The organism is Telluria mixta (assembly GCF_029223865.1).
Classification (GTDB): domain Bacteria; phylum Pseudomonadota; class Gammaproteobacteria; order Burkholderiales; family Burkholderiaceae_D; genus Telluria; species Telluria mixta.
Genome location: NZ_CP119520.1, coordinates 3,371,180 through 3,598,797, shown reverse-complemented (window position 1 = coordinate 3,598,797; position 227,618 = coordinate 3,371,180). Strand labels below are relative to the sequence as shown.

The following is a 227,618-nucleotide window of genomic DNA, read 5'->3' as shown; positions in this document are numbered from 1 at the left end:
AACATCATCGGCCTGCACTCGATGCAATAAGTCAGGCCTGGGGCGCCATCCAGGCCAGTTCCCAGATATGGCCATCGAGGTCTTCGAACCCGTGGCCATACATGAAGCCGTGATCCTGCGGCGGCCGCGGCGCGCGGCCGCCGGCAGCAACGGCTTTCGCCACCAGCGCATCCACCTCCTCGCGGCTCTCGCAGCTCAGGCAGACGAGGACCTCCGTCGCTTCCTTCGCCTGCACGATGGGCTTGTCGACGAACGTCTTGAAGAACGGTTCCGTCAGCAGCATCGCGTAGATACTGCCGTCCGCGATCACCATGCACGCGCCGCTCTCGTTGGTGAACTGGGGATTGAACGTATAGCCCAGCGCCTCGAAGAACGCCTTGGATTTGTCCAGGTCCTTGACGGCCAGGTTGACGAAGATCTGCTTGTTCATGATGCCTCCTAGTGTTGGGTGAAAGTGGATGCCACATGCCTACGACGAACGGGGCATCACGAAATCGACACCGTCTTCAAAAGTTTTTTTAACACCGGGGTCAGAGCCCGGATTTTGGAAATTTCCCAAAATCGGGCTCTGACCCCGGTTTGAGATTTGTCAGCCGGCCAGGAAGCCGCTCAGCTTTGCAAGGTCGATATTGCCGCCGCTGACGAGAATCCCCACCTTCTTGCCGCGCAATTCTTCCTGCATGCGCCGCGCCGCCGCGAAGCCGAGACAGCCGGTCGGCTCCACGACGATCTTCATGCGCTCGGCAAAGAAGCGCATGCATTGCACCAGTTCGTCGTCGGTGGCCGTCAGGATGTCGTCGACGTCGCGCCGGATGATCGGGAACGTCAGGTTGCCCAGGTGCTGGGTCTGGGCGCCGTCGGCGATGGTCTGCGGGGTGTCGATGTGCACAATGGCGCCCGAACGGAACGATTGCTGGCCGTCGTTGCCGGCCTCCGGTTCCACGCCGTACAGGCGGCAGGACGGAGACAACGCGCGCGTGGCCAGCGCGGAGCCGGACAGCAGCCCGCCGCCGCCCAGGCACACGAAGAACGCGTCCAGCGGGCCCACTTCCTCGAACAATTCCTTCGCGGCCGTGCCCTGCCCCGCGATCACGTCCGGGTGGTCGTACGGCGGGATCAGGGTGAGGCCGTGCTTCTGCGCGAGGTCGCGGCCGATCTGTTCGCGGTCTTCCGTGTAGCGGTCGTACATGACGACGTTGCCGCCGTAGCCCCGCGTGGCGGCGACCTTGGCGGCGGGGGCGTCCTGCGGCATCACGATCGTGGCGGGGATGCCGAGCAGTTTTGCCGACAGCGCGATGGCCTGCGCGTGGTTCCCCGACGAGAACGCGACGACCCCGGCGCGGCGCTGCTCGGGCGAGAACTTCATCAGCGCGTTGTACGCGCCGCGGAACTTGAAGGCGCCCATGCGCTGCATGTTCTCGCACTTGAAAAAGACCTGGGCGCCGAAGGCGTCGTCGACGGTACGCGACGTGAGCACCGGGGTGCGGTTGGCGACGCCGGCGATCCGGGATGCCGCCTGGACGACGTCATCGTAAGTGGGGAGCGGAATGGAGCTCATCCTGTTTTCCTTTTGGGCTGTTGGATGGCAGGCATTCTACTCAGCCCGGAACGGACGCGTCGAGGATCGCGTATAACTCCTGCAAATCGAGCGGCTTGACGAGGTGGTGGTCGAAGCCGGCGGCCAGCGAGCGGCGGCGGTCGCTGTCCTGGCCATAGCCCGTCGTGGCGACGAGCAGCGCGCCGGCGGTGGCCGGGTCGGCGCGCAGGCGCTGCGCCAGCATGTTGCCGTCCATGTCCGGCAGGCCGATGTCGATGAGGCAGGCCTGCGGCCGCTCCGCGCGCGCGCGTTCGAGCGCGCGCTGCGGCTCGTGCTCGACCGAGACGCGGTGCCCCGCCGCCTCCAGCAGCATGGCCAGCATGTCGGCGGCATCCGCGTTGTCGTCCACGACGAGGATGCGCAGCACGCGTAGCGTCTCCGCGGCCAGCACCGCCTGCGCATCCGCAGACGCGGCCATCCCGCCCGCGAGGCGCGGCAGGGACACATGGAAGGTGCTGCCCCGCCCCAAGCCCGGGCTGGCGCAGCCCGCCGTGCCGCCGTGCAGTTCGACGAGGCTCTTCACGAGGGCGAGGCCCAGTCCGAGGCCGCCCGTCGACCGGTCCGACGTGCGCTCGGCCTGCGCGAACAGGTCGAACGCGCGCGCCACGACGTCCGGCGTCATGCCGACGCCGTCGTCGGTCACGCTGAACGTCACGCGCGTCTCGTCCGCCGCGACGGTCACGCGGATCGAGCCGCCCTCGCGCGTGTATTTGGCGGCGTTGTTGAGGATGTTGCTGACAACCTGCACGAGACGCTTGCCGTCGCCCAGCACGAGGGTTGCTTCCGATGCGAGGTCCAGCTTCAGCGTGTGGCCACGCGCCGCGACGAGCGGGGCCACCTGCTCCACCGCGTCGCGCACGACATCCTTCACGTCCAGCGCCGTGCGCTCCAGCGTGATCAGGCCGCGCGTGACGCGCGACACGTCGAGCAGGTCGTCGATCAATTCCGTCATATGCCCCACCTGGCGGCCGATGATCTGGCTCGTCGTGCGCACCCGGTCCGCATCGAGGCGTCCCGTCTGCAGCAGCGTGGCCGCCGTGCCGATCGGCGCCAGCGGATTCCTCAGCTCGTGCGCCAGCATGGCGAGGAATTCGTCCTTGCGGCGGTCGGATTCCTTCAGCTTTTCTTCGGCCAGCTTGCGCTCGGTGATGTCGCTGGCGACGCCGAACCATTCCTCGATCGCGCCATCCTCACCCACGATCGGCACGGCTCGCGACAAGGTCCAGCCGATGCTGCCGTCCACGCGCAGCACGCGCTGTTCGAGTTCGAAGACGGACCGGGTCGCGATCGCCTTGTCGATCGCGGCGAGCATCCGCGGCTGTTCCTCCGGGGGCACATAGTCCTGCACCCAGGACTGCACCGGCTCCGAGGTGTCCTTGATGAAGCCGCGCCCGTCCACCGGCCGCATCTCGCACCAGTCGGCGCTCATGCTGTAGATGACGTCGGACGTGGCGGCCGTCAGCGCCTGGTAGCGCGACGTGGCCCGGTCCAGCTGGCGCCGCTGCGCCGCGCGCGCCTGCTCCGCCTCGACCTTGTCGGTGATCTCGATGACGGTGGCCAGTACTCCCGCGACAAGGCCGTCGGCACCGCGCACGGGGCCGTAGTACAGGTCGAACCAGGATGCGCGCGGCCCGCCGTCGCGCTCGAGCAGGAAGCTGACGTTATCGTGGGTTTCATGGTTGCCGGCGAGGCAGTTGGCCAGCATGCGGCCGTTGAAATCCCAGGCTTCGGGCCAGGCATCGCGCAGCGGGCCGCCGAGGACGGCCGGATGCCGCTGGCCGCACACGACCGCGTAGCCGTCGTTGTACAGCAGGATGCCGTCCGGCCCCCACAGCAGCGCGGTCGGCACCGGGCTCTCGAGCAGGGTGTCGACGAGGCCGCGCAGCCGTTCCGGCCAGCCGGACACCGCGCCGAGGGGCGTGGCGCCCCAGTCGCGCGTGCGGATCAGGGCCGCGATGTCGCCGCCGGCGTAAGGCCATTCCATGTCGTCCATGCGTCCCCGCCTTCCGGAACAATCAAATTCATCAATTCTAACACCCGGCATGAATTCCCGATATGGATGAGCTTGTTGCGGTTATGAGACGTCCATTGGTTGCCTTCATGGAAATTCATTAATATGCAATTTTTCCCTGGAGCCTATCCCTTGAAACTCACAACGATTCGCCAGTCCGTCCTGCTGGGCCTGTATGGCAGCGCGGCTCTGGCTCTTGCGCCGGCCGCCTTCGCACAAAATGCCACCGCCCCCGCCGCTTCCGACGCCACTATCCAGAGCGTCAACATCGTCGGCTCGCGCCGCGTCGGCAACACGTCGTCCACCGATACCCCGGTTCCCGTCGACTACATCCCGCTGACGAAGGCCGCCGAGCAGAGCGGCCAGTTCGACCTCGCGCAGACCCTGGCCAACATCTCGCCCTCGTTCAACTCGACGCGCCAGACCGGTGCCGACGGCGCCGACCTGGTCGACTCCGCCGCCCTGCGCGGCCTGGGTTCCGACCAGACCCTCGTGCTCGTGAACGGCAAGCGCCGCCACACGACGGCCCTCGTGAACCTGTTCGGCGCGCGCAACCGCGGCAACACGGGCACGGACATGAATGCGATCCCCGTCCTCGCCATCAAGAGCGTGCAGGTGCTGCGCGACGGCGCCGCCGCCCAATACGGCTCGGACGCCATCGCCGGCGTCATCAACGTGGAAATGCGCAAGGACCTGGGCTGCGAAGCGGTCGCCGGTTTCGGTGAATATTCCAAGCACGACGGCAAGAACTGGCTCGCGTCGGCCTACTGCGGCGTGGCCGTGGCGGATGGCGTGCTGGGCATCACGGGCGAATACTACGACCGCGGCCGCTCCAACCGTTCCGACCCGGGCAGCCTGCGCATCATCGGCGACACCAAGTCGAAGAACGAGACCGTCTACGTGAACGGCGAATTCCCGGTCGGCCCGGGCAAGCTGTACGTGACGGCCGGCGCCCAGACGCGCGACGCATCGTCCGCGGCATGGGCGCGCGGCGGCATCGGTTCCGACGACATCCCGTCGCGCAACTCGGCCGCCATGTACCCGGGCGGCTTCGTCCCGTTCATCAACGGCGACATCGACGACCGCTACGGCATCATCGGCTACCGCACCCGCATCGGCGAATGGGCCAGCGATTTCTCGCAGACCTATGGCTACAACCGCATGCGCTACGACATCGCGCACACGCTCAACGCGTCGATCGCGAACCTGGACCTGATCAACGGCGGCAAGGGCATCAGCCCGTCGCAGTTCGACGCCGGCGGCTTCTCGTTCCGCCAGCTGACGACCAACGCCGACTTCAGCCGCTTCTATGACGACATCCTCGGCGGCCTGAACGCCGCGTTCGGCTTCGAGTACCGCAAGGAGAACTACCAGATCTTCGCGGGCGAGCCGGGCTCGTACAACGACGTCGACGGCCTGGGCTTCGGCGGCAATGCCGGCAGCCAGGGCTTCCCGGGCTTCCAGCCGGGCGACGCCACCTCGCGCGACCGTCACAGCAGCGCCGCCTACCTCGACTTCGAGGCCGACATCGCCCCGCGCACCAAGCTGCAGGCCGCGGTGCGCCACGAGCGCTACTCCGACTTCGGCTCGACGACGACCGGCAAGGTGGCCGGCGCCTTCAAGGCCACGGACGACCTGCTGCTGCGCGCATCGGCCAGCACGGGCTTCCGCGCACCGTCGCTGCAACAGGTCTACTTCTCGTCGACCTTCACCGACTTCGTCAGCGGCGTGCCGATGGACGTCGTGCTTGCGCCGAACGGCGGCAAGGTCGCCAACGCGGCCGGCATCCCGAAGCTGCATGAAGAAAAATCGAAGAGCTACACGCTGGGCGCGACGTGGACGCCGACGAAAGCCATCTCCGTCACGGCCGACCTGTACCACATCCAGATCGACAACCGCATCGTGCTGTCGGGCCGCTTCGACGCCGACAACTACCCGGCCCTGGGCGCCATCCTGCAAAACCTGGGCGTGGGCCAGGCGCAGTTCTTCGTGAACTCCGTCGACACCCGCACGCGCGGCCTGGACCTGACCGCGTCGCACCGCACCAACCTGGGCGCCGGCAAGCTGGCCACGTATCTCGCCATGAACTTCAGCAAGACCGAAGTGACGGGCGTGCATGCCCCGGCCGCGCTGGCGGGCTACGAAGACGTGCTGCTGTCCGAACGCGAGCGCCTGTTCATCGAACAGGGCGGCCCGCGCCGCAAGGCCACGCTGGACTTCGACTACACGTTGGGCCAGCTGGAATCGGACTTCCGCATCATCCACTACGGTCCGCAGACGCTGGGCACGTTCTCCGGTTCGCCGGTGCCGAACCAGTACTACAAGGCCAAGACGTCGGCCGATCTCGCGTTCACGTGGTCGTTCACCGAGAAGACCAAGCTGACCGTCGGCGGCACGAACATCTTCAACGTGCATCCGACCCAGCAGAATCCGGATGAGACGGATAACGGCTTCAAGTACGAAAGCGTGCAGTTCGGCCTGAACGGCGCCGCCTACTTCGCGCGTCTGTCGCACAAGTTCTGATGCATCGGCAGCGCCAAAGCGCTTAGGCGCACTCAAAACCGTCATCCCCGCGCAGGCGGGGATCCAAGCTCTGCATGCGTTACGACAGCGCGTGCAAATTGGGTCCCCGCCTCCGCGGGGACGACGTTCAGGATCACGTTTCCGTAGCGAACTGGACGCATCTCCCAAGCATCTTCGCTTAACGCACACGAAACGAAAAATCGAGTCCGTACAACCTGTGTTATGTTTTATCGCTGATGCATACCAGGCTGTCGACGGATCGATATGAGCTTCCCTAACGAAACCTCAGTGCCCGACAAGGTTGCGGTCGGCCCGATAGAACCGCCCCTGCTGTCGCTCGTCGTGCCGTTCTACAACGAGCAGGAGATGATCCCGCACTTCTTCAGCGGCGTGATCCCGGAACTCGAACGCATTCCGAACATCCGCTTCGAGATCCTGTGCGTGAACGACGGCAGCCGCGACCGCACGCTCGACTCCCTCATCGCCTACGCCCACGCGGATGCGCGCGTGCGTGTCGTCGATCTCACGCGCAATTTCGGCAAAGAGGCGGCGCTGACGGCCGCCATCTTCGAAGCGCGCGGCGACCTCATCGTGCCGTTCGATGCGGATCTCCAAGACCCGCCCGACGTCATCGGCAAGCTGGTCGAGAAATGGCGCGAAGGGTACGACGTCGTGCTGGCCAGGCGGGCCAACCGCGAATCCGATTCGCTGCTGAAAAAGTGGACCGCGCAATTCTTCTACCGTATCCACAACGACATGGCCGACCTGCCGATCCCGGAAAACGTCGGCGACTTTCGCCTGTTCACCCGTAACGTCGCCAATGCCCTGAAAACGTTGCCGGAATCCTGCCGCTTCATGAAGGGTTTGTTTGCCTGGGTGGGCTTCAAGACGGCCGTCGTCGAATACAAGCGCGCACCGCGCGCGGCGGGCAAGACCAAGTTTTCCGGCTGGAAGCTGTGGAATTTTGCGCTGGAAGGCATCACCAGTTTTTCGACGCTGCCGCTGCGCATCTGGACGTACCTCGGCGTTTCCGTGGCCATCTTTGCGCTCACGCGCGCCGTCTGGCTCATCATCCGCACGATGCTGTACGGCGTTGACGTGCCCGGCTATGCGTCGCTGGCGACCGCGATCCTGCTGCTCGGCGGCATCCAGCTGATCGGCATCGGCGTGCTCGGCGAATACGTGGGCCGCATCTATCTCGAATCGAAGGGACGGCCCGTATACCTCGTGCGCAAGCGCTACGAAAAGGCGATGGCCCATGCCTGAACGCGGCGGCGTGGGCCGCTTCCTGATGTACGCGGCGGTGGGTGCCGCCGGCACGGCCGGGCATTACGCCTTCCTGCTCACGGCCGTCTCGCTCGGCGTGCTGGCGCCCGTGCCGGCGTCCGTCATCGGCGCGCTCGTCGGCGCCGTCATCAACTTCGTGCTGAATGCCGTCGTCACGTTCCGCGGCCATGCACATTCCCATCCGCATTCCCATCTTACTTGGCGCACGGCCGCGCGCTTTTTCGCGACGGCCGGCGTGGCCGCCGCCCTCAACGGTGCCGCGATGGCCGTGCTCGTGAACGGCGTGCGCCTCGACTATCGCCTGGCCCAAGTCCTCGTGACGGGCACCCTGCTGTGCGCCACCTATGTCGTCAATTCGCTATGGACATTTCAAGCCAGCAAAGCCCGTTGAATCCCATTTCGGCGACCGTCCCGCGCGAGCACGATGCATCACAGGCCCGCTTCTGGACGCTGGCCCTGCTCGTGACTGGCCTCGCCCTGCTGCTGCGCCTGCCGACGCTGGCCGGCCGCTCGCTGTGGCTGGACGAGACGTACAGCGCGTGGTTCGCCGCCGTCCCGCTGCGCGAGCTGTGGACGAGCGTGCCGCTGTACGAGACGCATCCGCCCTTCTATTACACGCTGCTCAAGGGCTGGACCGCGCTGTTCGGCACGCACGAGGCGGAGATGCGCAGCCTGTCCGTCCTCGCCAGTGTGCTCACCGTGTTCGCGCTGCCCGCCGGCGCGCGGTTGGCGCGGCTCGGCGCGAAGGCGGAGCGCGTCGCGCTGCTGGCCGCCCTGTTCCTCGCCGTGAACGCGGCCAGCATCCAGTATGCGCAGCAGGCCAGGCCGTACGCGATCCAGGCACTGGCGGGGTCGCTGGCCGTGTTCTTTGCGGGCATGCTGGTACTGTCCTTCGTACGCCCGGACGCGCGGCGGTGGCAGTGGATCGCCGGCCTCGCCGTCAGCGCGGGCCTCACAATGTGGCTGCACAACACCGGCGTGTTCGCCGCGCTGGGCTTATGGACGGGGATGTCGGTCGCGCTGCTCATGGCGACGCCCGGCCCGCGCCGCCCGCAGATCCTCGCCGTGGCGGCGGCCGGCATCGGCGCGCTGCTCGTGTGGTCACCGTTCGTGCCGATGCTGATCAAGCAGAACGCGGCGATGGCCCATCTGTCGTACTGGATCCGTTTTACGCCCCGTAACGTCACCGCGGCGTGGACCGTCATCAGTGGCGGGCAGGTGCTGCACTATCCCGTCGCGCTGCTCGTGCTGCTGGGGTTTGCCTGGCTGTGGCAGCGGGCACGTGCTCATTTCTGGCTGCTCGCGTGCGTACTCGTGCTGCCGATCCTCGCGCTTGCGGGCTACAGCTATTTCGTGAAACCCGTCTTCCTGTCGCGATTGTTCCTGTGGCTCGGGCCGTTGGGGATGGTGTTGCTGGCGCTGGGTGTCGTGCGCCTGCCGCCGCGCTGGCGCCTGCCCTCGACCGCCGTCGTGCTGGCGTTGTCCGCGTATGCCGTGCTGGGCTTTTATCGCTCGCACACGGAAGACTGGCGCGGGATGCTGGCGCAGGTAGCGCGCGAGAGCCGGCCGGGCGACGTCGTGCTCGCGTTCCCGAACGAGGTGCAGATGCCCGTCACGTATTACATGAGGACGGGGCCGGCCGTCGCCTATCTGCCGGGCCCCTTCCCCGCGCTGCACCTGCCGCGCACGTACACGGGCAATTCCGGCGCACCGAACATCGCGCCGGAGGACGTCGCGCGGCTCCGGGCGCTGACGGCCGAGCACCCGCGCGTGTGGCTGATCGAGCGGCTGGCGAATCTGTACGATCCGGCCGGGATCGTGATGAACGAACTGGGAAGCCGCTATCGGCTGGTGAAAACCATCGAAGGGAACGGGGCGAATATCCGGCTGTACGAGGCCGTCACGCCGGGAACGTAACGGTGGCTTCCAGCCCGCCCAGGCGCTTCGACTCGCCCAGCGCCAGGGACGCCCCATGCCGCTCCGCGATCGACTTGATGATGGCGAGACCGAGCCCGCTGCCCTTCACGTCGCTGCCCGGCACGCGATAAAAGCGGTCGAACACGCGCTCGCGTTCCGCCGGCGGGATGCCCGGGCCGCTGTCTTCCACGGTCACGGTCACGCCGCGGTTTTCCGCCACCACCGACACGTCGACCGTGCCGCCCTCCGGCGTGTACTTGATCGCATTGTCGATGAGGTTGCGGAGCAGGATCATCAATGCGTCCGGCTGCCCGTCCACCTCGCCGCTGTCCGCGCGCTGCAGGCCGATATCGATCTGCTTCGCGGCCGCGACACTCGCCAGTTCCGCGACGGCCCGCTTGGCCGCGCCGGCGATGTCGACCGGCTGGCGCGGCGCGCCGCCCGCGACGCTCGCTTCCTGGCGCGCCAGCACGAGCAGTTGCTCGACGAGGCGCGTGGCACGTTCGATGCCGGCCGTCAGGCGGGCGACGGCAACGCGCTTCGCGTCCGGACTGTCCGACCGCTCCAGGCTCTGCACCTGCAGCTTCAGGGCGGCGAGCGGCGTGCGCAGCTCGTGCGCGGCGTCGGCGACGAAATGCTGCTGGGCGTCGAATGCCGTGCGCACGCGGCCGAACAGCAAATTCAATTCCTGCACGAGCGGGCGCACCTCGTCCGGCAAACCGGCTTCGGACACGGCGGACAGGTCGTCCGCCTGGCGCGACGCCACCTGCTTGCGCACGCGCGCGACGGGTTCCAGCGAGCCGCTGACGACCCACCACACGACCAGCATCAGGATCGGCATCATGACGGCGATCGGGCCCAGCGTGCGCAGCGCGAGATTGCTCGCCATGCTGCGCCGCACGGCGAGGTCCTGCGCGACCTGCACGGTCTGGTTATCGGTCTGGATCGAGAAGATGCGGTACGTGGTGCCGTTCGCGCGCACGTTGGAAAAGCCCAGCACGGCGCGCTGCGGCAGGTGCGCGTGCGACGCGCTGCGGAACACGCGCACGCCGTCCGGCGACCAGACCTGCACGACGAGGTCGTCGTTGCCGGTGATCGGGGTGTCGGCGTTGGCGTCCTCGGTGCTCGTCAGCGGCACGCGCGAACGCAGCGACAGCGCCATCTGCTGCATGTGGTAGTCGAAGATCTGGTCGGCGTCGTTGAGGGCGGTGCGATACGCGATGGAAGCCTGCGCGACGGCCGCGATGGTGATCGCCGCCAGCAGGAACCACAGCAATCGCCCGCGCAGGGAATGCGTGACCCGGACTTTCATAAGGATGCCTTCACACCTTCGGGACCATGTAGCCCACGCCGCGCACGTTCTGGATCAAGTCGCTGCCCAGCTTCTTGCGCAGGCCGTGGATATAGACCTCGACGGCATTGCTGGACACTTCGTCGCGCCAGCTGTACAGCTTTTCCTCGAGCTGGGCACGCGACAGCACGGCGCCGGGCCGCGCGACGAGCGCTTCCAGCACGGCCCATTCGCGCGCCGACAGCACGACCGGCTGGCCGTCGACCAGCACTTCGCGCGTGGCGGGATTCACGGCGATGTTCTTGTATTCGAAAATGGGCTCGGCGCGCCCGGCGGCACGCCGCAGCAGCGCGCGGATGCGCGCCAGCAGTTCGTCGAGATCGTAGGGTTTGAGGACGTAGTCGTCCGCGCCGGCGTCGAGCCCGGCGATACGCTGGGAGACGGCGTCGCGCGCCGTGGCGACCAGCACCGGGGTGCGGTCCTTGCGGGCGCGCATCGCGCGCAAGACCTCGAGCCCGTCCTTGCGGGGCAGGCCCAGGTCGAGCACGACGAGGTCGTAGTTCTGGTTCTGCATGAGGGCCGTGTCGGCCATCTCGCCATCCTTGACCCAGTCGACGGCGTAGTGCTCGGCCCTCAGCAGGTCGAGCACTACTTCGCCGATCATCGTATCGTCTTCCACCAGCAGCAGCCGCATCCAATCCCCCGATTCTCAGAAACCCTGCCGGTCAAACACGACGATGACTTCTTAGCCGATTCGGACAGGGATGAAGATCTTCTCATCCCCACGCTGGATCAGCAAGGCCACGGACTTCGACGACTTGCCGACCACCTCGCGCACCTGCGCCACCGACGACACCGGCTTGCCGTTCACGGCCAGCAGCAGGTCGCCCGGCTGCACGCCCGCGGCCTGCGCCGCGCCGCCCGCATCCTCGATCACGAGGCCGGAAGGCAGGCCTGCCTGGCGGCGCTCCACCGGGTCCAGCGGACGCAGGGCCAGGCCCAGCTTGCCGCCGCCGTCGTTGCCGGCCAGGTTGTCGCGGTCGTACGGATCCGGCTTGTCGTTCGCATTGCCCAGCGTGGCGTTCAGTTGCACGACTTTGCCGTCGCGCCAGACTTCCAGCGCCAGCTTGTCGCCCGGCTTGGCCACCGACACCATCGCCGACAGGTCGCCGCCGCTGATGATGGGCTGGCCGTTGACCTTGCGGATCACGTCGCCCGACTTCAGGCCGGCCTTGTCGGCCGCGCCGCCGCGTTCGACGTTCGACACGAGCGCGCCGTCCGGCGAATCCAGCTTGAATGCGTCGGCGAAGCTCTGGCCCACATCCTGCAGGCCGACGCCCAGCTTGGCATGGTGCACCTTGCCGGTCGCGACGATCTGGTCCTTGATGCGCACGGCGACGTCGATCGGGATCGCGAACGACAGGCCCTGGTAGCCACCCGTCTGGCTGAAGATCTGCGAGTTGATGCCGACGACCTCGCCGCGCGTGTTGAACAGCGGGCCGCCCGAGTTACCCGGGTTGACCGCGACGTCCGTCTGGATGAACTGCACGCCATTGTTGTCGATGGTGCGGCCTTTCGCGCTCACGACGCCGGCCGTCACGGTCGACTCCAGGCCGAACGGCGAACCGATCGCCAGCACCCATTCGCCGACCTGCAGGTTGCGCGTGTTCCCGAGCGGGACGACGGGCAGGTTCTTCGCGTCGATCTTCAGCACGGCGACGTCGGTCTTCGGATCGGTGCCCAGGACTTTCGCGCGGTATTCGCGGCGGTCCTGCATCTTGACCGTGACTTCGCTGGCATCGCGCACCACGTGCGCATTCGTCAGGATGACGCCGTCCGGGCTGACGATGAAGCCCGATCCGGCGCCGTAAACGAGTTCCCCGCGTCCGTTGCCGCCGCGCGGTTGCTGCGGTTGAAAGCGGCGGAAGAATTCGAAGAACGGATCGTCCTCGTCGAACTGCGGCATCTGGCGCTGCGACACCTTCGTCGTACCGACGACGCGGATGTTCACGACGGCCGGGCCGTTGTGCGAGACGATCCTGGTAAAGTCCGGCAGCGCCGTGCCGGCCGGATTGCCCGTCACTGGCGCCGGCGTGGCCGCCACGGGAGCCGGGGTGGCAGCAGCAGCGGTGGCTGCCGCAGCGGCGGCGGCCGTGGCGTTATTGTGTTCGACTGCGATCGCGCCCACCGCGCCGCCAATGACACCGGCCGCGCACAGGGCCAGCGTGAGACGTTTTGCGGTGATGGCAGTAACGGTACCTTGGTTAGGCATTGACGTGCTCCCAGATTGGAAAAAGTGGTTCTGAAAACTGCTCTTTTCGTAGGGAGTATATTGGCGCAGCAGTCTTAGACGTCCCTTAAGGTTGGGAACGGCGGCGCTTGGCCACTTTCGCGACGGAGGCGCGCAGGCTCACGCTGACGGGGAAGGTGCGCGTGACGGGGCGGTTGAAGCCGTAGCACAGGTTGAGCAGCTCGGCGATGCCGTTTTTCGTCATCTCGCGCCAGGGGATGTGCACGGACGTCAGACGCGGCGCCGAGTATGCGGCGGCGGGCGCGTCGTCGTAGCCGATCACGGACACGTCCTGCGGCACGCGGATGCCCGCTTCGTGGAAGTACGACAGCGCGCCCAGCGCCATCTCGTCGTTGGCGCAGAACAGCGCCGTGAAGGGCCGCCCGGACGCCACCAGTTCCATCGCGGCGGCGCGCCCCTCGGCCGAGGAAAAGTCGCGCTCCGAGATCCAGATATCGCCGGTGGCGATGCCCGCCCCGGCCAGTTCGTCCATGAAGCCGGCGATGCGGTCGACGTTGTCGGCGGCGGTGCCTGGCCCGGCGATGACGGCGATCTCGCGGTGCGCATGATCGAGCAGCGCCCGCGCCGCCAGCCGCCCCCGAGCTTGTGGTCGACCGTGAAGCACTGGCCGGGGATGCCGTCGAAGCTGTCGTTCAGGGCGACCACGCGCTCGCGCTTGGAGCCCAGCGCGGCGAGGTCGTCCTCGGTGAGCGGCGACGTGAAGAGGACGACGCCGTCGCACCCGCGCTCGATGAGGAAGTTGACACCGTCGATGGCCTGGCGCCGCTCGTCCTCGCGGCTGACGCCGAACGCCACCATCATGTGCATGCCGGCGCCGCGCAGTTCCGTGTCGATGATCTGCAGGATCGACGTGTAGAAGGTGCCGGACAACAGGGGGATGTACACGCCGATCATGCGCGACGTGCCGTACAGGAGGGAGCGCGCCGCGTGCGACGGCCGGTAGCCCAGTGCGGCGATGGCCTTCTGCACGCGTTCCAGCTTGGCCTGCGACACCGATCCCTTGCCGCGCACGACGCGCGATGCGGTGCCCAGGCCGACCCCAGCCATGCGGGCCACGTCCTTGATGGTTGACACTTGTCTCCCCGGTTAGTCTGGTTTTTGGGCCCAAGCATACTGCAAGCCTGGACACTTGGCTACGTGCATAAACCCGTCGTCCCCGCGAAGGCGGGGACCAAAGTTGCTTGCGTCGCCGATACGTGTGCAAATTGGGCCCCTGCCTGCGCAGGGGCGACGGTTTTGCGTGAAGCGCTTCTGCTGACTCCTCATGGCGCCGCCCGCCACGTGAACGTCGCGACGCTGGCCGCCGGCAGCGTGTAGCGGAACGCCTCCGTCCCCACGCGCACCGTGAACGCGCGCGGCTGCGCGTCGCCGTTCGCCACGAGCAGCGCGTACGAACCGTCGGGATTGACGAAGGCGACGTTGTTCTCCCCGGTCGTCGCGATGCGGTGCGCGCCCGGCGGCACGAAGCGGCTGGCGTGGGCCAGTGCGTAATACTCGACGTTGCGCGTGACGGCGCCGGTGGCCGCATCGATGGTCACGACGCCGCGGCAGTCCTTGCAGCCGCCCAGGTGCGGGCCGTCGTTGGCATCGAGCGCGAGGTTCCAGAACAGGACGCCGCGCGCCCAGTTGCGCGTCGTGTCGATGACGAGCGTCTTCGCGAAATATTGCAGGTTCTTCGACCAGTCCGGCGCCCAGCGTCCGCCGGAACACTCCGTGAACCACGTGTCCTTGGCCGGGAACAGGTCGTGCAGCCGGCCCTGCGCGCGCACGTCGCCGCCGTAGCAATGCCACGCGATGCCGCTCACGTACTTTGCCGCGCGCGGATCGGACAGCACGATTGCGGGGGACTCCGGCTCGTCCCAGTTGTGGTCCCAGTCGAAGATGGCGGTGCCGGGGTGCGAACGCGCCAGCAGCGGCCCGAGATGGTCGCGGATGAACGCGGCGCGCTTGTGGGGGTCGACGCGCATGCCGGGGTAGTTGTCCGGCTCGAAGTGCGGCTCGTTCTGCAGGGTGAGCGCGGAGATCGTCACGCCCTGCTCCCGCATCGCGTCCACATAGCGGCCCAGGTAGCGCGCAAACGCATCGAACGCCTCGGGCTTCAGCGTGCCTTTCACGAGGCTGTCGCTCGTCTTCATCCAGCCCGGCGCGCTCCACGGCGACGCCATCACTTTCAGCTGCGGATTGATGGCCAGCGCGGCCTTCACCGTCGGCAGCACGGTGCCTTTCTGCGCGTCGATCGAGAAGTGCTTCAGCTGCGGATCGGACTGCCCCGGCGGCATGTCGTCGAAGCTGTAGTGGGTGCGCGAAAAGTCGGAGGCGCCGATCGTCAGGCGCGTGAACGACAGGCCGATGCCCTCGCCTGCCCGTCCGAACAACTGGCGCAGCAGCGCGTCGCGCCGGGCCGGGTCCAGGTGCTGGATCAGGTCCGCGGAAGCATCCGTGATCGCGGCGCCGAAGCCTGCGATCTGCTGGTAGCGCGTGGACGGGTCGACGACGATCGTCGCGGCGCCAGCGGACGCCTCCAGGCGTGCGTCGGCGGCGCGTGCCAGTAGCTGCGACTGGTCGCCGGTGGTGATCCAGGCCTGGACCGTGGCGGCGTGGACCTCCGGTACCAGCGCGACGAGCGCGGCCAGTACGGACAGGATAAGACGGGGTTTCTGCATGCGGCTCTCCTCGGATTGGAAACGTTGCCAAACTTGCGGCGCCAACTATAGCAGAAAAGAAAAAAGGCGCCGAAGCGCCTTTTTTTCGAGGGGGACGACGCGATTACGCGGCGTGCTGTTGCTGGCCCGGTTGTTCCAGCACTTGCACGTTGTCGGTGTTGCCGTTGGCATCAGCGATCGCGATCTTGCGCGGCTTGAATGCTTCGGGCACTTCGCGCACCAGTTCGATGGTCAGGATGCCGTTGTCGAAGCCGGCGCTGACGACCTTCACGTGGTTGGCCAGCTGGAAGCGCTGTTCGAAATCGCGCTGGGCGATACCGCGGTGCAGGAAGGTGCGCTGCACGTCATCCTTTTGCTTGCGGCCGGTCACGAGCAGGGTGTCGCGTTCGGAGGTGATCTCGATTTCGTTGCGGGTGAAACCGGCGAGCGCCATCACGATGCGGTATTTGTCTTCCGACACCAGTTCGATGTTGTACGGCGGGTAGCTCGGCGCGCTTTCGGCGCGTTGCTCGAGCAGGTTCACCAGGCGGTCGAAGCCGATTGCGGAACGATACAGGGGGGACAGGTCAAAAGTACGCATGATTCGATATCCTCTAAAAAGTACAAGCGATAAGTTGACGGACCTCATCGTGAGCATCCGTTGGAACCAATCTAATGGCCACCCCACCCCTTTTCAAGTCGTACAAAATATCTTTTTTAAGGCCTGTTTTAAAATTTTATTTGGATCGCTGCCGCCTGGAATCTAGGCCGGTGGCGCGGTGCTACACTCGGCCGTTTACGTTTCTTCCCTTTAGGTTTCAGCCAATGACCGCTTCCAAGTTCGCTTCGTCCGTTTCAGCCGCCGCGCTCGCGCTGGCGCTCGCCTTTCCGGCACATGCCGACGTGCCTGCCCCGGTCGACCAGCCCTACCCCGGCACCATCGTGCTGAACGTCGATGCGACCGATCTGTCGCAGCAGGTCTTCCGCATGCACATGACGATTCCGGTGAAGCCCGGTCCCCTCACCCTGCTGTATCCGCAGTGGCTGCCCGCGAACCACGGCCCGAACGGCCCGATCACGCAGCTGGCGGGCCTGAAGTTCACGGCGAACGGCAAGTCCGTCGAATGGAAGCGCGACCCGGTGCACGTGTACGCGTTCCACCTGACCGTCCCCGAGGGCGCGACGAGCCTGGAGGCCGAATACCAGTACCTGTCGCCACTGGAATCGGGCCAGGGCCGCATCACGATGACGGACGACATCCTCGGCGTGCAGTGGATCTCGACGACGCTGTACCCGGCCGGCTACGTCGCGCGCGGCATCAACGTGCAGGCGAACCTCAAGCTGCCCGCGGGCTGGCAGTACGCCACCGCGCTGGAGACGGACAACCGCGCCGGCGACGACGTCCACTTCAAGGCGAGCGACCTGGAGACGCTGATGGATTCGCCGCTGTTCGCGGGCCGCTACAGCAAGCGCTTCGACCTCGACCCGGGCGGCAAGGTGCCCGTCCGCCTGAACGTGTTCGCCGACAGCCCGGAAAGCCTGGAGGCGAAGCCCGAGCAGATCGCGGCGCACCGCGCGCTCGTGCAACAAGCGTATAAACTGTATGGTTCGTATCACTACGACCACTACGATTTCCTGTTCGCGCTGTCCGACGAATTCGGCGGCATCGGCCGCGAGCACCACCAGTCCAGCGAAAACGGCGTCAAGCCGGGCTATTTCACCGACTGGGCCAAGAGCGAGGCCGGGCGCGAGCTGCTGCCGCACGAATTCACGCACTCGTGGAACGGCAAGTTCCGCCGCCCTGCCGGCCAGAACGTCCCCAACTTCAACACCCCGATGGACAACGAGCTGCTGTGGGTGTACGAAGGCCAGACCCAGTACTGGGGCAACGTGCTGGCCGCGCGTTCCGGTCTCGTCTCCGCCACCGGCGCACGCGACGCGCTGGCCGCGAGCGCCGCGCGCTACGACAGCATCGCGGGCCGCGCGTGGCGCGCCGTGCAGGACACGGTCTACGACCCGATCCTCAACGCGCGCCGCGGCCTGGGCTGGCCGAACTGGCAGCGCAGCGAGGACTACTACGTCGAGGGCATGCTGATCTGGCTGGACGTCGACACGCGCATCCGCGAACTCTCGGGCGACAAGCGCTCGCTGGACGATTTCGCGCGCGCCTTCTACAGCGTGAACAACGGCAGCCACCTGCCCGCGTTCTACACGTTCGACGACGTCGTCGCGGCACTCCAGAAAGTCCAGCCGTACGACTGGGCGCCTTTCCTGCGCGCGAAGCTGGACGGCCACGGCCCGGGCGCCCCGCTGGACGGCCTCGCCCGCGCCGGCTGGAAGCTGGTCTACACGGACACGCCGACGGACTACCTGAAGGGCGTGGACGACCGCAACAAGGTGCTGGACCTGACCTACTCGCTCGGCTTCACGGTCGCGCAGGACGGCGCCGTGCGCAACGTCGTGTGGGACGGCATCGGCTTCCGCGCAGGCCTCGCCGCCAACACGACCGTCATGGCCGTCAACGACCGCGTGTACAAGCCGGAACTGCTGAAGGCCGCGATCAAGGATGCGAAGGACGGCAAGCCCATTCGCCTGCTCGTCAGGAAGGGCAACGTGCTGCGCACGATCTCGCTCGACTACCGCGGCGGCCTGCGCTACCCGCGCCTGGAGCGTATCGAGGGTACGAAGGACCGTTTGACGACGATCTTCTCGGCGTTGAAGTAAGTCATCACAGGTAAGTCATCAAACTGTCATATTTGCCCCGTAAGCTGGACCTGCCGACAACAACAAACAGGGGGGCAACATGAAGTGGATCCAGGAACTGCGCGCCGCACGGCTGCGGCGCACCTCGCCCTGGCAGGCCGAATTGGCGGACCTGCCGGCGGGACTGGAAAGTTACTGGCGCGCGAGCGCCCCACGCGAATACGAAGGCATCCGGACGGATGCCTTTTTTTTCGCCCGCGCGGCGGAAGGCCTGCTGCGCTTCTTCGACGCGGTCCGGCACAGCGGCCGGCCGTGCGCCCTGCCGTCGGAGGCGGCTGACTCCGTGTGGCACGCGTGGCTGCGCTGGAACCCGATATCGCTGGAACGCTTTTGCGTGCGTCACTTCGGGGCGGTCGTGCCGCACGTGGAACGGGCGGCGCTCGTCGGGAACGCCCTGCTGCACACGTTCGCGGCCTGCCGCGAACGCGACGGCATCGCGCCGCGCAGCATGCGCCTGCCCGCGCTGTTCGGCCTGGACGCGCTGCTGCGCATGCCCGGCGGGCACGGTTACTGGAGCCGGGCCGGCGAGATCGTCCACGCGCGCCTGAACGAACGCGGCCGCGGCAGGTGGCGCGCGCGGCCGCATCCGGAACTGGCGCTCACGGTGCTGGTTGCGGCGGGCGTCGTCGACCGGCAGCTGCTGGCCGCCCACCTGGGTCGGCGTGAGGCCGGCGCCGACGGGAGTTCCTGCGGCGGCATGGCCTTCGCGGACGGTGGCGACGCCTGCGCCGATGGCGGCGGCAGCGACGGCGGTGGCGACGGCGGGGGCAGCGGGTGCGGCAGCAGCTGCGGTGGCGGCTGCGGCGGCGGCGGCGGCGACTAGGATGCGCGGATGATCGCCGCCAGCTCGTCGGCCACCTGCCGTCCCAGCAGATGGATGTGCCACCCGTCGACGAAGCCGTGATGCGCCTGCACGGAAAACGGCAGTTGCAGGCCGTCCGGCCCGTCGCGGAAACGGCCCCACGCGAACGACGGGATGTCCGGCGTGGCGATGGATGCCATCGGATGCTGGATCGACGTGAAATCGAGCCACGGCATGCAGGTGACGAACACCTGGTCCTTCGCATCGCGCGGCGACATCGTGCGGTATTTGACGTTCAGCTCCGTCATGTTCGAGGCCTGTTCCCGAGCAGCGAGGCCGCGCGCGACGAATTCGCGCACGTCGTCGGACCAGTCGAACTGCGCGAAATTCAGGTCGCCGTGCTGGTTCATCACGGTGAACGACGGCACGAGGCGGTCGATGCGGATGACCTCACCGTCCACGATCCGGTAACGGAAGTTCTCCACCTTCAGCACGGCGCGCAGCACGGCGCACAGCATCACGTGGAATGGTGCCAGCCCCTGCTCCTTGCACCACGGCCGGAAATCCGGCACGTCGAGCGTGAAGCACAGGTTGACCGCGGGGCTTTCCATGCGGTCGAAGAAGTCGAAGCGGTCGCGCCGCCGCTCGAAGTCATGCATGCGCGGCCCCCGCGTCGAGATAGCGCGCGCTCCAAGCCGAGATGACGCCGGCCACGTACGCGGCGTCCTCGCGCCGCGTGATCAGGTGGTCCATGCCGTCGAGCGAGATGAAACTCTTCGGATGCTGCGCCAGTTCGAAGATGCGGGTGGCATTGTCCATGCTGACGGTATCGTCCTGCGGCGCGTGCATCACGAGCAGCGCGCGGCCGAGGGTGGCGATCTTCTCGTGCAGTTGGTGCCGGCCGGCGTCCTCGACGAAGTGCTGGCGGATGTTGAAATCGCGCCCGGCCAGTTTTACCCGCGCCTCGCCCAGTTGCGCGATCGTGTCGAGGTGCTCGCCCAGCAGTTTATTGACGACGTAGTGCGGATCGCTGGGCGCCGCGATCGTCACGATGGCCTTCGCCTCCGGCACACGCTGGGCCGCCGCCAGCACGGCCGCGCCGCCCAGACTGTGGCCGATCAGGAGCTGCGGCGCCGCGAATTTGTCGCGCATATAGTCGGCGGCCGCGACGAGGTCTTCGACGTTGGACGAAAAATTGGTGTCGGCAAAATCGCCGTGGCTGGCCCCGAGGCCGGCGAAGTCGAAGCGCAGCACGGCCACGCCCAGGCTCGCGAGGCCGCGCGCGATGAAGGTGGCGGCCAGCACGTCCTTGCTGCAGGTGAAGCAGTGGGCAAAGATGCCGTAGGCGCGCGGCGTGCCGGTGGGGGCGTCCAGCTTGGCGGAGAGCTTGCCGTGGGGGCCGGGAAAGTCGATACGTTCGGTGAGCATGATGGTTCCGTGTTCGTTGCAGTGCGCATTGTGGAACAAGCCGGGAATCTTTGCTTGAAATCGCGTTCCGCAGGTGGAAATGCGTGAGCTTTCAGGTCCGCGAAGCCGTTATGCTGGAGGCTTACCTGAAGGAGAACGACATGCGCCTCATCATCGCCCTGGTCCTGCCCTGGCTGACCTTTTTCACCATCGGCCGCCCGATCGCCGGCATCATCTGCCTGATCCTGCAGATCACCCTGATCGGCTGGCTGCCGGCCACCATCTGGGCCGTGTATGCGCTCAGCCAGTTCAAGACCGACCAGAAGATCGAGCGCGCGTTGCGACAGCGGGCATGACGGGGATCGTTCGTCGCGGCCTCGTTGGTGCTGCCCTGGCGTGCCTGTTGCTGCAGACGGCGCATGCGGCCGAATCGTGCCCGGAGACCGTTGTGGCGGCCGTCGCGAAGAGCGCCGGCGTCCTGAAAAAAGGGAACGAGAGCCAGGTCGTCACGGCCGCATGCAAGCTGTGGCCGTACGACGGCAAGACGCTGCTGTCGGCCATCGTCTTCAGCACGAACGACGAGGAAGTGAAACAGCTGGTCGTCGCGATGCTGGATGCCCGGTCCGGGCGCATCGTCGGCAGCTACGCGCGCGAGGTCGGCGAAGACGCGTCCGTCCAGTTCGGAGAACACAGCCTGAGCATCGATACCGCGCCTTACCAGCTGGCAAAGGACGTCAGGGCATTCGGCGTGCGCTTCCGGAGTGCCGCGCGCGGTGCGAGTTGCGCGGACGGTGCCTGGGAAGACGAGCTCACGCTCTTCGTCCGTACCGCCGATTCGCTCCAGCCCGTGCTGCGGGGCCTGCCGATGTCGCATTGGGAAGCCGTCAAAGGCTGTCTCGGCCAGTCGGACGGACTCGTCTTCGACAAAGCCGAGCTGTCGCTGGGTCTCGCACCGACATCGTCCCATGGGTTTGCGGACCTGACCGTCACCGCGCGGATCACGCGGGAAAGCGCGGCCGACGACGCGATCGGCAAGCCGAAGATCGAGCGGACCACGCTGCGCTATGATGGCAACACCTACCAGGGCGGCAAGAACCCTCCCTGGTGGCTGTCCTTCTTTCCGTTGGGGGATTGAGTCACGAAACGCACCCTGCCCTTGCTGTTGCTGCTAACCGCCTGCGGGCAGCCGCTGGCGCCGCAGGCACCGCTGGTGCCCGGTCCAGCGGCGGGTACGGACGCGTATCGCAGCGCGGCCATGTCCGGCGCCGCCGTCTACGCAGTCGACCCGAAAGCCTCGCTGCTGGCCGTGACGGTACGCCGCGGCGGCCTGATGGCGCGGCTCGGGCATGACCACGTGGTGGCCAGCCACACCTTGACCGGCTATGCCGCGCCCGGCCTGGGCCGGGCCGACGTCTCGTTCCGCCTCGACCAGTTGACCGTCGACGAACCGCAACTGCTGCGCGACGCGGGCATCGTCACGTCGCCGTCGCCGGAAGCGGTCGAAGGCACGCGCAAGAACATGCTCGGCCCGGTGCTCGACGCCGGGCGCTATCCGGTGGTGACGCTGCATGCGGAACTGCCCGCGGATGGCCGGCTGCGTGTCGCCGTCACGCTGCATGGCGTCACGCGCCGGCTGGAACTGCCGGCCGCGGTGCAGGTCGACGCGGCGCAGGTGACCGCAAGCGGCACGGCGCGCCTGGAGCAGACCGATTTCGGCATCACGCCGTTTTCGGTGGGTGCCGGGCTGCTGGCGGTGCAGGACGAGCTGGAGGTGCGCTTTCACATCGTCGCGCGGCGCTGGAGTCCGCCCTCATGACACTGAAAGGCGCCATCGGCGTGCTGCTCTGGTCGGCCGGCCACGTCGTCAATGCGCTGGCCCTGCTGGCGGCCGGCATGTATGCCCTGTTCTGCGTCGTTTGGCTGCACGCGCCGCTGCTGGACGTCCTGCGCGTGACCGCCATGATGGCGCTGCCGGTTCTCGGGCTGGCCTGGCTGTGCCGCTGGGGCGGGCGGCGCTTGCGGAAACCGGCGCCCGCCACGCCGCCCCCGCCTGCCAAACGTTGGCTGCTGACCGTGGCGGGCATCATCGTGGCCATCGCCTGCGGCTCGATCATTCACACCGGCGTGCGGGAGTACCAGTGCAGCGTCGACCGGTCCGAACACGCAGCGACGCATGCGGCCGACGCGCTCAGGAACGGCTTCGAGCACGTTTGCGAAGGCGATCTCGCGCGTTTCGACATCGCGTTTCAATCGCTCGCGAAGGCGACCCGCAAGCTGGCGTTCGCGCCGGTCGACCTGACGCACACGCCGTTCGCGCAATTCGAGAGCCTGGGCGGCCGGGCCGAAAATGTCACCGACGTCCCCTCGCGCCTGTACCGCGGCTTCCGCATGCCGGACGGGCACCGGGTCACCCTGCTCGAACACGACATGTCCGCCGACGGCAGCCGCGCCTGGCGCCATCCGAAAGACGAGCCGGAGCGCATCAACGGTATGCGGGCCAGGCTCGTCGTCAAGGAAGCCCCGTCGGGCAAGGCGGTCTCGCTGCTGTCCTGGTTCGAAGGCCGGCGTATGTACGAGTTGTGGATCGATGCCAACGTCGTGCGCGTCCCGTTGCGCGACCGGTTGTTCGCGCTGGCGGCATCGCTGCCGCGTGCCGTGCCGGCGTGCCCGAACGAACCGCCGCCGCCGCCGATGCGCTTCGATGCGAACGGCTATCCTGTCGACGAGCCACCGCCCCAGGTACTGACGCAGGCGCAGGTGGATGCGATTGGCGACATGAGCAAACGGCCCTGCAAATGAGATCAGATCCTGACCCAGCGCCGGCCCGCGAGGGACGTGAACGCGACGAGGGTAATGGTGGCGGCCAGGTGCATCGCCAGGTCGAACAATTGCCCTGCCACCGGGTGACACAGCCCCAGCAGCATTTGCGACGTCGCCGCGATGCCCAGGCCCGCAATGGCCAGGCTACGGAGCGGATGCAGTGAGCGGGTTCGCCGGATCGAGGCAACCATGATCGCGACCATCGGCAGGCCGACGACCATGAGGAAGGCGTAACAATAGATCCCGTCTCCGGCATGCCCGACCTTGTCCATCGAATTCGTCACACCGGTCAGTCCGATCAGCAGCCAGGCAGCGGTCAGTGCGACAAGGCCGCGCCAGTGCCTGATGCGCTGCCCGGCAATGCTGAGGGCAAATGCTGTCCCGATGGCAAGCATTCCGAGGCAGAACGACGCCACGATCCATAACCCTGCCCACAACGCGCCCGGGCTGGACCAGTCCGGGCGTGCCTGCGGCAGGATCAGGGAGGCGAGAAAGCCGCAAGGAAGCGCCACGAGCATCCATCCTGCCGCCCGGCGCCAGGGTGTCGCGGTTCTCTTCACGGGATGCGCATCTCGGCACAGTCGTTCGATCAGGGCATCGTGCTCATTCATGGTCGGTTTCCTTGTTGCGGCGAAGCGTGGCAAAAGCGCGGTGCAGCAGGGACTTCACTGCCGCCAACGTCGTGCTGCTGGCCGCCGCGGCGTCGGCGAGGCTCATGTCGGATAAATGGACGAGTTCGACCATCCGTCGTTGACGCGCGGGGAGACGGCTCAGCAAATGATCCACTTGCCGATGCGCCTGCCCATCCGGGCTGGATGCGTCCGGATGCCCGAGCACGGCCTCGTCATCGCTCACCTCCCAATGTTCCCTGCGGCCGCGCGCACGCAACGCGTCGATGGCGCGCGCGGCGACGATGGCGGACAGCCACGGCAAGAAGGGACGATCGGGATCATAGGTGTGCCGGACCCGGTGGACGGTCAGCAGGACGTCCTGTATCACGTCTTCGACCAACGCGTCATCCTGGTAAATTTTTCGTCGCACGAGCGCGCGGATGACGGGTACGATCGCCTTCAACAGACGGCAGTACGCCGCCTGGTCGCCATCCTGGGCGCGTACCATGAGCTGCGGCCATGCCGCTCTCGAAGCATCGTTCTCGGTTGCGTTGTTCAAGACTTGTTTGCCGATGCCTTTTTCAAAGCGGACACCACGATATCCGGACTGAGCAGTTGCGGCAGCAGCACCGGTGCGCCGCCATCGGCCGGATACACGACGTATACGGGCAATCCTCCCCGGCCGAACTGGTTGATGGCCTGGTCGATATCCGGATTATATTTGGTGGAGTCGGCGACCATGTAGATCGTGTCCGTCCGTGCCAGTGCCTCTTTCACGACCGTGGTGGATAACGCCGCGCGATCGTTGACCTGGCATGTGATGCACCAGGAAGCGGTGAAATTGACGAAGATCGGCTTGCCGTGTCCGCGCTGCGCAGCGACGGCGTGCGGTGTCCACGCGACCGGCGTCTCCGCGGGTGCCAGCCTGCCGCCGTCATCGCTCGTCGCCGGCAGGCCAGCCAGGGACACGCCCACGCCCACGACAAGAAGCACGGCAAAGCCCAGCAGCGGCCGGTAACGCAATCCGGAAATCTGGCGCCGTTGTGCCAGGCCGTACACCCAGGCAGCCAATCCCAGCACCACGGACGCTGCGAGCAGCGCGCCCAGTGCGACGGAACCTCCCTGCCGGTCGAGGACCCACGCCAGCCATGCCGCCGCGCCCAGCATCGGGAACGCCAGCACGTGCTTGAGCGTCGCCATCCACGCACCGGGTTTCGGCAAGAGCCGCGCGCAGGCCGGCACGAGCGCCACGGTGGTGAAAGGCGCGGCAAAGCCCAGCGCCAGCGCAACGAAGATCGCCACGCCCTCGACCGGCGGACGCAGCAGCGCCGCGCCGACGGCACCCGCCATGAACGGCGCGGTGCACGGCGTCGCCACGATGATCGCCAGCGCACCGGTCAACGCGGCCCCGAGCGGTCCCGTGCGGGAGCCGGAGAGATTGCCGAGACGCTGCGCGGCCAGTCCGATCTCGAACACGCCCATCATATTGAGCGCCAGGGCGAGCATGACGAGCGCCAGCGTGGCGATCAATACCGGCGACTGCAACTGGAAGCCCCACCCGACGGCGGCGCCGCCAGCCCGTGCCGCCAACAGCGCGGCGCACAGCAGGAGCATAGTGATCACGACGCCCGCCAGGAACGCGAGTCCCTCCACCCGCGCCGCGCGCCGGTCGTGGAGATGACGGATGAGGCCGAACGCTTTCAGCGAGATGACCGGAAAGACGCAGGGCATGAAGTTGAGAATCACCCCGCCCAGGAAGGCGGCGGCCAGGGTTGCGGGCATGCTCATTTGGCCGTGTCATGCCACGCCTTGACGGCATCCATGGTTTTCTTGATGTGCTGTTCGGGGTTGGCATCCGTGTAGCTGAGCAGGATCTTGCCATCGGGTGCGATGACGAAAGAGGTGCGCTCGGACAGCAGGGCACCGCTCTTGGCCTTGAACTGGGTCTGGTATTCCCCGGCTACCCTGGCGCCGGGATCGGCCGCCACCGCGAACTTGTCGCGGCATTCGAGTTTCGAAAACTCGGCAACGCGGTCGGCATTGCCTGCGGTAACGCCGATCACTGTCGCATTCAGCTTCTTGAAATCATCCGTCGCTTCGGCGAACGCATGCGCTTCCAGCGTGCAGCCCTGCGTGAATGCGGCGGGGAAGAAATACAGCACGACAGGCCCCTGGCGCAATGCTTGCGCCAGCGAAAACGTCATCGGCTTACCGGCAAGCGCGGCCTGTAATCGGAAATCGGGGGCTTTCGCGCCTTCCGGCAAGGCCGCCAGCGCATGGGATGCCGAAAATGCCAGAATGGTTGCCGCTTGTGCCAGATACGTGCCGAACCGTGCCATTGTGAACTCCTTGAAAAGTTGGTTGGCAATCCTCTGATCGCCCTACCCCCAGTTCGCCGACGGCAGCCTGAAAGTTGCGGTCCACAATAAAAAAATTTTCTTACCCGAACAACCCATGCAAGAACCACTTCGGCCCATCCTCGCCCATGCCGATCCGCTCCCGATACACCCAGTACAGCGTGTGATCCAGCCCTTCGGCGATGAAGTAATCGCGCGTCTCCGGCCCATCCCACCAGCCGGCCTCGAGACGCTCCGGATTCGACGCCATCCGCAGCGGTGAGCCATAGAACGGCCGGTGATCGCGCATCAGCAGCGCGATCGGCCGCGCCAGCAGCCACGTGGGACGCGGCAGGCTCAGGACGTCGGGCGGCAGTTGCGCGTTGCGGGCCTTGTCGCTGACCTTCTGCTGTACCGGCACCCACACGTTGGCCTGTTCCGGGCGGTAGTCGGCCAGCGGCAGCGGTTGCAGGACGTTGTCCGCGCCCAGGCGCGCGGCCAGCAGTTCCAGCATGCGCATGCGGTCGTCCTCGCTGCCGCCCGGTTCGGGGAAGAGCGATGCGTTCGGCGGCGCCATTGGCCGCACCTGCAGCGCTTCCAGCGCGAGGCCGATCACGGGCGCCTCCAGCGTCAGCCGGCCCAGGCGTTCCTTCAGCAGGCGCACGAGGTGCTCGTCGCGCCACGTCGGCTCGGCCAGCACGATCTCGACGCCGGTCGGCGGACGCGCGACCCGGCCCCGTTCGTGCTCCAGCTGCAGCGTGATGCGCTCCACCGCCAGCTGGCGCGCACACAGCCACCCGGTCAGCTGCAGCAGCAGGCATTGGGCGCCCGCCAGCAGCAGGTCGGCGTCGTCGATGCGGTCATACAGTTCCAGGCGCGCGCGGAAGGTTTCCGGCGGAGATATCCATTCGTACAGCTCCGGCACGAGGCCATAGGCGGCGTCGAGCAGGTCGAGCAGCTCGCGGCCGCAGCGCCGCTGCAGGCCCGGGCGCGGCAGGCGGCGCAGGTCGCCCAGCGTGTGGCAGCCGATGCCGTCGAACCAGGCCGCGTACGGGCGCGCCGGCGGCATCAGGAGGACGGCCAGCCGGTCGAGCCGGCGCAGCAGCGCTTCCATGCGCACGGCGCGGCCCGCGTTCGCGCGCGCCAGCAGCCACGCGCCGCGCGCGGTGGGCGCGCACGCGAGCGAGGCCGTGAAGCCCAGCGCGCGCATGTTCGCGTGTACGCGCCGGCACAGCGCGCGGATACCGCCGAACAGGCGCAGGCTCGCGCCCACGTCCATCAGCAGGGTCGATTCCTCCCCTTCCGCGACCTGCGGCGTGTACTGCAGCAGGGCCAGCGCCACGGCCTGGCGCGCGTCCGCCTCCAGCGTCGGCGCGCGTTCGTGGATGCGGGCATCCGGCAGCAGCATCAGCACGCCGCCGCGGCGCATGCCGGTGCGCACGCCGGCATCCTGCGCGACCTGCGAGGCCACGAGCACGCGCTCCTGGTCGAGGACCACGGTGCCAACGTCAGTGCCGGTGTCAGTGGACCAGCTCGGTGTAAACACCTCCAGCGGCAACCGGGGCAGGTGCAGTGCGATCCACAGGCGCATGGCGATTGGGCAGGTAAGAGGTCAATGGAAGAAACAGGGTCGCGTCGCGCTGCGGTCCGCGGCGTTTGACGAAACCGATCTCGATGCCGCCCGCCTGCGGCCGCAGGGACAGGCGCAGCGGTGCCGGCGAGGCGTCCTGCCCGGCCGCCAGCGGCCGCATCATGAAGAACAGGGTTTCCCCCGCCTGCGCGGCCAGGTGCAGGCGACGCAGATTGTCGGCGCGGATGTTGTTCTGCCAGAACAGCAGCGCGCCGCAACTGCCGCTGCGCAGCACCTGTTCCGCCGCCCACAACGCGTCCGCCGTGCGGGTCGCGCGCACCCAGATCAGTTGCGAAGGCGGCACCCCGAGCGCCGCCATCGCCAGCGCCTGCGGCGGATGCGGAGGCTGCAGCAGCACGATGCGCCGGTGCGCCACGGCCGCCAGCGCGGGACGCAGCAGGCGCATCTCGCCGATGCCGGGCTGTTGCAGCAACAGGTCGATGAGCGTCCCTGTCGGCCAGCCGCTGCCCGGCAACTGGGCCGACAGCGTGGGATGGCCGGTATCGATGCAGCGCGTGTCGCTACGCGCCAGCTGCGAGGCAAGCCAGAGCGACGGATGCAAGGCTTCCGGCGCTGCAGATATTGAACCTGAGCAAGTCATGTTTGATGCGAAGAAATACTGTATAAACATACAGTACTATTCCCATCAGGTTTTGGCAAGGTTGATCTTCTTGAATGCCAGACTATGAACAAAAAAACCTTTCACTTATCTATCGGTCTCTACAAATTATGTAACTCTCGCTACACAATGATAATATTCCGGCATGAGCGACCGAACCCCACACTGGATCCTGCTCGTCGTCACCTTACCGACCAGCAGTGCCACCGCACGCATGCGCATCTGGCGCGCCCTGAAGGCGCTCGGGTGCGGCGCGCTGCGGGATGGCGTCTATCTCCTCCCCGACACGGAGACACTGCGCGCGCAGCTCGCCGGCCTGGGCGACGAGACCATCCGCGAAGGCGGCACGGCCTGGTTGCTGCAGGCCGGCCCCGTCGACGCCGCCGACGAACAGCGTTACCGGAGCCTGTTCGACCGCCGGCAGGAGTACGCGGATTTCGTCGGCCTGCTCGCGGACGCCGGCACATCCATCCCGACCTCGACACCGCAGGACGTCAACAAACAACTGCGCAAACTGCGGCGCGACTACGATGCGCTGCGCGCGACCGATTATTTTCCCGGCGAAGCCAGCGCCCGGTGCGAACAGGCCTGGCGTGAGTTCACTGCCCTCGCCGACAAGGTGCTGTCGCCGGATGAACCGCACGCCGTCGACGTCCCGATTCCCCGGCTCGATCCAGCCGCGTACCGTGCCCGCACGTGGGCCACGCGCAGGCACCTGTGGGTCGACCGGGTCGCCAGCGCCTGGCTGGTCCGGCGCCACATCGACCGCGATGCGCGCTTCCTGTGGCTGGAGACGCCGGGCGATTGTCCGCCGGATGCGCTCGGATTCGATTTCGACGGTGCCGCCTTCAGCCACGTCGGCGACAAGGTCACCTTCGAAGTGCTGCTGGCCAGCTTCGGCCTCGACCAGGACGCGGGACTGGTGCGCGTCGGCGCGCTGGTCCACGTGCTGGACATCGGCACCGGCTTCGTCGCCGAAGCCGCCGGTTTCGAAGCGGTGCTGGCCGGACTGCGCCGGCACGCGCGCGACGACGACGACCTGCTGGCGCACGTCACCCCCATCCTCGACGGGCTGTACGCCCATTTCTCGACCAGGCATCCGACATGACTCCTCAATACACCCTCTGGCAGATGGTCGCGTACATGCTGCGGCTCGGCACCCTCGGCTTCGGCGGCCCGGTGGCACTGGTCGGCTACATGCAGCGCGACCTGGTCGAAGAACGCGGCTGGATCTCCGCTGCCGACTACAAAGAAGGCCTCGCGCTGGCCCAGCTCGCGCCCGGCCCGCTGGCGGCCCAGCTCGGGATCTACCTCGGCTATGTTCACTACCGCATCCTCGGCGCCACCTTGGCCGGCCTCGCCTTCGTGCTGCCGTCCTTCGTGATGGTCGTCGCGCTGGGCTGGGCATACGTGCGCTTCGGCGGCATCTCCTGGATGCAGGCGGTCTTTTACGGCGTGGGCGCGGCGGTCACCGGCATCATCGCGATGAGCGCGAAGAAGCTCACCGTCAAGACGCTGGGCCGGGACAAGCTGCTGTGGGCGGTGTACCTGACGCTGGCCGCGGTCACGATCGCGACCGAGTCCGAAGTGGCCTGGCTATTGATCGCCGGCGGTGTGCTGGTCTGGCTGCTGCGGGCGCCGCCGGGATGGGCGCGCAGGGGCACGCTCGGCGCCGTTTCCATCGCCGAGCTGCCGCTGGCGGCCAGTCTGGCGGGAAGCGCGGACCCGTCCCTGCTGGCGCAGATCGGCGTCTTTTTCGCCAAGGCCGGCACGTTCGTGTTCGGCTCGGGCCTGGCGATCGTGCCCTTCCTGTACGGCGGCGTCGTGACCGAACACCACTGGCTCAACGAAAAGCAGTTCGTCGATGCGGTCGCGGTCGCGATGATCACGCCGGGGCCGGTCGTGATCACGGTCGGGTTCATCGGTTACCTGATCGCGGGGTTCGGCGGCGCGACGGTGGCGGCACTCGCGACCTTCATTCCCTGCTACCTGTTCACGATCCTCCCCGCGCCGTATTTCAAGCGCTACGGCAAGCTGCCCGGCGTGGTGGCCTTCGTCGACGGCATCACCGCCGCCGCGGTGGGCGCGATCACGGGATCGGTCGTGGTGCTGGCGAAACGCTCCATCACGGACCTCCCTTCCGTGCTGCTGGCGGCCGTCACGGTCGCGCTGCTGTGGCGTTACAAGAAGCTACAGGAACCGGTCATCATTGCCGCGGCCGCGGCAGTGGGACTCATCCTGTATCCGCTCACGCATGCGTGAAACGGCGCCGCGGCATTCAATGGATCGAGCAGCCACGCAGTGTCGGTAACGGTTGAATGGCGACAGCGACGTCGCCTTCCGGATCGTCTTCGGTTTTACACTGGATCCATGCAAGCACTTCGGCAATACTGGCCAGCCCGCTGTGCAAGGAAGCGCGGGCCGCGTAATAGTCGGCCAGGTCTTCATTGTCGGGCTCCGGCACGGCGGTCACCGGATGGCCCAGTGCGAGGATTTTGGTTTCCAGCTCGTTCAGATCGAACGTCAGCGCGGCATGAAGCACTTCCATGGCCGCCACCGCGTCATCCATATCGTAGGCGATTGCATCGTTCATTGCGGTTCTCTCCAGCCTTGAGGTTGTCTTGTGATGCGCGGGCCGGGCAACTCGGTGCGTGGAAAGCCGGATGACGAAAGGGAACGGGGCCGCCAGGAAAAGGCAGGCGCAAGGCGGGCAATCATCCGGCTTCCCGCAACCATAAGATACAGCAATTATCGAAAGTCCACCAACAAACGGATTCACGTGTCACGCGCGAACGCCACCAGCCGCTCCCGCACCCAGCGCTGCGCCGCGTCGCCGTGGTTGCGGTTATGCCAGGCCATGTGGATCGCGAAGCCGGGCACCGGAAGCGGCGGGGCCAGGACGCGCAGGCGATTGGGGCGCCCTTCCACCATCCGGGCCGGCACGAGGGCGACGAGGTCGGACCGTTCGACCAGGTCCAGCACCGAGTGGAACGTCGACGCCGATATGACGACGCGGCGCCGCAGGCCCTGCGCATCGAGCACCTCGTCGACCGGCGTCGTGAAACTGCCGCCACGCGGCGAGACCATCACGTGTTCGAGTTCGCAGAACCGCTGCGTATCCAGCGGGCGGCGCAGCGCCGGGTGGCCACGCCGCGCGATGAAGACGTAGCGCTCCTCGAACAGCGGGCGCGAACGGAGAGACTCCGCGATGCCTTCCGGCGTCAGCACCGCGAGGTCGACGTCTCCCTTTTCCATCTGCGCTTCCAGGCGCGCGGCATCGGCCGCGCGCAGGGCGATGCGCAGGCCGGGCGCTTCCTCGCGCAGCGCGAGCGTGAAGTCGAGCAGCAAGGCCGATTGCACGTAGTCCGAGCACGCCACGTGGACCGTGAACTCGTCGCGCGCGGGATCGAAGGCGCGTGCCGACGTCACCACGTCGCGCAGCTGCGCGAGGGCCGCCGCCAGCGGCGCCTGCAGGCCGAGGGCCAGCGGCGTGGGCGTCATGCCGCGGTGGCTCGGCACGAACAATGGGTCGCCCAGCATCTCGCGCAGACGCGCCAGCTGGGCACTGAGCGCGGGCTGGCTCAGGTTCAGGCGCTGCGCGGCGCGGCTCACGCTGCGCTCGGCCAGCAGCGCGTCCAGCGTCACGAGCAGGTTGAAGTCCAATCGCTTGATATCCATTTTTTGGATACTACCCCAAAAGCCGGCTGGCATTCCCGGCCATGACGATCATCGCCAGAATGGTCTCCATCGACAATCAAGGAGCACAAGATGAAGACAGTCTTACTGGTACACGCCCACCCCGACCCGCACTCCCTCACCGCGCAGATGGTCCAGGCCGCGCGCGCCGAACTGCGCGCCCAGGGCCATGAAGTGATCCAGTCCGACCTGTATGCGCTGGGCTGGAAAGCCGTCTACGACGAACACGATTTCCCCGACCGCGTCGATCCTGAGCGCCTGTCGTTCGTGGCCGAATCCGGCCACGCGTTCAGCACCGGTACGCAGCCGGATGACGTGCGCGCCGAACAGGCCAAGCTGATGGCGGCGGATGCCGTCGTTTTCCAGTTCCCGCTGTGGTGGTTCGGCATGCCGGCCATCATGAAGGGCTGGATCGAGCGCGTGTGGGCGTACGGCCTCGCCTACGGTTACCAGGGTGCCGGCAACCGCTACCGCTACGGCGAAGGCGGCCTCGCGGGCAAACGCGCGCTGCTGTCCGTGACGACGGGCGGGCCGGCCGAGGACTACGGCCCGCGCGGCATCAACGGCCAGCTCGACGAACTGCTGTTCCCGATCACGCACGGCACGCTGTTCTTCCCCGGCATGGACGTGCTGCCCACGTATGCCGTGTACGGTACCGGCCGCATCGACGCCGAGGGTGTCGAACGCGCGAAAGCCGGCCTGGCGGCGCGCATGCGCACCCTGTTCACGGACGCGCCGATTCCCTACCGGCCGCAGAACGGCGGCGACTACCCGGACCGGCACGTGCTGGCGGACGACGTCGCACCCGGCGTCACCGGATTGCGCGCGCATCTGCGTTAATACAGTCCCTGTCGTGGGACAATGTTCAAAATCACCGCGACAGGAGACCGAATGAAAAAGACGCTGGCCGGCTTGCTGCTGTCCACCCTGGCCTGGTCGGCCCAGGGCGGAGACATTGTCCTCGACGCGCCGCTGCCGCAGATCGTGCACAAGGACGGGCGCCATGCGCTGCTGGTGGACGGCAAGCCGTTCTTCATGCTGGGCGCGCAGGTGAACAATTCCAGCGCCTGGCCCGCGCAGATGCCGCTCGTCTGGCCGGCCATCGACAGGCTGGGTGCCAATACGCTGGAAGTGCCCATCGCGTGGGAACAGATCGAAACAAAGCCGGGCACCTTCGACTTCAGCTACCTCGACCTGCTGCTCGCGCAAGCGCGCACCCATGGCGTGCGCCTCGTGCTGCTGTGGTTCGGCGCGTGGAAGAACAATGGGCCGAGCTATACGCCGGCGTGGGTCAAGCTGGACAACGCCCGCTATCCGCGCGTCGTCGATGCGAAGGGCGAGCTGCGCGATTCGCTGTCGCCGATCTTCCCGACCACGCTGGACGCCGACCGCACGGCGTTCGTCGCGCTGATGCGCCACATCCGCGAGAAGGATCCGCAGCATACCGTCATCATGGTCCAGATCGAGAACGAGACGGGCACCTACGGCAGCGCGCGCGACCACTCGCCGGAAGCCAATAAACTGTTCGCCGGCCCGGTACCCGCGCCGCTGCTGAAGGCACGCGGCCGCACGGGCGGCACGTGGGCGGAGGTCTTCGGCAAGGAGGCCGACGAAGCCTTCCACGCCTGGTACATCGCGCGCTTCGCCGATGAAGTGGCCGCCGCCGGCAAGGCGGAGCTGGACCTGCCGATGTACGTCAACGTGGCGTTGCGCGACCCGCTCAAGCAGCAGGAGCCGACGTCGTACTCGGCCGGCGGTCCCACCGACAACGTGATCGACGTGTGGAAGGCCGGCGCGCCGCACATCGACGCGATCGGCCCGGACATCTATTTTCCCGAGACGCCGAAATACCACGCCGTATTGAAGCTGTACGACCGCCCGGACAATCCGCTGTTCGTCCCCGAGACGGGCCACACCTTCGCCTACGCGCGCTACCTGTTCGACGTGATGGGCCGGCGCGGCATCGGCTTTTCTCCGTTCGGCGTCGATTTCACGAAGGAGGCGAACGACCCGGACAAGATTCCCGCAAGCGCGTGGGACATGCTGGAGCCGTTCGCCAGCAACTACCGCCTCGTCGCGCCGATCATGCGCCTCTGGGCGCGGCAGGCGTTCGAGGGTAACGTCTGGGGCGCGAGCGAACCGGACGACCGCAAGCCCGTCGACCTGGACCTCGGCAACTGGAAGGCGCGCGTCCACTACGACAAGGGCACGTTCGGCGCGTCGGACTGGACGTGGATGAAGCCGCGCCCCGCGAATCCGCAGGGGCCGGAAGGCGGCGTGCTGGTCGCGGCGCTGGGCCCGGACGAATACCTGGTCACGGGCCGCATGGCACGCATCGATTTCACGGCGCCGGAGGGCAGCGGCAAGCGCGCGATACTCGCGCGCGTGGAGGAAGGCCGCTACGACGACGGGGGCAACTGGGTCCTGCACCACGTATGGAACGGCGACCAGACGGATTACGGGTTAAATTTCACCACGGTGCCGCGCGTGCTTAAAGTAAAACTCGGAAGTTATCCGGCCCGCTAGTCAAAAACCGTCGCCCCCGCCCGCGCGGGGGCGACGTGGTATTGAAAGGAACCGTTCCATGACCACGACCATGCACAAGATCGCCCTGATCCTGTTCGTGCTCGCCCTGCTGCACACGTTCGCCACGCGCCTCTTCGAGGGCCTGGCGCACCGTCATCCGCGCCACGCCGGCCTGTTCCACCTGCTGGGCGAGGTGGAGGTCGTCTTCGGCTTCTGGGCCTTCGTGCTGATGCTCGCGATGGCCTTCGTCGACGGCAGCGCCGCCGCCATCGACTACGCCGAATCGCGCCATTACACGGAGCCGCTGTTCGTGTTCGTCGTGATGGTGGTGGCCGCGTCGCGGCCCGTGCTGGAGGCGGCGCGCGCGCTCGTGCGCCTGCTCGCGCGGCTGCTGCCGCTGCGGACGGAAGTCGCGCAGACGTGGCTCGGCCTCGCGCTCGTGCCGCTGGTCGGCTCGCTGATCACGGAACCGGCCGCGATGACGATCGCCGCGCTGATGCTGGCCCCGTCCGTGTTCCGCCCCGGGATGCCGGAATGGCTGAAATACGGGGCGCTGGGCGTCCTGTTCGTCAACGTGTCGATCGGCGGCACCCTGACGTCGTACGCCGCGCCGCCCGTGCTGATGGTAGCCGGCGCGTGGGGCTGGGACAGCGTCCACATGCTGACGCATTTCGGCTGGCGCGCCGTCATCGCCGTGCTGGTCAACGCGAGCGTCGTGACGTATCTGCTGCGCCCGCACCTGCGCCCGTTCGACATCTCGATCGAGGGCGAGGCACCCGTGCGCATGCCGGTCCTCGTGACCTTGACCCATTTGGGCGTGCTGACGGCCATCGTGCTGCTGGCCCACCATCCCGTGCTGTTCACCGGCATTTTTCTGCTATTCCTCGGCATCACCCAGGCCTACCCGCGCTACCAGGACCCGCTGATCCTGAAGGAAGGCCTGCTGGTCGGCTTCTTCCTCGCCGGCCTCGTCGTGCTGGGCGGGATGCAGCAATGGTGGCTGCAGCCCATCGTCGCGAAGCTGGAGCCCACCGCCCTGTTCTTCGGCGCGCTGGGCCTCACCGCCATCACGGACAATGCCGCGCTGACCTACCTCGGCTCGCTGATCGCCGGACTGTCGGAGCGCGCGCAATACATGCTGGTGGCGGGCGCGGTGGCGGGCGGCGGCCTGACCGTCATCGCGAACGCGCCGAACCCGGCCGGCGTCGCGCTGCTGCGGCGCGGCTTCAATGACGAATCGATCGGGGCCGTGGGCCTGCTGCTGGGTGCGCTTGCGCCCACTTGTGCGGCAGCGATGTTGTTCTTGTTGTAACGTATCTCTTGGAGCGGGACCCTCCACGTCCCGCAGCGAGGGAACTATGGATCAAGAGCTACTGGTCAGCAAAACGGGGACCATCGAGCGCTGCTGCAAGCGTGCCCGCGACGAATACGAGAAGGACCCGACCACGTTCGTCGGCGACATCACGCGCCAGGATGCGGCCACCTTGAACGTGATCCGCGCCTGGGAAGCGGCCGTCGAGATGGGCGATTACGTGCTGGCCGACCGCGGCCTGGGCCCGGCGCACGACGAGCGCGAAGTCATCACCCTGCTGGCGGACAATGGCTGGATCGAGCCCACGCTGGCCGAGGACCTCAAGCGCACGGGCGAATTCTGCCGCGCCGAATGGGATTACCAGGCCGCGCCGCTGCCCGCGCTGGTGACCATCATCAAGCGGGGCCTGGACGATTTCGACGTGTATGCACGTGCGCTGCTGGCGGGCTCAGTGGACTCTCCTTCGACGGGCGATCCGGAACCAAACGCTGTCTAACTGGTATCATGCGCCCTTTCTGAACCACGCACCAGACACCACAAGAACATGAGCCAACCGACCAACCTGCCATCCTTCTGGAGCCGGCTGTCCCTTGCCTTCGGCGCCTTCTTCAAGACCCTGGGCGACGCCGAGTTCGCCGCGCGCGTGCGCGACGACCAGGTCGGCCCGATCGCCGCCCCCGCTCCCGCCCCGGCACCAGCGCCCGCACCGAAGCCCGCTCCTGCACCGGTCCCGCTGCGCATCGCGACGCCGGACGCCGCCCTGCAGCTGCTGGGTCTCCTGCAGCGCGAAGCGCGCCTGATCGACTTCGCCAACGAAAACATCACGGTCTATGCGGATGCCGACATCGGCGCCGCCGCCCGCCTCGTGCACGAAGGCTGCGCGCGCGTGCTGCGCGAGCACTTCACCATCGAACCCGTGCGCGGCGAGCTGGAAGGCACGCGCATCACGCTGCAGGAAGGCTTCGACGCCGCCAGCGTGCGCCTGACCGGCAACGTCGTCGGCAAGGCGCCGTTCACCGGCACCCTGTCGCACCGCGGCTGGCGCGCGCGCGACGTGCGCCTGCCGCAGCTGGCCGATAAACACGACGCCAGCGTCATCGCCCCGGCGGAGGTGGAACTGTGAATGACGTGACCAACAACGACGCCCGCTACGCCATCGGCATCGACCTCGGCACGACGCACAGCGCGCTGTCGTACGTCGACCTGCAGGCTAGCGACGGCGAGAAGGCCGACCAGGGCGTGCTGGGCATCCCGCAACTGAGCGCGCCGGGCACCGTCGAGGCGCTGCCGCTGCTGCCGTCGTTCCTGTACCTGCCGCACCCGGACGAACTGGCGCCGGGAGAATTGGCGCTGCCGTGGACGAATGGCCAGGCCGCGCCCGTCGTCGGCGAAATGGCCCGTTCGCGCGGCGCCGGCACGCCGATCCGCCTGGTCTCGTCGGCCAAGAGCTGGCTGAGCCATCCGAGCGTCGACCGCCGCGCCGCCATCCTGCCGACCGACGCGCCGGAAGAAGTCGAGCGCGTGTCGCCGCTGACCGCATCGACCCGCTACCTCGAACACCTGAAAGCCGCGTGGAACGCGACGCATCCGGATGCGCCGTTCGAACAGCAGGCCGTCACCGTGACGATCCCCGCGTCGTTCGACCCGGCCGCGCGCGAGCTGACGGCGGAAGCCGCGCGCAGCGCCGGCTACGGCAACCCCACCCTGCTGGAAGAACCGCAGGCCGCGCTGTACAGCTGGATCGAAGGCAGCGGCGGCGGCTGGCGCAAGCAAGTGAAAGCCGGCGACATCGTGCTGGTCGTGGACGTGGGCGGCGGCACGAGCGACTTCTCGCTGATCGCCATCCTCGAGCGCGACGGCAACCTGGAACCGCACCGCGTCGCCGTCGGCGACCATATCCTGCTGGGCGGCGACAACATGGACCTCGCGCTGGCCCACCTCGTCGCGCGCAAGCTGCAGGCGAACGGCACGCAACTGGACGCGTGGCAGATGCGCGCCCTCACCTACGCCTGCCGCGGCGCCAAGGAACACCTGCTGGCGGACGCCGACGCGACCACGTGGCCGATCGTCGTGCCGAGCCGCGGCTCGAAGCTGATCGGCGGTTCGATCCGCACGGAGCTGACGCGCGACGAAGTCACGACGTTCATCACGGACGGCTTCTTCCCGCGCGTGGAAGCGGGCGCGCGCCCGGCCGTGCGCACCCGCGCGGGCCTGACGCAAGTGGGCCTGCCGTATGCGCAGGACGCCGCCATCACGCGACACCTCGCCGCCTTCCTCGGCCGCCAGGCCGGCGCGACGGCGGAGCTGGAAGGTTTTAACGGCAAGGTCGATCCGGCTCACACCTTCCTGCATCCGAGCGCCGTGCTGTTCAACGGCGGCGTGTTCAAGTCGGACATCCTGGCCAAGCGCGTGATGGACACCATCAACGACTGGCTGTACATGGAAGGCGCGGAACCGGCCCGCATGCTGGAAGGCGCGGACCTGGATCTCGCCGTCGCGCGCGGCGCCGCCTATTACGGCTATGCGCGCCGCGGTGGCGGCGTGCGCATCCGCGGCGGCACGGCCCGGTCGTACTACGTCGGCGTCGAGTCGTCGATGCCCGCGATCCCCGGCTTCGAACCGCCGCTGGAAGCGCTGTGCGTGGCGCCGTTCGGCATGGAAGAAGGCAGCGAGCTGGAATTGCCGGGCCAGGAATTCGGCCTCGTCGTGGGCGAGCCCGTGCACTTCCGCTTCTTCGGTTCCACCGTGCGCCGCCAGGACCATATCGGCACCGTACTGGAATCGTGGAGCCCGGACGAGCTGCAGGAATTGAACGAGATCCAGGCGACCCTGCCGGCGGAAGGCCGCACGCCGGGCGACGTCGTGCAGGTGAAACTGCATGCCGTGGCGACGGAAGCGGGCACGCTGGAACTGGTGGCCGTGGCCCGTGAAGGCCAGCGCTGGAAGGTCGAGTTCGACGTCCGCAGCACCGAGCAGTGACCCGCACGACCGCAGCCCTCGTCGGCATCGACCTCGGCACCACCAACACGGTGCTGGCGTATGCCGACGTGGGGTCCGGCCACGTCGCCACGTTCGATATTCCGCAACTGGTGGCGCCCGGCGAAGTCGGCACGGCGCCGCTGCTGCCGTCGAGCCGCTACCACCCGCTCGACGGCGAACTCGCGGCGGATGCGCTGCAACTGCCGTGGCAACAGCCGGACGTGGGCGGCGTGGAAAGGGTCGCCATCGGCCGCCTCGCAAGGAGTCTTGGCGCGGCGTCGCCGGGCCGGCTCGTGGCCTCCGCGAAAAGCTGGCTGTCGCATCCGGGCGTGGATCGCACGGCGCCCATCCTGCCATGGGGTGCGCCGGACGACGTGGCGAAAGTCTCGCCGCTGGCCGCAAGCGCCAGCTATCTGGCCTACCTGCGCGCGGCGTGGAATCAACGTTTCAAAGACCGTCCGCTGGAACGGCAACAGATCGTCCTCACGATCCCCGCCTCGTTCGACGAAGGCGCGCGTGCCCTCACCCTGGAAGCGGCGAAGCTGGCGGGCCTGGCGGACGTGCGCCTGCTGGAAGAACCGCAAGCAGCCCTGTACGACTGGCTGCAACGCCATCGGACGACCCTCGCCGCCGACCTCGCGGACGCGAAGCTGGTGCTCGTGGCCGACGTGGGCGGCGGCACCACCGACTTCACGCTCGTGAAGGTCGAACTGAAAGATGGGGAGCCGTCCTTGTCGCGCATCGGCGTGGGCAACCACCTGATCCTCGGCGGCGACAACATGGACCTCGCCCTCGCCCACCTGGCCGAATCGCGCCTGGGCGAACCCCAGCGCCTGTCGGCCGGCCGCCTCGCGCAACTGACGGAACGCTGCCGCGCCGCGAAGGAACAATTGCTGGCGCCGGACGCGCCGGCTGAAACGACCGTCACCTTGTTAGGTGTCGGCTCGCGCCTCATCGGCGCCAGCCGCTCGGCGACGATCGCGAAGGCCGACGTCGAACGCATCGTGCTGGACGGCTTCTTTCCCCTTAACGAAGCCCAGGACGGCCCGCAGCGGGCACGCGCCGGCATCGTCGAATTCGGCCTGCCGTATGCGAGCGACCCGGCCATCACGCGCCATCTGGCGGGCTTCCTGCGCCAGCACGCGCAGGCGGCGCGCGAGGCGCTGGGCATCGAGGATGACGGCCGCCTGCCGGTGCCGGACACCCTGCTGCTGAACGGCGGCGTGTTCCGCGGAGAAGCGCTGGCGCAGCGACTGGCCGACGTGCTGTCCGCGTGGCGCGGGGAAGCCGTGCGCGTGCTGCACAATGCCGATCCGGACGTCGCGGTCGCGCGCGGCGCCGTCGCCTATTCGCTCGCGCGGGCCGGGCTCGCGCCTGCCATCGAGAGCGGATCGGCACGCAGCTATTACCTGATCCTCGAGGAAGGCGAACGCCTGCGTGCGGTGTGCGTGCTGCCGCGCGGCGCACGCGCCGGCGCGGAGGTCACGCTGGCGGAACGCAGCTTCGCGCTGCGCGTGGGCCGGCCCGTCCGCTTCCACCTCGTGTCCGCCATCGCCGATACAGCCGCGGCGGGCGACATCGTCGACCTCGATCCGCATGACGTCGTGCGCCTGCCCGCGATCGCCACCGTGCTGCACGCGCAGGATGCGAAGACCGCGTCCATCCCCGTGCAGCTGGCGGCCGCGTTGTCCGAGCTGGGCACGCTGGAGATGTTCTGCGTGGCCGAGGATGGCAGCGGCCAGCGCTGGCGCCTCGAATTCCAGTTGCGCGGCGAAGAAGAAGCGCCTGAATTCGTCCATCCACAGATCGACGAAGCCATCAAGCGCATCGACCGCATCTTCGGCGCGCGCAACCAGCAGGTGGAGGCGCGCGAAGTACGCCAGTTGCGTGGCGCGCTGGAACACGTGCTGGGCGGCCGCGAACGGTGGGAGACGCCGCTGCTGCGCCGCCTGTTCGACGCGCTGATGGAACGCGCGAAAGGCCGGCGCCGCTCGGCCGAGCACGAACGCGTGTGGCTGAACCTGGCCGGCTGGTGCCTGCGGCCGGGCTTCGGCGATCCTCTCGACGATTGGCGCATCCAGCAGCTGTGGGCCCTGTTTCCGGCCGGCGCGCAATACGTCAAGGACACCCAGGTGCGCGCCGAATGGTGGACCTTGTGGCGGCGCGTGGCCGGCGGACTCTCCACGGACGCGCAACTGCGCCTGCTCGACGACTTCGCGTTCAACCTGCAGGCCGACCCGTCCGACCGCGCCAAACGCCCCGCCACGCTCGTCGACGGCAGCGAGGACGACATGCTGCGCCTGGGCGCGTCGCTGGAACGCATCCCGGCCGCGTACAAGGCCGAGATCGGGGACTGGATGGTCGGCCGCATCATGGGCATTCCCGTCACGCCCAAGCCCGATGCGAAGGCGGCGGCCACCTACGCGCGCTACCTGTGGGCGCTCGCGCGCGTGGGCGCACGCACGCCCCTGCACGGCAGCGCGCACGAAGTGGCGCCGCCGGATGCGGCCGGGCGCTGGCTGACGGAACTCATGCAGCTGGACTGGAAGCGGATCGAACCGGCCGGCTTCGCCGCCGCCCACCTCGCGCGCAAGACGGGCGACCGCACGCGCGACATCGACGACGACCTGCGCGCACAAGTGCTACAGCGGCTGGCGTCCGCGGGGGCGCCGGCCAGCTGGTCCGCGCAGGTGCGCGACGTCGTCGAACTGGACCAGGAAAGCAGCACGCGCATGTTCGGGGATGCGCTGCCACCGGGGCTGAAACTGCTGCGCTGAAACCGTCGCCCGGGTAGCTTCTGCACGAACGTGGCTTTTCGGGCATCATCGCTTTTCCCACCGAGTCAGAAGGAGAAGTGCAATGTCCGACCCCACGAACCCGTTCACGTCCCCCTATGTCCCTCCGCGGGTCTGGTCCCCGGCGACGCCCTCGGGCGGTGCCTTCGCCAGCATCAACCGTCCCGTCGCGGGCAAGACCCACGAACTGGAACTGCCGGTGGGCAAGCATCCGCTGCAACTGTATTCGCTGGGCACGCCGAACGGGCAAAAGGTCACGATCATGCTCGAGGAGCTGCTGGCCGCGGGCCACACGGGCGCGGAATACGACGCCTGGCTCATCCGCATCAACGAAGGCGCCCAGTTCGGCAGCGGCTTCGTCGGGATCAACCCGAATTCAAAGATCCCGGCCCTCGTCGACCGCAGCGGCCAGGAACCCGTGCGTGTGTTCGAGTCCGGTTCGATCCTCGTCTACCTGGCGGAAAAATTCGGCAGCGCCTTCCTGCCCAAGGACATCCCGGCCCGCACCGAGACCTTCAACTGGCTGATGTGGCAGATGGGCTCCGCCCCCTTCGTCGGCGGCGGCTTCGGGCATTTCTATGCATACGCGCCGGAAAAGCTGGAATACCCGATCAACCGCTATGCGATGGAAACGAAGCGCCAGCTGGATGTGCTGGACCGCCTGCTGGCCGAGCGCCGCTTCGTCGCGGGCGACGAGTACACGATCGCCGACATGGCGATCTGGCCGTGGTACGGCGGCCTCGTGCTGGGCGAGCTGTACGATGCGGGCGAATTCCTCGCCGTGCACCAGTACCAGCAGGTGCGCCGCTGGGCCGACGAGGTCGGCGCGCGCCCGGCCGTGATCCGCGGGCGCAAGGTCAACCGCGTGCGCGGCAAGCCGGAAGAACAGGTGCTGGAGCGCCACGACGCATCCGACCTGGACTGAGCGTCATCCGCCATTCTCCTCCGCCGGCGCCGGGCCGGCGACATGTCTTTCCTGTCATCTAGCGGGCGCACGGCAATGCAAATCGGGACTAGGATCGGACCGTCGGCGCGTAGTGCGTTCGAACACGATTGAGCGGACGCAAACGCGTACCAGGCGGTCCATTTACCCTGAATGGATACCGCACCGACAGCCCTGCAATCATCGACATCAGGAGGACGAGATGAGCTACGCAGATCGCGACAAATACGGCATGTACAAGGCTACCGGCCAGCATACCGGCCCCGGCCCGGCGCTGATGGGCGCCGACACCCTCATCGGCGACAGCGTCGTCAACGCTACCGACGACGACCTGGGCGACATCAAGGAAATCATGCTCGACATGCAGACCGGCCAGGTCGCCTACGCCGTGCTGTCCTTCGGCGGCTTCCTGGGCATGGGCGACAAGCTGTTCGCCGTGCCCTGGCAAGCCCTGCACCTGGACACCGTCAACAAGCGCTTCGTGCTCGACATCGAGAAAGAGCGCCTGCAGAACGCCCCCGGCTTCGACAAGGATGCCTGGCCCGACATGGCCGACGCGCAATGGGCCCAGCACATCCACAGCTTCTACGGCACCGACCCGATGCGTTCCGGCGCGCCCAGCATGGGACCGAACGTGGCGATGCGCGGGATGGTCGGCGGCGGCGCTGGCGCCAGCACGGGCGCGGGTGCCGGCATGGGCTCGATGGGCGCCGGCCATGCGGGCTCGTCCGATATGGGCACGGGCGCGGGCAGTGCCATGCCCGGTGGCGGCGCCGCTGGTGGTGCCGGTACGAGTCTTGATCCACGGCCCGGCACCGCCGGCAGCGACACCGACCTGAGCAAGATCCGCGGCAGCAATCTCGGCTGACGCTGGACGATGTCGCCGGCCGGCCATGCCGGCCGGTGACGCGTCGTTACAACTTGTAACCTCAACAGTGCATCGTTTTCCCATGCAATCTGGCAGACTGACGGGATGCAATATTTACTAATCAGCTACTTTGTGTCGCACTGGCATGCAACACGGCTGTCATCAAGGCATGCTAATTCTTAACAAAAGCTTTACCGAACTTTACAGGACCGCCCGTTCTACCCCGGCCATTCGCCCTCTACAATTTTGATATGAAAATCTCGAGTGAACAGACGCTGAAACTGGACAGCTGGGGTGGCCGCGCACAGCCGGGCGCATTCGACACGGACTGGCTGGCGGACACGGCCTCCCGCGCCGCGCTGGTCGACCGTGCGCTGCTGGCGCGTGCCGACAGGATCCTGTTCATCGCCCACCTGGCGCTGGGCGATTTCACTTACCTGCAAAGCTGCTTCACCGCCTTCGCGCGTGCCTTCCCGCACATCAAGATCGACCTGTGGGTCGACGAGCGCCGCCGCACGCGCCGTGCCGCGGACTGGCCGCACCTGAAAAAATACGCGCTGTACGACTGGCTGGCCGAGTGCCCCTGCTTCAACAGGATCTACGACGAGACCTACAGCCCCGCGCTGTACAAGGCCTCGTTACAGGAAGCGCAGCGGCAGGATTACCCGATCGTCGTGTCGCTCGCCGTGCTGGACCGGCACAAGTACGCGGGCCTGGCCCGCAAGATCAGCCCGCACGGCTTCGTCGTGGGCCAGAAGAAACGCGTGCGGTCCTACGACCTGCCGAAGCACCTCGCCTACCGCAAGCTGGACGCCTTCATCCCCGCATACAGCGCGGCATCGCATCCCGACCAGCACATCAGCGACATCTACGCCGACTGGTTCACGCAGCTGTTCGGCATCACGATCCCGCCGTCCGCCCGCTATCCCGTGCTGTCCATCCCCGACCGCTGGATGGACTACGCGCGCGGCCAGTTTGCCGCCTGGGGATTCGGCGGTACCGGGGGCAGCACGCCCAAGGTCGTGTTCCTGAATGCGTACTCGAAATCGGTCGAACGCTCGTGGCCGCTGGAACGGGTCATCGAACTGATCCGCACGATGCAGCAGGACGCCGCATGGCGCGACGCCGGCTTCATCGTCAACGTCGTCCCGGAAGACCTGGCGCGCGCGCGTGCCCTGTTCGCCGGCCACGATCTCGCACGCACCCATTTGTTCAGTGCCGAAGAGAATTTCTTCCAACTGCCGGCCATCCTCAGCCTGTGCAAGCTGATCGTCTCCGTCGAGACGGCCGTCATGCACCTGGCGAATGCCGTGCACGTCCCCGTCATCGCCCTGATGCGTCAAAAGAACCCGGAATGGGCGCCCATCGACACGCGCAACAGCACCGTCCTCACAGTGGCGCGGCGCGACGACTGGGTCGACAAGATCGGCGTGGCAGAAGTCATGGCGGCGCTCGCCTGGCAAGCGCTGTAACGCCGGCGCTGTAACGCCGGCAAATCGGCGTCAGGAGGTAATAGGCGCGGCCAGCGCTTCCGCCGTGCCCTTGGCCGCGATGCGCTGCAGCGTCCGCTCCAGCATGGCCGTATCCGGGTAGATGCGCACGCTCGTCACCTTGCCCCACCGGACCTCGATCAGGTTGACGCCCTCGGCGGACGTCTGCACGCCATCCGTGCCGTAGTTCGTTTCGGTCCAGATGGCCTCGACCTGCGTGCGCCAGGGCCAGCCCGACACCCGGACCTCGTGCACGGTGAACCGGATGCCCTGCAGCAGGCGCAACAGGCGCTCGTACCACGCGCGGATGGCGTCCGGCGTGCGGCGCGTCCCGGACAGCGCATGCGTGCCGACAAAGTAATGCACGGCATCCGGGGCAAGCTCGTCCGTGATGGCATCGATGCTCCCCGCGCTGAGGCCGGCAAATGCGTTGGTGATCCTGCGTCGCACGATGGCGTGGTACATGACTCCTCCGTTCAGCCTGTCTGTTCGTCCCCGCCGAGCGATTCCCAAGCCGGCAGCCCGAATTCCCTGCGTTCGCGCGTATAAAACCACGCCATCATCAATCCGAACGCCGCACCCGCAGCGCCGGACCTGAGCGCCACGCCCAGGAAGTCAAGCCCCTGCTGCGACCACACGAGCACCCACATGAATACGCCCCAGGCGCAGGTGAACCACGTACCGTAGACGAGGGCGATGTGGGAGAAGCCAAGGAAATGCGGCGGACGGACGCGGATGCCGAGTTTCCACAGCAGCCGGAACAGCAGCGGTGCGGCGTGACGATGCGCCAGTCCGCGCGCGGACAGCATGGCGAGGGAACGGTCCAGTTGTGCTCGAAATTGCATAGGGATATTGAACAGGTACAACCGCCACATTAGCAAACGTGTCGCCGAAAAAATGCGTGCAATGTCACGAAGACACCATTTGCATGCGCCGCCCAATAGGCTTAATATAGTTAGGTAGCCTACCTATATTAACCATGACCCACTACGACAAACACGTCGAACGCCTGTCCGAAGACCTGCGCACGGCCCTCAAGGGCATCGTGCGCCAGATGCGGCGCGACACCGAGCGCCAGGAACAGGGGATGTCGCTGATGCAGGCGATGCTCCTGCACCTGATCCACGAGCATCCCGGCATCGGCGTGGCCGAGCTGGCGCGCATGCAGCAGGTGCGCAGCCCGACGATGAGCGGCCAGGTCAAGGCGCTGGAAGCGGCCGGCCTCGTCGAACGCGCCGCGCAGGAACACGACCGGCGCCGCAGTGGCCTGCACGTCAGCCCCGCAGGCCACACCGCCCTGCGACGGTTGCGCGATCGCCGCCACGACTGGCTGTCGCAACGCATCGCGCGCCTGACGCCCGACCAGATGGAGGCGCTCGCCGGCGCCATCGACGCCCTCAACTTCCTCGCCGACCATGAAGACTGAATCCACCACGCAGGATGCACCCGCGGACGCCCGCGAAATCCGTTCCGTCTACCTGGCCCTGATGGCCGTGCTGGGCCTCGGGGCGCTCGACCAGAGCATCGTCGCCACCGCCCTGCCCCGCATCGTCGGCGACCTGGGCGGGATGAACCATCTGTCGTGGGTCGTGACGGCGTACGTGCTCGCATCGACCGCCACGATGCCGCTGTACGGCAAGCTGGCCGACCAGTACGGCCGGCGCCCGCTGATCTTCACGGCGCTCGCGACGTTCCTGTTCGGCTCCGTACTGTGCGGCTTCGCACAGAGCATGACGCAGCTGATCGCGTTCCGCGCCATCCAGGGCATGGGTGCCGGCGGCTTCATGCCGCTGGCGCAGATCATCATCGGCGACCTCGTGCCGCCGCAGGAACGGGCGCGGCGCCAGGGCTCGATCGCCATCGTGTTCGCCGTCACGAGCGTACTCGGCCCCGTGCTGGGCGGAATGATGACGGACCTGCTGTCGTGGCACTGGATCTTCTTCATCAACCTGCCCGTCGGCGCCGTCGCGTTCCACGCCATCGCGCGCTCGCTGCGCAAGCCGGTGCGCACGCACGCGCACCGCATCGATTACGTCGGCTCCGTACTGCTCACCGTGTCGATCACGGCGCTGCTGCTGATCCTCGCGCTGGGCGGCACCGAGTGGGCCTGGGACTCGGTGCAGGTGCAGGTGTGCACCGCGCTGACCGTCGTGCTGGGCGGCTGGCTGATGGTGCACCTGCGCCGCGCGCAGGAACCCGTGCTGCCGCCGGACCTGTTCCATAGCCGCGTCTTCAACATCGCCAGCATCGTGATGGCGCTGACGTTCATGGGCCTGATGGGCGCGAGCGTGTTCTTCCCGCTGTTCTTCCAGCTCGTGATGGGCAGCAGCCCCGCGCATTCGGGCATGATGACGGTGGCGATGATGGTCGGGATGATCGCGTCGTCGACGTTGAACGGCCGCGTGCTGTCGCGCTCGGGCAAGTACAAGGCCGTGCAGGTGGCGGGATTGTCGGTGGCGGTGCTGGCGTTCGCCGTCCTCGCGTGGGGCATGGACACGGCGCGCGGCTACTGGGTCATCGAGCCCGCGATTTTCATGCTGGGCGCAGGCCTGGGCCTCGTGATGCCCAACATGACGATCGCCGTGCAGAACGCGCTGCCCGTCCCGCGCCGCGGCGTGGGCACGGCGATGCTGACGTTCTTCCGCTCGCTCGGCGGCCTGCTCGGCGTGACGGGCTCCGGCGCCATCCTCGCGCACCAGGTGCACGCGCACGGGATCGCCGACGTCGCGCGCGCTGGCGCGCACGGCGCGGCAGCCGCACTCCCCGCCGCGCAGGCGCTGACGGTAGCCGTGTACCGGCACGCCATCGCCAACATCTTCGGCGCGGGCGCGCTGATCGTGCTGGCGGGGCTCATCGCGCTGCTGTTCCTGCCGGAGCTGCCGTTGACGGGGCATGCCGCGCCGACACCGCCGGCGGAATAAGTCAGATGTCGGTGAACACCACATCGGACGCGAGGCGCGACTTCGGCAGCTTCGCGTTGAAATCGTCCGCGCTGCGGTAGCCGAGCGCCACGATCACGCTGCTCGTGAAACCGCGCGCACGCAGGCCCAGTGCCTTGTCCAGCACCTCGGCATTGAAACCTTCCATCGGCGTCGCATCGACTTCCAGGCTGGCGGCGCCCAGCAGCAGCGTGCCGAGCGCCAGATAGGTCTGCTTCTCGTACCAGTGCTGCACGTCCTTCCGGTCGTAGCGGTGCAGGTCCGTGAACGCGGCGCGGCCGCCCTGCTGCGCCTTCTTCGCGGCGTCGTTGACGAAGCGGCCGTCCCGTTCTTCCTGCGCCAGCACGGCGTCCTGGTGGGCGTCGTCGACCGCGGCGCGCGAGGCCAGCACGATCACGTGCGAAGCGTCGCGGATCTTGGCCGTGTTGAACGGGAAGCCCGCCTCGGTGGCTTGCGCGATGCGCTCCTTGCCCTCTTCCGTCGCAGCGACGACGAAATGCCACGGCTGCGAATTGACGGACGACGGCGCGAGGCGCAGCAGTGCGCGCAGGGCGTCCACGACGGCTTGCGGGATCCTGCGCGTGCGGTCGTAGGCCTTCGTGGTGGTGCGGCGGCGGGCGGTGTTGACGATATCCATGGTGTTCTCCTTCAGTCGATCTTCACGCGCAGCAGGCGATATGGTTTCTGGCGCAGGTCCTTGCCCCCGTTGAAGCCGGCCTGGCGGTGCAGCTGGTTGGCGATCACGTACAGGTAGCCGTCCGGGCCGACCGACAGCGTGTCCGGCCACGACATGTCCGGGCCTTGTGCGATCGTGGTCCATGTGCCGCCGGGAGCCAGCTTGCGCAGTGCGTCGTGCTCGTAGTCGCCGCCGTAGACGTTGCCCTTCGCATCCGCTTCGAGTCCATCCGATGCGCCTTTGTCGCCCAGGTTGCGCACGGCTTGCGCGATGTCCGCGTCGGTGGCGTTCGGGTCGCGCAGCAACCGTGTCGGCACCGCGTACAGCGTGCGGCTCGACAGCGCGCAGAAGTACAGGGTTTCGCCATCCGGCGACAGCGCAATGCCGTCCGCCGCGACGTTGAACGGCTGCGGCTTGCCGTCCGGGCCCGTGGCGGCCAGCGGCTTGCCGTGGATGGTCGCCACAAAACCCGGCGCCGGCGACGTCGATGCATGGCCGCTCAGGCGGCGCAGCGCCTTGCCCGTCGCGAGGTCGAGCACGATCAGCGCGCCCGGGCCCTTGATCGACGAATCCGTCACGTAGGCGACGCCTTCGCTGCCGACGCGGAAATCGAAGCGCATGTCGTTCACGTACGTCGTCGACAGGATGACGTTCGACGGGAACACGACGGTCTTGACGATCCTGTTCGTCTCGAGGTCGACGGCAACGAGCTTGGCGCCGCCCGCTTTCGGTGCGGCGAAGCCGGGGGCGGCCGTGTCGAGGATCCACACGCGGCCGCGGCCGTCGGCGACGACGCTCTGCACACTGATCAGGCCCTTGGCCGGGTCGGCGGCCTCGCGGTTGAACGCCGCATCCGGATACGCGACCGGCTTGCCGTTGCGCAGTTCCGCCACGGTGAACGGCACGTCGTCGCCCCAGCGCGGGAAGTTGACGAAGATGCGGCCGTCCTCGCTGACGGTGACGCCGGTGGGCATGGCGCCCGTGAATTCGGCCACGCGCTCGATTTTGGCCGGGGCGGCTGCCTGGGCGGTCACAAGCGCGGCGGCAAGGGCGGCGGCGATCATCAATCGTTTCATGTCTGGCTCCTGAAGGTTGTGTAGACTCTCGACTGCTTTGTTTCCTGAAAGGATGCGTCCATGATATGGAGCGTCGAGCAATCAAAAAACCGGGGTAATCGGTCAGCAGTTTCACTCGCGGCGTGAAAATGGTCCGGTTCGAAGACCTTGCCCTGTTCGTCCGCACGGCCGCGTGCGGCAGCTTTTCCAAGGCGGCGCGCGAAGCGAACCTGCTGCCCGGCCAGGTGAGCGCGGCCATCATGCGGCTCGAGCGCGATCTCGACCTGCGCCTGTTCGCCCGCTCCACGCGCAGCCTGCGCCTGACGGACGAGGGCGAACGCTACCTGCCGTACGCGCGCGAGATCATCGACCTGCTGCACAGCGGCCGCGACGCGATGCGGCGCGACGACGCCGAGCTCACGGGCACGCTGCTGCTGGCGGCGCCGTCCGACTTCGGCCGCAACATCCTGCTGCCGTGGCTGGGCGACTTCCGGCGCCGCCATCCGCGCCTGGAGATGCGCCTGCAGCTGTCGGATCAGGTGGCGGATGTGTTCCGCGACCCCGTCGACATCGCGATCCGCTACGGCCAGCACGCGGACGCCAGCTTCATCGCCCTGCCCCTCGCACCCGACAACCGGCGCGTGCTCGTCGCCTCGCCCGGCTACCTGGAACAATGCGGCGAGCCGCAATCGCTGGACGACCTGCAGCGCCACAGCTGCCTGCTGTGGCAGATGCATGGACGCGTGTACGACAAATGGGTGTTCCCGGCCGGGAAGTCGCGGCGCATCGTGCACGTCAAGGGCGCGCTCGCGAGCGACGACGCCGACGTCGTGCGGCGCTGGACGCTGGCCGGCGAAGGCATCGCCTACCGTTCGTGGATCGACGTGGTGACGGACGTGCGCGCCGGCCGCCTGCGCCTGCTGCTGCCGGATCAGCCGGGCGAACCGGCCCCGCTGTCGATGGTCTGCCCGCACCGGCGGCAGTTCTCGCCGGCCGTGCGGCAACTGCACGCGTTATTGACGGAGCGTTGCGCGCAACTGGTCGCATGACGCGCCGGTCGTGCTATCGTTTCCGCTCCATTTCCAGACCACGAAGGGAGACGAGATGATCAACAAGAACACGATTTGCCTGTGGTACGACAACGATGCCCTGGACGCGGCGACGTTCTATGCGCAGACGTTCCCCGACAGCTCGGTGGGCGCCGTCCACCGCGCGCCGGGCGACTATCCGGCCGGCCAGGAAGGCAGTGTCCTGACGGTGGAGTTCACCGTGATGGGCATCCCGTGCCTCGGCCTGAACGGCGGTCCAGGCGTCCAGCATACCGACGCGTTCTCGTTCCAGGTCTCGACCGAGGACCAGGAAGAAACCGACCGGCTGTGGAATGCGATCGTCGGCAACGGCGGCCAGGAGAATGCCTGCGGCTGGTGCCGCGACCGCTGGGGCGTCTCGTGGCAGATCACGCCGCGCGTGCTGATGGAAGCGTTTACGGGCACCGACCGGGCCGCGGCCAAGCGCGCGTTCAACGCGATGATGGAGATGAAGAAGATCGACGTCGCCGCGATCGAGGCAGCGCGACGGGGATGACCGGCGGGCTGCCCCGTCAGGCACGCGCCATGCGGTGCAGGGTGCCGCCGGCCGTGTCGCGCGTGGCCGCCGCCGCAGGGCGTCCGACCGGTTGGCGCGGGCCGTGCACGCAGGCCAGCGCCAGCCAGGAAGCCACGTCCGCGCCGTCACGGTCGAGCGCCGCCATCACCGTGTCCGCCGGCGCGTACAGGCGGGTCACGATGCGGGCCTGGTTGCGGCCCTGCGCCTTGCCCTGGTAAAGCGCCCAGTCGGCCAGGCGCACGGCACACTGCCAGTCGAACGCGGTGCCCGCGCCCGCCAGCGCGACGATGCCCGCGGTGAGCGTCACCGGGATCGCGCATGTGCCCGCGTCGACGGGCTTGCCGCCCACCGCGTCCAGGATCCGCTCCGCCATGCCGGCGATGCTGGCCGGGTCCATGGCGGGCGCGTGGATCATGAATTCCTCGCCGCCCCAGCGCACCACCATGTCGGTATCGCGTACGGCCGCAGCAAGGCGGCGCGCGATATCGACAAGAACGGCATCGCCCGCGCCGTGGCCCCAGCGGTCGTTGATGCTCTTGAAATGATCGATGTCCACCAGCACGAAGCAGTCGACGGCGTCCGCCACCGGATGCCGGCGTTCGTCCTTGCGGACACTCATCCGGTTCGTCAGCGAGCGGCGGTTGTGCAGGCCCGTCAGGGCGTCGTGCGTCGAACCGAATTCGAGCTGCACGTTCAATTCCTTCAGCCGCGCGTTGCTGCGCGCCGTGCGCCGGTACAGGACCGTCACGACGGCGCCCGCGAGCACCGTCAGCACGGCGGCAAACGTCGTCGCCAGCTGCACGGTGCGGCGATTACTCAGCTCCGCATCCTTCAATCGGTTCTCGCGCTGCAGCAGAGCAATCTGCTGGCTGCGGCGGTGCGCGTCGAATTCTTCCTGCAAGGTCGCGATCGCGCGGTCGCGCGTGGCGCGGGCGTCCTGCTGCTGCAGCGACTGCTGCTCGCGCACGGCCGCCAGCGCCTGCTGGTACTGGCCCGCCCGCTCCAGCATGCGGCCCTTCTCGTCCAGCATTGCCTCGAGGTCCCCGGTGAGCTTCTCCTTGCGCAGGTGCGCGATGACGCCGTCGACCCAGGGCAGGCCCGCGTCGATGCGGCCCTGCCCCATCAGGGAAAAGCCGAGATTGGCGCGCGCCATCTGGATGAGGTTCTGGGCGCTGCCCTTCTCCGACACGGCCAGGGCCTTGCGCGCTTCCGCTTCCGCGCGGACGTAGTCGTGGTGCTGCAGATAATAATCCGCGATATTGCCGCGGGCCGCTGCTTCCATGCCCTGCAATCCCGCACGCACCGCCGTCGCCAGCGCATTCTCGAACGCGGCGATACCTTCGCGGTCCCGCCCGAGCCTGACCAGCGCGATGGCCCGGGTGAATTGCAGCGACGCGAGCGGCCGCAGCGACATCTTCTTTTCCACCAGTCCCAGGTCGGCGCTGTCGATCGCCTTGGCGGGGTTGTCCGCATTGACGTACACCTGGGCGATCCGGGCGTACAGCACGGCGCGCCTGCCGCTTTCGCCGGGCCGCCCCTGCAACAGGCGCAGCCCGCGCAGATAGGCCGCCAGCGCGTCGTCGAAGCGCGCGCGCAGGTTGAAGATGTCGCCCTGCGCCCGTTCGACCGACACCTTGAACTGCAGCGGCGTGTCCTTCGGCGCCTGCGCCACGATCTTGTCGAGCAGCGCCTGGGCATCGTCCAGCCGGTGGGCGTCGAGCAGCTCGCGCACCTGCGCCAGCCTGGCCAGCGCCGCGCCCGCCATGTCGCCGCGGGCTTGCGCCAGTTGCAGCGATTCGCGTTCCAGTGTGTAGGCCGCGTCCTGCTGGCCCAGGTCCTCGCGCAGCCAGGTTTCCGTGCGCAACAGCGCCTGCCTGGCCTCGTAGGGCGCATTCGCTCCCAGGTCGCGGCGCGCGGTCTGCACGCGGTCGAGCGCCGCGCGCGGGGAGTCCTGCGCGAGTTCCCAGATCGCTGCCACTTCCGCCTTGGGATCGACGGCGGGCGCACCGGCGTACGCGGCCGGCCCAAGCACGGTGGCGGTCGCGATCAGGAGGGAGACGAGGCGGTGAGGGAAAGGCATGACGATGCGCCGGCTGGAAATCAATACGTCTGTTGAGGCCATTATGGACTCAACTTTGACTTTCCTCAACGAAACTATCTGGGCGATGCGCGAGCGCAACATTGCAAAAATGTTCGCGCATAACATTAATGTTACGTAACAGTGGGACTCCGCACTGTACAGATACATGTTTCGATATCGGTTCACGCCAAAAAGTTATTGGCTTCTGAACAATTCCTGCACTACATTGATCCTCGCTCGGCGTGGATCCGTTTTAGCCGGGCAAACTGTTATCGCAATCATTTTCCACTCACCTATCATGTACGGAGCCCTTCCGATGGCATGACCTTTCCAAGGTAGATTCCATGCAAAAAGATAAGACCAAACGAATTGGTCAAGCAGGAGACTTATCGAGAGGCATCAAGCGCACCGCCCTGTGCGGCGCCCTGATGCTCGCCGCGGCGATGCCGGCCGCAGCACAGACCACCACCACATCGCCCGACGCACGCACGGACGCGGACGCCCGCGCCCGCAACCTGGTCGAAAAAATGACACTGGACGAGAAGATCGACCAGCTGCTCAACGTCGCCCCTGCCCTGCCCCGCCTCGGCATCCCCGCCTATAACTGGTGGACCGAGTCGCTGCACGGCGCGCTGGGCCCTTTGCCCACCACGAACTTCCCCGAACCCATCGGCCTCGCCGCGACGTTCGACGCGCCGCTCGTGCACAAGGTCGCGTCCGCGATCAGCACGGAAGTGCGTGCGCTGCACACGCTGGGCCGCCAGACGGGCCACCTGGGCAGGATCGGCACGGGCCTCGACACGTGGTCGCCGAACATCAACATCTTCCGCGACCCGCGCTGGGGCCGCGGCCAGGAGACGTATGGCGAGGACCCGTACCTGACGGCGCAACTGGGCGTCGCGTTCATCCAGGGCATCCAGGGACCGAACCCGGACCTGCCGGACGTCGTCGCCACGCCGAAGCACTTCGCCGTGCACAGCGGGCCGGAATCGACGCGCCACGTGGCCGACGTGTTCGTGTCGCGCCACGACCTCGAGGACACGTATTTACCCGCCTTCCGCGCCGCCATCGTCGATGCGAAGGCCGGGTCGATCATGTGCGCCTACAACCGCATCAACGGCCAGCCGGCCTGCGGCAGCGACCTGCTGCTGAAGGAGCACCTGCGTGGCGCGTGGGGCTTCAAGGGTTACGTCGTGTCCGACTGCGATGCCGTCACGGACATCGACGAGCACCACAAGTACGCGCCCGATCCCGCCGCGGCGGCGGCCGTCGCGCTGAAGGCCGGCACGGACAACGAGTGCAACACGAAGACCCTGGGCGATGCGAAGGGCCTCGGCGAGCGCTACCGCGAAGCGTGGAAGCGCGGCCTGATCTCCATGGGCGACATCGACACGGCGCTCGTCCGCCTGTTCTCCGCGCGCTACCGCAACGGCGACCTCGCGGGCCTCGCGCAGCGCAAGCCGAACCAGACGCCGGTGAATGCAATCGACACGCCGACACATCGCGACCTCGCGCTGCAGGCCGCAAACAAGAGCCTCGTGCTGCTGAAGAACGACGGTACGCTGCCTTTAAAGCCGGGCGTAAAAGTCGCCGTGATCGGCCCGCTGGCCGATGCCACGCGCGTCCTGCGCGGGAATTATTCGTCGACGCAGTCCGCGCCGCCGGTCTCCGTCGTCGACGGCTTGCGCCGCGTGCTGCCGCAGGCGCGCGTGACGCTCGTGCCGGCCGCCGCGTCGATCACGGACGGCGACCCGGTCCCGACCACCGCGCTGCGCACGCCGGACGGCAAGCCGGGCCTGCGCGCCGAGTACATCAACGGCACTGACACGAAGCCGGTCCTGGTCCGCACGGAGCCGGGCCTGGAATCGCACGCGCTGCAGTTCAAGGACGTCGCGGACAAGCACAAGGTCGTGTGGACCGGCGCCCTCGTCGCGCCGGAATCGGGCATGTACCGCCTCGGCGTGACGGGCGTGAAGGGCGAGCTGAAGGTCGGCGGCAAGCCGGCCGTGCAGGCGTCGACCTATTCGCAATGGGGCGAACCGCTGAAGCTCACCGACGTGCGCCTCGAAAAGGGCCAGCGCTATCCGCTGCGCTTCCAGGCCGAGACAGGATCCACGGGCGTGCCCGGCCTGTTCTGGAAACGGATCTCGACGGCGCCCGAGCAGGACCTGAAGGCCGGCACGGCGGACGCCGACGTGATCGTCGCCGTCGTCGGCCTGACGTCGGACCTGGAAGGCGAAGAGATGGCCATCAAGGTCGAGGGCTTCGCCGGCGGCGACAAGACGTCGCTGGACCTGCCGGCCGAGCAGCGCGCCCTGCTGGAACGCGCGAAAGCGCTGGGCAAACCGCTCGTCGTCGTGGTCATGAACGGCAGCGCCATCGACCTGTCGTGGGCAAAGATTAACGCGGCCGCGATCCTGGAAGCGTGGTATCCGGGCCAGTCCGGCGGCGCCGCCATCGCCGACGTGCTGACGGGCCGCACCGATCCGGGCGGACGCCTGCCCCTCACCTTCTACCGCAGCCTCGCCGACCTGCCGCCGTTCGACGATTACTCGATGCAGGGCCGCACCTACCGCTACTACACGGGCACGCCCGTGTATCCGTTCGGCGCCGGCCTCTCGTACACGACCTTCAGCTATGCGCCGCTGCGCATCGAACCGGTCGGCGGATCGCCCGAGAACGGCATCGTCGTCACGACGGAAGTCGCCAACACGGGCAAGCGCGACGGCGACGAAGTGGCGCAGCTGTACCTGACGCCGCCCGCGTTCGAAGGGGCGCCGCGTCTCGCACTGCGCGGCTTCCAGCGCGTGCCGCTGAAGGCCGGCGAGCGCAAACAGGTCAGCTTCACCCTGTCGCCGCGCGATCTCAGTTTCGTCACGCGCGACGGCGTCCGCCAGCTCACGCCCGGCCAGTACAAGCTGACCGTCGGTTCGGGCCAGCCGGGCACCGGCGTGGCACAGCAGGACAGCACGGTGACCTTGAAGCAGACCGTCGTGCTGGCGCAATAAACCATTACAACAAGGAGACTACATGAAGACCAGACTGTTGATTGCCACCGTCATCGCCTACGCACTCGCGGCTCCGCTGCACGCGCAGAACGACAAGATGACGCCCATCGCGGCGCCCGCGCAACCGGACGCCATCGTGCTGAACACGGGCCCGCTGCCGGGTGCGAAAGCGCAGGAGAGCTGGCACAGCCAGTACGGCAGCGTCTTCGCGCGCAACGTCACGGTTGCGACCTTGACGCCGTTCCTGCCCGATCCCGCCAAGGCGACGGGCGCCGCCGTGATCGTCGCGCCGGGCGGCGGTTTCCGGACGCTGTCGATGAACAACGAGGGCTGGGACGTGGCGAAGGCGCTGGCCGACCAGGGCGTCGCCGCGTTCGTGCTGAAGTACCGCCTGAACCAGACCCCGCAGGACATGGGTGCATTCGCGGACGAGATGGCGAAGATGTTCTCGGGCGCTTCCCGCCCGAACCGTCCGCCGACCGATAATCCGGCCGTGACGCTGGCGCCGCAGATCGCCGACGCGCGCGCCGCGTTCGCGCTCGTGCGCGCGCGGGCGGGCACGTGGCACGTGGATCCGGACCGCATCGGCATGCTGGGCTTTTCGGCCGGCGCGATGCTGACGATGGCGACGACCTTGTACGGCCAGGACGCGAAGCCCGCGTTCATCGGCGACATCTACGGACCGCTCGCCGCCGTCAAGGTGCCGGCCGATGCGCCGCCGCTGTTCGTCGGGCTGGCGGCGGACGATCCGCTGTTCGGCAACGCCGGCTTCGGCCTCATCGACAGCTGGCGTACGGCCAAGCGGCCCGTCGAGTTCCACCTGTTCGAACAGGGCGGACACGGGTTCGGCATGTACCAGAAGGCGACCACCAGCACCGGATGGTTCGATGCGTTCTCACGGTGGCTGGGGATGCACGGCTATCTGAAGCCGAAGGCGTAATGCAACCGGGGCCGCTTCGAGCGGCCCCTTTTTTTTACTGTACCGCCGTCAGCGCCACATCGAACACGAGCCCCGCATTCGGGGGAATCGCCCCGGATCCGCTCGCGCCATAGCCCAGGCTGGACGGAATCAGCAACGTGCGCTTGCCGCCTACCTTCATGCCGGTCACGCCCTGGTCGAAGCCGGTGATCGCCTGCTTCTGTCCGAGCACGAACGAGAACGTGCCGCTGTCGAACTGCGTGCCCTTGTGGTCCGTCGCGGTGTCGCTGTACAGCCAGCCCGTATAAGTCACGGTCACGGTCTTGCCGGTGGCGGCTTCGGTACCGCTTCCCAGCACGACGTCCGTCGCGCTGAACTGGGCCGGATTGGCCACGGCGACGCTGCTGGACGACGAACCGCCACCGCCGCCGCCGCAACCGGCGAGGCTCAGGACAGCGACAAGGAGGGCGGCGCAGGCGCCAACGGCAGGCTTCAGTTTCATGGGTTCCCCGGTTGTTATAAAGGCACGCAACCTTATCGCAAGTCCACGTTTGGATTGCCTTTACATTTGTATTTCTTTGTTACAAGGTTGACGTTCTGAGCAGGCGCATCCGCAACAGATTGCCCGTCAATACGAAATAATTCGCGAAGGCAATTATATCGCGGCGTACACTGAATCGGTCGCGTCGGATCGACGACGCCGGATGACGAAAGATGCCCATGATCAGCCTCACCAAATTTTTTGAAGACGTCAAACTGCCCACGATCTCCGCGGTGGCCCACGCCCTGATCGAAACCCTCGACGACGACGACGCGTCCGCCAAGAAGGTGGCGACGATCATCGCGCGCGACCCGGCCCTGACGGCCAAGCTGATGCGCCTGGCAAACAGCGCCCGCTTCGGCTCGCGCCGCAACGTCAGCTCGCTCGACGACGCGGTCTCGCTCGCCGGCATGGCCCACATCCGCACGCTGGCGCTGGCCACGTGCTTCTCCGACGCCTTCCCGTCCCTGCCCGGCCTGGATTCCGACGAGTTCTGGAAAAGCAGCATGGCCTGCGCCGGCTACGCGAAGTGGCTCGCGGGCGGCATCGGCCTCGACGGCAGCGAAGCCTGGCTCGCCGGCATGATGCTGCGCCTGGGCGAACTGCTGATCTACCAGGTGGCCCCGACGACCTTCGCCGAGATCGAGGAACTGCCGCATCTGCCGGGCGGCCGCTGGGAACGGGAGCAGCGCCTGCTGGGCCTGTCCGAAGGCCAGATCACGGCGGAACTGGGACGCCGCTGGAACTTCCCCGACAAGATCGTGCGCGCGCTGGAGAATTCATCCGACCCGATGGCGGCGCACCCGTTCTGCCAGCTGGGCGGCATCATCCACCTGGCCAGCCTGCTGGCCGACACGCCCAGCGACGACCCCGCGATCCTCGATACCCTGCCGGCCGAAGTGGTCGACACGCTGCGCCTGTCGCGCGAATGGATGACGGTGCGCTTCCCGTCGCATGCGTCGTTCTCCGCCGAGCCCTGAACGATCGTGTAGCATGATCGGATCTGCAAGGAGCCGACCATGTCCTACCAGTCCACCCTCGAATTCAACACGTTCGGCCGCGGCAGCCGCGACATCACCGCGGCCGTCGCCGACGTCGTCACCCGCTCGGGCATCCGCTGCGGCCTCGCGCACGTGTTCGTCCAGCATACGAGCTGTTCCCTCCTGATCACGGAAAACGCCGACCCGGACGTGCGGCACGACCTGGAGACCATCATCCGGCGGCTCGTGCCGGATGGCGATCCGGCGTACCACCATGACACCGAAGGGCCGGACGACATGGCGGCACATGGGCGGACGATGCTGACGTCTACGTTCGTGACGGTGCCGGTCGGCGACGGGCAGCTGATGCTCGGGACGTGGCAGGGGATTTATTTGTGGGAGCATCGGGTGGCGGAGCATCGGCGTAACGTGGTTGTTACGGTGATGGGGGATGCCGCGTGACCATGACATCGACCTGACTGCCGGCGGCAAGCCGCGGGTCCTGTCGTTCGGGCTGCATTTCCCGGCAGCGGATGCGCAATCGACGAAACGCGCGAATCAGTTCGTGAGCGCCATCAACCGTTGACATCCGCTTTACCGGGAAAGCGGATTTCTCAGTCCTCGAACCGCGTCGGGTCGAACGTTTCCGACAGATCGTGGATGCCCTTGTACAGATCGGCCATGGCGCGCACATCGCTGCCCGACCTGTCGAGCAGGTGTGCCAGCGCCGGCGACAACGGCTGGGGCAGCCGGTCCAGGTCGCACCATTGATACCCCGGGCATCCCTCGATGCGCGGCTCGAATTCCTGGGGAACGACGGCGACGTAGTTATGCTGCACGAAGAATCGCGCATCGGAAAACGGCGTCAACCGGCTCAACGCGAGATCGCCTTCGTACGCGCAGCGGTCGGCGATCGTGTTGATCGCGACCTGCAGCGGCGACTGCCCGGCGAGGACGTCCGCGGTCCAGGTACTCCACTCGATCCCCGCACCGTCCGCAGGGACGCATTGCTTGACCAGCACGCGTCCGGTGTCCTCGGCAAGCACGATCGCGCAAGCGGAAATCCCCTGCCAGTCTCCACGGGCCGGTACGACCCAGCTCGGTCGCCTGACGAGGTCGGAGCCGGCCGCCGACATGCTGTGGATATTCGCCATGTTTACCTCAAAGTATCTGTCCAGCAACGACACGCACGGATCCGTCTGCAATTGCTTGCGGTACGGTTGCAGTTCGTGGTTCACTGATTATGCTTAACATTTATTCAACGTAGGACCACTCCTACATAATGTTAATCATCCCCGAGTTTCTTTTAACAGTCGAGCGATTTTCGCGAAGCGTGTTGTTTCCCGGCAGATCATTTTGTAACGGTTGCGACGTTGCAACAGAAATGGGCTTTTGTCAATACAATGAGGGTCTCGGTGCGTATGAAGAAAGAGATCGTCACACGCCGGTTCCTGTTACGCGAGTTCCAACCTGGTGATGTCGATCAATTTGTTGCTTACCAAACTGATCCCGGCTTTTCGATCTTTCACCATGAGGACGAACTCGGGAGCGTCCACGCCCGCAGCGTCTTTCAGCTTTTCCTGGATTGGCAGGCATCGACCCCTCGCTACAACTATCAATTCGCCATTTCGTTGTTAAACGATGATGCCAACCTCATTGGCAGCTGTGGCATTCGAATGGATGGATGCGCTGCTGGCGAGGCGGTATTTGGCGTCGAGCTGGCGCGCCCTTATTGGGGGCGTTACCGCTATTCGCAGGAAGTCGCGGAGGCATTGATCAGCTGGGCATTCGATGAATTGAAGTTATCGGCGTTAATCGCGGATACGGCGTTCGAGAACACTGCTGTCGCACGTTTGGCCGAATCGGCAGGCCTCGTTCGCACGCATGCGGATGAGAAGCAGTGGTGGCACCTGGAGCGGTCTGCCTGGCTTGCCAGGGTTGGATAGCAGCGCCATCGAGCCAGCCCTGTCAGTCCACCCACCACTCCGGTATCATGCAGGGATGAACCAGATTCCTTTCCTTCCGTTCGTCATTGGCGTTGCCGGCGGCAGCGGCAGCGGCAAGTCGACGGTGACCCAGCAGGTGCTGGCGTCGTTCGGCACCGAGATGGTGTCGGTCGTGATGCAGGACGATTACTACCGCGACCAGTCCGACCTCACCCCGGAAGTCCGCCGCAAGCAGAATTACGACCATCCGCAGGCCTTCGACTGGCCCCTGCTGGTCGAGCACGTCCAGGCGCTGCGCAATGGCGAAACGATCGAGATGCCGGAGTACGACTTCACGATCGACAACCGCTCGGAAAAAACCATTCCCGTCAAACCGGCTCCGGTCATCGTGATCGAGGGTCTGTTTGCGCTGTACGACGCGGACCTGCGCGACATGATGTCGCTAAAGATCTTCGTCGATACCGCCGCCGACGTCCGCTTCATCCGCCGCATGCAGCGGGATATCGCGGAACGCGGCCGCACGATGGACAGCATCGTCAACCAGTACCTGGAAACGGTCCGCCCGATGCACAAGCAGTTCATCGAGCCTACCAAGCGCTACGCCGACGTCATCCTGCCCCACGGCGCGAACGACCCGGCGGTCGACGTCATCACCACCAAGGTGGCGAGCGTCATCGGCAAGTTGACACCCTGATCGCCGGCGCGGCGCTGGCAGCCGGCTTCATGAACGCGAGCAGGTTGCCGCCGAGGACCAGCGCGACGCCACCGAAGGCCGGCAACGTCCAGTGATACCCCTCGAGCACGGTCGACACGCTCAACGCGACGACGGGAAACAGCACCGTTGAATAGGCCGCGCGGTCCGGCCCGATGCGCCCGACCAGCACCAGGTACGCCGTGAATGCGATGACGGAACCGGGGATGGCAAGGTAGAACAGCGCGCCCAGGTAGCGCGGGCTGGCGTCGAGCGTGAACGGCATGCCCAGCAACCATGCGCCGCCACCGACGATGGTCGAGCCGATCAGCATGGCCCACGTGTTGGTCAGCAGCGGCGTCAGGCCGAGCGCCTGCATCCGGCTCGACAGCAGGTTCCCCGTCGAGAAGCACACGGTACCCAGCAGCGACAGGCCCAGGCCCAGCAGCATGCCGTGGTCGTTCCAGTGGCCCTGCATCTGCGGCAGGAACAGCAGCGCGATGCCGGACAGTCCCAACAGGGAACCGACCAGCACCTGGCGCCGGATCGGACGCCCCATGAACAGGCGCAGGTTGACCGCGTTCCAGATCGGCGCGGTCGAAAAGACCACGGCCACGAGGCCGCTCGGTACCCACTGGCTGGCGTAATAAAAACACAGGAAATTACAGCAGAACAGGGCAATGCCCTGCGCGAGCAGATAGCGCCATGCCTGGCGCGGCGGCCACACTTGCCGGCGCGTGGCGAGCAGGAACAGCAACAGCACGGCGGCGGCGATCCAGAAGCGGTAGGCGATGGACACCGGGGCCGGGACGACGCCGAGCTGGAATTTGATCGCGATCCAGGTGGTGCCCCAGATGACGACGGTGAGCAGGTAAAGGAAGATATTCATGCTGCCATGATGGATGCGGCAGGCGGCGCGGACTTGTCTGGTCTTGCGCTTTTCCGCGGCCCTGTCGGTACAGGCTGCGGAAGAATGCTAGACTTTTTCGCATGCACTCCCGTCCCGCCCCCATCTCGCATGCCGTGTTCGACACCATGTGCGGCACCGACGCCACCCTCGAACGATTCGTGTGGCTGGGCGACGGCATGGCCGCGGCGATCTGGCAGCGCGACACCCATGAGGCGCTGACGGTCTACGACCGGCCCGGCCACCATACCCTCTCGTGCTACCTGGGCGGCGGCTACCGCACGGAACGCAGCGGCATGCATCGGCAGTACGGGGCGCCGCTGCGTCTGTGCACGCTGCCGGACGATCACGAATCGGAATGGGTCGTGCGCGACCATCTGCGCCTGCTGCACGTGTACTTCATGCCGGCGCATTTCACGCGCCGGGCCGTGGTGGAGCTGGACCGCGAGCCGCGCGAGATCACCCTCGCCGACCGCACCTACTTCGAGAGTCCCGCCTTGCTGCGCCTGTGCCAGGCGCTGATCGCGACGCCGTGGGAAGGCGCCGACAATCTGCTGCGCGCCAACGAAATCACCCACGACACGCTGAGCGAACTACTGCGCTCACAAGGCGTCCTGCGGCGCGAGCTGCGGCTCAAGGGTGGACTGGCGCCGCTGCTGCGCCGCAGGCTGGCCGACTACATCGACGCGCACCTCGCACATCCCATCACGCTCGGCGCGCTGGCGCAGGTGGCCTGCCTGTCGGAGTTTCACCTGGCGCGCATGTTCCGCGTCTCGTTCGGCATGCCGCCGTCGGCCTGGATCGCCCAGCGCCGCCTCGAGCAGGCCAGATCCCTGTTGAAGACCACCGCCATGCCCCTGCAGCAGATCGCCGACCTGTGCGGCTATGCCGACCTGTCGCACTTCGGCCATCGCTTCCGTGCCGCGACGGGCACGTCGCCGCGCAGCTATCGGCAGGCCATGACAATCACAGCGACACCCCGATCGTCAGCGTAACGACGTAGCCATTGACCGGATCCCCGCTCACGGACGCCATCTGCAGCGACGTCCCGTCGCTGAATACGTTATCGGTCGCATAGCTCATCGACGCCAGGTTGCGCGAGCTGGTGCTGTACGCCGTCGTCGCATAGGCTTCGTTCAGGGTCGCCATCGGGAATGTGAACTGCGAGGTCTTGACGCGGTTGGCGGCGCTCGTCGCCTTCGCGAGGCTCGGGTAGACCTCGAAGTGGATGTGCGGCATGCGGCCCGAGTAGCAGCCCGGGAAGATCGTCGTGAACGTCACGGTGCCCGTGCTGTCCGCCTCCTGCACGCCGCGCAGGTAGTTCTCGCCCGTCAGGCCGCTCGCGTACATCGAGTAATTGCCGTCGCGGTCGCAATGCCACAGGTAGACCGCGGCGCCGGCCGCGCTGGCGCAGCTCGCGCCCACGTTCACGATCTGCAGTTTCAGGGTCGTCGGGATGCCGGCCGCCGTCTTGCTGCCGGGGGAGACGCTCGTGCGGATGTCGCTGCGCACGATGCCGGACAGCGCCAGCGCGTTCGCGATGCCGTTGCCGTTGCTGTTGGTGCCGTCGCCCGGGTACGGGCCGCCCGTCTCCTCGGGGATGACGGAACAGGTGCCGGTCGTGGTCGTCGTGGTGCCGGTGCTGCCCGTGGACGACGTCGTCGACGACGCGGTCGTGTCGCCGGACGAACCTCCTCCTCCGCCGCAACTCGCGAGCGGCACGGCGGCGGCCGACGCGAACAGCCAGCGCAGCGACTGGCGCCGGCTGGTCTGGGTGGCGAGCATGCGCTCGAGGTCTTCGGCAAGGCTGTGGTGTGAATGATCCATGTGTCCCCCTGGGTTACTGAAGGCGCATTGTCGGATCGGAAAACGTTAAGCGCGGTCAACGACCGTAAAGCTGTGTAAAGACGCTGCATTTCGCGCCGCCCAGCCGCATTTCGCGCCGCACTGCCGACATGTCGTCGCACGCGCGCACGGGCACGCGGGGGCGCTGGCACAGTGGCACCAACTTAACGCACTTTACGGAGCCCGCCATGCTGATCCAGATCCTGACCCACACCCCACTCTACGTCTGGGCAATCCTCGCCTTTCTCGTCTACCGCGGCATGGCTGCGATGCGCGACCGCGACGTGGAAATCCGCAAGCTCGTCATCATTCCGGCCGTGATGCTGGTGCTGTCGCTGCAGGACATGAGCACGAAATTCGGTCTCGGCGGCTGGGCACTGGCCGCGTGGACGATGGCGGCGGCCGGCGTGGCGCTGGCTGCGGGACTGGCCGGCTCGGACCGCATCGCGGCGAGCGCGGTGCCGGGCCACGTGCGCGTACGCGGCAGCCGCCTGCCGCTCGTCATGATGATGGCCGTGTTCGTCACGAAGTACGTGGCCTCGGTGACGGTGGCGGTCGCGCCGCACCTGCGTCAGGACACGCTGTTCGCCTGCATCGTATGCGGCCTGTTCGGCGTCTTCAACGGGTGGTTCATCGGCCGCCTGGCGGGTGACCTGGCGGCTGTCCGCATGCTGCCGGCCGGCGCGGCAATCGCCTGAGATCAGCTGTACCCGATCCCGCGCGCCATCATGGCCGCGAAAATCGGGATCAAGGCGAACACGTGAATCTCCAGCAGCATCGTCCGGCGCAGCGCACTGACTTCGTCCAGCGCCGGGACGAACGCCGCATCCGCCTTCGCCCGCTTTTGCCAAGCGAGGATGCGCAACGTCGGCTTGATCGAGATGAGGCCAACGGCAGCGAACGCGGCGATCTTGGCCCAGAACATCGGGTTGTGCATGTAGAACTCCGCACCCTTCGCGCCGTACTTCACGCGCAGGAAGCCGACGACCAGGATCGCCAGCGCCATCACGCCATACGCCGCATCGAAGCGCCCGAGCAGGCGCACGGTCTGCGGCGACATCGAGGCGGGCCGCATCAGCGCCAGTTCGGCGGCCAGTGCGGATGCGATGCCGAATACGATCAGGTGGTGGACGATGGCGAGTACGAGGTCGGTCATGGCGAAATCGCTGGCGTGATGGGATAACGCCACTGTAGCAGAACCGGATCAGCGCAACATCGACTCCCACACCTTCTGCAGACGCTTGCTGGACACCGGCATCGGCGTACGCAGCTCCTGCGCGAACAGCGACACGCGCAGTTCTTCCAGCATCCAGCGGAACTCGATCATGCGCGGGTCGAGGTTCTTCAGCGGCTGGTTTTTCACGGTACGCTGGAACTGGGTCGCCGCCGTCTGCCACTCCGCCATCAGCTGCGCGTCGCGCGCGGGATTGCCGCGCAGCTTTTCGAGACGCACGTTCATCGCCTTCAGGTAGCGCGGGAAGTGCGCGAGCTGGCTGTACTCCGTCTCGGCGATGAAGCGCTTGTGCACGAGCCCCTGCAACTGCGCCTGCATGTCGCTCGCGACGGCAGGCGGCAGGCCTTGCAGGCGCTTCGGCAGGCCGTGGAACTCGGCGAGGATCTGGCCGGCGAGGCGCGCCGTCTCGTTGATCAAGAGACCGATGCGGCCCTTGCCCTCGTCCTTGCGCTTGTTGAACGATGCGGCGTCATGCGGCAGCGGGTCCTGCAAACAGGCGATCTCGATGGCCTTGTTGACGATCTGCTCGCGCAGCTCGTCCGGCGTACCCACCGACATGAACTGCATGCCCATCTGCTGCAGGCCCGGCACGTTCTTTTCCGCGAACTTGAGCTGGTCCTTGAACTGCAACGCGAACAGGCGACGCAGGCCCATGCGGTGCGTGCGCGCCGCCACGTTCGGGTCGTCGAAGACTTCCAGGTCGCAGTGCGTGCCCTTGTCGACGAGCGCGGGGAAGCCGATCAGCGTGATCTTCCCTTGCGTGATCTCCAGCAGTTCCGGCAGCTCGCCGAACGTCCAGCCGGTGATGTTCGTGTGGGCGGTCGGCGCGGCAGGTGCGGCCGGTGCCGGCTTGCCTTTCGCTGGCGCGGGCGCCGCCTGCTGGGTCAACGGCTTCGCAGCCGCCTGGCCGGCAGCCGGCGTCGTCTCCGCCATGCGCTGGAAGCTCTGGCGCGCCTGGCCGCCCAACTCCGCCTGCAAGGTGGCCAGATTGCGGCCCATGTCGAGCTGGCGGCCGTGTTCGTCGACCACCTTGAAGTTCATGAAGAGGTGGGCCGGCAAGGTCTCCAGCTTGAAGTCCGTCGTCATCACGCGCACGCCCGTCTGCGCGTGGATGTCGGCGATGAGCGCGTCGATCAGGTCGCCGCGGCCGAACTGCACGGGGTCTTCGTTGCGCTCGAAGAAGCGCGCGGCGTACTCCGGCAGCGGCACGCAGTGGCGGCGCAGCTTCTGCGGCAAGGATTTCAGCAGCAGCTGCACTTTTTCCTTCAGCATGCCCGGCACGAGCCAGTCCGCGCGCTCGCGCGGGATCTGGTTCAGCGCGAACAGCGGCACGGTGAGTGTGACACCGTCACGCGGGCTGCCCGGCTCGAAGTGATACGACAGGCCCATCTCGATGCCGGTGACGTTCATCGTCTTCGGGAACAGCTCCGTCGTGACGCCCGCCGCTTCGTGGCGCATCAGTTCTTCGCGGTTCAGGTACAGGAGCTTCGGGTTGTCGCGCGACGCGTCCTTGTACCACTTCTCGAAGCCCGCGCCGTTCACGACGTCCGACGGGATCTCGTTATCGTAGAACGCGTAGATCAGCTGGTCGTCCACGAGCACGTCCAGGCGGCGCGACTTGTGTTCGAGGTTCTCGATTTCCTTGATCAGCTTGTGGTTGTGCGCGAAGAAGGGCGAACGCGTTTCGTAATCGCCGCCGACCAGCGCGTCGCGGATGAAGATCTCGCGCGCCTCGGCCGGATTGTGCTGCGCGTAGTTGATGCGGCGCTGGCTGTAGACGACGATGCCGTACAGGGTCGCACGCTCGCTGGCCGTGACCTGCGCCGTGCGCTTTTCCCAGCGCGGCTCACCCCACGATTTTTTCAGCAGGTGGCCGCCGATCTTCTCGACCCACTCCGGCTGGATCTGGGCGATGCAGCGCGCGTACAGGCGCGTCGTCTCGACCAGCTCCGCCGCCATGATCCATTTACCGGCCTTCTTGCCGAGCGTCGAACCCGGCCAGATGTGGAACTTGATGCCGCGCGCGCCCAGGTACGCGCCGCCGGTTTGTCCGCCCTCGTCTTCCATCTTGTAGCCGATGTTGCCGAGCAAACCAGTCAGCAGCGCCATGTGCAGCTGCTCGTACGTCGCGGGCGCATCGTTGAGGCGCCAGCCCTGTTCCTTCACGATCGTGAGCAGTTGCGAATGCACGTCGCGCCACTCGCGCAGGCGCACCTGCGACAGGAAGTTTTCGCGGCAGTTGTCCTGCAACTGGCGGTTCGTCTTCTTGTGCTCGATGGCTTGCTCGAACCAGCGCCAGATCTTCAGGAAGCCCAGGAACTCGCTTTTCTCGTCCGCGAATTTCTTGTGCTTCTCGTCGGCCTGCTGCTGGTATTCCATCGGCCGGTCGCGCGGGTCCTGCACGGACAGCGCGGACGCGATGATCAGCATCTCGGTGAGGCACACGTTGTCGACGGCGGCCAGGATCATGCGGCCCACGCGCGGGTCGAGCGGCAGCTTGGCCAGCTTGCGGCCCATCGCGGTGAGTTCGTTGGCGTCGTCGACGGCGCCTAGTTCCTGCAGCAACTGGTAACCGTCGGCGATGGCGCGGCCCTGCGGCGGTTCGACGAACGGGAAGGTCTCCACGTCCGTCAGGTGCAGGGACTTCATGCGCAGGATGACGGCCGCCAGCGACGAGCGCAGGATTTCCGGGTCCGTGAATTTCGGCCGCTGCAGGAAATCGTCTTCCTCGTATAAACGGATGCAGACGCCGTCCGCGACGCGGCCGCAACGGCCCGCGCGCTGGTTGGCGGCGGCCTGCGAGATCGCCTCGACCTGCAGCTGCTCGACCTTGTTGCGGTAGCTGTAGCGTTTTACGCGCGCCAGGCCGGCATCGACGACGTAGCGGATGCCGGGCACCGTCAGCGACGTCTCGGCCACGTTCGTCGCGAGGACGATGCGGCGCGCGTTCGTCGTGCGGAACACGCGGTCCTGTTCTTCGACGGAGAGTCTCGCGAACAGCGGCAGGATTTCCACGTGCGGCGGATGATGTTTTCTCAGCGCCTCGGCACAGTCGCGGATCTCGCGCTCGCCGGGCAGGAACACGAGCACGTCGCCCTGGCCCAGGCGGCACAATTCGTCGACGCCGTCGACGACGGCATCCATCAGGTCGCGCTTGTCGCGCGCGGCCTGCGCTTTCGACATCGATTTACCGTCGGCGGCCGGTGCGAATTCCTGGTCGCGTTCGACCGGGCGGTAACGCACCTCGACCTTGTACAAGCGGCCCGACACTTCGATCACGGGTGCCGGCTTCTCGGGCGTGCCGAAGTGGCGCGCGAAACGGTCGGCGTCGATCGTCGCGGACGTGATGATCACCTTCAGGTCCGGGCGACGCGGCAGGATCTCCTTCAGGTAGCCGAGCAGGAAGTCGATGTTCAGGCTGCGTTCGTGCGCCTCGTCGATGATGATCGTGTCGTAGGCCTTCAGCAGCGGGTCGGTCTGCGTCTCGGCCAGCAGGATACCGTCCGTCATCAGCTTGACCCAGGCGCCCGGCGACAGTGTGTCGTTGAAGCGGACCTTGTAGCCCACGTGCTCGCCCAGCGGCGAACCCAGTTCGTACGCGATGCGCTTGGCCGTCGACGACGCGGCGATGCGGCGCGGCTGCGTGTGGCCGATCATGCCCTTTTCGCCGCGGCCCAGTTCCAGGCAGATCTTCGGCAGCTGCGTCGTCTTGCCCGAGCCGGTTTCGCCGGACACGATCACGACCTGGTTCTCCATCAGCGCCTTCGCGATTTCGGCGCGGCGGCCGGAGACCGGCAGGTCTTCCGGGAAGGTGATGGGCGGGAGCGGATTGCGCACGGCCTCTTTGCGCGCCTCGTTGCGCGGAGGGCGGTCTGTGCGCGGACGTGCGTCGCCTTCGCGCTGGCGCGGCGGGCGTTCCTGCTTGCCGTCGCCGACGTCGGCACGCGGCGCACGCACCTGCGCCTGCGCGAGCGCGTTCGCGAGCGCGCCCTCGCGCGCAGGCGGGCGCGGACCGCGACGGGCGTCGCTGCGCGCAGCCGGGCCTTCACTGCGCGGTTGCGAAGAACGGTCGGGGGATGCGGCGCGCGCCGGCTTGGGCGCAGGCTTGTTACTCTGTTCAGACATTGATTTTTACGAGGATTTGGTGCGCAAGTCGCGCAGCGAATTATAATGCGGCAAATGGAAAACCCTACCCAATTCGTCCAGTGGCTGCGCTCCGTCGCGCCGTATATTCACGCATTCGGCGGCAAGACCTTCGTTGTCGCTTTCCCCGGTGAACTGGTGTCGGCCGGTGCCCTGCCCGTGCTGGCGCAGGACCTGTCGCTGCTGGTCGGTCTTGGCATCCGCGTCGTGCTGGTGCACGGCTCGCGGCCGCAGGTGGCCGAACAGCTCGCGCTGCGTAATGTCGCGGGCCGCTTCCACAACGGCGTGCGCGTCACCGACAGCGCCGCGATGGAATGCGCCAAGGAAGCCGCCGGCGAACTGCGCCTGGACATCGAGGCCGCATTCAGCCAGGGCTTGCCCAACACGCCAATGTCGAATGCGCACATCAGCATCGTCTCCGGCAACTTCGTCACCGCGCGCCCGCTGGGCGTGATCGATGGCGTCGACCACGAACTGACGGGCGTCACGCGCAAGGTCGCCGCCGCCAAGATCCAGCCCATCCTGGAAACCGAGGACAACATCGTCCTGCTGTCGCCGCTGGGCTTCTCGCCGACCGGCGAGGTGTTCAACCTGACGATGGAAGACGTGGCGGTATCGGCCGCGATCGCCCTGCACGCCGAAAAGCTCATCTTCATCACGGAAACGTCGTTGATGAAGGATGCCGGCGGCGGCGATATCCGCGAACTGTCGTCGCACCAGGCCGAAGCCGTGCTGCAGGCGGGCTTCCTGCCGAACGACGCGTCGTTCTACCTGCAGCACGCGATCAAGGCATGCAACAGCGGCGTCGACCGCGCCCACATCATCCCGTACTCGACGGACGGCTCGGCCCTGCTGGAACTGTTCACCCACGACGGCGTGGGCACCATGATCACGCACGAAAACCTGGAGAGCCTGCGCCAGGCCTCAATTGAGGACGTCGGCGGAATTATCAAGCTCATCGAACCGCTGGAAGCGGACGGCACGCTGGTGAAGCGTCCGCGCGAGCTGATCGAACGCGAAATCGAGCAGTTCTCCGTGATCGAGCACGACGGCGTCATCTTCGGCTGCGCCGCGCTGTACCCGTTCCCGGAATCGAAGATGGCGGAAATGGCCTGCCTGACGATCAGCCCGGAAGCGCAGACCCAGGGCGACGGCGAGCGCATCCTGCGGCACATGGAAAACCGCGCCCGCGCGGCCGGCATGTCCAAGCTGTTCGTGCTGACCACGCGCACGTCGCACTGGTTCAAGAAGCGCGGCTTCGTGCCGGCGACCGTCGACGACCTGCCCAAGGATCGGGCGCATATGTACAACTGGCAACGCAGGTCGCAGATCCTGATCAAGCAACTCTAAAACCGTCGTCCCCGCGAAGGCGGGGACCCAATTTCACGTGCACGCCACACACACAACATTGGGCCCCTGCCTTCGCAGGGGCGACGTTGGTTGTTCATCGACGTGCATATCACAACAACTTCGATACCCGTCTGTAGCTTTTCCTCCGTCGCTTTATAATCACGTTTTCCGATACCGAACCAGGAGCAAGAACATGGCCCGCACCGTCCATTGCATCAAACTGAACAAGGAAGCCGAAGGCCTGGCCTTCCCGCCGTACCCGGGCGAACTGGGCAAGCGCATCTATGAAAGCGTGTCGAAGGAAGCCTGGGATGGCTGGCTGAAGCACCAGACGATGCTGATCAACGAAAACCGCCTGAACATGGCCGACGCACGTGCCCGCAAATACCTGGCCACGCAAATGGAACGCCATTTCTTCGGCGAAGGCGCCGACGAGGCCGCCGGCTACGTACCGCCGAGCGCCTGATCGATCAAAGGGCAGCGTCGCTGCCCTTTTTTACATCTGCTTGCACTGGCGCAACTCACACCGCGCCATGAACACTTTGCCGCGCATTTGCCCGTCCTCGCAGCGCATGCGATAAACCTCGACAGGCCCCGGCTCCGTAATGAGCCCGGCGCCCTGCCCGCCCGTACACCCCTGCTGCTTCGCCATCTTCTCGACGGTCGCCGACGACACCCCCATGCGGAACGGAATCGTCTCGACGGCCGGCGCTGCGTCGGCTACGGGAGCCGCAGGTGCGGCGGGTGCGGCCGGCGTCTGCCTGTGAAACATGGAACAGCCGCCCAGCACCGCGACGGCCACGCACACGAGCGCCAGGCGTTTCATGCTCAGAACGTCAGCTTCTTGACGCCGTCGCCCGTGCCCAGCAGGCAGACGTCGGCGCCGCGGCGGGCGAACAGGCCGACGGCGATCACGCCGACGATCTGGTTGATGTCCGATTCCAGCGCCACCGCATCCGTGATCGACAAGCCAGCCACGTCCAGGATGTAGCCGCCGTTGTCGGTGACGAAGGCGTCCGTGCTGCCCGGCTTGGTGCGCAGGCGCGGCTGGCCACCCAGCGCGGTCAGCTTGCGGCTGACGGCATTCGCGGCCATCGGCACGACTTCGACCGGCAGCGGGAATTTACCCAGGGTCTCGACGAGCTTGGAGCCGTCGGCGATGCACACGAATTTACCGGACACGGACGCGACGATCTTTTCGCGCGTCAGCGCCGCGCCGCCGCCCTTGATCATGGCGCCGGTGGCATTGATCTCGTCGGCGCCGTCGACGTAGACGGAAATCGACTCGACGTCGTTCAGGTCGAACACCTCGATGCCGTGGCCGCGCAGGCGCGTGGCCGTCGCTTCCGAAGACGCCACGGCGCCCTTGATGCGCGACTTGATCTTGCCGAGTTCGTCGATGAAGAAGTTGGCGGTGGAGCCGGTGCCGACGCCGATGATTTCGCCGTCGACCACGTATTCGATGGCGGCGCGTGCCACTGCCTGCTTGAGTTCGTCCTGAGTCATGATGTTGGTAGGAGGTGAAGAAGAATCCGACATTTTAACGGATTCGCCTGCCCGGATTCGCATGCCGCGACAGATTCCATGCCAATTCGGCATATAATCTTGCAACCAAAGAAACACTGTCGACGCCATATGTTCCGGACCCTGACCACCCTGCTGCTCGCCTTCGCCCTCGCACACACCGCGACGGCCGCCGACTTCACGCCGTCCGCCCCGCCCGGCCCGTACCGCGTCGGCCTCCACGTCCGCCAGCAGTACGACCGGGCGCGCGTCTACCAGCATCCGCGCAATCCCGTCACGGCGCAGGCGACGAGCGGCGACCGTTCGCGTCCGCTGCAGACGCTGATCTGGTATCCCGCCATCGGCACGGGCGGCGCGCTGACCTACCGCGACTACGTGACGACCGTGGCGACGGAAGAGGAATTCAGCCGCATGCCGGACCAGGTGCGCCGCGCCACCGACGCGCTCGTCGAGACGCGGCCTGCGGAAGTCCAGCGCGACCTGGCCAGTCCCGTGCGTGCACTGCGCGATGCCCCGAGCGCCCGGGTAAATTCCCCATCGTGATCTACGCGCCGAGCCACAGCGCCTATGCCATCGAGAACGTGGACCTGTGCGAATACCTCGCGAGCCACGGCTACATCGTGATCGCGACGCCGTCGCTGGGCCTGCGCTCGCACACGATGACCGCAAGCCTGGAGGGCGCCGAAGCGCAGGCGGACGACATCGGCTTCCTCGTCGGCTACGCGCAAACGCTGGCGCAGGCGGACACGAACCGCATCGCCGTCGTCGGCCACAGCTGGGGCAGCCTCGCGAGCGTGCTGGCCGCGGCCCGCGACGACCGCATCCGCGCCCTCGTCACGCTGGACGGTTCGCTGCGTGCCGCCTACGACTACGTGAACGGCGGCCCGCGCGCCGCGGGCTACGTCACGCCGGAACGCCTGGGCATCCCGCTGCTGTACATGACGCGCCTGCAGGACGAAGGCGCCATCGGCTCCGAACTGCTGGCGCGCATGCGCTATGCCGACGTGTATCTCGCCACGCTGGACGCCGCGAGCCACATGGATTTCTCGTCCTGGTCGCTGCGCATGGCGCCGGACGCCGCCTTCGGCAAGCGCACGCGCGCGCAATCGGCCCAGGCCTATGGTGCGATGGCGCGCATGGTCGAACGCTTCCTCGACGCCCGCCTGCGCAACGATGCACCCGCACGGCGCCAGCTGGACGACGCCCTCGCCGCGAACCGCCCGCCGGCCGGCTTCGTCTCGTTCGCGATAAAGCGCGCCACGGGCACGCCGCCGACGCTGGACACGTTCCTCGAACAACTGGGCCAGCAGGGCTTCGAACACATCGCCGCCATCTACGACCGCCTGCACGCGCAGAATCCCGACCTCGCCCTCGACCCGCTGCAGACCCACGACTGGGGCATGAAGCTGTTGCGCGAACGGCGCGCTGCGGATGCCATGCAGGTGTTCCGGCTGGGCGTGAAGCTGTATCCGGAACGCTTCGACTTCCTCTACGACGGCCTCGGCCAGGCGTACGAGGCCACCGGCGAGCGCGACGCGGCCATTGCGAATTACCGGCAGGCGCTGGCGCTGGAGCCGGGACAGGCGCATGCGCGCGAGCGGCTGGGGGCGCTGGGGGTTCAGTGATCGTTATTCGATGGCATTGGGGACGGACATGAAACGTGTGACTGGCATCGGCGGCATCTTCTTCCAGGCGAAAGACCCGGCCGCGCTCGGCGCCTGGTACAAGCGCCACCTGGGCATCGACGTGCAACCGTGGGGCGGCGCCGCGTTCGACTGGACGGATCCGACGGGCACGACCGCCTGGTCCGTCTTCCCTGCGGGCAGCGACCAGTTCGCGCCGAGCCGGGCTCCCTTCATGATCAACTATCGGGTCGACAATCTCACCGCCCTGCTGCAGGCCTTGCGCGACGAAGGCTGCAACGTGCTGGACAAAACGGACGACGGCGAGTACGGCAAGTTCGGCTGGGTCATCGATCCGGAAGGTAACAAGGTCGAGCTGTGGGAACCGCCGGCCTGATCATCCATTTACAAAAAGCAGCTCACATGCCCCTCTCCAACTACCTCGACGCCGTCCCGCAACTTGCCGAGCGCGTGTACGTGCACGACTCGGCGCAGGTCATCGGCAGCGTGCGCCTCGGCGCGGACAGCTCGATCTGGTGCAATGCCGTCCTGCGCGGCGACGTCAACGACATCGTCATCGGCCGCTGCACCAACATCCAGGACCTGACGATGGGCCACGTGTCCCACAAGACGCCCGCCAGGCCCAACGGCTCGCCGCTCGTCATCGGCGATTACGTCACCGTCGGCCACGGCGTCATCCTGCACGGCAGCCGGATCGGGAACGAATGCCTCATCGGCATGGGCACCATCGTGATGGACGACGTGGTCGTCGAGGACCGCGTCATGGTTGGCGCCGGCAGCCTCGTCCCGCCGAACAAGACGCTGGAAAGCGGCTTCCTGTACGTGGGCCGGCCCGTCGTCAAGGTGCGGGCGCTGACCGAGGCCGAGATCGCGTACCTGCGCTATTCGGCGGAGCACTATGTACGCATCAAGGACAATTACCTGGCATAGCGCCGCGTCGCGGCCCAGAACGCGAGCGCCGTCGCGCTGACGCCCGCGCCGAGCGCGCACACCCCTTCCCATCCCGCAGCCGCATACACGGCCGTTGCCGCCATCGCGCCCAGGCCACTGCCGACGGCATAGAACAGCATGTAACCGGCGACGAGCCGGCTGTGCGCGCCGGACGATGCCCGGAAGATCATGCCCTGGTTCGTCACATGGATTGCCTGTCCGCCGAGGTCGAGGAGCACGATGCCCGCAACCAGTGCCCACAGCGACACATCCATGCACGCGAGCGGCACCCAGGCGGCCAGCAACACGAGCAACGCAACCGCGCTGGCAAGGCCCGCGCGGCCGCGGTCGACCAGCGCGCCGGCCCACGTCGCGGCCAGGGCACCGGCGGCGCCCGCCAGCCCGAATGCCCCGATGGCCGTGTGCGACAGACCATAGGGCGGCGCGCTCAACGGCAGGACGAGCGCGCTCCAAAAAATGTTCAATGCCGCGAACATCAGCAACGCGAGTCCACCCCGGACCTGCAGCACGCGGTCGCGCAGCAGCAAGGCGAACATCGAGGCGATCAGGCTGCCATACGCCATGCGCCCACCGCCGGGCGCCAGGCGGGGCAACCGCCGCCACAGCAGCAACGTCAGCGCCAGCATCGCGCCGGCGGAGCAGACATACACGCTGCGCCAGCCGGCCACGTCGCTGACGCCGCCCGCCAGCACGCGTGCCAGCAACAAGCCGATGAAGACGCCGCCCTGGGCCGCACCCACGACACGTCCCCGCTCGTGGTCGGCCGCGGCGCCGGCGGCGTAGGCGATCAGGCCCTGCGTCATCGCCGTTCCCAGCAATCCGATCAGCACCATGGCGCCCAGCAGCATGGGCAGCGACGCCGCAAGGCCGGCCGCCACCAGCGCCGTGGCGAGGAGGAGCGCCTGCGCCACCATCAGGCGCCGGCGCTCGAGCAGGTCGCCGAGCGGCACGACCAGCAACAGGGCCAGCGCGCAACCGGCCTGGGTGGCGGTCACGACGCCGCCCACCGCACCTTCCGGGATCGAGAACTCGCGTGCGAGCGCATCCAGCAACGGCTGCGCATAGTAGACGTTGGCGACGCTGGCGCCGGCGGCCGTCGCAAACAGCAGGGTCGTGCCGCGCGGCAGGGACGGCGGGCCTCCCGTGTGTACAGGCGGATTGGCAATGGCGGCTTCGGTCATGGGATCCTATCGTTTGGTTTCAAATTGAAACCATTTGGAGCGTACGCTGTTTGGTTTTAAAATGCAACCACATGACTTCCAATTCATCCGATCCCTGCCCCGTCGCCCGCTCCGCCGGACTCATCGGCGACCGCTGGGCGCTGCTCATCGTGCGCGACGCGTTCGATGGCACGCGCCGCTTCAGCGATTTCCAGCGCCGTCTCGGCGTGGCACGCAATATCCTGTCCGACAGGCTGCGCCGGCTTGTCGACGCCGGTATCCTCGCGCTCCAACCCGGCAGCCATGGCGGCGCCCATCAGGAGTACGTACTCACCGAGCAGGGAAAAAGCCTGTTCCCGGTCGTGGTGGCGCTGCGCCAGTGGGGCGAGCGCTACCTGTTCGGGCCGCATGAACCGCATTCCGAACTGATCGAGAAAACGACGGGCGCACCGGTGCCCTTCATGGCACCGCTCGGGCACGACGGCGGCATGCTGTCGCCCGACGATACCGAGGTCCGCAAACTGGCGTGACCCGGGCGTGCCGCCGGTCAACCGTGCGCCCGCCGCCTCGTCCGCCCTGTAGCGTTATGCACCATGAACGCACGCTACCGACCGATCACGCGCCTGGGCCTCGGCGGCACCGGGCTGGGCGACATGTACCACGCGACGAGCGACGCGGCCGCGCACGCGACCGTCGATGCGGCGTGGGACGCGGGCATCCGCTACTTCGACACGGCCCCGCATTACGGCGCCGGCCTGTCCGAACACCGCTTCGGCCAGGCCCTGCGCCGGCGGCCGCGGGACGCGTACACGCTGTCGACCAAGGTCGGGCGCCTGCTCGTACCGCATCATCCGGGCGAGATCCAGGCGCCGTTCGTGGGCGCGCTGCCGTTCAAACGCGTGCTCGACTACACGGCAGACGGCGTGCGCCGCGCCGTCGAGGACAGCCTGCAGCGGCTGGCGCTGGGCCACGTCGACATCGTCTACGTACACGATTTATCGCCCGACCTGCTCGGCAACCAGTTCGAGTACCATTACCGCATCGCGGCCGGACCCGGCGGCGCGTTCGAGGGCATGATGAAACTGCGCGAAGAAGGCACGATCAAGGCCTGGGGCCTCGGTGTGAACACGGTCGAGCCCTGCCTGCGCGCGCTGCGCCAGTCCGATCCGGACGTGTTCCTGCTGGCCGGCCGCTACACGCTGATGGAAACGACGCCGCTCGCCGAGTTGTTTCCGCTGTGCGCCGCGCGCGGCGCGCACGTCGTGCTGGGCGGACCGTTCAACTCCGGTTTCCTCGCGGGCGGCGAACACTACGATTACCGGCCTGCCAGCCCGGACCAGCACGCCCACCGCGAGCGCCTGCGCCAGGTGGCGGCACGGCACGGTGTCGACCTGGCCGCAGCGGCGCTGCAATTCGGCCCGGCGCATCCGGTCGTCGCCGCGACGATCCCCGGCGCCAGCAGTCCGGAACACCTGCGGCGCAATGCGACACTGATGCACGTCGAGATTCCGGCCGCATTCTGGGAAGCGTTGCGGATGGAGGGCCTCGTGCCGCCGGAGGCGCCGCTGCCCGCGCGCAAGCCGGCGCCTTGAACCGGAACACCCTATTCGAAAAATATGATAACCATCATCATATTGAAACTGTAAAAAAGGCTGGATACCGGTGCCATGCGCCGCCCTGAAATTGCAAAATCGAAAAAAAATCGCTCCAATATTTAATACGGAACACGATCCGGTCGCTCTGTTGTCATGAGATCATTTACACGGCAACCATGCTGAGCCTTCATACCAACGCCGCATCGCTTTCTGCACAGAATTCCCTAACCCGCACCCAGACTTCGCTGTCGACGTCGATGACGCGCCTGTCGACCGGCTATCGCATCAATTCCGCGATGGACGATGCCGCCGGCCTGCAGATCGCGTCCCGCCTGAAGTCGCAGACCAGCGGCATGGCCGTCGCCATGCGCAATACGCAGAACTCGATCTCGCTGCTGCAAACGGCCGACGGGGCCCTGAACGAAGTCAACGGCATCCTGATGCGCATGAAAGACCTGGCGACGCAGTCCGTCGACAGTTCGTCGTCGGACGCCGACCGGGACGCCCTGCAGTCGGAATACGACAAACTGACGGACGAGCTGTCGAACATCGTCAGCACCACCACGTTCGGCGGCACGACGCTGCTGAACACCGCCGCGACCGGGGGCGGCCTCCTTGGGAGCGCATCGGGCCTCGCATTCCAGACGGGCGAAAGCAGTGCGGAAACCGTGCATGCCGACTTCTCGGCCCAACTGCAGGACATCGACACCGCCCTGCGCAACGTGGCGTGGAGTCACGTCGCCACGCTCGACGCCAACGGCGAGACGCAAGTATCGATCATCACCCGTTTCGCGGGCGACGGCTCGCCGACCGACCCCACGCCCGGCCACGCCGTCGGCAACGCCGTCTTTCCGGCGACGATCAGAGTACCCGACGGCAATGGCGGCACGATGCTCGTCCAGGGTACGTGGACGATCATGGCCAACTCCTCCTGGGCCATGCAGAACCTGACCGACGCCATCGACGCCGTGTCGGCGCTGCGCTCCGGACTGGGCGCGGTCGCGAACCGCCTCGACCACGCCTACAACAACCTGGCGAACATGGCGAGCAACACGCAGGCCGCCGCCGGCCGCATCATGGACGTCGACTTCGCGACCGAATCGGCGGCCATGACGTCGAACCAGATGCTGATGCAATCGGGCGCCGCCATGCTGAAGCAGACGAACAGCATGGCGTCGATGGTCATGTCGCTGCTGCAGTAATCATTCCGGCGGCAGGCACCCGTACATCCGGAGCCCTTCCCTGTCGCCATTCCAGATCTGGTGGACGACGGCACTGCCGTCAGGCTGGCGCGCGAGGCAGAACCTGGCCTCGTAGCTGGACGCGGCGCGACCCTTGCCCGGCCGCGCCTCGATGCGCAGGCTGTAGACCCGTCCCGGCGCCAGGGGAGCGGGCGTCGTGCGCGGCAGCGACGCCACCTTGCCGCCGTACGGCACGCACATGCCGAACGTGAGGGGAAACGTGCGCTCCTTCGGCATCGACATCTTCCACACCGGGCGTGCGCCTTCCCACACGACGATCGCCTGGAACTCCGGCGTGCCCAGGCGTTCCTCGCGCGGGGTGATGGTGAAGCACGGACCGCCCCGCGGACCTTCGCGCACCTCGGCCTCGCCGACACGCGCGTACGCCGGCGCGGCCAGCAGGCATGCACACAGCAGCACAGGGATGCGATAAGCGGCGGACATAATGACCTCAACGGAGCGCAAGGCGCAAGCCTACGACGGCACCGCCGTTAAATTTTGACGCTACGCAAGCTCAGGCGGAGACGGACGTTACCATTCGCGCGAAGCGGCGCGCGCCGCCGCGCGGCAGGTTGTCCGGGTCGCGGGGATCGGCGAGGAAGCGGGCCAGCACCTGTTCGTACAAGGCGAGCTCGTGCGCATACCGGCGCTGGCGCATGATGCGCGGGTTGCGCATGTACTTCAGCGCAAAGTAATCCGCAAGCAAGTCGCCCTGGGCCTCCATGTTGTAATCGGAGAGCGTCGCATCGGGACGCAGTTCGTAGCGGTACGACAGGCCGATGCGGAAGGCGCCGCGCAGCCGGACCGGGTAGCCGAGCTGGTGCTGCCACACGTGCACCATCTCGTGCATGAACCAGTGGATTGTGTGCGGATCGCCCGCGGCATAGTCGGGCAGGAAGCAGGATGGATGGAAATAGATGCTGCCGTTGGGCGTCATGGCGCAGTTTTTCGGCTGCACCAGCGGCAGGTAGCGGCGCCCGTGCACGCGCACGCGTGCGAAGTCGATGGCGCCGCCGAACAGCAGCGACGCCATGCGCATCTCGCCCGGGGTCAGGCCCCGGAGCAGGCGCCGCCGCATGAGGGCGAACTCAGGCTCAGGCCGCTTTCAGCGCGGCAGCAGCTTTCGCCAGGTCGGTGATCAGGTCCCAGTCGCCGGCCTTCATCGCGTCGGCCGGGGTCAGCCAGGAGCCGCCCACGCACGCGACGTTCTTCAGCGCGAGGAATTGCGGTGCCGTCTCGATCGAGATGCCGCCCGTCGGGCAGAAGGTCACGTCCGGCAGCGGACCGCCGATGCCCTTCAGCATGCCGACGCCGCCCGCCGGCACGGCCGGGAACAGTTTCAGCTGCTTGAAGCCGGCTTCGCGCGCCACCATCACTTCGGACGGGGTCATGCAGCCCGGCAGCAGCGGCAGGCCGCTTTTCTTCGCCGCCTCGATCAGCGACGGCGTCAGGCCCGGCGACACGCCGAACACGGCGCCCGCATCGCGCGACGCGGCGAATTCTTCCGGCTGGGTCAGGGTGCCGACGCCGACGATCGCGCCTTCCACCTGGGCCATCGCGCGGATCGCGTCCAGGCCGTGCTTCGTGCGCAGCGTAACTTCGAGCACGCGGATGCCGCCGGCGACCAGCGCCTTCGCGAGGGGGACGGCATGGTCCGGGTCGTCGATCGCGATCACGGGGATCACGACGGCGGATTTCATGATGTCCAGCAGGGTCATATCGTTACTCATCGTTTTGCTCACTTGGCGGTGGATTTGCGGAACAGGAAATCTTCGTCCGAACCGGGCATGATCTCGCCGCTGTCGGTACCTTCGTGCAGGGGCACGGTCGTGTCGATCGGCGACGGCAGCGGGAAGTGGGCGGCGCCCTCTTCGGCCGCGCTGACCGATTTACGGAATACGTCGAACAGCTCGCGGCCCATGCCGATGTGGCTGGAGCTCAGGTCCGCGGTTGCCATCTTGCGTGCGGCCCACACGTCTTCCGGCACCAGCGCGTCCAGCGAGCCCTGCGTCGCGTCGACGCGGATGATGTCGCCGTCGCGCACGAGGCCCAGCGGACCGCCGGCAAGGATTTCCGGCGACACGTGGATCGCGGCCGGCACTTTACCGGACGCGCCCGACATGCGGCCGTCGGTGACCATCGCGACGTGGTAGCCGGAATCCTGCAGGTTGGCCAGCGCCGGCGTCAGCGCGTGCAGTTCCGGCATGCCGTTGGCGCGCGGGCCCTGGAAGCGGATCACGGCGACGAAGTCGCGGTTCAGCTTGCCCGCCTTGTAGGCGTGCATGAAATCTTCCTGCGAATCGAACGTCAGCGCCGGTGCTTCGACGATGTGGTGTTCCTTCTTGACGGCCGAGATCTTCATCACGGCGCGGCCCAGGTTGCCCTGCACGAGGATCAGGCCGCCGTTGTCGCTGAACGGGTTCGTATGCTTGCGCAGCACGGATTCGTCGCCGCTCTGTTCCGGCAGGTCGCGCCAGACGACCTTGTCGCCGTCCAGGAACGGTTCCTTGCAGTGGTTGCGCAGGCCGCGGCCCAGGATGGTGTTGACGTCGTCGTGCACGAGGCCGGCGTCCAGCAGTTCGCGGATGACGAAGGTCGGGCCGCCGGCGGCCTGGAAGTAGTTCACGTCGGCGTCGCCGTTCGGGTACACGCGCGTCAGCAGCGGCACCACTTTCGACAGCTCGTCGAAGTCGTTCCAGTCGATCACGATGCCGGCCGCGCGCGCGATGGCGACGAGGTGCAGCGTGTGGTTCGTGGAACCGCCCGTCGCGTGCAGCGCGGCGATGGCGTTGACGATGCATTTTTCGTCCACGATGTGACCGATCGGCATGTACTCGCCGCCCTGCTGCGAGATCTTGACGGCATGCTGGGCCGCGGCGCGGGTCAGCGCTTCGCGCAGCGGGGTGTCCGGATGGACGAAGGCGGCGCCCGGCAGGTGCAGGCCCATCATCTCCATCAGCATCTGGTTGCTGTTAGCGGTACCGTAAAAGGTACACGTACCGGCGCCGTGGTAGGCCTTGGCCTCGCCTTCCATCAATTCCTCACGGGTAGCCTCGCCTTTCGCGTAGCGCTGGCGGATGGAGGCCTTTTCCTTGTTCGAGATACCGGTCGCCATCGGGCCGCCCGGCACGAAGATGCCCGGGATGTGGCCGAAGTGCAGCGCGCCGATCAAGAGGCCCGGCACGATCTTGTCGCAGATGCCGAGGTACAGGCTGGCGTCGAACATGTTGTGCGACAGCGCGATGGCGGTCGACATGGCGATGGTGTCGCGCGAGAACAGCGACAGTTCCATGCCCGGCTGGCCCTGCGTGACGCCGTCGCACATGGCGGGCACGCCGCCGGCGAACTGCGCCACGGCGCCGACTTCACGCACGGCGTCCTTGATGACCTTGGGATAGGCTTCGAACGGCTGGTGCGCCGACAGCATGTCGTTGTACGAAGAAACGATCGCGACGGACGGCTGCTTATACTCGCGCAGCTTGAGCTTGTCGTTGGCCGGGAAGGCGGCAAACCCGTGTGCCAGGTTCGTGCACGCCAGCACGCTGCGCTGCACGCCCTTGACGCGCGCGGCGTCGAGATGCGCGAGATACGCCTGGCGCGAAGGCCGGCTACGCTTGATGATCCGGTTGGTGACCTGTTCTACTACGGGGTGCAGCGCCATGATCTGTTCCTTGTGAATTAGATTTCTGAAATTTTACTACGAAATGCGGATTCCCGCTCACTAATCAATGAGCGAAGTAAGGTGAACACGGGAGACTCGCGCTGTGCGGTGAATTTATGTAGTGAATTTACGCCTGCTTCCTGTATGATTCGCTAACCTGCACAAAATGACATCATACCGTCCATCACCATGCGCCAACCACCCCTGACCAGCACCGCCAGTTACCAGGCCCTCCAGTCCCACGCCCAGGACGCCCAGCAATGGCAGATGCGCGACCTGTTCGCGCAAGACCCGCAGCGCTTCGAACGCCTGTCGGCGGAAGCGGCCGGTCTGTTCCTAGACTATTCAAAAAACCGCCTGGACGGGCGCACGCTTGCACTGCTGGCAAACCTGGCGCGCGAGCGCGGCGTCGAGCAGCTGCGCGATGCCATGTTCAACGGCGACAAGATCAACCTGACGGAAAACCGCGCCGTCCTGCACACCGCGCTGCGCGCGCCGAAGGACAAGCAGATCACCGTCGACGGCCAGGACATCACGGCCGACGTACACGGCGTCCTCGCCCGCATCAAGACGTTCAGCGACGCCGTGCGTAACGGTGCGTGGCTGGGCCACACGGGCAAGGAAATCACGGACATCGTCAACATCGGCATCGGCGGTTCCGACCTCGGTCCGAAGATGGTCTGCCTGGCGCTGCGCCAGTTCGCGCATCCGCGCCTGGCCATGCACTTCGTCTCCAACGTCGACGGCCACGACATGGACGCCGCGCTGGCGCGCGTGAACCCGGAAACGACGCTGTTCATCATCGCGTCGAAGACGTTCACGACGGCCGAGACCATGATGAATGCGAACACGGCGCGCAGCTGGTTCCTCAAGAGCGCCCCGGAAGAAGCCCTCGCGAAGCACTTCGTCGCGGTGTCGACGAACGTGGAAGCCATCAAGAAATTCGGCATCGATCCGGACAACATGTTCCCGTTCTGGGACTGGGTCGGCGGCCGCTACTCCGTCTGGTCGGCGATCGGCCTGCCGGTCGCGCTGTGCGTCGGCTACGGCTATTTCGCCGACTTCCTCGCGGGCGCGCACGCGCTGGACGAGCACTTCCGCACCGCGCCCATCGAGCAGAACCTGCCGATGATCCTGGCCCTCGTCGGCTTGTGGAACCGCGAATTCCTGGGCTGCCCGTCGGTCTCGATTGCGCCGTACCACCAGGACCTGAACCGCTTCCCCGCGTACCTGCAGCAGCTCGACATGGAAAGCAACGGCAAGCGCGTCACGCGCGCCGGCGACACCATCACGGACTACGAGACCTGCCCGGTGATCTGGGGCGACGTGGGCACGAACGGCCAGCACGCCTACTTCCAGCTGCTGCACCAGGGCACGGACGTCACGCCGATCGACTTCATCGCCGCGCTGCGTCCCGCGCACGAGTTCCAGAACCACCACGCCGCGCTGCTCGCGAACTGCTTCGCGCAGTCGGAAGCCTTCATGAAGGGCAAGACGGCGGACGAGGTGCGCCAGGATCTGGCCGGCCAGGACGCCGCCGAGATCGAGCGCCTCGTGCCGCACAAGACCTTCCCGGGCAACCGTCCGAGCAACACGATCCTGATGGAGTACCTGACGCCGGCGACGCTGGGCGCGCTGATCGCGCTGTACGAACACAAGACCTTCGTGCAGGGCGCGATCTGGGACGTGAACAGCTTCGACCAGTGGGGTGTGGAACTGGGCAAGGTGCTGGCCAAGAAGATCGAGGCGGAGCTGAACGGCGAGGCGCAACCGGCGCAACACGACGGTTCGACCAACGGCCTGATCGCCCGTGCCAAGGCTGCCGTCTGAGGAGCGTTCCATGAAGACCGAAAAATTCCACATCGTGCATGACGAACGGATGCTGGTCGGCGAATCGGCCGTCTGGCATGCGGTCGAATCCGCGCTGTACTGGGTCGACATCGACGGCAAGTCGGTGCACCGCCTGCATCCGTCGAGCGGCAAATACTCGCGCTGGAACACGGCGACGGAGCCGTCCGCCATCGCCGTCGACCTGGACAACAACCTCGTGCTGGCCACGCGCGCCGGCTTCGTCTACCTGAACACGACGACGGGCGACATCGACGACATCGTGCCGGCGCCGTACGACACGTCCATCGTCCGCTTCAACGACGGCCGCACGGACCCGGCGGGCCGCTTCTGGGTCGGCACGATGTACGAGCCGCGCGACCAGCAGAAGGCCGAGATGTACGTGCTGGACAAGGGCGCGCTGCGCCTGGCCTGGGCCGGCGGCATGACGAACTCGAACGGCCTGTCGTTCAGCCCGGACGGCAAGACGATGTACCACTCGGACACGACGAGCCACCGCGTGGACGCCTACGACTACGACGTCAAGACGGGCACGGCATCGAACCGCCGCAACCTCGTCACCTTCTCCGACGACAAGAAGGCGGCCGACTATGGCGGCCGTCCGGACGGCGCGGCGGTGGACAGCGAAGGCAATTACTGGTCCGCGATGTTCGAGGGCGGCCGCATCGTCAAGCTGTCGCCGACCGGCGAGCTGCTGCAGGAAATCGAGCTGCCCGTGCGCTGCCCGACGTCCGTCGCGTTCGGCGGGCCGGACCTGCGCACCCTGTACGTCACCAGCGCCAGCAAGGGGCGCTCGAATGACGAGCTGGCGAAGTATCCGCACAGCGGTAAAGTACTGGCATTTACCGTCGACGTCCCCGGTATCGAACAGGCCGAGTACCGCAACTGAGTCGCGGCCGATCCGAGCTCAAGCAAAGAAGCCGCGCAACGCCGCGGCCACCGCGTCCGGCTGCTCTTCCGGCAGGAAGTGCCCGCAGTCGGCGATGCACACGCCCTGCACGTCGTCGGCCCACGGCCGCAGTGGCGCCGCCATGTCGGGGATCGAACCCTGGTCGGCGCTGAGCGCCAGCAGCGGCATGCGCAGCTTGGCCTCTGCGCCGAGCGCCCGGTTCTGCCGCGCCGACACCTGCACGGCGCGGTACGTCGCGAGCCCTGCGCGCAGGGCGCCCGGCTGCGTGAGGATGCGCAGGTATTCGTCGACATCCGCGTCGGCGAAAGCGAACGGATTGGCCGTCTTGCGCCGCAGGAACCAGTCGAGGTAATCGCGTTCCTTCCCGGCGATCAGCGTTTCCGGCAGGTCGGGGATCATGTGGAAGGGGAAGTGCCACGTGCGCCAGGCCTTGTCGGACGCGAGCGGCAACGCGTCCGGCAGCGTGATGCCGGGAATGCCGGCGTCGAGCAGCGCCAGTTTCTCCACGCCGGCGCCGAACCGCAGCGCATGGGTGAACGCCACCCACGCCCCCACGTCGTGCGCGGCCAACAGGCAGCGCTCCACCCCCAGCCTGTCGAGCCAGGCGCGCACCGCGCCGGCCAATGCGCCGGTGTCGTAACCGTCGAGCGGACGGTCGGAATCCCCCTGACCCGGCAAGTCGAGCGCCAGCACCCGATAGCGCTCCGCCAGCAACGGTATGACCTTGCGCCATGCATACCAGCTTTGCGGATAGCCCGCCAGCAGGACGAGCGCCGGCCCGTCCGCCGGGCCGGCCGCCACATGGTGCAGGCGCACGCCGTCGAGGTTGGTGAAATGGTGCGTATTCATACAGGCTCTCCTCGGTGGGTGAACGATTAAGGAAACGATCATTTCCAAAATCGCGAAAAAAAATTTACGACAGTCCCAGCAGCATCGCGTCGGCCGCGGACTGCAATGCATGTTCGCCATACCCCAGCTTGCCGACGATGCGAAACCCCTGGACCAGGCACAGCAAGCCGAGCGCGCACGCGCCCGCTTCGACCGTGGCCGGAATCGAGCCGTCGGCCTGGCCCGCGCGGATCGCCGTTTCGATCATGCGACCGAGGTCGCGCACGGCTTGGTCGACCGCCTGGGCCATCTCGTCGTCAAACGTGCTGAGGGCGGTCGCGCTGCCCGCGACCAGGCAGCCGGCTGCCCCTTCGGCGCCGGTGGACGACATGACGTAGAAACGCAGCAGCGCCCGCACTTGGCCAAGCCCCGTCGGTTCCTGCGCCAGCACGGCGCGCATCTGGGCATGGCGCAGCGCCGTGTAGCGCGCGAACGCGGCCAGGAAGACGGCGCGCTTGTCGGCGAACGCCTTGTAGATGCTGCCGGCCGTCAGCCCCATCGCCGCCGAGAGGTCGGCGATCGACGCGGCATGATAGCCGCGCTCGCGGAAGACGCGGATGGCGGCGTCGAGCGCAGCGTCCATGTCGAATTCGCGGGGACGGCCGGGGCTGCGGGCGGCAACGGATGGCGCGGGAATGGATGTCATGCAGGCATTATAGGAAACGATCGCTTCCAAATCAAGCGAACTTCCCTGCCCGGCCGGGCGCACGAGGTTGAAGCGATGTGGCACCATAGGAGTCCGGCAGCCGTCGCGACGTAGTAAATTTTCTTGCGCGATCAATAAATATGTAGTAAATTTACAGCATTTCACTCCTCGACAGACACCATGGCACTTTCCGATTTCGATCTCGTTTTCTTCGGCGGCAGCGGCGACCTCGCGATGCGCAAGCTGTTGCCGGCGATGTATGCCCGTGACGTGTGCAACGACCTGCCCGCGACGGCGCGCATCATCTGCGTCGGCCGCGACGAGATGTCGCAGGAAGCGTTCATCGAGATGGTGGAAACCAACGCGAAATCGCACGTGAAGGAACACGTCGACGCCACCGCGTGGCAGACGTTCCTGGACCGCATCACCTACGTCGCCGTCGACGCCGGCAACGTGGCGACCTATGCGGCGCTGGCGGAAGCGCTGCGCAAGGATCCGTCGCTCACGCGCGTGTACTACCTCGCGACGCCGCCGCAACTGTTCGCGACGATCTGCGAGAACCTGGCCGCGGTCGGCCTGGCCACGCCGAATTCGCGCGTCGTGCTGGAAAAGCCGCTGGGCCGCGATCTGGCATCGGCCAAGCAGATCAACGCCGATGTCGGCAAGGTGTTCGCCGAATCGCAGATCTACCGGATCGACCACTACCTCGGCAAGGAAACCGTGCAGAACCTGCTGGCCCTGCGCTTCGGTAACATCCTGTTCGAGCCGCTGTGGCGCCGCGAGTGGATCTCCGACGTGCAGATCACCATTGCGGAAAAGATCGGCGTGGGCAACCGCCTGGGCTATTACGACAACTCGGGCGCGCTGCGCGACATGCTGCAGAACCACCTGCTGCAACTGCTGTGTATCGTCGCGATGGAACCGCCGACGTCGATCGCGCCGGACGCCGTGCGCGACGCCAAGCTGCAGGTCCTGCGCTCGCTGAAGCGATTCACGCCGACGACGCTGTCGCAGAACATCGTACGCGGCCAGTACCGCGGCGGCTACGTCGACGGCCAGGCAGTGCCGGGCTACCGCGACGAACCGGGCGCGCCCAAGCAATCGAAAACGGAAACGTTCGTTGCGATGAAGGCCGAGATCGACACGTGGCGCTGGGCCGGCGTGCCGTTCTACCTGCGCACCGGCAAACGCATGGCCGACCGCCTCGCGGAGATCGTCGTGCGCTTCAAGCCGATCCCGCATTCGATCTTCAACCAGCCGACGTCGAGCTTCCAACCGAACAGCCTCGTGATCCGCCTGCAACCGGACGAAGGCCTGTCGATGAACCTGATGGCCAAGACGCCGGGCGATTCCATGCGCCTGAAGCAGGCAGAACTCGAGCTCGATTTCCGCGAACAGTTCAAGTCCCCGCGCATGGAAGCGTACGAGCGCCTGCTGCTGGACGTCCTGCGCGGCCAGCTGACCCTGTTCATGCGCGGCGACGAGCTGGAAGCCGCGTGGGAATGGGTCGAGCCGATCCTGGAATACTGGGAGCAGGACGACACGACGCCCGTCCCGTACACGTCCGGCACGTGGGGCCCCGCCTCGTCTTCCGCACTGATCGGCCGCGACGGCCTGCAGTGGCGCGAAGAGGCGCTGCCGGAAGACTGAGGAATTACCGTGCTGCTCGATTCGATCCGTACCCAGCTCGACTCGCTGTCCAAGTCCGAGCGCAAGGTGGCGCTCGCCGTGCTGGCCGCGCCCAGCGCCACCGTGAGCCAGAACATCACGGCGCTGGCGCGCAGCGCGCAGGTGTCCGAACCGACCGTCGTGCGCTTTTGCCGCACGCTCGGCTACGACGGCTGGCACGAGTTCAAGCTGAAGCTCGCGCAAGGCCTCGCGCTGGCGCTGCCCGGCGCCAGCGAACAGCCGGCGCAGGACGACCTGGCCGCGGACCTCGTCAACAAGATCTGCAGCCGCTCGATCAACACTCTGCTCGACCTGCGCAACAACCTCAAACCGGAACTGATCCAGAAGGCGCTCGACATCCTGTCGCGCGCCAACAAGATCGAGTTCTACGGCCAGGGCACGTCGGGCTTCGTCGCGGCCGACGCGCAGCATAAATTCTTCCGCTCGGGCGTCCCGACCGTCGCGTACACCGATCCCGCGATCCACGCCATCGCGGCCGCGCTGCTGCGCGAAGGCGACGCCCTGGTCGCGATCTCCCAGCGCGGCAACAACCCGTCGCTCACGCGCTCGGCGAAGCTGGCGCGCCGCGGCGGCGCCGAAGTGATCGTGCTGGCGCCGTCCGGCACGCCGCTCGCGGACATGGCGAGCCTGCTGATCCCGATCGACCTCGTGTTCGCGACCGATCCGTACACGCCGATCTCGGCGCGCCTCGCGTACCTCGTCGTGATCGACGTGCTCGCGGTCGGCCTCGCGCTGCAGCGCGGTCCGGAATTCCGCAAGAAGATGCAGAACGCGCAGAAGGCGCTGCAGGAATTCGACCTGCAATTCGATTCCTTCATCGGCTGACGTTTCATCCCATGTCTTCCCCCGTCTTCTTCGAGAAGGCAGAAGACTTCCGCGCCTGGCTCTCAGCGCAAGCGCACGAGGCGAAAGAACTGCTCGTGGGCTTTCACAAGGTCGGCACGGGCAAGCCATGCATGTCCTGGTCCGAATCGGTCGACCAGGCGTTGTGCCATGGCTGGATCGACGGCGTGCGCAAGCGCGTGGACGACGCCACCTACACCATCCGCTTCACGCCGCGTAAGGCCGGCTCGATCTGGAGCGCGGTGAACATCGACAAGGTCGCGAAGCTGCGCGAGCAAGGCCTCATGACGCCGGCCGGCGAAGCGGCGTTCGCGCAGCGTTCGGAAGACCGCTCGCGCGTGTATTCGCACGAGCGCGAGACGCCGGCCGAGCTGTCGCCTGAAGACCTCGCCCGCTTCCAGCGCCACAAGGCCGCGTGGGCGTTTTTCGAAGCGTGCCCGCCCGGCGCCCGCAAGCGCATGCTGCACGTCGTGACGAGCGCGAAAAAGCCGGAAACACGGGCCGCACGGCTCGACCGGCTCATCGCGGCATGCGCGGAAGGCAGGCGGCTCGATGTGTGGACGCCGGACAAGAATCAGTAGCCGACCGTGAACCGCTCGCGCACGTGCGCCGGCTTTTCGATCTCGTCGACCAGCGCGACCGCGTAGTCTTCGTACGAGATCGTGCTGCCCTTCCCGCTCACCAGCAGTTCGTCCTTGGCCAGGCGGAATTTGCCAGTGCGCTCGCCCGGCACGAACAGGGCGGACGGCGAGATGAACGTCCAATCGAGATCGCTCACGCCGCGCAGCGCGTCCAGGAAGGCGGCCCCCTTGGTCGCCTCGTCCTTGTACGCGGCCGGGAAATCGGGCTGGTCGAGCAGGCGCTTGCCCGGTGCGACGAACAGGCTGGCGGCGCCGCCCACGACGAGATAACGTTTTACACCGGACGCGCGCACGGCGTCGATCAGTGCAGCCGGGTCGGTATCGAGGAAGCGCACGGAACTGACCACGGCATCGTGGCCCTTCAGCACGTCGGCCAGGCCGGCCGGATCGGCGACGTTGCCGCGTGCCGCCGTCACGCCGGTCTGCGCCGGCACTTTCGATGGATCGCGGACGATGGCCGTGACCTGGTGGTTGCGCGAAACGAGTTCGTTCAGGATGCGCGTGCCGACGTTGCCGGAAGCGCCGATGAGAGCGATGCGTGCCATGTGGTTGACTCCTTGTAGGGTTGGTGGAGACAGTCTAAAAACGAGACCGATGAGGCATCTTATGCTAGCCTGCGCATGCCGCACAAGAAGTCAGCGCGGCGTGATCAGGTCAGCGAAAACTGACCGCTACCCTCAAGAGAATATGGCCAAGACGAATCTACTGGCCGCCGACGGCGGCTTCGAACAACCCTGCCCCATCCGCGACGTACTTGACCGCATCGGCGACCAGTGGAGCCTCCTCGTGCTCGACGCGCTCGAAGGCGGCACGAAGCGTTTCAATGAATTGATGCGCACACTGGGCGACATCTCCAAGCAGATGCTGTCGCTGACCTTGAAGCGGCTGGAGGAAGACGGTTTCGTGCGCCGCACCGTGTACCCGGAAGTGCCGCCGCGGGTCGAGTACGACCTCACGCCTCTGGGCCACTCCTTCCTCGTGCCGATGAAAGGCCTCGTCGCGTGGGCCGACGAGCATCATCGCCACGTGTGCGAGGCGCGTACTCACTACCGGACGGGTGCGCGGTAACGAAACATTTCTCTTGGATTGGTTTTTATTTATAATAAACAAAATAATCACCAGGAGACAACAGTGGGCAAAGCAGGCCATCAACAGATCAACCCGACCCGGCGCCGCGTGCTCGGTACGCTGGGCCTTGCCGCCGCCGCGACCGGCATGCCCGGCCTGGCCGGTGCAACCGTCGTGGCACGCACGGATGGCGGCAAGGAACAACTGGCGTTGTGGTACGAGCGCCCCGCCGGTCCATGGGTCGAGGCCCTCCCCGTCGGCAACGGCCGGCTCGGCGCGATGGTCTACGGCCGCCCGCTGCAGGAGCGCCTGCAACTGAACGAGGACACGCTGTGGGCGGGTGGCCCGTACCGCTTCGACAATCCCGAATTCAAGACCGCGCTGCCGCGCGTGCGCGCGCTGATCGATGAGGGCCGCTTCATCGAGGCACGCGACCTGGTGGCGAAATCGATGATCTCGAAGCCGGCCACGCAGATGCCTTACGGCGCCGCCGGCGACCTGCTGCTGGACTTCCATGGACTCACGCCGGCAGCGTCGTATCGCCGCTCGCTCGACCTGGACACCGCCATCGCCACGACGCGCTTTACGAGCGGCGGCGCGCGCCACCTGCGCGAAGTGTTCGCGAGCGCGCCCGACCAGGTGATCGTGCTGCACCTGCAGGCAAGCGGCGGCGGCACACTGGATTTCGACGTCGGCTACCGCCACCCTCGCCAGGTCGATTACGGCAAGGCCAATTACGACGGCAAGTCCGCGGATGACCCCTCGGCCGCCACGGGTGCGCCCTGGGACGTGAAGGAAGACCTTGAAGAATCGAAGCGGCCAGCCAGCCTGGCGATCCGTGCGGACGGTCCGCGCGCCCTGCTGGTCGAAGGCGGCAACGCGGACGCCGCCGGCGTCAAGGGCGTGCTGCGCTACGCCGTGCGCGTGCAGGCCCTGGGCGACGGCAAGGTGACCGTGGACGGCGACCGCCTGCGCGTGCGCGGCGCGCGCGACGTCACGCTGCTCATCGGCGCCGCGACCAGCTTCGTCAACTTCCGCGACACGAGCGGCGACCCGGTGCAGGCCGTGCGCACGCGCATGGACGCCGCCGCGCGCAAGCCGTATGCGCGCCTGCGCGCCGACCACGTCAAGGCGCACCGCGCGCTGTTCTCGCGCCTGTCGCTGCGCCTCGGCCGCGCGGACGCGGGCGCCGCCGTCCCCACCGATGCGCGCATCGCCGCCGTCCCGCGGACGGACGACGCCGCGCTCGCAGGGCTGTCCGCGCTGTACCTGCAGTACGGGCGCTATCTGCTGATCTCGTCGTCGCGGCCAGGCAGCCAGCCCGCCAATTTGCAGGGCATCTGGAACGAGGGCATCTATCCCCCGTGGGGCGGCAAATACACCATCAACATCAACACGGAGATGAACTACTGGCCGGCGGAAGCGGCCAACCTGGGCGAGTGCGTGGAGCCGGTCGTGAGGATGGTCGAGGAACTGGCCGTCAACGGCGCCGACGTCGCGCGTGACAGCTATGGCGCCCGCGGCTGGGTCGCGCACCACAACACCGACCTGTGGCGCGCGGCGGCGCCCATCGACGGTCCGAACTGGGGCATGTGGCCCTGCGGCGGCGCATGGATGTGCAAAACGCTGTGGGACCACTACGAGTACACCCCGGACGATGCGTATCTGGCCCGCATCTACCCGCTGCTGAAGGGCGCCTCGCAGTTCTTCGTCGACGTGCTCGTCGAAGATCCGAAAGGTCGCGGCCTCGTGACGTCGCCGTCGATCTCGCCGGAAAACACGCACCATCCGGACGTGGCCGTGTGCGCGGGTCCGGCGATGGACCGCCAGATCGTGCGAGACCTGTTCGCCTGGACGCTGGCCGCGCACGAGCGCCTGCGAGATCCGGACGCGGACTTCCGCAAAACGGTGGAAGCGAAGCGCGCGCGCCTGGCACCGGACCGCATCGGCGCCCAGGGCCAGTTGCAGGAATGGCTGGAGGACTGGGACGGCCAGGCGCCGGAACAGCATCACCGCCACGTGTCGCACCTGTACGCCATCTATCCCAGCGAGCAGATCAACGTGCGCGACACGCCCGATCTGATCGCGGCTGCCAAGACGACACTGAACACCCGCGGCGACCTGTCGACCGGCTGGGCCACGGCATGGCGCCTGGCCCTGTGGACGCGCATGGGCGACGGCGAGCGCGCCTACAGCATCCTGCGCGGCCTGCTGGGCCGGGAGCGCACCTACCCGAACATGTTCGACTCGCATCCGCCGTTCCAGATCGACGGCAATTTCGGCGGCTCGGCCGCCATCCTGGAAATGCTCGTGCAATCGTGGGGTGGCGAGATCCGCATCCTGCCGGCGCTGCCGCGTGCGTGGCCGGAAGGTGCTGTCCACGGCGTGCGCGCCCGCGGCGGCATCGAGGTCGACCTGGACTGGGCCGGCGGCCGCGCCACGCGCGTTCTGCTGCGCGGCAAGCCGGGACAATCGGCGAAGGTGCGGATCGGCGAGCGCCTCGCGACCGTCAAGCTCGACGCGTCCGGGCGTGCACGCGTGGCGCTCACTTAGCTTAGTTAACCGCCTCCGCCACCGGCACGGCGGCAACCGCGCGGCGCCGCGCCAGCAGCACGATCAGCGCGGCGACGCCGCACGCCGCCGCCGCCGTGTACACGGCCGGCGAATACGTGAACGCGATCGTGCGGATACGGCCCGCACCGTAGGCCGCGACGGCCGCCCCGAGCTGGTGGCCGGCGAAGACCCAGCCGAAGATCATCGGCGCGCGCTTGCCCCATGCCTGCGCGGCCAGCTTCACGGTCGGCGGCACCGTCGCGATCCAGTCGAGGCCATAGAACATGGCGAACAGCGTCAGGCCCGTGAGCGTGAAGTCGGCCGACGGCAGCCACGCGAGCGACAGCCCGCGCATGCCGTAGTACCAGCACAGCAGGTAGCGGCTGTCGTAGCGGTCGGACAGCCAGCCCGACAGGATCGTGCCCACGAGGTCGAACGTGCCCATCATCGCCAGCACGGACGCAGCCGGGACGGCGCCCAGGCCCGCATCGCCGCACAGCGAAATGAAGTGAGTCTGGATCAGGCCATTCGTCGACAGGCCGCAGATGAAGAAGCTGCCGAACAGCACCCAGAACACGCGGTCGGCGCGCACGCTGGCCAGCGTCGTGAACGGGGTGCGGATCGAGACCGGTGCGCGCGCCGGCACGACGGGTTTGACGGACGTGTCGCCGCCATAGGGTGCAAGGCCCAGTTCCTGCGGATGGTCGCGCACGAACAGCAGCGCGAGGATGGCCACGAGCGCGCAGCTGGCCATCACGGGGAGCAGCGCCATGCGCCAGCCGCCATGCTCGATCAGCCACGTGCCGACCGGGAGGAACACGAGCTGGCCCGTCGCCGAGCTGGCCGTGAGTAGACCCATCACGAGGCCGCGGCGCTGTTCGAACCAGCGGTTGGCGACGACGGCGTTGAGCACCAGCGCCGTCATGCCGGAACCGATCCCCAGCATCACGCCCAGCAGCAGCACGAGCTGCCAGAAATCCGTCATCTGGCGCACGAGACCGAGGCCTGCCGCGATGACCGCCAGCGCCGTCACCATCACGTTGCGCAGGCCGAAGCGTTCCATCAGCAGCGCGGAAAAGGGTCCCATCAGGCCGAACAGGGCGAAGCGCACGGCGAGCGCCGACGAGATCTGGTCGACGGTCCAGCCGAATTCCTGGCTCAGGGGTTTCAGCAGCGCGCCCGGCAGGCCGAGCGCGGCGGAGGACGACAGCGCCGTCAGGAAGGTGATGGCGGCGACGAGCCAGCCGTAGTGGAGGCCGCGGCGGCCCATCCACTGGGCGAGAGAAGTGGAAAGCATGGGAGTCCTTAGTCGAGAAGACGGGCCGTGGCCGCGTCGAGGATGCGGTGGGCGTAGGCGTCGTCGTCGACGGACCGCGCCAGCACGAGGGCGCCGACCATCGTGGCGAATGCGGCGAGCGCGTCGTCCGGCGTCGCGTCCGGGTGCTTCCTGAGCATGGCGTCACCAAGGATGTCGACGAAGGCCTTGACGCCCGCCTCGAAGTGGCGCGGCAGTTCCGGGCCGTGGCGGGCCGCGTCCGGGCCGAGGGAGGCGATGACGCAGCCCGAGCCCACGCGGCCGCGGTGACCGGGCGTCAGGTAGCGGCGCACGAGGGCCGCGTACGCGCTCCCCCCGCGTCCGCCGCCGCGCGGCGCCAGCCGTCGATGCCGGTCTCCAGCGCGCGGTCGCAGGCCTGGGCGATCAGGTCGTCCTTGGACTTGAACTGCTTGTAGAACGCGCCGTGCGTGAGGCCGGCCGCGGCCATCAGCTCGGCGAGGCCGACGCCGTCGAAGCCGCGCTCGCGGAACAGGCGGCTGGCGGCGTCGATGACGGCCTGGCGGTTTTCCTCCGCCTGGATTCGATTGACTCGCATGGTTTCCTCCAAAATGGATGTCAATCATAATCCATTTTCGCAAATAGATGTCAAGCACAATCTATTTTTACTGCCGTAAAATACGCATTTTCGACAACGCAGCATCGTCCGCCATGCACATCAATCCCGAACGCAGCACCCGCCCCGACTACGACCTGCTGGTACGCCAGGTCGCCAGCGTCCTCGAGGGCGAGCGCGACCTCACCGCCAACGCGTCGCAATTCTCGGCGCTCGTCTACGACACGCTGGCCGACCTGAACTGGGCGGGCTTTTACCTCACCGTGCCCGCGAAATCGGGTAACGGCGAGGACCTGCTCGTCGGCCCGTTCCAGGGCAAGCCGGCCTGCGCCCGCATCCCGTTCGGCCGCGGCGTGTGCGGCACGACGGCCGTCAAGCGCGAAACCATCGTCGTGCCGGACGTGCACGCGTTCCCCGGCCACATCGCGTGCGATTCGGCGTCGAATTCGGAAATCGTTATCCCGCTCGTCAAGAACGGGAAGCTGGTGGGCGTGTTCGATATCGACAGCCCGCTGCTCGACCGCTTTTCGGATGAAGACAAGGCCGGGCTGGAGGCCATGGTGGCGGCGTTTCTCGAGGCGACCGACTGCTGATTCCGGATACAATAGCCGCCTAACCTTTCTCTCCCCCGCATCATGAACCAACTCGAACAGCTCAAGCAGTACACGACCGTCGTCGCCGACACCGGCGATTTCCAATCGATCAAGGCCTACGCGCCGCAGGATGCGACGACGAATCCGTCGCTGATCCTGAAGGCCGTCCAGAAGCCGGAATACCGTCCGCTGCTGGAAAAGACCATCGCCGACTTCCCGAACGCGTCGACCGAGGAAATCGTCGACCGCCTGCTGATCGCGTTCGGCACCGAGATCCTGAAGTTCGTGCCGGGCCGCGTCTCGACCGAAATCGACGCCGCCCTGTCGTTCGACACGGAAGCGACCGTCGCCAAGGGCCGCGAACTGATCGCCCTGTACGAAGCGGCGGGCATCCAGCGCTCGCGCGTGCTGATCAAGATCGCGTCGACGTGGGAAGGCATCCGCGCCGCCGAGATCCTCGAGAAGGACGGCATCCGCTGCAACCTCACGCTGCTGTTCTCGCTGTGCCAGGCCGTCGCCTGCGCCGAAGCGGGCGTGCAGCTGATCTCGCCGTTCGTCGGCCGCATCTACGACTGGTACAAGAAATCCACGGGCACCGACTACCAGGGCGCGGACGATCCGGGCGTGCAGTCGGTCAAGCGCATCTACCAGTACTACCGCAAGTTCGGCTACAAGACCGAGGTGATGGGCGCGAGCTTCCGCAACACGTCGCAGATCCTGGAACTGGCCGGTTGCGACCTGCTGACCATCTCGCCGGACCTGCTGCAGAAGCTGGCCGACACCGAAGGCACCGTCGAGCGCAAGCTGGTGGCTGACGCGAACGCGGATATCGAAAAGATCGCCCTCGACGAAAAGACGTTCCGCTTCATGCTGAACGAAGACGCGATGGCGACCGAAAAGCTGGCCGAAGGCATCCGCGCGTTCTGCGCCGACTCCGGCAAGCTGAAGAAAATGATCGAAGAGATGCGCTGATCCGCACGGACCGCGCAACTGAAAACGGCAGCCCGCGGGCTGCCGTTTTGTTTAACGCGCGAGCATCAGGCCCGCGCGCCGTGCGGATGGTTGCGGCGCCTCGAACGCCTCGAGACGGAACACGCTGACCAGCTGCCCCAGCGCGGCCGCCTGTTCCTGCAGGCTCTGGGCCGTGTGGGCCGCCTGCTGCACGAGCCCAGCGTTCTGCTGGGTCACCGTATCCATCTGCGTGATGGCCTGGTTCACCTGCTCGATGCCGGCGCTCTGTTCGCGGCTCGCGTGGCTGATCTCGGCCATGATCGCGTGCATGCGCTGCACGCTGCCAAGGACCTCGGTCATCGTCGCACCCGCTTCGGTGACGAGCACGTTGCCCGCCTCGACCTGCTGCACCGAGCTGCCGATGAGTTCCTTGATTTCCTTCGCGGCCGCGGCCGAACGCTGGGCGAGATTGCGCACTTCCGTCGCGACGACGGCGAAGCCGCGTCCCTGCTCGCCCGCGCGTGCCGCTTCCACGGCCGCGTTCAGCGCCAGGATATTCGTCTGGAACGCGATGCCGTCGATCACGGCGATGATGTCGACGATCTTCTGCGACGACGCGTGGATCGAGCCCATCGTGTCGACGACGCGCGCCACGGCCGCGCTGCCCTTCTGGGCGACGCCGGCCGCCGTGTCGGCCAGCGCGTTCGCCTGGCCGGCGTGGTCGGCGTTCTGCTTCACGGTCGACGTCAGCTGCTCCATCGAGGCGGCCGTCTCTTCCAGCGAGCTGGCCTGCTGTTCCGTGCGCGACGACAGGTCGAGGTTGCCACCGGCGATTTCGTCGGAGGCCTGCGAGATCGTCGCCGTCGCGCCGCGCACGTCGCCGACGATCTTTGCCAGGTTGTCGCGCATGGATTTCATCGCGAACAACAGGCTCGAATCGTCGCCTGCGCGCGTGTCGACCCGCACCGACAGGTCGCCGGCGGCGATGCGCGCGACGATCTCGGTGGCGTAATCCGGCTCGCCGCCAAGGCGGCGCATCAGCCAGCCCGTGATGAACGCGGCGCCGGCCGCGCCCAGCACGACGCTGCCCAGCACGAGCGACACGATCCACATGCGCGACGCCGTGTAGCGCGCATTGCCCTCGACCGCCGCGGCGCGGCCGCCTTCCGTGTACATGTCGACGATCTTGTCGACGTGGCCCCGCAGCGCGACGATCAGCTTGTTCGACTCGCCGCGGATCAGCTTCTTGGCCAGGTCGGCATCGCCCGCGCGGGCCGCCGCGCGGATCCTGGCGTCTTCCGCCATGTAGCGGTCCCACATCTCCAGCAACTGCGCGTACATCTGCTTTTCCTCGGTCGATTCGAGCAGTTTCACGTAATCGCCCTGCATTTTGCGAAGGTCATCGAGGTCTTTTGCGATGACCTTGTCGTATTTATCCATTTCCGCCTGTTCGGTGGAAATAATGTATTGCAATTCGCGCGTTCTAATACGCGCGATCTGCGATTTGATGTCCTCGATAACGCGAATGCCGGGCATCCAGTGCGACGACAATTTCATCGAGGTGTCATTAACTTGTGCTAATTGCCATATTGCGACACTGCCAACGAGCGCGGTTAACGCAAGGACAGCGGCAAATGCAATTCCCAATTTGGTAGCGAGGCGCAAGCTTGATAAATATCTCATGTTGACCGTTTTAATATGTTGACCTGCATGTTACAATGTTTCCGTACGTCAACCATGATAACGCACATGAGTTGTCTACACATCCCTCTTTTTCACTCTTGTCGAGTTTTTGCGACACCTCGTTCTTAATTTCAGAACGTAACATTTCTGCATAAGGATATTTAAAAATCGCAAATTAGATTGCGAAAAGACACTGGCATCTTTTAGAATTTAAAAACTTACCCTACGGCAACTTTTGGAGTTCTTGACATGCTCACATCCATTTCCCGCATTGGCAAAATCGTATTCGCCAACGCTGCAATCGACTGGAATACCGACCTCGATTCCATTCTCGAAATCCTGTTGAAACAATTCGATAGTTTTAATGGGAACGGCTTTTACGCACATCCCAATGAAGTGCAATTGCGCACCGAATTGGGGCGCGTTCCGGTATTGGCCCATTTCACCGAAGGATTACTCGGCCTGCGCACGCACGGTGCGGTGATTCATAACCTCGGCCTGGCCGGACTGCCGGAAGAACGCCGCAACGCGGCCCTGTACGCGCTGACCCTGATGCTCGGCTATCCCACCTCGACGGACCAGCGCACCGGCCGCGTCGCGTGGGACGTGCGCGCCAAGCCAGCCGCGGAAGGCGGCAGCCGCTTCACGACGTTTTCCGAGCGCGTCGGCAACGCCGACATGCACACGGATTCGTCGTTCTACCCGATGCCCGAGGAGCAGTTCGTCCTGTACGTGGTGCACGCCGCGCGCTGCGACGGCGGCAAGTCGCTGCTGGTCGACGGCGACGACATCTACGACGCGCTGCAGCGCACCGAAGCGGGGCGCGCCGCGTTCGAGCTGCTCAGCACCACGCCGGTGCCGTTCCGCGTGCCGGCCGTGTACGCGGCGGGCGAGGAAACCGTCGAGGTCCACGTGGCCCCCGTGTTCGGACCGGTCACCCGGGCCGCGTCGCGCTACAGCGTGAAGCCGGCGCCACGCTTCGCGATGCGCTGGCGCTACGACTCGATCCTGAAAGGTCTCGACGCCCGCCCCGACCTGGCCACGCCGGCCCTGTGCGACGCGCTGGCGTTGATGAACGAGGTGGTCGAGAAAGGCGCCGCGCGCTTCGAGGAACAGCTGCCGGACGATACGCTGATGCTGGTCGATAACCACCACATGCTGCACGGCCGCACCACGTACACGGACGAGCGCCGCCACCTGATCCGCATCCGCATCTCGGATGTGCCCAACGCCGAGCGCATCGGTCCCTCGGGAGTGGCCAAGGACTGATATGACGGAAACTGTTCTGACCCGCGGCGCCATGTCCGGTGACGCGGCACACTCTCCTGCCGACGGCCTGCCCGCGGCGCGCCGCCGCTGGGCGATGCTGGCCCTGATGACGGGCGTATCGATGGCGTCGCTGGACACGGCGATCGCCAACACGGCCCTGCCCGAGCTGGCCCGGCAACTGCACGCCGGCGCCGCCGCCTCCGTGTGGATCGTCAACATCTATCAGTTGGCGATGGTTGCCACGCTGCTGCCGTTCGCGGCGCTGGGCGAGCGCGTCGGCTACCGGCGCGTCGCCACGGCCGGCCTGGCGCTGTTCACGGTGGCCTCCCTGTTATGTGCGCTGGCGTGGAACCTGCCGCTGCTGGTGGGCGCGCGCCTGCTGCAGGGCCTCGGGGCCGCCGCCCTGATGGGCGTGACGACGGCGATGATGCGCGCCATCTATCCGGCGCATCTGCAGGGCCAGGGCTTCGGCCTGAACGCCCTCGTCGTGGCGGTGGCGTTCGCCGTCGGCCCCACGTTCGCGTCGCTGATCCTGGCGCTGGCCTCGTGGCCGTGGCTGTTCGCCATCAACGTGCCGATCGGCGCGGCGGCGTTCGTGCTCGCCCGCCGCGTCCTGCCCGACAACACGCGCGGCAAACACGGCTTCGACGCCGGCGCTGCGCTGTGCAACGTGGGCGCGTTCGGCTTCCTGATCCTGTTGCTGGGCGATGCCGCGCATGGCGTGTCGCCCGCGCGCCTGGGGCTGGAAGCAGCGGCCACGATCGCGTGCTTCGTGCTGCTGTTGCGGCGCCAGCACGGGCATGCGGCGCCGATCCTGCCGACGGACCTGCTGGCGCGGCCGCTGTTCGCGCTGTCGGCGCTGACGGCCGTGTGCACGTTCGCCGTCCAGAGCCTCGCGTTCGTCGCCCTGCCCTTCCACTTTGAGCAGGTGCTCGGCCGTTCGCCCGTCGAGACGGGCTTCCTGCTGACGCCCTGGCCGGTACTGGTCGGGATCATGGGCCCGATCTCCGGCCGGCTATCCGACCGCTACGAGTCCGGGCTGCTGGCGGGGATCGGCCTGCTCGTGCTGTGCGCCGGCATGGCGGCGCTGCTGTGGATGCCGGACGCGCCGTCCACGGTCGCCATCGCGTGGCGCATGGCCGTGTGCGGCATCGGGTTCGGCCTGTTCCAGGCGCCGAACATGAAGGCGATCATGGGCAGCGCGCCGCGCGAACGGGCCGGCGGCGCGAGCGGCATCGTGGCCACGGCGCGCCTGACGGGCCAGGCCTGCGGGGCCGCGCTGGTGGCGGGCTGCCTCGTGCTGTCGGAGCACCGCGGCACGACGTATGCGCTGGCAGCGGCGGCGGCCATCGCGCTGCTGGGTGCTGCGATCAGCTTTGCGCGGCTGCACCCGCGCACGAAAGGCTGACGAGGCGCCGGGATCACTGCGTGAACGCGATCAGTTCGATGTTCAGTTCACGCATCCCGGCCGGCGCGTAGATCGCGATCGCTTCCGCTTTCAGCGCATTTTCGTAGAGGCCGTTCCTAGTCGACACCGAGAAATAATACGTATCGGGACGGACCGGCACGGCGGCCGGCACCTGCGGCATATGGGTCAACGCGATGCCGGGAAGGGCCGATGCCACGATGCGTTCGATGTCGTCGGGCGAGCCGATCTTGAACCGGATCGGCACGGCGGACACCAGTTCGAGCGCCGGCATGTCCGCGCTCACGGCAAGGCAAAGCTGCGTGTCCTGGGTCAGCTTCGTCGGATCGAGCGCGCCTCTGAAGTGAGTACGGCGGCTGTCCTCGGCAATGAGCGGAATGGTGAAGTACCTGGCCGAGATGACGGTATCGACCAGTTCCCGGATCACGGCATCGAGCTGCGCGAACGTGACGCCGGGATCTGCATGCACATAGGCCGGCAAATCGGACGTTGCGTACCTGTCCGAGAAGGTCATCAGGCCACCCGCAAGCGCGAGCAGCTTCTCGTACAGCGCTTCCGGATGCTGTACCCGGGAACGCGCGCAGTGCTGCAGGGAAGCGTTCGCGGTGCTGATGATGTTCAGCATCCACCATGATGTGATGTCACCGGCGTGGACCTCGAAGGTGGACGCATTCGTCTTCCGGTGCGAGGTGTGAAGCGACACGATCCTGGCGCTCAGTGCGCTCATCAAACCGTCGAGCAGTTGCTGGAGCGGGCGGGAGGCACTGATCGCCACGCACGGCGGGACGAATGCCGGGTCGACCTCGAAACCTCCGCGCGGATCCCGATGAATGCGCAGCACAGGCAAGCTGACGTGGCCGTCCCGCGACTCGGCGTGCGTAAGGAGCCGGACCCGCTTCTTCAGGAATGGGACTTCGATCGGCACCGCGTCACTGAACAGGTCGGAAGTTTCGGACCCGGCCAATGCATAGCGGCCGCCCTCCTCCGCGTTGGCGCCGTGCGGCCTGATGGTCGGCAGCGCGGCATGGATCGTGAAGGTGTTGATGTCCTGGGGCAGTTGGGCAAGGTCGATCGGGACCGGCAGCAGATCTGTCGCAGGCGCCTCGTAAACTTCTCCGTCCTGGAAAATCATCGACATGGACTGGGCCTCAAGCAGGTTGTGGCCGAGCCCATCCATATTCCATTCCAGAGACCTGACACCCCAGAAGTTCGGGTTGAGCGCCGACGCCATCCTGAGCAGTCGTGTTTCGTGGTACAGGTCCTGCCTCTGGAAATGCTGGGGCCCCAGCGTCAGTCCTTCGGACCACAAGATCTTCGCGCCCAGGCTCATCGTTTCCTCCTCGTTCAAAGGTTGCTCAAGAAAGCATGGCGGGCATTGCGCATCGGTCTGTTGAGAGGGCGCAACTTTATTCTCAGCAAGAGAGGAATAATGGCGGCTTTAAAGGAAACGAGCATGCAGAGTTTCACGCCAGGTTTGTTCGACCGTCTGGATGCCGATGACGACACCTCGCACGACCGCTTCCGTGCCGCAGCCAAGAAGAGCGACGCGTGGAAGGAAAGCATTACACGCGATCTGGAAGCGCTCCTCAACACCCGTTCGGCTCTCCTGCCGGACACGCTGGCCGGCTATCCCGAGGTCAGCGGGTCCGTCGTGAATTACGGCCTGATCGATTTCGCGGGCATGTGCATGACGAGCGACGCGGACCAGAAACGCATCTGCACCGCGGTCCGGCTGGCGATCGAACGACACGAACCGAGGCTGGACAAGGTGACGGCGACGCTGCAGCCCCGGAAAGGCGCCATCAACCGCGTTGATTTCGTCATCACTGCCCAACTGAAAAACGCGCCGGCCGCCGACCCGATGCATTTCAACGCCGTGTTCCAGCCTTCGCTCCAGCGATATTCAATCCAGAGCGTGCGCAACGCTCCCTAGGCGCAATCACCATGGACGAACTGTTTGCACAATACGAACGCGAGCTCGTCACGATGCGGCAGTTGTGCCGCGAGTACGCGGAGCGCTATCCCAAGGTCGCGGCCAAGCTGCAAATCGGCGGTGAGGCATGCGACGATCCGCACGTCGAACGGTTGATCCAGTCTGTCGCCCTGCTGTGTGCCAGGGTGTCGAAGCGGCTGGACGACTCGTATCCGCAATTTACGGAGGCGCTCCTCAATCTCCTGTTTCCGCACTATCTCAGGCCGTTTCCATCCTGCGCGGTCGTGCGCTTCCTCCCAACGGCCGACGGCAGTACCGGAAAGATGCCCCGGGGTACGTTGCTCGAGTCCGCACCTGTCCGAGGCGTGCATTGCAAATTCCAGACCGCCTATGACGTGGCGCAGTCTCCAGTCGCCATTGCATCCGTCCGGTTCGATGCGGTCATCCGTCCGCCGTCGTCTACGTGGCTCCCAGCGGGCGTGTCGGCGGGGATCAGCATCGAATTCACGTCCCCCGTTCCAGTCGGCGTGTCGGCGCCCCTGCGGCTGTATCTCGACGGCGACGCGTCGTTCTGCGCCGCGCTGCGCGACGCACTGTTCATGCGCACGGTCTCGGCATACGTCGAGGCAGAGGCAGACGGGACATGGACACCTCTGGCCGCGATACCCATCGCGGAGGTCGGCTTTGCCGGCGACAACGCCTTGATCCCGTTCGATGCCCGCTCACACCGCGCCTACCGGATTCTTGCGGAGTATTTCGCCTTTCCGGAAAAATTCAATTTTCTCGACATCGACTTGGCTGCACTCTGCGCGCGGCTCCCGCCGGATTGCAACCGCTTCACGCTGCACCTGGCGCTGGCGGACATGCCACCGGGTTCGGATCAGGCAAGAATGCTCGCCGGCCTGTCGGCGCACAACCTGCTTCCCGGCTGCACCCCGGTCGTCAATCTGTTCAGGCAGCCGGGCGTTCCAATCGAGTACAGCCAGCGGACTGCCGACTATGCGGTGCTTGCACATTCCGCTCATGCAGCGGCCTATGAGGTGTACTCGGTCGACCGGGTCCACATGGTGCAGCAGCACGGCAAGGACATCGCCCCCATCGAATTCCGCCCGTTCTATGCACTCCGACATGGGGAACACGACGTGCACAAAGGGCGCTACTGGATAGTGCGCCATGACGACACGCTGGCAGTCACCAGCCCGGGCCATGAGAAAGTCATCTCGCTCGTCGACGCCGGCGGCGAGCCAATGGAGGTCGAGCAGACGACGCTGTCGATCGACCTCACCTGCACGAACCGTGACTTGCCCTGCCTGTTGAAATGCGGGTCGACCGACAGCGACCTGTCCATTCCTGGCGCAGCACAGGGCGCAAGAATCCGTTTTCTGCGCAGACCCACGCGTCCCCACCGGCTTGCAAATGGCCAGGGCGCGCACTGGCGCCTTATCTCGCACCTGACGCTCAACCATCACTCCCTGGCACAAGAAGGCGCCGAGGGCCTGCGGGAGATGCTGGCGTTGTACGACCTCACCGGGTCCGCGGTATCGCGGCGGCAGATCGCCGGGGTCGTGGGACTTGAACATGTCGAGACGACTGCGTGGATCAGGCACAAGCGCGGGTCATCGCTCGCGCACGGGACCGAAGTGCGTCTGACGATCGACGAAGAGGCCTTCGTCGGCGCCGGCCTGCACCTGTTCGTGCAGGTCATCGACCAGTTCTTTGCACTGTACGTCCAGATGAACAGTTTTATCGAGCTGGTGATCCTGTCGCATCAATCCGGAGAGGAGCTGTTCCGATGCAAACCACGAAGCGGGAGCATGCCGCTGTCATGATCGAGCGCCTGCTCGCGGCACCGTACCGGTACCGGTTTACACAGCTGCTGAACATCCTGGTACGGACGCTGCGCCAACAGGGCATTCCATACACCCGGGCCTTCAGCCAGGTGCTGCGCTTTCGTAACAGCCTGTCGCTGGCTTTTCCGGCGAGCGAGATCGAGAGCATGTGCGTCGAAACGGCCGACGCTACCGGAGCGCCGCGCATTCACATCACTTCCGCATTCATCGGCTTGCTGGGCGCGAGCGGCACGTTGCCCCTGCATGACACCGAGCGCGCGGCCAGCAAGTCGTCTCATGGCACCGACGAAAGCTGGAAACCATTCATCGACCTGTTTTCGAATCGCGCCGTCGGCCTGTTTTACGAAGCGTGGGGAAAATACCGTGTCGAGCACGGCCTGAATACGCGCGCCAGGGACGATCTGCTTCCGCTACTGACCGCATTGGGTGGTTATCGGTCCACCAGTTTCGGATCAGGCAGGCCCTTTGAATCGGTCCCTTCGGAATTCGCCGCCTTCTATGCCGGGTTGCTCAGGACGCGCCCTGTCGCCGCCTCGACAGTGGAACGCGTGCTGGGCGAGTATTTTGACGTTCCAGTGCGTCTCGAGGAATTCGTTGGCGCCTGGGATCCTATACCGGAAAAGATCCGCAGCACGCTTGGCGTTACGGATCCCACGCTCGGCTTCGGGGCTGCCCTGGGCACGCGCACATGGCGCAACGACTTGCGTGTCCGCTTTCATATCGGTCCTCTGGACGAGGAGCAGGCACAGGCTTTCCTGCCGCATGGCAGGTCCCACGCCGCACTGAAGGAAATGGTCAGTCTGTTTGCAGTGCCTTCCGTCCAATATGAGATCCGGCTCTTGCTGAAGAAGCCGTGCATCAAGCCCATGGCATTGAGGACCAAAGGACAGGATCGCAGACGCCTGGGTTGGAATTCATTCCTGACTGGTACGGAAGGCAAAGCGAGCCGGCCCGACATTCGATCAATCCTCCGTTTACAGATGGGACGACAGGGCCGGGGCGCATCGCTTCTGCTAATGATCAAAGTTCCTAGCGCCCCTGTTCAGTACCTTAACCGACGGAAATCAATTACCTGAAAAACCATCGGAGGCAACGCATGGATGGGAGCCAAGCTATCGCGGCAGGCGCTGCGCTGTCGGTATTCAGCCGCGATGCGCAGCACGACCGACTGATGCGCATGGACTTCCCCCGGGGTGACGGACCCGACGCCATTCTCCTGCCGAACCGATTGAGCGCGCACGAAGAAGTCTCCCGGTGCTTTCGCTTCGAAGTCGAACTCCTGTCGGACGACGCGCGCATTCCCCTGAAGGCAATGATGGCCAGGATGGTGACGATTTCCGTCGTGCGCGAAGATGGCTCTTTGCGCTACTTCAACGGCTATATCACCGAATTCAGTTTCCTTCGCGCCGACGGCGGCTTCGCGTTCTACCGTATGGTGCTCGAGCCATGGCTGGCATTCGCCAAGCTGCGCAAGGACAACGTGTCGTTCCATGGCAAGAGCGTCATCGAACTGACCGAACTCACCTTCGCGCACTACCGTCAAGCCGACTGGCATGCGGCCATCGTCGGCGACTATCCGCGGATGACCTGCGCGAACCAATACGACGAGACCGACTACAACCATCTGCATCGGCGCTGGGAAGACCTCGGGCTACATTATTGGTATGAGCACCGGGAGGATGGTCATACCCTTTGGCTCAGCGACAAGAGCGCACTCGCGCAACCTATCGATCCGACCGGAATCGACGATTCCGGCGAAATCCCGTTCCGCGACAAGGCAGGCTCGCTCGAAGACGACGGCATCTGCGAATGGAGTCCGGTGCGCCGTATCGGGTCTGGACAAACGACGTTGGCCAGCTTCGATTACAAGAATCCGGTGGCGCAGCGGTCGACCGCCGAGTCGTTGAATCACCAGGGTGACGTGTTCCCGTACGAGATCTACGAGAACACCGGGTCGTACGGTTTCCGCACCCACGACGACGGAGAAAGACTCGCGCAGCAGCGCATGGGCGAGCGCGACGCGAACACACAATATTTCGAAGCCCGAGGCAACGACCGAACCGCCCAGCCGGGCCGGTGCTTCAAGCTCGGCGGCCATTTCAGCGCTGAGTTGCAAGCGCCCAAATGGGGGGAAGCGCCCCACCCCAGCATCGCTGGCCGTCACTATCTGATCCTTTCTACCGACCACGAAGCCAGCAACAACTATCAGGCCGGGCCGGGTGCGCCGTCGCATTACGAGAATGCGTTCCGGTGTGTGCGCAAGGATATCCAGTGGCGTCCGGGCCGGCACTACAACAGCAAACCCTGCACTTATCCCGGCATTCAGACGGCGATCGTGGTCGGGCCTGACGGTTCGGAGATCCATACCGATAGTTACGGGCGCGTCAAGGTCCAGTTTCATTGGGACAGGCTGGGCAATTACGACGAGAACAGTTCGCCCTGGCTGCGTGTCATGTCGCCCGGGGCTGGGGGCGAGTTTGGGAATATTCGCTTGCCGCGGGTTGGTGAGGAAGTAGCGGTGGTTTATCTCGATGGGAATATTGACCATCCTGTGGTCCTGGGTGCGCTGTACAACTACACCCATATGCCGCCGTGGAAGTTGCCTGAGCAGCAGGCTTTGAGCGGTTTGAGAAGCCGAGAGCTGCAAGCCGGTGAAGGCGGCCAGCGTGGCAATCATCTGGTGTTGGACGATACCCGTGGCAAGATCCAGGCGCAGCTGAAAAGCGATTATCAGTGCAGTCAGTTGTCGCTAGGGCATATCACCCGTATCGAGGACACAAACGGCAGGAAAGACCCTCGTGGCGAGGGATGGGAACTTCGCACGGATGGCCATGGCGTCGCACGTGCTGCCAAAGGCTTACTGATCACCACAGAAGCCAGACCGGGGGCACGCGGGCCGATAAAAGACATGAGTGAGACCTGTCAGCGTCTCACCGCAGCGGCCGAAGATCATCAGGTTCTTGGCCATGTTGCACAAAAAAATGGTGCGCAAGAAGCTGACAATAACCAAGCCGCGGTTGCTACTGTTTTGCAGAAGCAGAGCGATGAAATCAAGGGCGGCGCCTCTGGCAGTGGAAGTTTTTCGGAGCTTGCTCAGCCGCACGTGGTTATTGCCAGCCCGGCCGGCATTGCGACCACCACCGCGCAATCGACGCATATCGCGAGCGATCTGGATACTGCCATCACGGCAGGAAAAAGTGTTTCCATTGCCGCCCAGGATGGATTCTTTGCAAGTATTCGCCAAACGTTCCGGCTTTTTGTACAAAAAGCGGGGATGAAGCTGATCGCTGCTTCTGGCGATATCGACGTGAAGGCGCTGAGCGACAACTTCAATCTCTTTGCCAAGCTGAACATTACTCAGACTGCCGATCGGATCGTGATCAGCGCCAAAGAAGAGATTCTGATCAACGGCGGGGGCAGCTATGCAAAATTCGGAGCCGGCGGCATCGAGCACGGAACCAGCGGCACATTTGTTGCCCACGCAGCTTCACATCACTTAGACCCGGCAAAAAACATGGCTGCGCCCGATTTAAAAAGCAATGTCGTAGACGTAAACATCAAGCGCGACTTACATTTGGAATACGTCGATGCTGACGGCAATCCCCTGCAACACGATCCAATTCAGGCCCATGCATGGGACGGAAATCAGCATAACAGCAAATTGGACGCCACAGGAAAAACTGTTCTCAGCAATGTATCTCGCGGGTCCTTCCGTGCCGAACAGGTCAAACGCAAATAAGCGAGGCAAGCAATGGCGACAGAAAGCAAAACCGGCAACGACGATCTAACGGTTCAAGAGCATTGTATCGACCTTCCAGGAGAGTCGGTCCAGTGCTGGATTGGCGGCGGCACCGACAAACTCAAAGTAATATTGCGAAAACATCGGGACGTAATTTTTGACATTCGTCTCAGCAATGGTGGAATTTACACAGTAGAGTCGACTGAATCGGACTTTTACGTCCCACGAGACAAGAAGCTAATCCACGCGCCCCAACATGCAAAAGTGACGTTCAAAGATGGCGAGCGATTTCATATCTGGCTCAGCCGTGGATTTCGCGGGTCGCTCATACTCAAGTCGACCGATCGCGTTATATATAAGGTTACTCCCAGTGAATGGGACAAACAAGAGTATAGCGGCGAACCAAAAGAAAAGCCGGCCCCGATTATAATCGCCATTGCCCCCGGCGCCACAACGCCCGCTCCTCTTCAAAAAACAAAAACTCAATCCACTCACAATATACTGACCAAATCAGTGGCATCCAAATCAATTTCGACACCACCAATAGCAGCACCTATGCATTCCCCCGATCTTTCTTGCCCAGTCGTTTGTGTTATTGATGGAAAAGTTGAAGGAATGCCGGCTCATATTGCCGAACATTTTAAAAAAGGAGGTGATCATTCTGGATTTTCCGACATAGACCCTAATCATATTGCCACCAGGAACTGGCTATGGGGGCAAGGGGCTGGGACAGGTGCATACATAAAGGATAATTGGGATTGGTTACGAGCCAGTTTGGACAGCCGGACAAGCCGAGGCTTTAAGCTAGTGAAAGCACAGGTGCACTATGTTGGCGGAAAGGTACGCTTCTATTTTTCTGGCTACAGCAACAGCAATATAGCGTTCGGCCGAGGTGGATTCGGCCCAAGTCACGATCGAATCATGACGATCTTTGCTGGCGCAGGAAAGACGACAAGTACATTTGGGTCGACTCTAAAAGGTGTTGCGGGATCATTCGAGAATACAGCATTAGTAAGCTTTATTTTTGGCACAGCAACCGCAATTGCCGAGTGGAAAGAAGATGCTCAAAAAGACGGCTACGACTTGGCAGCAGGATTGATCACCACAACAATTAAGACAATATTGGCTGCAGCAGTTACGACACTCGTCGTTGCCATAATCGTCTGGCTCGTAATGATTGCTTTGGGAGCAGCAATACCAGTTATTGCAGTCGGCGCTATAACAATTGGTGTAGGCTTTGTGGCAAACTACTTGATCGAATCGGCAGATAAACTCGCAGGTCGCGTGCTGTCTCATGATCAGTCGAACTCAGATGGTACGGCTTCTATTGTTGCACACTGGATGAGGGAAACTGGAAACTCAGCCATTCAAATGGTCCATCAAAACTGGAACTATTTAATGCACAAAATGGTAAACGACTACCAGGAGATTGTATTTTGAGGAACCTAGACTCCATTAATAGTTCAGCAAAAAGTACAAAGTTCATTTTTACGCTCTCCCTTATTGTTCCTCTTTTTATGGGATGCGGGGCTTGGGCTCTAGCTATTGGAGCGGCGCCTCAACAACCGCTCCATGAAAACCCCCTTGGGATCCTTGGCCTCAGCATCGCATCGATCTCGATTCTCGCATTTCCGATTCCATACATATTCCACTGGAACTGGGAGACGAAGTATTTCGGTGCCGGGATGCTTTCCCTAAGCAGTGGATCAATACTCGGCATCTACCCTATATTATGTATCGCACAGTACAGTTCACTCCCCGTATATTCGCTAATAATTTTCATTTTTCTCGAATGCATAATTACAATATTGTGGTGTCTACGATTCGTGAATATCTACAATTTCATTTACCGCAATGAAACCTTGTTCAATTGCATTTACGTTGAAGAGCCATCTGCCGTCTATTACTCACAACAAGCAGATAAAAATATTATCGAAAAATCACTTAAATTCGAACAGTTTCCGCAGCCGAAATACTTTGCAATTGCAAGCTTGCTTGCACTCTCTTTAATTCCTTTTGCGGCGCCGGCATCACAATATACTGGAGTACCTTTCATCCATATATTTTTAGCCATTTTCGCAACACCGTTAAATCTAATGTTTCTTGGATTGACCACGAAAGGATGGCTTGTATTTTATTATTATCCAATGAAGATAAAAAAGAAGACAAAAAAATTGGTTTATGTCGACATATCATCGCGACCAACCACCATTTGACGCAAAAAAAATACGGAATGGCACATCATTTCCAAAGGTCAACAATGATGCAAGAAGTAAAATTATGAGTTGACACGAGTTTTACCGTTAGGGAGATAGAAATATGAGAAATAACACTTGGACTGGCAACACATCTAGCCCGGGAGCCACTTGAAGGTTGTCGTGAAGCTTGCTTTAGTCGAGGTATTATTTTCTCTCTATTTGCAACCGCGCTCGCTTTGGGTGCAACCGACTCTTTCCGCTGCTCGGCAATCATCCGGAATATGTCGCTAGCCCGATATAAAATAGCCGGGAATTCGGCACATCGCTGCCCAGAATAGCGTTTGCAAACCGGATTGTCATCCCTGCGGAGGTGAATATCGTGCCATTGAAAATAATCACTGTCGGCGACAAAACCGACCATAGTGGCAAAGTGATCAGCGGTTCCCCGACCCACGACATTCAGGGACGCGCAATCGCCAGGCTCGGCGATCAGGTCGACTGCCCGCAGTTGTATCCCGGCGGTAAACCGCATGGCGTGAACAAGATCATTACCGCACACAAAACGTTGACCGTCGACGGTATGCCAGTGGCGGTCGAGGGCTGTACGACGGAATGCGGGTGCAAACTGCTCGGGAGCTTGTCGGCAACGGTCGGCTGAAGCTCCTGTCGCTAGCCGCGGCCGCTCCGCAACCCCTCCAGATACGGATCAATCACGCACTTCCCCAACGCCAGCAAATCAAAATCCTGCGGATCGAACATCCAGTTGCGGATCAGCCCATCGATCATCGTCCACAGCCCCAGCGCCACGCGGGACGCATCGATGTCGCGCGAAATGAGCCCTTTGTCGATGGCCAGGCGGATCCGGCGTTCGGCGCGCGCCATCCAGTTCGCCATATTATCCTTGCGCCGCTGACGCACCGCATCCATCTCCCCCACGAACTCCACCTTCAGCGTCGCGATCTCGAACACGCGGCGCGCGCCCGGATCGTTGACCGTCCGGTCCAGCACCGCCAGCATGTGATTGCGCAGGTCGACCAGCGGGTCGTCCGACTCCACCTGGTCCAGCACCTGCATCTCCGCCTCCAGCGGCAGGATCGCCCGCTCCATCATCGCGTTGAACAACGCGCCCTTGTCATCAAAGTGCCAATAAATGGCGCCGCGCGTCACACCGGCTGCGGTTGCGATATGCTGCAACGTTGTACGAGAAACACCCTGTTCAACGAACAATTTTTCGGCAGCATCCAAAATGCTGTCGCGGGTCGCTGCCGCCTCTTCCTTGGTTCTGCGGGCCATCCGCCATCTTCTCCGTTTTTATAGGTAAGAAACATTAAACATACACTCGTGATAGTATATCGGGGTTTTCCCAAAAGTCAGTAGTAAAACCGCCTGCCGTACCGAAGAAGTGTTGCAGGACGGTTTTATTCTTTTTTCCACAAGAAGGAAGCATTGAATGCGCTCTGCCAACTCCTCCTCCCTCACCCTGTCCAGGATCGCCGCGTGCACCGTGGTCGCCGTGGCCATGCTGTCGGCCTGCGGCTCCAAGGATAACGCCCAGGCCGGTCCGGGCCCCGCCGGCGCCAAGATGCCGCCTCCTCAGGTCGGCGTCATCACCACCAAGATCCAGTCGGTCGCACTTGAGACCGAACTGCCGGCCCGCGTCGAGGCGATCCGCACTGCCGAGGTACGCGCCCGCGTCAATGGCGTCGTGCTCAAGCGCCTGTTCACCGAGGGCAGCTTGGTCAAGCAGGGCCAGTCGCTGTTCCAGATCGATCCCGAGCCTTACCAGGCCCAGTTGAACGCCGCCCAGGCCGCACTCGGCCGCGCCCAGGCGAACCTGACGTCGACCGCCGCCACGGTCGAGCGCTACAAGCCGCTCGTCGAGGCGCAAGCCGTCAGCAAGCAGGAATTCACGAACGCCGTCGCCGCCCAGAAGCAGGCCGAGGCGGACGTCAACTCGGCCAAGGCCCAGGTGCGCATCGCCAAGATCAACGCCGACTACGCGAACGTGTACGCCCCGATCTCGGGCCGCATCGGCCGCGCGCTCGTGACGGAAGGCGCGCTCGTCTCCGCCACCGAAGCGACGCAGATGGCGCTGATCCAGCAGACCGACAACGTCTACCTGAACATCACCCAGTCCGCCGCCGAACTGCAGCGCCTGCGCAAGAACGCCGGCGACAAGGGCCTCGGGGGCAGCGTTCCCGTGACGGTCGTGGCGGACGATGGCACCGTGCTGCCGACGAAGGGCAAGCTGCTGTTCTCGGACATCACCGTCGACCCGACCAGCGGCCAGATCACCTTGCGCGCCCAAGCCGCGAACCCGGACAACGCCCTGCTGCCGGGCCAGTACGTGCGCGTGCGCCTGGCGCAGGCCGAGCTGCCGAACGGCATCCTCGTGCCGCAGCAGGCCGTCACCCGCGGCGGCCCGAACGGCGATACGCTGACGGTGATCGGCGCGGACAACAAGCCGACGCCGCGCACGGTGAAAATCGGTTCGCAGAACGGCGAGAACTGGGTCGTCACGGATGGCCTGAAGGAAGGCGAGCGCGTGATGGTGGACGGCTTCCAGAAGCTGCAGATGCTGCCGCCGGGTACGCCGGTGCAGCCGGTGCCGTGGACGCCGGTAGGCGCCCCGGCAGCCCCTGCAGCGCCGGCCACTGCGGCCCGCCAGTAAGCAGCAAGGCTAGATAAACAGGAACCACAATGGCACGTTTTTTTATTGACCGCCCCATTTTTGCCTGGGTGATCGCGCTGTTCATCATGGTGCTTGGCGGCGTCGCCATCAAGCAGCTGCCGATCGCGCAGTATCCCACCGTGGCGCCGCCGTCGATCGTCGTCAGCGTCGCCTACCCGGGCGCTTCCGCGCAAACGCTGGAAGATTCCGTCATCTCCGTCATCGAACGCGAGATGAACGGTGCCGAAGGCATGATCTATATGGAGTCGACCAGCCAGGCCAACGGCACCGGCTCCATCACGATCAGCTTCGAGACCGGCACCAATCCCGACCTGGCCCAGGTCGACGTCCAGAACCGCCTCGCGCGCGCGACCCCGCGCCTGCCGGCCGCGGTGACCCAGCAGGGCGTGCGCGTCGACAAGGCCCGCTCGAACTTCCTGCTGTTTACGATCCTCTCGTCCGACGACCCGACCTGGGACACCGTCGCGCTGGGCGACTACGCGTCGCGCAACGTGCTGCCGGAGATCCAGCGGATCAAGGGCGTCGGCCAGGCGCAGCTGTTCGGTACCGAAAAGGCGATGCGCATCTGGATCGACCCGGCGAAGCTGGTCGGCTTCAACCTGTCGCCGGACGACGTCAACACGGCGATCCGCCAGCAGAACGCCCAGGTGGCCTCCGGCACGATTGGCGACCTGCCCGTGGCCAAGGGCCAGCAGATCACCGCGACCGTCGTCGTCACGGGTCAGCTGGCCACCGTCGAGCAGTTCGGCAACATCGTGCTGCGCGCGAATCCGGACGGCTCCACCGTGCGTTTGAAAGACGTCGCCCGCATCGAGATCGGCGGCCAGGCCTACGCCACGTCGACGCGCCTGAACGGCAAGCCGTCGACCGGTATCGGCGTGCAGCTGTCGCCGACCGGTAACGCGCTGGAAACGGCGAAGCTGATCAAGGCACGCATGAATCAGCTGCAGAAGTACTTCCCGAAAGGGATGAAGTACTCGATCCCTTACGACAGCACGAAATTCATCCAGATCTCGATCAGCCAGGTGGTGGAAACCCTGATCGAAGCTGTGATCCTCGTGTTCATCGTGATGTACGTGTTCCTGCAGAACTTCCGCTACACGATCATCCCGACCATCGTCGTCCCGGTCGCCCTGCTGGGCTCCTTCGCGACCCTGCTCGCGATGGGCTTCTCGATCAACGTGCTGACGATGTTCGGCATGGTGCTCGTGATCGGTATCGTCGTCGACGATGCCATTGTGGTGGTGGAGAACGTCGAGCGCATCATGTCCGAAGAGGGCCTGCCTCCGCTGCAGGCGACGCGCAAGGCGATGGGCCAGATTTCCGGCGCCATCATTGGCGTGACGGTCGTGCTGATGTCCGTGTTCGTGCCGCTGGCGTTCTTCGCCGGCGCCGTGGGCAACATCTACCGCCAGTTCTCGATCGTGATGGTGTCGTCGATCGGCTTCTCGGCGTTCATGGCGCTGTCGCTGACGCCGGCACTGTGCGCGCACCTGCTGAAACCCGTGGAAGCCGGTCACCACATGGAGAAGAAAGGCTTCTTCGGCTGGTTCAACCGCACGTTCACGACGGGCGCCAAGCGCTACGAAGGCATCGTCGGCAAGCTCCTCAAGCGTTCCGGCCGCGCGCTGGTCGTGTTCGTCCTGCTGGTCGGTATCGTCGGCCTGATGTTCGCGCGCCTGCCGAACTCGTTCCTGCCGAACGAGGACCAGGGCTACATCATCGCCAACATCCAGCTGCCGCCTGGCGCCACCGCCGAGCGCACCAACGTCGTGCTGCACGCGATGGAAGACTATGTGCTGAAACAGCCGGAAGTGGCCGACATGGTCGCGGTGACGGGCTTCTCGTTCACGGGCCAGGGCCAGAACATGGGCCTCGCGTTCATTCCGCTGAAATCGTGGGACGACCGCAAGGGCAAGGGCCAGAGCGCCCAGGAACTGGCGATGCGCATCACGATGCACATGGGCGCGCTGCGCGACTCGTTCATCTTCGTCGTGAGCCCGCCACCGATCCCGGAACTGGGCCGCGGCACGGGCTTCTCGTTCCGCCTGCAGGACCGCGGCGGCAACGGCCATGCCGCCCTGCTCCAGGCACGTAACCAGCTGCTGGGCATGGCGATGCAGAGCAAGGTGCTGACGGGCATCCGTCCGGAAGGCCTGGAAGACGCGCCGCAACTGAAGCTGAACATCGACCGCGACAAGGCGCAGGCCCTGGGCGTGACGTTCGGCGCCATCAACACGGCGCTGTCGACGTCCCTCGGTTCCGCGTACGTGAACGACTTCCCGAACGCCGGCCGACTGCAGCGCGTGATCGTGCAGGCCGACTCGCCGCAGCGCATGCAGCCGGAAGACCTCCTGCGCATCAACGCCCTGAACACGAAGGGCCAGCCGGTGCCGCTGTCGGCGTTCGCGACGACGCAATGGATCACGGGTCCGATGCAGACGTCGCGCTACAACGGCTATTCGTCGATGAGCATCACGGGCGACGCCGCCGCGGGCTATTCGACCGGCCAGGCGCTGGACGAGATGCAGGCGCTGGCCGCCAAGCTGCCGGCCGGCTTCGCGTATGAATGGACGGGCCAGTCGCGCGAGGAGATCCTCGCCGGTTCGACCGTGTTCGTGCTGATCGGCTTCGCGCTGCTGGCCGTGTTCCTGGCCCTCGCCGCGCTGTACGAGAGCTGGTCGATCCCGGTCGCCGTGCTGCTCGTCGTGCCGCTGGGCGTCCTCGGTTCGCTGATGGCAGCGTCGATGCGCGGGCTGCAGAACGACGTGTACTTCAAGGTCGGCCTGATCACCATCATCGGCCTGGCCGCGAAGAACGCGATCCTGATCGTGGAATTCGCGAAGGACCTGCAGGCGCAGGGCAAGTCGCCGTTCGAAGCGGCGCTGGAGGCGGCCCACCTGCGCTTCCGTCCGATCATCATGACGTCGCTCGCGTTCATCCTCGGCGTGCTGCCGCTGGTGGTCGCCAGCGGTGCCGGCGCCGCGTCGCAGCGCGCGATCGGTACCGGCGTGATGGGCGGCATGCTGACGGCGACGGCACTGGGCGTGTTCTTCGTGCCCGTGTTCTTCGTCGTCATCCGCGGATTCTTCAGGGGCAGCGAACGCCAGCGCAAGAAGTACGCGCACGAAGAAGAAAACACTGTCATCGACTCGAAAATCTGATGAACAACATGAAACGACTCACTCCCCTGGCCCTGGCCCTCGTACTGGCCGGCTGCGTGAACCTGGCGCCCAAGTACGAGCGTCCGCAAGCGCCGGTCGCGGGTGCCTTCCCGACCGTGGAAGGCACCGTCGGCAGCGGCAACGCCGTCGCGAACGAGGCGCCCGCCGCCATCGCGTGGCAGCGCTTCTTCACCGACCCGCGCCTGCAGCAGCTGATCACGCTGTCCCTGGCCAACAACCGCGACCTGCGCGTTTCGATCCTCAACATCGAAGCGGCACGCGCGCAGTACCAGATCCAGCGCTCGAACCAGTTCCCGGCCATTAACGCCGGCATCACGGGCCAGCGCCAGACGACGGGCAAGGACCAGCCGATCAGCAGCGTGTACCAGGCCGGCCTGTCCGTGTCCGCGTTCGAGCTGGACTTCTTCAGCCGCGTGCGCAACCTGTCCGACGCCGCGCTGGCGCAATTCCTCGCCACCGAGGAGGCGCGCAAGACGGCCCAGATCAGCCTGATCGCCCAGGTCGCCAACACGTACCTGACGTTCCTCGCGGACGAGGAACTGCTCTCGCTGACGCAGCAGACCCTGAAGACGCGCGAGGAATCGCTGCGCCTGACCAACCTGCGCTTCGAGAACGGCGTCTCGTCCAAGCTCGACCTGCAGCAGGCCGTGTCGCTCGTCGAACAGGCGCGCACCACGCTGGCCCAGGCCCAGCGCCAGCGCGCGCAGGACCTGAATCTGCTCACGCTGCTGATCGGCCAGCCGATTCCGGACAACCTGCCGACCGGCGCCACGCTTGCGACGACGAACCTGCCGGACCTGCCGGCCGGGATGCCGTCCGACCTGCTGACCACCCGTCCGGACATCCGTTCGGCCGAGCAGCAGCTGGTCGCGGCCAACGCCAACATCGGCGCGGCGCGTGCGAACTACTTCCCGCGCATCACCTTGACGGGCAGCGCCGGCACGGCCAGTTCCGAGCTGTCGGGCCTGTTCAAGAGCGGTACGTTCGGCTGGACCTTCGCACCGCAGGCGATCCTGCCGCTGTTCGACTTCGGCCGCACCCGCGCCGGCGTCGAGGTCGCCCGTGCCCAGCGCGACATCGCCGTCGCGCAGTACGAACGGTCGATCCAGACGGCGTTCCGCGAAGTGGCGGACGCGCTGGCCGGCCAGGCCACGTACAGCGAGCAGCTGCGCGCCCAGCAGGCCGTGGCGGCCGCCGAGACGGACCGCTTCAACCTGTCCGACCTGCGCTACCGCAACGGCACCGCGAGCTACCTCGACCTGCTGGATGCCCAGCGCTCGCTGTTCACCGCGCAGCAGCAGGCCATCCAGGCCAATCTGCTGCGCCTGCAGAACCAGGTCACGCTGTACCGCGTGCTGGGCGGCGGCTGGAGCGAGCCGGGGCCGGCGACGGCAGCCCGCTGATCCTGTCGGCGCGGAATCATTTCCGCGCGCCATTGAGAACGACCCCGACCGGGGCCGGCCGCGATTTCGGTATCATGAAATCGCAGGCCGGCCCCGGTTTAACATTGCATGCACGGGCGGCCCCGGCAGCCGTCGCCGGACGGCGTCCGCCAGGACCGCAACGCGCGCCGAGCCCGGCCTGTCCGGCACGGTCGCCCCATGCGCCGCGCCCCACGCCATGCGACATTTTTTTCGTGCACACTGGAAAGCCATTGTCGCCATCGTCCTGCTCGTGCTGCTGGCGCTGGTGACCGTGAACCCCGGCACCGCCATGCCCGAGCCGCCGTTGGCCATGCGCCTGCGCGCGCACGTGACGGCGCTCGCGGGCGGCCCGCAGGACGCCACCTACATCGGCAACGTGCTGCAGGCGGCCGGCTACGCCGTGCAGGACCGCGGCGGGATCGGCCACGAACGCCGGATCGAGGCGGTGCTGGCCAGCGTTGCCCCGGGCGAGAAGGCGTCTCGCACCTTCATCCTCGGCGCCCGCGATGACGGCGCCGACGAGGGCGCGCCGGGGACGGCGGCCGTGCTGGAACTGGCGCGCCTGCTGGCAGGCGCGCGTCCCAGCCACGGCACCGAGATCCGCTTCGTGTTCTTCCTCGCGCCGAAAGCCGTCCCAATCCCGGGTGCCGACGACGACGTTCCCGCCGACGAGCGTCCCGGCAGCTTCATCGCCTACGTCGGCAGCCTCGCCTCGTCGCGCGAGGTGCAGGATGCGCTGTCGGCCTTCCAGAGCGTGGCGGCCGGCCCGGCCCACGGCCTCGCGACGCCGGCCTACATGCAGGGCGTCACCCTATCCGACCGCGCCGGTTGGCACCGTCCCGGCGCCGGCCAGCCCGCCCTCGTCCTCACGGACACCTCGTTCACGCGCTTCCCGTACCGCCAGGCGCAAAACGCCGCACCCGAGGCGGACGAACCGCCCGAGCAGGTCGTGTATGACGGCATGGCGCGCGTGGTGAGCGGCCTCGCGCGCACGCTCACGGCGCTGGCTGCCGGACAGCGCGGGTAAGACCCGGCCCGCCCGCCACCGTGGCGCCCGCTGTGGTCTCCTGCTGTGCGCGCGGATACAGCCAGCCGAAGATGACGGTCGCCGCCGCGGCCCCGGCCAGCTGGGCCAGCACATAGCCCGGCACGTCCGCGAGCCGGATGCCGGCGCATGTGCCCGTCGCCGCGCGCGCCAGCGTGAGGGCGGGGTTGGCAAAGGACGACGACGCCGTGAACCAGTATCCCGCGACGATGAACAGGGCCGCCGCATAGGGCGTGACACTGGGCCGCGTGCGCGCGCAGCCGATGATTGTGGCCAGCAGGCCGAACGTGGCGACGCCCTCGCTCCACCACAGCGCCGCGCCCGTGCGCGCCTGCGTCGCGGCCGCGAACACGGGTTCGCCGAACATCCCGTGCGCGATCGCCACGCCGACGAATGCGCCGGCCACCTGCGCCGCAAGGTAAGGCAGCACGAGCGCACCCGGCAGGTTGCGCTGCCACGCTTCGGACAGGGTGACGACGGGATTCAGGTGCGCGCCCGAGACAGCGCCGAATGCCAGGATCAGCACGACGAGGCCGCAGCCGGACGCGATCGAATTGACGAGCAGCGCGATGGCCGCATTGCCGCCCGCCAGCCGGTCGCCCATGACAGCGGACCCGACGACGACGGCCAGCAGCAAGGCAGTGCCGAGCCCCTCGGCGACGAGGCGGCGGAACAGGTGGTCGAAGTGCTTCATGGAACGTATTGTGGCGGAGCGTCCCGCCCCGGAGTACCGCCGTGCCAGTCTGTTCAGCCGATACGCAGATGCAGGGCCGACCTATGCCGCCTGCCGGATCAGGGAGGGAATGATGTCGAGGAGGTCCGACATCGACACGGGCTTCGACAGGAAGCGCACGCCCGGCGGCATCGTGCCGGCCTCGATGGGATTGCCCGAGATGACAAGCGCCGGCAGTTCCGGCTGCAGGCCGCGCAGGGCGTGGATCACTTCGATGCCGTTCATGCCGGGCATGCGGAAATCCGTGATGAGCAGGTCGATGGGATCGGCCTCGCCGGCACGGACGGCGTCGCGCCCGTTATTGGCGACGGACACGCGATAACCGGCGACGCTCAGGTAGCGCTCGAATACGTACAGGATGGCGTCTTCGTCATCCACGACCAGGATGCGAGGCGGTGCGGGTGGCATCGGCCAGCTTGCCTTTCATTGAAACGTATGCAAGCAAGACTGTAACACACGGCCTGTGCGATGCCCGGCACGTTTCGCCCCGTCATCCCCGCCTATTTAGGGCGGTGCAGCGCGCACAGCTTGTGGCCGTCCGGATCGCGCACGTACGCGAGGTACAGCGCCCCGAGCGGGCCCTCGCGCAGGCCCGGTGGCGCCTCGATCGACGTCCCGCCCTGCGCGACCGCCATGTCGTGGAAGGCGTGGACCTGTTCGGGCGACGTGCATTTGAAGCCGATCGTGGCGCCGTTCGCGCACGTGGCCTGCGCACCGTCGATCGGTTCGGTGATGCAGAACGAGCCGCCGTCGTGGCGGTAGAACAGCCGGCGCTGGCCCGTCGAATTCGTGTTGGGGAACGGTTCGCCTACACCGAGGACGCCCAGCACGGCGTCGTAGAAGCGCCGCGCGCGTTCGAGGTCGTTGGAACCGATCATGACATGACTGAACATACGTATCCTTTCTAAAGGAGTTCAACGTCGGGGAGGTTGGCAAGCACCTGGTCCCACGTATCGTAGCATTCCAGCGTCTCGACGACGACGGGCAGCGGCTCGGCCCAGACCTCCGGCAGCATGCGTTCCTCGCGCGTGCGGGTCGCGAACGCGAGCTTCTCCAGGGGCGGCGCGAAGCGCGCGTCGACGCCCGGCTTGTTGCCCCGCGCATCGATGCGGTACCAGCCAAAGTCCTTCAGATACACGGCGTTCAGGCCGTGCAGGCAGTACGGCGCCCCGCTGTCCCGACCGACAGGCGCTGGTAGCACAGCCCCGCCGGGATGCCGTTCGCGCGCAGCAGCGCGGCGAGCAGATGGCTCTTCGCATAGCAATAGCCCGTGCGGTGACGCAGCACGTCGGACGCCTTGCACGTCACGGGGTTCGATTTGAAATCGACGCTGTGGCGGATCTCGTCGCGCACGAATTCGAAGCAGGCGCGCGCGACGTCCGCTTCGGAAGTCGCGCCTTCGGCCAGCCGGCGCGCGGTGGCGAGGACGTCCGGCGTGTCGAAGTCGATGTAAGTGCTGGCGGTGAGATAGCGTTGCATGGCCGGGCCGAACGTCATCCGAATTTGCCCGCCAGCGCTGCGGCGAACACGAGGGCAATGGTGCAGAACAGGCCGAATTGCAGACGCCTGTTCGTGGCGGTGGCGAGGGTGGCGCACAGCCCCACGACGAGGGGCACGAACGCCAGAGTCGGATGCGTCATGATGTGAGCGGGTTGTCGAAGCCGCTACCTTAGCAGACCGGGCCCGCTCCAAAATGCGCTCTTTGTCACTCGGCCAGGAACATCTCCTGCAGGTCGTTGAGGAAGCGCTGCCCCAGTTCCGTCGGGCGGATCACGCGGAAATCGCGGTAGATCAGGCCCTTCGCTTCGGCCGCGTTCAATGCCTTCTCGATCGCATTGATCGGCATGCCCGTGCGCTCGCCGAACAGGTTCGGGTCGAACCCTTCCGTCAGGCGCAGCGTGTTCAGCATGAACTCGAAGCCCAGGTCGGCACGCGCGATCTCGTGTTCCTCCGCGACGGCATTGCCATTGGCCGCCGCTTCCATGAACGACGCGGGCTGCTTGTAGCGCGCCTGGCGCAGCACGCGGTGCGGGAACGACAGCTTCGAATGCGCGCCCGCGCCGATACCGAGATAGTCGCCGAACTGCCAGTAGTTCAGGTTGTGGCGCGCGCGGTGGCCCGGCTTCGCATAGGCCGAGACCTCGTAGTGCTCATAGCCCGCCGCGGCCGTGCGCTCCGCGATCATGTCCTGGATGTCGGCGGTCGCGTCGTCGCCCGGCAGCTCGGGCGGATACTTCGCGAACACCGTGTTCGGTTCCATCGTCAGGTGGTACAGCGACAAATGCGGCGGAGCGAACGACAGCGCGGTGTCGATGTCGGCCTGCGCCTCGGCCAGCGTCTGCCCCGGCAGCGCGTACATCAGGTCGAGGTTGAAGTTGTCGAAGTTGGCCTGGGCGATCCCGACGGCCCGGATGGCTTCCTCGGCGTCGTGGATGCGCCCCAGCGCCTGCAAATGCCGGCTGTTGAAGCTCTGGATGCCGATCGACAGGCGGTTGATGCCGCTGGCGCGGAAGGACTTGAATTTCTCGGCCTCGAACGTGCCGGGATTCGCTTCCATCGTGATCTCGGCGTCGAGGTCCAGCGGCAGCAAGGTGCGGAGGTCCGACATCAGCCGGTCCAGCCCCGCCGCCGACATCAGGCTCGGCGTGCCGCCGCCGATGAACACCGTATGGATCTTGCGGCCCCAGATCAGCGGCAGCGATTGTTCCAGGTCGGCGCGCAGTGCGTCCAGGTAGGCGGCTTCCGGAATCGGTTCCTTCGACTCGTGCGAATTGAAGTCGCAGTACGGACATTTGCGGACGCACCACGGCCAGTGGATGTACAGCGCCAGCGGCGGCAGCGCCGTCAGGTTCAGCGCACCCGGTTGCAGGTATTGCAGTGCAGCTGTCGCCGCATTGCGAGGCGTGGCGGCCGGCCCGACGGGCTTGATCGGAATCATTTCAGCTTCCCGAGCTTGTCGACGAGCGCGCGCAGCGCCTGGCCGCGGTGCGAGACGGCGTTCTTTTCTTCCGGCGCCAGCTCGGCGGCCGTGCGGCCGAACTCCGGCAGCAGGAAGTGCGGGTCGTAGCCGAAACCGCCCGCGCCGCGCGGCGTGTCGACGATCTGGCCGCGCCAGACGCCATCCGCGATCACGGGTTGCGGATCGTCGGCGTGGCGCATGTACACGAGCACGCAGTAGTAATAGGCCGATTTGTCGGCGTGCGCCGCCAGGTCGGCGATCAGCTTCTCGTTGTTGCGGGCGTCCGATTTCGGTTCGCCGGCAAAGCGTGCGGAAAGCACACCCGGCGCGCCGCCGAAGGCGTTCACGCACACGCCGGAATCGTCGGCGAGGGCCGGCAGGCCGGTGAGGCGCGCCGCGTGGCGGGCCTTCTGCAGCGCGTTCTCGACGAAGGTGCCGAACGGTTCTTCCGCTTCGGGGACGTCGAACTCGCCCTGCGGATGCAGTTCGAAGCCGATCGGGCCCAGCAGCTGGGCGAATTCCTTGAGCTTGCCCGCGTTGTTGGAGGCAAGGATGAGGCGTTGGGTCATGGTCGTTGGATGAAGCGCGAAAGCGGGAAGACCGTATTCTACCCCCGTCCCGGCCGCCGCATCAGGCCCGCGGAAACACCATGCTCGCCTCGAAGCCGGGTTCGAGGCGGCGCAGCGCGAGCGTGCCCTCGTGCAGCTGCGTGATGGCGGTGACGATGGACAGGCCCAGGCCATTGCCCGGCAGGTGGCGGCTCTGGTCCACGCGGTAGAAGCGGCGCGTGATCTTGTCCATGTCTTCGGGCGGCACGCCCTGGCCGTAATCGCGTACGGTCAACGCCGGCGCGCCGTCGACGGTGGCCACTTCGACGTCCACGCGGCCGCCGTTGCGGCCGTACTTGATGGCGTTGTCGATCAGGCTCGCGAGGGCGCTGGCCAGCAGGTCGCGGTCGCCGCGGATGGTCGTGGGCGTGCCCGTGAAGTGCAGCGCGATGCCCTGCTCTTCCGCGGCCGCTTCGTACAATTCCGTCATGTCGTGCGCGATGGCGGCCAGGTCGAGCTTTTCGAAGGTGCCCGCGCGCACGCCGGATTCCAGCGCGGCGATCTGCAGGAGCTTGTCGAACAGCGAGATGACGCTGTCGATATCCTCGATGGCCAGGCGCGCGTCCGCCACGAGCGCGTGCGGATCGGCCGACGCCTGCAGCGCGCGGTCGAGGCGCGAGCGCACGCGCGACAGCGGCGTGCGCAGGTCGTGCGCGATCGAGTTCGACACGTGGCGCACGCCCTCCATCAGGGCTTCGATGCGGTCGAGCATGCGGTTGATGTCGTCGCCCAGGCGCGCGAATTCGTCGTTGCCCATCACGACGATGCGGCTGGACAGCTCGCCCGCCGCGATGCGCGCCGTCGTGCGGCGGATGCGGACGATGCGCGCTTCCAGGCGCGTGCGGAAGATCTGCGCGCCGAAGAACGCGAGCAGGATCGACACGGCGCCGCTGACCAGCAGCGCGCGCTCGACGACGCTGCGGATGGCGTCCAGTTCGATCAGGTCGCGGCCAACGATGAGCCGGCTGCCGTCCTCCAGCCGCGTCGCGATGAGGCGCACGGAGACGGGCGTGCCGCCCCGCTCCATCTGGCCGAACGCCAGCTCGCCGGCCGCCGGCAGGTCGCCGTACCAGCGCCCCATGTTGCCGGCCAGGATGCGGCCCCTTGCGTCGACGAGGCTCACCACCTCCGTGTCGGTGTCGATCAGGTCGTGCAGCTGGGCGTCGATCTCGCGCACGAGGCCCGTGCGGCCGTCGCGGACCCACGCGTCGGCCAGGTGCGTCTCCACGGTCATGATCTTGTTGTCGATCGAGTGCTCGAACACGCCCACCGTGCCGAAATAGACGATGGCGGACAGGGTCGCCATCGACGCGGCCAGCAGCACGCCGTACCCGACCGCCAGCCGGAACGCGATCGAGCCGCGCAGGCCGGGCCGGCTGCTATCGGGTGACCGGGCCATAGGTCGGCGCGGCGCTCAGCACGTAGCCGGCACCGCGCACCGTGTGGATCAGGGCGGGGCTGAAATCCTTGTCGATCTTGCTGCGCAGGCGGCTGATCTGCACGTCGATGACGTTCGTCTGCGGATCGAAATGGTATTCCCACACGCCTTCCAGCAGCATCGTGCGGGTGACGATCTGGCCTTCGTGGCGCATGAGGTATTCGAGCAGGCGGAATTCGCGCGGCTGCAGGTTGATCGTCGTGCCCTGGCGCGTGACGCGCATCGTGCGCACGTCGAGCTGCAGGTCGGCCACCTGCAGCGCGGTGGCCTCGCGCGACCAGCTGTTGCGGCGGCTGAGGTTTTCCACGCGTGCCAGCAGTTCGGACATGACGAACGGCTTGGTGAGATAGTCGTCGCTGCCCGCGCGCAGGCCGCGCACGCGCTCGTCGACGCTGTTCAGCGCGGAGAGGATCAGCACCGGCGTGCCGTCGCCGCGGGCGCGCATCTGTTCGAGGATGCCCAGGCCGTCGACCTGGCCGGGCAGCATGCGGTCGAGGACAACGACGTCCCAGCGCGTTTCCTGCAGGCGGCGGTTGCCCGCCTCGCCATTCGTTTCGGCCTGTACGGCATAGCCGGCCGCGCGCAATCCGCTGCAGAGGTAGTCGCGGGTTTCGGTATCGTCTTCGATCACGAGGCAGTTCGGCATGATTCGGCTCTTGGTGTTAAGTGGACTATAGCATGGAGGCAAAACGTGCCGTCACGGCCACGCCGCGGTGCAGTATAGGCGAGCGGGGTCGGCCCAAGAATTACGATCGAGTAATGTCGACGCCACGGACACATTACCGGATCGTAATGCCGTATTGATGCACTGCAACGTAAAATCCAACCGTTTTCATTTCATGGAGTCCCTTTCATGGGCACTTGTTCGAGTGGCAGTTGTTGCCGGCTGAATGCCGGTTCCGCCCCGGCAAGATAACGCAGGTCCTTCCTCCTGCCGTCATCTCGCCCCAGGGGGGAGATGACGTACGCGTCACGACACACGAATCACCAAGCGCGAATGAAAGGTATGCCGTTCACCGACGGAGATACCGATGTTCCGTAGTTCCCTGTTTTACTTTGAACGGAACGGCCGCACGTTCCTCACGACCACCCCGAACCGCTGGGACTGGGCGCTGCTGCCGCTCGTCCTCGTCGTGCTGGCGCTCGCCGCGTACGGCGCGATGCAGATGGCGCGCCCGTTCGTGCTGGGCCAGCCGACGCCGATCTCGCTCGATCCGGCGGTCCTGCCCTACTACCTGCTGCGCACGATCCTGCGCATGTTCAGCGCGTTGGGCGCCGCGCTGCTGTTCACGTTCGCGTTTGCCGTCGTCGCGACGCGCTGGCGCAGCGCGGAAAAGATCATGGTGCCGCTGCTGGACGTGCTGCAGTCCGTGCCGATCCTGGGCTTCCAGGCGATCGCCATCGCGCCGTTCATCGCCCTCTTCCCCGGCAACCTGCTGGGCGTGGAATGCGCCGCCGTGTTCGCGATTTTCACGTCGCAGGCGTGGAACATGGCGTTCAGCCTGTACCAGTCGATGAAGACGATCCCGCCCGAACTGGCGGAAGCGGCGCGCGTGTTCCGGCTGTCGCCGTGGCAGCGCTTCTGGCGCCTGGAACTGCCGTACGCCATGCCCGCGCTGCTGTGGAACATGATGATGTCGATGTCCGGCGGCTGGTTCTTCCTCGTCGCGGCCGAGGCGATCTCGGTGGCGGGCCAGGACATCAAGCTGCCCGGCATCGGCGCCTACATCGCCGTCGCCATCGAACAAAAACAGGGCTCGGCCATCGCCTGGGCCATCGCCGCCATGTTCGCCGGCATCCTGCTGTACGACCAGCTGTTCTTCCGCCCGCTGCTGGCGTGGGCCGACAAATTCCGCTTCGAGGAATCGCAGGGAGAACATGCGCAGCAGTCGTGGGTGCTCGACTGGGGCCGCCGCAGTGTGTGGATCCGCGCCCTCACCGACCGCATGTGGGCGGCGCTTGCACGCACGCTGGGCTGGTTCGGCACGCCGGAACCCGTCGACGCCACGCCACGCGCCTCCCGCATCGCGCTGTCGGCGCGCACGATCGACCGCATCGTCCTCGCGCTGGCGCTGCTGGGCGCGTGGCGCTTCATCCTGTTCATCCACGCGCAAGTGGGCTGGGGAGAAGCGTTGCGCGTCGTGGGCCTCGGCTGCATCACACTCGTGCGCGTGATGCTGCTGATCGGCCTCGCGTCGCTCGTGTGGATGCCGGTCGCCGTGTGGATCGGCCTGCGTCCCCGCTACGCGCAGGCCGTGCAGGCGCTCGCGCAGTTTTTAGCCGCGTTCCCCGTGAACCTGATGTTCCCGCTCGTCGTGTACGCGCTCGTGCACCTGCGCCTCAATCCGAACATCTGGCTCAGTCCATTGATGGTGTTCGGCACCCAGTGGTACATCCTGTTCAACGTGGTCGCGGGCGCCTCGACGCTGCCGAACGAATTGCGCCTCGCGGCCGACAACCTCGGCCTGACGGGCTGGCTGAAATGGAAGCGCGTGTACCTGCCGGCCGTGTTCCCGAGCTTCGTCACGGGCGCGATCACGGCCAGCGGCGGCTCGTGGAACGCGAGCATCGTGGCGGAATACGTCACGTGGGGCAAGACGTCGCTCGTGGCCGATGGCCTGGGCAGCTACATCAAGCAGATGACGGATGCCGGCGACTTCCACCGCATCGCCCTCGGCATCGGGGTGATGTGCGTGTTCGTCATGGTATTGAACCGCTTCTTCTGGCGCAGGCTGTACCTGCTGGCCGAAGACCGCAGCCGCTGAAAGGAATCACAAATGACCGACAAACTGATCGAACTGCAGGCCGTGCAAAAGGCCTTCCGCAGCGCCGACGGCGCCCCGCGCACCGTGCTCGAAGGCGTCGACTTCACCTTGGCGGACGGCGAGATCGTCGCGCTGCTGGGCAAATCCGGCTCCGGCAAATCGACGTTGCTGCGCATCGTGGCGGGCCTCGTGCCCGCGGACGCCGGCAAGGTGGAATACCGCGGGCGCCCGATCCGCGGGCCGCTGTCCGGCGTCGCGATGGTCTTTCAATCGTTCGCGCTGTTCCCCTGGCTGACCGTGCAGCAGAACGTGGAACTGGGCCTGGAAGCGCAGGGCGTTCCGCCAGCCGTGCGGCGCGAACGGGCAGACGCGATGCTCGACCTGATCGGTCTCTCCGGCTTCGGCAGCGCGCTGCCGAGGGAGCTGTCGGGCGGCATGCGCCAGCGCGTGGGCATTGCGCGCGCGCTCGTCACGCACCCGGACGTGCTGCTGATGGACGAAGCCTTCTCGGCCCTCGATGTCCTGACGGGCGAGACGCTGCGCGGCGACATCCTCGACCTGTGGGACAGCAAGAGAATCCCCACGCGCGGCATCCTGATCGTCTCGCACAACATCGAGGAAGCCGTCATGATGGCGGACCGCATCGTCATCCTGTCGAGCGATCCGGGCCGCGTGCGCCACGAGATCCGCATCGACCTGCCGCGCCCGCGCAATGCCGATGCGCCGGAGGTGCGCGCCCTGGTCGACGAGGTCTATGGCCTGATGACGATGCGTCCCGCCGCCACGCCCGCGACGGCGCGCCCGGCCAACATCGACTACCGCCTGCCGGACACGGACGTGGGCCGCATGGAGAGCGTGCTGGACCTGCTCGCGGGCGCCCCGTACGACGGCCGCGCCGACCTGCCGCAGCTGTCGGAAGACACGGAATTGCCGGACGAGGAACTGTTTCCGACCTACGAGGCGCTGGGCCTGCTGGGCCTCGCGCACGTCGAGCGCGGCGACATCGCGCTGACAGGGCTGGGCCTGCGCTATGCCCAGGCCGACCAGGCGCTGCGCCAGTCGCTGTTCGGCCAGCAGCTCCTGAAAAACGTGCCGCTGGCCGCGCGCATCCGTCGCCAGCTCGACGACGAACCCGGCGGCGCGCTGCCGGAAGATCCGTTCATCAACCTGCTGGAAGACACGCTCGAAGCAGACCAGGCCAAGCGCATGCTGGAAGTGGCGGTCGAATGGGGCCGCTACGGCGAACTCTATGAATACGACTATCACACGGGCCGGCTCAAGCTGCCGGGCACGGGCAACGCGAAGGAGTGACAATGGAAGGCATCGAGATCACCGGCGATTCGAAGCTCGACCGCAAGGTCGCGCTGACCGTGGCGCTGCTGGCGTCCTTCATGGGCGTCTGCAAGGTCAAGGACGACAACATCGTGCAGGCGATGCAGCAGGCGCAGGCCGACAAGATCGACCACTGGGCCTTCTACCAGGCCCGCAACCTGCGCCAGGAACAGGCGCATACGACCCTGCTGCAGCTGCGTCTCGCGGCCCCAGGACGCCCGGCCGGCGAGCAGGCTGGCTACACCGCCGCGATCGCGGAACTGGACAAGCTGGAGCGCGACCAGGCGCAGAAGAAGAACGACGTGCTGGCGCAGGCCAAGCAGGACCAGGACACGTACGACGCGCTGAACTACCGCGACGACCAGTTCGACCTGTCCGACGCGGCGCTGGCCCTGTCGCTGCTGGCCGTCACGACGCTGACGCGCCAGCGCTGGCTGTACCTCGCGGCGCTCGTGCCGACGGCGATCGGCGTGTTCTATGGCGTGGCCGGGCTGGCGGGGTTGCCGTTTCACCCGGCGTGGTTGACGGGGTTGTTGTCGTAATCAGGCCGTCAGGCCGAGCGCCTGCTTCTGCAGGCCCACCAGTTCACGAATCCCCTGCTCGGCCAGGTCGAGCAGGCGGTTCATCCCCGCGCGGTCGAACGCCTCGCCCTCGGCCGTGCCCTGCACTTCGACGAAGTGGCCGGCCTCCGTCATCACGACGTTCATGTCGGTGTCGCAGCCGGAATCCTCGATGTAGTCGAGGTCCAGCACGGGCACGCCGCCCACGACGCCCACCGAGATCGCGGCGACGAAGTGCTTGACCGGCACGGCGGGGACCAGGCCCGCCGTCACGAGTTTCGAAAACGCGTCATAGGCCGCCACCATCGCGCCCGTGATCGATGCCGTGCGCGTGCCTCCGTCGGCCTGGATCACGTCGCAGTCCAGGTGCAAGGTGCGTTCGCCGAAGGCTTCCAGGTCGAACGCGGCGCGCAGCGAGCGGCCGATCAGGCGCTGGATTTCCTGCGTGCGGCCCGACTGCTTGCCGCGCGCCGCCTCGCGGTCCATGCGCGTGTGCGTGGAGCGCGGCAGCATGCCGTATTCCGCCGTCAGCCAGCCCTGCCCCTTCCCCTTCAGGAAGCCCGGCACTTTTTCCTCGATGCTGGCGGTACAGATCACCTTCGTGTCGCCGCATTCGATCAGCACGGAACCTTCGGCGTGCTTCGTGTACTGGCGGGTGATGCGGATGGCGCGCAGCTGGTCGACGGCACGGCCGCTGGGGCGGAGGGTTTGAGTCATGGATGTCCTTCGTGGTTGATTATTTCAATTTACTTCAATATTTGCGACGACTTCTCGATCGCATCGCGGATCTCGGCGATCGCCTTTTCGATGTCATCCTCGTCGAACGGGTCGTCCGGTGCGGGCGTCGCGGCCGGCGCATCGAGGCGGCTCGTGACTTCGCCTTCGGGCACCATCTGCGTGGAGACGACGCTCGGATCACCCGCGGCGTCCGGCGTGCCTGCGCCCTGCCACTGGATGGCGAGCGCGGTCGTATTGTCGCCGCGGCTGCCCGCGATCGTGGTCGCCATCGCGATCATTTCCGGCACGGCCTGCGTGATCGGCTGCGCGGACAGGCGGTGCGCGATCTCGGTGTCGGGCAGGACGGCCCACAGGCCGTCGGAGCACAGCAGCAGGATGTCGCCCGGCTCCAGGCTCGCCGCGCGCGACAGCTCGACCTTCGGCGGCGTCGACGCGCCCAGGCAGTTGTACAGCTTGTTGCGGTCCGGGTGCGTGGCGCGCTCGCTCGCATCGGCCTGCCCTTTCGCGATCAGGTATTCGATGTGCGAATGGTCGCGCGTGCGCCCGAGGACCTGGCCGCGGCGCAGCCAGTACAGGCGCGAATCGCCGCAATGGGCCCAGACGGCGCTGTTGTGCTGCACGAGGCAGGCGACGATCGTCGTGCGCGGGCTGTCCGGCATCGCCTTGTCGCGCGTGTAGCGCATGATGTCCTCGTGGGCCTGCTGCAGGGCCTCCTCGAGGAAGCGCTCGGGCTTGCGCACGTACGGCGTCGCCTGCGCCTTGAAGCGGGTGGCGATGCTTTGCAGGGCGATCGTGGCCGCGACCTCACCGCGCAGGTGGCCGCCCATGCCGTCCGCCAGCACGAGCAGCAGCGCGTCGCGCGTGTACAGATAGCCCATGCGGTCCTGGTTGAGTTTGCGGCCGCCGATGTGGGTCTGCTGGTAGACGGAAAATTGCATGGCTATCCTCAGGCGCGTCCGCGGCCGAAGCCGATGCGTTCGACGAGGCCGCGCCAGCCGGAGGCCGGCACCGCTTCCCCGGTCTCGGGCGGCAGCGCCGCCGGCGTCGCGGGGAGACCCGCCTGCAGTACCTTCTGCACGGCGAACACGCTCTGCGGCCGCGCCAGCGGATCGAGGGCGAGGCACGCCTTCACCATCGCCACCAGGCCCGGCGTGTATGCGCCGTCGAGCTTCGCGAACTGCTCCTCCATCGTGTCGGCCGCGCGGCGCTGGTCGGCCGGCTGCGGCGGCGCGCCCGCCATGCACGCGAACATGGCGGCGCCGATGCTGTAGATGTCCGTCCATGGCCCCAGCGCGCTGCCTTTCGCGTACAGCTCGGGCGCCGCGAAGCCGGGCGTGTACATGGGCGCCAGGGTGGGCGCATCGGTGTGGATGGTCTGGCGCGCGGCGCCGAAGTCGAGCAGCATGGGCGAACCGTCCGTGCGCAAATAGATGTTGGCCGGCTTGAGGTCCAGGTGCAGCAGCTTGTTCGCGTGGACGTCGCGCAGGCCGGCACAGACGCCGTTGAAGACCTGCCGGATGAACGGCTCGCCGGCGCGGCTGCCTTTCGCGACCAGGCGCGCAGCGACTTCCTGCAGCGAGTGACCGGATTCGTAGGCCATCACCATATAGACCGTGTCATTGGCGCGAAAAAAATTTAACACCCGCACGACGTTCGGATGGACGATGCGCGCCAGCGCCCGCCCCTCTTCGAAAAAGCATTTCAGGCCGATGCGGAACACGGGCAGGTTGGCCTTCGGGATCGTGGGCGTCAGCTCGCCCGGGGCCCGCAGCGCCAGGGCGCTGGGCAGGTATTCCTTGATCGCCACCGCGTTGCCGTCGGCGTCATATGCAAGATAAACAATACTGAACCCGCCGGACGCAATTTTCTTTACAATGCGATATCCGCCAATTTCCAGCCCATCGGGCAGGGGAGCATTATTCTGGGCAGCCATTTGGGAAAGTATTCCTTGCTAAACACGGCGATTGTGTGGATAAATCACCGCTTTGTAAAGAATAAGGGAATCTCGCAAAACCACAGCGCGCGGCGCCACCCGCACCGCGCTGCGGCCGGCCAAGCAGATTCCGGAAATCGGGGACTCCATTGAGCATTTCTAGCATGACAGGTTATGCGGTCGCCACAAGCGAAGGCGCTGCCGGCACCCTGACGATCGAGATCAAGAGCGTCAATTCGCGCTTTCTCGACCTCCAGTTCCGCATCAACGACGAGCTGCGCGCGTTGGAACCGGACCTGCGCTCCGCCATCATGGCGGCCATCACGCGCGGCAAGGTCGAGGTGCGGCTGTCGTTCGGGCGCAAGGCCACGACCGGCTCCCAGGCCCTGAACCAGACGCTGCTGGCCGACCTCGCGCGGCTGCAGACCGAAGTCACGCGCCACTTCGTGTCCGCGCCGCTGATGACGGTCGCGGAACTGCTGCGCTGGCCGGGCGTGATCGAGGAAGCGCAGATCGGCCAGGAATCGCTGCAGGCCGACGTCGCCGCCCTCGCCGCGAAGACGATCGCCGCCTTCGTCGACAGCCGCAAGCGCGAAGGCGCGGCGCTGGAAGCGATGCTGGTCTCGCGCATCGAATCGATGGAAGCCATCGTCAAGCGCATCACCCCGTTGATCCCGCAGGTCATCGCCCAGTTCCAGCAAAAGGCCATCGAGCGCATGCAGGACGCCCTGGGGCTGGCCGGCCACGGCAACCCGCAAGTGCTCACGCGCCAGGAAGTCTTCGAACGAATTCGCCAGGAAGTCACTCTATACGGCATCCGCATCGACGTCTCGGAAGAATTGTCGCGCCTGACGGCCCACCTGAACGAGACCCGCCACATCCTCAAGAAGGGTGGCCAGGTCGGCAAGCGCCTCGACTTCATGATGCAGGAACTGAACCGCGAAGCGAACACGCTGGGCGCCAAGGCTTCCGTCAAGGAGCTGGCCGATGCGTCGATGGAGCTCAAGCTGCTCATTGAGCAGATGCGCGAACAGGTACAGAATCTCGAATAAACACGGCGATTCAAGCCGTGTTGGACGCGTTGACGGGGCCCCGTCAACGCGTCCAATTGCATTATGAACACCACGAAAAAGGAACCCACCATGCTCACCAACGCTTTCTCCGGCAGCCTGTTCGTCGTCGCCGCCCCGTCCGGCGCCGGCAAGTCGACCCTGGTCAATGCGCTGCTGGCTCAGGAACCGGGCATCAAGCTGTCGATCTCGACCACGACGCGCCCGCCGCGTCCGGGCGAACAGGACGGCCGCGAATACCACTTCACCACCGCCGAGGATTTCGTCGCCCGCGCCGACCGCGGCGAGTTCCTGGAATGGGCCGAGGTGCATGGGAATTACTACGGCACGAGCCGCCTGACGGTGGAACAGGAAATGAAGACGGGTACGGACATCCTGCTGGAAATCGACTGGCAAGGCGCGCGCCAGGTGAAGAAGCAGTTCCCGGACGCGGCCGGCATTTTTATCCTGCCGCCGTCGATCGCGGCGCTGGAAGAGCGCCTGCACAAGCGCGGCACGGACGAGCCGCACATCATCACGCGACGCCTGCTGGCCGCGGGGGGCGAGATCGCTCACGCTCCCGAGTTCGAGTATGCTATCATCAACGAAGAGTTCAACGTCGCCCTGTCCGAGCTGCAGGCGATTGTCAAAGCGACACGTTCGCGCTTCGCCCAACAGGCAGCCCGCAACGCCTCGCTCTTTGCCCAGTTGGGAATCCACGTGCAGCAACCGCAATCGTAACCGTCGCGATACGGCTCGTTCGTAATTTTTCGTTCAAAACAGTCTCCCGGAGTAAACCATGGCCCGCATCACCATTGAAGATTGCCTGAAAAACGTCCCGAACCGTTTCCAGCTGACCCTGGCCGCGACCTACCGCGCGCGCCAACTGCTGCAAGGGCACACCCCGAAAGTCGAAGCCAAGGACAAGCCGACCGTCGTCGCGCTGCGTGAAATCGCCGCCGGCAAAGTCGGTCTGGAAATGCTGAAAAAAGTCCCGATGTAAGTCGGGCGGTGCCTGAATGAGTCAGCCCGTGATTCTGTTATGCTGTTTCCATACTGCGGCTGATTGTCATTACGTATGAGCTTAACCTCACCGGATTCCGTCCACTCGGGCACCAACAACAAGGCGAGCCGGCCCGGCCGGCCCGCCAACAAACCGCAGGAAGCCGAACCGGCGCCCGCTCCCGGCGTCGCGTCGATCACGCACCTGGCCGGCAAGCTGGCCGAATATCTCACCCCCGTCGAACTCAAGCGCGTCAAGGAAGCCTACCGCTTCTCGGACGAGATGCACCTCGGCCAGGTCCGCAAGTCGGGCGAGCCGTACATCTCGCACCCGATCGCCGTGGCCGAGATCTGCGCCGACTGGAAGCTGGACGCCCAGGCGATCATGGCCGCGCTGCTGCACGACGTGATCGAGGACCAGGACGTCAAGAAGGAAGAGCTGCTGGAGCGCTTCGGCCCGCAGGTCGCCGACCTCGTCGACGGCCTGTCGAAGCTGGAAAAGATCGAGTTCCAGAGCGTCGTCGAAGCGCAGGCGGAAAACTTCCGCAAGATGCTGCTTGCCATGGCGTCGGACGTGCGCGTCATCCTGATCAAGCTGGCCGACCGCCTGCACAACATGCGCACCTTGGGCGTGATGGCCCCGGCCAAGAAGCGCCGCATCGCGGGCGAGACGATGGAAGTCTACGTCCCGATCGCGCACCGCCTCGGCCTGAACGACATCTACCGCGAACTGCAGGACCTGTCGTTCTCGCACCTGTACCCGCTGCGCTACCGCACGCTGTCGAAGGCGATCAAGGCCGCGCGCGGCAACCGCCGCGAAGTGGTCAACAAGATTCTGGGGGCCGTCAAGAACCAGCTCTCCGCCGCCGGCCTGCCGGCCGAAGTCTACGGCCGCGAGAAGACCCTGTTCGGCATCTATAAAAAGATGCGCAGCAAGCACCTGTCGTTCTCGCAGGTGCTGGACGTGTACGGTTTCCGCGTCGTCGTCGACACGGTCCCGAACTGTTACGTGGCGCTCGGCTCCCTGCATGCGCTGTACAAGCCCATGCCCGGCAAGTTCAAGGACTACATCGCGATCCGCAAGATCAACGGTTACCAGTCGCTGCACACCACCCTGATCGGCCCGTACGGCACCCCGGTCGAATTCCAGATCCGCACCCAGGAAATGCACCGCACGGCGGAATCCGGCGTGGCGGCGCACTGGCTGTACAAGACGGGCGACCAGAACATGACCGACCTGCAGCAGCGCACCCACGCGTGGCTGCAGTCGCTGCTCGACATCCAGCAGCAGACGGGCGACTCCGCCGAATTCCTCGAGCACGTGAAGGTCGACCTGTTCCCGGACTCCGTCTACGTGTTCACGCCGAAGTCGAAGATCATCGCCCTGCCGCGCGGCGCCACGCCGCTGGACTTCGCCTACAGCATCCACACCGGCATCGGCGACCACACGGTGGGCGTGAAGATCAACCACGAACCCGCATCGCTGCGCACGGAACTGCACAACGGCGACATCGTCGAGATCGAGACCGATCCCGATTCGCGCCCCAGCCCGACGTGGCTGAGCTTCGTCCGCACGGGCAAGGCGCGCTCGGCGATCCGCCACCACCTGCGCACCATCAACCTGAACGAATCCGTCGAGCTCGGCCAGGAACTGCTGGGCCAGGCACTGACCCAGCTGGGTATCAAGGCCGAACTGACGCCGGCAACGATCGAGCGCCTGCTGGCGGAATCGTCGGCCAAGTCGATGGACGAGGTGTATGCGGACATCGGCATCGGCAAGCGCATGCCCGCCCTCGTGGCGCGCCACATCGTGAGCCTGCTGGGCGGCGACGTCACCTCCGTCCCCGCGCAGCCGAGCCACGGCGGCGAACTGGATCCGGTGACGATCTACGGCAGCGAAGGCGTGGCCGTGCAACTGGCACCGTGCTGCCAGCCCATCCCGGGCGACCACATCATCGGCCAGCTGCGCCGCGACCAGGGCCTCGTCGTGCACACGGCCGACTGCTCGCAAGCGACGCGCCTGCGCCTGAAGGAACCGGACCGCTGGATATCGGTCCAGTGGGGCAGCGAGCTGAATCGCCGCTTCGACTGCCGCATCCGCCTGCTGATCAACAACGAAAAGGGCATCCTGGCCCGCGTCGCCGCCGAGATCGGCGAGTCCGACGCCAACATCACGTATGTGGGCATGGACGAGGATGACGAACACATGATGACCCAGCTGCGCTTCACGATCCAGGTGAAGGATCGCGTGCACCTGGCGCATCTGATCCGCAACCTGCGCCGCGTGGCAGGCGTCAACCGCGTGGAGCGCGAGCGGGCGTAACTACAAAGGCAGGGTACACCGGAACCCGACGTACGCCCGCTGCGCCTGCGGCCGCTCGTCGACGACGGTAAAGATTCCCGCGCCTTCCTGCGACGACCAGCTGCCGCCCCGCGCCAGCGCCCTGCCCCACCAGCTCCGGCCCGCCCGCGGCCACCAGCCCATTCCCTGCTGCATCGGCGCGCCGGGCGCCGTCGCCAGCGTGGGCGAGCCGGGCAGGAAACCGTGCGCGACGATACCGTCCGCGTTGCCCTGCACGTCGTCGAACACCCAGCTGAACGCATTGCCCGCAGCGTCGATGATGCGCTCGCCGTTCGACAGCACGAACCAGCGCCGTTCGAGCGGATCGGGCGAGTCCACGGCGGCCGCCTGGGGTCTGTCGAAGCGGCCCAGGTGCAGCCCCTGGAACAGCCGGCCGTCGCCGACGGCGCCCCCCGTCCAGTTGGTCGCCTGGCCGGCGATATCGCGGGCGATCGCCAGCGCCTGCCGCTCCGTCAGCAGTTCGAAGCCGGCGAGCGCACAGGCCAGGCGGGCCGCGTGGTAGCCGATGCACACCCACGGCGGCATCGTCCCGCTCAGCACCACCTGTCCATCCGGCCCGCACGCCGCCAGCCAGCGCGCCACGGCGAAAGCCGGGACCTCGACGCCTCCGGGCAGCGTCGTCGCCGGCACCGCGATGAAACCGGGCGGCAGAGGTCCGGGTGGCGAGGCGTGCGCGGCCGCCACGGCCGCCATATCCGCATCGAGGTTGCCCATGCGCGGCTACTCAGAACATCTGGTAGACATAGGGCGACAGCTCCGCCTGTGGCCGCGCCGCGATGTACAGCGCATGCAGGGCCCGCGCCGCCTCGGCCACCTGCGGCGCGTGCGCGGCCAGCTCCGGGTGCCCGTGCGCGCGCCAGTGCGCCGCGAGACGCGCGCCGAATCCCTCGGCGTCCAGGCATGACGGTACGAGGAAGTCGTCGAAGCCCATCGTCGTGTGCGTGCGCTGCGTGTAATAGCTGGCCAGGCGCGGATTCGGGCCCAGCGGGAACGGTACCTGGCCGGGTACGCAGTGCGCGGTCAGGGCATCGAACAGCGGCGCCGCGATGGCGCGCAGTGCTTTGTCGTCAATCGAGCTCATAGGTCTTCCTCCAGTCCTCGTCATCCGGCAACGGCGGCTGCTCGCGGCGCCACAGCACGACGTCCTCCAGCACCAGCACATCCATCTCCGTGCGCATGAAGCAGCGGTAGGCATCCTGCGGACTGCACACGATCGGCTCGCCGCGCACGTTGAACGATGTGTTCACGAGCAGCGGGCAGCCCGTCAGCCGTTCGAACGCTTCGATCAGGGCGCGGAATTCCGGATGACTGTCCCTGTCGACGGTCTGGATGCGGGCCGAGTAATCGACGTGGGTGACGGCCGGGATGTCGCTGCGCGGCTGGTTGATGACCGCCATCATGTCGTCGTCGCCCGCCTCGAAGGCGTTCGTGTCCATGGGCACGCAGCGTGTCGCATTCACCGGTGCCACCATCAGCATGTACGGGCTGTCGCCGTCGAAGTCGAAGTACTCGGCGCAGCGCTCGCGCAGCACGGCCGGCGCGAACGGGCGGAACGATTCGCGGAACTTGATTTTCAGGTTCATCGTCGCCTGCGTGCGCGGATTGCGCGGGTCGCCGAGGATCGACCGGGCACCCAGCGCGCGCGGCCCGAATTCCATGCGCCCCGACAGCCAGCCGGCGATCTTGCCCGCCGCCAGCGCCTCCGCGACGACGGCCAGGCGCTCGTCGCGATCGACGATGCGCCGGTATGGATAGCCTTTGCGGTCGAGGAAGGCAAGGATTTCCTCGCTCGAATAACGCGGTCCGAGGTAACTGCCGCGCTGGGCATCGCCCTCCCCGTGCGTTCGCCGGCGCGGCGCCTCGAACGCCATGTGGTGCGCCAGCAGGGCCGCGCCCAGCGCACCGCCCGCATCGCCCGCAGCCGGCTGGACCCAGATACCGTCGAAGATGCCGGCCGCGGCCAGCTTGCCGTTGGCGACGCAGTTCAACGCCACGCCGCCCGCCAGCACGAGGTTGCGCTCGCCGCTCAGCCGGCGCAGGTGGCGCGCCGTCTTGAGCACAATGTCCTCGGTCACCTGCTGGATGCTGGCCGCGAGGTCCATCTCGCGCCGCGTGATCGGCGTCTCGGGCTGGCGCGCCGGGCCGTCGAACAGGTCGGCGAAGCGTGGACCGGGCATCGCCATGCCGTCCAGCCAGCCGAAACAAGACATGTCCAGCCGGTACGAGCCGTCGGTCCGGACGTCGATCAGGTGTTCGCGGATCCGGCCGGCGTAGCGCGGCCTGCCGTAAGGCGCCAGCCCCATCAGCTTGTACTCGCCGGAATTGACCTTGAAGCCGCAGAAACTCGTGAATGCGCTGTACAGCAGGCCCAGCGAATGCGGATAGTCGATCTCGGCGAACAGTTCCAGTGTCCGGCCGCGACCCGTGCCGAGCGTGGTCGTGGCCCATTCGCCGACACCGTCGATCGTGAGCACGGCGGCGCTGTCGAACGGCGACGGGTAGAAGGCGCTGGCGGCATGGGCCATGTGGTGTTCGGCGAACAGCACGCGGCCGGCGCGTCCGAGCGTGCCGAGCGTCTGGCGCACGTGCTCGTTCACCCAGATCTTGTCGCCCAGCACCGCCCCTGCCGCCTGGACGAACAGGTCGCGCGCTCCCGCGGCGGGACCTTGCCGCAGACCGGCGCAGGCGTTCTGCACGACGCGGTCGAACGTCAGCAGCGGGTTGTCGTAGAAGACGATCGCATCGAGGTCGGCCGCGTCGACGAAGCCTTCTTCGAGACAGTAATTGATGGCGTTGACGGGAAACGACGGGTCGTGCTTGCGGCGCGTGAAGCGCTCTTCCTGCGCGGCCGCGACGATCTCGCCGTCGCGCACCAGCGCCGCCGCCGCGTCATGGTAATAGCCGGCGATGCCCAGGATAGTGTTGCCCATGTCGCCTCCTCAGCTGGCGCGGGCCAGGCCTGCGCCCAGCATGTCCGCAATGACGGGCTCGAGCGAACGCGCGAGGGCGTCGTGGCCGGCCGGTGTGAAATGGATGTCCTTGTCCCAACGCAGCCGGCGACGCGCGTCGGGTGCGATGCGCAGCAGGTCGGGCAGCGGGTCGTGCAGGCGGCAGCCGAGGTCGGCGGCCAGTTCCGCGAACCGGGCCTGGTACGACGTGGCATCGCATGTCTCGTCGAGATGCTGCGGCAACGGCAGCGGCATCAGGAGCACGGGCCGGTCGAGCGCACGGATCCACTGCGTGAGGATCGCGCGCATCAGGCACCAGGCCGGGTCGGCGGGCGAGTCATAGTGCGGCAGCGGCTGGTATTGCGTGAGGTGCTGGACCATGTTGCGGATGCCCAGCTTGTTGACCACCTTGCGCAGCATGAGGAAGCGTCCGCCGTGGTCCACGGCGGCGGCCTGGGAGGCGTCCAGCTCGGCTTCCTCGTACGGATCGCGCCGGGGCGGCACGTGGCACAGCCGCAGCGTGCCGTTCTCGAGCCGGTAATACGGCTTGGCATACAGGCGCTCGACGCCGTGCTCGTCGTGGTGCGGACGGAATTGCGCGACGACGCGCCGGATGTTTTCGACGAAGACGGCGATCACGACGAGGTCGTGCTCGATGTCGCGGGCGAATTCGCGCCAGATGAGGTATTGCTGGTCCGTCCCCGTCGACGACAGGCCGAAATTGTAGACCTCGACGGGCGGCGTGCCGGCCTCGGGCAGCCGTGCCTCCAGCAGCTCGGTATAGCGCTGGCGGTTGGGCACGGCGTCGCCGGCCGTGAACGAGTCGCCGAACACGAGGACGCGCCGGTGGCCGGGCGTGCGCGCCCGTGCGAAGGGCCGGTCGGCGCGGAACCCCTGTTCGTTGACCTGCATGAGATACCCGCCGCCCTCATGCGGAATCCGCACGCGCAGACGGGGAATATAGCGATAACCGACGACAGGATGATATTCGTAGAGTTGCCTCATCATTTCCTCGTGTGCTTTTTCGGACGAAATGATGATGCGTTATTTGGATATGAGGATTTTTATGCAATCTCAACTTTCCGCGACGATGTATTTTCTTTCATCATTGGTTTTCAAAAATAGATGCCGAATTATTTCTGCTGGAATATTAATTTTGAAAATTATTTAAGCGCGGAAACCAAATGCGCACTATTGGCGCTGCACAAACCGTGAGGGGCGCCCATCCATCATATTTCCCAGGTGCAGAGGGACGGAAATGACGTCTGTGCTGGAAAATGATTAATGGAAATGGAATCGAGCATGCCGCCGTCGATCACTGAACACAATGCCTTATTGGTCCGATACCTGATGGTTTTTCTGATCGGCTATGTTTTATTGGCTGTTCACGCCGGGGCGGATATCCGTAAAAAAACGGACGCCGCCAATCCTGCGCCGCAAATCGAACCGGGAAAAGCCAAATTGGTCGATCTGGCATCCTTGCCGCCGCAATTGCGGCGCACGGTCGACAATGAAATCAAACGCCTGCGCGCAGGAGACGGCGTACTTTACGGCGACATGACGCCCGAGGAGGCGCACGACCTGGAAAGCGCCGACGGGCGGGCGCTGCCGCTGGACGGGGCGCTGGATCGCGTCATCGCGCACGCAAAAGTGCCGCCGGCGGACGTCTCGGCCAGCGATCTCGCCGGCTACACGCTGGCGGGCGTGGTACCCGAGGGGCCCGGACAGGACGGACCGTGGACCAGCGTGAAGCGCGTGTACCGGCGTCCCGACGGGGTACTCGTCATGCTGCACGAGTGGGCGTATGCGGCCGAAGGCGGCGGCGTCCTCGGTGTGCGCGAGCTGATGAATGCCTCCGTGCAGCACGGCGCGACCCGCTGTCCGGCCCAGTTCGCGATCCGGCGCGCGCCGACGGGCCAGGTCGTCTCCGAGCTGCGTTGGTTCACGGATGCCAAGGTCTTCACGCTGAGCGTGGCACAGGACGTGCTCGCCGACGGCGGCAAGGATCACGGCAAGGCGTGGCTGCTGCACCTGGCCGAAGCCATCGAATGAGCGGTCGCCCGCTCAGGCGGCGCCGGCACGCGCATCGGCACGCAGTTCGAGTATCCGGAAGAAGGCGGCGCACGCCCCGGCGCACGCGTCCGCGATCTCAGCCGGTGAGCGCACGCCTGCACGCAGCGCCTGCATGAAGGCGCGCCAGCGGGGGCCGGGACCGGCATCGTCGCCTTGCAGGTAGCGCAGCCGGTGCGGCGCCAGGCGTTCGTGCAGGCGTTCGTACAGCACGGCGCCGCCCAGTTGCGAGCCTTCGATGACGTAGTGCACGCCCCAGCGGTAGGCGGGGCTGGCCGCTGCCGGCCAGGCGTCGCCGCACGGCGTGCACGGCGATGCGTATCCCGCCTCGGCGAGGTCGGCGTCGATCCGGGCCAGACGTTGGGCATGATCGAATTGCGGACCATCCGCGAATCCGGCCAGCCAGCCATGCAGGGGCACGAGCCAGGTCCGCAACAGGACCAGGTGGGCGATGTAGTCGTGCAGGGAGGCGTCGGGGGCGCCGATCGGCAGGCCGGCGTCGAGGGCCGCATGGCGGCTGGCGGTGGCTGTGCGCAGGGCGGTCAGCGGATCGGCTTCGGACGCAACGTCGGTGGAACGGTTCATGGGATGCGGGAAGCGGAAACCGCCATCTTATCAGCCGGGGCGGCATCCCGCCGCGCGCCATCCGCCGGATCAGTCGGCGACAGGCTCGGGATACTCGACGCTCAGGATTTCCAGTTCGTCATTGCCTTGCGGCGTATGCAACGTGACGACGTCGCCTTCGCGCGCCTTGGTCAGCGCACGCGCCACCGGCGAGACCCAGCTGATCTTGCCCTTCAGCGGGTCCAGTTCGTCGATACCGACGATGGTGACCGTATGCTCCTCGCCCGCCTTGTTGACGTAGGTGACGGTCGCGCCGAAGAACACCTGGTCGTTGCCGTGGTGGACGGACGGGTCCACGACGAAGGCGGAATCCAGGCGCTTGGTGAGGAAGCGGATGCGCCGGTCGATCTCGCGCAGGCGGCGCTTGCCGTAGATGTAGTCGCCGTTCTCCGAGCGGTCGCCATTGGACGCGGCCCAGTGCACGACGCGCACGACTTCCGGACGGTCGACGTCGATCAGTTGCAGCAGTTCGTCCTTGATGGCCTTGTGGCCGGCCGGGGTGATGTAGTTCTTGGACCCGGCGGGAATCGCCTGGGCAAGCGCCAGGGCCTCGTCATCGTCGTCGTTATCCGACTCTTTTACAAATGCCTTGTTCATGCGTCTATTGTAGCGCCTTCGATAACACGCGCGCGCCTCTGTGCCACGCAGGTTTTCCCGTATCATGAGGCCATGACACGAGCCCTTCCACGCAGCCGGATGTTCGCGCCACTGGTGTACCTGGCGGCCGTGGTGCTGCTCGTCGAGGAATGGTGCTGGGATACCGGCATGCGCCTGACGCGCGCGCTCGCGCGCTGGCCCGCGCTGGCGGCGCTGGAAGCCCGCGTGCGCACCCTGCCGCCGTATGCCGCGCTGTGCGCCTTCGTGCTGCCCGGCCTGCTGCTGTTTCCAGTCAAATTGCTGGCCCTGCTCGCCATCGCCCATGGCCATGCCCTGTCCGGCATCGCGACCATCGTGGTGGCCAAGGTAGGCGGCGCGGCCGTCGTGGCACGGATCTATGTGCTGACCTTGCCGACCCTGCTCGCGGTCGGCTGGTTCGCGCGCTGCCACGGCTGGTTCATGGGCGCCAAGACCCGTTGCCTCGACTACTGGCGCGCGAGCCACGCCTGCCACGCGGCCAGCCGGGCGCTGCGCGGCATGCGGGTGGGTTGCAGGCGCCTGCTGCGCCGGTTGCGTGCACGGCCAACGGATGCCGGCGGCCGCCATGCCAGCCGCACGCGGCGCGTGCTGCGCCGGTTCGTGGTCCAGTGGCGTGCGCGCCGGCGCCAACCGACAGACCGATGACATGACCATGAGTCCAGACACGTCCTCCCCTGCCCCCGTCCTCGCGCCCGCGATGCAGGCGTCCACCACGGAAATCTACCTGTTCGACGCCGACACGCTGCGTCTCGTCGACGTCAACCAGGCCGCACGCCGCAACCTCGGCCATGAGCTCAGGGAACTGTGCGGCATGACGCCGCTCGACCTGGCGCCCCAGCTCGACCGCGCGGAACTCGTTGCGCTCATCGGCTCGCTGGGCCAGGAAATCGGCGACCAGGTCAGCCTGCGCACGCGCCATCGCCGCGCCGACGGGACCACGTATCCGATCAAGCTGTGCTTCCTGCGCATCGTGCGCGACGGCCGTTCCCTGATCCTTGCGATCGGCGACGACCTGTCGCTGGAACTGGCGGCCGGCATGGCGCTCGAGCAATACCAGGCGCGCTTCAACGCCGTCGTCAACCACACGCCCGGCCTCGTCTACCAGTTCGTGCTGCACGCGGATGGCACGATGGCCTACCCGTACCTGAGCGAGGGCTGCACGGCGCTGCTGGGCCTGTCGGTATCGGAACTGCAACAGGATCCCGGGCGCTTTGTGCGGCTGATCTTGCCGGAGGACCGCAAGGGTTACCAGGACGCGATGGAAGCATCGAAGTCGGCGCTGGCCGCGTGGAACTGGGAAGGCCGCATCTGCGTGGAGGCGTGGAACGACGTCAAGTGGATCAGCCTGCGCGCGACGCCGCTGCCGCTCGACGATGGCGGTGTCCAGTGGGACGGCATCATGACGAACGTCACCGCGAGCAGGCTGGAGCAGGAAGAAACCCGGCGGTCGCGCGCGCGCCTGGCCGAGCTGACGAACCACATCCAGCAGGTGAAGGAACAGGAACGGGCCCGCATCGCGCGCGAGATCCACGACGACCTGGGCGGCAATCTCACGGCGATCAAGATGGCGCTGGCCATGCTCGCGGCGCGCCTGCCGGACGATCAGGCCCTGCGCGACAAGGCGGATTACCTGGACGATCTCGTCGACCGCACGATCGAGGCCGTGCACCGCATCTCGCTGGACCTGCGTCCCAGCACGCTCGACCTGGGGCTGGTCGCCGCGCTCGAATGGCAGGCGCGCGAATTCGAAAAGCAGATGGGCATCGCGTGCGTGTTCCGCAGCGCCGACAAGGAAATCGACCTCGATCCGGACCAGGCGGCCGCGCTGTTCCGCATCTTCCAGGAAGCGCTGACGAATATCGCGAAACACGCCGGCGCCACGCGCGTGACGGTCAGCCTGCGCCGCCAGCGCCAGCACCTGACGCTCAGCATCTGCGATAATGGCCGCGGCATCACGCCCGCCGACCGTCTCAAGCCCCAGTCGTTCGGCCTGCGCGGCATGAGCGAGCGCGCCCGGGCGCTGGGCGGCACGCTCAGCCTGGCGCAGGCACCTGGAGGCGGCACGATGGTCGTCGTCAAGATCAGGCTGGCCGCCCCCGCGGCCGGACGCAGCGAAATCACCCGAGCATGACAGAAAAAGCCAGCATCCGCGTTTTTATTGCAGACGACCACGCCATCGTGCGTGAAGGCCTGAAACAGATCCTCGCCGAACAGCGCGACATCGTTGTCGCGGGCGAAGCCGAGACCGGTCTCGACGCCGTCAAGCTGTTCCGCAAATCGCGCTGCAACGTGGTGTTGCTCGATATCTCCCTGCCCGACCGCAACGGCATCGAGGTGCTCAAGCAGATCAAGAGCGAACAGCCGGACCTGGCCGTGCTGATGCTGTCCATGCACCGCGAAGACCAGTACGCGATCCGCTCGCTCAAGGCAGGCGCGGCCGGGTATCTGACCAAGCAGAGCGCGCCGAAGGAACTCGTCAACGCGATCCGCCAGGTGGCGAGCGGCCAGCGCTACGTCAGCGCGCAACTGGCCCAGGTGCTGGCGGCCCAGCTCGGCGAGAACCACGACGCCCCCGTCCACGAGTCGCTGTCCGACCGCGAATACCAGACCCTCACACTGATCGCCTCCGGCAAGACCGTGAGCGAGATCGCGCGCGAACTCTCGCTGTCGGTGAAGACGGTCAGCGAGTACCGCTCGCGCCTGCTGGCCAAGATGAAACTCAAGACCAGCGCCGAACTGACCCACTACGCCATCCGCAACCAGCTCATTGACTGAACTGAGCTTCGTCAATACAGTCGGTGAGAATAAGTGGTAATTCCGTGTTTGATCCGCGATTTGATTTTTTGGCAGCGGCTTACCATGGCGACAATAAGAATTCCATATTGCAACGTCCAAAATGTCCAGCTCACAACGCCCGCCGGGGGTTCCCGGCCTGAACCCTGCGGAAATCGCGCGCGAAGCGTTCCGCCGGCTCGCCACGCGGCGCATCGCGCCGACGCCGGACGCCTATCGCGAGATCTATAACGAGATCGCCGGCGTCGACGTCCTGCCGCCGCCAACGCCGCCCGCCGATCCCGGGGCCGAGAACGTGCTGTCCGGCTTCGCCCACAAGCTGGCCGACACGCCCGGCGAACTGGCCGAGTTCGGCGCCCGCTTCAACCGCGCCGTCAAGCAGCGCGACTGGGACGGCTATGCCCGCACGCTGTCGCAACTGGCCGAAAAACACCTGCGCCGCCATACGCATCCCGCCATGTCGCTGGGTACGGAGGACGGCGAAGCGAAGCTGCTGCGCGACCTGCTCAGCCGCACCTTGACGTTCGCCGTCGCGTCGCTGCTGTCGGGCACGCCGCACCTGTCCGGCGAGGCGGAATCGCTGGGCGCCGCTGTCAAGGCCGCGCACAGCGAGGAAGCGCTGCAGGAAATCGCGACACGCCTGAAAGACCTGTGCTATCAGATCGAACTGAAGAGCGGCGACACGGCCGAGCAGCAGGAACTGCTGCTGCGCCTGTTTAAACTTCTGCTGGAAAACGTATCCGAGCTGCTGGACGACGACAGCTGGATGCGCGGCCAGATCGCCGCCGTACAGGACCTGATCGCCGGTCCGCTCGACCACCGCGCGCTGGAAGACGCCACGCGCAGCCTGAAGGACGTCATCTACAAGCAGGGCCAACTCAAGCACGGCATTGCGGACGTCAAGGCGACCGTCAAGAACATGATGATGACGTTCATCGACCGCCTCGGTTCGGTGGCGGCGTCGACGGGCGATTTCCACGAAAAGATCGGCGGCTTTTCCGAGCGCATCCGCGGTGCCGGCAACATCGAGGAACTCAACGTGGTGCTGGAAGAAGTGCTGCGCGAGACGAAGATCGTGCAGGCCGAGGCGATGGCGTCGCGCGACCGCATGCTGGCCGCGCACCAGGAAGTCCAGGAAGCCGAGGCGCGCATCAAGGATCTGGAAGCGAAGCTGCAGCACATGAGCGAACTGGTGCGTGAAGACCAGCTGACGGGCAGCCTCAACCGGCGCGGCCTGGACGACGTGTTCGAGCGCGAAAGCGCGCGGGCCGACCGTCGCGGCACGCCGTTGTGCGTCGCCCTGCTCGACCTGGACAATTTCAAGAAGCTCAACGACACCTACGGCCACCTCGCGGGCGACAACGCCCTGCGCCACCTCGTGAAGGTCGTGCGGGACACATTGCGCTCGATGGACGTGATCGCCCGCTTCGGCGGCGAGGAATTCCTCATCCTGTTGCCGGAAACGAATGTCGAATCGGCATCCGCCGCGATGGTGCGGGTGCAGCGCGAGCTGACGAAGCATTTCTTCCTGCACGAAAACGAGAAGATGCTGATCACGTTCTCGTGCGGCGTGGCCCTGCGCCATCCGAACGAGGACCAGGCGGGTCTGATGGCACGGGCGGACAAGGCCATGTATCGGGCCAAGCAGAGCGGCAAGAACCGGGTCGTGGTGGCTGACTGACAACCACGGCCACGGAAAAATAAATTTTTTTTCGCCCTAAAGTTCCTGAATTCGTCGCCGCCAAGGCAGGCCCGCTCCCGACGGCGACACAAAAATTTCGATTTTTTTCGCTCTACCCCTCTAAACTTTTTCCGTAGAGCACCGTTACCAGCTTCAACAGCGGTTTGAATGTCACAGAACAGCGTGGCAGACCAAAGTGAATACGAGTGGCACGTCGCCACGCCCTGTAAGACCAAGTCTGGAGAGACACCATGTCGTCCGTTATCAATACCAACGTTGCATCCCTGAACGCACAGCGTAACCTGACCTCCTCGCAAGCTTCGCTCAACACCTCGATCCAGCGCCTGTCGTCGGGCCTGCGCATCAACAGCGCAAAAGACGACGCCGCCGGTCTCGCGATTTCCGACCGTATGAATTCGCAGATCAAGGGCATGAGCCAGGCGACCCGCAACGCGAACGACGGCGTGTCGATGGCGCAGACGGCCGAAGGCGCACTGGCCAACTCGGGCGACATCCTGCAGCGTATCCGCGAACTGGCCGTGCAGTCGTCGAACTCGTCGAACTCGGCCAGCGACCGCAAGGCCCTGCAGACCGAAGTGACCCAGCTCAGCTCGGAACTGAACCGCATCTCGCAAACCACCGAATTCAACGGCACCAAGCTGCTGGACGGTTCGATGGGCACCGCCAACTTCCAGGTCGGCGCCAACGCAGGCCAGCTGATCTCGATGACCGGCTCGAACTTCACCACCTCGACCTACGGCGACAACCGCATGGACGTCAGCTCCAAGCAGACGACCGCCTCCGTCACCGGTTCGGTGGCCACCGGCGACATCGTGCTGAACGGCTCGCTCGGTTCGAAGACCTATACCGTCACCGCGGACGAATCGGCCAAGGCCACCGCTGCCGGCATCAACAAGCTGAGCGGCGACACCGGCATCACCGCCACGGCCAAGACCGAATCCCTGCTCCAGGGCGCAGCCAACTCGTCGTACACGTTCGACCTGACCTCTGACAACAGCACGGCCGTGACGATCTCGTTCTCGGTCGGCGCCGACACCGACGCCAACGGCTACGCTTCGGCGATCAGCGCCTTCAACGCGCAGACGGCCAAGACCGGCGTCACCGCGTCCTACGACGAGACGAACGGCGGCATCAAGCTGACCAACGCCGAAGGCAACGACATCTCGCTGACCAACCAGTCGGCCACCGCCACGGCGGACCTGGGCACCTATGACCCGGACGGCGCCCCGATCGCCACCCCGACGACCATGGCCGCAGCCGGCGGCACCGCTGCCGCCAAGGGCCGCATCGTCATGGACTCGGACCAGAGCTTCTCGGTCACCGACGCCAGCGGCTGGGACCTGGACGGTAACTCCGAACTGAAATCGGTGGCCAACGTCGACGTCAGCACCTTCGACAACGCCCAGCTGGCGATCAAGATCGCCGACGCAGCCCTGTCCTCGGTGAACAGCCAGCGCGCACAACTGGGCGCACTGCAGTCGCGCTTCAGCTCGGCGATCTCGAACCTGCAATCGTCGACCGAGAACCTGTCGGCATCGCGCAGCCGTATCGTCGACACCGATTTCGCTTCGGAAACCGCGAACATGACCCGCGGCCAGATCCTGCAACAGGCTGGTACCTCTATGCTGGCCCAGGCCAACTCGCTGCCGAACGGTGTCCTGTCGCTGCTGCGTGGCTAATCAGTAATGCAGTAAGCCACCGATAGCGGTGTAAAGTGATTCCTCGGCTGAAGTAATTCAGCCGGGGAATTTTTGCTAGGGAATTCATCATGAACATACAACCAGTGGGTGTACCCGTTTCACCCCGCGTGGAAGACCGTCCGACCCAGCCGGCAGCACCGGCAGATGCGACGGAGACGGCTGGCAAGAGCAAGCTTGCCGACGGCGTCGAGCCATCGCGCGAGGATGTATCGGCTGCTGTCAAGAAGATGAACGACGCCATGCTGGGTTCGTCGCAAAGCCTGCAATTCTCGATCGACGAGGACAGCAAGGACATCGTGGTCAAGGTCATCGACCAGAGCACGAAGGAAGTCGTCCGTCAGATCCCTTCGAAGGAAGCGCTGCAGATCGCCAAGTCGATCGACAAGATGCAGCAGGGCCTGCTCATCGACCAGACGGCCTGAGCGTTCGATGTCCGCCTTACCGTGAAGCGTGGGCCGCAGCCCGCGCTTGACGTCCCATTCCCTTTCTGTATTGCATTTTTTCCTATCAGATTGTTCGGCACGGAAATAACGCACATTTCCCACTCTCAAGTACGGTTTGCTTCTGTCGATAATGACTTACATTATCGCTTTCACAGGAGAAACAAGTGGGAATCAGCTCACCTGGTATCGGCTCCGGCCTCGACATCAACGGTCTCGTCAGCAAGCTGATGGCGGCCGAATCGGCGCCGCTCAACAACTACGACTCGAAGACCGCCGACTATCAGAACAAACTGCAGGCGTATGGCAAGGTCAGTGCAGCCGTCGGTACCTTCCAGGGTGCGCTGACGAAGCTGAACTCGGCCGATACGTTCAGTGCGCTGACCAGCTCGTCCAGCAACAAGGACCTCCTGACGGCCAGCGCCGGCGCCGGCGCCGTGCCCGGCAAATACAAGATCAACGTCAGCCAGCTCGCGCAGGCGCAAAGCCTCATGACGAGCGGCCAGTCCAGCAATACGAAGCAGATCGGCGACGGCGCCAAGACGACGCTCACGTTCCAGTTCGGCGGCATCGGCGGCGGCACGTTCGGCGTGGCCGGTAGCGCACTGAGCCTGGCCAGCGCCACGACCGGCATCGCGACCGGCTCGCTGACCATCAACGGCACCGCGATCAGCACCAACGGCACGACGCGCAGCGCGCGTGACCTGGCCGCGACCATCAACGACGAAACGGATACGACGGGCGTCACCGCCAAGGCCGGCATCACGTCCACCTCGGCCACGCTGTTCGGCACCTTCGGCGATGTGGCGGTCACGTCCGGCAATTATGCATTGACCGTGGGCGGTGTCCAACTGGCCAGCTCGGACGGCAGCACCACCGTCACGGCCGCCACCCTCGACACCGCGCTCGGCACCAACACCGTCAAGAACCAGCTGGCCGCCGCCAACATCACGGTCACCGGCTCGGCCGCCAACGGCGACCTGCAATTCTTCGCGGCCGACGGTTCCAACATCAGCGTCACGGAAGCCGTCAGCGGCACCGTCACGGGCGGCATCGGCCTGGCCGCCGGCGCGGCCAACGCGGGCTCGGACACGACCGCCACGGCAGGCATCACGCTGAGCTCGAAGGACGGCAGCCAGATCCTCGTGGGCGGCAACAACCCGGCCGCCGCCGGCCTCGCGGCGGGCAGCGCCGGCAGCTTCATCGGCGCCGGCTTCACCCAGGACGGCGCCCAGGCCAGCGGCACCGTCACCCTGGACACCAAGGACCAGACCCTGCAGGGCATCCGCGACGCCATCAACAAGGCCAACGTGGGCGTCACCGCCACCATCGTCTCGGACGGCAGCACCAACCCGTACCACCTCGTGATCACGTCGAACAAGACGGGCGAGAAGTCGGCCATGAAGATCACCGTGGACGGTGCCGACGGCGGCCCCGTCAATGCAGGCATCGCCAGCCTGCTGGCGTACGATCCGAACGGCACGCAAGCCCTCACGCAGACGAGCGGCGCGCAGGACACCAAGCTGACCATGAACGGCATCGCCGTCAGCAGCGCAGACACGACCGTGGACGACATCATCCAGGGCGTGAGCCTCGACCTGTCGCAGACCGGCAGCACGACGCTGACCGTGTCGCAGGACACCAGCTCCGTCAAGGATGCCATCAACAGCTTCGTCAAGGCCTACAACGACCTGAACAAGACGATCTCCGGTCTCACGGGCTACAACGCCGACACCAAGACCGGCGGCGTGCTGCAGGGCGACTCGGCCGTCCGTTCGATCCAGACGCAGTTGCGGCGCGCGCTCGGCAATAACGTTGAAGGCCTGGACAGCAACCTGTCGAACCTCAGCCAGATCGGCGTGTCGTTCCAGCGGGACGGCAGCCTGGCGCTCGACTCGACCAAGCTGAGCAAGGCCATGTCCAGCAATTTCAGCGACATCAGCGGCCTGTTCGCGGCCGTCGGCGCGGCCAGCGACGGCAACATCACGTTCGACAAGTCGACGGCGGCCACCAAGCCGGGCGAGTACGCCGTGAACATCACGCGCATGGCCTCGCAGGGCACGCTCACCGGCGCCAATCCCCTGTCCGGCTCGACGACGATCGCCGCGAACACGACCTGGACCATCACGCTGAACCAGACGGATCCGGCCTCGGACAAGAAAGTCCAGAACATCAAGATCCCGGCCGGCACCTATGCGAACGACCAGCTGGCCTCGATGCTGCGCGCCGCCATCAACGGCAACGCCACGTTCGCGGGAGGCGGCGACGCCGTCGAGACCTCGGTGGACAGCACCGGCCACCTGTCGATCTCGTCCAGCAAATACGGCTCGACGTCGAACATCGCGATTGCCGGCGTCACGGGAACGGCCGTCAGCGACCTCTTCGGCGGCGCCACGCCGGCCGTCGGCACCGACATCGAAGGCACGATCGGCAACGTGGCCGCGACCGGCAACGGCCAGTCGCTGACGGCGGCCGCCGGTTCGCCGGCGGCGGGTATCCAGATCACGGTCAAGACCGGCACGACCGGCGACCGCGGCACCGTGACCTTCTCGCAAGGCTATGCCTACCAGTTGACGAACCTGGCCGCCAGCTTCACCGGCAAGGACAGCGTCCTCAACAGCAAAACCGACGGCTTGAACGCCAGCATCAAGGCGGTGGCCAAACAACGCGACGCCTTCAGCGATCACCTGACGCAGCTGGAAGCCATGTACAAGAAACAATTCACCTCGCTCGACACCATGCTGCAGTCGATGCAGAGCACCCAAAGCTATCTGACGCAGCAGTTGGCAGCCCTCGCGGCCAACGCCTAATCTGGATTTATTGGAGAACCATCATGTTTGGAACGATGAAACGCGGCGTCAACGCCTATCACAACGTGAGCATCGAAACCGGTGTCACGTCGGCCTCGCCGCACAAGCTGATCGTCATGCTGTACGACGGCGCCCTCGTCGCGCTGCTCGGCGCCAAGACGAACATCGCTGCCGGCAACATCGCCGCCAAGGGTTCGGCCATCTCGAAGGCCATCTCGATCATCGACAACGGCCTGCGCGCGTCGCTCGACAAGAACGCCGGCGGCGAGATCGCGGCCAACCTGGACGCCCTGTACGACTACATGAGCCGCCGCCTGCTGCACGCGAACCTGAAGAACGACGTGACCATCATCGACGAAGTGCACGGCCTGCTGGCCGACCTGCGCGGCGCGTGGGTGGAGATCGGCGACAAGGTCCAGCAGCCGCAGCAGGTCGCTGCGCCCACGGCCATGCCGAAAGCCCCGACCCTGGCGAGCGCATGATGGGGAGCACGACGATGATGACGAATACCGAAATCGCCTCGCTGTACGAAGCCATGGTCGGCATCACCGACCAGATGCTGGCCGCCGCCACCGCGGCCGACTGGGACCGCCTGCTCCAGCTCGAACACCAGTGCGCCGCCTGCGTGCGCCAGCTGAAGGACAACGGGGACACCCCGCTGGCCGGCCAGGAGCGCATGCGCAAAGTGAACGCCATCCGCAAGATGCTCGATTCGGACCGCAAGATCCGCGACCTGACGCAGCCGTGGATGGCGAAGCTGCAGGCCATGATCTCGAACAAGACCGTCGAACGCCGCGTCGCGCGCGCCTACGGCGTCTGACCGCTGAACGATGCTGCCGCGCGATAGCGTTTCGCTGACCCAGGTCGCGGCAACCCGTCCCGCTCTCCCCGTCGGCGACCCGCGCCAGCAAGCCTTTGCGCGCGCGCTTGCCAACCTCGTCGGCCAGTCGATGCCGGCCGACGTGTTGACGAAACTGCCCGACGGCAGCTTCGTCGTCCGCATCAACGACATGGCCGCGCGCATGCCGCTGCCCCAGGGTACCCAGGTCGGCACGCAGGTGCCGTTGACGCTCGTGACGGTCGCGCCGCGACCCACGTTCCAGGTCCAGACGGGCCAGGGCGCCCCCGCGTTCGCCGAAGCGGGACCGCCGCTGCCGGAAGGCGCCAGCCCGCAGGAGTCTACGCTCGCTTACCTCGAAGGCAAGGATGCCGCCGCGCTCACGCGCACGGCCGCCCTCCTCGCCGGCGCGCGCGGTCTCGCGCAACTGCCCGGCGGCGCTGCCGACGGTGCGAACGCGTCGATCAGCACGGCCGGCAAGATGCTGGGCGACGTCATCGCGGCCGCCCAGAAAGCGGAGACGCAGGCCAGCGCCGCCGTGGGCCGCACGCCGCTGCTGGGCGGGCCGTCCGGCGACGCGGGCGCCATCGCCCAGGCGCTGAAGGATGGGCTCGGCAAGAGCGGCCTGTTCTACGAATCGCATGTGGCCGAATGGGCCGCAGGCGCCCGCCCCCGCGCCGACCTCGCGGCCGAGCCGCAGGCGCGCGGCATGCCGCCGCCCACGGATCCGAACACGGCCCAGTTCATCAACCTGCAGCTGAACGCGCACGAACAGGGACGAGTCGCGTGGCAGGGCCAGTTATGGCCGGGGCGCGACATGCAGTGGGACGTCGAACGGGACGCGTCAAGCCGCCAGGACGGCGAGGATGAGAACGGCGGCACGTGGCAGAGCAGCCTGCGCCTGCGCTTTGGCGCGTTGGGCGAGGTGGGGGCGCGCGTCGTGCTGTCCGGCGGCCAGTTGCACATCCGCCTCGATGCCCGGGACGAATCGGTCAAGGGATTGCTGGATGCACACCGCGCGCGCCTGGCCGATGCGCTCGACGCGGCCGGCACGCCGCTCTCCACGCTGACCATCCATGACGATGGCCAGGGATGATGGACAAGGATAAGCCGACGCGCCGCCAGAGCGCCGTCGCGCTCGCGTACGGCGCCGGCGATGCCGCGCCGAAGGTCGTTGCCAAGGGCAAGGGGCTTGTCGCCGAACAGATCATCGGCCGCGCGCAAGAGGCCGGCGTGTTCGTGCACGAATCGAAGGAACTGGTGGCGTTGCTGATGAAAGTCGACCTCGACCGCCAGATCCCGCCGACCCTCTACCGCGCCATTGCCGAACTATTGGCGTGGCTCTATTATATTGAATCAGCGCAAGTTTCCGGGCAGACACCACCGCCCGCACCGGACACGGCCCGCCTCCTCCCACCCCAAGAAAGCACCCCGGTTGACACAGATGCAAGCAATCACTGACGCCGAATTAGAAGCCTGGCACGACTACGAGGTCGAGTCGCCCAGGGAAATCGTGGCCCTGCTGCGCCAGATCGCCGAAAAGAACCAGCTGATCCGCATGCTGATCAAGGGCGAGGCCGACGTGTGCGTCACGTCGCTGCTGGATGTCGATCCGGATACGGGCACCGTCGTCATCGACCGCTCCGTCAGCCTCGAGCAGAATACGCGCATCGTGGCGGCCGGCACGGTCCGGTGCGACACGTCGCTGGACAAGATCCGCATCGTATTCGGCCTGGACAACCTGCGCGAGGTGCAGTTCGAAGGCGGCACCGCGCTGTCCGCCGCGATCCCCGCGAGCCTGATCCGCCTGCAGCGGCGCGAGTTCTACCGCATGCCGACGCCGGTGACGAATCCCGTGCGCGCGACGATCCCCCTGCCGGCCGAACTGGGCGGCGGCACCGCCGTGTTCCCGCTGGCCGACATCAGCTGCGGCGGCGTCGCCATCTACGACAACAAGCTGCAGCTCGGCACGACCATCGGCGACACCTTCCCGGACTGCCGCATCGACCTGCCGGAAATCGGGCCCGTGACCTGCTCGTTGCAAGTCCGCAACTCGATCGACATGACGCTGCTCAACAACAAAACGAGCCGCCGCCTGGGCTGCCAGTTCATCGACATCTCACGCGGCAACCTCGCCGCCGTGCAGCGCTACATCACCAAGCTGGAACGCGAGCGCAACGCCCGCCTGGCCGGCCTTGCCTGACGTATCCTGACGGTGGTAACGCGGGACCCCGGTCCCGCATCCAATCGTCAGGCATACGACCAGAACCTGCGTCTAAATGAACTTCCAATCTACCTTCAGGTCCAAAGGTAAGCATTTAAAGTTGTTCTGATGCACCGGCTCGCATCCAGCGCCTTCAATGGTGCAAACTGCGCTACCCTTGGCGAGTCCGACGGTAACGTTGGGCGCTGCCGCAGAAACTATACGGCGGCAGATGGGAAAGTGACGCCTGTCAGGTACGAATACGGTCGGCACGACGATTCGGGGCAGGAAGAAAAATGATGAGCATTGCTTCACATTTTCGATAGCAGAACCGCGACATGTTCGTCCGCAAAAGTGGTGGCGGCTGATATGAATCGAGTAAGTTGGCGTGGCAAGTCGTGGCAGTGATTGACACGTGCGGGGATCCAGTTCGACTATCTCTGTAGCGTATGCCCGATGATGAAAGGCTGGATGGAGTTCTCGAAGCTGGACACTAAACACCATCGTTCTCGCGCAAGCGGGAGCGATGGTATTCCGGTTACACCTGCATGTTCATGATGTCGTGATAAGCCGACACCAGCTTGTTGCGCACCTGCACCGTGGCCTGGAAGCTGATGCTCGCTTTCTGCATTGCGATCATCGTGTCGGACAGGCTCACGGAATCGTCGCCAGCGGCGAACTTCTTGCCCATGTCGTCCGCCTGGTTCTGGGCGTTGCTGACGTTCTGCAGCGACGCCTTCAGCGCATCCGAGAAGCTGACCTTGGTCGATGATTCGGCGGCATCCGGGGCCCCCAGCTTGCCGATGCCGCCCAGCCCGCCCAGCGCTTCCGCAGGCGATGCCGGGCCGGCCGGCTTCTGTGCCGCCGACTTCAGCTGCGCCATCATCGCTTCGATCCGGCTGCTGTCGATGCCGCCGATGTTCATGTCCGTTCTCCCCGTGCCTGTCAAACAAATCGATTCAGGCTGTCAGAATATCAGCGCCCGGGCAACGATTGCCCCCGAGCAGCGCCGTAAACAGGGCCTTATTCCGGGGTTTGAATGTTGCCGTACGGCTCCATAATGGCGTTCATACACCCATTCCCTCCCCCCAACATGGCAACGACAGCGGAAGAACTCCTCGACAGCGACATCGCAACCCCGGCCGACGAGAAGCCGAAGTTCTGGCAGACGACGAACGGTAAACGCATCGTCATCGGCGGCGCCATCGCCGGCGTGGTGGCCATCGTCGCCGCATTGTGGCTGTGGACGTCAGCGCCGGAATACAAGGTGCTGTTCTCCAACTACACCGACAAGGACGGCGGCGCCATCACCGCATCGCTCGACCAGATGGGGGTCAAGTACAAATTCTCCGAGAGCGGCAGCGCGATCCTCGTGCCGGCCGACCGCATCCACGACCTGCGCCTGAAGCTGGCCCAGCAAGGCCTGCCGCGCGCCGGCAACGTCGGCTTCGAGCTGCTCGAGAACCAGAAGCTGGGCACGTCGCAATTCGTCGAGCAGGTCAACTACCAGCGCTCGCTGGAGGGCGAGCTGGCCAATTCGATCCAGTCGCTGGCCGCCGTCTCGTCGGCCCGCGTGCACCTGGCGCTGCCGAAGCCGTCCGTGTTCGTGCGCGACCAGCAGAAGCCGACCGCCTCCGTGCTGCTGAACCTGCAACCGGGCCGCGCCCTTGACCAGGCCCAGGTCAGCGCCATCGTGCACCTGGTGGCCTCGTCGATCCCGGAACTGACGCCGTCCAACGTGACCGTCGTCGACCAGAACGGCACCTTGCTGTCGGACAGCGCGAACAAGAACGGCAAGCAGCTCGACCCGAACCAGCTGAAGTACGTCGAGGCGCTGCAGCAGAACATCGTCAAGCAGGTCCAGTCGATCATCGCCCCGCTCGTGGGCCAGAACAACGTGCGTGCCGAAGCGACGGCCGAAGTCGACTTCGCCCAGACCGACACCGCGGCCGAGATGTACAAGCCGAACTCGCCGCCGGAACCGCAGGCGATCCGCAGCCAGCAGACGTCCGAGCAGACCGGTCCGGGCAGCACGAACCCGTCCGGCATCCCGGGCGCGCTGTCGAACCAGCCGCCGGGCGTGGCGACCGCACCGCTCGAAGGCGGCGCCCAGCCGCAAGGCCAGGCAACGACGACCGGCCCGAGCCGCAAGGATGCCACGACCAATTACGAAGTCGACAAGACCATCCGCTACGAGCAGAAGCCGATGGGCGGCATCCAGCGCCTGACGGTCGGCGTGGTGGTGAACTACCGCCGCAGCATCGATCCGAAGACGGGCAAGGTCGTCGTCAAGCCGCTCACCGCCGCCGAAGTCGCGCAGATCAACGAACTGGTCAAGCAGGCCATGGGCTACAGCCAGGCGCGCGGCGACACGCTGAACGTGACGAACGCCCCGTTCGACGGCGTCGACAAGCCGGAAGAGCAGGCGCCGGACTGGTGGAAGGATCCCGCCAACCTGCCGCTGGCGAAGGACATCGCACGCTACGTCTTCATCGCCCTCGTGCTGGCCTTCCTGTGGTTCCGCTTCGTGCGGCCGCTGCTCAAGCCGGCGATCAAGAAGTTCGACGAAGCCGTGGCGATCCCGCCCGAGCCGGAACCGGAAGAGCCGGAACCGGAACCGGAGCCGGATCCCGAAGAAGAAGCCCGCGTGCTGCGCGAGGCGGAAGAACACCAGAAGGTCCAGGTCTACAAGAGCAACCTGGAAATGGCGAAAGACATGGCGAAGAACGATCCGCGTATCGTGGCCAACGTGATCAAGGAATGGCTGGGGACTGAATAATGAGCGACAAGGACAAGGACAAGGAAAGCACGACCAAGGCGGCCATCCTGATGCTGGCGCTGGGCGAGGCCGAAGCGGCCGAAGTGATGAAGTTCCTCGGCCCGCGCGAAGTGCTCAAGCTGGGCGCCGCGATGGCGCAGATGAAGGCCGTGCAGCACGAGGAAGTCCTCACGGTGCTGGGCGAATTCCGCGAGCGCGTCGACCTGCAGTCGACCGTCGGCCTCGATTCGGACGAGTACATCCGCCAGGTGCTGACCAAGGCCCTCGGCGACGACAAGGCCGCCGTGCTGCTGAACCGCATCCTGGGCGGCAAGGACGCCTCCGGCATCGAGAGCCTGAAGTGGATGGATTCGCCGTCCGTGGCGGAACTGATCCGCAACGAGCACCCGCAGATCATCGCGACGATCCTCGTGCACCTCGAGCGCGACCAGGCCTGCGAAGTGCTGGCCCATTTCACGGACCGCCTGCGCAACGACGTCGTGCTGCGTATCGCCACCCTGGACGGCGTGCAGCCGGCCGCGCTGCGCGAACTGAACGACGTGCTGACCAAGCTGCTGTCGGGCAACGAGAACATCAAGAAGTCGTCGCTGGGCGGCGTGCGCACCGCGGCCGAGATCCTGAACTTCATGAGCGGCGAGCAGGAAAGCTCGGTCATGGAGAACATCAAGAACTACGACAACGACATGGCGCAGAAGATCATGGACGAGATGTTCGTGTTCGACAACATCATCGATATCGACGACCGCGGCATCCAGCTGCTGTTGCGCGAAGTGCAGTCGGAGATGCTGATCATCGCATTGAAAGGCGCGTCGCAGGACTTGCGCGATAAAATCTTCAAAAACATGTCGCAACGTGCGGCGGAAATGATGCGCGAAGACCTGGAATCGAAAGGTCCCGTGCGTCTGTCTGAAGTGGAAACCCAGCAGAAGCAGATCCTGCAAATCGTCCGGCGTCTCGCCGACGAAGGCCAGATCGTGCTGGGCGGCAAAGGTGAGGATTCGTTCGTCTGATGGTTATCTCAAAAGAGTTTCAGTCTGCATATCAACGCTGGGAAATGACGTCGTTCGGCGACGAGCGTCCCAGCGTCCGTGCCCAGCGCGAAGCCGAAGCCGCCGCTGCCGCGGCCGCCGCGCGCGCGTACGAACCGCCGCCCCAGTCGGAGTCCATGATCCAGCTGCCGACCGCGGAAGAGCTCGAAGCGATCCGCGCCGCCGCGCGCGACGAAGGCTATGCGGAAGGTCTCGAAGCGGGCCAGGCCGAAGGCCATGCCGCCGGCTACGAGGAAGGACTCTCGCTCGGCCGCGCCGAAGCGGCCGAGGAACTGGAACACCTGCGCGAACTCGCCACGACGTTCGGCGACGCCGTCACGCAAGCCGACGAAGCCATCTCCAACGACGTGCTGGAACTCGCGCTGCACCTGGCGCGCGGCATGGTGCGCACGGCGTTCGACGTGAAGCCGGACCTGATCATCCCCGTCGTGCGCGAAGCCATCGACTACCTGCCGAACCTGCAACAGCCGGCCCTGCTGATGCTGCATCCGGAAGACGCGCTGATCGTTCGCAGCGGCATTGGCCACGAGCTGGACAAGAACGGCTGGCGCATCGTCGAAGACGACAACATCGCGCGCGGCGGCTGCCGCGTGGACACGGCCAGCAACCAGATCGACGCCCAGATCGGCGCACGCTGGCAGCGCCTGACGCATGCGCTGGGCAAGGACCTGGACTGGCTGGAATGAACACACATACCGGCCGCTGGAAGGCTTACCTGAACGACTGCGGCAGCGTGGTCGATCTCGTCGAGCCGATGCAGGTGTCGGGCCGCGTCACGCGCGTGGCCGGTCTCGTGATGGAGTGTGTCGGCCTGAAACTCGCGGTCGGCGCCGCCTGCATGATTCCGGTCGCGTCCGGTGCCCGGATCGAGGCGGAAGTCGTCGGCTTCGAGGGCGAACGCCTGTTCCTGATGCCGCAGTCGGACGTCGAAGGCGTCGTGCCCGGCTCGCGCGTGTTCCCGATCGAAGCGAGCATGCCGAAACCCGGCACCGTGACGCATCCGCGCCGCCGGCCGATGGACCGCGCGCGTCACCTGCCCGTCGGCTGGGGCCTGCTCGGCCGCGTCGTCGACGGCGCCGGCCGCCCGCTGGACGGCAAGGGCCCCGTCTCCACGGAACACATGGGGCCGCTGAACGCGCGCCCCATCAACCCGCTCGACCGCGTACCGATCTCGGAAACGCTGGACGTCGGCGTGCGCGCCATCAATGCCATGCTGACGGTGGGCCGCGGGCAACGTCTCGGCCTGTTCGCCGGTACTGGCGTCGGTAAATCCGTGCTGCTGGGCATGATTGCGCGCTATACGACGGCGGACGTGATCGTCGTGGGCCTGATCGGCGAACGGGGCCGCGAGGTGAAGGAATTCATCGAGCAGATCCTCGGCGAGGAAGGCCTGGCCCGCTCGGCCGTCGTGGCCGCGCCGGCCGACTCGCCGCCGCTGATGCGGCTGCAGGGCGCCGCCTACGCCACCGCCATCGCCGAACACTTCCGCGACGAGGGCCGGAACGTCCTGCTGATCATGGATTCGCTCACGCGTTACGCGATGGCCCAGCGCGAGATCGCCCTCGCCATCGGCGAACCGCCGGCAACGAAAGGCTATCCGCCGTCCGTGTTCGCGAAACTGCCCGTGCTGGTGGAGCGCGCGGGCAACGGCCAGGCCGGCGGCGGCTCGATCACGGCGTTCTATACCGTGCTGTCGGAAGGCGACGACCAGCAGGACCCGATCGCCGACGCGGCGCGCGGTATCCTGGACGGCCACATCGTGCTGAACCGCAAACTGGCCGAGGCGGGCCACTACCCCGCCATCGACATCGAACAATCGATCTCGCGCGCGATGCACGGCATCACGTCGCGCGAGCACCAGCAGGCCGCGCGCACCTTGAAACAGCTGTATTCGCGCTACGAGCGTTCGCGCGACCTGATCAGCGTGGGCGCCTACGCGCCCGGCACGGACCCGGTGCTGGACAAGGCCATCGCCTTGAACGAACGGATCGAGGCCTTCCTGTGCCAGGAAATCCACGACAACGTCGGCATGCTGCAGAGCTTGGGGGAATTGACCTCGCTGTTCGGCTGATTGGCCGGTAAAGCTCATCGGTATACTTGATCTACCATGGCCAACGCATCCGCACTCGACACCCTGATCGACCTCGCCCAGCGCGAGTCCGACGCCTGCGCGAAGCGCCTGGGCGCGGCGCTGAAGGCCGTCGACGAGGGAGAGCAGAAGCTGCAGATGCTGCTCGGCTACCGCGACGACTACGCGAACCGGCTCGACGCGGCGCAAATGGCAGGCATCACCCCGTTGGCGTACCAGAATTTCGTCGCCTTCCTCGGCAAGCTGGAACAGGCGATCGACGGCCAGCGCGAAGTGCTGAAGCACGCGCGTGTCAAAGCCGACATGGAAAAGAAGGGCTGGCAGGAAAGCGAGCGCAAGCGCCTGTCATACCGGACCCTGAACGAACGCGCGGCCGCCGAGGCACTCGCGATCGAAAACAAGCGCGACCAGAAGATGATGGACGACCACGCGGCCCGCACGGTCCGCGCCAGGCGCTGACCGCGCCACCCAACCTGAGCGACTAGCGACATGAACACGACCTCCCCTCTCCAGCTCAACACGGCCAGCGGCATCAACCAGCGTCCGAACAACCCGGGCAATGGCGGCAGCGACGGCAGCCAGTTCAGCGCGATGCTGAGCGGCGAACTGGAGCGCAGCACACTCGCGTCCATGCCGGCGCCGGCACCTGCCCCCGCGCCCGCCCCGAAGCAGGAGGCGTCCAAGCCCGCCGAGGCGGACAAGTCTGCGCAGCCCGACGAGGCCGCACCGCAGGCCGCCAGGCCGGCCGACAGCAAGGCGGATGCCGCCGATGCGAAGGACGATACCGCCAAGGCCGACGACGACAAGGCCGAGGACGACAGCACGGCCAAGGCGGGCGACCCGGCCAGCGCGATGCTCGCGCTGATGGCAAGCCTGCACAAGCCGGGCGCGGACGCGGGCAAGACGACGACCGCGGCCCAGGCTTTCGACGCGCTGTCCGGCAAGGGCAAGCGCACGGACGCCGGCCAGCTGGCCGCGCTGCAGGCCGCGATGAAGTCGGTGTCGAAGGAAGCCGGCACGGACGTAGCCGGCGCCAGGACCTTCTCGGCCACGTCGATCAAGAACCCGGCCCTCGCGGCCGCCGGTGCCGACCTCGGCGCGGACAAGGCGGCGGCCTCGGCCGACCTGCGCGCCGCGCTGGGCAATGTCAAGGCGGAAGTCAAGCCGCAGCTGGATCCCGCCGAATTCAGCCTGCAGCAGGCGCGCGACGCCGCGCTGCTCGCCCAGAAGGAACAGGCACCGGTGGCGACCGTCGCGGCGGCCCAGCTGCAGCCGGCCATGCTGGAAGCGGCCCAGGCCGCGGCTGCGGCCAGCGAAGAGCTGTCGGCCCACGTCGGCACGGATGCGTGGAACGACCAGGTCGGCCAGAAGGTCATCTACATGGTCGGTGCCGAGGACCAGACCGCGTCGCTGACCCTCAACCCGCCGGACCTGGGTCCGCTGCAGGTGGTGCTGTCCGTCTCCAACGGCCAGGCCGACGTGACGTTCTCGGCAAACCAGCTGGAAGTCCGCCAGGCGCTGGAAAACGCCCTGCCCCGCCTGCAGGAAATGATGAAGGAGAGCGGCATCGCGCTGGGCAATGCGACCGTCAACGCGGGCATGTCGAACGGCGGCCAGGCGCAGCAGGACCAGGCGATGGCGTCGAACGGCTTCGGCCGGCGCAACAATGGTCGCGGCCAGGGCGGCAACGATGCGGGCACGGTGGTGGGCGAAGCCACGGTCCGGCCAGCCACGCGCATCGCACGGAGCGGCGATCTCGGGGTGGTCGATACCTTCGCGTAAATAGTTCTGGCGTCATTGACAACCAGATGGGGTGATCGCTGCGTGGCATCGATCACCCTTTTCACGTCCAGGGATACAGCCTCGACAACAAATCCGTCAAGAAACAACGAGATACCCCAGGTTCCTCCTTCTTTTCGACCGTTGCCGCTGCTCACTTTTTCTCGATAATGACATAATGACGGGACGATCCAACAGTGGGACCGAAGACTCTTGAAAGCGAATCCAAAAATCAAAGCCGATCCGAAAGCGGATGCGGCGGCACCGGCAGCCAGCGGCGGTAAAGGCAAGCTGTTCATCATGATCGGCGCGGCCGTGGTCGTGCTCGGCCTGGGCGGGGGTGCCGGCTGGTACTTCATGCACGGCAGCAGCGCGGAAGCGGCGGCCGAACCGGCCAAGAAGGAACACTCGAGCAGCAAGAAAAAGAAGAAGGACGAGGCACCGCCCGAATACGTGGCTGTCGACGCCTTCACGGTCAACTTGCAGCCGGAGCACGGCGATCAATATCTGCAGGTCGCGTTCACCCTGCAGGTCGAGGGTCCGGAGCAGGTCGAGCTCATCAAGGCCAACATGGCCAAGGTGCGCAGCCGCGTGCTGCTGCTGTTGTCGGGCAAGAAGGCGTCCGAGATCAGCACGGTGGAAGGCAAGCAGCAACTGGCCGGCGAGATCCTCGCGGCGGTCAACGAACCGTTCGTGCCGCACGGTGACGAACAGGAAGTGTCGGACGTTCTCTTCACTTCCTTTATCATCCAGTAAAGCAGAAGTCATTACGGTAAAAGCAGCATGGCCGATAATTTTCTCTCACAGGAAGAAGTCGATGCCCTCCTAAAAGGGGTCAACGGCGATCAGGACGACGTCGCGACGCCTGAAGACACCTCGGGAGTCCGCACGTATAACCTGGCAACGCAGGAGCGGATCGTCCGCGGCCGCATGCCGACGCTCGAGATCATCAACGAGCGTTTCGCCAGGTATCTGCGCGTCGGCCTGTTCAACTTTTTGCGCCGCTCCGCCGAAGTGTCGGTGGGGTCGGTGCGCGTGTCGAAGTACAGCGAGTTCATCCGTAACCTCGTCGTGCCGACCAACCTGAACCTTGTCCACATGAAGCCGCTGCGCGGCACGGCCCTGATGGTGTTCGACCCGGGCCTCGTGTTCCTGCTCGTGGACAACCTGTTCGGCGGCGACGGCCGCTTCCACACGCGCGTGGAAGGCCGCGATTTCACGCAGACCGAACAACGCATCATCATGCGCATCCTCGACATCGTGTTCGAGGCGTATGCCAAGTCGTGGGAACCGGTGTACCCGATCGAATTCGAGTACATCCGCTCGGAGATGAACACGCAGTTCGCGAACATCGCCACCCCGAACGAAGTCGTGGTATCGTGCACTTTCACCATCGAGCTCGGTTCAGTGTCGGGCCAGATCCACTTCTGCATGCCCTATTCGATGGTCGAACCGATCCGCGACGCGCTGACGTCGAGCATCCAGGGCGAGGCGCTGGAAGTCGACAAGCGCTGGATCCGCCTGCTGACGCAGCAGATCCAGGTGGCGGAAGTGGAACTGGTGGCCGTGCTGGGCCACGGCAAGGCCAATTTCGACGAAATCCTGAACATGAAGGTCGGCGACGTGATCCCGATCTCGGTCCCGGAAACGCTCCAGGCCACCGTGGACGGCGTGCCCGTCATGGACTGCAGCTACGGCGTGTTCAACGGACAATATGCGCTGAAGGTCGAAAAACTGCTGGCGAACAGCGAAACCTTCAACAAGTAAGCAACACAGGAGAGAAACATGTCCGACACTCAAGACGACCAAGGCAGTCTCGACGACGATTGGGGCGCAGCGATCGCCGAACAGGCCGCCGCGGAAGCCGCTGCGCTGGCCAACCAGCAGCAGGCGGCCTCGGCCGCCGTGTTCAAGGATTTCTCGAACAAGGGCCCCCGTCCGGAGACGCCCAACGACATCGACTTCATCCTCGACATCCCCGTCCAGCTGACGGTGGAACTGGGCCGCACCAAGATCGCCATCAAGAACCTGCTGCAACTCGCGCAGGGTTCCGTGGTCGAACTGGATGGCCTGGCGGGTGAGCCGATGGACGTGCTCGTCAACGGCTGCCTGATCGCCCAGGGCGAGGTGGTGGTCGTGAACGACAAGTTCGGTATCCGCCTCACCGACATCATCACCCCGTCGGAGCGCATCCGCAAGCTCAACAAATGACGGCACGCCTGCTGACCACCCTCGCCCTCGCGCTTCCGCTGGCCGCCTGCGCGGCCCAGCCGGGGCCTGGGCAGGCAGCGGGACGGTCGGCCGATACTGCACCGGCGGCTGCGACGACGGCAGCTGCGCAGGCACCTGCATCGGCACCTGCGCCCGTCTTGACCGAACCTGCGGCGGCGACGGCCCCTGCTCAGCAGACGACCCAGCAAGTCCAACACGCCACCTCGGCCACCTCGCCCGCGCCCGCTGCGAATGCACAACCGCGGGCAGTCGCCGGCACCGGCGCGCCATCCGCTGCGCCGACGCCCACCGTCCAGCCTGACACCACCGCCGCACCCACCGGCGCGGCAGTCCCCGCCACGCAGCCCGACGTCGTCGCCCCGCGTCCCGCCACGCCGGGCACGGCCGTTCCGCCGGTCACGATGCCGGCCGGCTCATCGACGGGCAGCCTGTTGCAGACACTGTTCGCGCTGATCCTCGTGCTGGCCGTGCTGGGCGCCCTCGCCTGGTTCCTCAAGCGCTACGGGCCCAAGGTCGGCGGCGGTAACGCGAACCTGCGCGTCGTCGGCTCGCTGAACCTCGGCGGCCGCGAGCGCATCGTGGTGGTCGAAGTGGGCAATGAATGGATCGTGGTCGGTGCATCACCCGGCCGCATCAACGCGCTGGCGACAATGCCGCGCCAGGACGGGCAGAATGGCGATACCAACGCTCACGCCGCGCTTGCCCGGCAAGAAAATGCGGCGCCGGCCGCGCACAGCTTCGCCGACTGGCTCAAACAAACGATCGACAAACGCAAGTGATGCTGAATAAACGACTCTTGCTGGCGACGGGCCTCGTGGCCCTGCCGCTGGCGGCGGCGGTGGCGGCCCCCGCCATCCCCGCTTTCACGACGAGCGCGGCCCCGGGCGGCGGCACCGCCTACTCGCTGCCGGTGCAGACGCTGCTGCTGATGACGGCGCTGACGTTCATCCCCGCCGCGCTGCTGATGATGACGAGTTTTACGCGCATCATCATCGTGCTCTCCCTGCTGCGCCAGGCGCTCGGCACGCAGACGGCGCCACCGAACCAGGTGATGGTGGGCCTCGCGCTGTTCCTCACCCTGTTCGTGATGGGGCCGACGTTCGACCGCATCTACACGGAAGCGTACGTGCCGCTGCAGGAAAACCGCATCCAGATGGGCGAGGCGATGGACAAGGCCGCCGCGCCGCTGAAGGGGTTCATGCTGAAGCAGACGCGCCAGTCCGACCTCGCCCTGTTCGTCAAGATCTCGCGCACGCCCGCGCTGCAGGGTCCGGAAGACGTGCCGCTGCGCGTGCTGATTCCCGCCTTCATCACGAGCGAGCTCAAGACTGCATTCCAGATCGGCTTCGCCATCTTCATCCCGTTCCTCATCATCGATATGGTCGTCGCGTCCGTGCTGATGTCGATGGGTATGATGATGATGTCGCCGGCCGTGATCTCGCTGCCGTTCAAGCTGATGCTGTTCGTGCTCGTCGATGGCTGGCAGTTGCTGCTGGGCTCGTTGTCCCAGAGTTTTTACTAGAGAGGACGAAATGACTCCGGAAAGCGTCATCGCGATGGGCCGCACGGCCATGGAAGTCACGCTGATGGTGTCGGCGCCGCTGCTGCTCGTCGCGCTCGTCATCGGCCTCGTCGTCAGCATCTTCCAGGCTGCCACGCAGATCAACGAACAGACCCTGTCCTTCATTCCCAAGCTGATCGGCGTTTTCATCGCGCTCGTGCTCGCGGGGCCGTGGATGATCTCGGTCATGACCGACTACATGCGCAACCTGTTCAGCGGCATTCCGCAGATGATCGGGTGATGGTGCCGCGCGTGGCCCTGGCTTCGAACACGGCCGCGGGCCACGCGGGCGTCACGCGTGGGCAGCGCTTGCGGCGCCGCGATGCCGACAGTGTGGTGGAGCTGTCCACCCTACCCGAAACCCCGGCATGATTTCCTTTACGACTACCGAACTCTATGCGTGGATCGGCGGCCTGTTGTGGCCGCTGACGCGCATCCTCGGCCTCGTCGCGGTGGCGCCCGTGTTCGGCAACACGGCCGTGCCCATCCTCATCAAGACGACGCTCGGCGTGCTGCTGGCCACGATCATCGGCCCCACGCTTCCGCCCGTACCGCTCGTCGATCCGACGTCGTGGGCGGGCATCCTGATCGTCGCGCAGGAGCTCCTGATCGGCGTCGCGATGGGCTTCGCCATGCGCCTCGTGTTCGCCGCCATCGAATTCGCGGGCGAGGTCGCCAGCTCGACGATGGGCTTTTCGTTCGCCACGTTCTTCGATCCCAGCTCGGCCGGCCGCTCGTCGGCCATCAGCCAGTTCCTCGCGCTCGTCGCGACGATGGCCTTCCTCGCCATGAATGCCCACCTCGTGCTGATCGAGGCGCTGGCGGAAAGCTTTTTCACGCTGCCGATCTCGGCCACGCCGATGTCGCTGTCCGCACCGCTGGAAATGATGCGCTGGGGCAGCCGCGTGTTCTCGGCCGGCCTGCAGATCGCGATGCCGATCGTCGCCGCCATGCTCATCACCAACATCGCACTGGCGATCCTCACGCGCGCGGCGCCGCAGCTGAACCTGTTCGGCATCGGCTTCCCGATCACCCTGGGCGCCGGCTTCCTCATCATCAGCCTCACGCTGCCGTACCTGGGCACGCCGCTGCAAAACCTGTTCAACCAGGGGATCGAGGCGGGCCGCAGGATCCCGCGCGTGGGCGGCCAACGGCCGGGGCAGCCACCGCCACCAGCCGCCCCACGATAAAAATTCGGGGTCAGAGCTAATGCCAGTCAGTTAAGCGGGGCTGGCATGTTTTGTTGAGTACTTGGATTTCCTGGATTTTATTGTTCTCGGATATGAGCGTGTTCGTCGCTCTGGTAGAAGGTAGGCACGTGCTTGTTCACGTAGCCATGCCAATCGCTTGGGGAAGGTGCCGGGTGTTTCGAGCGGCCAGTGGTACAGCGCGGTAACGATGGCCAGGGCCAGCCATTGGAAGCTGAGGCGCTGCGGCGGCACGTTCAGTTCAGTGGCCATCTGGGCAATTTCATGGCGCAGCAGGTTGTAGGCGATCAACATTCCCCATACTTCCTGGCGCACGAGTTCCGGCAGCCTGCTGCGCAGGACAGGCGCTTTTTTCAGCATGCCTTGCTTCATTTCCCTGAAACCGAGTTCGATCTCCCATCGCTGCACGTAGTGTGCGGCGACGTCACGCGCGGGGAAACGATGCGCATCGCACAGCGAGGTGAGAAATCGTCGAGGCTGTCCGCCCACCGTGCATTCGATCAGTCTAGCCTGCCAGTGCGAGGGAAGATCCGGATGCTGCCGACGCGCCTGAGGTGAGACGGGAAGCCGTACCAGACAGTCACCGGGAGCCACCTGGCAGACTACCTCATAACACAGCGAGGTTTTGGTGCGTATCAGCCAATGCTTTTGCAGGCCCGACCGTTGCCAGTCCAGTAGAAACGCGGCCGAGAAATAGGCTCGATCAAAAATCGTGAGCGAGTTATCAGGCGCAGCCTGTATCAGTGTCTTTGCATAGCTCAGCTCACCTGTCTGGCACTCTCCGAAGTCGACCGCGCGCAGCAGGTGACTGTGGGTATCCATCAGGCAGACGGCACGCAATTGCGGCCAAGCGCCATCACGTCCGTCACCTCCCCGGGGCCGGCCAAACTCCCTTTCGTTTTCTGGCGTGCTCGGCACCGACCAGACCACGCCATCAACAGCATAACTGCGCAGGCCATGAAACAGCGCACTCTCCGCTGGGGCACGCTCACCCCAGCAGCTTGCCGTCCGCTTGAACAGCCATTCCAATGGGGCTTCGCCTAAACGCTCACGCCCCGCCACTGAAGCACTGGGGACAGGTGTGCTGGCTGCCGGGCCATCGGCAAGATCGAGCTGTTTGACGATATGCCAGATCGGCTCGTTTCGAAACAATGCCAGTCCAATTACCAGCCAGACCATCCGATCGGCCGGTAACCGACGACGACGCACCGACACAGTGCCAGTCTGTTGCAAAGCCTCATCGATCCACGCCGGATCGATAAGGCTGGCGAAACGGTCAAATTCCTGCGGCGTCAGCGAGGCCGAGTAATCCAGGTCAAGTTGCAGAGCCATGATAGAAAACGGATTTACGTTGAACATAAATCCGTTCTAGCCCTTGGATCGCGTCGGTCAAGTCCTTAAGTGACCGGCATTGGGGTCAGAGCACATTTTTCGCGAAATTCGGGGTCAGAGCACATTTTCGTGCAATGTCTCCGCGGTCATATCCGCCTTCGGCCACGCGTTCATTCCGTCATTGACCACAATGCCGCTGCAGGAAGCAGTGCCGTTGAACGACATCGATTGTCATGGCGGTGGTGACGCCAAGCATTTACCCCAAAATGTGCTCTGACCCCGAAGTTTCCAGAAAACGGGGTCTGACCCCGAATCGGAGAAATTGCCTAGAACCGGGCTCTGACCCCGGTTTTAGGAAATGTAGTTGAAGAGAGAGAGGCCGGACATTGTCTTGAACGACACCTGGGCCGCCTGCAGCGTCTGTTGCTGCTGGGTGTACAGCGAAATCGCCTTGACCATGTCCAGGTCCTGCAGGCCGCTCAGCGTGGTCTGGTACTGGACGTTGAGGTCGTCGCCCGTGCTGTCCAGCGAATCGACTTCCTTCAGGCGCGCGCCCACCGAGGCTTGTACGGTGAGCACGTTGTCCAGCGCGTTCTTCATGTTCAGGCTGGCCGTGTTCAGGTTGTTCGCCAGCGCGGCCTTGCCGTTCGAGCCGATGGACGGGCTGCGCAGGGTCTGGATCAGGTTCGTGATCGTCGTGAACACGGATTGCTTCTGGCTCGGCTGCACGCTGAACTTGTCGCCGTTGGCCGGGGCGCCCTTGATGTCGAACGACATGCCGTCGAAGGCGATCGCGGCGCCCGCCGTGTAGGGCTGATTGCTCAGCACGGCGCTTGCGGGCGACGTCGAGTTGTCCGTCACCGTGTAGGTCGTCACGGCCGGCGTGCCCGTGACCTGGAAATCGATCGCGTAGTCGTGGCCCGTCAGCTTGGTCGCGTCCGTCACGGCGCCCGGCGAGATGATGCCCGCGCCCGTGTTCGTGCCCGCGGCCTGCGTGACGAAGCTGCCGTTGCCGGTGACGTTCGCCTCGAAGATGGCGCTGCCGCTTTCGCTGATCGCCATCTTGCGCGCCGAGCCGACCTGCAGCATGCGCTGGCCCTGGTCGCCCTGGTACGTCGCGCCCGTCGGGGTCTGGGTGAACGGTTGCGTGGTCGTCTTGTAGCCGGAAAACAGATAGGTGCCGGTGCCGTCCGTCGTGTTGGCCGAGCCGAGCAGGTCGGCCATGCGCCCTTCCAGCTCGGTGGCCAGCGCTTCGCGGTCGCTCTGCGTGTAGCCCCCGTTGCCGGCGGTGACGATCAGCGTCTGGATGTCCTGGATCTGGCCCGACACGTCGGAAAGCGTCTTGTCGACCAGCGACAGCGACGATGTCGCGTTCGTGCGGTTGGTGCCGAACTGCGTGTTCATCGACTGCGACTGCGTCAGTTCGAGCGCCTTCGCCGAGCCGATCGGATCGTCGGCGGCCGACAGCATGCGCTTGTTCGTCGACAGCTGCATCTGCGTCTTGGCCATCTGGCTTTGCAGCGTATTGATCTGCGTGGTCCCGGCCTGGTAGATCGCGTTGGTGCTGATGCGTAAGGTCATGGCGTGGCTCCGTTAATCAATGGCCGATCTGCAGCAGCGCGTTGAAGATCGTATCGGCGATCTGCATCACCTTGCCCGACGCCTGGTACGCCTGCTGGTACTTGAGCAGGTTGGCGGCCTCTTCGTCGAGGTTGACGCCGGAGACATTGTTGGCGGCGGCCTCCGCCTGCGTCAGCTGGGCCGCCGCGGCTTCGGCATTGGCCTGCACTTCGCGCGTCTTGTTGCCGATCGTGGACACCAGCGTCGCATAGGCCGACTGGTACGTGGCCTTGCCGCCGTCGAGGATGTTCTTCGATTGCAGGTCGCCCATCAGGCCGGCGTTGCGGGTATCGCCCAGGCCTGAGTTCGGCGCGATGGTGAACTTGTCGCCGTTGCCGGGCGCACCGTTCATGGTAAAGCTCATGCCGGCCACCGTGTAGCTGGCGCCGTCCTTGAAGGGCGGGTTGGTGCCGGCCGGGTACGTCGTCGTCGTGCCGTTCAGCGTCATGCTGACGTTTTGACCGGCCGGAAAGCCGGACATCGTCCCCGTCGCCTTGTCGAAGGCGAGCGTGACGGTGCTGGTCAGCGGCGAACCCAGGTAATTCTTGTCGACCGAACCCGCGCTGATCTTGCCCGTGCCGCTGTTGGTCAGCGGGACGCTCGTGGCGATCGGCGCGGCGGCCGCGATCTGCGCGCCGTCCGTCAGCGCCAGCTTGAAGTTGGCGGCGCCGTTCTGCGTCGGACGCACGAGGAAATTGTCGCCCGAGTCGGCGGCGCCCGAGATGTCGAACGCGAGGCCGTCGATGACCTGCGGCTGGGTCTGCGGGAACGGCGAGATCACCGTCTTCTTGTTGTCCGCCAGGCGGTACACGTTGTAATTCGTGCCGTCGAAGTCGACCTTGTAGTTGCTCGTCGTGAGCTGCGTGGCGTCCACGACCGTGGCCTTGATCGCCGTGGTACTCGTCTGGTTGTTGTTGACGTTCTTCGTCACGTCGGCCGGCGCGATGCTGAAGATGTCGCCGCCCGGGTTGCCGTTGCCGTCCAGGCCGAGTTTGTTCTGGTCGTTCATCGTCGTGGCCACGGCGATCGCGACGCGGCCCAGCGAATTCTGCGCGAGGTCCAGCGACTGGCTGCGGAACTGCAGCACGGCGCCCAGTTCGCCGCCGGTGAGCGCGCTCTCGGCCATCGGCGTGACCTTGCCGTGGGTGACGTAACCGATCGTCACGCGGGTCTGGTCCGTCGGCGAATTCGTCGCCGCCAGCTCGAAGGCGTTCACGCCGACGACGAGCGGCTGGCCGTTGCCGATCGATACGGTCAGGCTGTAGTTATCGCCCGGCACGACGGTGGCCTTGACCTGCTTGTTCAGGTCCATGATCAGCTGGTCGCGCTTGTCCAGCAGGTCGTTCGGCGGGTTCAGGCCGCCGGCCTCCGTCAGCTGGCCGATCTTGTCGTTCAGCTGGGCGATCTGCTTGGCATACGTGTTGATCGTCGTGACGCTCGCGGTCAGCTGGGTGTTCACGCCCTTGCGGATCTCCTCCAGGCGGCCAGTCATGCTCTGGAAGCGGGCGGCCAGCGTGTCGGCCGACGTCATGAACGAGCCGCGCGACGACACGCCCGCGCCGTCGCCCGTGAGGTTCTGCACGGCGGAGAAGAAGTCCTGCAGCGCCGGCGACAGGCCGGACGTCGTGTCGGCCAGCAGGTTGTCGATCTGCTGGACCTGCGCCTGATAGGCGTCCAGCCCGCTGCTCGATGCCTGGGCCGTGCGCACCTGGGCGTTCAGGAAGTCGTCCGAATAGCGCTTGACCTGCGCGATCTGCGTGCCGGTACCGATATAACCGTTCGAGCCCCCCATCGAGATCGCAGTCGACTGCACCGCCACCTGGCGGCTGTAGCCGGCCACGTTGGCGTTGGTGATGTTGTTGCCGGTCGTCGCCAGGCCTGCCTGGGCGGCGTACAAACCGGTCTTGCCGATGCTGAGGAGGGACATGGTGGTTTTCTTTCTGCTATGTCATTGACGGCAAGTTCCGCCAAAACTTTATTCTTGTTCTTTTCGCATCACCCATCACGCCAGCGAATGCTTGATGATGCGCGACAGCTTGGCCGCGTACTGCGGGTCGGTCGCATAGCCGGCGCGCTGCAGGCCGTGCGCGAACGTGGACGCGTCGCCGCCGTGCGCCAGCACTTTTTCGTAGCGCGGGTTGTTGCTCAGCATGCGGGCGTAGTCCTTGAATGCGTCCGCATGCGAATCGTAGGCGCGGAATTTTTCCACGCGTGAGTGCGGCTTGCCGTTGATGTATTCCGTCGTGACGGCCGTTGCCACCTTGCCCTTCCAGCCCGGGCCGGCCTTGATGCCGAACAGGTTGTTGCTGGAGGTGCCGTCCGCATTGCGGATCACGCGGCGGCCCCAGCCGGTTTCCAGCGCGGCCTGGCCCATCATGAACTTCGCCGGCACGCCCGTCACCTGTTCCGCTTCCTCGGCGGCGTCGGCCAGCTTTTCCTGGAACGCGCGCACGTGCGCCGGCTTGCTGGCGTTGTCCGTGCCGCGGGCGGCGCCCGTCACGCCGGCCGCGCCGCTTTTTCCATTCAGTGCGACGCCGTCGGTCGGCATCGTGTCGGCATCGCGCTGCATGCGCAGGGCCGCGGCGCCGCCGGCGGCAGCCGCCTGCTGTTCGCCACCGATGCCCAGGGCCTGCTTGTTCATGTCCTGCATCAGCTGCTGGCCCTTCTGCTGCACGGTCAGCTGGCGCACGAGCACGTCGGCCAGGCCGATGCCGCGCTTGGCCATTTTCTGGCTCATCTGCTGGTCCAGCATGCCCGTGAACGTCTTCGTTTCCTGGCTGTCCGTCATGCCGTCCTGCGGTGTCGCGTCGCGCATGCTCTTCATCATCATGTTGACGAACATGGATTCGAACTGCGTCGCGGCACCCTTCAGCGCTTCCGGCGAGCCGGCTTTCGCAGATTGCTTGAGGTCGCCGAGGCTGTTGGCGTCGAGCGCAAATTTACTGGACAGGTCGGAAGTGGAACCGAGCATGGTGGCCTCGATGGTTAGATGATCTCGAGTTCGGCGCGCAGCGAACCGGCGGCCTTCAGGGCCTGCAGGATCGCGAGCAGGTCTTGCGGCGTGGCGCCGATGGCGTTCATCGCCTTGACGACTTCGGCCAGCGACGCGCCGCCGTTCAGCATGATGACCTTGCCGGCATCCTTCTTGACGGACACCTGCGGCGTCTGCGTGACGACGGTGCGGCCCAGCGAACCCGGGTTCGGCTGGCTCACCTGCGTGTCGGCGCCGATGCTGACGGACAGGTTACCGTGCGAAATCGCGCACGGATCCAGCGTGACGGACCGGTTCATGACGACGGAACCGGTGCGTGCGTTGAGGATGATCTTCGCGGCCGCTTCGGCCGGCTTGACGTCCATGCCTTCCAGCATGCCGAGGAAGGTCACGCGCTGGTCGCTCGACGACGGCACGCGCACGCGGATCACGCGGCCGTCCAGCGCCGTGGCGATGCCCGGGCCGAACTTGTCGTTGATCGCTTCCACGACGCGGCTGGCGGTGGCGAAATCCGTCGTGTTCAATTCCAGCTTGACCTGGTTGTCGGCACCGAGGTTCGATGCGACGGCGCGCTCGACCGTGGCACCGCCCGAGATGCGGCCGACAGACAGTTGATTGACCTGCACCTGCGCACCGCCGCCCGACGCACCGGCGCCGCCCACGAGCACATTGCCCTGGGCCATGCCGTACACCTGGCCGTCCGCGCCCTGCAACGGCGTCATCAGGAGCGTGCCGCCGCGCAGGCTTTTCGCGTTACCCATCGACGAGACGGTCACGTCGATCGTCTGGCCCGGCTGCGCGAACGCCGGCAGCGATGCAGTGACCATCACGGCTGCCACGTTCTTCAGCTGCAGCTGCGTGCCGGGCGGCAGGCTGATGCCCTTCTGCTGCAGCATCGCCGTGATCGACTGCACGGTGAACGGGGTCTGCGTCGTCTGGTCGCCGGTGCCGTCGAGGCCGACGACGATGCCGTAGCCGGACAACTGGTTCTGACGGACGCCGCCGATGCTGGCGAGATCCTTGAGGCGCTCGGCGTGGGCGGTCGTCGCAGTCAGCGGACCAAGCAGGGCGACACAGAGGGCGAGGATTTTGAAGTTCATGATCAGAACGGGAGCAGCGATTGGAAGAAGCGCGACATCATCGACGTCATCTCGGCGCGGTCGATCTGGCTGTTGGTACGGTATTCGACGCGCGCGTCGGCGACGAGCGGCGACTGCACGATATTGCCCGCCTGGATCGAGTCCGGATTCACCATGCCCGAGAAGCGGATGAATTCGACGCCCTTGTTCATGGCGATCTGTTTCTCGCCCACGACGATCAGGTTACCGTTCGGCAGGACTTCGGACACCGTCACGCCAATCGTGCCCGTGAAGGCGTTCGACGCGGTTTGCGTGTCGCCGTCGGAATACTTGACGCCGCTGCTCGTGGCGAGGTTACCGCCCAGGCGGCCCTGCAGCAGGCCAGGCACGCCAAGCTCGGCGCTGCCCGACTTGTTGCCGGTGCTGGCGCCGCTCTTGTTGGCCGCCGTCTTCTCGACGATGCTGACCGTAAGCACGTCGCCGATGTGGCGCGCGCGGCGGTCTTCGAACATCGGGCGGAAGGTATTGGCGTTGTAGATCGCGCCTTCCGTCGGCGTGCCGCCATCGGCCAGCATCGGGCGCACGGAGGTCGGGCCCTTGACGATCGACGTCGGGGTGGCTGCGCAACCGACGAGCGCCATGGCGATCGTCGCCCCTGCGAAGGCAGGGGCCCAAGTTTTCAGGGTTTTCATAATTGGGAAATCTTCGCCAGCATCTGGTCGGACGTGGTGATGGCCTTGCTGTTGATCTCGTACGCGCGCTGCGTCTGGATCATGTTGACCATCTCTTCGACGACGTTCACGTTGGACGTTTCGACATAGCCCTGCATCAGCACGCCGACACCGTTCGTGCCCGGGGTGCTGGTCTGCGCGGTGCCGGACGAGCCGGTCTCGGCGTACAGGTTCTCGCCCAGCGACTCCAGGCCGGCCGGGTTGACGAAGTTCGACAACTGGATCGAACCGATCTGCGTGGGCGCCGCGGTACCCGGCGTCGTGACGGACACGGTGCCGTCGCGGCCGACGGTCATCGTCAGCGCGTTGCTGGGCACGGTGATGGGCGGCTGCAGCACGTAGCCGCTGGAGGTGACGAGCTGGCCGTTGTTATCGGTCTGGAACGAGCCGTCGCGGGTGTAGGCCGTGGTACCGTCCGGCATCAGGACCTGGAAGAAGCCCGAGCCGTTGACCATCACGTCCTTCGAGTTGCCGGTCTGCTGGGGATTGCCCTGCGTGTGGAGGCGCTCGGTGGCGACGGCGCGCACACCGGTACCGATCTGCAGACCGGACGGCAGCTGCGTCTGTTGCGAGGATTGCGCGCCGGGCTGGCGCACGTTTTGATACAACAGATCCTCGAACACGGCACGCGACTTCTTGAAGCCGTTCGTGCTGACGTTGGCGAGGTTGTTGGTGACGACGTCGAGGTTGGTCTGCTGCGCTTCGAGGCCGGTCTTGGCGATGTAGAGCGAACGGATCATGGTGTTCTCCTTTGGCGACGGCAAACCCGTCACCCACCATGAAATTATGTCCCAGCAGAAATCAAGTCAAAGCGAGGATCTGCGTCGCTTTCGCCGCGTTATTCTCCGCGTTCTTCAACAGGCTCATTTGTGTCTCGAGAGAACGTGCCAAAGAGATCATGTTCACCATCGAATCGACGGCGGAGACATTGCTGCCTTCCAGCGCGCCGCTCGTCACCGTCACGGCCGGGTCGGCCTGGGCCGGGGTCCCGTCCTGCTGGCGGAAGAAACCGTCGTCGCCGCGCACGAGCTGCTTCTGGTCCGGATTGACGAGCTTGAGGCGGCCGACGATGGTGGACGTTGCCGGCACGGTGTCCGTTGTCAGCGACGCGATCGAGCCGTCCTTGCCGACGGTCACCGTCGTATTCGGTGGAATCGCGATCGGACCGCCCTCGCCCATCACGGTCTGGCCATTTGCCGTCTGCAGGATGCCGTTCGGGCTGACCTGCAGCGAACCGTTGCGCGTATAGGCTTCGGTGCCGTCCTGCATCTGCACGGCGATCCAGCCCTGGCCCTTGACGGCCACGTCGAGATCGCGCCCCGTCACCTGCAGCGGGCCCGTCGTGAAATCCGCGCCGACCGTGTTGTCGACGACGAACGCGCGCGTGGGCAAGCCTTCGCTGACGACGGGCACGGCGCGGAACGTATCCAGCTGCGCGCGGAAGCCCGTCGTGGACAGGTTGGCCAGGTTGTTCGACGTCGTGGCCTGCTGCTCGAGGATGTGCTTGGCGCCGGAGGCGGCGGTGTAGATCAGGCGGTCCATCTTTTTTCCTTTTCAGGGATCAGCGCAGGTTCACCAGCGTCTGCAGCACCGAGTCCTGCGTCTTGATGGTCTGGGCGTTGGCCTGGTAGACGCGCTGGGCCGTGATCATGTTGACCAGTTCGGCCGTCAGGTCGACGTTCGAGCTTTCCTGCGCCGACGACTGCAGCACGCCGAAGCCGCCCGTACCCGCCGTGCCGAGCAGCGGCGTGCCCGACGCCGACGTTTCGGCCCACGAGTTGTTACCGATCGGTTCCAGGCCGCCCGAGTTCGTGAAGTTCGCGAGGACGATCTGGCCCAGCGGCTTGGTCTGGCCGTTGCTGTACTGGCCCAGCAGCGTGCCGTCGGCGGCTGCCGAGAAGCGCTGCAGGTGGCCCGGCTTGTAGCCGTCCTGCGTGGTCAGTTTCTCGCTGGTGTCGGCGCCGTACTGCGTGCTGCCATTGAAGCCGAGCTTGATCGACAGGGTTTCCTTGGCGCCCGTCGCCGGATACACCGGGAAGGTCACGGCCAGCGGCAGCGTCTGCGGCGACATCAGGGCGGCCGACAGCGCGCCGTTCGAGTCGAACTTCAGCGTGCCGACGGGGACCGACGGCACGGACACGGCCGCGGCGATGTCCTTGTCGACCTGGTCCGGGGTATAGCCGGCCGTGTTGCCCGCATCGGTGGCGGCGGTCTGGATGGCGGTGATGGTGGCCGCGGTGGCACCGGCGGTGCCCGCGGCGCCGCTGACGGCCGCCGAAGCCGCGGCGGCGTAGTTGGCCAGGGCCGTGGCGACGGCGGCCGGGTCCTGCGGCGATGCCTTCGTGGCCGCGGTCCACGCGTCGCGTGCCGTCTGTGCCGCCGCGTTGCCCGTGGCGGCCTTGGCCACGTTGACGTTGGTGAGCTCGGTGCCGTCGGCGCCGGCGTACACGTCCCAGGTGCCCGAACCGGTCTTCACGTAGAACATCGACATCGTGTGCTCGTTGCCCAGGGTGTCGTACACGCTGACCGGCACCTGCTTGTTGTACGTGGTCGCGTCGTTGGCGTCGAATGGGAAGTTGGTCGGGACGGCCTCGCGCGAGTCGAGGTTGATCGACGTGTCGACCTTGGTGGTCGCGACCGGCTTCATGTCGACCGTGCTGATCTTCAGCGGGGTCGGCGTGCTGGCCAGGATCTGGCCGTTCGGCGCGACGCCGTAGCCCGTCACGTTGGCGCCCTGCGGCGTCACGATGTAGCCGTTCTTGTCCAGCGAGAACTGGCCGTTGCGGGTGTACTGGACGGTGCCCGAAATCTCGGTGCGGAAGAAACCGGCGCCGTTGATGGCGATGTCGAGCGGGTTGGCCGTCGTTTCGATATTACCCTGGGTGAACTGCTGGGCGATGGCCGCCACGCTCACGCCGATACCGGCCTGGGTCGCGCCCGCGCCGTTCAGTGAGCGGGCGTAGACGTCCGCGAATTGCGTGGTCGAGCCCTTGAAGCCGACGGTGCTCGAGTTGGCGATGTTGTTACCGATGACGTCCAGCGATTTCGCTGCGCCGTTCAAGCCGCTCAGGCCTTGTTGGAAGGACATGTTGTGCTCCTGTTATTCGTTCGTTTCGCGGTACCGACCGCGTTCAGAGGACTTGCTTGATGTCGGCCAGCGTGAGCGCGCCCTTGCCGGACAGGTTCAGCTTGACGCCATCGGCGCTGTTGGTGGTGACGCTGGCGACGCTGTCGAACGACAGGCCTTTCGCATCGGTCAGGTTGGCGCCGCCACGGGTCGCCACGACCTTGAAGGTGTAATTGCCGTCGGCCAGCGTGACGGGCTTGCCGTTGCTGTCCAGGTTCTTGGGATCGGGCACGCCGTCCCACGCGAGCGGCACGACGCCGGCCTTCTGCGCGCCCATGTCGATCGTATCCACTTCGTTGCCCTTGGCGTCGCTGATGACGATCTTGACGTTGTCCGCATCGGTGGCCAGATCCGCGCCCAGGATCGCCTTGCCGCTCGACAGCGTGACGCCGCTGCCGTCGACGAGCACGCCGCGGCCGATCAGGTTCGTCGCCTGCATCGATTCCGAGCTCTTGTAGCTGGACTGCAGCGATTCCAGGGTCGTGTTCAGCTTGTTCACGCCCGTCACGGTCTGCAGCTGCGCGAGCTGGCTCGTCATCTGGGCGTTGTCCATCGGGTTCAGCGGATCCTGGTTCTGCAGCTGGGTCACCAGCAGGGTCATGAACTTGTCGGTGTCGGCGGAGACGCTGTCGGTGCTGGTCGCCTTCTTGCCGTTCATCGTCGACATCAGGTCGGTGATGGGGGTGCTGGTGGTGTCGGTTACGGTCGCCATGGGAGCGTGTCAGAAAATGGTAGAAGGATTACTGGCCGAGGGTCAGCGTCTTGAGCAGCATGGTCTTGGCCGCGTTCATGGTCTCGACGTTCGTCTGGTACGAGCGCGACGCCGACAGCATGTTGACCATCTCGTCGACCACGTTCACGTTGGGCATCGAGACATAGCCCTTGTCATCGGCGAGGGGATTCTTGGGGTCGTACACCTGCTTCAGCGGCGAGGCATCCTCGACCACTTCGCGCACCTTGACGCCCGTGCCCTGGTCCATCGGGACGGCCTCGAACACGACCTGCTTGGCGCGGTAGGCCTCGCCCGTGGCGCTCGTCGCGCTGTCGGCGTTGGCGAGATTGCTGGCCGTCGTGTTCAGGCGCTGGGCCTGGGCGCTCATCGCCGAGCCGGCCACGTTGAAGACATTAAACAAGGACATGATTACTGGCCTCCCTGGATGGCCGCGAGCATGTTGCGGATCTGCTGGTTGATCATCGTGATGCCGGCTTCGTAGCGCAGCGCGTTATCGGCGAACTGGGTGCGTTCCGTGTCCATGTCGACCGTGTTGCCGTCGACGGCACCCTGCGTCACCGTGCGGTACAGCACGGGCGTGGCGCCGTCGCCCAGCGTCTTGCCGTCCGCGGCCGCCTGGCCGTTCGGATAATGGGCGCCGGCCGTCGTGTTCAGCGGCCCCGTGTTCGTCGCACGCGACAGCGCACCCTGCAGCGCGCTGGAAAAATCGATGTCGCGCGCCTTGAAGTTCGGCGTGTCCGCGTTGGCGATGTTCGACGCGAGCAATTCCTGGCGCTGCGAGCGCAGGCTCAGCGCGGTTTCATTGAAACGCAGGTAGTCGTCGAGTTTGCCGATCATGATTACTCCAGGCATCTGGTGGTGGACAGGATGGATCATACGGATGGGTGGACTCTTCCAATCGGGCAATAAAGCGACCCAAAACCCGGCTATTCGAGGATTCGATGTCGGCGCGCCGGACCTAAGATGGCACCGTCGCAAAAACCCGCATCGCGGACTCATTCATGAAACGCACGCTCCTAACCGCCCTGCTCGTCGGCACCGCCGCGCTGTCGCACGCGCAGACGACGCCCGCTAGCGGCCGCCAGAACATCAACGCCCTGCGCACCGTCGTCGAACAATTCCTGCAGACACAGACGGCCGGCCTGCCCGGCACCGTGACCGTGAAAGCGGGCACGATCGATGCCCGCACGGCGCTGGCCGCCTGCCCCGCGCCGGAAGCGTTCCTGCAGCCGGGCGCGCGCGCCTGGGGCAAGACGACGGTGGGCGTGCGCTGCACGGCCCCGTCGAACTGGACGATCTTCGTACAGGCGCAGGTGAGCGTACAGGCGGACTACGTGGCCGCCGCGCTGCCGCTGGCCCAGGGCCAGCCGGTCGAACAAAGCCAGCTCGTGTTGGTGAAAGGCGACATTGCCGCCATGCCGAACGGCATCATCACGGACATGGCGCAGGCGATCGGCCGCACCCCGACCGTGTCGCTGGCGGCCGGCACGCCGTTGCGCCTGGACACGCTGCGCAGCCGGCCCGTCGTGCAGCAAGGCCAGGCCGTACGCCTGGTTTCGAACGGAAATGGATTCTCAGTGTCAGCCGAAGGCAAGGCCATCGGCAACGCCGGCGACGGCCAGATCGTGCAGGTGCGCACGCCGTCCGGCTCGGTCGTGAGCGGCACGGCGCGGAGCGGCGGGATGGTCGAAGTGGCGTTTTGATGACAGCAAAGGAGCAGGATCGTTGAAAGTGTGGCTTGTGTCCGCACTTTCTTTGATGTCCCCTAAAGTTTTTGGCAAGGGCGCCGTTACTGAAGGCAGATCCCGGGCTTTCTGCTCCGACCTGAGAAGGATGATGCTGTGAAAATCAACGATACACTCAAGAACAACGCGAGCGTCCAGGCCAACAACACGCCGGCCACGACGGCAAAGAGCAGCGACGCGGCCGCCGCGAGATCTGTCACGCCCGCAGCGACCGACACCGTGCGCCTGTCCTCGCAAGGCCAGGCCCTCGCGGCCGGCGGTACCAATCAAGTGTTCGACAGCAAGAAGGTCGAACGCATCAAGGCGGCCATCGCGGATGGCCAGTTCCAAGTCAATTCCGAGAAAGTGGCGGACGGCCTGTTGGATACGGTGCGCGATCTGCTGCATTCCCGCAAACAATAGATAACCAATGGCCATTGCATCCCCTGGCGCAACTCTGCGCGACGAACAGCAAGTGATCGGTTCCATCGTGGAGCTGATGAAAACCGAGCAACAGCTCCTGATCAGTGCGGATGCCGATGGCCTCTCGACCATCACCCCCAACAAGCTGCAGCTGGCGCAGCGTGCCGCGACCCTGTCGCGCGTGCGCCACAAAGCCCTCGGCGCCGCCGGCTTTCCCGCAAGCGAAGCGGGGATGGAACCCTGGCTGGCCGTAGGCGGCAACGCCGAGTATCGCGACGCGTGGAACAGCCTGCTCGAACTGACCCGCGAAGCGAAGGAACTCAACCGCGTCAACGGCATGATCGTCAACCGCCAGCTGGGCCAGACCCAGGCGGCGCTCTCCGAACTGCGCGGTCCCGGCGGCGGTGCCGGCGTGTACGGGCCGGCCGGCCAGACGATGTCGACGGGGCCGTCGCGGCGGTTCGTGGTCGGTTAAGACGTCACGCCGACGTTCTTCTCGGCGAACATGCGCTCGATCTGCTCCGGCCACACCGGCGGGCTGAAGTAATAGCCCTGGATTTCATCGCAGCCATTCTCGCGCAGGAAAGCCACCTGCTCGGCCGTCTCGACACCCTCCGCCACCGCTTCCAGGTTCAGCGTATGCGCCAGCGCGATGATGGCGCACGCGATGGCCGCGTCGTTCGGATCGGTCGTCACGTCGCTGACGAACGAACGGTCGATCTTCAGCACATCGATGGGGAAGCGCTTCAGGTAGCTGAGCGACGAATAGCCGGTGCCGAAGTCGTCGATCGACAGCGCGACGCCGAGCGCCTTCAGCGAGCGCAGCACGCTCGTCGCCTCGCCCGTGTCGCGCATGACCGTCGACTCCGTGATCTCGATCTCCAGGCAGGCCGGCGGCAAACTGCTGCGTGCCAGCGCGGCCTGGACGCGCTGCGCCAGGCCGGCCTGCTGGAACTGGCGCGCCGACAGGTTGATGGACACGCGCAGCGGCGGCAGTCCCTGCGCGCGCCACGCGGCCGCGCGCGCGCAGGCTTCGTCCAGCACCCACATGTCGAGATCGTCGATCAGGCCCGTCTCTTCCGCCAGCGGGATGAAGCGCGCCGGCGGCACGAGGCCCAGCACCGGATGACGCCAGCGCACGAGCGCTTCCACGCCGATCACGGCGCCGCTGGCCAGGTCGACGCGCGGCTGGTACTGCAGCGCGAACTGGTTCCTTTCGATGGCATGGCGCAGCAGCGCTTCCAGGTCGACCCGCTCGCGGATCGCCTGCGCCATCGCGTCCGAGTGGAAGCGGTAGCGCGCGGGACCTTCCGCGCGCGCGGCGGCCATTGCCACCTGCGCCATCTGCAGCAGTTCGTGCGCGCCGCAGCCGCTGGAAGGCAGCAGTGCGATGCCGACGCTGGCGGCGAGGAACACGCGCTGGCCGTCGAGCAGGAACGGTTCGCGCATCGACGCCAGCAGCCGCGCGGCCAGCGCCGCGGCGGACGTCTCGCCGGACTGTTTCTGCACGACGATGAATTCGTTGCCGCCCTGGCGCGCCAGCATGTCCCCGCCGGCCAGCAGGCCGGAAAGGCGGACGACGCAGTCGCGCAGTACGTCGTCGCCGCCGCCATAGCCGTAGCCGCTGTTGATCTTGCGGAATTCGTGCAGGTCGAACACGAGCACGGCGAGCGTGCGCCCGTCCTGGCGCGCGGCGGCGATGGCCTCGTCCAGCGTTTCGAGGATGCGGTTGCGGTTCGGCAGGCCCGTCAGCGCGTCATGCGTGAGCTGCTCGACGAGCGCGCGCTCGAGCCGGCGCCGCTCCGACAGATCGCGCACGATCGCCACCTGCTGGCCGCTCGGCATGCCGGCGCGGCGCACTTCGGCCGGGAAGGCGGTGCCGTACAGGCGCCGGCAGTCCAGCTCGGCGTCGCCGGCGGCGGCCGGCACCAAGACGTCCAGCGGCAGGCCGGCGGCCGTCTCGCGCGCGACGCCGAACAGGCTTTCCGCGCGCGCATTCATCATCGTGATGCGACCCTCCGGACCGACGAGCAGGATCGCGTCCGGCGCGCATTCCATCAGGCTGCGGAAGCTCGCCTCGCTCTCGGCCAGCGACCGTTCCGACCGCTGCAGCCGCAGGTACGGCGCCTGCACGGCCGCCACCCAGATCGCGCGGTGCAGGCACAGGTAGGCGATCACCTTGTACACGTGGCCGACCATGTTCACGACGTCGTCCGGACGCGCGTACAGCGCGAAACTGACGCCGCTCAGCGCCATCACGGCGGCCGTGGCCGCCAGGTAGCGGTCGGTGCGCAGGCGGGTGACGAGTGCGCGGCGCAGCAGGAACAGCGCGGCGACGGCATTCAGCGCGATCAGCACCAGCTCGCAACCGATCTTGAACGAGGTCAGCCCCTGCCCCGGCACGTAAGTCGGCGGCAGGATCAGCGGATCGGCCACGGCCAGCCGGAAGCCGAGCGCGACGCTGCCCAGCGCCGCCAGCAGCGCCCAGCCGCGCACGCGCCGGCCGACGGTCCGCTCGCGCGGCGCGAACGCGGCGACGAGCAGGGCCGCGGCGCTGACGAGTCGGGCCAGCAGCCAGAATTCGATGCCGCGCCCAACCGAGCCCGGCCCCGCGACACCCGGCATGCCGTGGACCGACATCAGGTGGCCGATGTCGAGCAGGCCGACGGCGAGTGCGGAAGGCGACAGCAGGGCCACGCGGATCGGCATGTCGCGGCCGATGCCGTGCCAGCCCGTGGAAAACACGAGCATCGCCACGACGACGGAGAACACTTCCATCGCCGTGTGCGCCGTCAGGTACCAGCGAGGATCCCACGGCAGGCGCGCCGCGTTGCCGAGCGCGAGCCAGGCCATGAACAGTGCCAGCAGGATGGTGAGGATCGACAGCCGTACCGTGGACGGAATCTTGCGCGCGTGCCGCGTCATGCCGCCGTGCCCGCGAATGGCCGGCGGTGCGTGCGAAGTCCGCTCATGCGGGATACCTGGCTGTCGTGCTCGATATTCATGTGCTGAAGCGAATGACACCGGTGGGCAAGGCCGCACCGGCATGAAAGGAAGAGATTCTTGATCGTAACTTTCATGATCATAGAATCAATATATGATAACAGTTTATTAAATGTGAATCGAGCAATACTTGCACCAACGGTCACTATGTTGCGTCAATGTACCAAATTGAACGCTAACGCGGCGGTTAAACAGCGATAAATATTGTGAATTTGCAAGATCGGGCGACAGGCAACGCGGTACAAGAAAGGTTTTGACCGCATCTGGAGGATGCCATGAACGGCAACACGTATCGGTCCGGCGCATTGACGTTCACCCTACTGCTCGGCGGCGCCGTCCAGGCCGCGCCGACGGGCGGCCTCGTCGTCGAGTTGACGCCCGCGCAACAAAGCCTGACGGGCAGCCAGGACGTCGTCGTGACGGTGACGATCCGCAACACGGCGCGTACCTGGCAGTACCTGCCGAAGTGGCAGACGCCGTTCGCGGGCGTGGAGGCGCCGCTGTTCGACGTCACGCGCGACGGGTTGCCTGTCAGCTATCTCGGCATCCAGGTGAAGCGGGCGCCGCCGGGGTCCGCCGACGTCATTGCCCTCGCGCCCGGCGCGGCGCGGAGCAGCCGCGTGGAATTGTCCGCGCTCTACCGCATGGACATCACGGGCGCCTACACCATCCGCTACCGGACCGGGCGGCTGCAGGGCGCAGCACCCCCGCCATCGGCGTCGATCTGGATCGATGGCCGGCTGCCGCGCGGCATGCCGGAGTCAAGCTACGACCCTGTCACCCAGGCCGTCCCGGCCGGCACCCTGCCTGCCGGCAGGGCTCTCACGTTCAACCAGTGCTCGAACGCGCAGCAGGACAGTATCGCGGCGAGCGTCCAGGCCGCCCAATCGATGGTGCAGGATGGGGATGCCTACCTGCGGGCAGGCGCGTTGGCGGAGCGCTACACGAGCTGGTTCGGCCCACTGGACGAGGCGCGCACGGCGACCGTGTCGCGCCACTTCGAGGCCATCCGCGACGCCTTCGCCACGCGCCCCATCACGGTCGACTGCGCATGCACCAAGCCCTGGTACGCGTACGTCTATCCGAATCAGCCGTACACGATCCACGTCTGCAAGGCGTTCTGGACCGCGCCCACGACGGGAACGGATTCCAGGGGCGGCACCCTGGTGCACGAGATGAGCCATTTTACGGTCGTGGCCGGGACGGACGACTGGCCCTATGGCCAGACCGCGGCGGGCGCGCTGGCGGGCAGCGATCCGGCACGGGCCGTCGACAATGCGGACTCGCACGAATACTTCGGCGAGAACAGCCCCAATCGCAACCTCCGCCGCCGATAAGGTGGAAACTAAGGCGTGATATGGCGAAACAGCACGGGTTCGGTGACGAGCGGCGTCGTGGCCTCGGGATGATGGATGTCGGCGAGCGCCAGGCCGGCGTAGCGCAATTCATAGGTGTGGTCGCCGGGCCGGAACGCGTAATCGGCCGTGATGTCGACCGTGTGCGTGTGGGCCGAGTGCGGAGGCAGTTCGAACCAGTCGGCGCCGCCGCGCGCGGCATTGGCGCCCACGTAGGCGATGGGGGCACCGCCGGGATGCACGCGCACGTCGAACACGCGGCCGCCGGGCCGGGGATCATCGGTCAGTGCGCGCGGCAGCCACACCCGGCGCTCGCCGCGGTTTTCCGCCTTGAAGGTGATCCATACTTTATCGTGCCTTGCGTCGACGCTCAGGCTTGCGTGCAGATTCATCCGCCCTCCTCGTTCGAGCGACATTGCTGTCGCGTTGGAACGATTGTAGCGCGCACGCGTCAGGTGCCGGCGCCTGACAGGATCGTGACGGCCACCCGCCGGTTGCGCGCCCGCCCGACGGGATCGTCATTCGAGGCGATCGGGCGGTTGGCGCCGCGTCCGACGGCGGCCAGGCGGGCCTCGGCCACGCCGTTCGCCGCGAACAGGCGCACGACGGTCGTGGCGCGCACGGCCGACAATTCCCAGTTCGACGCGAATGCCGGATTGCCGATCGGCGTGTTATCCGTAAAACCTTCCACTTCGATGCCGTGCGGATCATCCTTCAGCAGGCCGGCGACAGTGCGCAGCGTCTCCTGCGCGGTGGGCGTCAGGGTGGCATCGCCCTCGTCGAACAGGGCGCTGGCATTGATCTCGAGCGTGACGCCCCGCGCGGTCTGCGTCACGCGCATCTTGCCGTTGTTGACGAGGGGTTTCAGGATGCTGTCCAGCTTCCGCGCCAGCAGCTCAAGGCGCTCGCGGTCGCGCTTGGCGGCTTCCGCGCGCTTGTGCGCGAGGATGGCCGACAGCGGCAGCGCCTCCACTTCGACCATCGTGTTCGACTTGTTCGCCGCGCCGCGGCCGCCGAACGCATCGCCCAGTGCTTCCGACAGCACCGTGTACTTGCCGATATTGACCACGGACACCGCATACATGACGACGAAGAATGCGAACAGCAGGGTGATGAAGTCCGCGTAGGAAATCAGCCAGCGCTCGTGGTTCTCGTTGTCCTGTTCGTACTTCTTGCGGCGCGCCATGGTCGCGAATCAGTGTTCGGCCAGCAGGCACGCGACGCGCTCGTCAAGCACGCGCGTGTAGTCGCCGGTGGCGATGTCGTGGAAGACGTCGGCGAGGATCTCGTACTGGGCCACGCGCTCGGAGACGATGCCCTTGATCTTGTTGCCGACCGGGTAAAAGAACAGGTTCGCGAGGCCGACGCCGTACACGGTCGACACGAATGCGACCGCGATGCCGGCGCCCAGCTTGGACGGATCGGACAGGTTTTCCATCACGTGGATCAGGCCCAGCACGGCGCCGAGGATGCCGACGGTGGGCGCATAGCCGGCCGCCGATTCCCAGATGCGTGCCGCCTGGCGTTCGCGGAATTCGTAGTTGTTGATTTCCGTGTGCATCAGGCTGCGCAGCTTGTCCGGCTGGATGCCGTCGACGACGAGGCGCAGGCCCTTCTGGATGAACGGATCGGCCTTGGCCATGTACTGCTCGAGCGACAGCAGGCCGTCGCGCCGCGCGGACAGGCTCCACAAATGGATTTCGCGGGCCAGCGCCTGGCGCCGGTCGGGCGGGGTCACGAACACCCAGCGCAGCATGCGCACGCCGCGCACGAAGGCTTGCGACTTCGTCTGCAGCAACACGGCGCCGAACGTACCGACGACGACGATGGCGAAGGCGGCGGGCTGAAACAGCGAGGAAAACTTGCCGCCGTCGAGCGTGTGCCCGACGAAGATCCCGGCCAGCGCCAGGGCGAGACCGAGCAGGCTGGTCAGGTCCACGAACGCTCCCGCAGATACGTGCGCAGGCGCGCCACGGCCTGGGTGTGCAGCTGCGAGACGCGCGATTCCGACACGCCCATCACGGCGCCGATTTCCTTGAGGTTGAGTTCTTCTTCATAGTACAGGCCCATCAGCATCTTCTCGCGCGGCGGCAGCGCGTCGATGGCGTCGATGACGGTCTGGCGGAAGTCCGTGTCGAGCAGGCTCTTCAGCGGATCGGCGTCGTCCACGGCATGCCGGTCGAGGAAGCTGTCGCCGCCTTCGTCGTCGTGGAAGTCTTCGTAGTACACGAGCTGGTGGCCGCCGGAATCGCCCAGCAGGTCCTGGTAATCGGCGAGCGACAGCTTGAGCGACTTCGCCACTTCGGATTCGCTGGGCGGGCGCCCCAGTTGCTGTTGCAGCGCGGCCATGGCCGACTCGACCTTGCGCATGTTGGCGCGCGTGGAACGCGGCATCCAGTCGCTGCTGCGCAGCTCGTCCAGCATCGCGCCGCGGATGCGCAGCACCGCATACGTCTCGAACTGCGCGCCGTGATTCTCCTCGTAGCGGTTGATCGCATCGAGGAGGCCCATCATGCCTGCCTGTACCAGGTCATCGACTTCGACGGACGGCGGGAGCTTGGCCTTCATCTGGTGGGCGAGACGCTTCACCAACGGCGCGTGCTCCGTCAGCAAAGAATTCTTGTCCGCTTTCCCTTTGACCGTGTACATGGTTTCTGTAATTAATTATTCTTCGCCGCGTCAGGCGGCCCGTCCCTGCTGCACGCCGGTCCGCGCAAAGCGCCCGGCCAGGCGGCGGAAAGCCACCGAAGCGCCGGCCAGCGGGAATGCGTCGACCACGGCGCGCCCGAGGCGCGCGGCGCGGTGCAGGTACTCGTCCGCCGGCACGGAGCCCATGGAGCTCAGCGTTACCGCCAAGTAACGAGTTGCCGCAGATGACATATTATCGTATACCACCTTCGCCTCGGCTTCGGTAGCGCCCGTGACCAGGATACCGAACGGACGACGCCCCAGATGCTGCGACAGGCGCTTGATCAGCGCATAGGCATTCGTGATCGACGCGGCGCTCGTCGACACCTGCACGACGATCTCGGACGAGTCCATGATCGGCACGGGGAACGTGCCATCTTCCGAAAACTCGCCGTCGACCATGATGATGCTGCCGGCCTGCTTGACGAGCACGTCGAACGTCTTGGCCAGGCGCCGCGCCTCGTCCGCGCTGGACGGTGCCGTGCGCGCCATCGTGGCGACCGAAAAGCCCTGCGGCACGGGGTGAATGACCTGGTTCAGCGCGCATTCCTGGCGCGCCACCTGCAGGAGGCTCGGGCCGCGATCGACGCCGAGGCGCTGGGCGACGCCGTACTCGCGCATGCAGGCGTCGACGATCATCACGTCATTGCCGGACTGGGCCAGCGAAGCGCCCAGGTTGACGAGCATGGCGCCCTTGTCGTCCTGGGGCGTGGCGGAGAGGAAGGTCACGATGCGCGGCTTGGGGCCGGCCAGCATCCGGCGCAGGCCCTCCGCCTGGTCGAAGTCGAAACTAGCCAACGTACACCTCGCGCAGCGAACGGTCGTTGTTCAGGTTGCCGAGGCCGGCCATCATCAGCGGCAGGTCGGCGTCGGCGAACTGGGCGGCGGCGTCGCGCTTGGTGCGGAAGGCGCGGTCGACCAGCATCGCGCGGTCGGCCAGGTGCAGGTCTTCCGGCACGCGCTGGCCGTTCGAGATGTAGTACAGGTTCAGCTTCTGGCGCACGAGCACGTCCAGCACGTTGCCAATCGATGCGGCTTCGTCCATCTTGGTCATGATGCAGCCGGCCAGGCCCGAGCCCTGGTAGGCGCGCACGACTTCGTTCAGCGTCTCGTTGGTCGACGTCGCGTTCAGGCACAGCAGGCGCTTCACGTCGGCGCCGGACTCCGTCAGCATCGCGACCTGCTCCGTCACCATCTGGTCGCGCTGCGACATGCCGATCGTGTCGATCAGCACGGTGTGCTTGTTGCGCAGTTCTTTCAGGGCGATGCGCAGGTCGGCCTCGTCCTTCACCGAGTGCACCATCACGCCCAGGATCTTGCCGTAGATGCGCAGCTGCTCGTGGCCGCCGATACGGTAGGCGTCCGTCGTGATCAGCGCCAGCTTTTCCGGGCCATGGCGCATCACGCAGCGTGCCGCCAGCTTGGCGGTGGTCGTCGTCTTGCCGACGCCGGTCGGGCCGACCAGCGCGAACACGCCGCCGCGGTCGAGGATCGCATCCTCGTCAGCCATCGTCGTGATGTTGCGTGCCAGGACAGTCTTGACCCAACGCAGCGACTCGGCGGCATCCTTGCCGGCCGGCAGCTTGTCGATCAGGTAGCGCGACAGGCTCGCCGAAAAGCCGGCGGCCAGCATCTCGCGCAGCACGGCGGCCTTCTGCGGCTCGCGCTGCTGGGTGGTGCCCCACGACAGTTCGGCCAGCTGCGATTCCATCATGCCGCGCATGGCGCGGATCTCGTTCATCATGCCGTGCATTTCGGCGGCGGCGGATTCCTTGGCCTGGGCGATCGCGGCCGACATCATCGCGGTCATCGCGGCCATGTCGAAGGCCGGCGCTTCCGGCTGCGGGGCGCGGCGGTTGGCGTAGGTCGGCGGCACGGCCGGTGCGGCCGACTCGTCCATGCCATACAGGGAATCCAGCGACGGGTTCAGCGGCTGGCGCTCCAGCGGCTGGCGGGCAGCGGGGGCTTCCTGGAAAGCGCGCGGGGCCGGACGGGCAGCCGGACGCGGCGCCGGTGCCGGTGCCGGCTCCAGGTCGTCGAACGACGGCTCCTGCATGCGCAGGTTCGGGCGCGGCGCGGCCATTTCCGATTCCGGTGCCGGTGAGGCCAGCGAAGCGACGTCGTCGTTGTCCAGCGCCAGGATTTCCACCACGCCGTCGACCGGGCGGTTCGACAGGATGACCGCGTCCGGTCCCAGGGCCTCGCGCACTTTGCGCAGGGCCTCGCGGGAAGTCGCCGCTGTAAATTTCTTCACGTTCATCTTGATTTCTCCGCTCTTGCAGGCTTCTGTCGTTGTCGCTATCGGGGTAAAGAGCACAGAGCCCTTTTGTTAGATAGGATTATTGACGATGCCAGTGGGAAACCATCACGGGAAAAGGAAGGGGAAAAAGGCCTATTTCCTCACGGCAGCTATTTACCCCCACCGGATGTAGCGGTTACGCCGCACCCACGAGGCTGGTCACCCGGATCGTCTTCGATTCCGGAATCTCGGAATGCGACAACACTTTCAGCTGCGGCAATGCACGACGCAGGAAGCGCGATAACAGCGTGCGTAGCGGGCCCGGCACGAGCAGTACCGGCGTCAGCCCCATCGCTTCTTGCTGCTGAGCAGCATTGGCCGCCTGCTGGACGATCGTGTCGGCCAGGCCCGGCTCGATGCCCGTACCGTCGCCGCCCGCGTTCAGGGCCTGCACGAGCAGGCGCTCGAGGCGGTTGTCCAGGGTCATCACGGACAATTCGTTTGTGCCCGGGAACAGTTGCTGCACGATGGCGCGGCCCAGCGCCACGCGGACCAGTGCCGTCAGGTCGTTCGGATCCTGCGTACTGCCCGCATGCTCGGACAGCGTCTCGATGATCGTGCGCATGTCGCGGATGTGCACGCCTTCCTGCAGCAAGTTCTGCAGCACTTTCTGCAAGGTCGACAGCGACACGATCTTTGGCACCAGGTCCTCGACCAGTTTCGGTGCATCCTTGGCCAGGTGGTCCAGCAGGGCCTGCACTTCCATGCGGCCCAGCAGTTCCGACGCATGCGTCGTGATCAGGTGGTTCAGGTGCGTGGCGATGACCGTGCCGGCGTCGACGACCGTATAGCCCATGCTCTGCGCATCGTCCTTCAGCGCGGCGTCGATCCAGACGGCCGGGAGGCCGAACGCGGGATCCGTCGTCACGAGGCCCGGCAGTGTACCGCTGGCCATGCCCGGGTTGATCGCCAGGTACTGTCCGTTCATCGCCTCGCCGCTGCCCACTTCGACGCCCTTCAGCGTGATGCGGTAGGCCGACGGTTTCAGCTCCAGGTTGTCGCGGATGTGCACGGGCGGCGCCAGGAAGCCGACTTCCTGCGCGAACTTCTTGCGGATGCCCTTGATGCGCTTGAGCAGCTCGCCGTTCTGCGTCTTGTCGACGAGCGGGATCAGGCGGTAGCCCACTTCCAGGCCGAGCGTGTCGACCGGCATGACATCCTGCCAGCTCGCCTCTTCCTGCTCGGCGGGCGTGGTCGCCGCCGCCCCGCCGCCGCCGGGCGTGCCCGCCGGCCCCGCACCACCGGCACCGCCCTGCAACTCCTCCGGCGGCATGTTCTTGCGCCGCTTTTCGAGCAGATAGCCGCCACCGAACAGCGTGCTGCCCAGCAGCAGGAACACGAGGTTCGGCATGCCCGGGATCAGGCCCATGCCGCCGATGATGCCGCCCGTGATGTACATGACTTCCGGTTTCGCGAACAGCTGGCCGACGACCTGGGAACCCACGTCCTTGTCGCTGGCCACGCGCGAGACGACCATACCGGCCGCGATCGAGATGATCAGCGACGGGATCTGCGCGACGAGGCCGTCGCCGATGGCCAGCAGCGTGTAGTTCTTGATGGCGTCGCCGAAGGCCATGTCGTGCTGGACCATACCGACGATCAGGCCGCCGACGACGTTGATCACGGTGACCAGGATGCCGGCCACGGCGTCGCCGCGAACGTACTTCGACGCACCGTCCATTGCGCCGTAGAACTCGGCTTCCATCGACACTTCGGAGCGGCGGCGCTTGGCGTCCTGTTCGCCGATCAGGCCGGCGTTCAGGTCGGCGTCGATCGCCATCTGCTTGCCGGGCATCGCGTCCAGGGCGAAGCGTGCGCCCACCTCGGCGATACGGCCCGCGCCCTTGGTGACGACGGTGAAGTTGATGATGGTGAGAATGATGAAGACGACGAGACCGACCGTGTAGTTGCCGCCGATCAGGAAGTGGCCGAACGCTTCGATCACCTTGCCGGCCGCGGCGCCGCCCGTGTGGCCCTCGGTCAGCACGACGCGCGTGGACGCCACGTTCAGCGACAGGCGCAGCATGGTCGTCACGAGCAGCACGGCCGGGAAGGCCATGAAATCGAGCGGCTTGACCGTGTACAACGCCGTCAGCAGCACGATCACGGACATCGCGATGTTAAAGCTGAAGAACAGGTCGAGCGCGAATGCCGGCAACGGCAGGATCATCATTGCCAGCAGCAGGATGATCAGGATCGGCGCGGCCAGCGCGTTACCGCGGGCACCGATCTTTTGCAGCCAGCCAGGCAGTCTGAAACCGTTCATGCGTACTCCATCATTCAGGGATACGCCATTATTCCTGATGCCTGACGGAAACTATGCAGGAAGGAGACGGGAAAAACCGCCGTATTTCAATGACGTGGTTCGTCCGGCTTCTGCGACGCGGGGTTGAACGGGTCCATCTCCGGCGGGACCGGCAGTTTCTTCGGACGGTCCGGATACTGGTCGAGCGTCCCCTTGCTGTAGGCGCGCAGCTGGTAGACGTAGGCCAGCACTTCGGCCACGGCCGAGTACAGGGCTTCCGGAATCTCGTCGTCGATCTCCGTGTGCTTGTACAGCGCACGGGCGAGCGCCGGCGCTTCCAGCATCGCGACCTTGTTTTCCTTCGCGATCTCGCGGATCTTCGCCGCGACCTCGTCCGTACCCTTGGCCACGACGCGCGGCGCGCCCCGCTGCCCGTCCGCGTACTTCAGGGCGACGGCGAAGTGGGTCGGGTTGGTCACGACCACGTCGGCGGTCGGGACGTTGGACATCATGCGCTTCTGTGCCATCTCGCGCTGCATCTGGCGGATCTTGCCCTTGATCTGCGGGTTGCCGTCCGATTCCTTCGATTCCTGGATGACTTCCTGGCGCGTCATCTTGAGCTTGTCGGCGTAATGCCACATCTGGTACGGACCATCGAGGATGGCGATGGCGCCCAGCGCGCCGACCATCGTCAGGAACGCCTTGGCGAGCAGGCTGCCCAGGTGCGGCGCGGCCGTGCCGAACGGTTCGGTGACGAGGCCGATCACGGCATCCTTCTGGCTCATCACGACGAACCACGCGACCGCGCCGACGAGCAGCGTCTTGGCGACGGCCTTGAGCAGCTCGACGAGGGCATTGGTCGACACCATGTTGCCCAGGCCGCGCATCGGATTGAGCTTGCCGAAATTGGGCGTGAATGCCTTGGCGCTGAAGTTCCAGCCGCCGATCAGCATGGGCGACGCCAGCATCATGAGCATGACGGCGCCCGCCAGCGGCAGGCAGGCCAGCAGCACGCCGACCACGTCGGCGAGGATGCGCTCGACCAGCACGTTCGGGTTGTAGATCTGCTCGCGGTCGAGCGACAGCCCGCGCTCCAGCACGGCGGACAGCTTGTTGATGAGGCCGCCACCCAGCATCCACAGGCCGGCGCCGGCCGTCATCAGCACGGTGAACGTGGCGACTTCGCGCGAACGGGGAATATCGCCGTCTTCGCGAGCCTGCCTCAGCCGTTTCTCTGATGCTGGTTCGGTCCGTTCTGCGTCGCTGTCTTCTGCCATCCGAAGTTCCTGTCGTTAACGCCTGCCCAGGCAAAACGCCATTATGGCTCGTTTTGCCTCGAGGCCATACAGGGAACAGGGAACAAAAAATACGCCAAATGCGGGCAACGTCACACGACTCCTTGGCACCTGTCATGGATAGGCGAATTGGCGGGCTCGGCGAACACCAAGCTTGCGGAAAGACGAGTAAGAGGAAGAACCGTTTTTCGATACTGATTCCGAGGCCGCTCAGCAATTTCTTATTCGAAAACACCATGCACACGCCCGCTACGACACGCCATTACGGCATCAGAGCATTGCTTCTGCTAACCCTGGCAACCGCCATCTCCTGCCGGGCGGACGATGACGTCGCCGATCCGGCGGACGAGCCCCTCATGCGGACATTGAGACTGGATGAGGACACGCCGAAGGCCTTGCGCTGGGATCTCTACTTCTCAGGTTACGCATATCATGACCGTGCCACCTACAGCAAGGCCCAACTGCGCAAGATTAACGAAATGACCTTGGGTGGCGGCTTGGGGAGGAGCCTGCGCGACGAGCGCGGCAATGAGTCCGCCATCTTTGTGCTGGGCATCCGCGATTCGAACGAGCGGCCGCAATGGATGGCCGGCTACGCGTACCAGTGGATGTTCCCGCTGAAGTCGCAGGGCGGCCTGGAGTATGGCATCGGGCTCAGCGCCCTGGTCATTCGGCGCCACGACTGGCATGACGGCCGCCCCTTTCCCGCCGTGCTGCCGATTGCTTCGATTGGCGGCCGCTCGGCACAGTTACTCGCCACTTACGTGCCGCGTCTTGCGATGTTCAAAAAGAAAGGAAACGTGCTGTCGCTGGTGTTGAAGTTTTCGATGTGAAAACGCGAGATCAGACCGCAACCTGCTTCAGGTTGCGTTTGCGCAGATCGACCTTCGGAGCGACAGCGTCGATCTCCAGCGGAGTCGACAAATTTTCCTTGGCGCCCGGCGACTCCGCACCCAGCAGGCTCTGGAAATCGCGGCCGTAGAACGCACCGTTCAACTGGGTCTGGCTGATCATGTATGCGCGGAAACGGCGCCACAGGCTGCGGTCGAATGCCGGCGCCGCAGTCCAAAACTGGTTCAGATCGCCTTGGTAGGTCAAGCCTTCCATATCGTACATCGCGCGCCCCATCACCTTCAGGGGTTTGTCGTGATACAGCGCCGAGAGGCCGACGGTGCTGTTGATCGTCACCACGCCGCGCGAACGGCGCAGCAGCGTCGGCAGGTGCACGTCGTGCACGTAATGCACTCGGCCGGTGATACCGAGCTCGTCGCACAGGGTATTCAGCAGCCGGCGATAGTCGCGCTGGCCGCGGTCCATCGGGTGATGCTTGAACACGAGATGGTGATCCTCGTGCGCGCTGGCGGCAAACGACGCCACCACTTCGCGGATGAAGTCGCGCACGTCGGCGTAATGGCTATGCGACCTGATCTGGCTGTCGTTGTACACCTGCAGCGCCACGGCGAAGTATTTGCCGTCGTGCTCGCTCAAGATGCGTTCGATCACCGGCTTGTCGCGCCAGCGATTGAGGTGCTTGCGCACCCACGAACGGCACCAGTTGCGCGCCTCGTAGCGCACCGAAAGAATCTTGTGATGCTCGTAATGCGGGTACAACGGCTTAAGAACCCGGCTGCTCGCATAGTAGAACATGGAGGCCCAGGCCGCCCGGCCGAAGCGCGGGTTGGCCGGTTGCGGCCGGGCAAGATCGACATCCGGCAATGCTTGATAAAAAGCGGAACTACGCGGCATCGACGAATAGGCGTTCACGCCACCGCATTCCAGCGTGATGTAGTCGGGGCGCACATAGCCCTCTTCAAACACGAAGAATGGCACGCCAAGCGCATCCGCCACCGGCTTGGCGGCGGCGTGATAGTGGCGGCAGTCGCCGAAGCAGACGATGCCGTCGATGTCGTGCTCGAGCAGGAAGTCACGCAGGAACAGCGGAAACTCGGCCAGTTCGCCCTTGTAGTCGACCGCATCGAGCTTGCGATGGAACAGCCAATCCCCGCCGCTGAAATTTATTTTCTTGACAGCAATATCCTGATCGTTCAACCAGGCGGCGACGCGATTGAAAAATGTTCCCATCGGTCCTTGCAGCATCAGGACACGGGTGCATTGCAGGAGATTGTAATAACCGGGAACGCTGTAATCGCCATTCCGGTAACGCGCCAGTTGGCTGGCGTCAAGACGAGCATTCATGCCAGATTCGCAATAGAACAGTGCAGGTAACCGAACCCATGATTATAATCAACCGGTTTGCTGCGAAACATTGCAAAATGTCACAATCTTGAAAAAAACTGACGCGATGCAACAAAAAAATCTTGAATGTGTCTAACCTGCAACACTAGTACATACCAGGCGATGCTGATCGACAAAGGCACATGCTATCGAGACGCCCTACCTGCCTCGCAGCAACTCAATCAATGCTTTGACCTTGCGCGCCCGACGGCCAACCCAATGACTACCGGCCGACACCTGGGTACCGGCCGCCTGTGCCACCAGGAAATGCATCACCTGCTCCGCGGACGCGAAGCCCTGCCCCCCGGGCAGTACATAACGCGGATAGGTCAGCATCACCGCGAATACCAGCGCATCGAGGTCAACCCGACGCTGGCGCGCGGGCAAGGGATAATGATCGACGGTCAGTCCCCAGCCGGCATAGAACGGCCCCCCGTAGCAATGCACCATGCGCCCGTGCAGGAGTGCTTCGAAGCCGGACAGGGACGTCATGGTGTGAACTTCATCGGCCGCTAGGATGCAGTCGATGATATTGGCATCGTTCACGCACTGATCGGCCAGCGCCGCGAGTTCCTCGGGCGGCACCGCGCCCTGGCGATTACCCGCCACGACGTCCGGATGGGCCTTGTAGAGGATGCAGGCGTCGGGATTGGCTGCGCGCACCGCGCGCAGCAGGTCCAGGTTGCTGCGTACGACCGGCGAGCCGCGCCGGATCGACGCATCGTCCTCGACCTGTCCGGGCACGAGCAGGACCTTGCGTCCGCCGCTGTCGATGTTCAGGCCCGAACGGCTCAGATTGTACTTGCTCAGCTTGAGCTTCACGTAGTCTCGCCGGAAACACCTGGCGCGCTCCAGGTCCCCGACATCGAGCTGCTGGGTCGCGATGATGCGCTCGAGCATGCTTCCCGACGCGGGATCGTAATACATGCCGGACTGGTCCACAACAAGAGATACCGGCCGAAACAGGTCGGAACCCAGGCCAACCGAGCGCAGAAATCCGTCCTCCATCCGCCACACCGGCAGCCGGCGCTGCGCCGCCAGCGCGGCAAGGGCGGCCTCATGCTTGATGCCCCACACCACGATCCGACTGTCCGGCGCCAGTGCGCGCCGGGCCAGCGCCGCGGGCGAGCGCACGAAATGCAGCCGCGATGACGGGCTGGTCAGGAATGGGCGCACGACGGCACGTTTCCACATGCTCATGCCCACGCAGTAGAGCGTGCCCCGTGTCTGGTCGTTCAGCGCCTTGTTGCGCGCCAGCCATTCGATCACGTCGAAAATCGTGCCTGCCTTTCCCGTCAATGGATCGATGTAGCGCGAATAACGCAGATACGCCGCGTCGAACAACTGCTCCACCGTCCGCGGGTGCATGCGACGGGGCCGCACGGTCGCCAACGCCGCGCTGCGGTCGTCGGTCAGGCCCCAGCCCGCATACCACGGCAGCCCGAAGCACACGACGGGCTTGTCCAGCATGAGGGCCTCGAAACCCATTTGCGACGTGACCGCGTACACCTTGTCGACCTGTTCCAGTAGCATCAACGGCGAGACGTCGTCGGCCATGAGGCGGATACGCGGATCGGCGTCGGCCAGCCGCGGCGCGTCCAAGTAGCCGCGCTTTTTCCCGCTCACGACGTCGGGATGGGTCTTGATCCAGATTTCGGCGTCGGGGTTTTCCGCCAGCGCGGCACGCAGCATGGCGGCAAATACGTCTGCATCGGCGCCGCCCAGGCGCACCGACACGTCGCCCAGGGTCTGGTCGATGACGAGCACACGCGTCTGGCGTCCGGGCGCGAGCGGCGGCAGCGCCAGTTCGGGCGCATGGTTGTACTTCGACAAGCGATGACGCCGGATCAGCCCGATCGCGCGGCGCGCCTGTGCCAGTGCATCTGGCTCCGGATCGGACGACGCAATCAATGCTTCCAGGCGCGAAGGCCGGGTAGCATCGTAGTAAATGCCGAGGTCGTCGACGACCAGCGCCAACGGCGGATGCCCGTCGACGCCCAGGCCGCACGAGCGCAGGAAGCCGTCCTCCAGGCGCAGCAAAGGCTCGTTCGAGCGCACGGCATACCAGGCCGTGCGGCGCGCGCTCGGCTTGGCGCCCCAGCACAGCCATGCGCCCTGCTCGGCGGAACGCGAAGGCAGCAGTGCGACCTTGATCGGGCGATCCAGGAACCTTGCCAGATGGGCCTGGCGCCACAGACCATGGTTCCAGATGGGTATGCGAACGGCGGAATGGGTCATCGTCGTCCTATCACGGCCATGATTTCGTCGAGACGATGCGCCCAGGTATGCTCGCGAAGAACGTACTCGGCACCGGCCCGGGCCCGCTCGAGATCCTGCGCGTCGGGACCGTGCCGGAGGCGGTCGAACAGTTCGTGCGCCTCGTCGGCTGTGTGCAGGACATGGCAATAATCCTGGAAATAGCGGGTTACCGCCGGACTCGGATTGGTCACGGCGATGCCGCCGCAAGCCAGGATTTCCACCAGGCGGCGCGAAAACATTGTTGCCGAATCTTCGATGGTGTTGACGTTCAGCGAGACCAGGTAGTCCTTGTAGATCTGCGCCGTCTGGGCGTGGATCACGGCGGGCAATACCTCGAAATTGGGCAGTTGCGGATAACGGTAATGGGCCGCCTTGCGACCGGAATTGCGGTCCACCGCCGTCACGCCCAGACCGGTCTGCGTAGCCACGCCGAAGAACATGTCCTGCCAGCAGCGGCGGCGGTCGTGAATGTGGTGGCTGTAGCTGCCCACGAAATTGCTGCGCATGTATTTGAAATCGAATCCAGTAAAGCTGTGCGTATCCGGCTGGACCGCAAACAGCAACGTATCGACCGTGGCCTCGGGCGCCAGCACGGCGCGGTAGCGCGCGACGCAGTTCTCATCGACCGTGAACACATGATCGAACAGGCGCGCACTGTCGATGAACCGGTCGAAATGCACGCCGTCTTCCTTGTTCCAGAACACAGTCGGGATACCCGCGTCGCGCGCACGGGTGACCAGTTCGGCGAGGGTGACGTTGGAACGCCGGGGATGATCCGGGTAGGCTGCGATGCGAAACTTCCACTTGTTCGCATGGCCCTGCCACGCGGACTCCACCAGCAACAGGTCGGGCCGGCCATACTTGAGCGCGAATTTATGATTGCGGGGCGTAACCGTGATGACGTCGCACTCCGCCTCGAGGCTGGACTGCGTCAATGCGTCCGATACCAGGGCGATGCGTGGCCGGCTGGCGCCTGGGCGCCGCGCTGCATGCAATTCTTTTAATAACCTCATCATCTCATACATTCCTTCGCCGCCATCCCGAATCTGGTCCTCCCATGTTTGCGAGCATGTTTGGCGGCACAGAATGGCCGGCCAGCCAGCTTCTTATCCAGCACCCCGGTCACCGCCCAGCATACCGATGATCTTTTGAGCCATCTCGGGTGTTTCCGGCACATGCCCGTGCTCGTTCGTATAGACCCAGGCCAAATGCGTACCGGTGTGCGAGATCCCGTGCTGGACCTTGCCACCGAGCACCTGCCAGAATGGCTTGAAATGCACATCGTAGTGATGCACGTCCAATTCGTTCTGGATCATCACCGCGCGCGAACCCGTCATAGGGCTCCAGCGCCGGGTCATGTCGACCAGATGCCCGAACTCCGTACGGATCCGTTCACCTGGCAGCCCCCCAAAACACGTCTGGCGAACGAGGTCAACCTGCTCCTGCACGCTGTACGAGAGCGGATTGGTCTGAGCATTGATCGCAACTGCAGTCGACCCGGGGAAGCGCGCCGTTAGCGCCAATGAGGCGAAACCACCGGCGGATGAACCCCAGAACACGATGTTTTCGTTCGAAATCCTTTTTCCCAGCGCGAATTTGGCAATGATGTGTTCGATATCGTCAATCGCCGGATGTGCCGACGTGCCGAGACACCATCCGATACCGAGGTCGTCGTGCATTTCCAGGGTTGGATCGGCGATGCACAGCACATGACCGGGGAACGTCCCCTTGCTGGCCCACGTCCAGCGGCTGAATACCGGTAACCTCACCCGCCAACGCTCGACGGCTGAAGGCATCATCACAAACAGCTTCTTATTGGAAGCCGGATAGTACATGATGGGGCATTTCCAGAATCCGCCGTCTACCAGATAAGCGCGTTTATCCGGATCGGCTTCTGGAAATTCGTCGGCAGTCACTTGCAGCGGGTTCATGAACAGTGGCACCGACTTGACGACTTCCACCGTGCCATCCGCCCTCTTGGCAAACACGGCAACCCGGTAATAGCCCGGATGGCCTTCGGTATCGAACTCGAGGCTAGAGTCCTTTGAATACCATTTCACATGAACCCGAGTCTCGCTCCGAAACACATAAAAAGCGAGATCCACTTTGGATTCAAGCCCCTCCTGCAGGGTAACTCGACAGCTGAGTTGAGTACCATTCATTTCAGCAGCGACGCTGCGAATTTTATTTTCACTCATGGGGTAAACAAGAAAATATATATCATTTCAGATGCGCTTGGCCCGCGACCTCCCGGTGCGGCATCACTCTGGCTTATCGTATGCCCGCTATCGGCACACATCAATTTGTTATCGAATTTTCCGCAGGATCAGCCAGCAATCGAACCCGTTTGGCTGCGCCTTGGTTTCATAGTCGGCCAGGCCGGCGACCACGTAATCGCTTCCCTTGAAGCCAGTCCTGACATCATCTACCGACAGGTCAACAGACTTGAACCGCTTCTGGAAATAATCCATCAAGTTATGATTGATGCGCCTGTTTTTTTCGTTCAGGGTCCATGGGAACCACCTGGACAAAGCGGAAACCTTTTCAACATAATCCCGGTCGATCACACGCTTGAATTCGAACACGAGGATCGATTCCTTCGGCAGAACCTTTCGAAGCCCCTTCAGACCGGCCGACAAGAATTCTTGCAGACCGGAGAAAGGAATGTCCTGAAGCACGATCAAATGCGCACTCTGCGCAGTGAAATCACTCTCCTTGGGTTCGCTTGCTTCCTTATATTTGAGCAACTTGATCCCGGGGTTATTCTGGTTCAACTGCTGCAGCGCGAGATCAAGCGCCAGCATCCTGTTTTTTGCCAATGGCATATGAAGGAAATCATGTGTCGACGAGGCTTTTACCGCCTTGCTGGTTGTTGCACGCATTACCTTCTTTTCCGAAGGCGGCTCGGTGGATTTGGCCGGATGTTGGTCGTCCGGATTGGAAAAATAAGGGCTCAGGTCGCGCTTGTTTTGCGTTACCACCACCCTTTCCGGCATGAATCCAATGCTCCGCTTGAACAAGCCAATGCCTGCATTCGTGTTTCCCGCATGCGGATAGAGGTAGTTGATCGCCCGGACCCAGGGCCTGTGCGCGATGATGTCGCCGACCATCTCGCTCACCAGTAAATTCATCACGCCTTCCTGCAGGTGGTCGGCATGCCCGAGGATATGATTGACCTGTCCGAGTTCGCCATAAAAGAAAATGGTCGTATATGCAACCAGCCGACCATCCTTGAATACCCCGAAAAACCCTTCGCCATGGTGTTCGCAACCGTTACGGAACGGCTCATCAAACATACGGGTCGGGCGCACTTTATAGTATTCCGGAATCGGCTTTCCCTGCCGCTCAGGATTCGATGTCCGGATGGCCAGTACATCGTCGAGGTAATCGTCCGGATCGACTTTCCTGTAGGCGTAACCTTGCCGCTGCGCCTTGCGGATCATGTTTCGGGCCTTGTCTCCAATTTTTTCAAGATAGCTGGCATGGCTGTCCGGAATACGAAGCATCGCCGGTGTACCATTGAATACCGTTACCGGAATCTGTTCGCTATCTTCAAGGCGTAGAAAGCAGTTGACCCGGCCGACATCCTTGCTGTGACGGCTTCGCCGCGCCACGTCATCCATCGTCTCGAACCAATGCTGGCAGATCGCATGGCAGCTCGCGTTGCAGTCGACACCTTGTGCCATCAGACTCAGTCCGAGGATGGGGGGACGGGCCAGTTTGCTGAAATCCTCGAAGTCGTTCAGGAAAACGCGATCGCTAATGCTGTATTCCGATGAGAGTTGGGCACCATAGGCCTTGATCGAAAGATTCTGGAGCAGGATCGGATCATGATAATTCCACGAACGAACGCCGATCCGTTTGAGCGCAGCATGGGGCAGCAGGACGGTCTGCTGGACTTCTCCGGCCTGCGACGGTGCGTTCATATAGACATACGGGCCGATTCCAGAACTCGTGATCTTGTACTCGGCCAGGACATCTGGAGGCGGCGTTTGTACGAACTCGAACAAGAACAGCACGACGTTATTCGCGTCGGCCGGAAAAAAACGCACCGCTGCGCGAAGATCGATTTTTTCCAGATATCCTGCTTCGACGTTGAACCACATCGGGCGCCTGCTCACTACGAGCGATTGTATCTCCACCACCGGACTTTGAAAGGACGGGAAATTCATTTATTTTTAGAATGTGCTGTACCGAGAATCGGAAAAAAAAATGCAATCATGAGCTGGGCAAGCAGAAAACCAGGTAACGCTCGCCGTCGATTGCACTATCGACCATGTAGCCAAGGCCGAATTTCCCTCAATGAACCTGATCGATATGAAAGGCGAATTTCGACTTATGCCTTCTGGCGGCCATCTGGCCTGGCTCGACCGAATCCATGACAAGTGTGAAAATTACCACCTCGTAGTTTCCAGGTAAATGCCTTGTATCGAAGCGCATTCGCCTGTCGACCGAATAGGACTGTTTATGCACCAAGGTATTGTCTTTGAATATCAGGAAAAAGGTGCGATGCGCCGGACAGGATATCTTTCCAGACCACGCAAAGAGCTCGCCGCTTTTCAACAATAGAGCACCATCCTGACGCATGGCCAGGCACATGTTCGTCAACTGGTGCAGGGCGTCTGTATAGTAGGCATCGACATAATGGAAAGGTGCGATTCCCCACCGATGAGCAGGATTGCTGCGCAATACCTCATCCGAAAACTTCATCCAGCCCCGTTCGGGCACGTATCGCTCGAGCTCCCCATACATCCACGCCATCAGGCTATTGGCCGTTTCCCGCTGCTTCTCCTCCTGTGCCGGCAAAGGCATACCATCTTCCATGCGGTCGGCCCAGAATACCCTGTTGACGACGACGCGATCGGCCATGCCGTGTTCGGCAAGCAGCGCAAACAGGCGGTCGACGCCCGCTTTCCACAATTCACGATGACGTTCGCTCCCATTGCGGATCCAGCGCTCGCTGGAACGGTCTTTTGACGTGACGAGACCCGTCATCAGGAATTCGCTCGATACCGTCACGACCGCCCCCGGCGACGCCTCGTACAGATCAAAGCGTTCATCAATGAGATCGATGAGGATGATGTCGACGTCCTGGCAGGTTGACAGGTCGTGCAGCAGCGTTTTCTCCAGGTCGCGCCGTACCATCCGCCTCTGAAAATCGGAGCTGATACGCGCGTAATGATCGTCTTCCAAGCGAAATGGTTCGCTGCCGATCGACGCGAGGGATGATCGGGCGAAATAGTCCGTCAGGGTTATCGTACCCTTTTCGGCAAAATTCAAAATATCACGGGAAACGCAGCTGCCGAGTATCAGGACACGAGGTGTCGATTCACAAGATCGAGTCAACGCATCCTCACCGGTAATATCGTCCCACGGACAGCATCGGAAAGCCACGTGGCTTGTCCGGCGTGTATTCCACATAAATCAATGCGTCGACACTTTCCTTTCCTATAGGAAGCATAAATTTGTTGTGTCCCGCTTCATCAAAGCAGCCATCCATATTGAAGTCGTGGCCATATTCCTGGATCAAGGGCGATAACGAATCATCCCCCCGGGCCAATACGATCGTGCTTCCTACCCACATCGGCTTGCCGTATTTTTTGACTACCCTCTGATCTCCGGGCAACGAGCGAATCAGGACATTGCCGTTTTCGGTTTCCTGATAAGTTCGGAAGTCGAACGAGGACGGCGCGTATTCCCACGCACCGTCAACTCGCGTGAGTGCCGTCTTGTGGTAAATCTCGCCTTTGTAAAAATAGGCAAGATCGGCCTTGGTCAGACTGCCCTTCATTTCGCTGTCTGAGGCAAAAGCAAATCCGACTGCCTGTTCGAGCGGTTCATTTTTATACCTTATTTCTGACACGGTATAACCGTCGTGCGCCTTCGGATCGGCAACCCAGCGGTAAATGAAATCGGACCATGCCACTGAAAAGCCGTCACCGGTCGGCTGAATCGTCACCTTCACCTTGTTATCGGTCGATCCCTTGACGGTCATCACGGGACCATTCGAGCACGTTTTGTTACCGTAAGGCGCATGCATGTCGTGCACGTACCGCGTCGGTACGGTCGGCAGCATCTTCGCACTGTCGTAACGCGAGATGTCCATGCACCACGCCTTTTTGCCGCATTGCTTGATGACGCCGAGCTCGACGACATTTTCCGGTGCCGGCACATCGATCTTGTAGCCTGCGGCGAAGGTGAACACGGCAGGCAACGATAGCGCATCTTCCGAAGCCGCGCTGCCGCCCAGCAGACAACCCATCAGGAATAACGACGTGCGTGCTTTCATGAACGACTGGTTGTATCTCATGCCATCTCCTTGATTTCGGCGTCGACGATCTTTTCCTTGGCACTCTGCCGTTTTACGCGCAGCGCGGCCTGCTCGGACATCGCCATAAACAGTTCAGGATTCTCATACATTGCGGCGATGCCTTCCGCCATTGCGACCGCATCTTCTCCCGGTGCCAGAATACCGCATTGCTCGTCAACGAATTCGGGAATCGCGGTGACCCCGTTCGTCACCGGCACCAGGCCGGAGGCCATCGCCTCGTCGCGCGAGACGCCCTGAGCATCCATGCGGGTCGGCGACAGGAAGATTCCGTATTCCTTGTGCAGCGCCGCAATCTCGGACTGTTTCAGGAAGCGCCGCTCGATGAGCACGTTGCCATACTGGCGCAACGGTTCGAGCAGGGTATCGAACAGCGGGCCATCTCCGATCATCCGGAATTCCATGTCCTGGAACCACGGCTTTTCGGCGAGCAGCTGAATCGCCTTCACGCTCAGGTCATTGGCATACTTGGCCGATGCGTAGGGACGAATCGACAATACCTTGGTCCGCTGTTCCGCCGGTTTCGGCTGATAGCTGAACACATCCGTATCGATCGGATTATGGATGATCGTGTAGTGTTCCTCCGGAATGCGGAAGCCGATATCTTCCATGACCTCTTCGGCAAAGTAACGTGACACGAACACGAGTTTCAGGTTAGCCGGCATCGGACGCAGCAAGCCTTGCCAGAATTCCATACGCGCAGCGCTCTTCATCTTGGCGACCGTACGTTCCTCTTCCGTGGAGTAATTGTAGTCACGGCGGTGCCACGGCTGGATTTCCGCACCATGGACCCAGACCACGACCTTGATGCGGTCAATATGGTGCTGCAGCACTTCCCACATCGCCGGCTCCAGGAAGTGCACCATCACGGTCTTGTAGCGGCCGCTGGACAGCATTTGGTGCAGGACTTCCTGCGAACCGGTTGTCACATCGACGTCTGCGAATTCGTGATACGACACCGGCTCGGCAGGGCGCATCCGGAACACGTCGCAACGGATGCCGCGCTCGCGATATGCCATCACGCGGCTATGCACGAACCCGTTACGGTACAGGTCGTCGTAAGACGGGTAATGGTTGGTGAGGATCAGGCGGTCCGCCTTGCCGATGATTTCGGCCGGCTGCAGGTTGCGATGTCCCAGTATCAGACCCTTGATATCGCAGCTGCCGCCGGCATAGATGCGCAACCCGATGCGCACACTGACCGTACCGAGAGGAATCTCGGCGTCCTGGTTACGGTTCGCATGCTTGATCACGTGCGAGATCTTCTGCTTTTGCGCGTCAAGGAACACGAGCACCAGTTGCAAATTCAGGCCGGGTGTCGTGTCGAAATAGAACTCGGCCTTGTTGGTCCAGCCCAGGGTTTCGAGAGTAAAGTCCGTCGTAGCATACAGGTACTCGTGCTTGCCGTCCCCGAGTTGCGACCGGAAGCACCAGTTGTCGCCGTCGAACTCGGCTTGAATGGCGGCGCTCGGCGCCCTGCCGAACGCTTCGGACAGGCGCTTGCCGCTGATCATCTCGCCTTGTTCAGCGCCTTCCGCAGCGGGCGGAATGCGCTCCGCCAGGCGCAGCAGTTCCGCGACCGGGACACCCGTGTCCAACCCCTGCAAGTCGCAGACCGCAGTGGTCACCAGATCAAGATCGGCGCCGTGCTGGCCATTGCGACAATAGTTGAATTCATCGATAGCGAGCCCATGTTCCGTACCCAGCGCGGAGGTTGGCAACACGGCCAACCAGGATGCCGCGTTCGCCTCCGCGACGCATGCCAGGCGCACCGCCGCACTGCGCAGGGCAAACTGCGGAGCCGGACGGTATGCCGTTCCTGCCGCATGCATGGCAACCGCGCCGTTGTCCCACGCATAGTGCGCGTTCTTGCCGATGACTTGCGCCCCAGAGTACGTGGTGGCCAGCGCGATGTCGAGCAGGTAATTGGGGCCGTAGTAATCCTGCGCCACCATGCCGGCAACGAAATCCGCGCCTTGTGCGATGGTGCCGATGTCGAGCGTTGCGGCATCGGCGTGGGGCAGGAAGCGTACCCGCTCGTCCGTCGAAGGCACGGGCGTGAAGTTCATGCCGAGCAGCACATGCACGCGGCAATGCGCGTAGGTCTGGCGCGCGACGCTCGCACGAACCATGTCCAGTTCAGTCTGGTTCGCCGCAGTGGCCAGCACGGCGATCGCCGGCTGCCGGACCTCGGCGGAGCCGCCGGAAACCTTGGCGAACACGTAGGCCAGGCGCTGTTCGTACGTATGCTCCTGCAGCACCTTGCGCAGAGCGGCGAGGCGCAGCTTCGCGCTGCGAACTTCATCGCCGGCGACGGTTTCGAGATGACGCACCATTTCGTGACCACTGTCGGTCGTGATGACCAAGTCACCGAACATCAGACGGATGCCACGAGAGAAATTACTGACCGTGATCGTGTTAGATGCCATCAATTCGAACACACGGCGCGCAAACATGGTCTGCGACTGCTTGATCGAATTCAGGTTAATGGCGTAACGATAGCCCTTGTAAGCCTTGTCGATCTGGTCGAACGGAAGTGTCCCGACGATATACGGCTGGTACTCCGGCGGAAACTGGTAATTCGGATCGTTCTTGCCGTAGTTGCGGTCGTAGATTTCCACCGGCCGGAATCCCGGCAACTCGCTGATGAAATTGCCCAGATCCCGGGTGCGGTCGGGGTAGCGTACATAGTAGGCGCCCGCGAAGCAGAACGCGTCCTTGCGTTCGTAGGTCTCGATCGGGTGGTTGTTCTTCGGCTGGCATGCGAACGGCAGCAGGAACACGTTGTCGTGCTTTAGCGCCGCCTTGTAGCGGTGGATGCAATCGATATCGGTCGTGAACACGCAGTCGAACAGCATGGCAGTGCTCAGGAATGTCTCGAAGTGAACCGGGTCTTCCTTGTTCCAGAAGACGGTCGGCACGCCGTGCTGGCGGCACCATGCGACGATACCCTGCAGTTCCTGGCTGTTGTGGCCGACCTTGCTGCCCCACAGTTCATCCTTACCGCGCCACGCCGACTCGATGAACAGCAACTCCGGCTTGAACGACTCCAGTTCGGTCTGCCAGTGGGCCGGCGTCAGTTGGAACAGGTCGCACTCGGACCGGTACGAACCGAACGTGAACTCGTCCATGATGCAGGCGACTTTCAGATGGCGCAGGTCGCGCGGCAACACCTGGGATGCCTCCGCGGGCTGCTCCTGCTGCTTGATCTCGGCAATGACGTCCATGGCCTCGACCTGTGCGTCCGACACGATTGGTGCGATTGGTGCTGCTTTTTCGACTTTGTCCAGTGGCGGCGGTGCCGTTCTGGCGACCGCGGGCGCCTGCGCGGCCGGGACGATATTAACCGGCTGCAGTTTCTGCAGGCGCTGCTCCTTTTGCTTGCGGCGCTTGACCACCTCCTTGCGCCATGCAAGCAGGGCCGACGGTATGCCGATGAAACCACGGACCGACTTAAAACCGTTGATCAGGATATAGCCGAGCTGGAACGACAAGCTGGCACGGGTCTTGATGACCTGCTGCTCGGCCTGCATCTTTTGTTGGCGAACCCGTTCCAGCTGGTGATTGGTTTCCTTCAATCTTGTCTTGTGGTTGGTCAGTTCAAGCTTCAGCTGCTCCAACTGCCGCTTGTGTTCGTAGGCTTGCGCCTGGCTGCTTTGCACGCGTGCTTTCAGCTGCGGGATCTCTTCGTTGTTGATCCGGCGGTATTTCAAGTTGACGTCGTTGAGCTGACGGCCAAGATCGGTGGCGCGCTCCCTGGCGACCCGGTACTCCTGTGTCGTATTGTTCAGCTCAGTCTTGACCTGTTTCAGGTCCGTCTGCGCGGCACGGTACTGTAACTGGGCGAGGGTCAACTGCGCGCGCGCTTCCTCCTCCTTCCGCTCGATCTGGCGCCGCACCTCGGCTTCAGCCGCGATCTTTGCGTTCAGGTCGCTGACGCTTTCCGTGGCGGTGTGATAGCTCGTCGTCACCTGGTCGAGCTGGTTCTTCAGTTGGTGCAGTTCGACCTGAGTGTGCCCCCATAACTGCTCAGCGCCGCGCGCCGCCTGCTCTTCCTCGGCCACGCGTTGCTTCAGCGCCGTCACCTCCGTCATGGCCTGACGACATTTTTCATTCGCGGCATCGAGAGCTTCGCTTTCCGCCTCGTATTTTGCATTCGCGGCGTCGAGCGCTTCCTTCTCGGCCTCGTATTTTGCATTCGCGGCGTCGCGTGCTTCCTTCTCTGCCTCGTATTTTGCATTCGCGGCGTCGAGGGTTTCCTTCTGGGCCTGATACATTGCGTTCGCAGCTTCCAGAGCTTCTTTCTCAGCCTGATAACGCGCCGTCATTTTGCCGAGTTCATCCTTCAGCTGCTCCATCGCAGCCTGGACCTCGCCCCACAGTTTCTCGGCGCTGCGTGCTGCCTGCTCTTCCTCGGCCACGCGCTGCTTGAGCGTCGCGATCTGGTTCACCGATTCGCGATACTTGTTGTTCGCGGCTGCCAGCGCATCCTTCTCGACCTGCAACTGGACCTCGACACGCACCAGTTGTTTTTCGACCTCGTGCGCACCATTGCTGGCCTCCTGCCAGTCCTGGCGCAACTTGTTGATTTCCTCGACTAAGGCACCGCGCTCCGCCAGCAGGCGGGCCTGGGTCTCGACGAGCTGGGCCTGGGTTTTCGCGGCCGATTCGGCGGCCATCTTCGTCAGGGAATCGTCATGTTCGGCCTTGCGGCGGACCTCCTGCACCTGTTCGGTCACCACGCGATATTTTCGATTGGCCTCGTGCAGGCTGTCGCGCGTCGTGGCCAGCTGGTCGTTCGCCGTCGTCAGCTTGTCCGTGAGCTCACGCACCGCCGCGGCCTGCCGTTCACTGTCGGACTCAGCACGGTTGCGGCCGGCAGTCGCCTCGGCAGCCTGGGCACGTGCGACCTCGAGGGTGGCTTCGATACGAATGAGTTGCTTTTCTGCGTCGTGCGCAGCCTCACGATGCGACTCGGCCAGTCCGCTCAGGCGCTGTATCTCCTGCTGCAGACTGGCGCGTTCAGCTTCCAGCCGGTTGCGCATTTCCACGAGTTGGCCTTGCGCATCGTTAGCGACCTGCTCCGCCCTCGTACGAGCCGCTTCCTGTTGCGTCAGCTGGACTTTCAGGTTGGCGATCTGCTCGTTCGCCGCTCGGTATTTCAGGTTCGCGCTGTCCAACATCTCGCGCGTCTTGGCGATCTGTTCTTGCAACTGATAAATATCTTGCGCCCCCTTCAATTGCAGGCGCGACAGGCGCTGGTCGACCGTGGTCTGCTCACTGGGTAGGAACAGATGGGTCGGGGTCGCATTGAACGTATCCCAATAACCGTAATTTTTTGCAACCATCCACTCGTGCACCTGACGGAAGCTGACCTGGTCGGCGCATTCCACGTAGACAATCGGCCGATCACGCCCGATCAGCCCGGCAGCACCTTCCAGCACATCCAGTTCCATCCCTTCGACGTCGATCTTGACGGCCTTAACCTGCGCCGGGAAATCGATGCTGTCGAGCGGTGCGATTTCGAGTGGCCCCTCGCCGCCGGTAATGCTCTGCGCCCCGAGGTTGTCCGGAATATTCTTGGCGAACTGGCCGCGGCCGGCGCGTTTGCCCAACCCGAGTTCGCGCACGTCCACCTTGCCGTCCAACGCATTCAACGCCAGGCTTGCGCGGAGAGCCTCAGCCAGCTTCGCATTCGGCTCAAAAGCGACCACCCGGCATCCGACGACGGCCGCAAGGTACATCGTATGGTTGCCGATGTTCGCGCCCGCATCCACGACCAGGTCGTCGGCCGCAAGACGGGTGCGCATGTCCTCAAGCATCGGCAGCTCGTACGGTACGTGCTCGGTCGCGAGCTTGCGCTGGATATAGTCGATGTCAGCGTTCGGGAGCAGCATTCGGTACGAAACGCCGTCGGCCGACAGCTCAAAAACATTGTCTGACATTTGGGAAGGGACGCTTGGTTGAGTGGACGATTTCATTGGTCGGGTTGCGCGGGCAAGCCGTCGACGGCTCGGGGCTGCCCAATGTGAGATACACAGGTCAGGCAGGGATAGCCAACGTATGGGCGTCCCTGCCCGACTACTCAGCGGGTGTGGAGAATGCCTACGGCATCGATCACGTGGGAATGGTCGCGGAGCTGCTGCGCCAGCTCGACGAAAGGACGGTGCTTGACCAGCACGGCAATCACGTCGGCGTTGGCGATGGCTTCGGACGGGGCGACGAGCGGGAACTTGGCCAGGGATGCCGGCAGCTGCTCGACATTCGGCTCGCTCAACATGAGTTGCGCACGCGAACCAGCGGCAATCTTCTCGGCGATATGCAGCGCCGGGCTTTCACGCAGGTCGTCAATATCGGGTTTGAACGCCAGACCGAGAACGGCCACCTTGATCTCCTGTTCCGGTTTGCCGGTGGCGACCAGAGCGGCGACTTCGGCGCGGATGCGCTCGCACACCCACTCCGGCTTGCTGTCGTTCACTTCGCGTGCGGAGCGGATCAGGCGTGCCTGTTCAGGCGTCTTGTCAACGATGAACCACGGGTCGACGGCGATGCAATGGCCACCGACGCCGCAGCCCGGCTGAAGGATGTTGACGCGCGGGTGGTGATTTGCCAGGCGGATCAGTTCCCAGACATCGATACCGATCTTATCGCTTATCAGCGACAACTCGTTCGCGAACGCGATGTTCACGTCGCGAAAGGCGTTCTCGGTCAGTTTCGCCATTTCGGCCGTACGAGCATTGCTGAACAAGAGCTGCCCCTGCACGAACACGCGATAGATGTCGGCCGCGCGCTGCGAGCACGCCGGCGTCATGCCGCCGATGATACGGTCGTTCTCGATCAGTTCGGTAACGACACGGCCCGGCAGGACGCGCTCGGGGCAATAGGCGACGTGGATGTCGATCTCATCGCAATTGGCACCGGGTACCGGGAAACGCAGGTCCGGACGTGCGGCCGCCAGCCATTCGATCATCGCCTCAGTGGCGCCCACCGGCGAGGTCGACTCGAGGATCACGGTGTTGCCCTTGCTAAGCACAGGTGCGATCGATTCGGCGGCCGCCTTGACGTAGGCCAGGTCCGGCTCATGGTTGTCCTTGAACGGCGTCGGCACCGCGATCAGGAAAGCGTCGGCCGGTTCCGCTTTCGTAGTGGCGCGCAAATACCCTTCGGTCACGGCGGCATGTACGATGATGTCGAGATCCGGCTCGACAATGTGGATACGCCCCTGGTTGATGATATCGACCGCTTCCTGGTTAATGTCGACGCCGATGACCTCCACCTTGCGGGAGGCAAACATGGCGGCAGTCGGCAAGCCAATGTAGCCCAGGCCAATAACGGATACCGATTTCACTTTATGCTGCAGCATGGGGGTCCTTGTATGTTTTAATGATATTGACGATGCGCTGGCACGCGGTGCCATCGCCGTAGGGGTTGTGAGCAAAACTCATGCGATCGTATTCCTGCTGGTCGGTCAGCAGGGTAGCGACGGCCTGTTTGATCGATTCCGGGTCAGTACCCACCAGGCGGACGGTGCCGGCGGCCACGGCCTCCGGGCGTTCCGTCGTGTCGCGCATCACCAGCACCGGCTTGCCGAGCGACGGTGCCTCTTCCTGGATGCCGCCCGAATCGGTCAGGATGATGTGCGAACGCGTCATCAGATAGACGAACGGCAGGTAGTCCTGTGGCTCGATCAGATGAACGTTGGTGAGGCCCTTGAGGATGCGTCCCACGGGTTCGCGCACGTTCGGGTTCAAGTGAACCGGATAGACGAAATCGGTATCCGGAAAATCCTGCGCGAGGTCGCGGATCGACGCGCAGATGCGCTCGAAGCCGCCGCCGAAATTCTCCCGGCGGTGGCCGGTGATCAGCACCATGCGCGCGCTGTCGCGCAGGAACGGGAACCGGGCGCGCAGCGAGTGTTCGAGCGCGGCATCGTGTTCGAGTTTTTCCTTCACCCAGAGCAGCGCGTCGATCACGGTGTTACCGGTCACGTGGACGGCTTGCTGGTCTGTGTTTTCGCGCAGCAAATTCTCGCGCGACTGCTGGGTCGGCGCGAAATGCAACGCCGCCAGCGCGCCGGTGAGCTTGCGATTAGCCTCCTCCGGCCAGGGCGACAACAAATTGCCGGTACGCAGGCCCGCTTCCACGTGGCCGACCGCAATTCGCTGATAGAACGACGCCAGCGTGGTACTGAACGTGGTCGAGGTATCGCCATGCACCAGCACTAGATCCGGACGGAACTCGGTCAGCACCGGCTCGATGCGCGTCATGATCTCGGTCGTGATACCGGACAGCGTCTGGCCCGGCTTCATGATGTCGAGATCGTAGTCCGGCGTGATTTCGAACAGTTCGAGAACCTGGTCCAGCATCTGCCGGTGCTGCGCGGTAACGCACACGCGGGCATCGAGGTCAGCCTGTTGTGCCAGCAATTTTACGAGGGGGGCCATTTTGATGGCCTCGGGGCGGGTCCCGAACACAGTCAATATTTTCATAATCCGAGTGCAACTTTCGCCGAGATGGCAATTTGATAAATCACTTGCGTTACTTCCTTCCAGATCTGACGCGACTTCACATCAACTTTTGGCAATACCATGATTTCATCGCCGGCCTTCAATGCCGACAAATTGTTACTGTCGTCGAAACTACCATCCGGATGGGCGATGATGATACGCGATGAGTCGGCATGTTGGGTCAAACCACCGGTTACGCGCACATAATCTTCCAGGCCCCACTTCGGATCGTAAGCCACGGCATTCGGGAACAGCACTTCCCCGCTGACCAGCACCAGGCTACCTTTCGCGGGAATCCGCAGGGTGTCGCCGTTTTCCAGCACCAGGTCGTTCAGGTTGGCGGCACGCGAAATCACCACCTGCCCGCGCGGCGTGATCTTGCGCGCACGCTCGACCCACTGCAGCATCAGGCCAGCTTCCTCCTTGCGCAATTGCGCTTCCTCCGCGGTGCCGCTGCGGGCGGTGAGCACGGCCTGTTGCAGGTTCGACAGCGAAGTGTCGAGCAACTCCTTCTGCCGCTCCTGCACGCTGTGGCGGAACAGCTGGATGTTCTGCATATCCGATTGCGCCGAGGGCTTGATCTGCGAGAGCAGCATTCCCATCGATGCGCCGTAGGGCAGCACGTATTCCCGCATGCTCTGGTGCTCGCCATCGACGCGGACGGTGATCGTTCCCGGCTTGGTGTCGGACGTAAATTCCACCTCGTCGCCATCGAAAATGCGCACGTCCGTCGCTGTGGAGAGCGAATAATAGTCGATATTGCGCACCGTGCCCGAGTTACGCACGATGCGAACATTCGTTGCCTGCGATGTCGGTTTGGCAAGCGCCATCACGTCGGCCAGGGTGATCGACTTGTCGACGAACTCGAACCGCTTGGCGTTCTCGGCAAAACCCTCCACCTTGACGGTATGGTGACGCGGCTCGACGAAGATCACGTCGCCGTCGCCAAGCTGGATCATCGGCATCACTCCGTTCAGCAGGAAATCGTAGAGGTTGACCGAGGTACGGACCTGCTGGCCGCGCTTCACCACCACGTTCAAAAAACTGCCGCGCTCGGTATCGATGCCGCCAGCGCTGTCGAGATAATGCAGCAGGCTGTCCATGCTCGTACCGTTGTACAGCCCGGGGCGCCGGACATTGCCGCCGACGAAAACGCGTACGGGCTGCGCCTTAGCCAGGCTCGCATACACCGCCACATTGGCACGGAAGACCTTGCGCACCGATGCCTCGACGACCTGCTGCAGGTCGCGGTTGCGCACACCCAGCACCTGCACCGGCCCCACCTGCGGAACAAAGACATTCCCCTTCGGGTCGACCGTGAAGACACCCTCGAAATTGAACCCGCCCCAGAACCGCATCATCAGCTGGTCGCCGACCGCGATGAGGTAGTCCGGGTTGAACTGCATCGCGCCCTGCTGCAGGAAGCTGCCGCTGAATAGCTTGGCGCCGAACACGTCGCTCTTCGTGTTCACGGAATAGTCGAATTTTTCCGGTGCCGGGGCGCCGGCCTCGACGGTATTCATCGCTTCCAGCTGGGTGCCTGCCCCATATTGGTTCATGGCCGCGGCCGGCGACAGCGACATCGAGCCCTCGGCACCGGCAGGTGCCTTGATCTCGACTGCCGCTTCCTTCGCCTTGGACTGGGTATTACCGGTACGCTGCGCGGCAACGGCGTTCGACATCGCCGCAACCAGCGCCAAGCTCATAACAAAAGAAAATCGCATGCATTAATCCTTATGGTCGCGAATGATAGCCGCCAGCAAGGTAAGAATGCCGGCCACGAGCATCGTGACGAGAATGAAAGTGACAATGTTGTACAAACGGCGCGGCTGGAGCGACTCTTCCGGCAGCGTCGGCGCCTGGAGCACGGACACCTTCTTCAGCGTGCGCGTGACTTCGACGCGGCCTTTCTCAAGGCCGGCCAGCGCGGTCTTGTACACATCCTCGGCAAAACCGGCCTCCATCTGCAGGCGCTGGTACTCTTCGACCGTGCTGTTGAGCGACTTGCCGCTCTTGCCCGTCAGGCGGCTCTGCTGCTCGGCGATCTGTTTGTCAATGGCTGCGATCTGGACGTTCAGATCCACGACGCCCGGCGCCTCCGGCGTCAGGTAGGCCAGCAGCGCGACGCGGCGGGTATCCAGCTCGACGCGCGTAGCACGCAGCTTGTTAATACTGCCGACGTCGGTTTCGGCCGTGTTTTCCGGCGATACCATGTCGTGCTTGTTCTGGAAGTTCAGTACGGCCAGGCGCGCCTGCTGGTAACGCGCCGCCATCGACGCCACCTGCTTCTCCAGGAACGTGACCTGCGATTCGGCCAGGTGATGGCCGATCTCGTTCATGTAGTTTTCACCTTCGGACAGGAGCGTCTGGGTGATGGCCTGGGCCGTCTTCGGGTCGGAAGCCTGGGCCTTGATCACCAGCACACCGGAGTAGTCGTCGAACTCGACACTGATACGCGACAGGTAGTAACGATAGAACTGTTCCTGGGTCGCGGACGGCGACAACCGCGACAGAGGATCCTGCCGCGGGTCGCTGAAGTGCGCCTTCAGGCGCATCTTCGCGTCCAGCTTTTTCATCATGTCGGTCGACAACAGATAGCTGCGCAGCAGAAGCTGTTCGGGCCGGTTGTTGCCGCCGCCGCCGCCGCCCAGCAGCGAGCCGAGATCGACACTCTTTTCCGCGCCGAGCTGCGTGTGTTCGATCAGGACATCGGCTTCCGACACGTAACGGTCGGACGCGATGACGCCCCAGTACACGGTTGCGCCGACACAGAGTGCCGCGGCGAAGCGCCATATGTTCTTTTGATTCGTCACGAATCGGGTAACGGCAACGAGGCCCGCCTTCGGGCTCTTAACGCGTACCGTTTCTTTAGTGCCATCCCTCATGCGCCTATGCTTTCCTTGTAATTTGCCAATGCGTCTTCAATGTCGTCGAACCAGTATGCGGATCCTTCATGCAGCCAGATGCCGGCCTGGCAAAACTGGCGCAGCGTTTCCTCGCTGTGCGACACCATGATCAAACCGGCATGATCGGCAACGCGCTTAAAAGCCGCCGCCGCCTTGTTGGTGAACGAGATATCGCCGGCTGCTGTGACTTCGTCCGAAATATAGACGTCGAAATCGAACGCCATCGACATGGCGAATTGCAGTCGCGAGCGCATGCCCGACGAATAAGTCTTGACCGGATGATCGAAATAATGGCCGATCCCGGCGAAATCCTGGATATAGTCCAGGCGGTCCTGCATGTCATGGTCGTGACCATGGATGCGGCAGACGAACTTCGCGTTCTGCCGCCCCGTCAGCGAACCCTGCAGACCGCCGCCATAACCCATCGGCCACGATACGCGGCAATGCCGTTCGATCTTGCCCTTGGTGGGCGTATCGATGCCGCCGATCAGGCGCAGCAGGGTAGATTTGCCCGCGCCGTTACGCCCGACCAGGCCGACATTGACTTTCGGCGCGATCGTGAAATTCAGGGACTTCAGTATCCAGCGTCCGGCGCCATGACTCGTCATGTAGCGCTTGTGTACGTCTTCGACAATAATCATTCCGCGACCAGCTGACGTGAAAAACGTAAATGCAGGGAGAGTCCGAAAAACACCGTGACCAGTGCAAATCCATACACGTAGGCTAGGCTCGCTTCCGATACCGGGTGATAGTGAGCAAAATATGCACCGCGCAGAATTTCTAAACCATGAAGAAAGGGATTCACTAACAGGTAATCCCGGTAAGGCTGAGGAATCGTGCTTGCGGGAATCATTACGCCAGAAATGAAATACAGTGGGGTGACGAGAATGTTGACCACTTTGCCCAGTTCGGCCACGAGTTTCGTCGCCGCCGACAAGATCAGCCCAAGCCCCAGTCCGCACAACCACAAGGCGAACACCGTTGCCATGACAAGCAGCGGATCGTCGGGCAGCACGTTGTAATGGAACAGGCTGGCACCGGCGAGAATCAGGATGGCACTCAACAGGTTCAGAAAGCCTTCCAGAGCCGCACGCACCAGCACGGTGTCGATCGGCTTGACCTGGCGATACGTGAACAATGCGCCGTTTGCATGAATTGCCTCCATGCTTCTCAAGAAAGTATTTCGCGCGAAATAGAACCCCAACAAGCCGGTCACGACGAACATGGCACCATCGACGCCCCCTACCATCTTGTGATAGACGAAACCGAACAGGGTCATGATGAAAATCAGGTAAGCCAGCGGCTCGAACAACAGCCATACCCAGGCCGCGCGCCCGGCGGCGAGCCTGGTCACCGCCTCCCGCAGGAACAACGCTTTCCACGTTGCCAAGGCAATTTGTAAGGATGAGCGAGTCAACTGCGTCATGTTATCAATACGAAATCGAGTAAAAATTCATTAGTTTTGATCAGCTCTAATACCGTCACCACGCGCGTCTTACAAAAGGAAAAGGCCGCCGCCTCCCAAGGGCCGTCCAATTCGATTGCAAGGGTTATCAATGCTGACGAACACTATATTTAATCGTTCGCCCCCTCATGGATACGCGTGCAGGAGCCGGCCGGGACAAGTGCACAGTGGGTGAACCCTACAGTGCAGCGAACTGTCCAGCAAAGACTGTTCCTGCTAAGGAAACTCGGCTATGAAGTCACCGAAGGCGCACCCGGCATTGCCGAGAGGTTCAGTTTCTCTACCACCGGCATGATAGTTGGTTACCGCAATCATCTTGCGGTCACGAAGCGTGATGTACGTCACCAAGAATTTTACTTCAGAGCTACCTTTAGTTCTACCTGTTGGAGAATTTTTTTGTCCGCTCGGCGATGCCGTGACGGGACACTTCAGTATTTACATGAAACAATTCATAGTAGCTTGTTAAAGGAAAATCATAGAAGAATTAGCGCCATACAAAAGGTAATTAGCGAACGCGAAATAATAATTGCAAATATCGTCACTTAAGTTTACGTTCAGTATTTTAAAACTTCACATTTGTGTTTATAAAATCATAACTGAAGAAAAATTTTTCCCATTGGAAACATATTCTAAGGAAATGTAATTTTTTGTTTCCGTTGCGCGAATCAAACACTGAGCATGCATTTTCGTCATTTCCCACTGGACAATTAAGCACATTCTGAGCAAGGGTACACGCGCGTAAACGCGCGGCCCACTGACAGCACAGAACGAGCTAGCGCCGCCAACCGACGTGAAGGGCAAACAAAAAGTTCAACCGGAATGAGTTTGCAGCGGCCGTGATTGATTCACGGCAATGCACAGATGCATTTAGATTCCGTGCGAGATGTGAGCTGGCTTAGTCACGTGATAGGTAAGAAGCTAGTGTTGCTGGCGCAATAACATCGGCAACCCCGTATGACTGCCACCTGACCAGCATACGGGAGGGTTAGTCGAACAGGTCAGCCGTCTGCAGCGGCACGCCGGCAGCATCCTTGGCGGCAAGCTGCGGTTCGAAATCGATAGGCCACTGGATACCGATCGCCGGATCGCTCCACAGCAACGAACGCTCATGCGCCGGATACCAGTAATCAGTCGTCTTGTAGAGAAACTCAGCTGTTTCACTGAGTACGACGAACCCATGCGCAAAACCGGGCGGGACCCACAATTGCTTGTGATTCTCGGCGCTCAGCACTTCACCGACCCAGCGACCGAACGTTGGGGAGGACTTGCGCAGGTCGACGACGACGTCGAACACGCTACCCTGCACCGCGCGCACCAGTTTTCCCTGCGCATTTTGAATCTGGTAATGGAGACCGCGCAGAACGCCTTTCACGGACTTGCTGTGGTTGTCCTGCACGAACGAAACATCCAAGCCTGTCGCCTCGCGGAAGTCGCGCGCATTGTAGCTCTCGAAAAAGAAGCCGCGCGCGTCGCCGAAGACTTTCGGCGTCAGCACCAGCACATCGGGAATGGCGGTCGGGGTAACGGTATATGGCATGGACGGATTATTTCAACAGGTTCAAAAGATATTTGCCGTAGCCGTTCTTGGCCAGCGGCGCCGCGAGTTGCTGCAGCGCGGCCGCGTCGATCCAGCCCTGGCGGTACGCGATCTCTTCCGGGCACGCCACCTGCAGGCCCTGCCGCTTCTGCAAGGTCGCAATGAAGCTGGCCGCCTCCAGCAGGCTGTCGTGCGTGCCTGTGTCGAGCCAGGCGAAGCCGCGGCCCATGATCTCGACGTTCAGCTTGTCGCGCTCGAGGTAGCAGCGGTTGACGTCGGTGATCTCCAGTTCGCCACGCGCCGACGGCTTGATGTCGGCCGCCACGTTGCAGACGTCGTTGTCGTAGAAGTACAGTCCGGTCACGGCATACGACGACTTGGGCTGCTTCGGCTTTTCCTCGATGCTCAGGGCACGCTGCTGCGCGTCGAACTCAACGACGCCGTAGCGTTCCGGATCGTGCACGTGGTAGGCGAACACGGTGGCGCTGTCGGTGCGTTCGTTGGCGCTGTGCAGTTGTTTTACCAAGTCGTGGCCGTAGAAAATGTTATCGCCAAGCACCAGCGCGCTCGGATCGTTCCCCACGAAATCCTTGCCGATGATGAACGCCTGGGCCAGGCCGTCCGGCGAGGGTTGCACGGCATACTGGATATTCATGCCCCAGCGGGCGCCGTCGCCGAGCAGCTCGGCGAAACGGGGCGTGTCCTGCGGGGTGCTGATGACGAGCACGTCGCGGATGCCGCTCAGCATCAGCGTGCTGAGCGGGTAATACACCATCGGCTTGTCGTAGACCGGCATCAGCTGTTTGCTGACGGCCTGCGTCACCGGATACAGCCGCGTGCCGGAGCCGCCGGCCAGGATGATGCCTTTACGCTTGATTTGGGACATGGCTGCCTCTCACAGGATTTGCCGGAGCACGTGGCGCACGCCTTCCTGCCACGGCGGCAGGCGCAGGTCGAACGTCGTACGGAAGCGGGTCGTGTCGAGCCGCGAATTGAGGGACGTTTGGCCGGCGTCGGATACTGTTCGGTGGCCAGCGGCGCAACGGCGTCGACGGTCGCCTTCAGCGCCTTGCCGGCCGCCAGCGCCTCGCCGATCACGAACTGCGCATAGCCGTGCCAGCTCGTCTCGCCACCCGCGGCGACGTGATAGGTGCCGTAGGGGAAGCCGGTGCCCCGCGCACGCGCATGCTCGCGCACGAGATGGGCGCTGAGGTCGGCCAGCAGCGCGGCCGGCGTCGGTGCGCCGAACTGGTCGGCGACGACGGTGAGCCTGTCGCGCTCGGCGGCAAGGCGCAGCATCGTCTTGGCAAAATTGCCGCCGTGCGCGCCCACGACCCAGCTCGTGCGCAGGATCAGGTGGCGCGGATTGGCAGCCGCCAGACCTTGCTCGCCCTCGAGTTTGGTGCGGCCGTAGACGCTCTGCGGCGCCGGCACATCGTGTTCCGTGTAGGCACCCTGCTTCGTGCCGTCGAACACATAGTCGGTCGAGAAATGCAGCACGAGCGCACCCAGCGCCGCAGCCTCTTCGCCCAGGATGGCCGGGGCGACGGCGTTGACGGCGCGGGCCGTCGCTTCGTCGGACTCGGCCTTGTCGACGGCCGTGTACGCCGCTGGATTGACGATCACGTCCGGCGCGACGCGGCGCACCAGCGCACGCAACGCATCGGCATCGGCCAGGTTGCAATCCTGCGTGCCGACGGCGATGACGTCGCCGAGCGGCGCCAGCGCGCGCTGCAGCTCGAAGCCGAGCTGGCCGTTCTTGCCGGTCAGGAGAATCTTCATTCAGGCACCGTATTGTTGGCCAACCCAGGCGCGGTAGCTGCCGCTCGTCACGTGCTGGACCCATTCCTGGTTGTCGAGGTACCACTGCACCGTCTTGCGGATGCCGGTTTCGAAGGTCTCGGCCGGCTTCCAGCCCAGCTCACGCTCCAGCCTGGTCGCATCGATCGCGTAGCGGCGGTCATGGCCGGGGCGGTCCGTCACGAACGTGATCTGGGTCGCGTACGACTGGCCGTCCGCGCGCGGGCTCAGTTCGTCGAGGATCGCGCACAGCGTTTTGACGACGTCGAGGTTGGCCTTCTCGTTCCAGCCGCCGACGTTGTAGACCTCGCCCAGCTGGCCCCCTTCGAGCACGCGGCGGATGGCCGAGCAATGGTCCTTCACGTACAGCCAGTCGCGGATCTGCTGGCCGTCGCCGTAGATCGGCAGCGGCTTGCCGGCCAGCGCATTGTGGATGCACAGCGGGATCAGCTTTTCCGGGAAGTGGTAAGGACCATAGTTGTTCGAGCAATTGGTGGTCAGCACCGGCAGGCCGTACGTGTGATGGTAGGCGCGCACGAGGTGGTCGCTGGCCGCCTTGCTGGCGGAATACGGGCTGTTCGGTTCGTAGCGGTTCGTCTCGCGGAAGGCGGGGTCGTCCTTGCCGAGCGAGCCGTAGACTTCGTCGGTCGACACGTGCAGGAAGCGGAACGCGGCCTTGCGGTCGTCCGGCAGCGCGCCCCAGTATTCGCGCACGGCTTCGAGCAGGTGGAAGGTGCCGACGATGTTCGTCTGGATGAATTCGCCCGGGCCGTGGATGCTGCGGTCCACGTGGCTCTCGGCCGCGAAGTTCACGACGGCACGCGGCTGGTGTTCCTGCAGCAGGCGCCGCACGAGGTCCACGTCGCCGATGTCGCCGTGCACGAACACGTGCTTGGGATTGTCGCGCAGGCTCGCCAGGTTCTCGAGGTTGCCGGCATACGTTAGCTTGTCGAAGTTGATGACCGGCTCGTCGTTCAGGGCGCACCAGTCCAGTACAAAATTACTTCCGATAAAGCCTGCGCCACCTGTTGTCAAAATCATTTATACGTTCTCCACTTGCCAGGTAATCCATGCGCTCTCGATCCAGTCATCGTTACGTTACTCCCGACAGGTACGCGCTTCACTGTATGGGTTAGGTTGCGCCGAGCTGTCCAACAGCAAGTGCTCAAGGGAATAATTGCAAGCAAAACAGGCTTCGGGAGTATGGGCAGATGCAATGTAAACAGCGTGACATTATAACCGACGCGAATTCACTCTAGAAATCCTTCATTATCTTGTTGACATCTTCGTAGTGTCGCGTTGCCGAGATCGTGTTGCCAGTATCGTAATGCGCAGCATCCCGTTACGATCGGCGCGCGAAACACAATGCCGTCCGTCGGGCCCGCCAGGCCGTCGCTTTCGGCTCTAAGGAACTGTGACTCGCCCGTCCTGTCGACGGTAAGCCGCGTGATGGCCAACTGGCAAGCGCGCGACAGCAGTGCCATGCAGCGGCCTGGGTCGCAATGGAACGGCCTGCGGGCACGACCGCTCTTTCAGAACGTCCCGAGCAGCCCGAGCCCCACCGTGTTCTGGTAATAGTTGTAGTCGATCAGGCTCTGCCCATAGCCCGAGAATAGATGAGCGTAACCCTTGATGTGCCCGGCCAGCGGAAACGCCCAGCTGAGCTGAAACGCGCCGCGTTCAGTGGAGAAATTGCGCCGCAATAAGGCCGAGTAATCGTTGCCTTTGTTGCGGTAGGTGACGATGACATCGCCACGCCCCATGTAGTCGACGATATCACGGTTGTCGTCATCGGCCGCCGCCTCGTTGATGCGTTTCCAGACACGGCCCAGCACGGTCCACCCTGCCCGCTCGAGTCCGACCTGGGCATAGACCCGGTTCCAGCTGCGCGACAACGTCGAGGTCTGGCCGTTCGACTGGTGCACCAGACCGAGATTAAGAAAGCGCGCATTCATCCCCAGTACACTGAAATGCAGTGGAGTGACGGCCATCAGCTCGGGTTGATAGTTCGTCTCGCGGAAGGGGCTGGACGCCTCGTGATTGCCGGCTTGCCAGAAGCTGTTCTGCGTATAGCCGAACCACAGATCGACGGGCTTGTCGAAAGCGCTTTCGACAAGCTTCATCTTGAATCCCAGCTGGAACACGAGTTCTGAATGCGCGAGGTCGCTCGTCAGGTCGGCGATGCGGCGGAACGGCCGGTAGGGTTCATTGTTGGGATGGGCGGTGCGGGTCAGCATCAGGTAGTTCACCTGGTGCGGGCGGAAATTGAATAGGCCGCGCTTGTGCTCCTGATCCAGCTCCCAATGGTCGGCCAGGCTGAAATCCCGCATCGTTTCGGGCGAATCGTCGACGGCGGCCGGGACAGGCGGCGCATCCGTATTCGGGATCGATGGCGCTGGTGCCGCTACGGGCACGGACGTTGACGCCGGCACCACACCGGCCAGACGGTCGTAGCAAGCCAGCCGCTGGGCAGCATCGGCCACGCGTGCGCAACTCGCCAGACCGGGATCGGTCTGCTGGGCCATGGCCGGACTTATCGCGAGAAAGGAGATGAAGAAAAAGAGGCGGTGATTTGTTGCGGGCATCGTCATCGTCGAGGTTGAACGGCACTCTTGCCCAGCTCAGTAAAATATTGACAAGAGTCGAGTGACGAGTGTCGCGGAAATCGGCATGCGATGTCGCACGACAGCGCGTTAGCGTACGTCGCAGATGCGTCGTAGCGCAGCGGACAACGGCGCATAACCGGCGCCTAGCACCACCACGCAGTCGGTTAGTTGCAATCTTTGGTGCGACCTGATCCGGACCCAACGTTATGCACCGCGGGAGATGTCGCCTGCCGGCGCAGAACGGGAACGGCCGGCAGGCCCAGCCCCGGAACACCGGGGCATTCTTGCCGTCAGCCCGGCACCAGCAGATCCAGCTTCGCCTGCTCCAGAAAACACCACTCGCCTTCCTGCAAGCCGAGCGACTCGAGCGTCAAGCCGCCGATCTGCGAGCGATGCAACGCGGCGCAATGGTTCCCCGCCGCGGCCAGCATGCGTTTGACTTGGTGATATTTCCCCTGCTCCAGCACGATTTCCAGCTGATGGTCGCCGCGCTGTACACAGGACTGGGCCGCCAGCGGCGCAGGTTCGTCGTGCAATTGCACGCCGGACAGTAGCTCGTCGACGAGCGCCTGGGTGACCGGCTCCTGGGTGGTGGCCTGGTACACCTTCGGAATATGACGCTTGGGTGAAGACTGCGCATGGATGAACGGGCCGTCGTCCGACATCAACAGCAGGCCCGTCGTGTCATGGTCGAGTCGGCCGACAGGCTGCACGTCGCGCCAAGTAAATTGTTCCGGCAACAATGTCAGCACCCCCGGATGGTGGCTCGGCTTGCGCGAGCACTCGAAGTTGGAGGGTTTGTACAAGGCGATGTAGACGTGTTCGCGATACACCCATTCTTCGTCGAACACGGTCAGCACGAGGCCGTCCGTCTCCACGAGGGTCTTGTAGTTATCGTGGACGTCGCCGTTGATGGCCACGTCGCCGTCTTCGATCAGGGCCCGGCAATACTTGCGTGTGCCGAAGCCTTGGGACTGGAGCACGCGGTCGAGGGATAGTTTACTCATGGGGCGAGACTGTAGCAGAAGGATTGCAAGCGTCAAAGTTCAGCTATCTCAGGGTTTCAATGCGAAGCAAGAAATCGTTTGACACATCTCAAGTGTCGCCAATGTCCCATTGATAAACTGAAACCTGATTAGGAATCGACCTACAGTTACTGAGTGTAGGACTAAAGGTGGGCCGCACCATCCGGCACATCGGATTAACCCCCCAAACCACGAGGCAAACGTGCAGATCGAAAAAAAACAGAACCACAGCACCCCGTCTTCGTCCGCAGCCAAAAGCAGCGGGGCGAAGGTGGCCCAGGAATATGCCGCAATTTTCCCTACCCGGCTTGCGCTGGCGCGCTGGACGCGCGGTGGCGACATCCCGCATGTACATTGTTTCGAACACCAGCTGCCAATGCGCGCCGCATGGTATGAGCAGGCGCAGCGCCGCTTTCAGGCCTGGCTGGAAACAGGCGGCTTTCATCAACCTGAACCGGGCAGTCTTGATAGCGTTATCGCCGACACGCGCCAGCACCCCGACGAGCGCGCCCTGCTCAACCGGAAAGTTGTCGTGCACGGCGGCCCGCGATCGATGTCCCGCCCCTCGGGCGCACCGTCCGGCACAGCACTGGAGCGCGACGGCGCCACGCATCTCCGTCAGGAGGCGTCCGGCATGCTTTCACCTTTAACAGAATTGAAATCGATTCCACGCAAGCCTGGCGACGGACGCCAAAAATGAAAACGACGGCGTACGCCGTCGTTTCCTTCCCTATTGGGACTCCAGCTTGAGGAATTGAATTCTCTCGAAACCGCACGGATGCGGGTCTGAAGCGGTTCCGACAACGGCAGGAACAGGCTGGTTTCCATGTCGTTCGCGCCGAAACAGCTACACACCAACTATAGTCCACCGTTCGTAAGTTTCAAGCCCAATATTGAGACATATCAGTTGCTCAACGCCCGTGCTCAGCGCAAGCTGGGCACGGCGCCCCGGTAGATCGAATGCACCGCACCGGCGCCGACCGACGCGCCAAATTTCTTCAGCACACGCTCCGGCAAGCCTTCGTGCGCCGTGTAGTCGATGATGTCTTCCGCCTTCACGACGTCGCGCGCGACCGTGTCCACCGTACCAAAGCCATCCGCGAGCCCCATCTCGACCGCCTTGGCACCGGTCCAGTAAAGGCCGGAGAAGATTTCCGCATTTTCCTTCAGGCGCTTGCCCCGGCCGGCACGCACGACGGCAATAAATTGCTCATGGATCTCGTTGAGCATTTCCAGCGCATGCTGTTTCTGCTTATCGGACTGCGGGCTGAACGGATCCAGAAAGCCCTTGTTCTCACCCGCCGTCAGCAGGCGGCGTTCGATGCCGAGCTTGTCCATCAGGCCCGTGAAGCCGAAGCCGTCCATCAGTACGCCGACGGACCCGACGATACTGGCCTTGTTGACGTAGATCTTGTCGGCCGCGGCCGCGATGTAATAGCCGCCGGACGCGCAAATCTCGTCCACGACCACGTACAGCGGCTTGTTCGGATAACCCTTCTTGAGGCGCTGGATTTCGTCGACGATGATGCCG

The 227,618-nt window shown here is 65.1% G+C and carries 213 protein-coding genes and 2 pseudogenes (2 of these 215 running past the window's edge); 106 read left to right on the top strand and 109 right to left on the bottom strand.

From position 1 onward, the window contains the following. On the top strand, nt 1–30 hold the 3' portion of the coding sequence (locus P0M04_RS16045) for a VOC family protein (protein ID WP_259451571.1). 354 nt of this gene lie to the left of the window's left edge; the window shows 30 of its 384 coding nt (coding positions 355–384); its start codon lies off the left edge, out of view; it ends in the stop codon at nt 28–30. A gap of 1 nt (nt 31) precedes the next feature. On the opposite strand, the gene P0M04_RS16040 is transcribed toward P0M04_RS16045, so the two are convergent. From P0M04_RS16040 to P0M04_RS16030, 3 genes are all read right to left on the bottom strand, one after another. Continuing rightward, nucleotides 32–430 (bottom strand): VOC family protein, encoded by a 399-nt coding sequence (locus tag P0M04_RS16040; protein ID WP_259451572.1) that lies wholly within the window; start codon nt 428–430, stop codon nt 32–34. A gap of 159 nt (nt 431–589) precedes the next feature. After that, on the bottom strand, nt 590–1,558 hold the full coding sequence (locus tag P0M04_RS16035; protein ID WP_259451573.1) for a threo-3-hydroxy-L-aspartate ammonia-lyase: 969 nt from the start codon (nt 1,556–1,558) through the stop codon (nt 590–592). 40 nt (nt 1,559–1,598) lie between these two features. Then, entirely contained in the window at nt 1,599–3,590 is a 1,992-nt protein-coding gene (locus P0M04_RS16030) for a hybrid sensor histidine kinase/response regulator (RefSeq protein WP_259451574.1), read from the bottom strand. Between the two features lie 150 nt (nt 3,591–3,740). Here P0M04_RS16030 and P0M04_RS16025 point away from each other — a divergent pair, with 150 nt between their 5' ends. The 4 genes from P0M04_RS16025 to P0M04_RS16010 all read left to right on the top strand — a co-directional run bounded on the left by P0M04_RS16025 (nt 3,741) and on the right by P0M04_RS16010 (nt 9,335). Then, on the top strand, nt 3,741–6,131 hold the full coding sequence (locus P0M04_RS16025) for a TonB-dependent receptor plug domain-containing protein (protein ID WP_281042433.1): 2,391 nt from the start codon (nt 3,741–3,743) through the stop codon (nt 6,129–6,131). A 264-nt stretch (nt 6,132–6,395) separates the two neighbouring features. Then, on the top strand, nt 6,396–7,397 hold the full coding sequence (locus P0M04_RS16020; protein WP_259451576.1) for a glycosyltransferase family 2 protein: 1,002 nt from the start codon (nt 6,396–6,398) through the stop codon (nt 7,395–7,397). After that, entirely contained in the window at nt 7,390–7,809 is a 420-nt protein-coding gene (locus P0M04_RS16015) for a GtrA family protein (RefSeq protein ID WP_259451577.1), read from the top strand. The genes P0M04_RS16020 and P0M04_RS16015 overlap by 8 nt, the downstream gene beginning before the upstream one ends. Then, nucleotides 7,806–9,335: a glycosyltransferase family 39 protein gene (locus tag P0M04_RS16010; protein WP_259451578.1), complete on the top strand. Its 1,530-nt coding sequence runs from the start codon at nt 7,806–7,808 to the stop codon at nt 9,333–9,335. Before P0M04_RS16015 ends, P0M04_RS16010 begins: the two co-directional genes overlap by 4 nt. On the opposite strand, the gene P0M04_RS16005 is transcribed toward P0M04_RS16010, so the two are convergent. The 7 genes and pseudogenes from P0M04_RS16005 to P0M04_RS15980 all read right to left on the bottom strand — a co-directional run bounded on the left by P0M04_RS16005 (nt 9,319) and on the right by P0M04_RS15980 (nt 16,180). Next, nucleotides 9,319–10,647 carry an ATP-binding protein gene (locus tag P0M04_RS16005; protein ID WP_259451579.1) on the bottom strand — a complete coding sequence of 443 codons (1,329 nt, stop codon included), beginning with the start codon at nt 10,645–10,647 and terminating at the stop codon, nt 9,319–9,321. The genes P0M04_RS16010 and P0M04_RS16005 overlap by 17 nt on opposite strands. 10 nt (nt 10,648–10,657) lie before the next feature. Next, nucleotides 10,658–11,320 carry a response regulator gene (locus P0M04_RS16000; RefSeq protein WP_056136559.1) on the bottom strand — a complete coding sequence of 221 codons (663 nt, stop codon included), beginning with the start codon at nt 11,318–11,320 and terminating at the stop codon, nt 10,658–10,660. Between the two features lie 51 nt (nt 11,321–11,371). Further along, nucleotides 11,372–12,898, bottom strand: a complete 1,527-nt coding sequence (locus P0M04_RS15995) for a Do family serine endopeptidase (RefSeq protein WP_259451580.1) — start codon at nt 12,896–12,898, stop codon at nt 11,372–11,374. A gap of 85 nt (nt 12,899–12,983) precedes the next feature. Then, nucleotides 12,984–13,541, bottom strand: coding sequence for a substrate-binding domain-containing protein (locus P0M04_RS32790; RefSeq protein ID WP_307734414.1), 558 nt, complete (start codon nt 13,539–13,541; stop codon nt 12,984–12,986). Nucleotides 13,542–13,927: 386 nt separating this feature from the next. Continuing rightward, nucleotides 13,928–13,984 (bottom strand): annotated as a pseudogene (locus tag P0M04_RS32785) (hypothetical protein); the annotation flags it as partial. Nucleotides 13,985–14,199: 215 nt separating this feature from the next. Next, entirely contained in the window at nt 14,200–15,600 is a 1,401-nt protein-coding gene (locus tag P0M04_RS15985) for a glycoside hydrolase family 30 protein (RefSeq protein WP_259451582.1), read from the bottom strand. 103 nt (nt 15,601–15,703) lie between these two features. Continuing rightward, complete coding sequence (locus tag P0M04_RS15980; protein ID WP_105378364.1) at nt 15,704–16,180, bottom strand: Hsp20 family protein; 477 nt, start codon at nt 16,178–16,180, stop codon at nt 15,704–15,706. Nucleotides 16,181–16,404: 224 nt separating this feature from the next. Between P0M04_RS15980 and P0M04_RS15975 the strand changes: the two genes are divergently transcribed. Then, nucleotides 16,405–18,303 (top strand): M61 family metallopeptidase, encoded by a 1,899-nt coding sequence (locus P0M04_RS15975; protein WP_259451583.1) that lies wholly within the window; start codon nt 16,405–16,407, stop codon nt 18,301–18,303. 79 nt (nt 18,304–18,382) lie between these two features. After that, nucleotides 18,383–19,165: a UCP032817 domain-containing protein gene (locus tag P0M04_RS15970; RefSeq protein ID WP_259451584.1), complete on the top strand. Its 783-nt coding sequence runs from the start codon at nt 18,383–18,385 to the stop codon at nt 19,163–19,165. Here P0M04_RS15970 and P0M04_RS15965 read toward each other — a convergent pair. Continuing rightward, nucleotides 19,162–19,803, bottom strand: coding sequence for a CatA-like O-acetyltransferase (locus P0M04_RS15965; RefSeq protein WP_259451585.1), 642 nt, complete (start codon nt 19,801–19,803; stop codon nt 19,162–19,164). The two genes, P0M04_RS15970 and P0M04_RS15965, sit on opposite strands and share 4 nt — an antisense overlap. Beyond that, entirely contained in the window at nt 19,796–20,572 is a 777-nt protein-coding gene (locus tag P0M04_RS15960) for an alpha/beta hydrolase family protein (RefSeq protein WP_259451586.1), read from the bottom strand. Before P0M04_RS15960 ends, P0M04_RS15965 begins: the two co-directional genes overlap by 8 nt. Nucleotides 20,573–20,712: 140 nt before the next feature. Here P0M04_RS15960 and P0M04_RS15955 point away from each other — a divergent pair, with 140 nt between their 5' ends. Genes P0M04_RS15955 through P0M04_RS15940 form a run of 4 tightly spaced genes read left to right on the top strand, consistent with a single transcriptional unit; the run spans nt 20,713 to nt 23,350 of the window. Then, nucleotides 20,713–20,907 carry a YqaE/Pmp3 family membrane protein gene (locus P0M04_RS15955; RefSeq protein WP_056136544.1) on the top strand — a complete coding sequence of 65 codons (195 nt, stop codon included), beginning with the start codon at nt 20,713–20,715 and terminating at the stop codon, nt 20,905–20,907. After that, nucleotides 20,904–21,686, top strand: coding sequence for a PA3715 family protein (locus P0M04_RS15950; protein WP_259451587.1), 783 nt, complete (start codon nt 20,904–20,906; stop codon nt 21,684–21,686). The genes P0M04_RS15955 and P0M04_RS15950 overlap by 4 nt, the downstream gene beginning before the upstream one ends. A 21-nt stretch (nt 21,687–21,707) precedes the next feature. Further along, entirely contained in the window at nt 21,708–22,367 is a 660-nt protein-coding gene (locus P0M04_RS15945; protein ID WP_259451588.1) for a YceI family protein, read from the top strand. Continuing rightward, a complete protein-coding gene (locus P0M04_RS15940; protein WP_259451589.1) occupies nt 22,364–23,350 on the top strand; it encodes a hypothetical protein in 987 nt (328 codons plus the stop codon). The genes P0M04_RS15945 and P0M04_RS15940 overlap by 4 nt, the downstream gene beginning before the upstream one ends. Nucleotides 23,351–23,352: 2 nt before the next feature. Here P0M04_RS15940 and P0M04_RS15935 read toward each other — a convergent pair whose 3' ends face one another. The 6 genes from P0M04_RS15935 to imuA form a co-directional block, all read right to left on the bottom strand. Then, entirely contained in the window at nt 23,353–23,982 is a 630-nt protein-coding gene (locus P0M04_RS15935; protein WP_259451590.1) for an NrsF family protein, read from the bottom strand. After that, nucleotides 23,975–24,541, bottom strand: a complete 567-nt coding sequence (locus tag P0M04_RS15930) for a sigma-70 family RNA polymerase sigma factor (RefSeq protein ID WP_259451591.1) — start codon at nt 24,539–24,541, stop codon at nt 23,975–23,977. Before P0M04_RS15930 ends, P0M04_RS15935 begins: the two co-directional genes overlap by 8 nt. Beyond that, nucleotides 24,538–25,770, bottom strand: coding sequence for a protein-disulfide reductase DsbD family protein (locus tag P0M04_RS15925; RefSeq protein ID WP_259451592.1), 1,233 nt, complete (start codon nt 25,768–25,770; stop codon nt 24,538–24,540). The genes P0M04_RS15930 and P0M04_RS15925 overlap by 4 nt, the downstream gene beginning before the upstream one ends. Then, complete coding sequence (locus P0M04_RS15920; protein WP_259451593.1) at nt 25,767–26,321, bottom strand: peroxiredoxin; 555 nt, start codon at nt 26,319–26,321, stop codon at nt 25,767–25,769. The genes P0M04_RS15925 and P0M04_RS15920 overlap by 4 nt, the downstream gene beginning before the upstream one ends. Nucleotides 26,322–26,421: 100 nt before the next feature. Then, nucleotides 26,422–27,909, bottom strand: coding sequence for a Y-family DNA polymerase (locus tag P0M04_RS15915; RefSeq protein WP_259451594.1), 1,488 nt, complete (start codon nt 27,907–27,909; stop codon nt 26,422–26,424). Continuing rightward, on the bottom strand, nt 27,839–28,549 hold the full coding sequence (imuA, locus tag P0M04_RS15910; protein ID WP_259451718.1) for a translesion DNA synthesis-associated protein ImuA: 711 nt from the start codon (nt 28,547–28,549) through the stop codon (nt 27,839–27,841). Before imuA ends, P0M04_RS15915 begins: the two co-directional genes overlap by 71 nt. Nucleotides 28,550–28,712: 163 nt before the next feature. On the opposite strand from imuA, the gene P0M04_RS15905 reads away from it, so the two are divergent. After that, a complete protein-coding gene (locus P0M04_RS15905) occupies nt 28,713–29,675 on the top strand; it encodes a chromate resistance protein ChrB domain-containing protein (protein ID WP_259451595.1) in 963 nt (320 codons plus the stop codon). Continuing rightward, entirely contained in the window at nt 29,672–30,829 is a 1,158-nt protein-coding gene (locus P0M04_RS15900; RefSeq protein ID WP_259451596.1) for a chromate transporter, read from the top strand. The genes P0M04_RS15905 and P0M04_RS15900 overlap by 4 nt, the downstream gene beginning before the upstream one ends. 16 nt (nt 30,830–30,845) lie before the next feature. Here the strand turns inward: P0M04_RS15900 and P0M04_RS15895 are convergent, their stop codons facing one another. Together P0M04_RS15895 and P0M04_RS15890 are read right to left on the bottom strand one after the other, a co-directional pair. Then, complete coding sequence (locus P0M04_RS15895) at nt 30,846–31,160, bottom strand: hypothetical protein (RefSeq protein WP_259451597.1); 315 nt, start codon at nt 31,158–31,160, stop codon at nt 30,846–30,848. Between the two features lie 182 nt (nt 31,161–31,342). Continuing rightward, nucleotides 31,343–32,245: a LysR family transcriptional regulator gene (locus P0M04_RS15890; RefSeq protein ID WP_259451598.1), complete on the bottom strand. Its 903-nt coding sequence runs from the start codon at nt 32,243–32,245 to the stop codon at nt 31,343–31,345. Between the two features lie 90 nt (nt 32,246–32,335). Here P0M04_RS15890 and P0M04_RS15885 point away from each other — a divergent pair, with 90 nt between their 5' ends. The 10 genes from P0M04_RS15885 to P0M04_RS15840 all read left to right on the top strand — a co-directional run bounded on the left by P0M04_RS15885 (nt 32,336) and on the right by P0M04_RS15840 (nt 45,158). After that, entirely contained in the window at nt 32,336–33,103 is a 768-nt protein-coding gene (locus P0M04_RS15885; RefSeq protein ID WP_259451599.1) for an NAD(P)H-dependent oxidoreductase, read from the top strand. A 51-nt stretch (nt 33,104–33,154) separates the two neighbouring features. Then, entirely contained in the window at nt 33,155–34,789 is a 1,635-nt protein-coding gene (locus P0M04_RS15880; protein WP_259451600.1) for a DUF5597 domain-containing protein, read from the top strand. A 58-nt stretch (nt 34,790–34,847) separates the two neighbouring features. Beyond that, complete coding sequence (locus tag P0M04_RS15875) at nt 34,848–36,101, top strand: putative Na+/H+ antiporter (protein WP_259451601.1); 1,254 nt, start codon at nt 34,848–34,850, stop codon at nt 36,099–36,101. A 46-nt stretch (nt 36,102–36,147) separates the two neighbouring features. Beyond that, nucleotides 36,148–36,597 carry a type VII toxin-antitoxin system HepT family RNase toxin gene (gene hepT / locus P0M04_RS15870; protein WP_259451602.1) on the top strand — a complete coding sequence of 150 codons (450 nt, stop codon included), beginning with the start codon at nt 36,148–36,150 and terminating at the stop codon, nt 36,595–36,597. A 48-nt stretch (nt 36,598–36,645) separates the two neighbouring features. Further along, nucleotides 36,646–37,224 (top strand): DUF2760 domain-containing protein, encoded by a 579-nt coding sequence (locus tag P0M04_RS15865; RefSeq protein ID WP_259451603.1) that lies wholly within the window; start codon nt 36,646–36,648, stop codon nt 37,222–37,224. After that, nucleotides 37,221–39,080 (top strand): Hsp70 family protein, encoded by a 1,860-nt coding sequence (locus P0M04_RS15860; protein WP_259451604.1) that lies wholly within the window; start codon nt 37,221–37,223, stop codon nt 39,078–39,080. The genes P0M04_RS15865 and P0M04_RS15860 overlap by 4 nt, the downstream gene beginning before the upstream one ends. After that, entirely contained in the window at nt 39,077–41,857 is a 2,781-nt protein-coding gene (locus P0M04_RS15855) for an Hsp70 family protein (RefSeq protein ID WP_259451605.1), read from the top strand. The genes P0M04_RS15860 and P0M04_RS15855 overlap by 4 nt, the downstream gene beginning before the upstream one ends. 82 nt (nt 41,858–41,939) lie before the next feature. Next, complete coding sequence (gene yghU, locus P0M04_RS15850; protein ID WP_259451606.1) at nt 41,940–42,800, top strand: glutathione-dependent disulfide-bond oxidoreductase; 861 nt, start codon at nt 41,940–41,942, stop codon at nt 42,798–42,800. A gap of 220 nt (nt 42,801–43,020) precedes the next feature. Then, nucleotides 43,021–43,686, top strand: a complete 666-nt coding sequence (locus P0M04_RS15845; RefSeq protein ID WP_281042432.1) for a PRC-barrel domain-containing protein — start codon at nt 43,021–43,023, stop codon at nt 43,684–43,686. 251 nt (nt 43,687–43,937) lie between these two features. Next, a complete protein-coding gene (locus P0M04_RS15840; RefSeq protein WP_259451607.1) occupies nt 43,938–45,158 on the top strand; it encodes a glycosyltransferase family 9 protein in 1,221 nt (406 codons plus the stop codon). A 30-nt stretch (nt 45,159–45,188) separates the two neighbouring features. On the opposite strand, the gene P0M04_RS15835 is transcribed toward P0M04_RS15840, so the two are convergent. Together P0M04_RS15835 and P0M04_RS15830 are read right to left on the bottom strand one after the other, a co-directional pair. Then, complete coding sequence (locus tag P0M04_RS15835) at nt 45,189–45,641, bottom strand: nuclear transport factor 2 family protein (protein WP_259451608.1); 453 nt, start codon at nt 45,639–45,641, stop codon at nt 45,189–45,191. Between the two features lie 11 nt (nt 45,642–45,652). After that, nucleotides 45,653–46,021: a DUF6404 family protein gene (locus P0M04_RS15830; protein ID WP_259451609.1), complete on the bottom strand. Its 369-nt coding sequence runs from the start codon at nt 46,019–46,021 to the stop codon at nt 45,653–45,655. A gap of 134 nt (nt 46,022–46,155) precedes the next feature. Between P0M04_RS15830 and P0M04_RS15825 the strand changes: the two genes are divergently transcribed. Both P0M04_RS15825 and P0M04_RS15820 read left to right on the top strand, forming a co-directional pair. Next, nucleotides 46,156–46,602 carry a MarR family winged helix-turn-helix transcriptional regulator gene (locus P0M04_RS15825; protein ID WP_259451610.1) on the top strand — a complete coding sequence of 149 codons (447 nt, stop codon included), beginning with the start codon at nt 46,156–46,158 and terminating at the stop codon, nt 46,600–46,602. Beyond that, nucleotides 46,592–48,097 carry an MDR family MFS transporter gene (locus P0M04_RS15820; protein WP_259451611.1) on the top strand — a complete coding sequence of 502 codons (1,506 nt, stop codon included), beginning with the start codon at nt 46,592–46,594 and terminating at the stop codon, nt 48,095–48,097. The genes P0M04_RS15825 and P0M04_RS15820 overlap by 11 nt, the downstream gene beginning before the upstream one ends. A 1-nt stretch (nt 48,098) precedes the next feature. Here P0M04_RS15820 and nfsB read toward each other — a convergent pair whose 3' ends face one another. Both nfsB and P0M04_RS15810 read right to left on the bottom strand, forming a co-directional pair. Beyond that, complete coding sequence (nfsB, locus tag P0M04_RS15815) at nt 48,099–48,752, bottom strand: oxygen-insensitive NAD(P)H nitroreductase (RefSeq protein ID WP_259451612.1); 654 nt, start codon at nt 48,750–48,752, stop codon at nt 48,099–48,101. A gap of 11 nt (nt 48,753–48,763) precedes the next feature. Next, a complete protein-coding gene (locus P0M04_RS15810; protein WP_259451719.1) occupies nt 48,764–49,855 on the bottom strand; it encodes an L-dopachrome tautomerase-related protein in 1,092 nt (363 codons plus the stop codon). A 140-nt stretch (nt 49,856–49,995) separates the two neighbouring features. Between P0M04_RS15810 and P0M04_RS15805 the strand changes: the two genes are divergently transcribed. Continuing rightward, nucleotides 49,996–50,895 carry a LysR family transcriptional regulator gene (locus P0M04_RS15805; protein ID WP_259451613.1) on the top strand — a complete coding sequence of 300 codons (900 nt, stop codon included), beginning with the start codon at nt 49,996–49,998 and terminating at the stop codon, nt 50,893–50,895. Between the two features lie 55 nt (nt 50,896–50,950). Continuing rightward, nucleotides 50,951–51,430 carry a VOC family protein gene (locus P0M04_RS15800; protein WP_259451614.1) on the top strand — a complete coding sequence of 160 codons (480 nt, stop codon included), beginning with the start codon at nt 50,951–50,953 and terminating at the stop codon, nt 51,428–51,430. A gap of 16 nt (nt 51,431–51,446) precedes the next feature. On the opposite strand, the gene P0M04_RS15795 is transcribed toward P0M04_RS15800, so the two are convergent. Further along, nucleotides 51,447–53,531 (bottom strand): tetratricopeptide repeat-containing diguanylate cyclase, encoded by a 2,085-nt coding sequence (locus tag P0M04_RS15795; RefSeq protein ID WP_259451615.1) that lies wholly within the window; start codon nt 53,529–53,531, stop codon nt 51,447–51,449. Nucleotides 53,532–53,959: 428 nt separating this feature from the next. Between P0M04_RS15795 and P0M04_RS15790 the strand changes: the two genes are divergently transcribed. Both P0M04_RS15790 and P0M04_RS15785 read left to right on the top strand, forming a co-directional pair. Continuing rightward, entirely contained in the window at nt 53,960–56,539 is a 2,580-nt protein-coding gene (locus P0M04_RS15790) for a glycoside hydrolase family 3 C-terminal domain-containing protein (RefSeq protein WP_259451616.1), read from the top strand. A 22-nt stretch (nt 56,540–56,561) separates the two neighbouring features. Next, nucleotides 56,562–57,479 (top strand): alpha/beta hydrolase, encoded by a 918-nt coding sequence (locus tag P0M04_RS15785; RefSeq protein ID WP_259451617.1) that lies wholly within the window; start codon nt 56,562–56,564, stop codon nt 57,477–57,479. 34 nt (nt 57,480–57,513) lie between these two features. Here the strand turns inward: P0M04_RS15785 and P0M04_RS15780 are convergent, their stop codons facing one another. Beyond that, complete coding sequence (locus tag P0M04_RS15780; RefSeq protein ID WP_259451618.1) at nt 57,514–57,960, bottom strand: FKBP-type peptidyl-prolyl cis-trans isomerase; 447 nt, start codon at nt 57,958–57,960, stop codon at nt 57,514–57,516. 218 nt (nt 57,961–58,178) lie between these two features. Here P0M04_RS15780 and P0M04_RS15775 point away from each other — a divergent pair, with 218 nt between their 5' ends. From P0M04_RS15775 to P0M04_RS15765, 3 genes are read left to right on the top strand one after another with little or no spacing between them, the layout of a single operon-like run. Further along, entirely contained in the window at nt 58,179–58,979 is an 801-nt protein-coding gene (locus P0M04_RS15775; protein WP_259451619.1) for an HDOD domain-containing protein, read from the top strand. Nucleotides 58,980–59,018: 39 nt separating this feature from the next. Continuing rightward, the gene (locus P0M04_RS15770; RefSeq protein ID WP_259451620.1) at nt 59,019–59,441 is read left to right on the top strand and encodes a secondary thiamine-phosphate synthase enzyme YjbQ; all 423 of its coding nucleotides are present in this window, start codon (nt 59,019–59,021) and stop codon (nt 59,439–59,441) included. Next, entirely contained in the window at nt 59,431–59,565 is a 135-nt protein-coding gene (locus P0M04_RS15765; protein ID WP_259451621.1) for a hypothetical protein, read from the top strand. The genes P0M04_RS15770 and P0M04_RS15765 overlap by 11 nt, the downstream gene beginning before the upstream one ends. Before the next feature lie 28 nt (nt 59,566–59,593). Here P0M04_RS15765 and P0M04_RS15760 read toward each other — a convergent pair whose 3' ends face one another. Beyond that, nucleotides 59,594–60,133 (bottom strand): hypothetical protein, encoded by a 540-nt coding sequence (locus P0M04_RS15760; protein WP_259451622.1) that lies wholly within the window; start codon nt 60,131–60,133, stop codon nt 59,594–59,596. A gap of 267 nt (nt 60,134–60,400) precedes the next feature. On the opposite strand from P0M04_RS15760, the gene P0M04_RS15755 reads away from it, so the two are divergent. Together P0M04_RS15755 and udk are read left to right on the top strand one after the other, a co-directional pair. Next, entirely contained in the window at nt 60,401–60,925 is a 525-nt protein-coding gene (locus P0M04_RS15755) for a GNAT family N-acetyltransferase (protein ID WP_259451623.1), read from the top strand. Between the two features lie 55 nt (nt 60,926–60,980). Next, nucleotides 60,981–61,619 (top strand): uridine kinase, encoded by a 639-nt coding sequence (gene udk, locus P0M04_RS15750; RefSeq protein ID WP_259451624.1) that lies wholly within the window; start codon nt 60,981–60,983, stop codon nt 61,617–61,619. Here udk and P0M04_RS15745 read toward each other — a convergent pair. Next, nucleotides 61,597–62,505 carry a DMT family transporter gene (locus tag P0M04_RS15745; protein WP_259451625.1) on the bottom strand — a complete coding sequence of 303 codons (909 nt, stop codon included), beginning with the start codon at nt 62,503–62,505 and terminating at the stop codon, nt 61,597–61,599. The genes udk and P0M04_RS15745 overlap by 23 nt on opposite strands. Before the next feature lie 101 nt (nt 62,506–62,606). Between P0M04_RS15745 and P0M04_RS15740 the strand changes: the two genes are divergently transcribed. Next, nucleotides 62,607–63,518: an AraC family transcriptional regulator gene (locus P0M04_RS15740; RefSeq protein WP_259451626.1), complete on the top strand. Its 912-nt coding sequence runs from the start codon at nt 62,607–62,609 to the stop codon at nt 63,516–63,518. On the opposite strand, the gene P0M04_RS15735 is transcribed toward P0M04_RS15740, so the two are convergent. Further along, a complete protein-coding gene (locus P0M04_RS15735; RefSeq protein WP_259451627.1) occupies nt 63,490–64,350 on the bottom strand; it encodes a dioxygenase family protein in 861 nt (286 codons plus the stop codon). The genes P0M04_RS15740 and P0M04_RS15735 overlap by 29 nt on opposite strands. Nucleotides 64,351–64,556: 206 nt before the next feature. Between P0M04_RS15735 and P0M04_RS15730 the strand changes: the two genes are divergently transcribed. Beyond that, on the top strand, nt 64,557–65,066 hold the full coding sequence (locus P0M04_RS15730) for a DUF6622 family protein (protein WP_259451628.1): 510 nt from the start codon (nt 64,557–64,559) through the stop codon (nt 65,064–65,066). Between the two features lie 2 nt (nt 65,067–65,068). On the opposite strand, the gene P0M04_RS15725 is transcribed toward P0M04_RS15730, so the two are convergent. Together P0M04_RS15725 and hrpA are read right to left on the bottom strand one after the other, a co-directional pair. Then, a complete protein-coding gene (locus P0M04_RS15725; RefSeq protein ID WP_259451629.1) occupies nt 65,069–65,524 on the bottom strand; it encodes a DUF2214 family protein in 456 nt (151 codons plus the stop codon). 48 nt (nt 65,525–65,572) lie between these two features. Further along, the gene (gene hrpA, locus P0M04_RS15720; RefSeq protein WP_259451630.1) at nt 65,573–69,727 is read right to left on the bottom strand and encodes an ATP-dependent RNA helicase HrpA; all 4,155 of its coding nucleotides are present in this window, start codon (nt 69,725–69,727) and stop codon (nt 65,573–65,575) included. Between the two features lie 54 nt (nt 69,728–69,781). Between hrpA and argA the strand changes: the two genes are divergently transcribed. Then, entirely contained in the window at nt 69,782–71,095 is a 1,314-nt protein-coding gene (argA, locus tag P0M04_RS15715) for an amino-acid N-acetyltransferase (RefSeq protein ID WP_105379113.1), read from the top strand. A gap of 193 nt (nt 71,096–71,288) precedes the next feature. After that, entirely contained in the window at nt 71,289–71,561 is a 273-nt protein-coding gene (locus P0M04_RS15710; RefSeq protein WP_056136429.1) for an oxidative damage protection protein, read from the top strand. A gap of 30 nt (nt 71,562–71,591) precedes the next feature. On the opposite strand, the gene P0M04_RS15705 is transcribed toward P0M04_RS15710, so the two are convergent. Continuing rightward, the gene (locus tag P0M04_RS15705) at nt 71,592–71,921 is read right to left on the bottom strand and encodes a hypothetical protein (protein ID WP_259451631.1); all 330 of its coding nucleotides are present in this window, start codon (nt 71,919–71,921) and stop codon (nt 71,592–71,594) included. Between the two features lie 2 nt (nt 71,922–71,923). Then, nucleotides 71,924–72,601: a ribose-5-phosphate isomerase RpiA gene (gene rpiA, locus P0M04_RS15700; RefSeq protein ID WP_259451632.1), complete on the bottom strand. Its 678-nt coding sequence runs from the start codon at nt 72,599–72,601 to the stop codon at nt 71,924–71,926. A 129-nt stretch (nt 72,602–72,730) separates the two neighbouring features. On the opposite strand from rpiA, the gene P0M04_RS15695 reads away from it, so the two are divergent. Genes P0M04_RS15695 through P0M04_RS15680 form a run of 4 tightly spaced genes read left to right on the top strand, consistent with a single transcriptional unit; the run spans nt 72,731 to nt 75,192 of the window. Further along, the gene (locus tag P0M04_RS15695) at nt 72,731–73,162 is read left to right on the top strand and encodes a hypothetical protein (RefSeq protein ID WP_281042431.1); all 432 of its coding nucleotides are present in this window, start codon (nt 72,731–72,733) and stop codon (nt 73,160–73,162) included. Next, nucleotides 73,159–74,244 (top strand): tetratricopeptide repeat protein, encoded by a 1,086-nt coding sequence (locus P0M04_RS15690; protein WP_281042430.1) that lies wholly within the window; start codon nt 73,159–73,161, stop codon nt 74,242–74,244. Before P0M04_RS15695 ends, P0M04_RS15690 begins: the two co-directional genes overlap by 4 nt. A 28-nt stretch (nt 74,245–74,272) precedes the next feature. Continuing rightward, complete coding sequence (locus tag P0M04_RS15685) at nt 74,273–74,638, top strand: VOC family protein (RefSeq protein WP_259451634.1); 366 nt, start codon at nt 74,273–74,275, stop codon at nt 74,636–74,638. 26 nt (nt 74,639–74,664) lie between these two features. Beyond that, complete coding sequence (locus P0M04_RS15680; protein ID WP_259451635.1) at nt 74,665–75,192, top strand: gamma carbonic anhydrase family protein; 528 nt, start codon at nt 74,665–74,667, stop codon at nt 75,190–75,192. On the opposite strand, the gene P0M04_RS15675 is transcribed toward P0M04_RS15680, so the two are convergent. Further along, nucleotides 75,180–76,394, bottom strand: coding sequence for an MFS transporter (locus P0M04_RS15675; protein ID WP_259451636.1), 1,215 nt, complete (start codon nt 76,392–76,394; stop codon nt 75,180–75,182). The genes P0M04_RS15680 and P0M04_RS15675 overlap by 13 nt on opposite strands. Before the next feature lie 71 nt (nt 76,395–76,465). On the opposite strand from P0M04_RS15675, the gene P0M04_RS15670 reads away from it, so the two are divergent. The 3 genes from P0M04_RS15670 (at nt 76,466) to P0M04_RS15660 (ending at nt 79,170) form a co-directional block, all read left to right on the top strand. Beyond that, nucleotides 76,466–76,903: a winged helix-turn-helix transcriptional regulator gene (locus P0M04_RS15670; protein ID WP_259451637.1), complete on the top strand. Its 438-nt coding sequence runs from the start codon at nt 76,466–76,468 to the stop codon at nt 76,901–76,903. A 63-nt stretch (nt 76,904–76,966) separates the two neighbouring features. Beyond that, nucleotides 76,967–77,965: an aldo/keto reductase gene (locus P0M04_RS15665; RefSeq protein WP_259451638.1), complete on the top strand. Its 999-nt coding sequence runs from the start codon at nt 76,967–76,969 to the stop codon at nt 77,963–77,965. 179 nt (nt 77,966–78,144) lie between these two features. Continuing rightward, the gene (locus P0M04_RS15660) at nt 78,145–79,170 is read left to right on the top strand and encodes a flagellin N-terminal helical domain-containing protein (RefSeq protein ID WP_259451639.1); all 1,026 of its coding nucleotides are present in this window, start codon (nt 78,145–78,147) and stop codon (nt 79,168–79,170) included. On the opposite strand, the gene P0M04_RS15655 is transcribed toward P0M04_RS15660, so the two are convergent. The 4 genes from P0M04_RS15655 to edd all read right to left on the bottom strand — a co-directional run bounded on the left by P0M04_RS15655 (nt 79,171) and on the right by edd (nt 82,870). Next, the gene (locus P0M04_RS15655) at nt 79,171–79,653 is read right to left on the bottom strand and encodes a hypothetical protein (protein WP_259451640.1); all 483 of its coding nucleotides are present in this window, start codon (nt 79,651–79,653) and stop codon (nt 79,171–79,173) included. A 70-nt stretch (nt 79,654–79,723) separates the two neighbouring features. Beyond that, entirely contained in the window at nt 79,724–80,287 is a 564-nt protein-coding gene (locus P0M04_RS15650; protein ID WP_259451641.1) for a Rhs element Vgr protein, read from the bottom strand. A 16-nt stretch (nt 80,288–80,303) separates the two neighbouring features. Continuing rightward, nucleotides 80,304–80,927: a bifunctional 4-hydroxy-2-oxoglutarate aldolase/2-dehydro-3-deoxy-phosphogluconate aldolase gene (eda, locus tag P0M04_RS15645; protein WP_259451720.1), complete on the bottom strand. Its 624-nt coding sequence runs from the start codon at nt 80,925–80,927 to the stop codon at nt 80,304–80,306. A gap of 20 nt (nt 80,928–80,947) precedes the next feature. Next, nucleotides 80,948–82,870 (bottom strand): phosphogluconate dehydratase, encoded by a 1,923-nt coding sequence (edd, locus tag P0M04_RS15640; RefSeq protein ID WP_259451642.1) that lies wholly within the window; start codon nt 82,868–82,870, stop codon nt 80,948–80,950. 189 nt (nt 82,871–83,059) lie between these two features. On the opposite strand from edd, the gene pgi reads away from it, so the two are divergent. Together pgi and P0M04_RS15630 are read left to right on the top strand one after the other, a co-directional pair. Then, nucleotides 83,060–84,700: a glucose-6-phosphate isomerase gene (gene pgi, locus P0M04_RS15635; RefSeq protein ID WP_259451643.1), complete on the top strand. Its 1,641-nt coding sequence runs from the start codon at nt 83,060–83,062 to the stop codon at nt 84,698–84,700. 10 nt (nt 84,701–84,710) lie between these two features. Beyond that, nucleotides 84,711–85,607: an SMP-30/gluconolactonase/LRE family protein gene (locus P0M04_RS15630; RefSeq protein ID WP_259451644.1), complete on the top strand. Its 897-nt coding sequence runs from the start codon at nt 84,711–84,713 to the stop codon at nt 85,605–85,607. 18 nt (nt 85,608–85,625) lie between these two features. Here the strand turns inward: P0M04_RS15630 and P0M04_RS15625 are convergent, their stop codons facing one another. Continuing rightward, nucleotides 85,626–86,477, bottom strand: coding sequence for an alpha/beta fold hydrolase (locus tag P0M04_RS15625; RefSeq protein ID WP_259451645.1), 852 nt, complete (start codon nt 86,475–86,477; stop codon nt 85,626–85,628). Nucleotides 86,478–86,541: 64 nt separating this feature from the next. Continuing rightward, on the bottom strand, nt 86,542–87,162 hold the full coding sequence (locus P0M04_RS15620; protein ID WP_259451646.1) for a TetR/AcrR family transcriptional regulator: 621 nt from the start codon (nt 87,160–87,162) through the stop codon (nt 86,542–86,544). Between the two features lie 180 nt (nt 87,163–87,342). On the opposite strand from P0M04_RS15620, the gene zwf reads away from it, so the two are divergent. From zwf to P0M04_RS15605, 3 genes are read left to right on the top strand one after another with little or no spacing between them, the layout of a single operon-like run. Beyond that, nucleotides 87,343–88,812 (top strand): glucose-6-phosphate dehydrogenase, encoded by a 1,470-nt coding sequence (gene zwf / locus P0M04_RS15615; protein ID WP_259451647.1) that lies wholly within the window; start codon nt 87,343–87,345, stop codon nt 88,810–88,812. A 9-nt stretch (nt 88,813–88,821) separates the two neighbouring features. Further along, the gene (locus tag P0M04_RS15610) at nt 88,822–89,676 is read left to right on the top strand and encodes an SIS domain-containing protein (protein WP_056136401.1); all 855 of its coding nucleotides are present in this window, start codon (nt 88,822–88,824) and stop codon (nt 89,674–89,676) included. An 11-nt stretch (nt 89,677–89,687) separates the two neighbouring features. Next, nucleotides 89,688–90,275, top strand: coding sequence for a YdeI/OmpD-associated family protein (locus P0M04_RS15605; protein WP_259451648.1), 588 nt, complete (start codon nt 89,688–89,690; stop codon nt 90,273–90,275). Here P0M04_RS15605 and P0M04_RS15600 read toward each other — a convergent pair. Beyond that, a complete protein-coding gene (locus tag P0M04_RS15600) occupies nt 90,269–90,880 on the bottom strand; it encodes an NAD(P)-dependent oxidoreductase (RefSeq protein WP_259451649.1) in 612 nt (203 codons plus the stop codon). The genes P0M04_RS15605 and P0M04_RS15600 overlap by 7 nt on opposite strands. A gap of 142 nt (nt 90,881–91,022) precedes the next feature. On the opposite strand from P0M04_RS15600, the gene P0M04_RS15595 reads away from it, so the two are divergent. Both P0M04_RS15595 and P0M04_RS15590 read left to right on the top strand, forming a co-directional pair. Next, nucleotides 91,023–91,403, top strand: coding sequence for a winged helix-turn-helix transcriptional regulator (locus tag P0M04_RS15595; RefSeq protein WP_259451650.1), 381 nt, complete (start codon nt 91,023–91,025; stop codon nt 91,401–91,403). 63 nt (nt 91,404–91,466) lie between these two features. Beyond that, nucleotides 91,467–93,956 carry a glycoside hydrolase family 95 protein gene (locus P0M04_RS15590; RefSeq protein WP_259451651.1) on the top strand — a complete coding sequence of 830 codons (2,490 nt, stop codon included), beginning with the start codon at nt 91,467–91,469 and terminating at the stop codon, nt 93,954–93,956. 1 nt (nt 93,957) lies between these two features. Here P0M04_RS15590 and P0M04_RS15585 read toward each other — a convergent pair whose 3' ends face one another. Genes P0M04_RS15585 through P0M04_RS15575 form a run of 3 tightly spaced genes read right to left on the bottom strand, consistent with a single transcriptional unit; the run spans nt 93,958 to nt 95,827 of the window. After that, on the bottom strand, nt 93,958–95,253 hold the full coding sequence (locus P0M04_RS15585) for an MFS transporter (RefSeq protein ID WP_259451652.1): 1,296 nt from the start codon (nt 95,251–95,253) through the stop codon (nt 93,958–93,960). Between the two features lie 8 nt (nt 95,254–95,261). After that, on the bottom strand, nt 95,262–95,564 hold the full coding sequence (locus P0M04_RS15580) for a hypothetical protein (RefSeq protein WP_281042429.1): 303 nt from the start codon (nt 95,562–95,564) through the stop codon (nt 95,262–95,264). Continuing rightward, nucleotides 95,549–95,827, bottom strand: coding sequence for a TetR family transcriptional regulator (locus tag P0M04_RS15575; RefSeq protein ID WP_281042428.1), 279 nt, complete (start codon nt 95,825–95,827; stop codon nt 95,549–95,551). The genes P0M04_RS15580 and P0M04_RS15575 overlap by 16 nt, the downstream gene beginning before the upstream one ends. A 113-nt stretch (nt 95,828–95,940) precedes the next feature. Between P0M04_RS15575 and msrC the strand changes: the two genes are divergently transcribed. After that, nucleotides 95,941–96,438 (top strand): free L-methionine (R)-S-oxide reductase MsrC, encoded by a 498-nt coding sequence (gene msrC, locus P0M04_RS15570; RefSeq protein ID WP_259451654.1) that lies wholly within the window; start codon nt 95,941–95,943, stop codon nt 96,436–96,438. Between the two features lie 42 nt (nt 96,439–96,480). Then, a complete protein-coding gene (gene tal / locus P0M04_RS15565; protein WP_259451655.1) occupies nt 96,481–97,410 on the top strand; it encodes a transaldolase in 930 nt (309 codons plus the stop codon). Nucleotides 97,411–97,461: 51 nt separating this feature from the next. Here the strand turns inward: tal and P0M04_RS15560 are convergent, their stop codons facing one another. Then, entirely contained in the window at nt 97,462–99,072 is a 1,611-nt protein-coding gene (locus tag P0M04_RS15560; protein ID WP_281042427.1) for a methyl-accepting chemotaxis protein, read from the bottom strand. 402 nt (nt 99,073–99,474) lie between these two features. Here P0M04_RS15560 and P0M04_RS15555 point away from each other — a divergent pair, with 402 nt between their 5' ends. Then, complete coding sequence (locus P0M04_RS15555) at nt 99,475–100,341, top strand: TauD/TfdA family dioxygenase (protein ID WP_259451656.1); 867 nt, start codon at nt 99,475–99,477, stop codon at nt 100,339–100,341. Nucleotide 100,342: 1 nt separating this feature from the next. Further along, nucleotides 100,343–101,749: an MFS transporter gene (locus P0M04_RS15550; RefSeq protein ID WP_259451657.1), complete on the top strand. Its 1,407-nt coding sequence runs from the start codon at nt 100,343–100,345 to the stop codon at nt 101,747–101,749. 13 nt (nt 101,750–101,762) lie between these two features. On the opposite strand, the gene tssK is transcribed toward P0M04_RS15550, so the two are convergent. Beyond that, nucleotides 101,763–103,097, bottom strand: coding sequence for a type VI secretion system baseplate subunit TssK (gene tssK, locus P0M04_RS15545; protein ID WP_259451658.1), 1,335 nt, complete (start codon nt 103,095–103,097; stop codon nt 101,763–101,765). A 123-nt stretch (nt 103,098–103,220) separates the two neighbouring features. Between tssK and tssE the strand changes: the two genes are divergently transcribed. The 7 genes from tssE (at nt 103,221) to P0M04_RS15510 (ending at nt 112,145) form a co-directional block, all read left to right on the top strand. After that, nucleotides 103,221–103,700, top strand: a complete 480-nt coding sequence (gene tssE, locus P0M04_RS15540) for a type VI secretion system baseplate subunit TssE (protein ID WP_259451659.1) — start codon at nt 103,221–103,223, stop codon at nt 103,698–103,700. Nucleotides 103,701–103,711: 11 nt separating this feature from the next. Continuing rightward, nucleotides 103,712–105,529, top strand: coding sequence for a type VI secretion system baseplate subunit TssF (tssF, locus tag P0M04_RS15535; RefSeq protein WP_259451660.1), 1,818 nt, complete (start codon nt 103,712–103,714; stop codon nt 105,527–105,529). Then, entirely contained in the window at nt 105,493–106,626 is a 1,134-nt protein-coding gene (tssG, locus tag P0M04_RS15530) for a type VI secretion system baseplate subunit TssG (protein ID WP_259451661.1), read from the top strand. The genes tssF and tssG overlap by 37 nt, the downstream gene beginning before the upstream one ends. A 20-nt stretch (nt 106,627–106,646) precedes the next feature. After that, nucleotides 106,647–109,289 carry a type VI secretion system Vgr family protein gene (locus P0M04_RS15525; protein ID WP_259451662.1) on the top strand — a complete coding sequence of 881 codons (2,643 nt, stop codon included), beginning with the start codon at nt 106,647–106,649 and terminating at the stop codon, nt 109,287–109,289. A 12-nt stretch (nt 109,290–109,301) separates the two neighbouring features. Further along, nucleotides 109,302–110,729, top strand: coding sequence for a hypothetical protein (locus tag P0M04_RS15520; protein ID WP_259451663.1), 1,428 nt, complete (start codon nt 109,302–109,304; stop codon nt 110,727–110,729). Continuing rightward, nucleotides 110,726–111,505 (top strand): hypothetical protein, encoded by a 780-nt coding sequence (locus tag P0M04_RS15515; protein WP_259451664.1) that lies wholly within the window; start codon nt 110,726–110,728, stop codon nt 111,503–111,505. Before P0M04_RS15520 ends, P0M04_RS15515 begins: the two co-directional genes overlap by 4 nt. A gap of 361 nt (nt 111,506–111,866) precedes the next feature. Beyond that, nucleotides 111,867–112,145: a PAAR domain-containing protein gene (locus tag P0M04_RS15510; protein ID WP_259451665.1), complete on the top strand. Its 279-nt coding sequence runs from the start codon at nt 111,867–111,869 to the stop codon at nt 112,143–112,145. Between the two features lie 11 nt (nt 112,146–112,156). Here the strand turns inward: P0M04_RS15510 and P0M04_RS15505 are convergent, their stop codons facing one another. Next, nucleotides 112,157–112,780: a TetR family transcriptional regulator gene (locus P0M04_RS15505; RefSeq protein ID WP_259451666.1), complete on the bottom strand. Its 624-nt coding sequence runs from the start codon at nt 112,778–112,780 to the stop codon at nt 112,157–112,159. Nucleotides 112,781–112,937: 157 nt separating this feature from the next. Between P0M04_RS15505 and P0M04_RS15500 the strand changes: the two genes are divergently transcribed. The 4 genes from P0M04_RS15500 to P0M04_RS15485 all read left to right on the top strand — a co-directional run bounded on the left by P0M04_RS15500 (nt 112,938) and on the right by P0M04_RS15485 (nt 119,815). Continuing rightward, on the top strand, nt 112,938–114,158 hold the full coding sequence (locus P0M04_RS15500; protein ID WP_259451667.1) for an efflux RND transporter periplasmic adaptor subunit: 1,221 nt from the start codon (nt 112,938–112,940) through the stop codon (nt 114,156–114,158). A gap of 29 nt (nt 114,159–114,187) precedes the next feature. Continuing rightward, nucleotides 114,188–117,343, top strand: a complete 3,156-nt coding sequence (locus P0M04_RS15495; protein ID WP_259451668.1) for an efflux RND transporter permease subunit — start codon at nt 114,188–114,190, stop codon at nt 117,341–117,343. 8 nt (nt 117,344–117,351) lie between these two features. After that, entirely contained in the window at nt 117,352–118,767 is a 1,416-nt protein-coding gene (locus P0M04_RS15490; protein ID WP_259451669.1) for an efflux transporter outer membrane subunit, read from the top strand. A 217-nt stretch (nt 118,768–118,984) separates the two neighbouring features. Beyond that, nucleotides 118,985–119,815, top strand: coding sequence for a zinc-binding metallopeptidase family protein (locus P0M04_RS15485; protein ID WP_259451670.1), 831 nt, complete (start codon nt 118,985–118,987; stop codon nt 119,813–119,815). Here the strand turns inward: P0M04_RS15485 and P0M04_RS15480 are convergent. The 10 genes from P0M04_RS15480 to P0M04_RS15435 form a co-directional block, all read right to left on the bottom strand. Continuing rightward, nucleotides 119,784–120,527, bottom strand: a complete 744-nt coding sequence (locus P0M04_RS15480; protein ID WP_259451671.1) for an aquaporin — start codon at nt 120,525–120,527, stop codon at nt 119,784–119,786. The genes P0M04_RS15485 and P0M04_RS15480 overlap by 32 nt on opposite strands. An 81-nt stretch (nt 120,528–120,608) precedes the next feature. Beyond that, nucleotides 120,609–120,974 (bottom strand): response regulator, encoded by a 366-nt coding sequence (locus P0M04_RS15475; protein WP_259451672.1) that lies wholly within the window; start codon nt 120,972–120,974, stop codon nt 120,609–120,611. Nucleotides 120,975–121,066: 92 nt separating this feature from the next. Beyond that, nucleotides 121,067–121,459 carry a VOC family protein gene (locus P0M04_RS15470; RefSeq protein ID WP_259451673.1) on the bottom strand — a complete coding sequence of 131 codons (393 nt, stop codon included), beginning with the start codon at nt 121,457–121,459 and terminating at the stop codon, nt 121,067–121,069. Between the two features lie 11 nt (nt 121,460–121,470). After that, nucleotides 121,471–121,704, bottom strand: coding sequence for a hypothetical protein (locus P0M04_RS15465; RefSeq protein ID WP_281042426.1), 234 nt, complete (start codon nt 121,702–121,704; stop codon nt 121,471–121,473). A gap of 5 nt (nt 121,705–121,709) precedes the next feature. After that, nucleotides 121,710–122,045, bottom strand: coding sequence for a transglutaminase-like domain-containing protein (locus P0M04_RS15460; protein ID WP_281042425.1), 336 nt, complete (start codon nt 122,043–122,045; stop codon nt 121,710–121,712). 14 nt (nt 122,046–122,059) lie between these two features. Beyond that, nucleotides 122,060–122,206: a hypothetical protein gene (locus tag P0M04_RS15455; protein ID WP_181158876.1), complete on the bottom strand. Its 147-nt coding sequence runs from the start codon at nt 122,204–122,206 to the stop codon at nt 122,060–122,062. Nucleotides 122,207–122,271: 65 nt separating this feature from the next. Next, nucleotides 122,272–123,504 (bottom strand): radical SAM family heme chaperone HemW, encoded by a 1,233-nt coding sequence (gene hemW / locus P0M04_RS15450; protein WP_259451675.1) that lies wholly within the window; start codon nt 123,502–123,504, stop codon nt 122,272–122,274. Further along, complete coding sequence (gene rdgB / locus P0M04_RS15445) at nt 123,501–124,094, bottom strand: RdgB/HAM1 family non-canonical purine NTP pyrophosphatase (protein WP_259451676.1); 594 nt, start codon at nt 124,092–124,094, stop codon at nt 123,501–123,503. Before rdgB ends, hemW begins: the two co-directional genes overlap by 4 nt. A gap of 61 nt (nt 124,095–124,155) precedes the next feature. Next, on the bottom strand, nt 124,156–125,532 hold the full coding sequence (locus P0M04_RS15440; protein ID WP_259451677.1) for a sensor histidine kinase: 1,377 nt from the start codon (nt 125,530–125,532) through the stop codon (nt 124,156–124,158). Beyond that, nucleotides 125,513–126,217, bottom strand: a complete 705-nt coding sequence (locus P0M04_RS15435) for a response regulator transcription factor (protein WP_259451678.1) — start codon at nt 126,215–126,217, stop codon at nt 125,513–125,515. The genes P0M04_RS15440 and P0M04_RS15435 overlap by 20 nt, the downstream gene beginning before the upstream one ends. Before the next feature lie 385 nt (nt 126,218–126,602). Here P0M04_RS15435 and P0M04_RS15430 point away from each other — a divergent pair, with 385 nt between their 5' ends. From P0M04_RS15430 to P0M04_RS15420, 3 genes are read left to right on the top strand one after another with little or no spacing between them, the layout of a single operon-like run. Continuing rightward, complete coding sequence (locus tag P0M04_RS15430; RefSeq protein ID WP_259451679.1) at nt 126,603–128,336, top strand: ABC transporter permease; 1,734 nt, start codon at nt 126,603–126,605, stop codon at nt 128,334–128,336. A 12-nt stretch (nt 128,337–128,348) separates the two neighbouring features. Next, nucleotides 128,349–129,647 carry an ABC transporter ATP-binding protein gene (locus P0M04_RS15425; RefSeq protein WP_259451680.1) on the top strand — a complete coding sequence of 433 codons (1,299 nt, stop codon included), beginning with the start codon at nt 128,349–128,351 and terminating at the stop codon, nt 129,645–129,647. Nucleotides 129,648–129,649: 2 nt separating this feature from the next. Further along, nucleotides 129,650–130,210 (top strand): DUF4337 domain-containing protein, encoded by a 561-nt coding sequence (locus P0M04_RS15420; protein WP_259451681.1) that lies wholly within the window; start codon nt 129,650–129,652, stop codon nt 130,208–130,210. Here the strand turns inward: P0M04_RS15420 and rph are convergent, their stop codons facing one another. The 3 genes from rph to P0M04_RS15405 are packed head-to-tail and all read right to left on the bottom strand — an operon-like array spanning nt 130,211 to nt 132,899. After that, complete coding sequence (rph, locus tag P0M04_RS15415) at nt 130,211–130,945, bottom strand: ribonuclease PH (protein WP_259451682.1); 735 nt, start codon at nt 130,943–130,945, stop codon at nt 130,211–130,213. A gap of 29 nt (nt 130,946–130,974) precedes the next feature. Next, nucleotides 130,975–131,904: a PP2C family protein-serine/threonine phosphatase gene (locus P0M04_RS15410; RefSeq protein WP_259451683.1), complete on the bottom strand. Its 930-nt coding sequence runs from the start codon at nt 131,902–131,904 to the stop codon at nt 130,975–130,977. 8 nt (nt 131,905–131,912) lie between these two features. Further along, on the bottom strand, nt 131,913–132,899 hold the full coding sequence (locus P0M04_RS15405; RefSeq protein ID WP_259451684.1) for a serine/threonine protein kinase: 987 nt from the start codon (nt 132,897–132,899) through the stop codon (nt 131,913–131,915). A gap of 164 nt (nt 132,900–133,063) precedes the next feature. On the opposite strand from P0M04_RS15405, the gene P0M04_RS15400 reads away from it, so the two are divergent. The 4 genes from P0M04_RS15400 to P0M04_RS15385 all read left to right on the top strand — a co-directional run bounded on the left by P0M04_RS15400 (nt 133,064) and on the right by P0M04_RS15385 (nt 137,273). After that, the gene (locus P0M04_RS15400) at nt 133,064–133,951 is read left to right on the top strand and encodes a YicC/YloC family endoribonuclease (RefSeq protein WP_259451685.1); all 888 of its coding nucleotides are present in this window, start codon (nt 133,064–133,066) and stop codon (nt 133,949–133,951) included. A 90-nt stretch (nt 133,952–134,041) separates the two neighbouring features. Then, nucleotides 134,042–134,689 carry a guanylate kinase gene (gene gmk, locus P0M04_RS15395; RefSeq protein ID WP_036233731.1) on the top strand — a complete coding sequence of 216 codons (648 nt, stop codon included), beginning with the start codon at nt 134,042–134,044 and terminating at the stop codon, nt 134,687–134,689. A 58-nt stretch (nt 134,690–134,747) separates the two neighbouring features. Next, nucleotides 134,748–134,951, top strand: a complete 204-nt coding sequence (gene rpoZ / locus P0M04_RS15390) for a DNA-directed RNA polymerase subunit omega (protein WP_005665923.1) — start codon at nt 134,748–134,750, stop codon at nt 134,949–134,951. 75 nt (nt 134,952–135,026) lie between these two features. Next, entirely contained in the window at nt 135,027–137,273 is a 2,247-nt protein-coding gene (locus P0M04_RS15385) for a RelA/SpoT family protein (RefSeq protein WP_259451686.1), read from the top strand. On the opposite strand, the gene P0M04_RS15380 is transcribed toward P0M04_RS15385, so the two are convergent. The 4 genes from P0M04_RS15380 to P0M04_RS15365 all read right to left on the bottom strand — a co-directional run bounded on the left by P0M04_RS15380 (nt 137,274) and on the right by P0M04_RS15365 (nt 141,265). Continuing rightward, the gene (locus tag P0M04_RS15380; protein WP_259451687.1) at nt 137,274–137,942 is read right to left on the bottom strand and encodes a hypothetical protein; all 669 of its coding nucleotides are present in this window, start codon (nt 137,940–137,942) and stop codon (nt 137,274–137,276) included. It abuts the gene before it with no gap. Between the two features lie 94 nt (nt 137,943–138,036). Beyond that, nucleotides 138,037–138,393: a hypothetical protein gene (locus P0M04_RS15375; RefSeq protein ID WP_259451688.1), complete on the bottom strand. Its 357-nt coding sequence runs from the start codon at nt 138,391–138,393 to the stop codon at nt 138,037–138,039. Next, a complete protein-coding gene (locus P0M04_RS15370; RefSeq protein WP_259451689.1) occupies nt 138,380–140,242 on the bottom strand; it encodes a carbamoyltransferase family protein in 1,863 nt (620 codons plus the stop codon). Before P0M04_RS15370 ends, P0M04_RS15375 begins: the two co-directional genes overlap by 14 nt. Nucleotides 140,243–140,251: 9 nt before the next feature. Then, a complete protein-coding gene (locus tag P0M04_RS15365) occupies nt 140,252–141,265 on the bottom strand; it encodes an SGNH/GDSL hydrolase family protein (RefSeq protein WP_281042424.1) in 1,014 nt (337 codons plus the stop codon). A 279-nt stretch (nt 141,266–141,544) separates the two neighbouring features. Between P0M04_RS15365 and P0M04_RS15360 the strand changes: the two genes are divergently transcribed. Then, nucleotides 141,545–142,312 carry a hypothetical protein gene (locus tag P0M04_RS15360; protein WP_259451691.1) on the top strand — a complete coding sequence of 256 codons (768 nt, stop codon included), beginning with the start codon at nt 141,545–141,547 and terminating at the stop codon, nt 142,310–142,312. Between the two features lie 12 nt (nt 142,313–142,324). Here P0M04_RS15360 and P0M04_RS15355 read toward each other — a convergent pair whose 3' ends face one another. Continuing rightward, the gene (locus P0M04_RS15355) at nt 142,325–142,915 is read right to left on the bottom strand and encodes a biliverdin-producing heme oxygenase (protein ID WP_259451692.1); all 591 of its coding nucleotides are present in this window, start codon (nt 142,913–142,915) and stop codon (nt 142,325–142,327) included. A 69-nt stretch (nt 142,916–142,984) separates the two neighbouring features. Continuing rightward, a complete protein-coding gene (greB, locus tag P0M04_RS15350) occupies nt 142,985–143,551 on the bottom strand; it encodes a transcription elongation factor GreB (RefSeq protein ID WP_036233738.1) in 567 nt (188 codons plus the stop codon). A 72-nt stretch (nt 143,552–143,623) separates the two neighbouring features. Between greB and P0M04_RS15345 the strand changes: the two genes are divergently transcribed. From P0M04_RS15345 to P0M04_RS15290, 12 genes are all read left to right on the top strand, one after another. Beyond that, nucleotides 143,624–144,235 carry a hypothetical protein gene (locus tag P0M04_RS15345; protein ID WP_259451693.1) on the top strand — a complete coding sequence of 204 codons (612 nt, stop codon included), beginning with the start codon at nt 143,624–143,626 and terminating at the stop codon, nt 144,233–144,235. 7 nt (nt 144,236–144,242) lie between these two features. After that, nucleotides 144,243–145,721, top strand: a complete 1,479-nt coding sequence (locus P0M04_RS15340; RefSeq protein WP_259451694.1) for a PAS domain-containing sensor histidine kinase — start codon at nt 144,243–144,245, stop codon at nt 145,719–145,721. Further along, complete coding sequence (locus P0M04_RS15335; protein ID WP_259451695.1) at nt 145,718–146,365, top strand: response regulator; 648 nt, start codon at nt 145,718–145,720, stop codon at nt 146,363–146,365. Before P0M04_RS15340 ends, P0M04_RS15335 begins: the two co-directional genes overlap by 4 nt. A gap of 121 nt (nt 146,366–146,486) precedes the next feature. Then, nucleotides 146,487–148,064, top strand: coding sequence for a GGDEF domain-containing protein (locus P0M04_RS15330; RefSeq protein WP_259451696.1), 1,578 nt, complete (start codon nt 146,487–146,489; stop codon nt 148,062–148,064). A 251-nt stretch (nt 148,065–148,315) separates the two neighbouring features. Continuing rightward, complete coding sequence (locus P0M04_RS15325) at nt 148,316–149,764, top strand: flagellin N-terminal helical domain-containing protein (protein WP_259451697.1); 1,449 nt, start codon at nt 148,316–148,318, stop codon at nt 149,762–149,764. A gap of 89 nt (nt 149,765–149,853) precedes the next feature. Continuing rightward, nucleotides 149,854–150,207 (top strand): flagellar protein FlaG, encoded by a 354-nt coding sequence (locus P0M04_RS15320; RefSeq protein ID WP_259451698.1) that lies wholly within the window; start codon nt 149,854–149,856, stop codon nt 150,205–150,207. A gap of 185 nt (nt 150,208–150,392) precedes the next feature. Then, complete coding sequence (gene fliD, locus P0M04_RS15315) at nt 150,393–153,035, top strand: flagellar filament capping protein FliD (protein WP_259451699.1); 2,643 nt, start codon at nt 150,393–150,395, stop codon at nt 153,033–153,035. A 23-nt stretch (nt 153,036–153,058) separates the two neighbouring features. Further along, a complete protein-coding gene (gene fliS / locus P0M04_RS15310) occupies nt 153,059–153,517 on the top strand; it encodes a flagellar export chaperone FliS (protein ID WP_259451700.1) in 459 nt (152 codons plus the stop codon). Between the two features lie 14 nt (nt 153,518–153,531). Further along, nucleotides 153,532–153,855 carry a flagellar protein FliT gene (locus tag P0M04_RS15305; protein ID WP_259451701.1) on the top strand — a complete coding sequence of 108 codons (324 nt, stop codon included), beginning with the start codon at nt 153,532–153,534 and terminating at the stop codon, nt 153,853–153,855. Nucleotides 153,856–153,865: 10 nt separating this feature from the next. Further along, nucleotides 153,866–154,969 carry a flagellar hook-length control protein FliK gene (fliK, locus tag P0M04_RS15300; RefSeq protein ID WP_259451702.1) on the top strand — a complete coding sequence of 368 codons (1,104 nt, stop codon included), beginning with the start codon at nt 153,866–153,868 and terminating at the stop codon, nt 154,967–154,969. After that, complete coding sequence (locus P0M04_RS15295; RefSeq protein WP_371877370.1) at nt 154,966–155,334, top strand: EscU/YscU/HrcU family type III secretion system export apparatus switch protein; 369 nt, start codon at nt 154,966–154,968, stop codon at nt 155,332–155,334. The genes fliK and P0M04_RS15295 overlap by 4 nt, the downstream gene beginning before the upstream one ends. Beyond that, on the top strand, nt 155,318–156,076 hold the full coding sequence (locus P0M04_RS15290; RefSeq protein ID WP_259451703.1) for a flagellar brake protein: 759 nt from the start codon (nt 155,318–155,320) through the stop codon (nt 156,074–156,076). The genes P0M04_RS15295 and P0M04_RS15290 overlap by 17 nt, the downstream gene beginning before the upstream one ends. A 538-nt stretch (nt 156,077–156,614) precedes the next feature. Here P0M04_RS15290 and fliE read toward each other — a convergent pair. Further along, the gene (gene fliE / locus P0M04_RS15285) at nt 156,615–157,001 is read right to left on the bottom strand and encodes a flagellar hook-basal body complex protein FliE (protein ID WP_259451704.1); all 387 of its coding nucleotides are present in this window, start codon (nt 156,999–157,001) and stop codon (nt 156,615–156,617) included. A gap of 168 nt (nt 157,002–157,169) precedes the next feature. Between fliE and fliF the strand changes: the two genes are divergently transcribed. The 13 genes from fliF (at nt 157,170) to fliR (ending at nt 168,755) form a co-directional block, all read left to right on the top strand. Further along, a complete protein-coding gene (gene fliF, locus P0M04_RS15280) occupies nt 157,170–158,855 on the top strand; it encodes a flagellar basal-body MS-ring/collar protein FliF (protein WP_259451705.1) in 1,686 nt (561 codons plus the stop codon). After that, entirely contained in the window at nt 158,855–159,865 is a 1,011-nt protein-coding gene (gene fliG, locus P0M04_RS15275) for a flagellar motor switch protein FliG (protein WP_259451706.1), read from the top strand. Before fliF ends, fliG begins: the two co-directional genes overlap by 1 nt. A gap of 44 nt (nt 159,866–159,909) precedes the next feature. Continuing rightward, nucleotides 159,910–160,590: a flagellar assembly protein FliH gene (locus P0M04_RS15270; RefSeq protein ID WP_259451707.1), complete on the top strand. Its 681-nt coding sequence runs from the start codon at nt 159,910–159,912 to the stop codon at nt 160,588–160,590. Then, nucleotides 160,587–161,975, top strand: a complete 1,389-nt coding sequence (gene fliI / locus P0M04_RS15265) for a flagellar protein export ATPase FliI (protein ID WP_281042423.1) — start codon at nt 160,587–160,589, stop codon at nt 161,973–161,975. Before P0M04_RS15270 ends, fliI begins: the two co-directional genes overlap by 4 nt. A 36-nt stretch (nt 161,976–162,011) precedes the next feature. Further along, a complete protein-coding gene (gene fliJ, locus P0M04_RS15260; protein ID WP_259451708.1) occupies nt 162,012–162,452 on the top strand; it encodes a flagellar export protein FliJ in 441 nt (146 codons plus the stop codon). 30 nt (nt 162,453–162,482) lie between these two features. Further along, complete coding sequence (locus P0M04_RS15255; protein ID WP_259451709.1) at nt 162,483–163,775, top strand: flagellar hook-length control protein FliK; 1,293 nt, start codon at nt 162,483–162,485, stop codon at nt 163,773–163,775. Nucleotides 163,776–163,985: 210 nt separating this feature from the next. Then, the gene (gene fliL, locus P0M04_RS15250; protein WP_259451710.1) at nt 163,986–164,528 is read left to right on the top strand and encodes a flagellar basal body-associated protein FliL; all 543 of its coding nucleotides are present in this window, start codon (nt 163,986–163,988) and stop codon (nt 164,526–164,528) included. Between the two features lie 27 nt (nt 164,529–164,555). Beyond that, the gene (fliM, locus tag P0M04_RS15245; protein WP_036233788.1) at nt 164,556–165,539 is read left to right on the top strand and encodes a flagellar motor switch protein FliM; all 984 of its coding nucleotides are present in this window, start codon (nt 164,556–164,558) and stop codon (nt 165,537–165,539) included. Nucleotides 165,540–165,557: 18 nt separating this feature from the next. Next, nucleotides 165,558–165,983, top strand: coding sequence for a flagellar motor switch protein FliN (gene fliN, locus P0M04_RS15240; RefSeq protein WP_105379039.1), 426 nt, complete (start codon nt 165,558–165,560; stop codon nt 165,981–165,983). Between the two features lie 158 nt (nt 165,984–166,141). Continuing rightward, nucleotides 166,142–166,783: a flagellar biosynthetic protein FliO gene (gene fliO / locus P0M04_RS15235; protein ID WP_259451711.1), complete on the top strand. Its 642-nt coding sequence runs from the start codon at nt 166,142–166,144 to the stop codon at nt 166,781–166,783. Beyond that, complete coding sequence (gene fliP, locus P0M04_RS15230) at nt 166,783–167,526, top strand: flagellar type III secretion system pore protein FliP (protein WP_105379037.1); 744 nt, start codon at nt 166,783–166,785, stop codon at nt 167,524–167,526. The genes fliO and fliP overlap by 1 nt, the downstream gene beginning before the upstream one ends. A gap of 10 nt (nt 167,527–167,536) precedes the next feature. Next, the gene (gene fliQ / locus P0M04_RS15225; protein ID WP_105379036.1) at nt 167,537–167,806 is read left to right on the top strand and encodes a flagellar biosynthesis protein FliQ; all 270 of its coding nucleotides are present in this window, start codon (nt 167,537–167,539) and stop codon (nt 167,804–167,806) included. 127 nt (nt 167,807–167,933) lie between these two features. Beyond that, a complete protein-coding gene (fliR, locus tag P0M04_RS15220; RefSeq protein ID WP_259451712.1) occupies nt 167,934–168,755 on the top strand; it encodes a flagellar biosynthetic protein FliR in 822 nt (273 codons plus the stop codon). A gap of 30 nt (nt 168,756–168,785) precedes the next feature. Here the strand turns inward: fliR and P0M04_RS15215 are convergent, their stop codons facing one another. The 12 genes from P0M04_RS15215 to flgB form a co-directional block, all read right to left on the bottom strand. Further along, a complete protein-coding gene (locus P0M04_RS15215; RefSeq protein WP_281042422.1) occupies nt 168,786–170,132 on the bottom strand; it encodes an IS4 family transposase in 1,347 nt (448 codons plus the stop codon). A 324-nt stretch (nt 170,133–170,456) separates the two neighbouring features. Then, the gene (gene flgL, locus P0M04_RS15210; protein ID WP_259450080.1) at nt 170,457–171,686 is read right to left on the bottom strand and encodes a flagellar hook-associated protein FlgL; all 1,230 of its coding nucleotides are present in this window, start codon (nt 171,684–171,686) and stop codon (nt 170,457–170,459) included. Nucleotides 171,687–171,702: 16 nt separating this feature from the next. After that, complete coding sequence (gene flgK, locus P0M04_RS15205; protein WP_259450079.1) at nt 171,703–173,652, bottom strand: flagellar hook-associated protein FlgK; 1,950 nt, start codon at nt 173,650–173,652, stop codon at nt 171,703–171,705. Between the two features lie 75 nt (nt 173,653–173,727). Further along, a complete protein-coding gene (gene flgJ, locus P0M04_RS15200; RefSeq protein WP_259450078.1) occupies nt 173,728–174,696 on the bottom strand; it encodes a flagellar assembly peptidoglycan hydrolase FlgJ in 969 nt (322 codons plus the stop codon). 14 nt (nt 174,697–174,710) lie between these two features. Next, nucleotides 174,711–175,817, bottom strand: coding sequence for a flagellar basal body P-ring protein FlgI (locus tag P0M04_RS15195; RefSeq protein WP_259450077.1), 1,107 nt, complete (start codon nt 175,815–175,817; stop codon nt 174,711–174,713). Between the two features lie 2 nt (nt 175,818–175,819). Further along, nucleotides 175,820–176,488 carry a flagellar basal body L-ring protein FlgH gene (locus P0M04_RS15190; protein WP_259450076.1) on the bottom strand — a complete coding sequence of 223 codons (669 nt, stop codon included), beginning with the start codon at nt 176,486–176,488 and terminating at the stop codon, nt 175,820–175,822. Beyond that, nucleotides 176,485–177,267, bottom strand: a complete 783-nt coding sequence (flgG, locus tag P0M04_RS15185; RefSeq protein ID WP_259450075.1) for a flagellar basal-body rod protein FlgG — start codon at nt 177,265–177,267, stop codon at nt 176,485–176,487. The genes P0M04_RS15190 and flgG overlap by 4 nt, the downstream gene beginning before the upstream one ends. A gap of 61 nt (nt 177,268–177,328) precedes the next feature. Then, nucleotides 177,329–178,069 carry a flagellar basal-body rod protein FlgF gene (gene flgF / locus P0M04_RS15180; RefSeq protein WP_259450074.1) on the bottom strand — a complete coding sequence of 247 codons (741 nt, stop codon included), beginning with the start codon at nt 178,067–178,069 and terminating at the stop codon, nt 177,329–177,331. A gap of 19 nt (nt 178,070–178,088) precedes the next feature. After that, nucleotides 178,089–179,615, bottom strand: a complete 1,527-nt coding sequence (locus P0M04_RS15175) for a flagellar hook protein FlgE (RefSeq protein ID WP_259450073.1) — start codon at nt 179,613–179,615, stop codon at nt 178,089–178,091. Nucleotides 179,616–179,658: 43 nt separating this feature from the next. Further along, entirely contained in the window at nt 179,659–180,366 is a 708-nt protein-coding gene (locus P0M04_RS15170; RefSeq protein ID WP_259450072.1) for a flagellar hook assembly protein FlgD, read from the bottom strand. A 28-nt stretch (nt 180,367–180,394) separates the two neighbouring features. Next, a complete protein-coding gene (flgC, locus tag P0M04_RS15165; RefSeq protein ID WP_056443580.1) occupies nt 180,395–180,793 on the bottom strand; it encodes a flagellar basal body rod protein FlgC in 399 nt (132 codons plus the stop codon). A gap of 2 nt (nt 180,794–180,795) precedes the next feature. Continuing rightward, the gene (flgB, locus tag P0M04_RS15160) at nt 180,796–181,224 is read right to left on the bottom strand and encodes a flagellar basal body rod protein FlgB (protein ID WP_025511936.1); all 429 of its coding nucleotides are present in this window, start codon (nt 181,222–181,224) and stop codon (nt 180,796–180,798) included. Between the two features lie 164 nt (nt 181,225–181,388). Here flgB and flgA point away from each other — a divergent pair, with 164 nt between their 5' ends. The 3 genes from flgA to P0M04_RS15145 all read left to right on the top strand — a co-directional run bounded on the left by flgA (nt 181,389) and on the right by P0M04_RS15145 (nt 183,009). Continuing rightward, on the top strand, nt 181,389–182,090 hold the full coding sequence (gene flgA / locus P0M04_RS15155) for a flagellar basal body P-ring formation chaperone FlgA (RefSeq protein ID WP_259450071.1): 702 nt from the start codon (nt 181,389–181,391) through the stop codon (nt 182,088–182,090). Between the two features lie 138 nt (nt 182,091–182,228). Then, complete coding sequence (gene flgM / locus P0M04_RS15150; RefSeq protein ID WP_259450070.1) at nt 182,229–182,534, top strand: flagellar biosynthesis anti-sigma factor FlgM; 306 nt, start codon at nt 182,229–182,231, stop codon at nt 182,532–182,534. A gap of 7 nt (nt 182,535–182,541) precedes the next feature. Then, a complete protein-coding gene (locus tag P0M04_RS15145) occupies nt 182,542–183,009 on the top strand; it encodes a flagella synthesis protein FlgN (protein WP_259450069.1) in 468 nt (155 codons plus the stop codon). Here the strand turns inward: P0M04_RS15145 and P0M04_RS15140 are convergent. Continuing rightward, nucleotides 183,006–185,459: a putative bifunctional diguanylate cyclase/phosphodiesterase gene (locus P0M04_RS15140; RefSeq protein ID WP_259450068.1), complete on the bottom strand. Its 2,454-nt coding sequence runs from the start codon at nt 185,457–185,459 to the stop codon at nt 183,006–183,008. The two genes, P0M04_RS15145 and P0M04_RS15140, sit on opposite strands and share 4 nt — an antisense overlap. Before the next feature lie 353 nt (nt 185,460–185,812). On the opposite strand from P0M04_RS15140, the gene P0M04_RS15135 reads away from it, so the two are divergent. Beyond that, nucleotides 185,813–186,874, top strand: a complete 1,062-nt coding sequence (locus P0M04_RS15135) for a M35 family metalloendopeptidase (RefSeq protein ID WP_259450067.1) — start codon at nt 185,813–185,815, stop codon at nt 186,872–186,874. 8 nt (nt 186,875–186,882) lie between these two features. Here the strand turns inward: P0M04_RS15135 and P0M04_RS15130 are convergent, their stop codons facing one another. From P0M04_RS15130 to flhB, 8 genes are all read right to left on the bottom strand, one after another. Continuing rightward, nucleotides 186,883–187,284: a hypothetical protein gene (locus P0M04_RS15130; protein WP_259450066.1), complete on the bottom strand. Its 402-nt coding sequence runs from the start codon at nt 187,282–187,284 to the stop codon at nt 186,883–186,885. A 59-nt stretch (nt 187,285–187,343) separates the two neighbouring features. Next, nucleotides 187,344–188,078, bottom strand: a complete 735-nt coding sequence (gene motD / locus P0M04_RS15125; protein WP_259450065.1) for a flagellar motor protein MotD — start codon at nt 188,076–188,078, stop codon at nt 187,344–187,346. 9 nt (nt 188,079–188,087) lie between these two features. Continuing rightward, entirely contained in the window at nt 188,088–188,831 is a 744-nt protein-coding gene (locus P0M04_RS15120) for a flagellar motor protein (RefSeq protein ID WP_259450064.1), read from the bottom strand. Continuing rightward, nucleotides 188,822–189,541 carry an RNA polymerase sigma factor FliA gene (locus tag P0M04_RS15115; protein ID WP_259450063.1) on the bottom strand — a complete coding sequence of 240 codons (720 nt, stop codon included), beginning with the start codon at nt 189,539–189,541 and terminating at the stop codon, nt 188,822–188,824. The genes P0M04_RS15120 and P0M04_RS15115 overlap by 10 nt, the downstream gene beginning before the upstream one ends. A 30-nt stretch (nt 189,542–189,571) precedes the next feature. Then, nucleotides 189,572–190,378 (bottom strand): MinD/ParA family ATP-binding protein, encoded by an 807-nt coding sequence (locus P0M04_RS15110; RefSeq protein ID WP_259450062.1) that lies wholly within the window; start codon nt 190,376–190,378, stop codon nt 189,572–189,574. Beyond that, entirely contained in the window at nt 190,371–191,840 is a 1,470-nt protein-coding gene (gene flhF, locus P0M04_RS15105) for a flagellar biosynthesis GTPase FlhF (protein ID WP_259450061.1), read from the bottom strand. Before flhF ends, P0M04_RS15110 begins: the two co-directional genes overlap by 8 nt. Nucleotides 191,841–192,015: 175 nt before the next feature. Next, complete coding sequence (flhA, locus tag P0M04_RS15100) at nt 192,016–194,145, bottom strand: flagellar biosynthesis protein FlhA (RefSeq protein ID WP_259450060.1); 2,130 nt, start codon at nt 194,143–194,145, stop codon at nt 192,016–192,018. Between the two features lie 86 nt (nt 194,146–194,231). Then, nucleotides 194,232–195,401 (bottom strand): flagellar biosynthesis protein FlhB, encoded by a 1,170-nt coding sequence (gene flhB, locus P0M04_RS15095; protein WP_259450059.1) that lies wholly within the window; start codon nt 195,399–195,401, stop codon nt 194,232–194,234. 254 nt (nt 195,402–195,655) lie between these two features. Between flhB and P0M04_RS15090 the strand changes: the two genes are divergently transcribed. Next, on the top strand, nt 195,656–196,252 hold the full coding sequence (locus P0M04_RS15090; protein WP_259450058.1) for a hypothetical protein: 597 nt from the start codon (nt 195,656–195,658) through the stop codon (nt 196,250–196,252). Nucleotides 196,253–196,262: 10 nt separating this feature from the next. Here the strand turns inward: P0M04_RS15090 and P0M04_RS15085 are convergent, their stop codons facing one another. The 20 genes and pseudogenes from P0M04_RS15085 to P0M04_RS14990 all read right to left on the bottom strand — a co-directional run bounded on the left by P0M04_RS15085 (nt 196,263) and on the right by P0M04_RS14990 (nt 226,069). Further along, on the bottom strand, nt 196,263–197,615 hold the full coding sequence (locus P0M04_RS15085) for a capsule polysaccharide biogenesis protein (RefSeq protein WP_259450057.1): 1,353 nt from the start codon (nt 197,613–197,615) through the stop codon (nt 196,263–196,265). Nucleotides 197,616–197,813: 198 nt separating this feature from the next. Further along, a complete protein-coding gene (locus P0M04_RS15080; protein ID WP_259450056.1) occupies nt 197,814–199,892 on the bottom strand; it encodes a capsule polysaccharide biogenesis protein in 2,079 nt (692 codons plus the stop codon). Beyond that, entirely contained in the window at nt 199,889–200,938 is a 1,050-nt protein-coding gene (locus P0M04_RS15075; protein WP_259450055.1) for a CgeB family protein, read from the bottom strand. Before P0M04_RS15075 ends, P0M04_RS15080 begins: the two co-directional genes overlap by 4 nt. 81 nt (nt 200,939–201,019) lie before the next feature. Next, on the bottom strand, nt 201,020–202,111 hold the full coding sequence (locus P0M04_RS15070) for a hypothetical protein (protein ID WP_259450054.1): 1,092 nt from the start codon (nt 202,109–202,111) through the stop codon (nt 201,020–201,022). Nucleotides 202,112–202,219: 108 nt separating this feature from the next. Then, nucleotides 202,220–204,019, bottom strand: a complete 1,800-nt coding sequence (locus tag P0M04_RS15065) for a GNAT family protein (protein ID WP_259450053.1) — start codon at nt 204,017–204,019, stop codon at nt 202,220–202,222. A gap of 193 nt (nt 204,020–204,212) precedes the next feature. Then, entirely contained in the window at nt 204,213–205,307 is a 1,095-nt protein-coding gene (locus P0M04_RS15060; RefSeq protein ID WP_259450052.1) for a DUF6270 domain-containing protein, read from the bottom strand. Then, nucleotides 205,267–206,223 carry a hypothetical protein gene (locus P0M04_RS15055; protein ID WP_259450051.1) on the bottom strand — a complete coding sequence of 319 codons (957 nt, stop codon included), beginning with the start codon at nt 206,221–206,223 and terminating at the stop codon, nt 205,267–205,269. Before P0M04_RS15055 ends, P0M04_RS15060 begins: the two co-directional genes overlap by 41 nt. After that, a complete protein-coding gene (locus P0M04_RS15050) occupies nt 206,220–212,186 on the bottom strand; it encodes an FkbM family methyltransferase (protein WP_259450050.1) in 5,967 nt (1,988 codons plus the stop codon). The genes P0M04_RS15055 and P0M04_RS15050 overlap by 4 nt, the downstream gene beginning before the upstream one ends. Nucleotides 212,187–212,326: 140 nt before the next feature. Next, nucleotides 212,327–213,604, bottom strand: a complete 1,278-nt coding sequence (gene wecC / locus P0M04_RS15045; protein WP_259450049.1) for a UDP-N-acetyl-D-mannosamine dehydrogenase — start codon at nt 213,602–213,604, stop codon at nt 212,327–212,329. Then, complete coding sequence (gene wecB / locus P0M04_RS15040) at nt 213,591–214,730, bottom strand: non-hydrolyzing UDP-N-acetylglucosamine 2-epimerase (RefSeq protein ID WP_259450048.1); 1,140 nt, start codon at nt 214,728–214,730, stop codon at nt 213,591–213,593. Before wecB ends, wecC begins: the two co-directional genes overlap by 14 nt. Further along, on the bottom strand, nt 214,727–216,472 hold the full coding sequence (locus P0M04_RS15035; protein ID WP_259450047.1) for a polysaccharide biosynthesis/export family protein: 1,746 nt from the start codon (nt 216,470–216,472) through the stop codon (nt 214,727–214,729). The genes wecB and P0M04_RS15035 overlap by 4 nt, the downstream gene beginning before the upstream one ends. A 3-nt stretch (nt 216,473–216,475) precedes the next feature. Continuing rightward, nucleotides 216,476–217,561, bottom strand: coding sequence for a KpsE/RkpR family capsule polysaccharide export protein (locus P0M04_RS15030; protein ID WP_259450046.1), 1,086 nt, complete (start codon nt 217,559–217,561; stop codon nt 216,476–216,478). Nucleotides 217,562–217,629: 68 nt separating this feature from the next. Continuing rightward, a complete protein-coding gene (locus P0M04_RS15025) occupies nt 217,630–218,295 on the bottom strand; it encodes an ABC transporter ATP-binding protein (RefSeq protein ID WP_259450045.1) in 666 nt (221 codons plus the stop codon). Then, nucleotides 218,292–219,080: an ABC transporter permease gene (locus P0M04_RS15020; protein WP_259450044.1), complete on the bottom strand. Its 789-nt coding sequence runs from the start codon at nt 219,078–219,080 to the stop codon at nt 218,292–218,294. The genes P0M04_RS15025 and P0M04_RS15020 overlap by 4 nt, the downstream gene beginning before the upstream one ends. 1,024 nt (nt 219,081–220,104) lie before the next feature. Next, nucleotides 220,105–220,656: a dTDP-4-dehydrorhamnose 3,5-epimerase gene (gene rfbC, locus P0M04_RS15015; protein ID WP_259450043.1), complete on the bottom strand. Its 552-nt coding sequence runs from the start codon at nt 220,654–220,656 to the stop codon at nt 220,105–220,107. A 7-nt stretch (nt 220,657–220,663) separates the two neighbouring features. Continuing rightward, the gene (gene rfbA / locus P0M04_RS15010; RefSeq protein ID WP_259450092.1) at nt 220,664–221,533 is read right to left on the bottom strand and encodes a glucose-1-phosphate thymidylyltransferase RfbA; all 870 of its coding nucleotides are present in this window, start codon (nt 221,531–221,533) and stop codon (nt 220,664–220,666) included. Between the two features lie 18 nt (nt 221,534–221,551). Beyond that, nucleotides 221,552–222,438: pseudogene (gene rfbD / locus P0M04_RS15005) on the bottom strand (dTDP-4-dehydrorhamnose reductase). Then, nucleotides 222,439–223,497 carry a dTDP-glucose 4,6-dehydratase gene (rfbB, locus tag P0M04_RS15000; RefSeq protein WP_259450041.1) on the bottom strand — a complete coding sequence of 353 codons (1,059 nt, stop codon included), beginning with the start codon at nt 223,495–223,497 and terminating at the stop codon, nt 222,439–222,441. 491 nt (nt 223,498–223,988) lie between these two features. After that, nucleotides 223,989–224,981: a phospholipase A gene (locus P0M04_RS14995; protein ID WP_259450040.1), complete on the bottom strand. Its 993-nt coding sequence runs from the start codon at nt 224,979–224,981 to the stop codon at nt 223,989–223,991. Nucleotides 224,982–225,352: 371 nt separating this feature from the next. Next, complete coding sequence (locus tag P0M04_RS14990) at nt 225,353–226,069, bottom strand: pseudouridine synthase (RefSeq protein WP_259450039.1); 717 nt, start codon at nt 226,067–226,069, stop codon at nt 225,353–225,355. Nucleotides 226,070–226,289: 220 nt separating this feature from the next. Between P0M04_RS14990 and P0M04_RS14985 the strand changes: the two genes are divergently transcribed. Continuing rightward, nucleotides 226,290–226,787, top strand: a complete 498-nt coding sequence (locus P0M04_RS14985; protein WP_259450038.1) for a hypothetical protein — start codon at nt 226,290–226,292, stop codon at nt 226,785–226,787. Nucleotides 226,788–227,011: 224 nt separating this feature from the next. Here the strand turns inward: P0M04_RS14985 and P0M04_RS14980 are convergent, their stop codons facing one another. Beyond that, nucleotides 227,012–227,618, bottom strand: the 3' portion of a protein-coding gene (locus P0M04_RS14980) for a S49 family peptidase (RefSeq protein ID WP_259450037.1). The gene runs 395 nt beyond the window's last position; only the last 607 of its 1,002 coding nucleotides appear in the window; its start codon lies off the right edge, out of view; it ends in the stop codon at nt 227,012–227,014.

What these genes read in the sequence shown, in the direction of transcription:
- P0M04_RS16040 (WP_259451572.1), bottom strand. Translation starts at nt 430, where the DNA reads ATGAACAAGCAGATCTTCGTCAACCTGGCCGTCAAGGACCTGGACAAA.
- P0M04_RS16035 (WP_259451573.1), bottom strand. Translation starts at nt 1,558, where the DNA reads ATGAGCTCCATTCCGCTCCCCACTTACGATGACGTCGTCCAGGCGGCA.
- P0M04_RS16030 (WP_259451574.1), bottom strand. Translation starts at nt 3,590, where the DNA reads ATGGACGACATGGAATGGCCTTACGCCGGCGGCGACATCGCGGCCCTG.
- P0M04_RS16020 (WP_259451576.1), top strand. Translation starts at nt 6,396, where the DNA reads ATGAGCTTCCCTAACGAAACCTCAGTGCCCGACAAGGTTGCGGTCGGC.
- P0M04_RS16015 (WP_259451577.1), top strand. Translation starts at nt 7,390, where the DNA reads ATGCCTGAACGCGGCGGCGTGGGCCGCTTCCTGATGTACGCGGCGGTG.
- P0M04_RS16005 (WP_259451579.1), bottom strand. Translation starts at nt 10,647, where the DNA reads ATGAAAGTCCGGGTCACGCATTCCCTGCGCGGGCGATTGCTGTGGTTC.
- P0M04_RS16000 (WP_056136559.1), bottom strand. Translation starts at nt 11,320, where the DNA reads ATGCGGCTGCTGCTGGTGGAAGACGATACGATGATCGGCGAAGTAGTG.
- P0M04_RS15995 (WP_259451580.1), bottom strand. Translation starts at nt 12,898, where the DNA reads ATGCCTAACCAAGGTACCGTTACTGCCATCACCGCAAAACGTCTCACG.
- P0M04_RS15985 (WP_259451582.1), bottom strand. Translation starts at nt 15,600, where the DNA reads ATGCAGAAACCCCGTCTTATCCTGTCCGTACTGGCCGCGCTCGTCGCG.
- P0M04_RS15980 (WP_105378364.1), bottom strand. Translation starts at nt 16,180, where the DNA reads ATGCGTACTTTTGACCTGTCCCCCCTGTATCGTTCCGCAATCGGCTTC.
- P0M04_RS15975 (WP_259451583.1), top strand. Translation starts at nt 16,405, where the DNA reads ATGACCGCTTCCAAGTTCGCTTCGTCCGTTTCAGCCGCCGCGCTCGCG.
- P0M04_RS15970 (WP_259451584.1), top strand. Translation starts at nt 18,383, where the DNA reads ATGAAGTGGATCCAGGAACTGCGCGCCGCACGGCTGCGGCGCACCTCG.
- P0M04_RS15965 (WP_259451585.1), bottom strand. Translation starts at nt 19,803, where the DNA reads ATGCATGACTTCGAGCGGCGGCGCGACCGCTTCGACTTCTTCGACCGC.
- P0M04_RS15960 (WP_259451586.1), bottom strand. Translation starts at nt 20,572, where the DNA reads ATGCTCACCGAACGTATCGACTTTCCCGGCCCCCACGGCAAGCTCTCC.
- P0M04_RS15955 (WP_056136544.1), top strand. Translation starts at nt 20,713, where the DNA reads ATGCGCCTCATCATCGCCCTGGTCCTGCCCTGGCTGACCTTTTTCACC.
- P0M04_RS15950 (WP_259451587.1), top strand. Translation starts at nt 20,904, where the DNA reads ATGACGGGGATCGTTCGTCGCGGCCTCGTTGGTGCTGCCCTGGCGTGC.
- P0M04_RS15940 (WP_259451589.1), top strand. Translation starts at nt 22,364, where the DNA reads ATGACACTGAAAGGCGCCATCGGCGTGCTGCTCTGGTCGGCCGGCCAC.
- P0M04_RS15935 (WP_259451590.1), bottom strand. Translation starts at nt 23,982, where the DNA reads ATGAATGAGCACGATGCCCTGATCGAACGACTGTGCCGAGATGCGCAT.
- P0M04_RS15925 (WP_259451592.1), bottom strand. Translation starts at nt 25,770, where the DNA reads ATGAGCATGCCCGCAACCCTGGCCGCCGCCTTCCTGGGCGGGGTGATT.
- P0M04_RS15920 (WP_259451593.1), bottom strand. Translation starts at nt 26,321, where the DNA reads ATGGCACGGTTCGGCACGTATCTGGCACAAGCGGCAACCATTCTGGCA.
- P0M04_RS15915 (WP_259451594.1), bottom strand. Translation starts at nt 27,909, where the DNA reads ATGCGCCTGTGGATCGCACTGCACCTGCCCCGGTTGCCGCTGGAGGTG.
- imuA (WP_259451718.1), bottom strand. Translation starts at nt 28,549, where the DNA reads ATGACTTGCTCAGGTTCAATATCTGCAGCGCCGGAAGCCTTGCATCCG.
- P0M04_RS15905 (WP_259451595.1), top strand. Translation starts at nt 28,713, where the DNA reads ATGAGCGACCGAACCCCACACTGGATCCTGCTCGTCGTCACCTTACCG.
- P0M04_RS15900 (WP_259451596.1), top strand. Translation starts at nt 29,672, where the DNA reads ATGACTCCTCAATACACCCTCTGGCAGATGGTCGCGTACATGCTGCGG.
- P0M04_RS15895 (WP_259451597.1), bottom strand. Translation starts at nt 31,160, where the DNA reads ATGAACGATGCAATCGCCTACGATATGGATGACGCGGTGGCGGCCATG.
- P0M04_RS15890 (WP_259451598.1), bottom strand. Translation starts at nt 32,245, where the DNA reads ATGGATATCAAGCGATTGGACTTCAACCTGCTCGTGACGCTGGACGCG.
- P0M04_RS15885 (WP_259451599.1), top strand. Translation starts at nt 32,336, where the DNA reads ATGAAGACAGTCTTACTGGTACACGCCCACCCCGACCCGCACTCCCTC.
- P0M04_RS15880 (WP_259451600.1), top strand. Translation starts at nt 33,155, where the DNA reads ATGAAAAAGACGCTGGCCGGCTTGCTGCTGTCCACCCTGGCCTGGTCG.
- P0M04_RS15875 (WP_259451601.1), top strand. Translation starts at nt 34,848, where the DNA reads ATGACCACGACCATGCACAAGATCGCCCTGATCCTGTTCGTGCTCGCC.
- hepT (WP_259451602.1), top strand. Translation starts at nt 36,148, where the DNA reads ATGGATCAAGAGCTACTGGTCAGCAAAACGGGGACCATCGAGCGCTGC.
- P0M04_RS15865 (WP_259451603.1), top strand. Translation starts at nt 36,646, where the DNA reads ATGAGCCAACCGACCAACCTGCCATCCTTCTGGAGCCGGCTGTCCCTT.
- yghU (WP_259451606.1), top strand. Translation starts at nt 41,940, where the DNA reads ATGTCCGACCCCACGAACCCGTTCACGTCCCCCTATGTCCCTCCGCGG.
- P0M04_RS15845 (WP_281042432.1), top strand. Translation starts at nt 43,021, where the DNA reads ATGAGCTACGCAGATCGCGACAAATACGGCATGTACAAGGCTACCGGC.
- P0M04_RS15840 (WP_259451607.1), top strand. Translation starts at nt 43,938, where the DNA reads ATGAAAATCTCGAGTGAACAGACGCTGAAACTGGACAGCTGGGGTGGC.
- P0M04_RS15835 (WP_259451608.1), bottom strand. Translation starts at nt 45,641, where the DNA reads ATGTACCACGCCATCGTGCGACGCAGGATCACCAACGCATTTGCCGGC.
- P0M04_RS15830 (WP_259451609.1), bottom strand. Translation starts at nt 46,021, where the DNA reads ATGCAATTTCGAGCACAACTGGACCGTTCCCTCGCCATGCTGTCCGCG.
- P0M04_RS15825 (WP_259451610.1), top strand. Translation starts at nt 46,156, where the DNA reads ATGACCCACTACGACAAACACGTCGAACGCCTGTCCGAAGACCTGCGC.
- P0M04_RS15820 (WP_259451611.1), top strand. Translation starts at nt 46,592, where the DNA reads ATGAAGACTGAATCCACCACGCAGGATGCACCCGCGGACGCCCGCGAA.
- nfsB (WP_259451612.1), bottom strand. Translation starts at nt 48,752, where the DNA reads ATGGATATCGTCAACACCGCCCGCCGCCGCACCACCACGAAGGCCTAC.
- P0M04_RS15810 (WP_259451719.1), bottom strand. Translation starts at nt 49,855, where the DNA reads ATGATCGCCGCCGCCCTTGCCGCCGCGCTTGTGACCGCCCAGGCAGCC.
- P0M04_RS15805 (WP_259451613.1), top strand. Translation starts at nt 49,996, where the DNA reads ATGGTCCGGTTCGAAGACCTTGCCCTGTTCGTCCGCACGGCCGCGTGC.
- P0M04_RS15800 (WP_259451614.1), top strand. Translation starts at nt 50,951, where the DNA reads ATGATCAACAAGAACACGATTTGCCTGTGGTACGACAACGATGCCCTG.
- P0M04_RS15795 (WP_259451615.1), bottom strand. Translation starts at nt 53,531, where the DNA reads ATGCCTTTCCCTCACCGCCTCGTCTCCCTCCTGATCGCGACCGCCACC.
- P0M04_RS15790 (WP_259451616.1), top strand. Translation starts at nt 53,960, where the DNA reads ATGCTCGCCGCGGCGATGCCGGCCGCAGCACAGACCACCACCACATCG.
- P0M04_RS15785 (WP_259451617.1), top strand. Translation starts at nt 56,562, where the DNA reads ATGAAGACCAGACTGTTGATTGCCACCGTCATCGCCTACGCACTCGCG.
- P0M04_RS15780 (WP_259451618.1), bottom strand. Translation starts at nt 57,960, where the DNA reads ATGAAACTGAAGCCTGCCGTTGGCGCCTGCGCCGCCCTCCTTGTCGCT.
- P0M04_RS15775 (WP_259451619.1), top strand. Translation starts at nt 58,179, where the DNA reads ATGATCAGCCTCACCAAATTTTTTGAAGACGTCAAACTGCCCACGATC.
- P0M04_RS15770 (WP_259451620.1), top strand. Translation starts at nt 59,019, where the DNA reads ATGTCCTACCAGTCCACCCTCGAATTCAACACGTTCGGCCGCGGCAGC.
- P0M04_RS15765 (WP_259451621.1), top strand. Translation starts at nt 59,431, where the DNA reads ATGCCGCGTGACCATGACATCGACCTGACTGCCGGCGGCAAGCCGCGG.
- P0M04_RS15760 (WP_259451622.1), bottom strand. Translation starts at nt 60,133, where the DNA reads ATGGCGAATATCCACAGCATGTCGGCGGCCGGCTCCGACCTCGTCAGG.
- P0M04_RS15755 (WP_259451623.1), top strand. Translation starts at nt 60,401, where the DNA reads ATGAAGAAAGAGATCGTCACACGCCGGTTCCTGTTACGCGAGTTCCAA.
- udk (WP_259451624.1), top strand. Translation starts at nt 60,981, where the DNA reads ATGAACCAGATTCCTTTCCTTCCGTTCGTCATTGGCGTTGCCGGCGGC.
- P0M04_RS15745 (WP_259451625.1), bottom strand. Translation starts at nt 62,505, where the DNA reads ATGAATATCTTCCTTTACCTGCTCACCGTCGTCATCTGGGGCACCACC.
- P0M04_RS15740 (WP_259451626.1), top strand. Translation starts at nt 62,607, where the DNA reads ATGCACTCCCGTCCCGCCCCCATCTCGCATGCCGTGTTCGACACCATG.
- P0M04_RS15735 (WP_259451627.1), bottom strand. Translation starts at nt 64,350, where the DNA reads ATGGATCATTCACACCACAGCCTTGCCGAAGACCTCGAGCGCATGCTC.
- P0M04_RS15730 (WP_259451628.1), top strand. Translation starts at nt 64,557, where the DNA reads ATGCTGATCCAGATCCTGACCCACACCCCACTCTACGTCTGGGCAATC.
- P0M04_RS15725 (WP_259451629.1), bottom strand. Translation starts at nt 65,524, where the DNA reads ATGACCGACCTCGTACTCGCCATCGTCCACCACCTGATCGTATTCGGC.
- hrpA (WP_259451630.1), bottom strand. Translation starts at nt 69,727, where the DNA reads ATGTCTGAACAGAGTAACAAGCCTGCGCCCAAGCCGGCGCGCGCCGCA.
- argA (WP_105379113.1), top strand. Translation starts at nt 69,782, where the DNA reads ATGGAAAACCCTACCCAATTCGTCCAGTGGCTGCGCTCCGTCGCGCCG.
- P0M04_RS15710 (WP_056136429.1), top strand. Translation starts at nt 71,289, where the DNA reads ATGGCCCGCACCGTCCATTGCATCAAACTGAACAAGGAAGCCGAAGGC.
- P0M04_RS15705 (WP_259451631.1), bottom strand. Translation starts at nt 71,921, where the DNA reads ATGAAACGCCTGGCGCTCGTGTGCGTGGCCGTCGCGGTGCTGGGCGGC.
- rpiA (WP_259451632.1), bottom strand. Translation starts at nt 72,601, where the DNA reads ATGACTCAGGACGAACTCAAGCAGGCAGTGGCACGCGCCGCCATCGAA.
- P0M04_RS15695 (WP_281042431.1), top strand. Translation starts at nt 72,731, where the DNA reads ATGTTCCGGACCCTGACCACCCTGCTGCTCGCCTTCGCCCTCGCACAC.
- P0M04_RS15685 (WP_259451634.1), top strand. Translation starts at nt 74,273, where the DNA reads ATGAAACGTGTGACTGGCATCGGCGGCATCTTCTTCCAGGCGAAAGAC.
- P0M04_RS15680 (WP_259451635.1), top strand. Translation starts at nt 74,665, where the DNA reads ATGCCCCTCTCCAACTACCTCGACGCCGTCCCGCAACTTGCCGAGCGC.
- P0M04_RS15675 (WP_259451636.1), bottom strand. Translation starts at nt 76,394, where the DNA reads ATGACCGAAGCCGCCATTGCCAATCCGCCTGTACACACGGGAGGCCCG.
- P0M04_RS15670 (WP_259451637.1), top strand. Translation starts at nt 76,466, where the DNA reads ATGACTTCCAATTCATCCGATCCCTGCCCCGTCGCCCGCTCCGCCGGA.
- P0M04_RS15665 (WP_259451638.1), top strand. Translation starts at nt 76,967, where the DNA reads ATGAACGCACGCTACCGACCGATCACGCGCCTGGGCCTCGGCGGCACC.
- P0M04_RS15660 (WP_259451639.1), top strand. Translation starts at nt 78,145, where the DNA reads ATGCTGAGCCTTCATACCAACGCCGCATCGCTTTCTGCACAGAATTCC.
- P0M04_RS15655 (WP_259451640.1), bottom strand. Translation starts at nt 79,653, where the DNA reads ATGTCCGCCGCTTATCGCATCCCTGTGCTGCTGTGTGCATGCCTGCTG.
- P0M04_RS15650 (WP_259451641.1), bottom strand. Translation starts at nt 80,287, where the DNA reads ATGCGGCGGCGCCTGCTCCGGGGCCTGACCCCGGGCGAGATGCGCATG.
- eda (WP_259451720.1), bottom strand. Translation starts at nt 80,927, where the DNA reads ATGACCCTGCTGGACATCATGAAATCCGCCGTCGTGATCCCCGTGATC.
- edd (WP_259451642.1), bottom strand. Translation starts at nt 82,870, where the DNA reads ATGGCGCTGCACCCCGTAGTAGAACAGGTCACCAACCGGATCATCAAG.
- pgi (WP_259451643.1), top strand. Translation starts at nt 83,060, where the DNA reads ATGCGCCAACCACCCCTGACCAGCACCGCCAGTTACCAGGCCCTCCAG.
- P0M04_RS15630 (WP_259451644.1), top strand. Translation starts at nt 84,711, where the DNA reads ATGAAGACCGAAAAATTCCACATCGTGCATGACGAACGGATGCTGGTC.
- P0M04_RS15625 (WP_259451645.1), bottom strand. Translation starts at nt 86,477, where the DNA reads ATGAATACGCACCATTTCACCAACCTCGACGGCGTGCGCCTGCACCAT.
- P0M04_RS15620 (WP_259451646.1), bottom strand. Translation starts at nt 87,162, where the DNA reads ATGACATCCATTCCCGCGCCATCCGTTGCCGCCCGCAGCCCCGGCCGT.
- zwf (WP_259451647.1), top strand. Translation starts at nt 87,343, where the DNA reads ATGGCACTTTCCGATTTCGATCTCGTTTTCTTCGGCGGCAGCGGCGAC.
- P0M04_RS15605 (WP_259451648.1), top strand. Translation starts at nt 89,688, where the DNA reads ATGTCTTCCCCCGTCTTCTTCGAGAAGGCAGAAGACTTCCGCGCCTGG.
- P0M04_RS15600 (WP_259451649.1), bottom strand. Translation starts at nt 90,880, where the DNA reads ATGGCACGCATCGCTCTCATCGGCGCTTCCGGCAACGTCGGCACGCGC.
- P0M04_RS15595 (WP_259451650.1), top strand. Translation starts at nt 91,023, where the DNA reads ATGGCCAAGACGAATCTACTGGCCGCCGACGGCGGCTTCGAACAACCC.
- P0M04_RS15585 (WP_259451652.1), bottom strand. Translation starts at nt 95,253, where the DNA reads ATGCTTTCCACTTCTCTCGCCCAGTGGATGGGCCGCCGCGGCCTCCAC.
- P0M04_RS15575 (WP_281042428.1), bottom strand. Translation starts at nt 95,827, where the DNA reads ATGCGAGTCAATCGAATCCAGGCGGAGGAAAACCGCCAGGCCGTCATC.
- msrC (WP_259451654.1), top strand. Translation starts at nt 95,941, where the DNA reads ATGCACATCAATCCCGAACGCAGCACCCGCCCCGACTACGACCTGCTG.
- tal (WP_259451655.1), top strand. Translation starts at nt 96,481, where the DNA reads ATGAACCAACTCGAACAGCTCAAGCAGTACACGACCGTCGTCGCCGAC.
- P0M04_RS15560 (WP_281042427.1), bottom strand. Translation starts at nt 99,072, where the DNA reads ATGAGATATTTATCAAGCTTGCGCCTCGCTACCAAATTGGGAATTGCA.
- P0M04_RS15550 (WP_259451657.1), top strand. Translation starts at nt 100,343, where the DNA reads ATGACGGAAACTGTTCTGACCCGCGGCGCCATGTCCGGTGACGCGGCA.
- tssK (WP_259451658.1), bottom strand. Translation starts at nt 103,097, where the DNA reads ATGAGCCTGGGCGCGAAGATCTTGTGGTCCGAAGGACTGACGCTGGGG.
- tssE (WP_259451659.1), top strand. Translation starts at nt 103,221, where the DNA reads ATGCAGAGTTTCACGCCAGGTTTGTTCGACCGTCTGGATGCCGATGAC.
- tssF (WP_259451660.1), top strand. Translation starts at nt 103,712, where the DNA reads ATGGACGAACTGTTTGCACAATACGAACGCGAGCTCGTCACGATGCGG.
- tssG (WP_259451661.1), top strand. Translation starts at nt 105,493, where the DNA reads ATGCAAACCACGAAGCGGGAGCATGCCGCTGTCATGATCGAGCGCCTG.
- P0M04_RS15525 (WP_259451662.1), top strand. Translation starts at nt 106,647, where the DNA reads ATGGATGGGAGCCAAGCTATCGCGGCAGGCGCTGCGCTGTCGGTATTC.
- P0M04_RS15520 (WP_259451663.1), top strand. Translation starts at nt 109,302, where the DNA reads ATGGCGACAGAAAGCAAAACCGGCAACGACGATCTAACGGTTCAAGAG.
- P0M04_RS15505 (WP_259451666.1), bottom strand. Translation starts at nt 112,780, where the DNA reads ATGGCCCGCAGAACCAAGGAAGAGGCGGCAGCGACCCGCGACAGCATT.
- P0M04_RS15500 (WP_259451667.1), top strand. Translation starts at nt 112,938, where the DNA reads ATGCGCTCTGCCAACTCCTCCTCCCTCACCCTGTCCAGGATCGCCGCG.
- P0M04_RS15495 (WP_259451668.1), top strand. Translation starts at nt 114,188, where the DNA reads ATGGCACGTTTTTTTATTGACCGCCCCATTTTTGCCTGGGTGATCGCG.
- P0M04_RS15490 (WP_259451669.1), top strand. Translation starts at nt 117,352, where the DNA reads ATGAAACGACTCACTCCCCTGGCCCTGGCCCTCGTACTGGCCGGCTGC.
- P0M04_RS15485 (WP_259451670.1), top strand. Translation starts at nt 118,985, where the DNA reads ATGCGACATTTTTTTCGTGCACACTGGAAAGCCATTGTCGCCATCGTC.
- P0M04_RS15480 (WP_259451671.1), bottom strand. Translation starts at nt 120,527, where the DNA reads ATGAAGCACTTCGACCACCTGTTCCGCCGCCTCGTCGCCGAGGGGCTC.
- P0M04_RS15475 (WP_259451672.1), bottom strand. Translation starts at nt 120,974, where the DNA reads ATGCCACCCGCACCGCCTCGCATCCTGGTCGTGGATGACGAAGACGCC.
- P0M04_RS15470 (WP_259451673.1), bottom strand. Translation starts at nt 121,459, where the DNA reads ATGTTCAGTCATGTCATGATCGGTTCCAACGACCTCGAACGCGCGCGG.
- P0M04_RS15460 (WP_281042425.1), bottom strand. Translation starts at nt 122,045, where the DNA reads ATGCAACGCTATCTCACCGCCAGCACTTACATCGACTTCGACACGCCG.
- P0M04_RS15455 (WP_181158876.1), bottom strand. Translation starts at nt 122,206, where the DNA reads ATGACGCATCCGACTCTGGCGTTCGTGCCCCTCGTCGTGGGGCTGTGC.
- hemW (WP_259451675.1), bottom strand. Translation starts at nt 123,504, where the DNA reads ATGATTCCGATCAAGCCCGTCGGGCCGGCCGCCACGCCTCGCAATGCG.
- rdgB (WP_259451676.1), bottom strand. Translation starts at nt 124,094, where the DNA reads ATGACCCAACGCCTCATCCTTGCCTCCAACAACGCGGGCAAGCTCAAG.
- P0M04_RS15440 (WP_259451677.1), bottom strand. Translation starts at nt 125,532, where the DNA reads ATGGCCCGGTCACCCGATAGCAGCCGGCCCGGCCTGCGCGGCTCGATC.
- P0M04_RS15435 (WP_259451678.1), bottom strand. Translation starts at nt 126,217, where the DNA reads ATGCCGAACTGCCTCGTGATCGAAGACGATACCGAAACCCGCGACTAC.
- P0M04_RS15430 (WP_259451679.1), top strand. Translation starts at nt 126,603, where the DNA reads ATGTTCCGTAGTTCCCTGTTTTACTTTGAACGGAACGGCCGCACGTTC.
- P0M04_RS15425 (WP_259451680.1), top strand. Translation starts at nt 128,349, where the DNA reads ATGACCGACAAACTGATCGAACTGCAGGCCGTGCAAAAGGCCTTCCGC.
- P0M04_RS15420 (WP_259451681.1), top strand. Translation starts at nt 129,650, where the DNA reads ATGGAAGGCATCGAGATCACCGGCGATTCGAAGCTCGACCGCAAGGTC.
- rph (WP_259451682.1), bottom strand. Translation starts at nt 130,945, where the DNA reads ATGACTCAAACCCTCCGCCCCAGCGGCCGTGCCGTCGACCAGCTGCGC.
- P0M04_RS15410 (WP_259451683.1), bottom strand. Translation starts at nt 131,904, where the DNA reads ATGCAATTTTCCGTCTACCAGCAGACCCACATCGGCGGCCGCAAACTC.
- P0M04_RS15405 (WP_259451684.1), bottom strand. Translation starts at nt 132,899, where the DNA reads ATGGCTGCCCAGAATAATGCTCCCCTGCCCGATGGGCTGGAAATTGGC.
- P0M04_RS15400 (WP_259451685.1), top strand. Translation starts at nt 133,064, where the DNA reads ATGACAGGTTATGCGGTCGCCACAAGCGAAGGCGCTGCCGGCACCCTG.
- gmk (WP_036233731.1), top strand. Translation starts at nt 134,042, where the DNA reads ATGCTCACCAACGCTTTCTCCGGCAGCCTGTTCGTCGTCGCCGCCCCG.
- rpoZ (WP_005665923.1), top strand. Translation starts at nt 134,748, where the DNA reads ATGGCCCGCATCACCATTGAAGATTGCCTGAAAAACGTCCCGAACCGT.
- P0M04_RS15385 (WP_259451686.1), top strand. Translation starts at nt 135,027, where the DNA reads ATGAGCTTAACCTCACCGGATTCCGTCCACTCGGGCACCAACAACAAG.
- P0M04_RS15375 (WP_259451688.1), bottom strand. Translation starts at nt 138,393, where the DNA reads ATGAGCTCGATTGACGACAAAGCACTGCGCGCCATCGCGGCGCCGCTG.
- P0M04_RS15370 (WP_259451689.1), bottom strand. Translation starts at nt 140,242, where the DNA reads ATGGGCAACACTATCCTGGGCATCGCCGGCTATTACCATGACGCGGCG.
- P0M04_RS15365 (WP_281042424.1), bottom strand. Translation starts at nt 141,265, where the DNA reads ATGAGGCAACTCTACGAATATCATCCTGTCGTCGGTTATCGCTATATT.
- P0M04_RS15360 (WP_259451691.1), top strand. Translation starts at nt 141,545, where the DNA reads ATGGAAATGGAATCGAGCATGCCGCCGTCGATCACTGAACACAATGCC.
- P0M04_RS15355 (WP_259451692.1), bottom strand. Translation starts at nt 142,915, where the DNA reads ATGAACCGTTCCACCGACGTTGCGTCCGAAGCCGATCCGCTGACCGCC.
- greB (WP_036233738.1), bottom strand. Translation starts at nt 143,551, where the DNA reads ATGAACAAGGCATTTGTAAAAGAGTCGGATAACGACGACGATGACGAG.
- P0M04_RS15345 (WP_259451693.1), top strand. Translation starts at nt 143,624, where the DNA reads ATGACACGAGCCCTTCCACGCAGCCGGATGTTCGCGCCACTGGTGTAC.
- P0M04_RS15340 (WP_259451694.1), top strand. Translation starts at nt 144,243, where the DNA reads ATGAGTCCAGACACGTCCTCCCCTGCCCCCGTCCTCGCGCCCGCGATG.
- P0M04_RS15335 (WP_259451695.1), top strand. Translation starts at nt 145,718, where the DNA reads ATGACAGAAAAAGCCAGCATCCGCGTTTTTATTGCAGACGACCACGCC.
- P0M04_RS15330 (WP_259451696.1), top strand. Translation starts at nt 146,487, where the DNA reads ATGTCCAGCTCACAACGCCCGCCGGGGGTTCCCGGCCTGAACCCTGCG.
- P0M04_RS15325 (WP_259451697.1), top strand. Translation starts at nt 148,316, where the DNA reads ATGTCGTCCGTTATCAATACCAACGTTGCATCCCTGAACGCACAGCGT.
- P0M04_RS15320 (WP_259451698.1), top strand. Translation starts at nt 149,854, where the DNA reads ATGAACATACAACCAGTGGGTGTACCCGTTTCACCCCGCGTGGAAGAC.
- fliS (WP_259451700.1), top strand. Translation starts at nt 153,059, where the DNA reads ATGTTTGGAACGATGAAACGCGGCGTCAACGCCTATCACAACGTGAGC.
- P0M04_RS15305 (WP_259451701.1), top strand. Translation starts at nt 153,532, where the DNA reads ATGATGACGAATACCGAAATCGCCTCGCTGTACGAAGCCATGGTCGGC.
- fliK (WP_259451702.1), top strand. Translation starts at nt 153,866, where the DNA reads ATGCTGCCGCGCGATAGCGTTTCGCTGACCCAGGTCGCGGCAACCCGT.
- P0M04_RS15295 (WP_371877370.1), top strand. Translation starts at nt 154,966, where the DNA reads ATGATGGACAAGGATAAGCCGACGCGCCGCCAGAGCGCCGTCGCGCTC.
- P0M04_RS15290 (WP_259451703.1), top strand. Translation starts at nt 155,318, where the DNA reads ATGCAAGCAATCACTGACGCCGAATTAGAAGCCTGGCACGACTACGAG.
- fliE (WP_259451704.1), bottom strand. Translation starts at nt 157,001, where the DNA reads ATGAACATCGGCGGCATCGACAGCAGCCGGATCGAAGCGATGATGGCG.
- fliF (WP_259451705.1), top strand. Translation starts at nt 157,170, where the DNA reads ATGGCAACGACAGCGGAAGAACTCCTCGACAGCGACATCGCAACCCCG.
- fliG (WP_259451706.1), top strand. Translation starts at nt 158,855, where the DNA reads ATGAGCGACAAGGACAAGGACAAGGAAAGCACGACCAAGGCGGCCATC.
- P0M04_RS15270 (WP_259451707.1), top strand. Translation starts at nt 159,910, where the DNA reads ATGACGTCGTTCGGCGACGAGCGTCCCAGCGTCCGTGCCCAGCGCGAA.
- fliI (WP_281042423.1), top strand. Translation starts at nt 160,587, where the DNA reads ATGAACACACATACCGGCCGCTGGAAGGCTTACCTGAACGACTGCGGC.
- fliJ (WP_259451708.1), top strand. Translation starts at nt 162,012, where the DNA reads ATGGCCAACGCATCCGCACTCGACACCCTGATCGACCTCGCCCAGCGC.
- P0M04_RS15255 (WP_259451709.1), top strand. Translation starts at nt 162,483, where the DNA reads ATGAACACGACCTCCCCTCTCCAGCTCAACACGGCCAGCGGCATCAAC.
- fliM (WP_036233788.1), top strand. Translation starts at nt 164,556, where the DNA reads ATGGCCGATAATTTTCTCTCACAGGAAGAAGTCGATGCCCTCCTAAAA.
- fliN (WP_105379039.1), top strand. Translation starts at nt 165,558, where the DNA reads ATGTCCGACACTCAAGACGACCAAGGCAGTCTCGACGACGATTGGGGC.
- fliP (WP_105379037.1), top strand. Translation starts at nt 166,783, where the DNA reads ATGCTGAATAAACGACTCTTGCTGGCGACGGGCCTCGTGGCCCTGCCG.
- fliQ (WP_105379036.1), top strand. Translation starts at nt 167,537, where the DNA reads ATGACTCCGGAAAGCGTCATCGCGATGGGCCGCACGGCCATGGAAGTC.
- fliR (WP_259451712.1), top strand. Translation starts at nt 167,934, where the DNA reads ATGATTTCCTTTACGACTACCGAACTCTATGCGTGGATCGGCGGCCTG.
- P0M04_RS15215 (WP_281042422.1), bottom strand. Translation starts at nt 170,132, where the DNA reads ATGTTCAACGTAAATCCGTTTTCTATCATGGCTCTGCAACTTGACCTG.
- flgL (WP_259450080.1), bottom strand. Translation starts at nt 171,686, where the DNA reads ATGACCTTACGCATCAGCACCAACGCGATCTACCAGGCCGGGACCACG.
- flgK (WP_259450079.1), bottom strand. Translation starts at nt 173,652, where the DNA reads ATGTCCCTCCTCAGCATCGGCAAGACCGGTTTGTACGCCGCCCAGGCA.
- flgJ (WP_259450078.1), bottom strand. Translation starts at nt 174,696, where the DNA reads ATGCTCGGTTCCACTTCCGACCTGTCCAGTAAATTTGCGCTCGACGCC.
- P0M04_RS15195 (WP_259450077.1), bottom strand. Translation starts at nt 175,817, where the DNA reads ATGAACTTCAAAATCCTCGCCCTCTGTGTCGCCCTGCTTGGTCCGCTG.
- P0M04_RS15190 (WP_259450076.1), bottom strand. Translation starts at nt 176,488, where the DNA reads ATGAAAACCCTGAAAACTTGGGCCCCTGCCTTCGCAGGGGCGACGATC.
- flgG (WP_259450075.1), bottom strand. Translation starts at nt 177,267, where the DNA reads ATGATCCGTTCGCTCTACATCGCCAAGACCGGCCTCGAAGCGCAGCAG.
- flgF (WP_259450074.1), bottom strand. Translation starts at nt 178,069, where the DNA reads ATGGACCGCCTGATCTACACCGCCGCCTCCGGCGCCAAGCACATCCTC.
- P0M04_RS15175 (WP_259450073.1), bottom strand. Translation starts at nt 179,615, where the DNA reads ATGTCCTTCCAACAAGGCCTGAGCGGCTTGAACGGCGCAGCGAAATCG.
- P0M04_RS15170 (WP_259450072.1), bottom strand. Translation starts at nt 180,366, where the DNA reads ATGGCGACCGTAACCGACACCACCAGCACCCCCATCACCGACCTGATG.
- flgC (WP_056443580.1), bottom strand. Translation starts at nt 180,793, where the DNA reads ATGTCCTTGTTTAATGTCTTCAACGTGGCCGGCTCGGCGATGAGCGCC.
- flgB (WP_025511936.1), bottom strand. Translation starts at nt 181,224, where the DNA reads ATGATCGGCAAACTCGACGACTACCTGCGTTTCAATGAAACCGCGCTG.
- flgA (WP_259450071.1), top strand. Translation starts at nt 181,389, where the DNA reads ATGAAACGCACGCTCCTAACCGCCCTGCTCGTCGGCACCGCCGCGCTG.
- P0M04_RS15145 (WP_259450069.1), top strand. Translation starts at nt 182,542, where the DNA reads ATGGCCATTGCATCCCCTGGCGCAACTCTGCGCGACGAACAGCAAGTG.
- P0M04_RS15140 (WP_259450068.1), bottom strand. Translation starts at nt 185,459, where the DNA reads ATGACGCGGCACGCGCGCAAGATTCCGTCCACGGTACGGCTGTCGATC.
- P0M04_RS15135 (WP_259450067.1), top strand. Translation starts at nt 185,813, where the DNA reads ATGAACGGCAACACGTATCGGTCCGGCGCATTGACGTTCACCCTACTG.
- P0M04_RS15130 (WP_259450066.1), bottom strand. Translation starts at nt 187,284, where the DNA reads ATGAATCTGCACGCAAGCCTGAGCGTCGACGCAAGGCACGATAAAGTA.
- motD (WP_259450065.1), bottom strand. Translation starts at nt 188,078, where the DNA reads ATGGCGCGCCGCAAGAAGTACGAACAGGACAACGAGAACCACGAGCGC.
- P0M04_RS15115 (WP_259450063.1), bottom strand. Translation starts at nt 189,541, where the DNA reads ATGTACACGGTCAAAGGGAAAGCGGACAAGAATTCTTTGCTGACGGAG.
- flhF (WP_259450061.1), bottom strand. Translation starts at nt 191,840, where the DNA reads ATGAACGTGAAGAAATTTACAGCGGCGACTTCCCGCGAGGCCCTGCGC.
- flhA (WP_259450060.1), bottom strand. Translation starts at nt 194,145, where the DNA reads ATGAACGGTTTCAGACTGCCTGGCTGGCTGCAAAAGATCGGTGCCCGC.
- flhB (WP_259450059.1), bottom strand. Translation starts at nt 195,401, where the DNA reads ATGGCAGAAGACAGCGACGCAGAACGGACCGAACCAGCATCAGAGAAA.
- P0M04_RS15090 (WP_259450058.1), top strand. Translation starts at nt 195,656, where the DNA reads ATGCACACGCCCGCTACGACACGCCATTACGGCATCAGAGCATTGCTT.
- P0M04_RS15085 (WP_259450057.1), bottom strand. Translation starts at nt 197,615, where the DNA reads ATGAATGCTCGTCTTGACGCCAGCCAACTGGCGCGTTACCGGAATGGC.
- P0M04_RS15080 (WP_259450056.1), bottom strand. Translation starts at nt 199,892, where the DNA reads ATGACCCATTCCGCCGTTCGCATACCCATCTGGAACCATGGTCTGTGG.
- P0M04_RS15075 (WP_259450055.1), bottom strand. Translation starts at nt 200,938, where the DNA reads ATGTATGAGATGATGAGGTTATTAAAAGAATTGCATGCAGCGCGGCGC.
- P0M04_RS15070 (WP_259450054.1), bottom strand. Translation starts at nt 202,111, where the DNA reads ATGAGTGAAAATAAAATTCGCAGCGTCGCTGCTGAAATGAATGGTACT.
- P0M04_RS15065 (WP_259450053.1), bottom strand. Translation starts at nt 204,019, where the DNA reads ATGTGGTTCAACGTCGAAGCAGGATATCTGGAAAAAATCGATCTTCGC.
- P0M04_RS15055 (WP_259450051.1), bottom strand. Translation starts at nt 206,223, where the DNA reads ATGAGATACAACCAGTCGTTCATGAAAGCACGCACGTCGTTATTCCTG.
- P0M04_RS15050 (WP_259450050.1), bottom strand. Translation starts at nt 212,186, where the DNA reads ATGTCAGACAATGTTTTTGAGCTGTCGGCCGACGGCGTTTCGTACCGA.
- wecC (WP_259450049.1), bottom strand. Translation starts at nt 213,604, where the DNA reads ATGCTGCAGCATAAAGTGAAATCGGTATCCGTTATTGGCCTGGGCTAC.
- wecB (WP_259450048.1), bottom strand. Translation starts at nt 214,730, where the DNA reads ATGAAAATATTGACTGTGTTCGGGACCCGCCCCGAGGCCATCAAAATG.
- P0M04_RS15035 (WP_259450047.1), bottom strand. Translation starts at nt 216,472, where the DNA reads ATGCGATTTTCTTTTGTTATGAGCTTGGCGCTGGTTGCGGCGATGTCG.
- P0M04_RS15025 (WP_259450045.1), bottom strand. Translation starts at nt 218,295, where the DNA reads ATGATTATTGTCGAAGACGTACACAAGCGCTACATGACGAGTCATGGC.
- P0M04_RS15020 (WP_259450044.1), bottom strand. Translation starts at nt 219,080, where the DNA reads ATGACGCAGTTGACTCGCTCATCCTTACAAATTGCCTTGGCAACGTGG.
- rfbC (WP_259450043.1), bottom strand. Translation starts at nt 220,656, where the DNA reads ATGCCATATACCGTTACCCCGACCGCCATTCCCGATGTGCTGGTGCTG.
- rfbB (WP_259450041.1), bottom strand. Translation starts at nt 223,497, where the DNA reads ATGATTTTGACAACAGGTGGCGCAGGCTTTATCGGAAGTAATTTTGTA.
- P0M04_RS14995 (WP_259450040.1), bottom strand. Translation starts at nt 224,981, where the DNA reads ATGGCCCAGCAGACCGATCCCGGTCTGGCGAGTTGCGCACGCGTGGCC.
- P0M04_RS14990 (WP_259450039.1), bottom strand. Translation starts at nt 226,069, where the DNA reads ATGAGTAAACTATCCCTCGACCGCGTGCTCCAGTCCCAAGGCTTCGGC.